Origin of the sequence: Mesorhizobium sp. 8, from assembly GCF_006351905.1 — a bacterium.
GTDB classification, from domain to species: Bacteria; Pseudomonadota; Alphaproteobacteria; order Rhizobiales; family Rhizobiaceae; genus Mesorhizobium; species Mesorhizobium composti.
The window spans coordinates 3459276-3682461 of sequence record NZ_CP040914.1; the positions used below are offsets into that span (position 1 = coordinate 3459276).

The 223186-nt window shown below is 66.7% G+C and carries 215 protein-coding genes and 1 tRNA gene (2 of these 216 only partly in view); 117 read left to right on the top strand and 99 right to left on the bottom strand.

Going from position 1 to position 223186, the window contains the following annotated elements; translation table 11 throughout:
• The 3 genes in view from FGU64_RS16790 to FGU64_RS16800 are tightly spaced (at most 11 nt apart) and all read left to right on the top strand, a layout consistent with a single transcriptional unit that may run on beyond the window.
• Positions 1-78 carry the end of a carbohydrate ABC transporter permease gene (locus tag FGU64_RS16790; protein ID WP_139954211.1) on the top strand. The gene continues 762 nt to the left of window position 1, outside the view, so only the last 78 of its 840 coding nucleotides appear in the window; its start codon lies beyond the left edge, outside the window; it ends in the stop codon at positions 76-78.
• Positions 78-1142 (top strand): Gfo/Idh/MocA family oxidoreductase, encoded by a 1065-nt coding sequence (locus FGU64_RS16795; RefSeq protein WP_139954212.1) that lies wholly within the window; start codon positions 78-80, stop codon positions 1140-1142. Before FGU64_RS16790 ends, FGU64_RS16795 begins: the two co-directional genes overlap by 1 nt.
• A gap of 11 nt (positions 1143-1153) precedes the next feature.
• Positions 1154-2152 carry an ABC transporter ATP-binding protein gene (locus FGU64_RS16800; RefSeq protein WP_139954213.1) on the top strand — a complete coding sequence of 333 codons (999 nt, stop codon included), beginning with the start codon at positions 1154-1156 and terminating at the stop codon, positions 2150-2152.
• Positions 2153-2168: 16 nt separating this feature from the next.
• On the opposite strand, the gene FGU64_RS16805 is transcribed toward FGU64_RS16800, so the two are convergent.
• The 3 genes from FGU64_RS16805 to FGU64_RS16815 form a co-directional block, all read right to left on the bottom strand.
• Complete coding sequence (locus FGU64_RS16805; protein ID WP_139954214.1) at positions 2169-2783, bottom strand: pseudaminic acid biosynthesis-associated methylase; 615 nt, start codon at positions 2781-2783, stop codon at positions 2169-2171.
• 28 nt (positions 2784-2811) lie between these two features.
• Positions 2812-3714 carry a class I SAM-dependent methyltransferase gene (locus FGU64_RS16810; RefSeq protein ID WP_180375557.1) on the bottom strand — a complete coding sequence of 301 codons (903 nt, stop codon included), beginning with the start codon at positions 3712-3714 and terminating at the stop codon, positions 2812-2814.
• A 139-nt stretch (positions 3715-3853) separates the two neighbouring features.
• Positions 3854-4144 (bottom strand): DUF1127 domain-containing protein, encoded by a 291-nt coding sequence (locus FGU64_RS16815; protein ID WP_139954216.1) that lies wholly within the window; start codon positions 4142-4144, stop codon positions 3854-3856.
• Between the two features lie 176 nt (positions 4145-4320).
• On the opposite strand from FGU64_RS16815, the gene FGU64_RS16820 reads away from it, so the two are divergent.
• Complete coding sequence (locus tag FGU64_RS16820) at positions 4321-5280, top strand: LysR substrate-binding domain-containing protein (RefSeq protein ID WP_139954217.1); 960 nt, start codon at positions 4321-4323, stop codon at positions 5278-5280.
• Positions 5281-5298: 18 nt separating this feature from the next.
• On the opposite strand, the gene FGU64_RS16825 is transcribed toward FGU64_RS16820, so the two are convergent.
• The gene (locus FGU64_RS16825; protein ID WP_139954218.1) at positions 5299-6246 is read right to left on the bottom strand and encodes a DMT family transporter; all 948 of its coding nucleotides are present in this window, start codon (positions 6244-6246) and stop codon (positions 5299-5301) included.
• 146 nt (positions 6247-6392) lie between these two features.
• Between FGU64_RS16825 and xseA the strand changes: the two genes are divergently transcribed.
• Positions 6393-8003, top strand: coding sequence for an exodeoxyribonuclease VII large subunit (gene xseA, locus FGU64_RS16830; RefSeq protein ID WP_139954219.1), 1611 nt, complete (start codon positions 6393-6395; stop codon positions 8001-8003).
• 24 nt (positions 8004-8027) lie between these two features.
• Positions 8028-9158 (top strand): P1 family peptidase, encoded by a 1131-nt coding sequence (locus tag FGU64_RS16835; protein ID WP_139955421.1) that lies wholly within the window; start codon positions 8028-8030, stop codon positions 9156-9158.
• 54 nt (positions 9159-9212) lie between these two features.
• Here the strand turns inward: FGU64_RS16835 and FGU64_RS16840 are convergent, their stop codons facing one another.
• The 3 genes from FGU64_RS16840 to FGU64_RS16850 form a co-directional block, all read right to left on the bottom strand.
• Positions 9213-9476 (bottom strand): DUF768 domain-containing protein, encoded by a 264-nt coding sequence (locus FGU64_RS16840; protein ID WP_139954220.1) that lies wholly within the window; start codon positions 9474-9476, stop codon positions 9213-9215.
• A 156-nt stretch (positions 9477-9632) separates the two neighbouring features.
• A tRNA-His gene (locus tag FGU64_RS16845) sits at positions 9633-9709 on the bottom strand.
• Between the two features lie 247 nt (positions 9710-9956).
• On the bottom strand, positions 9957-10415 hold the full coding sequence (locus tag FGU64_RS16850; RefSeq protein ID WP_136354521.1) for a phasin: 459 nt from the start codon (positions 10413-10415) through the stop codon (positions 9957-9959).
• A gap of 231 nt (positions 10416-10646) precedes the next feature.
• Here FGU64_RS16850 and FGU64_RS16855 point away from each other — a divergent pair, with 231 nt between their 5' ends.
• Positions 10647-14273, top strand: coding sequence for a histidine kinase dimerization/phospho-acceptor domain-containing protein (locus FGU64_RS16855; RefSeq protein WP_139954221.1), 3627 nt, complete (start codon positions 10647-10649; stop codon positions 14271-14273).
• A 259-nt stretch (positions 14274-14532) separates the two neighbouring features.
• On the opposite strand, the gene FGU64_RS16860 is transcribed toward FGU64_RS16855, so the two are convergent.
• Positions 14533-16491, bottom strand: a complete 1959-nt coding sequence (locus FGU64_RS16860) for an acetoacetate--CoA ligase (RefSeq protein ID WP_139954222.1) — start codon at positions 16489-16491, stop codon at positions 14533-14535.
• Between the two features lie 173 nt (positions 16492-16664).
• On the opposite strand from FGU64_RS16860, the gene FGU64_RS16865 reads away from it, so the two are divergent.
• Positions 16665-18614 (top strand): AsmA family protein, encoded by a 1950-nt coding sequence (locus FGU64_RS16865; RefSeq protein WP_139954223.1) that lies wholly within the window; start codon positions 16665-16667, stop codon positions 18612-18614.
• Positions 18615-18647: 33 nt separating this feature from the next.
• On the opposite strand, the gene FGU64_RS16870 is transcribed toward FGU64_RS16865, so the two are convergent.
• The 6 genes from FGU64_RS16870 to FGU64_RS16895 form a co-directional block, all read right to left on the bottom strand.
• Positions 18648-19466 carry an ABC transporter permease subunit gene (locus FGU64_RS16870; RefSeq protein WP_139954224.1) on the bottom strand — a complete coding sequence of 273 codons (819 nt, stop codon included), beginning with the start codon at positions 19464-19466 and terminating at the stop codon, positions 18648-18650.
• A 4-nt stretch (positions 19467-19470) separates the two neighbouring features.
• The gene (locus FGU64_RS16875; protein WP_136354531.1) at positions 19471-20439 is read right to left on the bottom strand and encodes an ABC transporter permease subunit; all 969 of its coding nucleotides are present in this window, start codon (positions 20437-20439) and stop codon (positions 19471-19473) included.
• A gap of 10 nt (positions 20440-20449) precedes the next feature.
• The gene (locus tag FGU64_RS16880) at positions 20450-21589 is read right to left on the bottom strand and encodes an ABC transporter ATP-binding protein (protein ID WP_139954225.1); all 1140 of its coding nucleotides are present in this window, start codon (positions 21587-21589) and stop codon (positions 20450-20452) included.
• Between the two features lie 129 nt (positions 21590-21718).
• Entirely contained in the window at positions 21719-22774 is a 1056-nt protein-coding gene (locus tag FGU64_RS16885; protein WP_246671364.1) for a polyamine ABC transporter substrate-binding protein, read from the bottom strand.
• Positions 22775-23125: 351 nt separating this feature from the next.
• Positions 23126-24076 carry a DMT family transporter gene (locus tag FGU64_RS16890; RefSeq protein ID WP_136354537.1) on the bottom strand — a complete coding sequence of 317 codons (951 nt, stop codon included), beginning with the start codon at positions 24074-24076 and terminating at the stop codon, positions 23126-23128.
• Positions 24077-24217: 141 nt separating this feature from the next.
• The gene (locus tag FGU64_RS16895; protein ID WP_139954227.1) at positions 24218-25669 is read right to left on the bottom strand and encodes an XRE family transcriptional regulator; all 1452 of its coding nucleotides are present in this window, start codon (positions 25667-25669) and stop codon (positions 24218-24220) included.
• A 249-nt stretch (positions 25670-25918) separates the two neighbouring features.
• On the opposite strand from FGU64_RS16895, the gene aceA reads away from it, so the two are divergent.
• From aceA to FGU64_RS16910, 3 genes are all read left to right on the top strand, one after another.
• Positions 25919-27208 carry an isocitrate lyase gene (gene aceA / locus FGU64_RS16900; RefSeq protein WP_139954228.1) on the top strand — a complete coding sequence of 430 codons (1290 nt, stop codon included), beginning with the start codon at positions 25919-25921 and terminating at the stop codon, positions 27206-27208.
• 118 nt (positions 27209-27326) lie between these two features.
• Positions 27327-27569 (top strand): hypothetical protein, encoded by a 243-nt coding sequence (locus FGU64_RS16905; protein ID WP_139954229.1) that lies wholly within the window; start codon positions 27327-27329, stop codon positions 27567-27569.
• A 246-nt stretch (positions 27570-27815) separates the two neighbouring features.
• Positions 27816-28253 carry a response regulator gene (locus FGU64_RS16910; RefSeq protein ID WP_139955422.1) on the top strand — a complete coding sequence of 146 codons (438 nt, stop codon included), beginning with the start codon at positions 27816-27818 and terminating at the stop codon, positions 28251-28253.
• Positions 28254-28298: 45 nt separating this feature from the next.
• Here FGU64_RS16910 and FGU64_RS16915 read toward each other — a convergent pair whose 3' ends face one another.
• Positions 28299-29000, bottom strand: coding sequence for an HAD family hydrolase (locus FGU64_RS16915; protein ID WP_139954230.1), 702 nt, complete (start codon positions 28998-29000; stop codon positions 28299-28301).
• Positions 29001-29096: 96 nt separating this feature from the next.
• Between FGU64_RS16915 and FGU64_RS16920 the strand changes: the two genes are divergently transcribed.
• The 4 genes from FGU64_RS16920 (at position 29097) to FGU64_RS16935 (ending at position 33332) form a co-directional block, all read left to right on the top strand.
• Positions 29097-30518, top strand: a complete 1422-nt coding sequence (locus FGU64_RS16920; protein ID WP_139954231.1) for a glutamine synthetase family protein — start codon at positions 29097-29099, stop codon at positions 30516-30518.
• A gap of 91 nt (positions 30519-30609) precedes the next feature.
• Positions 30610-30927 carry a four helix bundle protein gene (locus tag FGU64_RS16925; protein WP_246671365.1) on the top strand — a complete coding sequence of 106 codons (318 nt, stop codon included), beginning with the start codon at positions 30610-30612 and terminating at the stop codon, positions 30925-30927.
• Between the two features lie 69 nt (positions 30928-30996).
• On the top strand, positions 30997-32283 hold the full coding sequence (locus FGU64_RS16930) for an FAD-binding oxidoreductase (protein ID WP_139954232.1): 1287 nt from the start codon (positions 30997-30999) through the stop codon (positions 32281-32283).
• Positions 32284-32459: 176 nt separating this feature from the next.
• Positions 32460-33332 carry an SH3 domain-containing protein gene (locus FGU64_RS16935; protein ID WP_180375558.1) on the top strand — a complete coding sequence of 291 codons (873 nt, stop codon included), beginning with the start codon at positions 32460-32462 and terminating at the stop codon, positions 33330-33332.
• Positions 33333-33356: 24 nt separating this feature from the next.
• Here the strand turns inward: FGU64_RS16935 and FGU64_RS16940 are convergent, their stop codons facing one another.
• Positions 33357-34109, bottom strand: a complete 753-nt coding sequence (locus FGU64_RS16940) for an SDR family oxidoreductase (RefSeq protein ID WP_139954234.1) — start codon at positions 34107-34109, stop codon at positions 33357-33359.
• Entirely contained in the window at positions 34102-35577 is a 1476-nt protein-coding gene (locus tag FGU64_RS16945; protein ID WP_139954235.1) for an aldehyde dehydrogenase family protein, read from the bottom strand. Before FGU64_RS16945 ends, FGU64_RS16940 begins: the two co-directional genes overlap by 8 nt.
• A 194-nt stretch (positions 35578-35771) precedes the next feature.
• Between FGU64_RS16945 and zwf the strand changes: the two genes are divergently transcribed.
• The 3 genes from zwf to edd all read left to right on the top strand — a co-directional run bounded on the left by zwf (position 35772) and on the right by edd (position 40058).
• Positions 35772-37241: a glucose-6-phosphate dehydrogenase gene (gene zwf, locus FGU64_RS16950; RefSeq protein ID WP_139954236.1), complete on the top strand. Its 1470-nt coding sequence runs from the start codon at positions 35772-35774 to the stop codon at positions 37239-37241.
• Entirely contained in the window at positions 37223-37960 is a 738-nt protein-coding gene (pgl, locus tag FGU64_RS16955; RefSeq protein WP_139954237.1) for a 6-phosphogluconolactonase, read from the top strand. The genes zwf and pgl overlap by 19 nt, the downstream gene beginning before the upstream one ends.
• A gap of 277 nt (positions 37961-38237) precedes the next feature.
• On the top strand, positions 38238-40058 hold the full coding sequence (edd, locus tag FGU64_RS16960) for a phosphogluconate dehydratase (RefSeq protein WP_139954238.1): 1821 nt from the start codon (positions 38238-38240) through the stop codon (positions 40056-40058).
• A gap of 1 nt (position 40059) precedes the next feature.
• On the opposite strand, the gene FGU64_RS16965 is transcribed toward edd, so the two are convergent.
• The 5 genes from FGU64_RS16965 to FGU64_RS16985 all read right to left on the bottom strand — a co-directional run bounded on the left by FGU64_RS16965 (position 40060) and on the right by FGU64_RS16985 (position 46993).
• The gene (locus FGU64_RS16965; protein WP_139954239.1) at positions 40060-41709 is read right to left on the bottom strand and encodes a VWA domain-containing protein; all 1650 of its coding nucleotides are present in this window, start codon (positions 41707-41709) and stop codon (positions 40060-40062) included.
• A gap of 108 nt (positions 41710-41817) precedes the next feature.
• Positions 41818-42600: a hypothetical protein gene (locus FGU64_RS16970; RefSeq protein ID WP_139954240.1), complete on the bottom strand. Its 783-nt coding sequence runs from the start codon at positions 42598-42600 to the stop codon at positions 41818-41820.
• A gap of 115 nt (positions 42601-42715) precedes the next feature.
• A complete protein-coding gene (locus FGU64_RS16975) occupies positions 42716-43666 on the bottom strand; it encodes a GlxA family transcriptional regulator (protein ID WP_180375726.1) in 951 nt (316 codons plus the stop codon).
• A gap of 78 nt (positions 43667-43744) precedes the next feature.
• Entirely contained in the window at positions 43745-44644 is a 900-nt protein-coding gene (gene folD / locus FGU64_RS16980) for a bifunctional methylenetetrahydrofolate dehydrogenase/methenyltetrahydrofolate cyclohydrolase FolD (RefSeq protein WP_139954241.1), read from the bottom strand.
• Positions 44645-44839: 195 nt separating this feature from the next.
• On the bottom strand, positions 44840-46993 hold the full coding sequence (locus tag FGU64_RS16985) for a hypothetical protein (RefSeq protein ID WP_139954242.1): 2154 nt from the start codon (positions 46991-46993) through the stop codon (positions 44840-44842).
• A gap of 270 nt (positions 46994-47263) precedes the next feature.
• On the opposite strand from FGU64_RS16985, the gene proC reads away from it, so the two are divergent.
• The 4 genes from proC (at position 47264) to FGU64_RS17005 (ending at position 52032) form a co-directional block, all read left to right on the top strand.
• The gene (gene proC, locus FGU64_RS16990; RefSeq protein ID WP_139954243.1) at positions 47264-48079 is read left to right on the top strand and encodes a pyrroline-5-carboxylate reductase; all 816 of its coding nucleotides are present in this window, start codon (positions 47264-47266) and stop codon (positions 48077-48079) included.
• 424 nt (positions 48080-48503) lie between these two features.
• Positions 48504-49598: a branched-chain amino acid ABC transporter substrate-binding protein gene (locus tag FGU64_RS16995; RefSeq protein ID WP_139955424.1), complete on the top strand. Its 1095-nt coding sequence runs from the start codon at positions 48504-48506 to the stop codon at positions 49596-49598.
• 200 nt (positions 49599-49798) lie between these two features.
• Positions 49799-51121 carry an NAD(P)H-dependent oxidoreductase gene (locus FGU64_RS17000; RefSeq protein WP_139954244.1) on the top strand — a complete coding sequence of 441 codons (1323 nt, stop codon included), beginning with the start codon at positions 49799-49801 and terminating at the stop codon, positions 51119-51121.
• A 71-nt stretch (positions 51122-51192) separates the two neighbouring features.
• Positions 51193-52032, top strand: coding sequence for an amidohydrolase (locus FGU64_RS17005; protein ID WP_139954245.1), 840 nt, complete (start codon positions 51193-51195; stop codon positions 52030-52032).
• Positions 52033-52045: 13 nt separating this feature from the next.
• Here the strand turns inward: FGU64_RS17005 and FGU64_RS17010 are convergent, their stop codons facing one another.
• The gene (locus FGU64_RS17010; RefSeq protein ID WP_139954246.1) at positions 52046-53476 is read right to left on the bottom strand and encodes an aldehyde dehydrogenase family protein; all 1431 of its coding nucleotides are present in this window, start codon (positions 53474-53476) and stop codon (positions 52046-52048) included.
• Positions 53477-53652: 176 nt separating this feature from the next.
• On the opposite strand from FGU64_RS17010, the gene FGU64_RS17015 reads away from it, so the two are divergent.
• On the top strand, positions 53653-54000 hold the full coding sequence (locus FGU64_RS17015) for an ArsC family reductase (protein WP_139954247.1): 348 nt from the start codon (positions 53653-53655) through the stop codon (positions 53998-54000).
• Positions 54001-54146: 146 nt separating this feature from the next.
• Here FGU64_RS17015 and FGU64_RS17020 read toward each other — a convergent pair whose 3' ends face one another.
• Positions 54147-54503 carry a DUF488 domain-containing protein gene (locus FGU64_RS17020; RefSeq protein WP_139954248.1) on the bottom strand — a complete coding sequence of 119 codons (357 nt, stop codon included), beginning with the start codon at positions 54501-54503 and terminating at the stop codon, positions 54147-54149.
• Between the two features lie 28 nt (positions 54504-54531).
• A complete protein-coding gene (locus tag FGU64_RS17025) occupies positions 54532-55791 on the bottom strand; it encodes an aminopeptidase (protein WP_139954249.1) in 1260 nt (419 codons plus the stop codon).
• Positions 55792-55915: 124 nt separating this feature from the next.
• Here FGU64_RS17025 and FGU64_RS17030 point away from each other — a divergent pair, with 124 nt between their 5' ends.
• On the top strand, positions 55916-57073 hold the full coding sequence (locus FGU64_RS17030; protein ID WP_246671141.1) for a YbfB/YjiJ family MFS transporter: 1158 nt from the start codon (positions 55916-55918) through the stop codon (positions 57071-57073).
• Between the two features lie 140 nt (positions 57074-57213).
• Complete coding sequence (sbmA, locus tag FGU64_RS17035) at positions 57214-58491, top strand: peptide antibiotic transporter SbmA (RefSeq protein ID WP_139954250.1); 1278 nt, start codon at positions 57214-57216, stop codon at positions 58489-58491.
• A gap of 18 nt (positions 58492-58509) precedes the next feature.
• Here sbmA and FGU64_RS17040 read toward each other — a convergent pair whose 3' ends face one another.
• The gene (locus FGU64_RS17040) at positions 58510-59541 is read right to left on the bottom strand and encodes a polysaccharide deacetylase family protein (protein ID WP_139954251.1); all 1032 of its coding nucleotides are present in this window, start codon (positions 59539-59541) and stop codon (positions 58510-58512) included.
• Positions 59542-59745: 204 nt separating this feature from the next.
• On the opposite strand from FGU64_RS17040, the gene FGU64_RS17045 reads away from it, so the two are divergent.
• The 8 genes from FGU64_RS17045 (at position 59746) to FGU64_RS17080 (ending at position 66068) form a co-directional block, all read left to right on the top strand.
• On the top strand, positions 59746-60426 hold the full coding sequence (locus FGU64_RS17045; RefSeq protein WP_139954252.1) for a tetratricopeptide repeat protein: 681 nt from the start codon (positions 59746-59748) through the stop codon (positions 60424-60426).
• 11 nt (positions 60427-60437) lie between these two features.
• Positions 60438-61874, top strand: a complete 1437-nt coding sequence (gene der, locus FGU64_RS17050) for a ribosome biogenesis GTPase Der (protein ID WP_139954253.1) — start codon at positions 60438-60440, stop codon at positions 61872-61874.
• A 138-nt stretch (positions 61875-62012) separates the two neighbouring features.
• Positions 62013-63206 carry a cell wall hydrolase gene (locus FGU64_RS17055; RefSeq protein ID WP_139954254.1) on the top strand — a complete coding sequence of 398 codons (1194 nt, stop codon included), beginning with the start codon at positions 62013-62015 and terminating at the stop codon, positions 63204-63206.
• Positions 63207-63450: 244 nt separating this feature from the next.
• Entirely contained in the window at positions 63451-63849 is a 399-nt protein-coding gene (locus FGU64_RS17060) for an AtpZ/AtpI family protein (RefSeq protein WP_139954255.1), read from the top strand.
• A 35-nt stretch (positions 63850-63884) separates the two neighbouring features.
• Positions 63885-64646 (top strand): F0F1 ATP synthase subunit A, encoded by a 762-nt coding sequence (locus FGU64_RS17065; RefSeq protein WP_139954256.1) that lies wholly within the window; start codon positions 63885-63887, stop codon positions 64644-64646.
• A gap of 39 nt (positions 64647-64685) precedes the next feature.
• Positions 64686-64910, top strand: coding sequence for a F0F1 ATP synthase subunit C (locus tag FGU64_RS17070; protein ID WP_136354606.1), 225 nt, complete (start codon positions 64686-64688; stop codon positions 64908-64910).
• A gap of 71 nt (positions 64911-64981) precedes the next feature.
• The gene (locus FGU64_RS17075) at positions 64982-65566 is read left to right on the top strand and encodes a F0F1 ATP synthase subunit B (protein WP_139954257.1); all 585 of its coding nucleotides are present in this window, start codon (positions 64982-64984) and stop codon (positions 65564-65566) included.
• Between the two features lie 10 nt (positions 65567-65576).
• A complete protein-coding gene (locus FGU64_RS17080; protein ID WP_136354608.1) occupies positions 65577-66068 on the top strand; it encodes a F0F1 ATP synthase subunit B in 492 nt (163 codons plus the stop codon).
• A gap of 213 nt (positions 66069-66281) precedes the next feature.
• On the opposite strand, the gene FGU64_RS17085 is transcribed toward FGU64_RS17080, so the two are convergent.
• Positions 66282-66953, bottom strand: a complete 672-nt coding sequence (locus FGU64_RS17085) for a ribonuclease HII (RefSeq protein WP_139954258.1) — start codon at positions 66951-66953, stop codon at positions 66282-66284.
• A gap of 160 nt (positions 66954-67113) precedes the next feature.
• The gene (locus FGU64_RS17090) at positions 67114-68268 is read right to left on the bottom strand and encodes a PA0069 family radical SAM protein (RefSeq protein WP_139955426.1); all 1155 of its coding nucleotides are present in this window, start codon (positions 68266-68268) and stop codon (positions 67114-67116) included.
• Positions 68269-68419: 151 nt separating this feature from the next.
• Here FGU64_RS17090 and FGU64_RS17095 point away from each other — a divergent pair, with 151 nt between their 5' ends.
• On the top strand, positions 68420-68926 hold the full coding sequence (locus FGU64_RS17095) for a glycosyl transferase family 2 (protein WP_139954259.1): 507 nt from the start codon (positions 68420-68422) through the stop codon (positions 68924-68926).
• Positions 68927-68935: 9 nt separating this feature from the next.
• Here the strand turns inward: FGU64_RS17095 and FGU64_RS17100 are convergent, their stop codons facing one another.
• The gene (locus FGU64_RS17100; protein ID WP_139954260.1) at positions 68936-69958 is read right to left on the bottom strand and encodes a substrate-binding domain-containing protein; all 1023 of its coding nucleotides are present in this window, start codon (positions 69956-69958) and stop codon (positions 68936-68938) included.
• 355 nt (positions 69959-70313) lie between these two features.
• Here FGU64_RS17100 and FGU64_RS17105 point away from each other — a divergent pair, with 355 nt between their 5' ends.
• The 5 genes from FGU64_RS17105 to ugpC all read left to right on the top strand — a co-directional run bounded on the left by FGU64_RS17105 (position 70314) and on the right by ugpC (position 76927).
• On the top strand, positions 70314-71669 hold the full coding sequence (locus FGU64_RS17105; protein ID WP_139954261.1) for an ABC transporter substrate-binding protein: 1356 nt from the start codon (positions 70314-70316) through the stop codon (positions 71667-71669).
• Between the two features lie 272 nt (positions 71670-71941).
• Positions 71942-72955, top strand: a complete 1014-nt coding sequence (locus tag FGU64_RS17110; protein ID WP_139954262.1) for a sugar ABC transporter permease — start codon at positions 71942-71944, stop codon at positions 72953-72955.
• 1 nt (position 72956) lies between these two features.
• Positions 72957-74111 (top strand): carbohydrate ABC transporter permease, encoded by a 1155-nt coding sequence (locus tag FGU64_RS17115; protein ID WP_139954263.1) that lies wholly within the window; start codon positions 72957-72959, stop codon positions 74109-74111.
• A 2-nt stretch (positions 74112-74113) separates the two neighbouring features.
• Positions 74114-75781 carry an alpha-glucosidase family protein gene (locus tag FGU64_RS17120; RefSeq protein ID WP_139954264.1) on the top strand — a complete coding sequence of 556 codons (1668 nt, stop codon included), beginning with the start codon at positions 74114-74116 and terminating at the stop codon, positions 75779-75781.
• A 30-nt stretch (positions 75782-75811) separates the two neighbouring features.
• Positions 75812-76927, top strand: a complete 1116-nt coding sequence (ugpC, locus tag FGU64_RS17125; RefSeq protein ID WP_139954265.1) for a sn-glycerol-3-phosphate ABC transporter ATP-binding protein UgpC — start codon at positions 75812-75814, stop codon at positions 76925-76927.
• Positions 76928-77039: 112 nt separating this feature from the next.
• Here ugpC and FGU64_RS17130 read toward each other — a convergent pair whose 3' ends face one another.
• The 4 genes from FGU64_RS17130 to FGU64_RS17145 all read right to left on the bottom strand — a co-directional run bounded on the left by FGU64_RS17130 (position 77040) and on the right by FGU64_RS17145 (position 80483).
• Positions 77040-77285, bottom strand: coding sequence for a hypothetical protein (locus tag FGU64_RS17130; RefSeq protein ID WP_139954266.1), 246 nt, complete (start codon positions 77283-77285; stop codon positions 77040-77042).
• 388 nt (positions 77286-77673) lie between these two features.
• Positions 77674-78393: an MBL fold metallo-hydrolase gene (locus tag FGU64_RS17135; protein WP_139954267.1), complete on the bottom strand. Its 720-nt coding sequence runs from the start codon at positions 78391-78393 to the stop codon at positions 77674-77676.
• A 15-nt stretch (positions 78394-78408) separates the two neighbouring features.
• Positions 78409-79575 (bottom strand): diphosphate--fructose-6-phosphate 1-phosphotransferase, encoded by a 1167-nt coding sequence (locus tag FGU64_RS17140; protein WP_139954268.1) that lies wholly within the window; start codon positions 79573-79575, stop codon positions 78409-78411.
• 182 nt (positions 79576-79757) lie between these two features.
• Positions 79758-80483: a L,D-transpeptidase gene (locus FGU64_RS17145; protein ID WP_246671142.1), complete on the bottom strand. Its 726-nt coding sequence runs from the start codon at positions 80481-80483 to the stop codon at positions 79758-79760.
• Between the two features lie 278 nt (positions 80484-80761).
• Between FGU64_RS17145 and FGU64_RS17150 the strand changes: the two genes are divergently transcribed.
• Positions 80762-81385: a LysE family translocator gene (locus tag FGU64_RS17150; protein ID WP_139954270.1), complete on the top strand. Its 624-nt coding sequence runs from the start codon at positions 80762-80764 to the stop codon at positions 81383-81385.
• 115 nt (positions 81386-81500) lie between these two features.
• Positions 81501-82952, top strand: a complete 1452-nt coding sequence (xylB, locus tag FGU64_RS17155) for a xylulokinase (RefSeq protein WP_139954271.1) — start codon at positions 81501-81503, stop codon at positions 82950-82952.
• 29 nt (positions 82953-82981) lie between these two features.
• Here the strand turns inward: xylB and FGU64_RS17160 are convergent, their stop codons facing one another.
• On the bottom strand, positions 82982-83344 hold the full coding sequence (locus FGU64_RS17160; protein WP_139954272.1) for a nuclear transport factor 2 family protein: 363 nt from the start codon (positions 83342-83344) through the stop codon (positions 82982-82984).
• A gap of 118 nt (positions 83345-83462) precedes the next feature.
• Between FGU64_RS17160 and xylA the strand changes: the two genes are divergently transcribed.
• Together xylA and FGU64_RS17170 are read left to right on the top strand one after the other, a co-directional pair.
• Positions 83463-84788 carry a xylose isomerase gene (xylA, locus tag FGU64_RS17165; protein WP_139954273.1) on the top strand — a complete coding sequence of 442 codons (1326 nt, stop codon included), beginning with the start codon at positions 83463-83465 and terminating at the stop codon, positions 84786-84788.
• 123 nt (positions 84789-84911) lie between these two features.
• The gene (locus FGU64_RS17170; RefSeq protein WP_139954274.1) at positions 84912-86168 is read left to right on the top strand and encodes a hypothetical protein; all 1257 of its coding nucleotides are present in this window, start codon (positions 84912-84914) and stop codon (positions 86166-86168) included.
• Here FGU64_RS17170 and FGU64_RS17175 read toward each other — a convergent pair.
• From FGU64_RS17175 to FGU64_RS17185, 3 genes are read right to left on the bottom strand one after another with little or no spacing between them, the layout of a single operon-like run.
• Positions 86159-86719 carry a hypothetical protein gene (locus FGU64_RS17175; protein ID WP_139954275.1) on the bottom strand — a complete coding sequence of 187 codons (561 nt, stop codon included), beginning with the start codon at positions 86717-86719 and terminating at the stop codon, positions 86159-86161. The two genes, FGU64_RS17170 and FGU64_RS17175, sit on opposite strands and share 10 nt — an antisense overlap.
• Positions 86695-87288, bottom strand: coding sequence for a hypothetical protein (locus FGU64_RS17180; RefSeq protein WP_139954276.1), 594 nt, complete (start codon positions 87286-87288; stop codon positions 86695-86697). Before FGU64_RS17180 ends, FGU64_RS17175 begins: the two co-directional genes overlap by 25 nt.
• Positions 87285-87782 carry a hypothetical protein gene (locus tag FGU64_RS17185; RefSeq protein WP_139954277.1) on the bottom strand — a complete coding sequence of 166 codons (498 nt, stop codon included), beginning with the start codon at positions 87780-87782 and terminating at the stop codon, positions 87285-87287. The genes FGU64_RS17180 and FGU64_RS17185 overlap by 4 nt, the downstream gene beginning before the upstream one ends.
• Before the next feature lie 344 nt (positions 87783-88126).
• On the opposite strand from FGU64_RS17185, the gene FGU64_RS17190 reads away from it, so the two are divergent.
• Entirely contained in the window at positions 88127-88336 is a 210-nt protein-coding gene (locus FGU64_RS17190) for a hypothetical protein (protein WP_139954278.1), read from the top strand.
• 10 nt (positions 88337-88346) lie between these two features.
• On the opposite strand, the gene FGU64_RS17195 is transcribed toward FGU64_RS17190, so the two are convergent.
• The gene (locus FGU64_RS17195) at positions 88347-89327 is read right to left on the bottom strand and encodes a GlxA family transcriptional regulator (protein ID WP_139954279.1); all 981 of its coding nucleotides are present in this window, start codon (positions 89325-89327) and stop codon (positions 88347-88349) included.
• A gap of 81 nt (positions 89328-89408) precedes the next feature.
• Between FGU64_RS17195 and FGU64_RS17200 the strand changes: the two genes are divergently transcribed.
• The 6 genes from FGU64_RS17200 to FGU64_RS17225 all read left to right on the top strand — a co-directional run bounded on the left by FGU64_RS17200 (position 89409) and on the right by FGU64_RS17225 (position 96615).
• Positions 89409-90326 (top strand): 3-keto-5-aminohexanoate cleavage protein, encoded by a 918-nt coding sequence (locus tag FGU64_RS17200; protein WP_139954280.1) that lies wholly within the window; start codon positions 89409-89411, stop codon positions 90324-90326.
• Between the two features lie 8 nt (positions 90327-90334).
• A complete protein-coding gene (locus FGU64_RS17205) occupies positions 90335-91414 on the top strand; it encodes a 3-hydroxyacyl-CoA dehydrogenase NAD-binding domain-containing protein (RefSeq protein WP_139955427.1) in 1080 nt (359 codons plus the stop codon).
• A gap of 168 nt (positions 91415-91582) precedes the next feature.
• Positions 91583-92746, top strand: a complete 1164-nt coding sequence (locus FGU64_RS17210; RefSeq protein WP_139954281.1) for an acyl-CoA dehydrogenase family protein — start codon at positions 91583-91585, stop codon at positions 92744-92746.
• Positions 92747-92756: 10 nt separating this feature from the next.
• Positions 92757-93491, top strand: coding sequence for a DUF2161 family putative PD-(D/E)XK-type phosphodiesterase (locus FGU64_RS17215; protein ID WP_139954282.1), 735 nt, complete (start codon positions 92757-92759; stop codon positions 93489-93491).
• Complete coding sequence (locus tag FGU64_RS17220; RefSeq protein WP_139954283.1) at positions 93488-95836, top strand: acetate--CoA ligase family protein; 2349 nt, start codon at positions 93488-93490, stop codon at positions 95834-95836. Before FGU64_RS17215 ends, FGU64_RS17220 begins: the two co-directional genes overlap by 4 nt.
• Positions 95833-96615: a carnitinyl-CoA dehydratase gene (locus tag FGU64_RS17225; RefSeq protein ID WP_139954284.1), complete on the top strand. Its 783-nt coding sequence runs from the start codon at positions 95833-95835 to the stop codon at positions 96613-96615. Before FGU64_RS17220 ends, FGU64_RS17225 begins: the two co-directional genes overlap by 4 nt.
• Positions 96616-96624: 9 nt before the next feature.
• Here the strand turns inward: FGU64_RS17225 and FGU64_RS17230 are convergent, their stop codons facing one another.
• From FGU64_RS17230 to puuE, 8 genes are all read right to left on the bottom strand, one after another.
• Positions 96625-98289: an ABC transporter ATP-binding protein gene (locus FGU64_RS17230; RefSeq protein ID WP_139954285.1), complete on the bottom strand. Its 1665-nt coding sequence runs from the start codon at positions 98287-98289 to the stop codon at positions 96625-96627.
• Positions 98282-99112, bottom strand: a complete 831-nt coding sequence (locus FGU64_RS17235; protein ID WP_139954286.1) for an ABC transporter permease — start codon at positions 99110-99112, stop codon at positions 98282-98284. The genes FGU64_RS17230 and FGU64_RS17235 overlap by 8 nt, the downstream gene beginning before the upstream one ends.
• Before the next feature lie 9 nt (positions 99113-99121).
• Positions 99122-100081, bottom strand: coding sequence for an ABC transporter permease (locus tag FGU64_RS17240; RefSeq protein ID WP_139954287.1), 960 nt, complete (start codon positions 100079-100081; stop codon positions 99122-99124).
• A gap of 91 nt (positions 100082-100172) precedes the next feature.
• Positions 100173-101762 (bottom strand): ABC transporter substrate-binding protein, encoded by a 1590-nt coding sequence (locus FGU64_RS17245; protein WP_136354666.1) that lies wholly within the window; start codon positions 101760-101762, stop codon positions 100173-100175.
• Between the two features lie 209 nt (positions 101763-101971).
• Positions 101972-102565, bottom strand: a complete 594-nt coding sequence (locus FGU64_RS17250) for a nucleoside deaminase (protein ID WP_139954288.1) — start codon at positions 102563-102565, stop codon at positions 101972-101974.
• Positions 102562-103071, bottom strand: coding sequence for an ureidoglycolate lyase (locus FGU64_RS17255; protein ID WP_139954289.1), 510 nt, complete (start codon positions 103069-103071; stop codon positions 102562-102564). Before FGU64_RS17255 ends, FGU64_RS17250 begins: the two co-directional genes overlap by 4 nt.
• Positions 103072-103073: 2 nt before the next feature.
• On the bottom strand, positions 103074-103907 hold the full coding sequence (locus tag FGU64_RS17260) for a bifunctional allantoicase/(S)-ureidoglycine aminohydrolase (RefSeq protein WP_139955428.1): 834 nt from the start codon (positions 103905-103907) through the stop codon (positions 103074-103076).
• 28 nt (positions 103908-103935) lie between these two features.
• Complete coding sequence (gene puuE, locus FGU64_RS17265) at positions 103936-105366, bottom strand: allantoinase PuuE (RefSeq protein ID WP_139954290.1); 1431 nt, start codon at positions 105364-105366, stop codon at positions 103936-103938.
• A gap of 179 nt (positions 105367-105545) precedes the next feature.
• Between puuE and uraH the strand changes: the two genes are divergently transcribed.
• From uraH to xdhC, 4 genes are all read left to right on the top strand, one after another.
• On the top strand, positions 105546-105917 hold the full coding sequence (gene uraH, locus FGU64_RS17270; protein WP_139954291.1) for a hydroxyisourate hydrolase: 372 nt from the start codon (positions 105546-105548) through the stop codon (positions 105915-105917).
• A 2-nt stretch (positions 105918-105919) separates the two neighbouring features.
• Positions 105920-107401: a xanthine dehydrogenase small subunit gene (gene xdhA, locus FGU64_RS17275; protein ID WP_139954292.1), complete on the top strand. Its 1482-nt coding sequence runs from the start codon at positions 105920-105922 to the stop codon at positions 107399-107401.
• A gap of 3 nt (positions 107402-107404) precedes the next feature.
• Positions 107405-109759, top strand: coding sequence for a xanthine dehydrogenase molybdopterin binding subunit (gene xdhB, locus FGU64_RS17280; RefSeq protein ID WP_139954293.1), 2355 nt, complete (start codon positions 107405-107407; stop codon positions 109757-109759).
• A gap of 62 nt (positions 109760-109821) precedes the next feature.
• Positions 109822-110847: a xanthine dehydrogenase accessory protein XdhC gene (xdhC, locus tag FGU64_RS17285; protein ID WP_139954294.1), complete on the top strand. Its 1026-nt coding sequence runs from the start codon at positions 109822-109824 to the stop codon at positions 110845-110847.
• Positions 110848-111099: 252 nt separating this feature from the next.
• Here xdhC and dps read toward each other — a convergent pair whose 3' ends face one another.
• Entirely contained in the window at positions 111100-111588 is a 489-nt protein-coding gene (dps, locus tag FGU64_RS17290) for a DNA starvation/stationary phase protection protein Dps (RefSeq protein ID WP_139954295.1), read from the bottom strand.
• 119 nt (positions 111589-111707) lie between these two features.
• Complete coding sequence (locus FGU64_RS17295) at positions 111708-112628, bottom strand: LysR family transcriptional regulator (protein ID WP_136354686.1); 921 nt, start codon at positions 112626-112628, stop codon at positions 111708-111710.
• A 136-nt stretch (positions 112629-112764) separates the two neighbouring features.
• On the opposite strand from FGU64_RS17295, the gene FGU64_RS17300 reads away from it, so the two are divergent.
• The 4 genes from FGU64_RS17300 to FGU64_RS17315 all read left to right on the top strand — a co-directional run bounded on the left by FGU64_RS17300 (position 112765) and on the right by FGU64_RS17315 (position 117307).
• The gene (locus tag FGU64_RS17300; protein WP_139954296.1) at positions 112765-113997 is read left to right on the top strand and encodes a urate hydroxylase PuuD; all 1233 of its coding nucleotides are present in this window, start codon (positions 112765-112767) and stop codon (positions 113995-113997) included.
• A complete protein-coding gene (gene guaD, locus FGU64_RS17305) occupies positions 113994-115316 on the top strand; it encodes a guanine deaminase (RefSeq protein WP_139954297.1) in 1323 nt (440 codons plus the stop codon). The genes FGU64_RS17300 and guaD overlap by 4 nt, the downstream gene beginning before the upstream one ends.
• A 47-nt stretch (positions 115317-115363) precedes the next feature.
• The gene (locus FGU64_RS17310; RefSeq protein ID WP_139954298.1) at positions 115364-115867 is read left to right on the top strand and encodes a heme-degrading domain-containing protein; all 504 of its coding nucleotides are present in this window, start codon (positions 115364-115366) and stop codon (positions 115865-115867) included.
• A gap of 177 nt (positions 115868-116044) precedes the next feature.
• Positions 116045-117307, top strand: coding sequence for a glycerate kinase (locus FGU64_RS17315; RefSeq protein WP_139954299.1), 1263 nt, complete (start codon positions 116045-116047; stop codon positions 117305-117307).
• A 188-nt stretch (positions 117308-117495) separates the two neighbouring features.
• Here the strand turns inward: FGU64_RS17315 and FGU64_RS17320 are convergent, their stop codons facing one another.
• From FGU64_RS17320 to FGU64_RS17350, 7 genes are all read right to left on the bottom strand, one after another.
• A complete protein-coding gene (locus FGU64_RS17320) occupies positions 117496-118119 on the bottom strand; it encodes a UdgX family uracil-DNA binding protein (protein WP_139954300.1) in 624 nt (207 codons plus the stop codon).
• 54 nt (positions 118120-118173) lie between these two features.
• Positions 118174-119562: a glutamine synthetase family protein gene (locus FGU64_RS17325; RefSeq protein ID WP_139954301.1), complete on the bottom strand. Its 1389-nt coding sequence runs from the start codon at positions 119560-119562 to the stop codon at positions 118174-118176.
• Between the two features lie 31 nt (positions 119563-119593).
• Positions 119594-120973 carry an aspartate aminotransferase family protein gene (locus FGU64_RS17330; protein ID WP_139954302.1) on the bottom strand — a complete coding sequence of 460 codons (1380 nt, stop codon included), beginning with the start codon at positions 120971-120973 and terminating at the stop codon, positions 119594-119596.
• Between the two features lie 74 nt (positions 120974-121047).
• Positions 121048-121344 (bottom strand): type II toxin-antitoxin system RelE/ParE family toxin, encoded by a 297-nt coding sequence (locus FGU64_RS17335; RefSeq protein ID WP_139954303.1) that lies wholly within the window; start codon positions 121342-121344, stop codon positions 121048-121050.
• Complete coding sequence (locus FGU64_RS17340) at positions 121341-121616, bottom strand: type II toxin-antitoxin system ParD family antitoxin (RefSeq protein WP_139954304.1); 276 nt, start codon at positions 121614-121616, stop codon at positions 121341-121343. Before FGU64_RS17340 ends, FGU64_RS17335 begins: the two co-directional genes overlap by 4 nt.
• A gap of 57 nt (positions 121617-121673) precedes the next feature.
• Positions 121674-122648, bottom strand: a complete 975-nt coding sequence (locus FGU64_RS17345) for a WD40 repeat domain-containing protein (RefSeq protein ID WP_139954305.1) — start codon at positions 122646-122648, stop codon at positions 121674-121676.
• 160 nt (positions 122649-122808) lie between these two features.
• Entirely contained in the window at positions 122809-123849 is a 1041-nt protein-coding gene (locus FGU64_RS17350; RefSeq protein ID WP_139954306.1) for a GTP-binding protein, read from the bottom strand.
• Between the two features lie 272 nt (positions 123850-124121).
• On the opposite strand from FGU64_RS17350, the gene FGU64_RS17355 reads away from it, so the two are divergent.
• The 4 genes from FGU64_RS17355 to FGU64_RS17370 all read left to right on the top strand — a co-directional run bounded on the left by FGU64_RS17355 (position 124122) and on the right by FGU64_RS17370 (position 127276).
• The gene (locus FGU64_RS17355) at positions 124122-124616 is read left to right on the top strand and encodes a MarR family transcriptional regulator (protein WP_139954307.1); all 495 of its coding nucleotides are present in this window, start codon (positions 124122-124124) and stop codon (positions 124614-124616) included.
• A 122-nt stretch (positions 124617-124738) separates the two neighbouring features.
• Entirely contained in the window at positions 124739-125761 is a 1023-nt protein-coding gene (locus FGU64_RS17360; protein WP_139955429.1) for a LacI family DNA-binding transcriptional regulator, read from the top strand.
• 51 nt (positions 125762-125812) lie between these two features.
• Positions 125813-126805, top strand: coding sequence for a 2-hydroxyacid dehydrogenase (locus FGU64_RS17365; RefSeq protein WP_139954308.1), 993 nt, complete (start codon positions 125813-125815; stop codon positions 126803-126805).
• 81 nt (positions 126806-126886) lie between these two features.
• Complete coding sequence (locus FGU64_RS17370; protein WP_139954309.1) at positions 126887-127276, top strand: hypothetical protein; 390 nt, start codon at positions 126887-126889, stop codon at positions 127274-127276.
• Between the two features lie 16 nt (positions 127277-127292).
• Here the strand turns inward: FGU64_RS17370 and FGU64_RS17375 are convergent, their stop codons facing one another.
• The gene (locus tag FGU64_RS17375) at positions 127293-128066 is read right to left on the bottom strand and encodes a gamma-glutamyl-gamma-aminobutyrate hydrolase family protein (protein ID WP_139954310.1); all 774 of its coding nucleotides are present in this window, start codon (positions 128064-128066) and stop codon (positions 127293-127295) included.
• 239 nt (positions 128067-128305) lie between these two features.
• Between FGU64_RS17375 and FGU64_RS17380 the strand changes: the two genes are divergently transcribed.
• Positions 128306-129415: a TRAP transporter substrate-binding protein gene (locus FGU64_RS17380; protein ID WP_139954311.1), complete on the top strand. Its 1110-nt coding sequence runs from the start codon at positions 128306-128308 to the stop codon at positions 129413-129415.
• A 93-nt stretch (positions 129416-129508) separates the two neighbouring features.
• Here the strand turns inward: FGU64_RS17380 and FGU64_RS17385 are convergent, their stop codons facing one another.
• The 3 genes from FGU64_RS17385 to FGU64_RS17395 all read right to left on the bottom strand — a co-directional run bounded on the left by FGU64_RS17385 (position 129509) and on the right by FGU64_RS17395 (position 133134).
• The gene (locus tag FGU64_RS17385) at positions 129509-131347 is read right to left on the bottom strand and encodes a TRAP transporter large permease subunit (protein ID WP_139954312.1); all 1839 of its coding nucleotides are present in this window, start codon (positions 131345-131347) and stop codon (positions 129509-129511) included.
• On the bottom strand, positions 131344-131928 hold the full coding sequence (locus FGU64_RS17390; RefSeq protein ID WP_139955430.1) for a TRAP transporter small permease subunit: 585 nt from the start codon (positions 131926-131928) through the stop codon (positions 131344-131346). Before FGU64_RS17390 ends, FGU64_RS17385 begins: the two co-directional genes overlap by 4 nt.
• Before the next feature lie 300 nt (positions 131929-132228).
• Entirely contained in the window at positions 132229-133134 is a 906-nt protein-coding gene (locus FGU64_RS17395; protein ID WP_139954313.1) for a branched-chain amino acid ABC transporter permease, read from the bottom strand.
• Positions 133135-133227: 93 nt separating this feature from the next.
• On the opposite strand from FGU64_RS17395, the gene FGU64_RS17400 reads away from it, so the two are divergent.
• The 10 genes from FGU64_RS17400 (at position 133228) to FGU64_RS17445 (ending at position 145177) form a co-directional block, all read left to right on the top strand.
• Positions 133228-133839, top strand: coding sequence for a CGNR zinc finger domain-containing protein (locus FGU64_RS17400; protein WP_139954314.1), 612 nt, complete (start codon positions 133228-133230; stop codon positions 133837-133839).
• Between the two features lie 19 nt (positions 133840-133858).
• Entirely contained in the window at positions 133859-134362 is a 504-nt protein-coding gene (locus FGU64_RS17405; RefSeq protein WP_246671143.1) for a hypothetical protein, read from the top strand.
• Positions 134363-134523: 161 nt separating this feature from the next.
• Positions 134524-137997: an indolepyruvate ferredoxin oxidoreductase family protein gene (locus FGU64_RS17410; RefSeq protein ID WP_139954316.1), complete on the top strand. Its 3474-nt coding sequence runs from the start codon at positions 134524-134526 to the stop codon at positions 137995-137997.
• Between the two features lie 140 nt (positions 137998-138137).
• Entirely contained in the window at positions 138138-140456 is a 2319-nt protein-coding gene (locus tag FGU64_RS17415) for an EAL domain-containing protein (protein ID WP_139954317.1), read from the top strand.
• A 150-nt stretch (positions 140457-140606) separates the two neighbouring features.
• The gene (locus tag FGU64_RS17420) at positions 140607-141368 is read left to right on the top strand and encodes a hypothetical protein (protein WP_139954318.1); all 762 of its coding nucleotides are present in this window, start codon (positions 140607-140609) and stop codon (positions 141366-141368) included.
• A gap of 92 nt (positions 141369-141460) precedes the next feature.
• Positions 141461-141610: a DUF3096 domain-containing protein gene (locus tag FGU64_RS17425; RefSeq protein WP_139954319.1), complete on the top strand. Its 150-nt coding sequence runs from the start codon at positions 141461-141463 to the stop codon at positions 141608-141610.
• A gap of 156 nt (positions 141611-141766) precedes the next feature.
• Entirely contained in the window at positions 141767-141994 is a 228-nt protein-coding gene (locus FGU64_RS17430; protein ID WP_136354740.1) for an aa3-type cytochrome c oxidase subunit IV, read from the top strand.
• An 87-nt stretch (positions 141995-142081) separates the two neighbouring features.
• Positions 142082-143350 carry a Re/Si-specific NAD(P)(+) transhydrogenase subunit alpha gene (locus tag FGU64_RS17435; RefSeq protein ID WP_139954320.1) on the top strand — a complete coding sequence of 423 codons (1269 nt, stop codon included), beginning with the start codon at positions 142082-142084 and terminating at the stop codon, positions 143348-143350.
• Positions 143350-143775: an NAD(P) transhydrogenase subunit alpha gene (locus tag FGU64_RS17440; protein ID WP_139954321.1), complete on the top strand. Its 426-nt coding sequence runs from the start codon at positions 143350-143352 to the stop codon at positions 143773-143775. Before FGU64_RS17435 ends, FGU64_RS17440 begins: the two co-directional genes overlap by 1 nt.
• A 1-nt stretch (position 143776) precedes the next feature.
• Positions 143777-145177 (top strand): NAD(P)(+) transhydrogenase (Re/Si-specific) subunit beta, encoded by a 1401-nt coding sequence (locus FGU64_RS17445; protein WP_136354746.1) that lies wholly within the window; start codon positions 143777-143779, stop codon positions 145175-145177.
• 61 nt (positions 145178-145238) lie between these two features.
• Here the strand turns inward: FGU64_RS17445 and FGU64_RS17450 are convergent, their stop codons facing one another.
• The 3 genes from FGU64_RS17450 to FGU64_RS17460 form a co-directional block, all read right to left on the bottom strand.
• Positions 145239-145427 carry a hypothetical protein gene (locus FGU64_RS17450; protein WP_139954322.1) on the bottom strand — a complete coding sequence of 63 codons (189 nt, stop codon included), beginning with the start codon at positions 145425-145427 and terminating at the stop codon, positions 145239-145241.
• A 16-nt stretch (positions 145428-145443) separates the two neighbouring features.
• Positions 145444-147921: a DNA topoisomerase (ATP-hydrolyzing) subunit B gene (gene gyrB / locus FGU64_RS17455; RefSeq protein ID WP_139954323.1), complete on the bottom strand. Its 2478-nt coding sequence runs from the start codon at positions 147919-147921 to the stop codon at positions 145444-145446.
• Between the two features lie 197 nt (positions 147922-148118).
• Positions 148119-148691, bottom strand: a complete 573-nt coding sequence (locus FGU64_RS17460) for an NADPH-dependent FMN reductase (RefSeq protein WP_139954324.1) — start codon at positions 148689-148691, stop codon at positions 148119-148121.
• Between the two features lie 254 nt (positions 148692-148945).
• Between FGU64_RS17460 and FGU64_RS17465 the strand changes: the two genes are divergently transcribed.
• A complete protein-coding gene (locus tag FGU64_RS17465) occupies positions 148946-150337 on the top strand; it encodes a cytochrome P450 (RefSeq protein ID WP_139954325.1) in 1392 nt (463 codons plus the stop codon).
• A complete protein-coding gene (locus FGU64_RS17470; protein ID WP_139954326.1) occupies positions 150334-150615 on the top strand; it encodes an acylphosphatase in 282 nt (93 codons plus the stop codon). Before FGU64_RS17465 ends, FGU64_RS17470 begins: the two co-directional genes overlap by 4 nt.
• A 45-nt stretch (positions 150616-150660) precedes the next feature.
• Here FGU64_RS17470 and FGU64_RS17475 read toward each other — a convergent pair whose 3' ends face one another.
• From FGU64_RS17475 to FGU64_RS17495, 5 genes are all read right to left on the bottom strand, one after another.
• Positions 150661-151038, bottom strand: a complete 378-nt coding sequence (locus tag FGU64_RS17475) for a YraN family protein (RefSeq protein WP_139954327.1) — start codon at positions 151036-151038, stop codon at positions 150661-150663.
• Positions 151031-151930, bottom strand: coding sequence for a 16S rRNA (cytidine(1402)-2'-O)-methyltransferase (rsmI, locus tag FGU64_RS17480; protein ID WP_139954328.1), 900 nt, complete (start codon positions 151928-151930; stop codon positions 151031-151033). Before rsmI ends, FGU64_RS17475 begins: the two co-directional genes overlap by 8 nt.
• A 197-nt stretch (positions 151931-152127) precedes the next feature.
• A complete protein-coding gene (locus FGU64_RS17485; protein WP_139954329.1) occupies positions 152128-152559 on the bottom strand; it encodes an EamA family transporter in 432 nt (143 codons plus the stop codon).
• A 117-nt stretch (positions 152560-152676) separates the two neighbouring features.
• Complete coding sequence (locus FGU64_RS17490) at positions 152677-153858, bottom strand: ABC transporter substrate-binding protein (RefSeq protein WP_139954330.1); 1182 nt, start codon at positions 153856-153858, stop codon at positions 152677-152679.
• 171 nt (positions 153859-154029) lie between these two features.
• A complete protein-coding gene (locus FGU64_RS17495) occupies positions 154030-154968 on the bottom strand; it encodes a LysR substrate-binding domain-containing protein (RefSeq protein ID WP_139954331.1) in 939 nt (312 codons plus the stop codon).
• Between the two features lie 105 nt (positions 154969-155073).
• Here FGU64_RS17495 and FGU64_RS17500 point away from each other — a divergent pair, with 105 nt between their 5' ends.
• The 12 genes from FGU64_RS17500 (at position 155074) to FGU64_RS17555 (ending at position 166515) form a co-directional block, all read left to right on the top strand.
• Positions 155074-156231 (top strand): NAD(P)/FAD-dependent oxidoreductase, encoded by a 1158-nt coding sequence (locus FGU64_RS17500; protein ID WP_139954332.1) that lies wholly within the window; start codon positions 155074-155076, stop codon positions 156229-156231.
• Between the two features lie 2 nt (positions 156232-156233).
• Complete coding sequence (locus FGU64_RS17505; RefSeq protein ID WP_139955431.1) at positions 156234-157028, top strand: alpha/beta hydrolase; 795 nt, start codon at positions 156234-156236, stop codon at positions 157026-157028.
• A 2-nt stretch (positions 157029-157030) separates the two neighbouring features.
• Positions 157031-157912, top strand: a complete 882-nt coding sequence (locus FGU64_RS17510; RefSeq protein WP_139954333.1) for an alpha/beta hydrolase — start codon at positions 157031-157033, stop codon at positions 157910-157912.
• A gap of 43 nt (positions 157913-157955) precedes the next feature.
• Positions 157956-158912 (top strand): dihydrodipicolinate synthase family protein, encoded by a 957-nt coding sequence (locus FGU64_RS17515; protein WP_139954334.1) that lies wholly within the window; start codon positions 157956-157958, stop codon positions 158910-158912.
• Between the two features lie 46 nt (positions 158913-158958).
• Positions 158959-159513, top strand: a complete 555-nt coding sequence (locus FGU64_RS17520) for a 3-hydroxyanthranilate 3,4-dioxygenase (RefSeq protein WP_139954335.1) — start codon at positions 158959-158961, stop codon at positions 159511-159513.
• Positions 159514-159626: 113 nt separating this feature from the next.
• Complete coding sequence (locus FGU64_RS17525; RefSeq protein WP_139954336.1) at positions 159627-160793, top strand: ABC transporter substrate-binding protein; 1167 nt, start codon at positions 159627-159629, stop codon at positions 160791-160793.
• Between the two features lie 82 nt (positions 160794-160875).
• A complete protein-coding gene (locus FGU64_RS17530; protein ID WP_139954337.1) occupies positions 160876-161790 on the top strand; it encodes a branched-chain amino acid ABC transporter permease in 915 nt (304 codons plus the stop codon).
• Between the two features lie 13 nt (positions 161791-161803).
• Positions 161804-162787, top strand: coding sequence for a branched-chain amino acid ABC transporter permease (locus FGU64_RS17535; RefSeq protein ID WP_139954338.1), 984 nt, complete (start codon positions 161804-161806; stop codon positions 162785-162787).
• A complete protein-coding gene (locus tag FGU64_RS17540; protein WP_139954339.1) occupies positions 162784-163542 on the top strand; it encodes an ABC transporter ATP-binding protein in 759 nt (252 codons plus the stop codon). The genes FGU64_RS17535 and FGU64_RS17540 overlap by 4 nt, the downstream gene beginning before the upstream one ends.
• Positions 163536-164237 (top strand): ABC transporter ATP-binding protein, encoded by a 702-nt coding sequence (locus FGU64_RS17545; protein ID WP_139954340.1) that lies wholly within the window; start codon positions 163536-163538, stop codon positions 164235-164237. The genes FGU64_RS17540 and FGU64_RS17545 overlap by 7 nt, the downstream gene beginning before the upstream one ends.
• On the top strand, positions 164224-165051 hold the full coding sequence (locus FGU64_RS17550; protein WP_139954341.1) for an aspartate dehydrogenase: 828 nt from the start codon (positions 164224-164226) through the stop codon (positions 165049-165051). Before FGU64_RS17545 ends, FGU64_RS17550 begins: the two co-directional genes overlap by 14 nt.
• A gap of 24 nt (positions 165052-165075) precedes the next feature.
• Positions 165076-166515 (top strand): NAD-dependent succinate-semialdehyde dehydrogenase, encoded by a 1440-nt coding sequence (locus FGU64_RS17555; RefSeq protein WP_139954342.1) that lies wholly within the window; start codon positions 165076-165078, stop codon positions 166513-166515.
• 12 nt (positions 166516-166527) lie between these two features.
• Here FGU64_RS17555 and FGU64_RS17560 read toward each other — a convergent pair whose 3' ends face one another.
• Genes FGU64_RS17560 through FGU64_RS17580 form a run of 5 tightly spaced genes read right to left on the bottom strand, consistent with a single transcriptional unit; the run spans position 166528 to position 170987 of the window.
• Complete coding sequence (locus tag FGU64_RS17560) at positions 166528-167307, bottom strand: cyclase family protein (RefSeq protein ID WP_139954343.1); 780 nt, start codon at positions 167305-167307, stop codon at positions 166528-166530.
• Positions 167308-167330: 23 nt separating this feature from the next.
• Positions 167331-168560, bottom strand: coding sequence for an SDR family NAD(P)-dependent oxidoreductase (locus tag FGU64_RS17565; protein ID WP_139954344.1), 1230 nt, complete (start codon positions 168558-168560; stop codon positions 167331-167333).
• Positions 168560-169741, bottom strand: coding sequence for a thiolase family protein (locus FGU64_RS17570; RefSeq protein WP_139954345.1), 1182 nt, complete (start codon positions 169739-169741; stop codon positions 168560-168562). The genes FGU64_RS17565 and FGU64_RS17570 overlap by 1 nt, the downstream gene beginning before the upstream one ends.
• A 3-nt stretch (positions 169742-169744) precedes the next feature.
• Positions 169745-170176 carry an organic hydroperoxide resistance protein gene (locus FGU64_RS17575; protein ID WP_139954346.1) on the bottom strand — a complete coding sequence of 144 codons (432 nt, stop codon included), beginning with the start codon at positions 170174-170176 and terminating at the stop codon, positions 169745-169747.
• A gap of 19 nt (positions 170177-170195) precedes the next feature.
• Complete coding sequence (locus FGU64_RS17580; protein ID WP_139954347.1) at positions 170196-170987, bottom strand: aspartate/glutamate racemase family protein; 792 nt, start codon at positions 170985-170987, stop codon at positions 170196-170198.
• Positions 170988-171257: 270 nt separating this feature from the next.
• Between FGU64_RS17580 and FGU64_RS17585 the strand changes: the two genes are divergently transcribed.
• Complete coding sequence (locus FGU64_RS17585; RefSeq protein ID WP_139954348.1) at positions 171258-172871, top strand: AMP-binding protein; 1614 nt, start codon at positions 171258-171260, stop codon at positions 172869-172871.
• Between the two features lie 16 nt (positions 172872-172887).
• Here the strand turns inward: FGU64_RS17585 and FGU64_RS17590 are convergent, their stop codons facing one another.
• Positions 172888-173367 carry a thioesterase family protein gene (locus tag FGU64_RS17590; protein WP_139954349.1) on the bottom strand — a complete coding sequence of 160 codons (480 nt, stop codon included), beginning with the start codon at positions 173365-173367 and terminating at the stop codon, positions 172888-172890.
• Between the two features lie 154 nt (positions 173368-173521).
• The gene (locus tag FGU64_RS17595) at positions 173522-174208 is read right to left on the bottom strand and encodes an FCD domain-containing protein (protein ID WP_139954350.1); all 687 of its coding nucleotides are present in this window, start codon (positions 174206-174208) and stop codon (positions 173522-173524) included.
• Between the two features lie 136 nt (positions 174209-174344).
• On the opposite strand from FGU64_RS17595, the gene FGU64_RS17600 reads away from it, so the two are divergent.
• The 10 genes from FGU64_RS17600 to FGU64_RS17645 all read left to right on the top strand — a co-directional run bounded on the left by FGU64_RS17600 (position 174345) and on the right by FGU64_RS17645 (position 185668).
• The gene (locus FGU64_RS17600) at positions 174345-175472 is read left to right on the top strand and encodes a cupin domain-containing protein (protein ID WP_139954351.1); all 1128 of its coding nucleotides are present in this window, start codon (positions 174345-174347) and stop codon (positions 175470-175472) included.
• A gap of 28 nt (positions 175473-175500) precedes the next feature.
• Positions 175501-176421, top strand: coding sequence for a fumarylacetoacetate hydrolase family protein (locus tag FGU64_RS17605; RefSeq protein ID WP_139954352.1), 921 nt, complete (start codon positions 175501-175503; stop codon positions 176419-176421).
• A gap of 33 nt (positions 176422-176454) precedes the next feature.
• The gene (locus FGU64_RS17610) at positions 176455-177108 is read left to right on the top strand and encodes a flavin reductase family protein (protein ID WP_139954353.1); all 654 of its coding nucleotides are present in this window, start codon (positions 176455-176457) and stop codon (positions 177106-177108) included.
• 91 nt (positions 177109-177199) lie between these two features.
• Positions 177200-178252: a peptidase M29 gene (locus FGU64_RS17615; protein WP_139954354.1), complete on the top strand. Its 1053-nt coding sequence runs from the start codon at positions 177200-177202 to the stop codon at positions 178250-178252.
• 83 nt (positions 178253-178335) lie between these two features.
• Positions 178336-179646, top strand: a complete 1311-nt coding sequence (locus FGU64_RS17620; protein WP_139954355.1) for an acyl-CoA dehydrogenase family protein — start codon at positions 178336-178338, stop codon at positions 179644-179646.
• A 6-nt stretch (positions 179647-179652) separates the two neighbouring features.
• The gene (locus tag FGU64_RS17625; RefSeq protein ID WP_139954356.1) at positions 179653-180948 is read left to right on the top strand and encodes an alpha/beta fold hydrolase; all 1296 of its coding nucleotides are present in this window, start codon (positions 179653-179655) and stop codon (positions 180946-180948) included.
• Entirely contained in the window at positions 180945-181628 is a 684-nt protein-coding gene (locus FGU64_RS17630) for a TetR/AcrR family transcriptional regulator (RefSeq protein ID WP_139954357.1), read from the top strand. Before FGU64_RS17625 ends, FGU64_RS17630 begins: the two co-directional genes overlap by 4 nt.
• On the top strand, positions 181625-182965 hold the full coding sequence (locus tag FGU64_RS17635; RefSeq protein WP_139954358.1) for a glutamine synthetase family protein: 1341 nt from the start codon (positions 181625-181627) through the stop codon (positions 182963-182965). The genes FGU64_RS17630 and FGU64_RS17635 overlap by 4 nt, the downstream gene beginning before the upstream one ends.
• 5 nt (positions 182966-182970) lie before the next feature.
• Positions 182971-184170 carry a LysR substrate-binding domain-containing protein gene (locus tag FGU64_RS17640; RefSeq protein ID WP_139954359.1) on the top strand — a complete coding sequence of 400 codons (1200 nt, stop codon included), beginning with the start codon at positions 182971-182973 and terminating at the stop codon, positions 184168-184170.
• 40 nt (positions 184171-184210) lie between these two features.
• Positions 184211-185668, top strand: coding sequence for an APC family permease (locus tag FGU64_RS17645; RefSeq protein ID WP_139954360.1), 1458 nt, complete (start codon positions 184211-184213; stop codon positions 185666-185668).
• Positions 185669-185830: 162 nt separating this feature from the next.
• Here FGU64_RS17645 and hemW read toward each other — a convergent pair whose 3' ends face one another.
• The 4 genes from hemW to rph all read right to left on the bottom strand — a co-directional run bounded on the left by hemW (position 185831) and on the right by rph (position 188965).
• Entirely contained in the window at positions 185831-186988 is a 1158-nt protein-coding gene (gene hemW, locus FGU64_RS17650) for a radical SAM family heme chaperone HemW (protein ID WP_180375559.1), read from the bottom strand.
• A gap of 172 nt (positions 186989-187160) precedes the next feature.
• Positions 187161-187808, bottom strand: coding sequence for an RdgB/HAM1 family non-canonical purine NTP pyrophosphatase (gene rdgB, locus FGU64_RS17655; protein ID WP_139954361.1), 648 nt, complete (start codon positions 187806-187808; stop codon positions 187161-187163).
• Position 187809: 1 nt separating this feature from the next.
• Complete coding sequence (locus tag FGU64_RS17660; RefSeq protein ID WP_136354832.1) at positions 187810-188238, bottom strand: VOC family protein; 429 nt, start codon at positions 188236-188238, stop codon at positions 187810-187812.
• Between the two features lie 10 nt (positions 188239-188248).
• Positions 188249-188965, bottom strand: coding sequence for a ribonuclease PH (gene rph, locus FGU64_RS17665; protein WP_139954362.1), 717 nt, complete (start codon positions 188963-188965; stop codon positions 188249-188251).
• Between the two features lie 149 nt (positions 188966-189114).
• Here rph and hrcA point away from each other — a divergent pair, with 149 nt between their 5' ends.
• Positions 189115-190200, top strand: coding sequence for a heat-inducible transcriptional repressor HrcA (hrcA, locus tag FGU64_RS17670; protein WP_136354836.1), 1086 nt, complete (start codon positions 189115-189117; stop codon positions 190198-190200).
• A gap of 34 nt (positions 190201-190234) precedes the next feature.
• Positions 190235-190420, top strand: coding sequence for a hypothetical protein (locus FGU64_RS17675; RefSeq protein WP_136354838.1), 186 nt, complete (start codon positions 190235-190237; stop codon positions 190418-190420).
• A gap of 103 nt (positions 190421-190523) precedes the next feature.
• On the opposite strand, the gene FGU64_RS23350 is transcribed toward FGU64_RS17675, so the two are convergent.
• Entirely contained in the window at positions 190524-190694 is a 171-nt protein-coding gene (locus FGU64_RS23350; RefSeq protein WP_180375560.1) for a hypothetical protein, read from the bottom strand.
• 253 nt (positions 190695-190947) lie between these two features.
• On the opposite strand from FGU64_RS23350, the gene FGU64_RS17680 reads away from it, so the two are divergent.
• The 3 genes from FGU64_RS17680 to FGU64_RS17690 all read left to right on the top strand — a co-directional run bounded on the left by FGU64_RS17680 (position 190948) and on the right by FGU64_RS17690 (position 194433).
• Positions 190948-192276: a sorbosone dehydrogenase family protein gene (locus FGU64_RS17680; RefSeq protein ID WP_139954363.1), complete on the top strand. Its 1329-nt coding sequence runs from the start codon at positions 190948-190950 to the stop codon at positions 192274-192276.
• Between the two features lie 171 nt (positions 192277-192447).
• On the top strand, positions 192448-193428 hold the full coding sequence (gene cysK / locus FGU64_RS17685; RefSeq protein WP_139954364.1) for a cysteine synthase A: 981 nt from the start codon (positions 192448-192450) through the stop codon (positions 193426-193428).
• Positions 193429-193806: 378 nt separating this feature from the next.
• Positions 193807-194433, top strand: a complete 627-nt coding sequence (locus tag FGU64_RS17690; RefSeq protein ID WP_139954365.1) for a glutathione S-transferase family protein — start codon at positions 193807-193809, stop codon at positions 194431-194433.
• A gap of 213 nt (positions 194434-194646) precedes the next feature.
• Here the strand turns inward: FGU64_RS17690 and FGU64_RS17695 are convergent, their stop codons facing one another.
• A complete protein-coding gene (locus FGU64_RS17695) occupies positions 194647-195897 on the bottom strand; it encodes a DUF6596 domain-containing protein (RefSeq protein WP_139954366.1) in 1251 nt (416 codons plus the stop codon).
• 10 nt (positions 195898-195907) lie between these two features.
• The gene (locus tag FGU64_RS17700) at positions 195908-196270 is read right to left on the bottom strand and encodes a YciI family protein (RefSeq protein ID WP_139954367.1); all 363 of its coding nucleotides are present in this window, start codon (positions 196268-196270) and stop codon (positions 195908-195910) included.
• A gap of 254 nt (positions 196271-196524) precedes the next feature.
• Here FGU64_RS17700 and FGU64_RS17705 point away from each other — a divergent pair, with 254 nt between their 5' ends.
• From FGU64_RS17705 to FGU64_RS17715, 3 genes are all read left to right on the top strand, one after another.
• On the top strand, positions 196525-197481 hold the full coding sequence (locus FGU64_RS17705) for a TAXI family TRAP transporter solute-binding subunit (protein ID WP_136354850.1): 957 nt from the start codon (positions 196525-196527) through the stop codon (positions 197479-197481).
• Positions 197482-197754: 273 nt separating this feature from the next.
• Positions 197755-199857, top strand: a complete 2103-nt coding sequence (locus tag FGU64_RS17710) for a TRAP transporter permease (RefSeq protein ID WP_139954368.1) — start codon at positions 197755-197757, stop codon at positions 199855-199857.
• Positions 199854-200222: a DUF1850 domain-containing protein gene (locus FGU64_RS17715; RefSeq protein ID WP_139954369.1), complete on the top strand. Its 369-nt coding sequence runs from the start codon at positions 199854-199856 to the stop codon at positions 200220-200222. The genes FGU64_RS17710 and FGU64_RS17715 overlap by 4 nt, the downstream gene beginning before the upstream one ends.
• On the opposite strand, the gene FGU64_RS17720 is transcribed toward FGU64_RS17715, so the two are convergent.
• Together FGU64_RS17720 and FGU64_RS17725 are read right to left on the bottom strand one after the other, a co-directional pair.
• Positions 200219-200365 (bottom strand): hypothetical protein, encoded by a 147-nt coding sequence (locus FGU64_RS17720; protein ID WP_139954370.1) that lies wholly within the window; start codon positions 200363-200365, stop codon positions 200219-200221. The genes FGU64_RS17715 and FGU64_RS17720 overlap by 4 nt on opposite strands.
• 203 nt (positions 200366-200568) lie before the next feature.
• On the bottom strand, positions 200569-201249 hold the full coding sequence (locus FGU64_RS17725; RefSeq protein WP_139955433.1) for a winged helix-turn-helix domain-containing protein: 681 nt from the start codon (positions 201247-201249) through the stop codon (positions 200569-200571).
• Between the two features lie 80 nt (positions 201250-201329).
• On the opposite strand from FGU64_RS17725, the gene FGU64_RS17730 reads away from it, so the two are divergent.
• From FGU64_RS17730 to FGU64_RS17740, 3 genes are all read left to right on the top strand, one after another.
• Positions 201330-201536 carry a DUF1127 domain-containing protein gene (locus FGU64_RS17730; RefSeq protein WP_139954371.1) on the top strand — a complete coding sequence of 69 codons (207 nt, stop codon included), beginning with the start codon at positions 201330-201332 and terminating at the stop codon, positions 201534-201536.
• 70 nt (positions 201537-201606) lie between these two features.
• Positions 201607-201939: an NIPSNAP family protein gene (locus FGU64_RS17735; RefSeq protein WP_139954372.1), complete on the top strand. Its 333-nt coding sequence runs from the start codon at positions 201607-201609 to the stop codon at positions 201937-201939.
• The gene (locus tag FGU64_RS17740; protein WP_139954373.1) at positions 201936-202280 is read left to right on the top strand and encodes an antibiotic biosynthesis monooxygenase; all 345 of its coding nucleotides are present in this window, start codon (positions 201936-201938) and stop codon (positions 202278-202280) included. Before FGU64_RS17735 ends, FGU64_RS17740 begins: the two co-directional genes overlap by 4 nt.
• A 106-nt stretch (positions 202281-202386) precedes the next feature.
• On the opposite strand, the gene mbfA is transcribed toward FGU64_RS17740, so the two are convergent.
• The gene (mbfA, locus tag FGU64_RS17745; protein ID WP_139954374.1) at positions 202387-203370 is read right to left on the bottom strand and encodes an iron exporter MbfA; all 984 of its coding nucleotides are present in this window, start codon (positions 203368-203370) and stop codon (positions 202387-202389) included.
• A gap of 163 nt (positions 203371-203533) precedes the next feature.
• Between mbfA and FGU64_RS17750 the strand changes: the two genes are divergently transcribed.
• Positions 203534-203854 carry a hypothetical protein gene (locus FGU64_RS17750; protein WP_139954375.1) on the top strand — a complete coding sequence of 107 codons (321 nt, stop codon included), beginning with the start codon at positions 203534-203536 and terminating at the stop codon, positions 203852-203854.
• Positions 203855-204218: 364 nt separating this feature from the next.
• Here FGU64_RS17750 and FGU64_RS17755 read toward each other — a convergent pair whose 3' ends face one another.
• Entirely contained in the window at positions 204219-204611 is a 393-nt protein-coding gene (locus tag FGU64_RS17755; protein ID WP_136354868.1) for a hypothetical protein, read from the bottom strand.
• 241 nt (positions 204612-204852) lie between these two features.
• Between FGU64_RS17755 and FGU64_RS17760 the strand changes: the two genes are divergently transcribed.
• Positions 204853-205836: a threonine/serine dehydratase gene (locus FGU64_RS17760; RefSeq protein WP_139954376.1), complete on the top strand. Its 984-nt coding sequence runs from the start codon at positions 204853-204855 to the stop codon at positions 205834-205836.
• A 7-nt stretch (positions 205837-205843) separates the two neighbouring features.
• Here FGU64_RS17760 and FGU64_RS17765 read toward each other — a convergent pair whose 3' ends face one another.
• From FGU64_RS17765 to FGU64_RS17780, 4 genes are all read right to left on the bottom strand, one after another.
• The gene (locus tag FGU64_RS17765; protein ID WP_139954377.1) at positions 205844-206980 is read right to left on the bottom strand and encodes an ABC transporter permease; all 1137 of its coding nucleotides are present in this window, start codon (positions 206978-206980) and stop codon (positions 205844-205846) included.
• Positions 206981-207231: 251 nt separating this feature from the next.
• On the bottom strand, positions 207232-208149 hold the full coding sequence (locus FGU64_RS17770; protein ID WP_139954378.1) for an ABC transporter ATP-binding protein: 918 nt from the start codon (positions 208147-208149) through the stop codon (positions 207232-207234).
• A 66-nt stretch (positions 208150-208215) separates the two neighbouring features.
• Entirely contained in the window at positions 208216-209163 is a 948-nt protein-coding gene (locus FGU64_RS17775; RefSeq protein WP_139954379.1) for an HlyD family efflux transporter periplasmic adaptor subunit, read from the bottom strand.
• The gene (locus tag FGU64_RS17780; RefSeq protein ID WP_246671144.1) at positions 209160-209786 is read right to left on the bottom strand and encodes a CerR family C-terminal domain-containing protein; all 627 of its coding nucleotides are present in this window, start codon (positions 209784-209786) and stop codon (positions 209160-209162) included. Before FGU64_RS17780 ends, FGU64_RS17775 begins: the two co-directional genes overlap by 4 nt.
• Positions 209787-209962: 176 nt before the next feature.
• Here FGU64_RS17780 and FGU64_RS17785 point away from each other — a divergent pair, with 176 nt between their 5' ends.
• Together FGU64_RS17785 and FGU64_RS17790 are read left to right on the top strand one after the other, a co-directional pair.
• Entirely contained in the window at positions 209963-210436 is a 474-nt protein-coding gene (locus tag FGU64_RS17785; RefSeq protein WP_139954381.1) for a CYTH domain-containing protein, read from the top strand.
• 244 nt (positions 210437-210680) lie between these two features.
• On the top strand, positions 210681-211511 hold the full coding sequence (locus FGU64_RS17790; RefSeq protein WP_136354882.1) for a YiiX/YebB-like N1pC/P60 family cysteine hydrolase: 831 nt from the start codon (positions 210681-210683) through the stop codon (positions 211509-211511).
• Here FGU64_RS17790 and FGU64_RS17795 read toward each other — a convergent pair.
• The 5 genes from FGU64_RS17795 to FGU64_RS17815 all read right to left on the bottom strand — a co-directional run bounded on the left by FGU64_RS17795 (position 211508) and on the right by FGU64_RS17815 (position 215951).
• Positions 211508-213232, bottom strand: a complete 1725-nt coding sequence (locus FGU64_RS17795; protein WP_139954382.1) for a SulP family inorganic anion transporter — start codon at positions 213230-213232, stop codon at positions 211508-211510. The genes FGU64_RS17790 and FGU64_RS17795 overlap by 4 nt on opposite strands.
• Positions 213233-213396: 164 nt before the next feature.
• Positions 213397-213648 (bottom strand): helix-turn-helix transcriptional regulator, encoded by a 252-nt coding sequence (locus FGU64_RS17800; RefSeq protein WP_139954383.1) that lies wholly within the window; start codon positions 213646-213648, stop codon positions 213397-213399.
• Between the two features lie 90 nt (positions 213649-213738).
• On the bottom strand, positions 213739-214464 hold the full coding sequence (locus FGU64_RS17805; protein ID WP_139954384.1) for a phosphatase PAP2 family protein: 726 nt from the start codon (positions 214462-214464) through the stop codon (positions 213739-213741).
• Complete coding sequence (locus FGU64_RS17810) at positions 214461-214799, bottom strand: hypothetical protein (RefSeq protein ID WP_139954385.1); 339 nt, start codon at positions 214797-214799, stop codon at positions 214461-214463. Before FGU64_RS17810 ends, FGU64_RS17805 begins: the two co-directional genes overlap by 4 nt.
• Entirely contained in the window at positions 214800-215951 is a 1152-nt protein-coding gene (locus tag FGU64_RS17815) for an NAD(P)/FAD-dependent oxidoreductase (RefSeq protein ID WP_139954386.1), read from the bottom strand.
• 154 nt (positions 215952-216105) lie between these two features.
• Here FGU64_RS17815 and FGU64_RS17820 point away from each other — a divergent pair, with 154 nt between their 5' ends.
• Positions 216106-217146 (top strand): phosphatidylglycerol lysyltransferase domain-containing protein, encoded by a 1041-nt coding sequence (locus tag FGU64_RS17820; RefSeq protein WP_139955434.1) that lies wholly within the window; start codon positions 216106-216108, stop codon positions 217144-217146.
• Positions 217147-217216: 70 nt separating this feature from the next.
• Here the strand turns inward: FGU64_RS17820 and FGU64_RS17825 are convergent, their stop codons facing one another.
• The 3 genes from FGU64_RS17825 to FGU64_RS17835 all read right to left on the bottom strand — a co-directional run bounded on the left by FGU64_RS17825 (position 217217) and on the right by FGU64_RS17835 (position 219380).
• On the bottom strand, positions 217217-217978 hold the full coding sequence (locus FGU64_RS17825) for an ABC transporter permease (protein ID WP_139954387.1): 762 nt from the start codon (positions 217976-217978) through the stop codon (positions 217217-217219).
• Positions 217975-218901 (bottom strand): ABC transporter ATP-binding protein, encoded by a 927-nt coding sequence (locus FGU64_RS17830; RefSeq protein ID WP_136354895.1) that lies wholly within the window; start codon positions 218899-218901, stop codon positions 217975-217977. The genes FGU64_RS17825 and FGU64_RS17830 overlap by 4 nt, the downstream gene beginning before the upstream one ends.
• A gap of 149 nt (positions 218902-219050) precedes the next feature.
• On the bottom strand, positions 219051-219380 hold the full coding sequence (locus FGU64_RS17835; protein WP_139954388.1) for a hypothetical protein: 330 nt from the start codon (positions 219378-219380) through the stop codon (positions 219051-219053).
• Between the two features lie 131 nt (positions 219381-219511).
• On the opposite strand from FGU64_RS17835, the gene FGU64_RS17840 reads away from it, so the two are divergent.
• Genes FGU64_RS17840 through FGU64_RS17850 form a run of 3 tightly spaced genes read left to right on the top strand, consistent with a single transcriptional unit; the run spans position 219512 to position 221509 of the window.
• Positions 219512-219844, top strand: coding sequence for a hypothetical protein (locus tag FGU64_RS17840; RefSeq protein WP_246671145.1), 333 nt, complete (start codon positions 219512-219514; stop codon positions 219842-219844).
• 34 nt (positions 219845-219878) lie between these two features.
• Entirely contained in the window at positions 219879-220145 is a 267-nt protein-coding gene (locus FGU64_RS17845; RefSeq protein ID WP_136355028.1) for a PepSY domain-containing protein, read from the top strand.
• A 59-nt stretch (positions 220146-220204) separates the two neighbouring features.
• The gene (locus FGU64_RS17850; RefSeq protein ID WP_139954389.1) at positions 220205-221509 is read left to right on the top strand and encodes a glucoamylase family protein; all 1305 of its coding nucleotides are present in this window, start codon (positions 220205-220207) and stop codon (positions 221507-221509) included.
• 502 nt (positions 221510-222011) lie between these two features.
• Here FGU64_RS17850 and msrA read toward each other — a convergent pair.
• Positions 222012-222728, bottom strand: coding sequence for a peptide-methionine (S)-S-oxide reductase MsrA (gene msrA / locus FGU64_RS17855; RefSeq protein WP_139954390.1), 717 nt, complete (start codon positions 222726-222728; stop codon positions 222012-222014).
• Between the two features lie 143 nt (positions 222729-222871).
• Positions 222872-223186 carry the 3' portion of a hypothetical protein gene (locus FGU64_RS17860; RefSeq protein WP_139954391.1) on the bottom strand. It continues 24 nt past the right edge of the window, so the window shows 315 of its 339 coding nt (coding positions 25-339); its start codon lies beyond the right edge, outside the window; its stop codon occupies positions 222872-222874.

The following is a 223186-nucleotide window of genomic DNA, read 5'->3' on the forward strand; positions in this document are numbered from 1 at the left end:
ATCCTGCCGGTGCTGATCCTCTACATCGCCTTCTCGCGGCAGCTGATCCGCGGCATCACTTCCGGAGCAGTCAAGTAATGAGCCAACCGTTGAAACCGCTGCGCGTCGTCGTCGCCGGCCTCGGCAATATGGGCCGCAGCCATGCGCTGGCCTATTTCGAGAATCCCGGCTTCGAGATCGCCGCCCTCGTCAACCGCTCCGACGTGCCGCTGCCCGGCGGCCTGGCCGGCCACGAGATCCGCCGCTCCTTCGCCGACGCCCTGCGCGACGAGAAGCCGGACGTGGCGGCCATAGCCACCTATTCCGACAGCCACGCCGACTATGCGGTGGCGGCCCTCGAAGCCGGCTGCCACGTCTTCGTGGAAAAGCCGTTGGCGACGACCGTGGCCGATGCGCGCCGCGTCGTCGATGCGGCCAAGGCCAACGGCAGGAAGCTCGTCGTCGGCTACATATTGCGCCACCACCCGTCCTGGATGCGGCTGATCGCCGAAGCGCGCAAGCTGGGCGGCCCCTATGTCTTCCGCATGAACCTCAACCAGCAGTCTTCCGGCAAGACGTGGGAGACGCACAGGCAGTTGATGCAGACCACCTCGCCCATCGTCGACTGCGGCGTGCACTATCTCGACGTCATGCTGCAGATCACCGACGCGAAGCCGGTCGAGGTGCGCGGCATGGGCGTCAGGCTCTCCGACGAGATTGCGCCCGACATGTACAATTACGGCCATCTGCAGGTGCTGTTCGACGACGGCTCGGTCGGCTGGTACGAGGCCGGCTGGGGGCCGATGATCTCCGAGACGGCCTTCTTCGTGAAGGACGTCATGTCGCCGAAGGGCTGTGTCTCCATTGTCATGGCCGAGGGCGTCAAGTCCGACGACATCGACACCCACACGAAAACCTCGACCATCCGCCTGCATTCGGCCGCCACTGGGGCGGACGGGCGCTTCACGAAGCCGGACGAGCTTCTGTCGATGGCAGGCGAGCCCGGCCATCAGCAACTGTGCGACGCCGAGCAGGCCTTCCTGCTCAACGCGATCCGCGAGGATATCGACCTGACCCGCCACATGGACGATGCGGTGAAATCGCTCGCCGTCTGCCTCGCGGCGGACGAGAGCGTGCGCACCGGCAAGACCGTCAAACTCTAGGGGGAATAGCCGTGGGCTCTCTGAAAATCGAGCAGGTGAAAAAATCCTTCGGCAACGTCGACGTCCTGAAAGGCATCGACCTCGCGGTCGAGGACGGCGAGTTCGTCGTCTTCGTCGGTCCGTCCGGCTGCGGCAAGTCCACGCTGCTGCGCGTCATCGCCGGCCTCGAGGACGCGACGTCCGGCCGGGTGCTGATCGACGGCGACGACGTTTCGGCCACCCCGCCGGCCAAACGCGGCATCGCCATGGTGTTCCAGACCTATGCGCTCTATCCGCATCTCACCGTGCGCGACAACATGGCGCTCGGCCTGAAGCAGGCGGGCGAACAGGCGGCCGAGATCGACAAGCGCATCGCCGCCGCCTCGACCATGCTCGGGCTGGAGCCGTACCTCAAGCGCCGCCCGGCCGAGCTGTCCGGCGGCCAGCGCCAGCGCGTCGCCATCGGCCGCGCCGTGGTCCGCGAGCCGAAGCTTTTCCTGTTCGACGAGCCGCTGTCCAATCTCGATGCAGCCTTGCGCGTCAACACCCGCCTGGAGATCGCCCAGCTCCACCGCCGCCTCAAGGCGACGATGATCTACGTCACCCACGACCAGGTGGAAGCCATGACGCTAGCCGACAAGATCGTCGTGCTGAACGCCGGCCGCGTCGAGCAGGTCGGCGCGCCGATGGAGCTTTACAATGCGCCCGCCAACGAGTTCGTCGCCGGCTTCATCGGCTCGCCGAAGATGAACTTCATCGACGGCGGCCGGCTCGGCGAAAGCGTCAAGACGGTTGGTGTGCGGCCCGAGCACATCACCGTCGACCCGGCCAAGGGCGACTGGAAGGGCACGGTCGTCCATGCCGAGCATCTCGGCGCCGACACCAACCTGTTCCTCGATTGCGAGAAGACCGGGATGCTGACGGTCCGGCTGTTCGGCGAATACGCCGCGGAGCCCGGCATGACGCTCCACGCCACGCCGCAGCCGGGCCGCCTCTACCGCTTCGACGGCGACGGAAGGGCGGTGAAGTAGCGGCTATTGCCGGCGCTCATCCCTTTTCCATCAGGAACCAGGTCACGTCGTCCTGCGGGCACCAGCTGTCGCGCTTGTAGACGAAACCGTAGTCGAGCAGCTTCAGCCCGTACCCGTCGATCAGGTCGCCCGCGAAGTCCCGCTTGAACAGCCTGTCGGCATGGCCGCGATAGGGCACGGACGTCGGAACCGGGTTGTAGTATTCGGCCACCAGCACATAGCGCCTGCTGTTGCTGACGAGGTTGTCGTAGACGGCTTCGAGGAACTCGGGATTGATGTGGATGAGCACGCCCGAGGTGAAGGTGAGGTCGACCGGGCCGTCCGCGACCGGATCGAGGATCGTGCCGTTCCTGATCTCGGCGACGCCGAGCGCTGCCGCCTCGTCCGCCGCCGTCTTGTTGATCTCGATGCCGCTCAGGGCAAGGTCGGGCCGCAGCCGTTTCAGGGCGAGCAGGTTCAACCCGATGTTGCAGCCGAACTCCCGGATGGAGCCGACGCCATGCGCGCTGCGCAGCATGCGCGCCCATAGCGCGACTTTGGAGGACAGAAGCTGTTCGGAATTGTTGCGCTTGATGTAGTCCTTGCCGAAGGTGCCGGCCCAGAAGCTTTCCTGTTCGGTCTTGAAGTTCATCCTTTTGGCGCCTTCCGCGATTCCGGGTTCATGCGGGGATGGTCGTGTTCGCGTCGAGGACGGTTGCCAGGACGCCGGCGCTCTTGCGCAGGATCGGCACGCCTTTGAGGACGGGATAGGCCAGGCCGGATTCGTGCGAGTAGAGGAACCCGTCGATTTCGCCCAGGCGGTCGTTGGCGACGGGACAGGCCCATGCGGCCGTGTTCGCGCTGTCGCTTGCCGGCGGCCGGATCACATAGGCATGGGTGGGGTTCAACGGGTTCTGCGGTTCCCGGATGGGGATGCAGGCAAGCAGGTCGCCGCCGGCGGCGGCGATGGCGCCCGGAAGGTCCTTCACATAGCCCAGGCGGTCCATGCGGGCACGTCCGTCCGGCGAGTTCTTCTCATAGGACGGCTCGAACAGCACCGCGCAGGACCGGCAGACCCGCAGGATCTCCTCGATCGCCGCCAGTTCGTTGCCGCCGTTGGGTTCGAGCGCATGCGACGACCAGACGATGTCGACGCTCTTCGCCTGCAGCGGCAGGTGCAGGAGATCAGCGGCGAAAAGGTCGACCGGGCGACACCCGGCATGGTCGAGGAATGCCCGCCCGTAGCAGAGCCTCGACCAGCTGATGTCGCAGGCGAGCATGCGGCCGAGCGAGGAGGGAAGCCGCCGTTCGAGATGCGCCAGCGTCGTGCATTCGCCCGTCCCTATATCGAGAAAGACGTCGCCGTCGCGAAGGTAGGGCGAGAGGATCGCGGCGACCTGGCCGGCGTAGGATTGCAGGCGGTCGGCGTTCTTCAGCGCCGCGCTGGAATACGACCCGGCCTGCAGGTCGTAGGCGATCTCGATGATCTCGGCGTCGTTCCTGGATTGGCCGCGCGCCTGCCTGAGATAGTCGGTGACGTTGCCGCCGCTCTCGTAGACCTCTTTCGCGCGCCGGATGTCCATGCCAAACCTCCAGTCCGCAACGACCGCCAAGGGTCGTTGCGCCTTCGATTCGTCATGGATACCGGTCGAATCCTGCGCCAGCCTGACGCCGGCGCTGCGCTCATGGCCTGCTTGACGGCATGAGGTGCGGGCGTGCCCTTCAGGCGGCCCGGCGGGCGGCGTCCTCGATCGTCTCGACGCGCTCTTCGGCGAGCAGCCGCAGCCGTACCGTCGGGTCGGCGCCGAGCGGCGCATCGATGGCGACGGAGAGGTCGGCGCGGGTCAGGCCGATGTCGGCAAGCTCGGCGTCGGACATCTCGCCGAGCCGGTGGAAGGCGCGGCGGTTTTTCCAGATGCGGAACACGGTCGACAGCGTGCCGAGGACACCGGCCTGCGCGGCCGGGCGTCCAGCGACGCGGGAGGATTCGGCGGCAAGATGGGTGGCGGACATGACGGGCTCCTTGACCGTTCGTGCACGCGCGACCGCACGCGGCCGCCGGGAGGAGGCGGCCGCGGGTCGCGATTCACATGCCTTCATGTGGACAATGGCAAAATGCCATTGCATGATTGATAAATCCAACGAATGTTTTTAATCTTAAACATCAATCGTCATGATGGATAAGCCCGATGCAAGCGCCGCTCGATCTCGATCAGTTGCAGACCTTCATCGCCATCGCCGACACCGGCTCCTTCACCCGCGCGGCCGAGGAGGTGCATCGCACCCAGTCGGCCGTTTCCATGCAGATGCGCCGGCTGGAGGAACGCATAGGCAAGCCGCTGTTCGAGAAGGACGGCCGCATGAACAAGCTGACCGAGGAGGGCGACCGGCTGCTCTCCTATGCGCGCCGCATGATCCATCTCAATCGTGAAACGCTGGCCGCCTTCGACGACAAGCGGCTGGAGGGCACCATCCGCATCGGCACGCCGGACGACTATGCCGACCGCTTCCTGCCCGAGATCATGGCCCGCTTCGCCCGCTCCAACCCGCATGTCGAACTGACCGTGGTGTGCGAGCCGACGCCGGGCCTTGTCGAGCACATCAAGCGCGGCAATCTGGATCTCGCGCTGGTCACCCACAACGACGCGCGCGGCCAGTCGGAAGTGGTGCGGCGCGAGCCGCTTTTGTGGGTCACGTCGGCCAACCACGCCACGCATGAGCAGGAAATCCTGCCGATGGCCTTCGGCCGCCCGAACTGCATCTGGCGGCGCGCCGCCTGCGACGTGCTGGACGAGATGGGCCGCGACTACCGCGTCCTGTTCACGTCGTTTTCGGCCACCGTCATCGCCGCCGCCGTGCTGTCGGGGCTGGCGATTTCGGTGCTGCCGGAATGCGCGCTCAGGCCCGGCATGCGGGTGCTGGGCGAGGCCGACGGCTTCGGCGCGCTGCCCGATTGCCGCATCGGCATCATGCGCGGCCAGACCAGCCGGCCGGAGATCGTCGAGGCGCTCGCCCGCCACATTTCCGAAAGCCTCGACAACATTTCGGTGCCGCTGGTCGAGGAGGCGGCCGGCAGCTTCGATTTCGCGGCGCTCGCCTTTGCCCGGATGAAGCGCACCAAGCCGAACCCGATCGCGCCGGGCTGGTAAGACCTATGGTTTCTTGACCTACCGCTTGCCAGCGCGGATGACGAGCACGTTGCCGGCCGCCACGAAGACGAGCCCGGCGAAGGCATAGGCGGTCCACTGATAGCCTTCCATGACCGTCGAGACCAGTAGGGCGAAGATCGGGAACAGCACCGTCGCGTAGCCTGCGCGCGCCGGGCCGATGCGCGACAGCAGCGTCAGGTAGGCGGAAAAGGCGATCACCGTCGAGATAACCGCCAGGAACAGCAGCGAGCCGAGATAGGAAACCGTCGGCTCGACGATGAACGGCCTGCCGAGGAAAAGGGCAAGCAGCGCCGAGAACAGCGTGCCGTAGACCATGCCCCAGGCGGTCATCGGAATGAGCGGCACGCCCCGGCGCAGGCCGGCGGCGGAAATCTGGTTGCCGAGGCAGAAGCAGAGTGTTCCCGCCACGCACAGCGCCAGCCCGATCACGGTGGCGCCCGACAGGCCGTGCGCGGCGATCTCCGGCGAGAACATCAGCGCGATGCCGAAAAAGCCGATCAGCCCGCCGGCCAGCACGCGCGGCGACGGCGTCTCGTGCAGGACGACGGCGGCAAGCAGGATGTTGACGACGGAGGCGAGCGAGAACACCACCGACAAAAGGCCGCTGACCAGATAGCCGGCGGCATAGTAGAAAAGCAGGAAGTTGGTTGAGAACATCAGCACGCCGAGGCCCGCGAACCGCACATGCTCGCGCAGGGGAAAGCGGATGCGCCGTCCCGATGCGACCACCCACACGAACATCAGCGCGGTGGCGATGCCGAAGCGCCAGACCAGGTTGACCTCGTTCGGCACCGTGCCGACCTGCAGCCGGATGGCGAACCACGACAGGCTCCAGGCAATCACAGTCAGCGCGTAGAGCCCGTAGTCACGCGGCTCGAAAGCCCGGTCGCGCGCCGCCGGCTGCGATGCGGCGGCCTCGGGCAGTGTCTGCGATTGGACGGTCATGCGGTTCCTCCTGGCGCGAGACAGGTAGGGAGGCATTCGCTCGCCGTCCATTGCATTCTTTTCATCGAAAGATTGAACGAAGCGATGGGTGCGGCCGGTGGGAACCAGCCCTTGACCCGCGCGTCCGGCCGCGTCCCTATGGCGGCATGAGCGAAATCGACATCGAATCACGCACCAACGCCGCCGAATACACGGTAAGCGAGATTTCCGGCGCGCTGAAGCGCACGGTCGAGGACCAGTTCGGCCACGTCCGCGTGCGTGGCGAGATTTCCGGCTATCGCGGTCCGCATTCCTCCGGCCACGCCTATTTCGCGCTGAAGGACGACCGCGCCCGGCTCGATGCCGTGGTGTGGAAGGGCACCTTCTCGCGGCTGAAGTTCCGCCCCGAGGAAGGCATGGAGGTGATCGCCACCGGCAAGCTCACCACCTATCCCGGAAAATCCAACTACCAGATCGTCATCGACAACCTCGAGCCGGCCGGCGCGGGCGCGCTGATGGCGCTGCTGGAGGAACGCAAAAGGCGGCTCGCCGCCGAAGGCCTGTTCGACCCGGCGCGAAAACAGCTTCTGCCCTATATGCCGCGCGTCATCGCCGTCGTCACCTCGCCGACCGGCGCCGTCATCCGCGATATCCTGCACCGCATCCGCGACCGCTTCCCGCTGCATGTCATCGTCTGGCCGGTCAGGGTGCAGGGCGAGACGGCCGGCGCCGAGGTGGCGGCCGCCGTGCACGGCTTCAACGCGCTGCCGTGGGACGGCCCCATCCCGCGCCCCGACGTGCTGATCGTGGCGCGCGGCGGCGGCAGCCTGGAGGATCTGTGGGGATTCAACGACGAGGCGCTGGCGCGCGCCGTCGCCGCCTCCGATATCCCGGTGATCTCGGCGGTCGGCCACGAGACGGACTGGACGCTGATCGACCTCGCCGCCGACGTGCGCGCACCGACGCCGACGGGCGCGGCCGAGATCGCCGTGCCGGTGAAGGCCGATCTTGAGGCGACGCTGGGCAACCTGTCGGCGCGGCTGCGCGCCTGCGTGTCGCGCGCTATCGACCGCAAGCGGCAGGCGGCCCGGGCCGCCATGCGCGCGCTGCCGCAGCCGGACCAGCTGCTGGCCGTGCCCCGGCGGCGCTTCGACGAGGCGACGGGGCGGCTGGAGCGCGGCCTGTCCGTCGGCGTCGAGCGCAAGCGGGCGCGGTTTGCGGCGGCGCGGCTGTCGCCTGCCACGCTGTCGCGCCGCATCGGCGAATGGCGCAGGCTTGCCGACCGCGACCTGTCGCGGGCGCAGGCGGCGCTGCGCGCTTCGCTGGCGCTGAACCGCCGCCACCTTGACGGCGTCAAGGCCCGCCTCACCGTGCTGCCGTTGCAGCGGGCGACGCTGAAGGCGCGCGATCGACTGGCGACCGCCGGCCAGCGGCAGGAGAGAGCGATCACGGCCCGGCTGGAAAGACTGCGCGCGGCGCTCACCCAGGCCGACCGGCTGCTTTCGACGCTGAAACTTTCCGAACAGGCGATCCTCGAGCGCGGCTATGCGCTGGTGCTGGATGATTCGGGCGCGCTGGTCCGGCGCGCCGCGGATGTCCGGCACGGCATGGGGCTGGAACTGCGATTCGCCGACGGCAGCGCGCATGCCGTGGCCGGCGAGGGAGCACCGGCTCCATCCACTCCCCCCACACCGAAGCCGGCGCCCCCTGCACCTAAGCTGGCGCCAAGACAGCCGGCGAAGCCGAAGGACGGCGGCGGCCAGGGATCGCTGTTCTGAAATCCGGAAACGTGAGGGATGGCCGTGGCTGACGATTTCCATCGAATGACGCCGGGCGGAAAGCCGAGGGCGCGTGCCTTCGGCATCGCCTTCGACGGCGAGCCGGGGCATTTCAACGCCATCACCGACGTCCCCGGCGTCGCGGTGGGCTACGCCACGCTGATCTCGGGCGAAGGGGCGCTGGCGGTCGGCAAGGGGCCGGTGCGCACCGGCGTGACGGCCATCCTGCCGCGGCCGCGCGCCGATCTCGCCGTGCCCGTCTTCGCCGGCGTCTTCAGCCAGAACGGCAACGGCGAACTGACCGGGTCGCACATCATCGAGGAAACGGGCGCGTTCGATTTTCCGGTGACCATCACCAACACCCATTCCTGCGGCGTCACCCGCGACGCCACGCTTTCATGGATGCACCGGATTGCGCCCGCTGCGCTCGACGGCGCCTGGGGGCTGCCGGTCGCCGCCGAAACCTATGACGGCTTCCTCAACGACATCAACGGCCATCATGTGGGGGCAGGCGACGTCTTTGCCGCGCTCGACACGGCTGCCGGCAGGCCGGTGGAGGAGGGCAGCGTCGGCGGCGGCACCGGCATGATCGCCTTCGGCTTCAAGGCCGGTTCCGGTACCGCTTCCCGCGTCGTGGAATGGAGCGGCCGGCGCTATACGCTCGGCACGTTCGTGCAGGCCAATTTCGGCAAGCGGCACAATTTCGCCATCCGTGGCGAACGGGTGGGAGAGGACCTTGCCGAGCCGGCGATGCGGGAAGGCACGGCATTTGTCGAAAAAGGCTCGATCATCGGCATCGTCGCCACCGACGCGCCGTTCCTGCCGCATCAGCTGAAGCGGCTGGCAAGGCGCATGCCGCTCGGCGTCGCCGCAACGGGCGGCTTCGGCTATCACAGTTCGGGCGACATTTTCCTCGCCTTTTCGACCGCCAACGCCGAAGCCGCTCGCGGCGAGCGGGGGCGTCTGCTCGAGGCGGCCTTCATACCCGACGTCGACATCGATCCGTTCTTCGATGCGGTGGTGCGCACGACCGAGGAGGCGATCCTGAACGCCATGATCGCCAACGAGGATATGACCGGGCGTGACGGCAACTTCGTGCCGGCGCTGCCGAAAGCATGGCTGGAACAGAAATTCGGCAGGAGAAATGCGGGATAGGCTCTAGTCGCATTTGCGCGACGCCAGACGATTCCGTCCGGCTGCAAAAATGCTTCAGGCCGACCGCTTCGTACCGGGCGGGTCTTCGCGTTCGTCGTTGACCGCTTCCACAGCGTCTTCCAGGCGCGAGGCGATCAGGTCCTGGATGTCGCCGACCTCTTCCTGGATGTCTTCAAGCGCGATGCCGACCTCGGCCGCCTTGGCCGCGCATTCGCGCGCCAGCGTCTCGGCGTGTTCCTCGATGCGGACCGGCGTTGCCGGGCACTGGCATTTCTCGTCGATCCATTCCTGCAGGAATTCGATTGCATGTTCGCTCATCGTGAACACCCCATCGCTCTTTGCACTGAAATTCGTGGACATTAACGGCCGGCGCCGCGGAAGGATGCGGCCCCGGACAATCCGGGCCGACGGCGCGAATCGCGCGAATGGAGCTGCAAAGCCTCAGGTTTCAAAGGAATCCGCCTTCTGGAGGAATGGTACCGTTGGCTGGGGTCGAACCAGCGACCTCCGGATCCACAATCCGGCGCTCTAACCAGCTGAGCTACAACGGCACGTTTGAAAACCGAAGGAACAACCACCTGTCTGCCATGCTCCTTCGCTCAGCGATGCGCTCTTACGGGCAAACGGAACTTAATTCAAGCCTGTCGGCGACGCAAAGCCGTGACGACTTATCCAAAGAAAAAGGCCGGCGGGAGGAGGGCCGGCCTTTTCCGTCTGGGACCAGCGGGAGGAGGTGCTGGTCTTTCACCGGCAGGCGGAGGGAGGAGGGACCGCGCTGCCGGTTATTTCACAATCGATTCAGGCAACCTTGAGGTTGCTGACGGCCTTGTCGAAGGCGGTCTTGAACGGCTTGGCGACGTCCTCGGCGGCCTTGGTGGCGACAACCTGGAAGTCCTTGGCCTGCTCGACGGACATTTCGACGCGCTTGCGCAGGAAGGCGGTCTGCAGCTCGACGACTTCCGACAGCGACTTGGCGCCGACGAGGGCCTCGAGGTGCGAGAAGTTGGCTTCGGCGTTGGCGCGCAGCGTGGCGATCGCCTTCAGCGACAGGTCGCTGGAAACGGCCTTGGCGGTCTCGTAGCCGGCCTCGAAGGTCTTCTGCGTCTGCTCGGCGCTGGTCTTGAGCTTGGCATAGGCCTCCTTCGACTGCTCGACGCCCTTCTCGGCGAAGGTGCGGAACTGTTCGGTGGCCTTGGAAGCGTCGAAGCTCGGGAACTCGACGGTCTCGGCGAACTCAGCGGTCTTGGTCTTGGACATCTTCAATCCTCTCGGTGACGGTTCGCGGCCGAACCGTGCGTGTTCATTCATGCAGCCTATATAGCACCTGTTATTGTGCATTGCAATATCTTTGTTGCGGTGCAGCAAAATCCGGTTCCGCCGCGTTAACCACGCGGGTCGAATTGTGCCGGCTGCACGCTCTGGCTTGTGGACCTTGCCGCAGGCTGCTTTTATTAACAAAGCGTTAACCGCGAGAGACGCCGAAGCCGCATGCCCTCCGCCAGCTACTCGTTCCTCGACGTTGTCGTGCTCGATGCCGTGCGCGGCCGTTTTGCCGCGGGCGATGCGCTGGCGATCCTGTCGGCCGGCCTCGACGACGTGCTGTGGGCGAACGGGCCGGGCGCGGCCGTCCTCGGCTACGGAAACATCGAAGCCGCCGTCGGCGCGGCCACCGGCCTGCCGCCCGTGGCGCGCCGGCAGATCATGGCGACTGCCGCCTATCCCGACATCGGCGCCGACCGCGCCATTGCGCTCAGGCTGGCGAGCGGCATGACCAGCCGCGCCGTCAACTTCCTGGCCAGCGCCGTGACGATGCCGGACGGCGAAAAGGCGATCCTGCTGGCGGTTCCGGCCGCCCACGCCGCCTCGCGAGACACGGCCGAGATCGCCGCCCACGCGATCGGCGGTTTCACCGAAGACGGCCAGTTCCTCGCCTTCGTCGACGGCCAGGGCCGCATCGAGGCGGCCTCGGAGGGCTTCGCGGCACTCGGCATCACGGAGCAGACATTGGCCGGCCTCGTGACGGAAATTGCGGGGCAGGCCGACCGCCTGCTCAAGCGCCGCATCCCGGCGGCCGGCGGATCGTTTCCCGCCGGCTTTGCCCGTCTCTGCGACGATCCGGCGCGGCATCTGCTCGTCGTGGTCGAAGAGCCTGAGATGGCCGCTATGTCCGCGCCGCCGGCGGCCGAGTCGGAGGCGATCCCTGTCGACTCCGTGCCGACGGTCGAAGACGCGCCCGCACCGGTTGAGGAGGAACGCCAGAATCCCGAGCCGCAAGCCGCCGCAGCCGACGACGACGTGGGAGAGCCGCCTGCGGCAGAAGCGGCGGAAGCTCATCCGGAGGCGACGGACCGCAGCGCGGCACCCGTGCGCTTCGTCTGGCGGACCGACGCGGAAGGGCGCTTCAGCGCCGTTTCCCCGGAATTCACGGCTGCCGTCGGCGAGCCCGCCGCAGCCATCATCGGCAAGCGCTTCGGCGATGTCGCGACCGCCTTCGGGCTCGACCCGTCCGGCGAGATCGCCGGTCTGCTGGAGCGCCGCGACACATGGTCCGGCCGGACCGTCCTGTGGCCGGTGGCAGGCACCGACCGCGGCGTTCCCGTCGACCTCGCGGCGCTGCCGGTCTACGGCAAGGGCCGCGCCTTCGAGGGCTTTCGCGGCTTCGGCGTCGCCCGCGTCGCCGATGCAAGGCCCGACCCTGCGGGCAGGGGCCTTTCCCTGACCGAATCTGCCGCCGACGCGACCGATATCGGGCCGGCGCCGGAAGCCCGCAGCACGCCGGACATGCCGCCGCAGGCGGGCTCGCAGGACCCGTTTCAGGGCGAAGTGCCGGCGCTTGCCGTCGAGCCGAAGCCCGACCGGCGCTACTCCGACAAGGTGATCCGGCTGGCCGAGCACCGCCAGCCTGCCGCCAACGACAAGGGGTCTGCCGGCGAGAAGGGTTCCACTGGCGACAAGGGCGCTCAGGCTCCCGAGCGGAGCCTGTCGAGCGTCGAGCGCAACGCCTTCCGCGAGATCGGCGAGCGGCTGCGGCGCGAAGAACAGGCCGGCGCGGAAACGTCGGAGCCAGAGACCGTATCCGATGCAGCCAATCCAGCCGAAGCCCCGGCCGAGAACGAGGCACCTGCCGAACCGGCCGAGGCCGGCTCCGTGCCACACCACCGCGCCCTGACGCCGGCCAGCGAGCCGGGCAAGCTGGCAGACGGCCTGCCGCCCGCGACGGAAGAAGGGACGGCCGCCCTGTCGGACGAGCCGTTCGACGACGACGCGCAAGATGACGAAACGGACGTCGACGACCTTGCGCGCCTCGACGGCGTGACGCCTGCCGAAGCTGAGCAGGCCGTCGCCGGCCGTTCCGGCTCGCTGCTCGACTACGCCGAGGAAAAGGCACCGGCTGCCGGAAACGGCGCCGGCATGGATGACGAGACAGGCGACGACCGGTCGGACAGCATGGCGGCCGCCGATTTCGCCGACGCGCGCGACGACGAGAGCCTGCCGCTGCGGGCCGACGAGGCCGGTGCGCCGCCGCTGCCGCCACAGCCGCGCTTGCCGGCACCGGCCTTGCGCAAGGAAGGTTTCGTCCCGTCCGCCTTCTCGCTGGCCGCCGGCCCGGACACCTCGATCCTGGCCAAGTTGCCGGTGCCGCTCCTGATCCATTCGGGCGACGTCCTGCACTATGCCAACGACGAGTTCCTGCGCCTGTCCGGCTATCGCTCGCTCGCCGCGCTTGCAGATGCCGGCGGCCTCGACGGCCTGTTCGCCGCTCCTTACGCCGAGGACAGCGCCTCCGACGGGACGGAGCGGCAGTTGCGGCTGAGGACCAGCGAGGGGCAGGAGTTCCCCGTCGAGGCCAATCTGCGTTCGGTGCCGTGGCGCGATGGCAAGGCGCTCATGCTGGTGCTGCATCGCTCGCAGGGTGGCGAGAGCCGGCCTGCCGTGCCGCAGGCGGTCCAGCCGGCCGTCGTTGTCACGCAGCCGGTGCAGCCCGACATTGCCGAGTTGAAGGCGCGCATTTCCGAAATGCGCACCATCATCGACACCGCCACCGACGGCGTCGTGCTGATCGCGCCGGACGGCACGATCCGTTCGATCAGCCGCCCCGCCGAGGCGCTGTTTTCCTTCGACAGCGACGAGGTGGCGGGCAAGCCCTTCGCCTCGCTGTTCGCCATCGAGAGCCAGCGCGCCGCGCGCGACTATCTGGCCGGCCTTTCCGAGCCCGGCGTCGCCAGCGTGCTGAACGATGGCCGTGAAGTGATCGGCAGGGAAGCACAGGGGCGCTTCATTCCCTTGTTCATGACCATCGGCCGGCTGCCGGACGACAGCGGCTATTGCGCCGTCGTGCGCGACATCACCCAATGGAAGCGGGCCGAGGAGGACCTCACCCAGGCCCGCGCCGTCGCCGAGCGGGCGTCCTCGCAGAAGACCGATTTCCTCGCCCGCATCAGCCACGAGATCCGCACGCCGCTCAACGCCATCATCGGCTTTTCCGAACTGATGATGGACGAGAAGTTCGGCCCGGTCGCCAACGACCGCTACCGCGACTACCTGCGCGACATCAACCGCTCGGGCAACCATGTGCTCGACCTCGTCAACGACCTGCTCGACATCTCCAAGATCGAGGCCGGCCAGCAGGAAATGCAGTATGAGGCCGTGTCGCTCAACGACACGCTGGCCGAGACGGTGGCGCTGATGCAGCCGCAGGCCAACCGCGAGCGCGTCATCATCCGTTCCAGCTTCGCCTCGCGCCTGCCCGATATCGTCGCCGACCTGCGCTCGATCCGCCAGATCGCCCTCAACGTTTTGTCCAACGCCATCCGCTACACCCAGGCCGGCGGCCAGGTTATCGTCTCGACCGCTTATGAGACGTCCGGCGACGTCGTCATGCGCGTGCGCGATACCGGGGTCGGCATGACGCCGGCCGAGATCGAGCAGGCGTTGAAGCCATTCAAGCAGATCAATGCGCTGAAGCGCGGCCGCGGCGACGGCACCGGGCTCGGCCTGCCGCTGACCAAGGCTATGGTCGAGGCCAACCGCGCCCGCTTCGCCATCGCCTCTACGCCCGGCGAGGGCACGCTGGTAGAGGTCGTTTTCCCGTCGACCCGCGTTCTGGCCGACTGATCTGTCCGGCCGGGCGGTTTCGGACAAAAGAAAGGCGCCCGGAGGGACGCCTTTAAAGAAATGGGATTGTGTCACAACGGGCTTGAGAGAACGAGCCGACCGAACGACGGAAGGAACAGGTTTCCCTCTCAAGTTGCCGCCACTATCGCGGCGGGGAGCTTAACAAGTCCTTACCGCCGCGCCGGAAAATTTACCAAAGTGTACCACCCGTGAAATCTAGGTAAATTCTCCGGTCATCTTTCATTTACCATGTTGCCGATCAGTTCTGCAGCGCCGGAATGTCCCGGAACAGCTCCAGCGCCTCGGGATTGGCCAGCGCTTCCTTGTTCTTGACCGCCCTGCCGTGAACCACCTCGCGCACGGCCAGCTCTGTGATCTTGCCGGATTTGGTGCGCGGAATGTCGGCGACGGCGACGATGCGGGCCGGCACGTGGCGCGGGCTGGCGCCGGTGCGGATCTTGGTCCGGATGCGCTTTTCCAGCTCCTCGTCCAGCGCCACGCCGGGCGCCAGCCGCACGAACAGCACCACGCGCACGTCGTTGTCGAAGTCCTGGCCGATGGCCAGCGCCTCGGCGATCTCGGGCATCTGCTCGACCTGATTGTAGATCTCGGCGGTGCCGATGCGCACGCCGCCGGGGTTCAAGGTGGCGTCGGAGCGGCCATGGATGACGATGCCGCCATGGCCCGTCCACTCGGCGAAGTCGCCATGGCACCAGACATTGTCGAAGCGCTCGAAATAGGCGCCCCGGTACTTCCTGCTGTCCGGATCGTTCCAGAAGCCCACCGGCATGCAGGGGAAGGCCTTGGCGCAGACCAGTTCGCCCTTCTCGCCCCTGATCGGCTTGCCTTCGTCGTCCCACACGTCGACCGCCATGCCGAGGCCGGCGCCCTGGATCTCGCCTTCCCAGACCGGTTCGGTCGGCACACCGAGCACGAAGCAGGAAACGATGTCGGTGCCGCCGGAGATCGAGGCGAGATGCACGTCCTTCCTGATGCCGTCGTAGACGAAGCGGAAATCCTCCGGCGATAGCGGCGAGCCGGTCGAAGAGATGGTGCGCACCGAGGTGAGCGCATGCGTCTCGATCGGCTTCAAGCCTGCCTTGCGCACCGAATCGATGAATTTCGCCGAGGTGCCGAAATAGGTCATCCGTTCCGCGTCGGCATAGTCGAACAGCACGTTGCCGTCGGGATGGAAGGGCGAGCCGTCATAGAGCAGCAGCGTCGCCCCGGACGCCAGGCCGGAAATCAGCCAGTTCCACATCATCCAGCCGCAGGTGGTGAAATAGAAGAAGCGGTCGCCGTCCTTCACGTCGGCATGCAGGCGGTGCTCCTTCAGGTGCTGGAGCAGCGTACCGCCGGCCGAATGGACGATGCATTTCGGCACTCCCGTCGTGCCGGAGGAGAACAGGATGAAGGCCGGATGCGAGAATGGCAGGCGTTCATAGGCGAGCGGCACCGGCGCGAAAGGCGCCAGTGCGTCCGCAAGCGTTGCCGCCTTGCCGATGCCGGCAGCTGCCTCCGCAGCCGAGCCGAGATAATCGATGACGAGCACCCTGCGCACACTGGGCAGTTTTTCCGCCACTTCGGCCACCTTGGCGGCCACGTCGATGCGCTTGCCGGCGTACCAGTAGCCGTCGGGGACGATGAACAGCACCGGCTCGATCTGGCCGAAGCGGTCGAGCACGCCGCCGGCGCCGAAATCCGGCGAGCAGGACGACCACACCGCGCCGATCGACGTCGCCGCCAGCATCGCCGCCGCCGTCTCGGGCATGTTGGGCATCATCGCCGCCACGCGGTCGCCGGCCTTGACGCCGAGCGAGACGAAAAGCTGCTGCAGGCGTGAAACCAGCGCCGCGAGCTCGTCCCACGTCAGCCGCTTTTCGACTTTGTCCTCGCCGCGGAAGACGATGGCGTCGCCTGTACCCGTCTTCCTCAAAAGGTTTTCGGCGAAGTTGAGCCGGGCGTCGGGGAAGAAGGCGGCTCCCGGCATCTTCTCTCCATCGACCAGAATACGTTCGCCCTTCTCGCCGACGACGCCGCAGAAATCCCACACCAGGTCCCAGAACGCGGCGCGGTCGCCCACCGACCAGCGGTGCAGCGCATCGTAGGATGCCAGCGGCCGCCCCGCCCGTTCCGCGGCGGCTTTCGTGAAGGCCGTCAGCGTCGCCTTGCCGATCCGTTCGGACGACGGGGTCCAAAGGGGCATATCATGACTCATCTCGCAATTCCTCCGCGTTAACGGTCGATTAGCATATAGTCGGCGACGAACAAGACCGGGTTGCTTCTGCGGTACCCTGTACGGGAAATGCCATCGCCGGGCCACAATGACTTGAAATGCGTCGGGTACGAACTACACCTGACGCCACTGCGGCGGACATGAAACGGGGCACGATGCCTTCACCTTGGATATGGCGGGCGATTTGGGCGGTCGGCATTGCGCTGATCGTCGCCACCTTGGCTTTCGCCGCCTTACCCTATGTCGCCTCGACGCGCATCGTGCGCGACCGCATCGCCTGGGAAATGAGCGCCTGGAGCGGCTTCCGCGTCGCCATCGACGGGGCGCCCCAGATCGAGATCTGGCCGCAGTTCCGCGCCATCCTGACTGACGTCACGCTGTCGAAATGGACCGACACCACCAACGCGCCGGTCGTGCAGGCCGAGCGTGTCGAGGTCGGCCTGTCGGCGATGGCGGCGCTGCGCGGCGACGTGGTCTTCCAGTCGGCCGTGCTGATCAGGCCGACGATCCGGCTCGAACCGCTCGCCAACGGGCTTTTCATGCCACCGACCTCCTCCGGCGGCCGCATCGCCCGCTCCATCGACGCCGCCCGCAAGCTGGTCGCCGCCGATCCGGCCAAGCCGGATCAGGGCGCATTGCCTTCGGATGCCTTCGGCACCGTCGAACTGCGCGACGGGCGCATGATCTCCGCCGTCGGCGGCAAGGACCAGGAGGTTTTCACCAGCCTGAACGGCCAGCTCGACTGGCCGGCGCTGAATGACGGGGCGACGCTGTCGGCCACCGGCATCTGGCACGGCGAGACCGTCGCGCTCGACCTGTCTTCGGCCAAGCCGCTGCTCCTGTTCGCCGGCGGCACCGCACCCGTCACCGTGTCGGTCAAGGCGCCGCCGGCGACCTTTTCCTTCGACGGCACCGCCAACCTGTCGCAGAACGCCTATTTCGACGGCCAGGCGAAGTTCGCCGCGCCCTCGCTGCGGCGGCTGCTGGAATGGTCCGGCACCGGGCTGGCGTCCGGCAGCGCCATCGGCGCGGTCGCCCTGTCGAGCAAGATCAGCGGCGAGCCGAAGCGGCTGAAGCTGGCCAACACCGAGGTGACGCTCAACAACAATCCCGGCATGGGCGCTCTCGACCTGTCGCTGTCGGAGGCGGTGCCGGCGATCTCCGGCACGCTCGCTTTCGACACGCTCGACCTGCGCTCCTTCCTCGCCGCCTTCACGCCGCTGGCGTCGCCGACGGGCCGGCAGGACCAGGAGGTCGGCGCGGGCATCACCGACCGCCTCAACCTCGATCTCAGGCTGTCGGCCGCCCATGCCAGCGCCGGCCCCATCCAGCTTGCCAATGTGGCCGCCACCGCGCAGGTGAAGGACGGCCTCGCCGTCTTCGACATTTCCGATGCCGCCGCCTTCGGCGGCAACATCCAGTCCAGCCTGCGCTTCGACCGCAAGCCGGCCGGCACGCAGGTGGAGATGCGGCTGCTCGCTTCCGACGTCAACGGCGCCCAGTTCGGCGCCGCAGCCGGCATGACGCGGCTGATGCCGACCGGGACCGGCACGATCTCGATCATCCTCAAGGGGCCGGGCCGGGCCTGGGATTCGATCCTGGAGAGCGCCAACGGCTCGATTTCGGCGACATTCGGGCCGGGCAAGCTCACCGGCCTCAACCTGCCGGCCTTCCTCAAGCGCAACCAGCAGGGCGGCTTCTTCGCCCTCGACGAGGTCTCGGACGGCACCGTGCTGATCGACGGCGCCGAGCTCAAGGCAAGCATCTCCAACGGCGTCGCGCGCATCGACAAGGCCGAGGCCAAGTCGGCCAAGACGAAGATCTGGCTGTCCGGCATCGTTCCCTATGCCGGACATGGCCTGGCGCTGTCGGGCGGCATAACCTCGGCGGCCCAGCCGCCGCCTGCCCAGCCGGCACAGCCTGCCCAGCAACCCGCCCAGTCCGCCGACGCCGGAACCGGGGCGGATGCGGCGACGCCGCCGGCCCAACCGCCTGCGCAGCCTGCACAGCCGGCCCAGCCCGCGCAGCTGTCGTTCTTCGTCGGCGGGACATGGAACACGCCGTTCATCTCGCCGATCACGCGGGCCGTTCCCAGCGGCGGCTGAGGCTTTTCTTCCTTGATGGAAACCGGCGTCCGCTCAGCCGCGCTGGGCCGCCTGCTCGTCGCGCAGCCGCTGCACCTCGCGGCGTTTGTTGACGATCGAGGCGGCGATGACGCCGGCGGTGACGATGCCGATCAGGATGGTGCAGGCGGCGTTGATCTCCGGCGTTACGCCGAGACGGACCTGGCTGTAGATCTTCATCGGCAGCGTCGTGGCGCCCGGACCGGAGGTGAAGGAGGCGACGACGAGGTCGTCCAGCGACAGGGTGAAGGCTAGCATCCAGCCTGAAATGATGGCCGGCGCGATCACCGGCAGGGTGATCTGGAAGAAGGTCCTGACCGGCGGCGCGCCGAGATCCATGGCCGCCTCCTCCAGCGAGCGGTCGAAGGTGACGAGGCGCGACTGCACCACCACGGCGACGAAGCACATGGTGAAGGTGATGTGGGCGAGCGTGACCGTGTAAAAGCCGCGGTCGAGGCCGACGGCGACGAACAGAAGCAGCAGCGACAGGCCGGTGATGACGTCGGGCATGACCAGTGGCGCGAAGATCATGCCGGAAAACAGCATCCGCCCGCGGAAGCGCGTGTAGCGCGTCAGCGCCAGCGCCCCGAGCGTGCCGAGCACCGTGGCGACCGAGGCCGAGATCAGGCCGACGCGGATCGTCACCCAGGCCGCGTCCATCAGGCCCTGGTTGTGGAACAGCGACACGTACCATTTTGTCGAGAAGCCGCCCCATACGGTGACCAGTTTCGAGGCGTTGAAGGAGAAGATGACCAGAAGCACGATCGGCAGGTAGAGGAAGGCGAGGCCGAGCGTGACGGCGGTGATGTTGAAGCGGCTCCAGGTCGAGTTCATCGCCTTACCTCCCCGCTTCCTGGGCGCGCGCCTGGGCGTTCTGGAAGAAGACGATCGGCACGATCAGCACCAGAAGCAGGATGATCGCCACCGCCGACGAAACCGGCCAGTCGCGGTTGGTGAAGAACTCGGTCCACAGCGTCTTGCCGATCATCAGCGTGCGCGAGCTTCCGAGCAGGTCGGGGATGACGAACTCGCCGACGGCGGGAATGAAGACCAGCAGGCAGCCGGCGACGACGCCGGGGATCGACAGCGGGAAGGTGATCTTCCAGAAGGCCGCGATCGGCTGGCAGCCGAGGTCCTGCGCCGCCTCGATCAGCGAGTGGTCCATCTTCTCCAGCGACGAATAGAGCGGCAGCACCATGAACGGCAGGTAGGAATAGACGATGCCGATGAAGATCGCCGTGTAGGTGTTGGTGATGATGAGCGGTTCCTGGATGACGCCGATGCCGAGCAGAAGCTGGTTGAGCAGCCCTTCGGGCTTCAGGATGCCGATCCAGGCGTAGACGCGGATCAGGAACGAGGTCCAGAACGGCAGGATGACCATCATCAGCAGCGTCGGCCTGAGCGAGGCCGGCGCGCGCGCCATGCCGTAGGCGATCGGATAGCCAATCAGCAGGGTCAGGAAGGTCGAAATGCCGGCGACGATGACGCTGGTGATGTAGGCGTTGAAATAGAGCGCGTCCTGGGTCAGCCAGACATAATTGTCGAAGCTCAGTTGCTTCAGGCCGTCGATGAAGCCGGAGATGCCATCGCCGAAGCCGAGCACCGGCGCATAGGGCGGCATGGCGATCGCCGTCGTCGACAGCGAGATCTTGAAGACGATGAGGAAGGGGATGAGGAAGAAGAACAGCAGCCACACATAGGGCACGATGATGACGAGACGGCTGACGAAGGCGGCCGCCAGCCGCGCCGGCAGCGGCTTCTGCGCGGCGGTGGCCGTGTCTGCGGCCGGCAGGGCGACGTTCGTCATTGTCCGCCTCCTATTGCGTCAGCACGACGCCGGCGTCGGGCCGGAACGAGATCCAGGCCTTGTCGTCCCAGGTCAGCGGATCGTCGACGACGCGGGTGGCGTTCATCGTCGCGGCGCGCACCATCTGCCCGTCGTCGAGGCGCACGTGATAGACGGTCATGTCGCCGAGATAGGCGATGTCGTAGACCTCGCCTTCCAGCGCGTTGACGGCGTCGGCCGGCCGTTTCGAGGAGACGCGGATCTTCTCCGGCCGTATGGCGAAGGCGACGTCGGCGTCCTTTGCAGCTTCGCCGGCATTCTCCACCATGATCTGGGCGCCGGTTCCGCCGGTGATGCGCACGCTGCTGCCGCTGCGCTCGGCGACCTTGCCCTCGAACATATTGACGTTGCCGACGAAGTTGGCGACGAAGCGTGAGGCCGGCGCCTCGTAGACCTCTGCCGGCGTCGCCACCTGCATCACCTGGCCCTTGTCCATGATGGCGATGCGGTCGGCCATGGTCATCGCCTCCTCCTGGTCATGCGTGACGACGACGAAGGTGAGACCGAGTTCCTGCTGCAGGTCCATCAACTCGAACTGCGTTTCCTCGCGCAGCTTCTTGTCCAGCGCGCCGAGCGGCTCGTCGAGCAGCAGCACCTTGGGTCGCTTGGCGACGGAGCGGGCGAGCGCCACGCGCTGGCGCTGGCCGCCCGAAAGCTGGTGCGGCTTGCGCTTGGCGAACGGCTCGAGCTTGACCAGCTTGAGCATCTCGGCCACGCGCTTGTCTATCTCGGCCTTCGGCATGCCTTCCTGCTTCAGGCCGAAGGCGATGTTCTTTTCCACGCTCATATGCGGGAACAGCGCGTAGGACTGGAACATCATGTTGACCGGCCGCCGGTAGGGCGGGATGCCGGCGAGATCCTGCCCGTCGAGCATGATGCGGCCCGATGTCGGCTCCTCGAAGCCGGCCAGCATCCTCAGAAGCGTGGACTTGCCGCAGCCGGACGCCCCGAGCAGGGCGAAGAACTCGCGCTCGTAGATGGCCAGCGAGAGATCGTTGACGGCGGTGAAATCGCCGAACTTCTTGGTCACCCTGTCGAAATGGATATACGGCTTCGCCCCCGGATCGTTCCACGGCGCGAAGGCCCTGCGTATGCTGCCCAGTGACTTCATGCTCCACCCGTCCCTGCTGGCCTGCCCCTCTGGCCCATCCCTCTGGCCCGTCCCTTTGGCTTGTCGGCCCCTTGCGGCGTTAGCCGAAGGCCCCGGCAGGTCGCTGCCGGGGCCTGTCGTTAGCAGCGGCTACTGGCCGGTCACCACCTTCGTCCACGTGCGGGTGAACAGGCGCTGGGTCTTGGGGTCGAGCGCGGTGTTGACGAACAGCGTCGACATGGTCGCCTCGTCCGGATAGACGGCCGGGTCGTCCTTCACTTCGGGGTCGAGGAATTCCTGCGAGGCCTTGTTGCCGTTGGCGTAGAACACGTAGTTCGACGACTTGGCGATGACCTCGGGCTTCATCATGTAGTTGAGGAATTCCAGCGCCTCTTCCTTGTGCGGCGCGTCGGCGGGGATCGCCATCTGGTCGAACCACATTTGCGTGCCTTCCTTCGGAATGGCATAGGCGAGCTCGACGCCGTTCTTGGCCTCCTCGGCGCGGTCGCGGGCCTGGAAGACGTCGCCCGACCAGCCGACCGCCACGCAGATGTCGCCGTTGGCGAGACCGTTGATGAACTCGGAGGAATGGAACTTGCGCACGAACGGGCGGACCTTCATGAACGCTTCCTCGGCCTTGGCGATGTCGTCCGGCTCATGGCTGTCGGGGTTGAGGCCGAGATAGGCCAGCATGACCGGGATCATGTCCGTCGGCGAATCGAGGAAGTTGATGCCGCAATCCTTGAGCTTGGCGGCTTGCTCGGGATCGAACACCGCCTTCCAGCTGTCGATCGTGTCGGTGCCGAGCGCCGCCTTGATCTTCTCCTTGTTGTAGCCGATGCCGACCGTGCCCCACATGTAATTGATCGAATATTCGCTGCCGGGATCGAACAGGTCGGTGCGCTTGGTCACCTGGTCCCACATGTTCTTGATGTTGGGCAGCTTGGACTTGTCGAGCTTCTCGAAGACTCCGGCCTGGATCTGGCGCTGCAGGAAGGAACCCGTCGGCACCACGACGTCGTAGCCGCTGCCGCCGGCGAGCAGCTTCGTCTCGAGGATCTCGTTGGAATCGTAGACGTCGTAGACGACCTTGATGCCAGTCTCCTTGGTGAAGTCCTGCAGGATCGAGGAATCGATATAGTCCGACCAGTTGAAGACGTTGACGACGCGATCCTCGGCGTGGGCGCCAAGGACGGCGAGCGTCATGAATGCGGTTGTCGCCGAAAGCCGGAGCGCTGTTCTGGCCATGGTATTCTCCCTTGCTGAGTGTTCCCGCCCTGACGCTCGGCCGGGCCGGCGCGACAGGAGATGGTTTCGAAGACTATTGAGCTTGGTGCGGAGCGGCAAGCCGCAATCGGCTGGTCCGGCTCGATCAAGCGAGCCGCCGGTTCCGAAGGATAAGATATGCAGCAGTCTTGTTCGGGCCGGAAGGACTTCAGGCCGTCGCGAAAGCTTGGCAAAATACGCCTGTCTTGTTGTTGCCTTGGTGCCAGCCTGCCCGCCGCGCCACGCGCTTGTCAAGTCGATGGGGAGCCGGGCGGAAGCGGATGGGGCGCTTCAGTTGGGAGCCGGCAGGCCGGTGATGCCCGGCCGCACCGGCCGCGACTGGCGGCGGGCTTCCAGCGCGATATGGATGATGAGCGCGGTGAACACGACCGCGCCGCCGACCATGGTGCGGGCGGACGGCACCTCGCCATGCACCAGCCAGACCCAGATCGGGCCGAGCAGCGGCTCGAACGTGCCCAGAAGTGCCGCGACCGCCGCCGGCACCATGCGCGCGCCGGTGGCGAAGAAGGCGAGGCCGAGGCCGAGGTTGATGACGCCGAAGGCGAACAGGAAGCCCATGTCGTGGCCGCTGACGGCGAAGCCGGAGGTCTGCGAGGCCGCGAAGGCTGCGGCAAACAGCGTGCCGAGGCAGGTGGCCGGCGTCATGCGCACATGGGCGAAGCGGCGGGTCAGCACCGTGGCGACGGCGATAACGACGGTGATCAGCAGCGCCAGCCCGTTGCCGATGGGCGAAACGGTGCCGTCGAGCGATTCGGAAACCATGATGGCGACGCCGGCGATGACGGCGGCGATCGCTGCCCAGGTCGCGGCGCTGACCCGCTCGCGGAACACGAGCCAGGCCAGGAACGCCGCCAGCAGCGGCACGCCGGCCTGCATCAAAAGGATGTTGGCGACGGTGGTGTACGACAGCGCCACGACGAAGGTCGTCGAAGCGGTGCCGAAGCAGGCGGCGACGATCAGGCCCGGCAGGCCCATGCCGCGAAACAGCGCGACCGTGCCGCGCCAGCCGTCGCGCCAGAGCATGAAGCCGACCAGGAAGGCGGCGGCCCAGACCGAGCGCCAGAACACCACTGTCCAGCTGTCCGGCGTGTCGATGAAGCGGGCGATGGCGCCGCCGAAGCTCCACATCAGCGCCGACAGGAAGACCAGCAGCGAGCCCCAGCGCTCGTCGCGGCGCGATTGGACGGAAGCCGGTAAGGGGGACAGCGCGGTATCGTTCATGAGAGCCACTGTCTGCAAAACGCCGGCCGCGCGATGCGCGGAAGGCGACACATCTATCGCTCGATCGCGTAAAGCGAACGAGGCGTGCCGGCGAGAGCCAGCGCAAGCCAGTTCTGGCGCCAGCACAAGGCCGCTGAAGCGTTACTGAAAATCGAAAGCCGACAGGCCGGTCACCATCTCGTCCAGCCCGAGCGGGCGGGTGACGGGCGGCTCGGCGCGGGCGAGGCAGCCTGCCCGCTCGCACAGCCGGCAGGCGGGGCCGATCGGGGTCGCCGTCGCCCCCGCCGCCCCCTTGCCGGCGTTTCCGGGCGCTGCCGCCGGCAGCGCGGCGCCGTAGACGATCTCGTCCTTGAAGCCGATGTCGCAGCCGATCAAAAGTGCTGTGCGGCGCGGGCGCTCGCTGAAGCTGCCCTGCGGCCCCTCCAGCGTGCGCGCCACCGTCAGGAATTCCGCCGCGTCGGGCATTTCGACTGCCTCGACGAAGATCTGGCCGGGCTGGGCGAAGGCGGCATGCACGGCGAGCTTGGGGCAGCCGCCGCCGAAGCGGGCATGCGGAAAACCTTGCGCGCCGGCGCGGCGGAAGCGGTTGCCGGCATTGTCGACCTCCAACATGAAGAACGGCACGCCGCCAGCACCCGGTCGCTGCAGGGTGGTCAGCCGGTTGGCGGCCTGCTCGAACGAGACGCCGAAGCGCGAGCGCAGCACGTCGAGGTCGTAGCGGGCGCGCAAGGCGGCGGCGTGGAAGGCACCGTAAGGCATCATCAGCGCGTGCGCGGCATAGCGGCCGAGTTCGAAGCGCGCCAGACGCCGCGCCTCGTCCGACGACAGTTTCAGTCCCTGGATCTCGCCGGCAACGGCCACCGTCATGCGGATCAGGCAGGCTTCCATCGCCACCTCGCGCAACTGGTCGAAGGGCGACAGCCGCTCGGACAGGAACAGGCGCTGCGAATGGCGGTCGTAGCGGCGGCGCCAGTTCGGCATGGTGGCGACGGGCAGCACCTTGACGACGATGCCGTATTCGCGCTTCAGCCACGCCTTGAGCGCACCGTAGAGGTCGTCGCCGGGATCGAGCAGGGCGGTGAAGGCGTCGGCTTCCTCCTCGATGCCGGAAAAATGGTTGGGCCGCCGCTCGAACGTCTCGCGCACCTCGTCGATCGGCAGCCGCGCGCCCGAAAGGGCGGTGCCCTTGCCTTCGCGCGCCAGCACCTCGTTGAGGTCGGTGAGCCGCTCGGCCTGCTCGCGATAGGCGCGGAACAGCTTTATCACCGCCGCCGCCGCATTGGGCGCGGCTTCCGCCACCTCGATCAGCTCCTGGTCGCCGGGCAGTTCGCCGGCCAGCAGCGGATCGGCGAAGACCTCGCGCAAGGCGGCGATAGAGCCGCGCGCCTCGCCCTGCAGCTCCTCCGGATCGACATGGTAGACCGAGGCGAGCTTGAGGATGAGCTGCACCGTCAGCGGCCGCTGGTTGCGCTCGATGAGGTTCAGATAGGACGGCGAGATGCCGAGCCCTTCCGCCATCGCCGTCTGGGTCAGGCCCTTGCCGTTGCGGATGCGGCGGATGCGCGGCCCGGCGAAGATCTTCTGCTCAGCCATCGATGACCTTTGACATGATTTTTACAGCTCGGCCGCGCCAAGCCGTCTCCGAACAGGCTTTACAATTTTGACAAATTTACAGGCAGCGATTGTCAATCGCAAGACAGTTTTTCCTTTATTCCGAGCGCAGAAAGGAGGTTTTTCTGGTCTATTTTGCGGTGCAATGTAAATGAAGTCACATGTCGAGGCGGCAAGAAAACGGTTCTCGCCTCGCACCTGACGACGCAGCATCTTTTTCGGAGTGAGACGATGACCGATTTTTACAACCTTGTTCCCTCGGCGGCTGAAGACCGGTTCGACGGCATCGAACGGCCTTATACGCCCGACGACGTGAAGCGGTTGCGCGGCTCCGTGCAGATCAGGCACACGCTGGCCGAGAACGGCGCCAACCGGCTGTGGAAGCTCGTCCACGAGGAAAGCTTCGTCAACGCGCTCGGCGCCATGACCGGCAACCAGGCCATGCAGCAGGTGCGCGCCGGCCTCAAGGCCATCTATCTCTCCGGCTGGCAGGTCGCCGCCGACGCCAATACGGCGTCCGCCATGTATCCCGACCAGTCGCTCTATCCGGCCAACGCCGCGCCCGAACTGGTCAAGCGCATCAACCGCACCCTGCAGCGCGCCGACCAGATCGAGGTTTCGGAAGGCAAGGGCCTGTCGGTCGACACCTGGTTCGCGCCGATCGTCGCCGACGCCGAGGCCGGTTTCGGCGGCCCGCTCAACGCCTTCGAGATTATGAAGGCCTTCATCGAGGCTGGCGCGGCCGGCGTCCACTTCGAGGACCAACTCGCCTCGGAGAAGAAGTGCGGCCATCTCGGCGGTAAGGTGCTGATCCCGACCGCCGCCCATATCCGCAACCTTACTGCGGCGCGCCTCGCCGCCGACGTGATGGGCACGCCGACGCTGATCGTCGCCCGCACCGACGCCGAGGCCGCCAAGCTGCTCACCTCCGACATCGACGAGCGCGACCAGCCCTTCGTCGACTACGACGCTGGCCGCACGGTGGAAGGCTTCTACCAGGTGCGCAACGGCATCGAGGCCTGCATCGCCCGCGCCATCGCCTATGCGCCGTACTCCGACCTGATCTGGATGGAGACCTCCAAGCCGGATCTTGCGCAGGCGAAGAAGTTCGCCGACGGCGTGCACAAGCACCATCCGGGCAAGATGCTCGCCTACAACTGCTCGCCGTCCTTCAACTGGAAGAAGAACCTCGACGACGCCACCATCGCCAAGTTCCAGCGCGAACTGGGCGCCATGGGCTACAAGTTCCAGTTCATCACGCTGGCCGGCTTCCACCAGTTGAACCACGGCATGTTCGAACTGGCGCGCGACTACAAGGACCGGCAGATGGCCGCCTATTCGGTGCTGCAGGAAGCGGAGTTCGCCTCCGAGGCGAACGGCTACACCGCCACCAAGCACCAGCGCGAGGTCGGCACCGGCTACTTCGACGCCGTGTCGCTGGCCATCACCGGCGGGCGCTCGTCCACCACCGCCATGCACGGCTCGACCGAGCAGGCGCAATTCAAGCCGGCGGCGGAGTGAGGCGCGGCCTGTGAACCGGAGCGGGGAGCCCTTGGTCGGGCTTCCCGGACGACCAGCCCGGAAGGGCCATCGAGGGAACATCCGAGGCGTAAAGCCCGGCATTTGAAGGAGAAAGACCATGGCTTCCATCAGCCGCGTCAAGGAAAGAGCCGAGGAACAGTCGTCGGCCATGAGTTCCGATCAGCAGGCCGCCATCCGCATGCTGGCCAACGACCTGCACAGGTTGAACCAGTCCGTCATGAAGGCGGTCGACGCCGGCGTGTCGGTCGAACTGGTGCGTTCGGCCAGGCATCACGGCGGCGACGGCAACTGGGGCGACCTGCTGATCCCGGTGGTCGTCACCCAGCCGGGCCACAACTGAGTCAGAGGCACCAAAAGCCGTCGTCCGGCCTCTCCCATCGCAACCACCTGCGCGCCCGCCGCGCAGGTGGTTTTCGTTTTTGCGCGCATGTGGGCAGGCCGCGCCGTGCAAACGAACGATTGCGCGTTTCGTCGCTCACATTCATGTGCCGGCCGGTTTTGGCGCTTGACAGCGCACGCGATCTCGCCGCTATTTGCGCGCGGCTTTCAACTCTGCATTGAAACCGGGCGGGGCGGTTCGATGTCCATGTCTTCCTTCGACAACGATAACGCCTGGGCGACCGGGCACGAGACCTCGACACGGACCGACTTCTCGAAGGTGCTGGTCGTCGCCAGATCGCCCATCAACCGCATCGTCGTGGCCAAGATCGTCGAGCGCGCCGGCCTGAAGCCGATCGCCGAGCCGCCGGAAACCGCGGAGAAGGCCTTGCGCATGCAAGCGCCCGGCACCGTCGTGCTCGACGGCGGCCCGGACAACCGCGATTGCGACGCCCTGATGGCCGGCATCGCGGCGGCGCGCACGGCCGGCCGCCATGTCCCGGCGGTAATCCTTCTGTCGAACCGCGTTGGCACACCCGAGAGTCTCGATCTGCCGGGCGTGGTCGACGCGGTGGTGGCCAAGCCGATCACGCCGGAATGCCTCCAGCCGGTGATCGATCGCCTCGCCACCCTCGGTCGCGGCTGAAGCCGGCAGCGTCCACTCCCCAGCCAGCCTATTCCTCCGTCGACCCTATTCCAGAGACTCGATCAGCGCCGGCAGTTCGCCGAGATCGTCGATCTGGCGGAAACGGGGCGCTGCCAGCGGCGCCTCGACGTGTTCCAGCACCCAGGTCAGTTCGTGCGGCACATGGATGCCCCAACCGCCGGCCTCGATCGCCGGCACGACGTCCGACTTCAGCGAGTTGCCCACCATCATGGCGCGGGCAGGCCCGTCGCCGTGGCGGCTGAAGACGCGGCGGTAGGTATCCGCACTTTTGTCGCTGACGATCTCGACGGCCTCGAACAGGTCGCCCAGGCCGGACTGGTTGAGCTTGCGTTCCTGGTCGAACAGGTCGCCCTTGGTCACCAGCACCAGCCGGTAGTGGCCGGCCAGCCGCTCCAGCGTCTCGCGCGCATGCGGCAGGATCTCGATCGGATGTGCCAGCATCTCGCGCCCGGCCGCCATGATTTCGGCAATGACGGCGGCCGGCACGGCGCCGCCGCTGACCTCGATCGCCGTCTCGACCATCGACAGCGTGAATCCCTTGATGCCGAAGCCGTAGAGGCCAAGGTTGCGTCTCTCCGCCTCCAGCAGCCGCGCCGCGACATCGACGTCCGGCGCGTGGTCGGCCAGGAGCTCGGTGAGCCGCCGTTCGGTGGCGCGGAAGAACTGTTCGTTCTGCCACAGCGTGTCGTCGGCATCGAAGCCGATCGTCGTCAGGTCTCTTGCCATCTGCTTGCCTTTGCCGGCGCTTCCCGTTGCCGGGGCCTTCCCTTTACCGGGGCGGCATGGCTATAGTCACGGATTATTGCAGCCAATTGGTGATTGATGCCACCCGTAAAGAAGGACGCCCGCCCGAAACGCGCCCGCACCCCTGCCTTCGTCAAGAACCTGCGTGGGGTCAAGAATTGGAAGGAAGCCAGCGCCTGGCTCGAGTGGCGCGGCATCGAGGATATCGAGTGCATCACGCCCGATCAGGCGGGTGTGGCCCGCGGCAAGATGATGCCGTCGAAGAAGTTCACTTCCAACACATCTCTGGCACTGCCGTCCGCCGTCTTCATGGCGACCATCTCGGGCGATTATCCCGAGGACGGCAACGGCTTCGTCTATCCCGAAGACGACGGCGACCTGAAGCTCCTGCCGGATCTTTCCACGCTGACCGTGGTGCCGTGGGAGGAAGACCCGACCGCCGCCGTCATCTGCGACCTCGTCCATCAGGACGGCCGGCTGGTGGAGTTCACGCCCCGCAATGTGCTGAGGCGCGTGCTCGCCGCCTATGACAAGCGCGGCCTGAAGCCGGTCGTGGCGCCCGAGATCGAGTTCTATCTTGTGCGCAAGAACCCGGACCCGGATTATCCGCTGACGCCGCCTGTCGGCCGCTCCGGCCGCGCCATCGGCGGCGGCGCCGGCTATTCCATCGCCGGCGTCAACGAGTTCGACGAACTGATCGACGACATCTATCATTTCTCCGAGAGCCAGGGGCTTGAGATCGACACCCTGATCCACGAGGAGGGCGCCGGCCAGCTGGAGATCAACCTGCGCCACGGCGACCCTATCGAGCTTGCCGACCAGGTGTTCATGTTCAAGCGCACCATCCGCGAGGCGGCGCTGAAGCACGACACCTACGCCACCTTCATGGCCAAGCCCATTCAGGGCCAGCCGGGCTCGGCCATGCACATCCACCAGTCGATCATCGACAAGAAGACGGGGAAGAACATCTTCACCGCCGAGGACGGGTCGGAATCGGACGCCTTCTTCCATTTCATCGGCGGCATGCAGAAGCATGTGCCCAACGCGCTGGTGATGCTGGCGCCCTACGTCAATTCCTACCGGCGGCTGACGCAGGCGGCCTCCGCGCCGGTCAACAACAAGTGGGGCTACGACAACCGCACGACGGCTTTCCGCGTGCCGCGCTCGGACCCGGCGGCGCGGCGCGTGGAAAACCGCATCCCGTCCTCCGACGCCAATCCCTATCTGGCGCTCGCCGCTTCGCTCGCCTGCGGCCTGATCGGCATGACCAACAAGGCCAAGGCCGAACCTCCGGTGCTGACCACGGCCAACGAGGACGAGATCGACCTGCCGCGCGGGCTGCTCGAAGCCGTCGACCTGTTCGAGGCCGACGAGGAACTGGCGGCGGTGCTGGGAAAATCCTTCGCCACCACCTACGCCGCCATCAAGCGCGCCGAGTTCGAGACCTTCATGGAAGTGATCTCGCCGTGGGAGCGGGAGTATTTGTTGCTCAACGTCTAGGGGAATAAGGGAATAGGGCGATAGGGGAATAGGAGTGACAATAACTGCGAAGATCCAATCCCATAAGGACCTGCTGGTGTGGCAGCAGGCGATGGATCTGGCGGTTGGTGTCTACACCGAAACGCGTGCATGGCCTCGAGAAGAGTTATATGGGCTAACGAGCCAGGTCCGCCGTGCTGCCTCATCGGTTCCCGCCAATATCGCCGAAGGCTACGGTCGTGAAACGCGTGCTGCCTACGAGAATTTCCTCAGGATAGCTCAAGGCTCGCTCAAGGAAGTCGAGACGCACCTGCTGATCGCACAACGCACAGGCCTGGCAGAGGATGTGCAGATTATCCCGCTGTTGGAAGCGACCGACAGTGTAGGCAAACTGCTTCGGCTCCTTCTACGCAGGCTCTCGAAGGATTAGCGATCTTCTTTTCCAGGTCGAATTGGTCCTATTCCCCCATTCCCTTATTCCCCTACTCCCATCTTCATCATGCCTTACCAATCCCCCATCTCCCCCGGCCGTTCCTGGTACGAAGACACCGCAGGTGCGCGGCCGGACTACCCGGCGCTCGACGGCGACCGGGTTTGCGACGTCGTCATCGTCGGCGGCGGCTTCACCGGCCTGTCGGCGGCGACGCATCTGGCCAAGGCCGGCACCAATGTCGTGCTGGTCGAGTCGCACCGCTTCGGCGACGGCGCCTCCGGGCGCAACGGCGGCCAACTCGGCACTGGCCAGCGCGCCTGGGCCGAGGAACTGGAGGCCGAATACGGCTTTTCCCGCGCCAGGGCGCTGTTCGACCTGGCCGAGGAGGCCAAGGCGCACCTGCTGGAATTCGCGCAGGCCAATGCCATCGACATCGACTATCGGCCGGGCCAGATGTCGGTGGCGCACAAGCCGCGTTATGTCGATGCCTACCGTAAACATGCCGACCTGATGACGAGCCGCTTCGGCTATCCGCACATCGCCTTCATGGACCGACAGGAGACGGCCGAGCGGCTCGGCTCGCAGGCCTTCTTCGGCGGCGTGCGCGACACCGGCACCGGCCATATCCATCCCTTGAAGCTGGTCGTCGGCACGGCGCGGGTGGCCGCCGGCGCCGGCGCGCATCTGTTCGAGAACACGCCGGTCACCGGCATTTCTTCGTCGGGCGGCAAGGTGCGGGTGACGACGCCGCGCGGCACCGTAACGGCGGACAAGTGCCTGGTCGCCGTCAACGCCTATGGCGGCACGCTGGAGCCGGTGAGCGCCGCGCATGTCATGCCGATCGGCTCCTTCATCGGCGCCACCGTGCCGCTGGGCGCCGACAGCCCGGTGCTGCCGGGCTGGGAAGCGGTGGACGATTCCCGCTTCGTGGTACGCTATTTCCGCAAGGCGCCGGACGGGCGGCTCCTGTTCGGCGGCCGCGAAATCTACGCCGTCAACGATCCGAAGGACATCCACATCCACATCCGCCGCCAGATCGCCGAGATCTACCCGCAGCTGAAGGATGTCGAGATCACCCATGGCTGGGGCGGTTATGTCGGCATCACCCTGCCGCGTAAGCCCTTCGTGCGCGAGGTGATGCCGAACGTCATTTCCGCCGGCGGCTATTCCGGCCACGGCGTCATGCTGTCCAACTTCGTCGGCAAGCTCTATGCCGAGACCGTCTCGGGCAACCGCGACCGGCTGAAGCTGATCGAGGACCTGAAGATCCCGCCGTTCCCCGGCGGCCGGCGCCTGCGCGCGCCGCTGCTGTTTCTGGCGCTCAACTGGTATGCGCTGCGCGATCGCCTGTGAACAGGGCGCACCGCGAAGAACGCCGGCGTAGTAATGCCACAATTAATGCGTTAACTTATTCAACCGGCTAGACCTTCCGATAGAGGAGGTGCCGTCGCGAAACAGTCGGGACCGATGCGAGCCGCAGCGTTATTTGCTCCGGAAGAGAACGTCGGCCCTCCATGGAGGTTGCTGGAGTGAAGGGGCTTTTCGGTTTCGGCTCTCCGAAGCAGCGGCGCTTTGCCATGCAGTTCGGCTATGCCGCCCGGCCGTCCTTCTGGCAGGAACTCAAGGCCAATTCCCATCTCGTCATTGCCGCGGTCGGCACTATGGCTCTGCTCGGCGTCGCCGGCACAGCTCTGTGGCTTGCCATGCCCTCCGGCGACAGGCCGGCCTTCGCCGAACCCAAACCGCAGGCGGAGGCCGCCGCCGAAGCGCCGGCCGCCGAACAGGCTGAAACCGTCGCCGCAAATTCAAAAGCCGTGGTGACCGACGGCGCCTCGGTGGTGTCGAGCCAGGTGGCGCCGAAGGCCGATGCGGTGAGGCCTTCGGAGGCGGCCGAGGCCGATATCGCCGCTTTGCCGCGCAACGATCCGCGCTGGACGGGCGAGGGCAAGCCGCCTCCCGCCATCGACGCCAAGGCGGTCGCGGTGCAGACGAACGACGGCGCCAAGACGGCTTTCGCCGAGGAGGACGGCGCCGCGAAGGGCGCGGTTGCCGGTGACAAGACCGCGGCCGATGCCGCGAATGAGCAGGCTGCCGCCGCACCGTCGACCGACGATGACGAGACGGCGGCCGACTCTCATTCCGATCCCGATCCGAAGGCGGCGACGGCGGCGATCCCCGCCGCCCGGCCGGAGCCGCCGGCCGAGGAGGCGGGCGCGGCCGCGAACGGCCATATCCTGCGCGCCGTCACCATGCGCTCCGGCCCGAAGAAGGGGGCTGCGGCCATCGGCACGATCCCGGCGAAAACGGCGGTCCAGGTGATCTCGTGCAAGTCCTGGTGCGAGGTCGTCTACAAGGGCCGGCACGGCTTCATCTACAAGAGCTTCGTCCGCCGCGACGGCTGAGCGCCGCCCGCAAATCTCGGCTGCTCAGATGCAGCGGCCGCCATCCACCTCCAGCGCCACGCCGGTGATGAAGGCTGCCTCGTCGGAGGCCAGCCACAGGGCGGCGTTGGCGATGTCGAGTGGCGTCGAAAGCCGTCCGAGCGGGATCGAGGCGCGGAACTTGGCGCGCAGTTCGGGCGTGTCCTCGCCCATGAACTGCGTCAGCATGCCGGTGTCGCCGGCGACGGGACACAGGCAGTTGACGCGGATGTTCTTCGGCGCCAGTTCCACCGCCATCGATTTGGTGGCGGTGATCGCCCAGCCCTTGGAGGCGTTGTACCAGGTCAGCCCCGGCCGCGGCCTCAGGCCCGCCGTGGAAGCGGTGGTCAGGATGACGCCGCCGCCCTGGCTTTCCATGATCGGCACGACGGTCAGCGCGGCGTGGTAGATCGCCTTCATGTTGACGGCGGTGATCAGGTCGAAGGTCGCCTCGTCGACGCCCAGCATGTCGCCGTTGCGGTGGGTGAAGCCGGCATTGTTGACCATGACGTCGATGCGGCCGAAGGCATCCAGCGCCGCCTTCGCCATTTCCTCGAATTCCGAAGCCTGCGACACGTCGGTCTGCGTCCAGATGGCGGCTTTGCCGATGTCGCCGGCGACGCGCTCGGCGCCCTTGGCGTTGATGTCGGAGACGACCACACGGGCGCCCTCCTCGGCGAAGCGCCTCGCCATGCCCTCGCCGAAACCGGAAGCGGCACCAGTGATGACGGCGACCTTGCCCTTCAAACGCTCACCCATGGTTGAACACCACCGTCTTGGTTGCCGACATGTCGTAGAGGGCCTCGAAGCCTTTCTCGCGGCCATGGCCGGAGCGCTTGAAGCCGCCGAAGGGAAGCTCGATGCCGCCGCCGGCGCCGTAGCCGTTGACGAACACCTGGCCGGAACGCACGCGCTTGGCGAGCCGATGCTGGCGCGCGCCGTCCTTCGTCCAGATGCCTGCGACCAACCCGTATTCGGTGCCGTTGGCGAGCCGCACGGCTTCCTCCTCGCCGTCGAAGGAAAACAGGGTCAGCACCGGGCCGAACACTTCTTCCTGCGCGATGGTCGAGGAAGGCTCGACGGCGCCGAACAGGGCCGGCGCGAAGTAGTAGCCGCCCTCCGGCGCGCCCTTGGCGACCGAGCCGCGCGCCAGCACCTTGGTGCCGGCCTGTTCGGCATCGGCGACCATCGCCGACACGCGCTGCTGCTGGCGCCGGTTGATGAGCGCGCCGAGGTCGAGGTCGGCGTCGTGCGGGCCGGCGACCAGTTTGGAAAAGCGTTCGGCGAGGGCGGTCGCGACCTTCTCGTAGATCGGCTTTTCGATCAGCACCCGGCTGCCGGCCGAGCAGGTCTGGCCGCCGTTCTGGATGATGGCGTTGACCAGCACCGGCAGCGCCTTGTCGAGGTCGGCGTCGGCGAAGACGATCTGCGGCGACTTGCCGCCGAGTTCCATGGTGACGCCGCGGTTGTTGGCGGCGGCCGCCTGCTGGATCGCCGTGCCGGTGGCCGGCGAGCCGGTGAAGGTGACATAGTCGACCATCGGATGGGCGGAAAGGGCCGCACCCGCGTCGCGGCCGTAGCCGGTGACGACGTTGAAGACGCCCTCGGGAAAACCCGCTTCCAGCGCGAGTTCCGCGATGCGGATTGTGGTCAGCGAGGCGTCCTCGGCCGGCTTGACCACCAGCGTGTTGCCCATGGCGAGCGCCGCACCGGCGACGCGGGCGAGGATCTGCAGCGGATAGTTCCAGGGAATGATGCCGGCCACCACGCCATGCGGCTCGCGCAAGGTCAGCGCCGTGTAGCCGTCGAGGAAGGGAATGGTGTCGCCGTGGATCTTGTCGGCCGCGCCGCCGTAGAACTCGTAGTAGCGCATCGTCGCGGTGACGTCGGCCTTGCCCTGTCTGGCCGGCTTGCCGGTGTCGCGCGATTCCAGCGCCGCCAGTTCCTCGCCGTGCTTCTCGACCAGAAGGCCGAGGCGGGTAAGCAGCCGGCCGCGTTCCACCGCCGGCATCTTCGACCACGGCCCGTCGTCGAAAGCGGTGCGGGCGGCGCGCACGGCCAGATCGATATCCTCCTTGCCCGCCGCCGGGATCGAGGCGAAATTTTCGCCGTCGGACGGGCAGGCGACGTCGAGGCGCTCGCCCGACAGCGCGTCCGCCTGCCTGCCGCCGATGACCTGCCGCCAGGCGCGCCCTCCGCCGGCTCTGCTGGAAAGAGGCTTGTCCATGGCGTTCTCCTTTTCTGCCGTGGCCGCGCTATATCATAGTGCGGCGCCAAGCGGCATCGGGTTGTTGCCGGTCATGAGGTCGGCACATTGGGCCAGTAGAAAAGGCGCTGCTGTGACACCTTGCCACTGGTAAATTTAAATCGATTAGATTATATCGACCCCGTCGCATCGACCGGCCTTTGAGCGAACAGAGCATGACCAGCCAGATCATTCCCGTCGACCCCTTCGACTTCATCGTTTTCGGCGGCACCGGCGACCTCGCCGAACGCAAGCTCCTGCCGGCGCTCTACTATCGCCAGCGCGACCACCAGTTCAGCGAGCCGACGCGCATCATCGGCACCTCGCGCGCGAAATTGTCCGACGCCGACTTCCAGGCCTTCGCCCGCAAGGCGATCACCGATCACGTCAAGGCCGACGATATCGACGAGAAGGAACTGGAAAAGTTCCTCGCCCGCTTTTCCTACGTGCCGGCCGACGCCACCACCGGCGTCGGCTTTGACGAACTGAAAAAGGCGGTCGGCGACAGCGACCGCATCCGCGCCTTCTACATGGCGGTGTCGCCGTCGCTGTTCGGCGATATCTCGCACCAGTTGCGCGAGCACAGGCTGATCACGCCCAACTCGCGCATCGTGGTGGAAAAGCCGATCGGCCGCGACCTCGCCTCGGCCCGCGCGCTGAACGACCTCGTCGGCGACGATTTCGGTGAGCAGCAGATCTTCCGCATCGACCATTATCTCGGCAAGGAGACGGTGCAGAACCTGATGGCGCTGCGCTTCGCCAACATGCTCTACGAGCCGCTGTGGAACTCCGCCCATATCGACCATGTGCAGATCACGGTCGCCGAGACGGTCGGGCTGGAGGATCGCGTCACCTATTACGACAAGGCCGGCGCCCTGCGCGACATGGTGCAGAACCATATCCTGCAACTGCTCTGCCTCGTCGCCATGGAGGCGCCGTCCTCGATGGATGCGGACGCCGTGCGCGACGAGAAGCTGAAGGTGCTGCGCGCGCTGAAGCGCATCAACGGCAACGAGGCGCCGAAGCTGACGGTGCGCGGCCAGTACCGCGCCGGCGCATCGGCCGGCGGCCCGGTCGAGGGCTATGTCGAGGAACTGGGGCACGGTTCCGACACAGAGACCTTCGTCGCCATTAAGGCAGAGATCGCCAACTGGCGTTGGGCCGGCGTGCCGTTCTACCTGCGCACCGGCAAGCGGCTGGCGACGCGCGTCTCCGAGATCGTCATCGAGTTCAAGCAGATCCCGCATTCGATCTTCGGCGAGAGCGCTGGCAACATCAGCCCCAATCAGCTTGTCATCCGCCTGCAACCCAACGAAGGCGTCAAGCAGTACCTGATGGTCAAGGATCCCGGCCCCGGCGGCATGCGGCTGCGGCAGATTCCGCTCGACATGAGCTTCGCCCAGTCCTTCCACAGCCGCGCCCCGGATGCTTATGAGCGGCTGGTCATGGACGTGGTGCGCGGCAACCAGACCCTGTTCATGCGCCGCGACGAGGTCGAGGCGGCCTGGAGCTGGGTCGATCCGATCTTGAAAGCCTGGGAGCAGAACGGGCAGGACGCGCAGGGCTACACCGCCGGCACCTGGGGGCCGTCCTCCTCCATCGCGCTGATCGAGCGCGACGGCCGCACATGGCACGAGAGCAATTGAGCGCGATGACGGAAAGCTTCCACTGGAACGAGTTCGCAGATCGCGAGGCGCTGGCGGAGGCCTTGGCAGGCCGCATCGTCGGACTGCTTTCAGCTGCCGTCGAGCGCCGCGGCACGGCCCTGCTCGCCGTTTCCGGCGGCACCACGCCCGCGCGCCTGTTCGAGGTGCTTTCCAATCAGCCGATCGCCTGGGGCAGGGTCACCGTGACGCTGGTGGATGAGCGTTTCGTGCCGCCGTCCTCGCCACGCTCGAACGCAGCGCTTGTGACGGGCAAGCTGTTGCAGGGCAGGGCCGCCGCGGCGCGCTTCGTCCCGCTGTTCCGGCAGGGCGAGACCCTCGACGAGGCCGCGGCCGACGGCGACCGCGAGATCGCAACCCTGCCGCAGCCCTTCGACGTCGTCATCCTCGGCATGGGCGGCGACGGCCACACCGCCTCGTTCTTCCCCGATGCGCGCGAACTGCCGGCGCTGCTCGACCCGCAAAACAGCCTCGCGCTGATGCCGGTCCATGCCGACAGCGCCGGCGAGCCTCGCCTGACGCTGACCCTGCCGCGCATCGTCGCCGCCGGCTTCCTGGCGCTTCACATCGAGGGCGACGAAAAGCGCGCGACTTTCGACAAGGCGATGAGCAACGGGGCGGCGGGCAAAGGGCCGCAATTGCCGATCCGCGTCGTTCTCGACGCCTCGCCTCGGCCCGTCGAGGTGTTCTGGGCGCCGTGATATGGGGCGCGTGGGATACTCGCTTCAGCGCCGTCCCTTGGGGGCAGGATTGCCGCATAGGGCATATCGCCCCCTCTCCGTCGCGCTTCGCGCGCCACCTCTCCCCCGTTCCGGGTGGAGAGGATGGGAGCCAAGCTGGACGATTATCCTCTCCCTCACGAAGTGGGGGAGAGGTGGATCGGCGAAGCCGAGACGGAGAGGGGGAGTACGCCATACGCGATAGCCCTGTCCTAAAGGGACAGTCTTTTACAGAACTCTTATTCGTGACAGACGAACCATGACCGCCAGAGCCGACATTGAAGCCATCACGAACCGCATCCGCGAGCGCTCGCGCGAAAGCCGCGAGGCCTACCTAGGCCGCATCGCCGCAGCTGCCGGCAAGACCGCCAACCGCGCCGTGCTCTCCTGCGGCAACCTCGCCCACGGCTTCGCCGTATGCAGTCCGCCCGAAAAGGTCGCGCTCGGCGCCGACCGGGTGCCGAACCTCGGCATCGTCACTTCCTACAACGACATGCTGTCGGCGCATCAGCCGTTCGAGACCTTCCCGCAACTCATCAAGCAGGCGGCGAAAGAGGCCGGCGGCATCGCCCAGGTGGCGGGCGGCGTGCCGGCCATGTGCGATGGCGTCACGCAAGGCCAACCGGGCATGGAATTGTCGCTGTTCTCGCGCGACGTCATCGCCATGGCCGCCGCCATCGGCCTCTCCCACAACATGTTCGACGCCGCCGTCTATCTCGGCGTTTGCGACAAGATCGTGCCGGGCCTGCTGATCGCCGCGCTCACCTTCGGACATCTCCCGGCGGTCTTTATCCCGGCCGGGCCGATGCCGAGCGGCATCCCCAACGACGAGAAAGCGAAGATCCGCCAGCTCTACGCCGAGGGCAAGGTCGGCCGCGCCGAACTTCTGGAAGCGGAATCGAAATCCTATCACGGGCCGGGCACCTGCACCTTCTACGGCACGGCCAACTCCAACCAGATGCTGATGGAGATCATGGGCCTGCACACGCCCGGCGCCTCCTTCGTCAATCCGAACACGCCGCTGCGCGATGCACTGACGCGTGAGGCGGCGAAGCGCGCGCTGGAAATCACGGCGCTCGGCAACGCCTATACGCCGGTCGGTGCGATGATCGACGAGCGCTCCATCGTCAACGGCGTCGTCGGCCTGCACGCCACCGGCGGCTCGACCAACCACACCATCCACCTGATTGCCATGGCCGCCGCCGCCGGCATCAGGCTGACATGGCAGGATATCTCCGATCTGTCGGACGCCGTGCCGCTGCTCGCCCGCGTCTATCCGAACGGGCTGGCCGACGTGAACCATTTCCATGCAGCCGGCGGCATGGGTTTCCTGATCCGCGAACTGCTCGACGCCGGCCTGCTGCACGAGGACGTGCGCACGGTATGGGGCGAGGGGCTGCGGCCCTATGCGGTCGAGGCGAAGCTTGGCGCCGACGGGCAGGTCGTGCGCGAGGCGGCCCCGCGCGAAAGCGGTGACGCCAGGGTTTTGGCGCCGGCAGCCACGCCGTTCCAATCCACCGGCGGCTTGAAGGTGCTCAACGGCAATCTCGGCCACGCCGTCATCAAGACGTCCGCCGTGAAGCCGGAGCGGCGCATCGTCGAGGCGCCGGCAAAGGTGTTTGCCAGCCAGCAGGCGCTGAACGACGCTTTCAAGGCCGGCGAACTAACGGGCGATTTCGTCGCCGTGGTGCGCTTCCAGGGGCCGAAGGCCAACGGCATGCCGGAACTGCACAAGCTCACCACCGTGCTCGGCATCCTGCAGGATCGCGGCCAGCACGTCGCGTTGGTGACGGACGGGCGCATGTCCGGCGCGTCCGGCAAGGTGCCGGCGGCCATCCATGTCACGCCCGAGGCGCTGGAAGGCGGCGCCATCGGCCGCATCCATGAAGGCGACGTCATTCGCCTCGATGCCGAGGCGGGCAGCCTGGAAGTGCTTGTGACCGCCGACGAGTTGGCGCGGCGCACGCCTGCGCCTGCCGACCTTTCCGAGGGCGAGCACGGTTTTGGCCGCGAGCTGTTCGCCGGACTGCGGCACATGGCCGGCCGCGCCGACCACGGCGCCAGCGTCTTCGCCGGCTGACCTACTTTACCGTCAGTTCCGTCCGTTCGCCGGCCTTCACCGTGAACGGCGTCTCGCTGTCGGGCTTGTCGGTGGTGAAATTGGTGACGACGACATAGTCGCCGGCGGCGAGCGTCGTCTGGAATTTCTCGCCGTAGCCGTAAGTGACCTTCCTGCGCTCGCCCTGGATGTCCTTCTTCGCCTCGAAGACGTTGAAGGCGTCCGCGCCCGGTGCCTCGATGGCGACGACGCCGGCATTCAGCGCGACGTTGACCTCGTTCAATTCGCCGACCTTGACGCTGAACGGTTGTTCGGCGCTGACGGCCTGCATGTCGACGGCCATGACGTAGTCGCCCGCCGGCAGGTCGAACTTCGCATCGGCGCCGAACCCATAGGTCACCTGGTCGCGCGTGCCGTCGATCTTCTTCGTCGCCTTGAGGACCTTCCAGGAAAGGTCGCCGGAATCCACCTTCTCGCCGCCGGCAGTATAGGAGGCGTTCGCCTGCACCTTGCCGACGCCGACGATGATGTCCTTGTCGACGATCTGCCCTGCCGTGAGCTGCAGCGTCTCGCTGGCCTCGCCCGCCCCCAGCTGGACGGTGATTTTCGTCTCACCCGCCGGCACGACGAACTTCGTCTTGCCGAAATTGGCCGAGGAGGTGCCGCCCGGATAGTCGATGACGATCTGGGCGTTGCCGTCGGGCTCGGCATCCAGTGCCGGCCTGGGGCGCAGATAGAGCGCGGCGGCGTTGAGGTTGAGCACCGGCTCGGCCGTCTTGTCGGCGGTCAGCGTAATCTTCTGTTCGGCTCTCGCTCCGCCGCTGGTGGCACGCAGGATATAGGCGCCGGCGGCGGCGTGCATCCTGGCCGGATAGTAGCCGGAATCGACATATTTCCCGTCCGTGCCCTGGGCGTCGTCCTTGAACAGCTCGAAGAAGACGTCGATCCTGGCCGGTGGCTCGCCGCCGTCCTTCAGCACGGCCTTGGGAACGAGGTTGTATTCGACTTCCGCCGCCTTCGGCTCGGGTTCGGGGGCTGGCGCCGGCTCGGGAGCCGCGACCGTCTCGGCCAGCGCGTTCTTGAGCGCGGCCTCGTCGGAGGCCTGGATGTACTTGCCGCCGGTGTTGTCGGCGAGGCAGGCCACCTGCTTGCCTTCCTCCGCCGTCAAGCCGAAGCCGACGACGTCGGCAGTGAAGTCGACGCCGGCCGCTTCCAGCTCCTTGCCGAGCGCGCAGGGATCGCCCTGGCAGGTTTCCAGCCCGTCGGTTATGAGCACGACGGTCGCCTTGTCCTCGGTGTATTTCAGCGCTTCGGCGGCCTCCTTGACGGCCGCCGTCAGCGGCGTCTTGCCGAGGAACTTCAGGTTGTCGGCGGCCGTGGCGATGGCGTCGGCGGTGCCGGCGGCCGGCGGCACGATCAGTTCGATGTCGGAGCAGCTTCCCTTCTCGCGATGGCCATAGGCCATGAAGCCGATCTCCCGGTCGGTGGGGATCGACTGCAGCGCGGCGCGCAGCGATTCGCGGGCGATTTCCAGCTTCGGCTTGCCGTCGATCTGCGCCCACATGGAACCCGAGGCATCCAGCACGACGATGACGCGGTCGGCGGCGAAGCCGAGCGCCGTCGTCGAGAGAAGCAGGATGGTCGCAGCAATGCACCGCGCGAAAACCGTCATGAAAATCTCCCGGAAGCCCCTCGGTCGCGGGAAGCTACGTGAGGCACTGGAAACTGGCAAGCGCGAGGCGCGGCTGCCTCGCGCGGATCCGTTTCGTCGCCGGCGGGGTTACAGGCCGCGGGCGCTGCGCACCCACTGCTCGATCTCCGTCAGGTTTGCCGGCACGGGCAGGCCGCACTGGTTCAATTCGCTGGCGAGCTCGAGCGTGATGCCTTCCTTGCCCTTGGCGAAGGCGTCGGCGATGGGGCCGCTGGAGATCTGCGTCTTGGCGTTCTTGAGATCGGAGACGCCTTCGCACAGATGCACGACCTTGCCGCCGTCGCTCCACCATACGAGGTCCTGCCCGACCAGGTGCGTCACGACCTGGGATTCCACAGCCGCCTGTTCCTGCGACAGCGGCTTGAAGTCGACGCCGAGTATCGTCGCCGCCAGCGCGACGATGATGCCGGCGGCCCCGGCAATGTTCTTCTGCTTGGCGTCCATGTCCTTGTTCATGAAGATCAGGACGATCAGCGGCAGGAACGCCAGCAGCGAGATGAAGGCGCCGAGCTGGTTCTGGATGAAGAACTTCACCGGCTGCGAGCGCGTCGCCGGATCGAGGTGATTGGCCTTCTTCCAGAGCATCGAGCCGATGATGGCGAGCACGCCGATGACGGCGATGAAGCCGAGCAGCGTATACCAGCGCCACTGCGGGAAGCCGTGAGCGGCGGCCAGCTCGTCGAACGATGGCCTGAGCAGCCAGAAGATCGCCACCAGTTCGAGGATGATCGCCGCCGCCCAGAGGACGAGCGCGATGATGCGCGACCGCGTCGCCTGGGCCTTCGCCTCGGGCGCCGGCGTGAACATGCGGCCCCCGTCGCGGGTGGCGGTTTGCTTCGAAGCTTCCGTCATGAGCCTGAATTCCCCTGTGCAATGCATCCTGGCGGTGAAAAGCCCGCCTTCAACCGCCTTATCCAACGAATCGGCGGGAATGGCAAAGGTCGGAACGCCTCTGGTCGTCCGGCGCTCAATACGTCGTGCGGCGTTCCTCGCTCGGCGGCCGGCCGAATTGCAGCCGGTAGCTCTGGGCAAAGTAGGAATGCGAGGTGAAGCCGGTGGCGATCGCCACGTCGAGGATCGGCATGTTGGTCTGGCGCAGGAGCTCGCGTGCCCGCTCCAGCCTGAGCCGCATGTAGTAGCGGCCGGGCGTGACGCCGAGGTGACGCAGGAACAGCCGCTCGACCTGCCGGACCGACAGGCCGGCGGCTTTGGCCAGCTGCACGGCAGAGCGCGGTTCGTCGAGATGGTCCGCCATCAGTTCGACGATCCGGCGCAGCTTCTCCGACTTGCCGGTCAGGTCCCGCTCCGGCCCGACGCGCTGGCGGTCGCCGGCGGAGCGGATGCGCTCGTGCTGGAACTGGTTGGCGACGCCGTTGGCGAGATTGGTGCCGAAGTCGGAGCGCACGATCTCCAGCATCAGGTCGATCGAGGTGGTGCCGCCGGCGCAGGTGTAGCGCTTGCGGTCGATCTCGAAGACGTTGCCGGTGCAGTCGATCTCGGGAAATCGCTCCATGAAGCCGGCTCGGTTTTCCCAGTGGATGGTGCAGCGGTAGCCGTCGAGCTGTCCCGCTTCGGCCAGAAGGTGCGAGCCGACCGAGAGCGCGCCGAGCGCGCCGCCGCGCCGGCCCCAGGCGCGCAGCGCCGCCAGCACCTTGGACTTGCCGGGAAAGTCGAGGTTGAGCGCCACGCAGGCGAACAGGATATCGGCCGGCGGCAGGTCGGCTATCGCATAGTCGACCTTCAGCGGCAGGCCGTTGGAAGCCGCCACCGCCTCGCCGTCCGGCGACACCGTCGTCCAGCTGTAGAAGTCCTGGCCGAGCAGGCGGTTTGCCGAGCGGCACACGTCGATCGCCGCCGTCAGCGAGAACATCGGGAACTTGTCCACCAGAAGGAAGGCGAAGCGCTTTCCCCCCTGCATCGGATCGGCCACGAGGGGCCTTTCTACGGGAAGGGGTGGCGTCGGCACGGCATCGCTTTCTTGCAGGCGGATGAAGAATCAGAACGAGGGGCGATCCAATCCGGCGGCAAGATAGGCGGAAACGACGGTGTTGGCCATCAGCATGGCGATGGTCATCGGGCCGACGCCGCCGGGCACCGGCGTGATGGCGCCGGCGACCTTCTCGGCCTCGGCATAGGCGACGTCGCCGACCAGCCGCGTCTTGCCTTCGCCCTTCTCTGGCGCGGGGATGCGGTTGATGCCGACGTCGATGACCGTGGCGCCGGGCTTGACCCAGTCGCCGCGCACCATTTCCGGCCTGCCGACGGCAGCCACCAGGATATCGGCCGTGCGGGCCAGCGCCGGCAGGTCCCTGGTGCGGCTGTGGGCGATGGTCACCGTGCAGTTGGCGGCGAGCAAAAGGTTCGCCATCGGCTTGCCGACGATGTTGGAGCGGCCGACCACCACGGCGCTGAGGCCCGACAGGTCCTTGCCGCGCACCCGCTCGATGAGCAGCATCGAGCCGGCCGGCGTGCAGGGCACGAAGGCGGTGTCGAGCTCGCCGGTGCCGAGCTTGCCGACATTGACGAAGTGGAAGCCGTCGACGTCCTTCTCCGGCGCGATGGCCTGGATGACGGTGCCCGCATCGATCTGCGCTGGCAGCGGAAGCTGGACGAGGATGCCGTGGATCGCTGGGTCGGCGTTGAGCGTGCCGATCAGCTTGAGCAGGTCGGCCTGCGTGGTCTGGGCGGGAAGCGTGTGCTGGACCGAATGGAAGCCGCACTCCTTGGCGGTGCGCGACTTGGAGGCGACATAGACCTGGCTGGCGGGGTCCTCGCCGACGATGACGACGGCCAGTCCCGGCTGGCCCTTGCCCTTTGCCGCGAGGTCCGCCGTCAGGGCCTTGACCTTCGCCACCACATCCGCCGCGACGTTCTTGCCGTCGATCACCTCAGCCATGACCTCTCCTCGCTGCCGAATCCTGTCGGGTGCCGGGGCGCCCAATCTGTGCGGCCCAATCTCGGGGCGCCCAATCTGTGCGGCATTGTCACGAAAATTCGGCCGCGCAATCCCGCCAATGCGCCGTCCGATGCCGTAAACCCGAAATCGGACGGCCGATCGGCCCGTCGAGGCCGGGAGTTTGCGCGCGGGTTGTCAGAAGTAGCGGCGGCGGGTGCGGCTCTCGGTGAGTTCCCGCACCGCCTCGCGGAATTCGCGCAGGCTGGCGCGGATTTCCTCCAGCGAGGCTTGGTCCGCGGCGGTGGTTGTCTCCGGTCGCGCCGGCTGCGGGTAGCCGCTCATCGGCTGGGCGGGCTGGGGATAGGGATAGAAGCCCGCCTGTATCGGCATCGGCGGCTGCGGTTGCCACAGATAGGCCGGCGCGTAGGGCGTGTAGACATAGGGCTGGACCATCGGCTGCGGCATCGCCGGCTGCGTCCCGTAAGGATGGGGCGCGGCGTAGACGGGGGGCTGGAACGGCTGCTGCGGAGCGTCGCCGGGCTGCCGGGGCGCAAAGGCGTGCATCTGATCCGCATAGACGGGATACATGGTGTCCTCCAGGGGATATGGGGTTTCGGCGGTCTCGGTTGGCACGGGCTCGGCGCCGCCGGCGTCGATGGGTTCCTGCGCGGGTGGCGCCCGGCGCACGGCTGAAATCAGGCTTTCGATAGCCAGTGCGGGCGGGGCGGGGTTCTCGCCGGAGCCGGATGAAGCTTGTGCCGCCAGGCCGGTGTTTTCGTCGACATCGCCTGCGCGCGTCCCGCGCCGGCCGCGGACAGCGCCGATGCCTGCGCCGGCGGCGAGGCCGGCAAGCAGACCGGCCAACGTGACCGGCAGCCGCGACGGCCCGCTCGGCTCCAACGAGGCATAGGCTTTGGTGACGACGCTGGCGCCGCTTATCGCGTCGCGAAGGTCGTCGCTGTGGCCGGGCCTGGCTTCGGCGGCCGCCTGCCGGGCGGCGTCGCGCAGTGTCCGCAACGTCGCGATGCCGCTGGTGTCGAGTCCGCTCTGGGCGCGGCGCGCGGCGAGTCCCTGTTCGGCCTGCACGGCCTCCTTCAGCGTTGCCTGCAAGGAAGCCGTGATGCGGCGCAGCTCCGCCGCGATGCGGTCGCGCGCGCCGGCAAGCTGGGTGTCGAGCGCGATGCGTTCTGGATTGCGCGGGCCGAGTTGCGCCCCGGCGCGGTCGCTTTCGCGCTTGATGGCCAGGTACTGCGTGCGCAAGGCCGCCATCGCGCTGGACTCGAACTCCTGCGGCAGGCCGCCGCCCACGGCGGCATCGACGCCGACCGCCTTCATGGCGGCGATCTTGCCGTTCAACTCCGTGGTGCGGGCGCGCGCCGCCGAAAGCTGGTCGTCGAGCTTCAGCAGCGCATCGGCGGCGGCGTTCGCATCGCCGCTGCCAAGACCGTGCTGGGCAAGGAAGACCTCCAGCTTCTTCGCCGCCTCGTCGGCCTTGCCAACCGTACCGCTGGCCTGCGGGGCATTGTGCATGGTCGCCGCCGTGGCAAGGAACGCTTCCGCCACGGTGTTGGCGATCAGGGCCGAAGTTTCGCCGTTGCCGGTCGTGGCGGTGACGGCGATCGTCGACACCCCGCGGCCCTGGCTGACGGAAAGGCTCTCGGCGAGGCGGCTGGCCGCCATGGCATGGCGATGGCCGGCGTCGGAAGCCGCCGCGCCGTCGCTACGTGAAAGCAGCGAGCGCAGCAGCGAGACGAAGCCGCTGTCCGTCTCGGTGCCGTTGAAGGCCGGATCGTCGGCAAGACCGAGCTTGTCGACGACCTTGTTGAGGACGATGCCGGACGTGACGACACGGCGCTGGTCTTGCAGGCCGGCAAATGTCGAGACGTCGGCGCCGGCGGCAAGGTGCAACTCGGCGGTGGCCTCGTAGCGCGCCGGCAGCGACAGTGCGGTAAGCCCGCCGGCCATCGCGCCCAGAAGGCCGCAGGCGGCGATCAGCCGCTTGGAACGGGCCATGCCGCTCGCGGCAGGCATTACCCTGCTTTCCGTACCTGCCGGCGGATCGTCGTTGGTGGGAAGGAACTCGTTCTGAAAGTCCTCCGCCCAAGCCTCATCGTCCGGATGCTGGTCTTCGGCGGCGCCGGACAGGAAAGCCTCGTTCGCTTCCCGCGTCTCGCGCGCAAGGCGAGCCAGCCGGTGGCGGATGGCCGCATCGTCGAAGCGGGGCGGCAATGCGCTGCCGGCGACGCCCAGCAGCGATCCGGGCGCATCGTCGTTGGCGTGCGGCGCGGCGCCGAATGCCGGCAGGGAGGGCTCGTGCCTCCAGTCGTGACGGTTTTGGCTGTTGCGCATGCTTTGGAACTTGCCTTCGACGGCTCGCCGCAGGGGCGATTGGTTACGGCACGCTAAACAGACATGGAAAACAAAAGGTTAATTTTGGCAGTGACACAATTAAAAATTGCACCATGAAAATATGCAACCAAAGAGGGATTCGCATGCGAGTCCGACCGGCGAGCTTCTCACCGGCACGGTTTGCTGTAGCTTGTTTTCGCGCCGCTTTTGCCGAAAACCGGTATCCACTTTTCGGCGCGATGCTTTAAGGAACCGGCAGGAGGATTTTCCATGGCCATCAGACTCGTTCTCGCCGGTTGCGGCAATATGGGCTACGCCATGCTTTCGGGCTGGATCGGCTCCGGCAAGCTGGCGGCGGCGGACGTTTTCGTCGTCGAGCCGAACGAGGACCTGCGTGCCCGTGCCGCAGCACTTGGCTGTTACGCCGGCGCCGGTGCCGCCGACATCGCCGCCGGCGCGGCGCCGGAACTGGTGGTCGTCGCCGTCAAGCCGCAGGTCATCCGCGACGCCGTTTCCGCCTATACGCGCTTCGCTGACGGCCGCACGACCTTCCTCAGCATCGCCGCCGGCACGCCGGTCGCCACTTTCAGGGAAATCCTCGGCGAGCGCGCGCCGGTCGCGCGCTGCATGCCCAACACGCCGGCCGCCATCGGCAAGGGCATGATGGTGGTGTTTTCGACGCCGCTGGTGCCCGCTGCCACGCAAAGCTTCATCGCCGACCTTCTGTCCGCCAGCGGCGAGGTCGCCACCATCGACGACGAGGGCCTGATGGATGCGGTGACGGCGGTTTCGGGTTCCGGTCCCGCCTATGTCTTCCATTTCATCGAATGCCTGACGGCGGCGGCCGAGAAGGCCGGCCTGCCGGCCGGGACGGCGAAGCTGCTCGCCATGCAGACCGTCTTCGGCGCCGCCTCGCTGGCGGCCGAGAGCCGCGAGGAGCCGGCGGTGCTGCGCCGCCAGGTAACCAGCCCGAACGGCACGACGGCGGCGGCACTGGAGGTACTGATGGGCGGCGACCGGCTGAAAACGCTGTTGACGGAAGCGGTCGAGGCGGCCCGGCTGCGCTCGATCGAGCTGGGGCGATAGATCGTTCCGTATTCGGGTGGAAACGCCACACTAACCCCTCCTCGCAAGGGGGAGGGGAATTTTGCAGCGCCGCCACAGCCCGCCAACCCTGCCGAATTTGGACGAAACAGGGGTGTCGGCGTCTCCCTCCCCCTTGCGGGGAGGGGACAGGGGTGGGAGTGGTCCAGCCGTACTTTTGCACCATTTTGGCCGCCGCCATTGCGGCTGTCTGTCGCGCCGCTTGTCCTCGTTTGGTCCTATAGGCGGCCCCACCGCCCTGCTAGCATGCGGGCTCGCATCCGGACGGTGGTGAACGACCCCGTCCGGATTTGAAGAAATCTCTTTTGCTTCGCCGCAGAGGCGCCGGCCATCGTTTCGGTCTGCGCCTCGCGGCGGCGCGAACGGGTGTCAAACGACAGGGGTATCGAACATGACGAACATCAAGATGCTGTTGGCCGCGGCCATGGGCGTTTCGTTCGCCGCGATAACGGCGGCGCAGGCAGACATCACCATCGGCGTCGTGGCGCCGCTGACCGGTCCGGTCGCCGCTTATGGTGACCAGGTCAAGAACGGCGCCGAGGCGGCCGCCGAAGCCATCAACAAGGCCGGTGGCATCGCCGGCGAGAAGGTGGTGCTGAAGCTGGTCGACGATGCCGGCGATCCCAAGCAGGGCGTCTCCGCCGCCAACAACCTGGTCGGCGAAGGCGTCCATTTCGTCGTCGGCCCGGTCACCTCGGGCGTCGCCATGGCGGCCTCCGACGTGTTCGCCGAGAACGGCGTCCTGATGGTAACGCCGACGGCGACGGCGCCGGACCTGACCAACCGCGGGCTGGAGAATGTTCTGCGCACCTGCGGCCGCGACGACCAGCAGGCCGAGGTCGCCGCCAAATACGTGCTGGATCACTTCAAGGACAAGCGCGTGGCTGTCGTCCACGACAACGGCACCTACGGCAAGGGCCTCGCCGATTCCTTCAAGAAGGTCATCAACGAGGGCGGCATCACCGAGGTCGCCTATACCGCGCTGACCCCCGGCGAGAAGGATTTCTCCGCGCTGGTCACCAAGCTCAAGGCCGACAATGCCGAGGTGATCTATTTCGGCGGCTATCACCCCGAGGGCGGCCTGCTCGCCCGCCAGCTCCGTGACGTGCAGGTCAACGCCCAGATCATCGGCGGCGAGGGCCTGTCGAACACCGAATACTGGGCGATCGGCAACGATGCCTCGCAGGGCACGATGTTCACCAACGCCACCGATGCGCTGAAGAACCCGGACTCGGCCGAGGCCGTCGCCGTGCTGAAGGACAAGGGCGTGCCGCCGGAAGCCTTCACGCTCAACGCCTATGCCGCCATGCAGGTGTTGAAGTTCGGCATCGAGAAGGCCGGCAAGACCGACGATTCGGCCGCCGTTGCCGCCGCGATCAAGTCGGGCGACGCCATCCCGACGGCAATCGGCAAGCTGACCTATGGCGCGACCGGCGACCTGAGCTCGCCGAGCTTCAGCCTGTTCAAGTGGGACAACGGCAAGATCGTCGCTGCCGAGTAAGGGCAAGCCTCGATGAAATGGAAAAGGCCGGCGCGATGCCGGCCTTTTTGCGTTTGGCCTGCCGGCGCGCGCCGTCCGCGACACCAGGCTCGAACGGGCCGGCGACGGGCACAATCGGTGAGCTGATCGAACATCGTCCTTGATAGGACGGCATGGCCTCAATACTGATGGCTGTAAAAGCCTATGGTGAGAGAGCGGTCATGAGCATAAACGTTGCCCCGATAGGGCTTGCCCGCGATTTGCAGGAGCGGCAGGCATCCGGCAAGCCGATCCGCATCGGCCTGATCGGCTGCGGCGAGATGGGCACCGACATCGTCACCCGTGTCGCCCACATGCAGGGCATCGTCGTCGGCGCCGTGGCCGAGCGCAAGGTCCCGGCAGCGCTGAAGGCGGCCGAGATCGCCTACGGCGAGGGCAGCCACGCGCGAGAGGTCTCGACCGCATCGGCGATGACCGAGGCCATGGAGGCCGGCAGGATCGCCGTCACCGGCGACGCCGACCTCGTCATCGGCAACGACCTCATCGACGTCGTCATCGACGCCACCGGCGTGCCTGCGGTCGGCGCCGAGATCGGCCTGCACGCGATGGAGCACGGCAAGCATCTCGTCATGATGAACGTCGAGGCCGACGTCACCATCGGCGCATACCTGAAGAGCGAGGCCGAGCGCCTCGGCGTCACCTATTCGCTCGGCGCCGGCGACGAGCCGTCGTCCTGCATGGAACTGATCGAGTTCGTCTCGGCCATGGGCCACACCATCGTCGCCGCCGGCAAGGGCAAGAACAATCCGCTCAACGTCGATGCCACGCCGCCCGCCTACGAAGAGGAGGCGGCGCGCCGCAACATGAACGTGCGCATGCTGGTCGAGTTCGTCGACGGCTCCAAGACCATGGTGGAGATGGCGGCCATCGCCAACGCAACCGGCCTGGTGCCGGACAAGCCCGGCATGCACGGCCCTTCCGCCACGCTCGGCGAGCTTGCGACCACGCTGGTGCCTCAGAAGGACGGCGGCGTGCTGTCGAAGGTCGGCGTCGTCGATTACTCCATTGGCAAGGGCGTTGCGCCCGGCGTCTTCGTCATTGCTGACATGGGCCATCCGCGCATTTCGGAGCGCATGGAGGACCTCAAGCTCGGCCATGGCCCCTACTTTACTTTCCACCGACCCTATCACCTGACCTCGCTGGAAGTGCCGCTGACCTGCGCCCGCGTCGTCCTCTACGGCAAGGCCGACATGGTGCCGCTGTCGAAGCCGGTGGCCGAGGTCTGCGCCGTCGCCAAGAAGGATCTGAAGCCCGGCGACCGCCTCGATGCCATCGGCGAATACTGCTACCGCGCCTGGATCATGACCGCGCCGGAAGCGCGTGCGGCGAAGGCTGTTCCCTGCGGCCTGCTGCAGGGCGGTTCGGTGACGGCGCCGATCAGGAAAGGCGAGCTCATCACCTATGCCAATGCCGTTCCGCCGAGCTCGAAGCTGACCGAACTGCGCGCCAGACAGGACAGGCTGGTCTATGGCGAGGCAGGCTGATCGGGCGGCCGCGGCCGGCCGCCGATCGAGGTTGACGCGGGAAGGCCGTTGATTCGGGAAGGACAAGGGCGATGATCGTCGATACCCATCTGCACCTGATCGACCGCAAGGCGTTGCGCTACCCGTGGCTCAAGGGCGTGCCGGCGCTCGACCGCGATTTCTCGCATGACGAATACGCCACCGAGGCGCGGCGCGCCGGCATCGAGGCTGCCCTGCACATGGAGGTCGATGTCGACCCGGCCGACATCGCCACCGAGACCGCCCATGTCGAGGCGCTGTCGAAGCGTCCCGGCAGCCTGATCGCCGGCGCCATCGTCTCATGCCGCCCGGAAGAGCCCGGCTTTCCGGCATGGCTGGACGCGGGGAAGGCAAATCCCTTCGTCAAGGGCTTCCGCCGCGTCCTGCATGTGGTGCCGGACGACCTCTCCGAAGATGTGCTGTTCCGCGAGAATGTGAAGCGCATCGCCGGCAGCGGCCTGACCTTCGACCTGTGCGTCTTGCCGCACCAGATGAAGCAGGCCATGGCGCTGGTCGACCTGGCGCCCGACGTGCAGTTCGTGCTCGACCATTGCGGCGTGCCCGACATCAAGGCCGGCGCCGAGCATACCTGGCGCGAGCAGATCGCCGAGATGGCGCGCCGGCCCAATGTGGTGGGCAAGATTTCCGGCGTCGTCGCCTATGCCGACGCCGGAACGTGGACGGCCGAGACGCTGCGCCCTTACGTCGAGCACACGATCCGGGCTTTCGGCTGGGATCGCGTCGTGTGGGGCGGCGACTGGCCGGTCTGCACGCTGGGCGGCGGCCTGCTCGCCTGGGTCGCGGCCACCCATGCGCTGCTGTCCGGCGCGAGCGAGGAGGAGCGCCGCAAGCTGCTGTCCGCCAACGCCCGCAGGCTGTGGCGCCTCGGCTGAAGCGGCGTCGCTCCTACTCGCCGTAGCCGACTATGCCCTTGATCTCGAGGAAGTCGTGGATGGCCCAGTCGGCGTATTCTCGGCCGTTGCCGGACTGCTTGTAGCCGCCGAACGGCGCGAAGGTGTCCCACTCCGGATAGTTGATCGACACCTGGCCGGCGCGCATGCGGGCCGCGACCTTGCGGGCATGCGCGATGTCCTTTGATTGCACGTAGGCGGCCAGTCCATAGACCGTGTCGTTGGCGATCTCGACCGCCTCGTCCTCGTCCTCATAGGAAATGATCGACAGCACCGGCCCGAAGATTTCTTCCTTCTCGATGGTCATGCCGGGCTTGACGTGGCCGAACACGGTCGGCCGCACGTAATAGCCGCGGTTGAGGTGCTCCGGTCGGCCGGGACCGCCGGTCACAAGCGTCGCGCCCTCCTTGATGCCGGCCTCGATCAGCCGCTGGATCTTGTCGAACTGCAACTGGCTGACCACCGGGCCGAGCTTCGTGTCCTCGTTGCGCGGATCGCCGACCTTGTGGGCGTCCGCCGCCTTCTTCGCCACCGCCAGCGCCTCGTCGTGGCGGGCGGCCGGCACCAGCATGCGCGTCGGCGCGTCGCAGGACTGGCCGGAATTGCCGAAGCAGGCGTTGACGCCCTTCCTCACCGCCCGCTCGAAGTCGGCGTCGGGCAGGATGATGTTGGCCGACTTGCCGCCGAGTTCCTGCGCCACGCGCTTGACGGTTTTCGCCGCCGTCTCGGCGACGATGATGCCTGCCCGCGTCGAGCCGGTGAAGGACACCATGTCGACGTCCGGATGCCCGGCCATGACCTGGCCGACGTCCGGCCCGGTGCCGTTGACCATGTTGTAGACGCCCTTCGGCGTGCCGGCCGCCTCCATCACCTCGGAAAAGACGATGCCGCTGATCGGCGCGATCTCGGAGGGCTTCAGCACTACCGTGCAGCCGGCCGCGATGGCCGGCGCCACCTTGCAGACGATCTGGTTGAGCGGCCAGTTCCACGGCGTGATCAGCGCGCACACGCCGATCGGCTCCTTGACCACCATCGTCGTGCCGCGCTTCTCGGAGAACTGGTAATCCTCCAGCGCCTTGATAGCTGCTTCCAGATGCGCCCGGCCGGCTGCAGCCTGCGCCTCGCGCGCCCAGGTGATGGGCGAGCCGTTCTCCTGGCTGACCGCCTGGGCGATGTCCTCGTAGCGCTCGTTGTAGACGTCCAGGATGCGGCGCAGCAGTTTCAGCCGCTCCTCCTTCGTCGTCTGCGAGAAAGCGGGAAAGGCCGCCTTGGCCGCCGCCACGGCGCGGTCGACGTCGGCCTTCGAGCCGACCGCGATTTTCGTGTAGGCTTCCTCCGTCGACGGATCGATGACGTCCAGCGTGGCCGGCACGGCGGGAGCGATCCATTTGCCGTCGATGAAGAAATCCAGGTGATGGTTGCTCATTTAACGTATCCGCTTCGGCTGGAGATCGGTATCGGCTCGACCATAGTGCATTCGGCGAGACGGCGCCAAGCAAGGCCGACATCGAAGATCGCTGGAACGCCATGTCGCGTGACGGATTGGGGCGGCCTTGGCGGCGCGAATCGGATACTCGCATGGAAGACCACGGAGAGCTTGCCATGTCTGCCACCATCTACGGCATCCCCAACTGCGACACCATGAAGAAGGCCCGCACCTGGCTGGACAGCCGCGACGTCGGCTATGCCTTCCATGATTACCGGGCTTCGGGCCTGGAACCGGAGCGGCTGGACGCCTGGGTGGACAAGCTCGGCTGGGAAGTGCTGCTGAACAAGGCCAGCACCAGCTTTCGCGCCCTGCCGGACGCCGACAGGCAGGGTCTCGACGCCAGGAAAGCCAAGGCCCTGATGCTGGCCAATCCGACCATGATCAAGCGCCCGGTGCTCGACCTCGGCGACCGTCTGCTGGTCGGCTTCAAGCCGGATATCTACGAGCGGGAAATGGGTTGAATCCTGATAGTGCGTCCTTCGAGGCTCGCTCCGCTCGCACCTCAGGATGAGGGAGGTCGTGCACCGGCTCGCTTGTTGAGGTTTGCTCCAAACGGTCCTCATCCTGAGGTGCGAGCGGAGCGAGCCTCGAAGGACGCACGAAAAGCCTATTCCTTCTCCGTCAGATAGGCGGCCAGCGCCACGGCGTTGTTGTAGCGTTCCTCCTGCGTACTGTAGAGCAGCGTCACGCGGCCGTGCTCCAACAGCGCGCCGAGTTCCCTGAGCGGCTCGGGATTGCCGTCCAGTTCCTTTGCATAGCGCCTGCGGAACTCTTCCCAGCGCTCGGGATCATGATTGTACCAGTGTCGCAATTCGTTGCTCGGAGCGATGGCCTTCAGCCATAGCGTGAGTTCCGCCTTCTCCTTCGACACGCCGCGTGGCCACAGCCGGTCGACCAGCACGCGCTGGCCGTCGGAAGCTTCCGCCGGCTCGTAGACGCGCTTTACCGCGATGTCGAAAGCCATGGCTGCCTTCCTGCGCCGAAGCGCTGCCTCAAGCCGCCCATTCGCCCTTGCGCATCACCGGTACGGCCTTGCCGTCCTTGTCGAGGCCGTCGATGTCGACATCGCCTGAGCCGATCATCCAGTCGATGTGGATGAAGCTCTTGTTGCCGCCGCGCGCCGCGACCTCTTCCGGCGTCAGCTTGGCGCCGTCGACGAAGCATTTCGAATAGCACTGGCCGAGCGCGATGTGGCACGACGCGTTCTCGTCGAACAGCGTGTTGTAGAACAGGATGCCGCTGGCCGAGATCGGCGAGGAGTGCGGCACCAGCGCCACTTCGCCGAGCCGCCGCGAGCCCTCGTCGGTATCGAGCACCTTCTTCAGCACGTCCTCGCCCTTCGACGCCCTGGCCTCGACGATGCGGCCTTCCTCGAAGCGCACCTGGATATTGTCGATCAGCGTGCCCTGGTAGGACAGCGGCTTGGTGCTCGACACATGGCCCGAGACGCGCCGCGCATGCGGCGTGGTGAACACCTCCTCGGTCGGGATGTTGGGATTGCAGGTGATGCCGTTCTTGGCCGTCGAGGCGCCGCCCATCCACTCATGGCCGTCCGCCAGCCCAATGGTCACGTCCGTGCCCGGCCCGGTGAAACGGAGCGCGTGGAAATTATGGCCGTTCAGCCATGTGCTGCGCTTCTTGAGCTCCGCGTTGTGCTCTTTCCAGGCGCCGACCGGATCATCGCCGTTGACGCGGCTGGCTGAAAAGATGGCGCTGGCGAGCTTGGCCACCGCCACGTCGTCGGTGTCGTCGGGGAACACCTGCTTGGCCCAGGCGAGTTCTGGATAGGCCAGGATGGTCCAGTTGGTGTCGAAATTGGTGATCTTCTCCATCGCCGGCTTGGAGGCGATGGAGGCCGCCTTGTTGGCGCGAGACACCTTTTCCGGGTCCTGCCCCGACAGCAGAGACGGATCGTCGCCGCGCACGGCAAGCCGCGCCGCGCCCGCGCCATAGGCCTTGGCCATGCCTTCGTAGAGCCAGCCGGCGGCGCGGTCGAAGCCGCCGTCCTTGCCGTAGCGGAAGCGCGCCAGCGTGATCTCGTCGTCGGAGAAGATCGGCGTCACCAGCCCGGCGCCGGCCTTGTAGGCCTGTTCGATGATGCGCCGCGTCAGCGGCAGCGCCGCGATCGACGAGGTCAGCACAAGGTCCTGCCCTTCCTTGAGTTGCAGGCCGACCTTGATGGCCACTTCGGCCATCCGGTCCAGCTTCACCGGGTCGATCGAGGCGGAAAAGTCGCGCGCATGGGTGGTCATCTATGCCTGTCCGTAATCAAGGGAACGATAAAGCCAACATAGTCCGGTGCCTCGGCGGTTTCCATCCTTTGGCCCAATGGTATGCCGCTTGTCTGGGGCGGTCGGGCGATTATTGTGCACTGCAATGAAGATCGCAGCCACCAACCCCTTGCGCTTCGCTCTCGCCGGCATGGTCGGCATGGCGGCCGCCATGGGCATAGGCCGCTTCGTCTACACGCCGATCCTGCCCGGCATGATGGAGGGGCTGCACCTTTCGGCGGCCGACGCCGGGCTGATCGCGTCGGCCAATTTCCTCGGCTACCTCGTCGGCGCATACGCCGCCGCCGGCGGCTGGGCGCATGGGCGCGAGCGGGCGACCATGCTGGCCGGGCTGGCGGCAAGCACCTTGCTGGCGGCGGCCATGGGCCTGACCGATAACCTCGTTGCCTTCCTTCTCATCCGCTTCCTGGCCGGTGTCGCCAGCGCCTTCGTGATGGTGTTTTTGACGGCCATCGTTTCCAGCCACCTCGATTCGACCGGACGCGGCGGCATGCAGGCGTTGCATTTCGGCGGCGTCGGCCTCGGCATCGCTCTCTCGTCGCTGCTGATGGTGATCCTGGTGGACTACCATGCCGACTGGCAGGCCGGATGGTTCTGGTCGGCCGGGCTTTCGGCCGTCGCCTTCGTGGTCGTCGCGCTGACGGTCGATAGCGGTCCGCTGGGCAACGGCACGACGGGCCGGGAACCGCGCCTGCCGAAAAGCCCGGCGCTGGCGCGGATGATCCTGTCCTACGGCCTGTTCGGCTTCGGCTATGTGGTGACCGCCACGTTCCTCGTCGCCATCGTGCGCGCGGGCGGCGCCGGCCGCGTGTTCGAGGCGGTGGTGTGGATGGTCGCCGGTCTCGTCGCCTTCCCGTCGATCTGGCTGTGGCAGGTGGTTGCGGCGCGCGCCGGGATTTACGCCGCCTATGCCGGCGCCTGCCTTGTCGAGGTCGTCGGCGTCGTCGCCAGCGTAACGCTCGGCGGCTATGCCGGCCCGCTGCTGGCCAGCGTCCTGCTCGGCGCCACCTTCATGGCCGTCAGTGCGCTGGGGCTTCAGGCGGGCCGCCTGCTGGCGCCGCAGGCGCCGCGCCGCGTCCTGGCGCTGATGACGACGGCCTTCGGCATCGGCCAGATCGTCGGGCCTGTCGTCGCGGGCGTGCTGGCCGAACGTTCGGGAAGCTTCGTGCTGCCTTCCCTGCTGGCGGCGGTGGTGCTCGTCGCGTCCGGTCTTTGCGCCTGGGATGCCCGCCGCCACGCCTGAGCAAGGCCACGTGGCCACCCACATGATGATCCGGATGACGACAATGTAATGCGCGCCCGGCCGCGCGCACCATTTCTTTGCCGCAAAATCTGTGACTTTATGCGCGCCAGCCGAAGCACCCGCCGAAAGGAACTTCCTGAGTGTTCGTATCCTTCTTTCCCCGGCCGAAGCTGTTCTTCCTCAGCGCCGCCGGCTGGAGCCTCGCCCTTATCCTTTTCTGGTTCTTCGGTGGCGCCGAGCTCGGCGCGCTGGTCGGCCTGCCTCCGGATGCGCCGGGCACACCGCCGATCATCGGCATCGCCGTGCTGTGGTCGAAGCCGTTCCTGTGGTTCTACATCTATTATGCGCTCGGCGTGGCGCTGTTCTTCGGTTTCTGGCGCTGGTTCTCGCCGCATCCGTGGCAGGAATGGTCGATCGTCGTCTCCTCGATCATTTTCTTCCTGATCTATTTCAACGTCCAGATCAGCGTTGCGGTCAACAACTGGTACGGGCCTTTCATGGATTACGTGCAGGGCCTGATGGGCGGCACCACCAATTCGACGCCGGGCGAATTCTACCGCGGCTCGGCCAGCTTCGCCTGGCTGGCGCTGGTCGGCATGAACGTTTCGGTCATCAACGCCTTCATCGTCAGCCACTGGATCTTCCGCTGGCGTACGGCGATGAACGACTATTTCATGAATTACTGGGGTCGGCTTCGCCACATCGAGGGTGCCTCGCAGCGTATCCAGGAAGACACGATGCGCTTCTCCCAGATCATGGAGGATCTCGGCACCTCCTTCGTCCAGTCGATCATGACGCTGATCGCCTTCCTGCCGGTCCTGATCGGCCTGCAGAAGCACATCACCGAATTGCCGATCATCGGCGCGGAGCCGCAACCGCTCGTCATCGCGGCGCTGGGTTGGTGTCTGTTCGGCACGTTGGCGATCATGATCGCCGGCGTGAAGCTGCCCGGCCTGCAATTCCGCAACCAGCGCGTCGAGGCAGCCTACCGCAAGGAGCTTGTCTATGGCGAGGATCACGACGACCGTGCGCAGCCGGTAACCACGACCCAACTGTTCGAGAACGTGCGGCGCAATTACTTCCGGCTTTACGGCCACTACGTCTATTTCAACATCGTCCGTTACACCTACCTGCAGGCCGACAACATCTTCTCCTTCATCATTCTCGGCCCGTCGCTGGTCGCCCACAAGATCACCTACGGCGCGCTCAGCCAGATCTCCAACGCCTTTGGCCGGGTGACCAACTCGCTGCAGTTCCTGCTCAATTCGTGGTCGACGATCGTCGAGCTGCAATCCGTCCACAAGCGCCTGCGCGCCTTCGAGGCGACGCTGGAGGGCGCGCCGCTGCCGGATGTCGACCGGCATTATCTGGATCGGAAGGCGGCCGGCGTGGCCGAGAAGGACCAGCCGGCGATCTGATCGCCGGCCGGCTCCGCGTCAGGAATTCTTGCCCTCCGGCTGGGCATGAGCCGGCGTGGCCGCGGGCGGATGCCGCTCGGTCCAGTCGCGGAAGGAGATGCATTCGACGTCGGCCTTGACGCAGACCTCGTCGGCGAAGCGCTCCAGCGCGTCCCAGTAGGCGCCGCCGTTCATCAGCGTGAAATGGAAGCCGAGTTGCAGCGGCACGCGCTCGCCCGCGTACTGCCGTTCGAAGGCGGCATGGAGTGCCTGGTAGGCGCGCTCCTCGAACGCTCGCTTCTCTTCCGGCTTTTCGACGGCGCCTGAATGGCGGGCGTAGAGGTTATAGTCCATGGCGATGACCGGCCTCGCCTTCGGGCCTTCCGGGATCAGCGGCAGCGAGAAGTGCAGAATGCCGCCGGAAGCTTGCGGCTCGACCGGCCCGTTGGAGACGCCGCTGGCGTCGTAGCGGAAACCAGCCTCGGCCAGCGCCGCATACATCGCCTTGCCGGTCGAAAGATAAGGCGCGCGGAAACCGGTCACCGCATGGTCGGCGAAGGTACGCCAGTCCGGCGGCTCGGGCGCGATGCCGTTCAGCGAATAGGCGTTTTCCAGCACGTGGCGGAAGGCGGAAAATTCCGTCCGCCAGTCCGCCTTCGTCCACGCCTTGCCGTCGAAATGGCCGCATCCGTGGCTGCCGATGTCGTGCCCTTCCGTCGCCGCCAGCCTTATCTGTTCCAGCCGCGCCGCCACCTCGTCCTTCGAGGCGGCGAAGCCGATGTTGGATTTTCCGGCGCCCTTGTGCGGCCCGGCATAGGCCTTGCGCGTCTCCGGCGTCAAAAGGAACACGCAGGAGAGGAAATAGGTGAAATGCGCCCCGGTGCGCTTCGCCAGCGCGCGGCTGCGCTGCCATTGCGAAATGTCGCGGGCGCTGTCGAAGGAGATGATGACGGCCTGCTTCGGCCTGGCCGGCTTCCACGCCGACGGCGGGTCGGCGAATGCCGCGCTGGCGGCAAGGCAGGCGGAGAACGTGGCGGCAACGCGGAACGCAACGGACTTGGCGGGGAACATGGCAGGCACTTCGACGCACGGCAAGGAGAGGGCGGAGCGCTCCGGTTAGCCGCCGAATGTGGCGCCGATGCGATGCGCCCGGCACAGCCGCTCGCCTGCCGCAAAGCCGATTTTGCCGCCGCCCCCTTCCATGCCGCCGAAATTCCGCTAAAACGCGGGCTCATTCAAACACCCGGCAGGGCTCCGGGCGGGACGGATTCATCGATGTCGGACGACAGCTTCATCCGCGAAGTCAACGAGGAATTCCGCAGCGACCAGATGAAGGCGCTGTGGCATCGCTATGGCGTGGCCGTGGTGGCCGTGGCGCTGCTGGTCGTGCTCGGCACGGCCGGCTATGTCGGCTACCGCTACTGGGACGAAGGTCGCGCCAACGTCTCCGGCGACGCCTTCTCCTCGGCGCTCAAGCTTGCCCAGGAGGGCAAGAGCGACGAGGCGCTCGCCGCGCTCGACCAGCTGGAGAAGGACGGCTACGGCGCCTATCCCGTGCTGGCGCGCATGCGCGCGGCCACCGTCAAGGCCGACAAGGGCGATGTCGACGCCGCCGTCAAGGATTTCGACGGCGTCGCCGCCGACGGTTCCGTCCCCGGCAGCCTGCGCGACATGGCGCGCCTGCGCGCCGCCCTGCTGCTCGTCGATCATGGCAGCTTCGCCGACGTTTCCAGCCGCGTCGAGGCGCTGACGGCCGACACCAATCCGCTGCGCCACACCGCGCGCGAGGCGCTCGGGCTCGCCGCCTGGAAGGAAGGCAAGGCTCAGGACGCGCTGAAGCTGTTCGACCAGATCGCCGCCGACGACGGCGCCCCGCGCAACACCCGCCAGCGGGCGACGCTGATGGCCGAGCTGATCCGCGGCTCGGGCACCGCGCCGGCCGGCGGCGCCTCCTGAAGCGATGGCCGATGAGCTTCAAAGTCGCCATCATCGGCCGGCCTAACGTCGGCAAGTCGACGCTGTTCAACCGCCTTGCCGGCCGCAGGCTGGCGCTGGTCGACGACACGCCGGGCGTCACCCGCGACCGCCGCGTCCATCCCGCGAAACTCTACGACCTCGCCTTCGACGTCATCGACACCGCCGGCTTCGAGGATGCGCCGGCGGCGTCTCTGCCCGGCCGCATGCGCGCGCAGACCGAGATCGCCATCGACGAAGCCGACCTGATCTTCTTCCTGGTCGACGCCAAGGCCGGCCTGATGCCGGACGACCGCACGTTCGCCGAAGTGGTGCGCCGCTCCGGCAAGCCGGTGGTGCTGGTCGCCAACAAGGCCGAGGCGCGCGGTTCGCAGGGCGGCTTCCTCGAAGCCTGGGAACTGGGCCTGGGCGAGCCGGTGCCGATCTCGGCCGAGCACGGCCAGGGCCTGCCGGATCTGCGCGACGCAGTGATCGAGGCACTCGGCGAGGCGCGCGCGCTGGGCGAGGACGAGGAAGCCGAGGGCGAGGACGGCTCGGCCGGCTCCGAAGTGCTGATCGGCGAGGACATCGCCGATCCCGATGCCGAACCGGCCTATGACGAGACCAAGCCGCTGCGCATCGCCATGGTCGGCCGGCCGAATGCCGGCAAGTCGACGCTCATCAACGCGCTGATCGGCGAGGAGCGATTGCTCACCGGCCCGGAGGCCGGCATCACCCGCGATTCCATTTCGGTCGACTGGGACTGGAAGGGGCGCAGGATAAAGCTGTTCGACACCGCCGGCATGCGCCGCAAGGCCAAGGTGCAGGAGAAGCTGGAAAAGCTGTCGGTGGCCGACGGCCTGCGCGCCATCCGTTTCGCCGAGATCGTCGTCATCGTGCTCGACGCCACCATTCCCTTCGAGAAGCAGGACCTGCAGATCGCCGATCTCATCGTGCGCGAGGGCAGGGCGCCGGTCATCGCCTTTAACAAGTGGGACATGATCGACGAACCGCAGCGCGTGCTGGCGGAACTGCGCGAGAAGACCGAGCGGCTTCTGCCGCAGGTGCGCGGCATCCAGGCCGTGCCGGTGTCGGCGGAAACCGGTCGCGGGCTGGACCGGCTGATGGATGCGGTGGTGCGCACCCACCGGATCTGGAACAGCCGCGTCTCGACCGGCAAGCTCAACCGCTGGCTGGAAGGCATTCTCGCGCATCATCCGCCGCCCGCCGTCGCCGGCCGCCGGCTGAAGATCAAATACGTCACCCAGGCCAAGACCCGGCCGCCGGGCTTCGTCGTCTCCTGCTCGCGCCCCGACGCCGTGCCGCAATCCTATGTGCGCTATCTGACCAACAGCCTGCGCGAAGCCTTCGACATGCCCGGCGTGCCGATCCGCATTGCGCTGCGCACGTCCGACAACCCGTTCGCGGGGCGGGCGAAGAAGCGGAACTGACCATCGGCTCGGGCCTTTTCAGCCTTAAGAAACAGTTACCGAAAAACGTCGACCGATTTGCCGACCATTAACCGACCATCAAGGTTAACGCGGCATTGTGCTTCTCCAGTGGGGTCAGTTCGCGTCCTGGAGAGTTCCGTGCATCGAGGTCTGGTGAAGCGGCTTGCCGAAGCCGCCGGTGAGAAGAAGCGTTTTCTTTCGCCTCTCGTCGTCGGGCTCGGCATCTGGATCGGCTTTCCCACCGTCGCCGCCTATCAGGACATGACCAGCCTCATCAGCGGGCTGGAAACGCCGAAGGACCGCTGGAACGCCGTCATCGAGAAGGCGGTTGCCGGTTCGGTCCAGAGCGCGGAGATGCCGTTCATCGACAAGGGCACCGTCACCGGCTCGGTGGCACGGCAGATTTCGGGCTCCGGCGTTGAACTGCCGGGCATCGGCACCGTCGCCTTCACCAACAAGAGCGGCATCGCCGGCGAGACGCCAGACGAGGACCGCGTCGTGCGCTCGGGCAAGCAGGGCCGCATCCTGCAGATGGCCCCGGTGGCGCCGCCGAAGAATTTCTCCGCCGGCTCGATCTTCGAGCGCACCTCGTCGCTGCTCAGGCCCTCGATGGACAGCGGCCTGAAGCTCGCTTTCGCCAAGCCCGACATCAAGGGCAAGGAGGTCCAGATCGCCTCGGCCTTCCATGCCAGGGAGGAGAAGGCCGAACCCGGCGTGCCGGCGATGCTGGCGGCCCTCGTCACCAACGACAAGGCAGATGTGCTGGCCACCGCCTACGCGCCGGCCGCGCCCGACTACGCCTCCGTCTCGCCCTTCGAGGCGCTGCTGAAGGATGAGGAGCCCGACAACGGCCGCTTCATCCCGCCGGTCGGCAAGGGCGATCACGCATGGATGCAGACCGCGCTGCCGGCTTCGGTCTTCTCCAAGCCGGAGCAGATTTGCCTCGCCAACGCCATCTATTTCGAGGCGCGCTCGGAATCACTGCGCGGCCAGGCGGCGGTCGCCCAGGTGGTGCTCAACCGCGTGCGCAATCCCGCATATCCGGCCTCGATCTGCGGCGTCGTCTACCAGAACGAGCACTGGCGCAACGCCTGCCAGTTCTCCTTCGCCTGCGACGGCAGGAAGGACGTCGTCACAGAGCCGTCGCGCTACAAGACCGCCAAGGAGATCGCCATGGCCGTCACCGCCGGCAAGATATTCCTGCCCGAGGTCGGCTCCTCGACTCACTATTACGCCAGCTACGTCAATCCCGGCTGGGCGCGCTCCATGCACAAGATGGTCAAGATCGGCCTGCATATCTTCTACCGCACCTATGGCGGCGGCTGGAGCTGAGCGGCGGCGGCCCGCGTGCCGCACCGCCGCAAAAACCTTCCCATCCGGGGCAGATTTCCGGGACTGGCGGGGAAAAGATCGGGCGGGCAGGATGTCGCACCCGTCTAATAGGCTGATTTCTATAGGGAAAATACTTTAGACCTAGACCATGCCTGCGGCTTGACGGGGGCAGGGCCTGAAACTATGTTGCCCGCGAATTTGAAGCGGGCAGACGACCGTCGTCTGACCGGGCGCGGAGGTTGCGATGGCCGATGAAAAAGGGCCAGGCGGAACCGGAAAGACCGGGCCTGGAAACGAGGACGTGGCCAACCTGCGCGACGACGATCTTGAGCGCCGCCGGCGCGAGCTTGGAGCAAAGCTTGCGACAAGACGCCCGGACCGGCTCGAGGGGGAAGACACGGGCCAGACGCGGAGTGTCTCGGGCTATGCCCAGGCATTCAAGCTGTCCAGCGAGTTCATTGCCGCGATCGCGGTCGGCATCGGCATCGGCTGGGTGCTCGACCGCTGGGCGGGGACCTCGCCCTGGGGGCTGATCGTCTTCCTGCTGCTGGGCTTTTGCGCGGGCATCCTCAATGTCCTGCGCGCGGCCGGGCTGGTTGCCGACTTCGGCCGGGGCGGCAAGCGCTCTGGCGGACAGGATTGAAGAGGGCGTCCGAGCGGCGCGACGGGGTAAAGCAAGTGGCTGCAGCCGACAAGGTCGATCCGATCCACCAGTTCCATATCAACCCGATCTTCCCGATTCACGTCGGCGGGTATGATGTGTCCTTCACCAATTCGTCGCTGTTCATGGTCGTCGTCGTCGTCCTGACAGGGGCCTTCCTGTATTTTTCGACCGCCGGCCGCGCGCTGGTGCCGTCGCGTCTCCAGTCGATCTCGGAGATGTCCTACGAGTTCGTCGCCTCGATGCTGCGCGACGCCGCCGGCACGCACGGCATGAAGTTCTTCCCCTTCGTCTTCTCGCTGTTCATGTTCGTGATGGTCGCGAACCTGCTCGGCCTGTTCCCCTATTTCTTCACCGTCACCAGCCACATCATCGTCACCTTCGCGCTGGCGATGCTGGTGATCGGCACCGTCGTCGTCTACGGTTTCGCCAAGCACGGCTTCGGCTTCCTCAAGCTGTTCGTGCCGAGCGGCGTGCCGGTGGCGCTGATGCCGCTGGTGGTGCTGATCGAGGTCGTCTCCTTCCTGTCGCGCCCGGTCAGCCTCTCCATTCGTCTTTTCGCCAACATGCTGGCCGGCCACATCACGCTGAAGGTGTTCGCCGGCTTCGTCGTCTCGCTCGGCGCCATGGGCGCCGTCGGCATGGCGGGCGCGGTGCTGCCGTTGGCCATGGTGGTGATGCTGACGGCCCTGGAAGTCCTGGTGGCGGCGCTACAGGCTTATGTCTTCGCGGTGCTCACCTGCATGTATCTGGCGGACGCCCTGCATCCGTCGCACTAGTAAGAAAATTGCAGCCTTTCCAATTCAAGGAGTGATCAAATGGAAGCTGAAGCAGCAAAGTACATCGGCGCCGGCATTGCCTGCCTCGGCATGGGTGGCGCGGGCATCGGCCTGGGCCACATCTTCGGCAACTACCTGGCGGGCGCGCTGCGCAACCCGTCTGCCGCCGACGGCCAGTTCGGCCGCCTGATTTTCGGCTTCGCCGTGACCGAGGCCATGGGCATCTTCTCGCTGCTGATCGCGCTCCTGGCGCTGTTCGGCTGATCGGGATCAACAAGGCTTGAAGCCCGGCCGCCGCGCCACGGCGCGGCCGGCCGGAACATGGGAACACCGTCATGTTCGTGACACCTGCCTACGGGCAAGAGGCGGCGCCGGCCGATGCCGGAGCCGACACGCATGCCGGCACGGAAGTGCCCGGCAATGCCGCTCACGAAGGTGGCGGCTTCCCGCCGTTCGATTCCGCGACCTTCGCTTCCCAGCTCGTCTGGCTGGCCATCACCTTCGGCCTGTTCTACGTCTTCCTGAAGCGGGTCATCGTGCCGCGTCTGGGCACCATCCTCGACACGCGCGCCGGCCGTATCCAGCAGGATCTCGACCAGGCCGCCAAGCTGAAGGGCGAGGCGGACGCCGCCGTTGCCGCCTATGAGCAGGAACTGGCCGAGGCCAAGGCGAGAGCCAACGCCATCGGCCAGCAGTCGCGCGACGAAGCCAAGGCCGAGGCCGAAACCGCCCGCAAGGCGGTCGAGGCCGAGCTGGACAAGAAGCTGGCGGCGGCCGAGGGCCGCATCGCCGGCATCAAGGCCGGCGCCATGAAGGACGTCGGCGCCATTGCCGAGAGCACCGCTTCGGCCATCGTCGAGCAGCTCGTCGGCAAGGCCGACAAGGCGGCTGTCGCCGCCGCCGTGAAATCGGCCGGCTGAGGAGGACGAGATGGACGCAACAGCTTGGGCATCTGTATGGGTGCTGGTGGGCCTGGCGATCTTCGTCGCCATCTGCCTCTACATCAAGGTTCCGGCGATGGTGAACAAGGCGCTCGACACGCGCGCCGACCGCATCCGCGGCGAACTCGACGAGGCGCGCCGCCTGCGTGAGGAAGCGCAGGCGTTGCTCGCCGACTACCAGAAGAAGCGCAAGGATGCCGAGCAGGAGGCCGCCGCGATCGTCGAGGCCGCCAAGCATGAGGCGTCGGTTCTGGCCGAGGAGGCGCACAAGCGCACCGAGGACTACGTGGCGCGCCGCACCGCATTGGCCGAGCAGAAGATCGGCCAGGCCGAGCGGGAGGCCATTGCAGAGGTGCGTTCGAGCGCCGTCGACCTCGCCGTCGAAGCCGCCCGCAAGGTGCTGGGCGACAAGGTCGACGCCAAGGTCGGCGCCGACCTGTTCAAGGCGTCGCTCGCCGAGGTGAAGGCCAAGCTGAACTGAGTTCGGCGACACCGAAGGAATCGAAAAAGCCGCCGTTTCGGCGGCTTTTTTGTTTGTGCGTCCTTCGAGGCTCGCTTCGCTCGCACCTCAGGATGAGGACGGTCGTAAGCCGATCATGCGCTGGATAGTGGGGAAAAGATCCACCCCATTACAACGGTCCTCATCCTGAGGTGCGAGCGGAGCGAGCCTCGAAGGACGCACGAACAGGCAGGCCTATTCTTCCACTTCGACCGCCCCCAGCCGGAACGGCGCGAAGGACGTGCGGTGCAGACGCGCGACGGGTCCGTGGATATCGATGGCGCTGCGGTGCCGCACCGTCGCATAGCCCATATGGACCTCGAAGCCGTAGTGGATGTGGACGCTGCCGCAGCCGGCCATCATGCGGTCGCGCATCACCTTGGCGACGATGGAGGCGGCGGCGATCGACTGCGAGCGCTGGTCGCCCTTGATCAGCGCGCGGCCCTCGCAGGGCAGGTCGGGTGGCACGTCGCGTCCGTCGGCCAGCGCCAGCTTCGGCCGCACCGGTAGGCCGCAGACCGCCCGGCGCATGGCTTCCAGGCTGGCGCGCAGGATGTTGATGCGGTCGATGCCCTCGGCCGAGACGGAGGCCATCGCCACGCCCTGCGCGCTGGCCAGGATGGCCTCGAACAGCGCCTCGCGCTGCGCCAGCGTCAGCCGCTTCGAATCGTCCAGCCCTTCCGGGATACGGTTCGGATCGAGCACAACGGCGGCGGCCACCACCGGGCCGGCCAGCGGGCCGCGACCCGCCTCGTCCATGCCGGCGACCGGCCACAGGCCATTGGCCGCCGCCTTCGCCTCGATGGCGAAGTCCGGCTTTTCGACCATCTCGAAGAGAAGCGGAGAATCGGAACGCGCGCGAGCCATGTTGCGGCGAGGCTCGCATCGGTTCCGATTCTCCGCAAGGCCTCCCGGCCCGCTGGGGCGGCGGGGCGGGAGGCACCGTCAAGGCCGGGGGACAGGGCCGGACGGGATTTCCATGCCCGCGCCGCCGGGTGGAAGCGCGGGCAAACCGTTGAAAAAGCGGTCACAACAGCATGAGCTGCTCATTCTGCTTCGGTGCCGGCACGAACAGGTCGGTGCGCAGCACGCGTCGTTGCAGGTTCAGGCCGAGGCGTTTTGCCGCGATCTCGAAGCGGCGGCCGATCTGCCAGGCATAGGGCCCGCCGCCCTTCATGCGCTTGCCCCACTCCGAATCGTAATCCTTGCCGCCGCGCATGGAGCGCACCAGCGACATGACGTGCCGGTAGCGGTCGGGATAATGCCTGAGCAGCCAGTCCTTGAAGATCGGCGCCACCTCCAGCGGCAGCCTGAGCATCACGTAGCCGGCCTCCAGCGCACCCGCCGCGCGGGCCGAATCGAGGATGCGTTCGATCTCCGGATCGGTCAGGCCCGGCACGATCGGCGCCACCATGACGGAAGCCGGGATGCCGGCGTCGGCAAGCTGGCGAATCGCTTCCAGCCGCTTGGTCGGCGTCGAGGCGCGCGGCTCCATCGTCCGCGCCAGCGCGCGGTCGAGCGTCGTCACCGACAGCGCCACCTTGGCCAGCCCCCGCTCGGCCATGCGCGACAGGATGTCGATGTCGCGCACCACCAGCGCCGACTTTGTGACGATGCCGACCGGATGGCCGCGCGCTTCCAGCACTTCGAGGATCTCGCGCATGATGCGCCATTGCCGCTCCACCGGCTGGTAGGGGTCGGTGTTGGTGCCGATGGCGATGGTGCGCGGCTGGTAGCCCTCCTTCGACAATTCGCGGTCGAGCAGTTTCGCGGCATCCGGCTTGGCGAACAGTTTGGCTTCGAAATCCAGCCCCGGCGACAGCCCCATGAAGGAATGCGTCGGCCGCGCGAAGCAGTAGACGCAGCCGTGCTCGCAGCCGCGATAGGGGTTGATCGAGCGGTCGAAGGAGATGTCGGGCGACGTGTTGCGGGTGATGATGGTGCGCGGTTTCTCCACCTGCACCTCGGTCTTGAACGGCGGCAGCTCCTCGATGGAGTTCCAGCCGTCGTCGAAGACATGCCGCGTCACCGGCTCGAAGCGGCCGGACGGATTGATGCCGGCCGACCGTCCGCGATTGCGGTCGGGCCGGATGCGGATGCCGCTTTCCTCGATCATCGCATTGGCCATGTCGGTGCGTCCTGCTCCGAAGGCTGCAATGTCGGCGCGCACGATCTGTTCCATTTTCGCCCGCTCCCAGGCCTTGTCCGCTGGCTGTTGAATCGCCTGTCTCATGAAATTATTCCTATTTCGATCATGAGAACAAAGCAAGAACTTTTTGAGAAGCGGGCGCACGGCTGGCTCTGCGGCACGCTTTGCGCTATCGGGCTTGCCGATGCTCTCGGTACTGATCGATACCCTGGATGACGAGGAGGGCCTTGCCCGCACGCTCGCCTGCCTCGTCGGCGGCGCGGTGGAAGGCGTCGTGCGCGAAGTCATCGTTCGCGACAACGGGTCGGGCGACGGCACGCTCGCGGTCGCCGAACATGCCGGCTGCCATGTCGTGACCGGAGGGCTCGCCGCCGCCGTCGGCGCGGCCAGATCGGACTGGCTGCTTGTGCTCGAACCCGGCGCCCGCCTCGAAAGCGGCTGGACGGACGAAGTCGCCGCCTATATCGCCCGCTCCACTATGCCGGCGCGGTTTTCGCGTGCATCCGGCTCGCGCGCGCCGTTCCTGTCGCGGCTCATGGCCCGCCCGACGGCGCTGGCGCAGGGGTTGCTGATCCCGAAACGCCGGGCCATGGCTTCAAAGGCTGCCGATGCGGAAGCGCTGGCGCGCGGGCTGGCGATGAAGACGCTGCGTGCCGGCATATGGCCGGCACCTGTCCGCCGAGGGCGCTGAATATTGATTTTACACCGGCGCGCCGGCAATCGAGCCGCGCACGACCAGGTCCACCGGCCAGACTTCGCCGCGCGCACCGTCCTCCAGGCCGGAGATGCGCGCCGCCAGCCGCTCGGCGACGCGCGCGCCGGCGGCGCGGATGGAGGAGCGCGTCGTCGACAGCGGCACGGAAAAATTCTCCGGCTGCAGCCAGGTGAACACGTCGTCATGCGCCACCAGCGACAGGTCGCCGGGCACCGAAAGGCCGAGGTCGCTGACCGCCCGCTGCACGCCGAGCGCCATGATGAGGCTCGAGCACAGGATCGCGGTGGGCCGTCCGTTGCTCTCCAGCAGCCGCCGGGCGGCGCGGTAACCGTTCTCCTCCGTCATTGCCGACGAGACGACGGCCTGGTCTTCGAGCGCGAGCCCGCTGCCCGCCAGCGCCCGGCGCACGCCACGCTCGCGATGGATGGCGAAGGTTTCGCGTATGTCGCCGTTGATAAGGCCGATGCGCCGATGGCCGAGCTGCACCAGAAGCCGCGTCGCCTCGTGGAAGGCGCCCTCGTTGTCGATGTCGATGAAAGGATAGTCGGCGTCCAGCCCCTCGCTGCGCCCGTGCACGATGAAGGGCAGGGCCAGCGTGGCGAGCAGCGCCACCCGCCGGTCCTTCGGTCGCGGCGAGGAGACGTAGACGGCGTCGACCTGCCGGTTGGCGGCGATGCGCCGGTAGGTCGTTTCCTCGTCGTCGGCGTCGGCCGGCGAAAGCACAAGGTCGAGGTCGTGGCCGCGGGCGTAGTCGCCGAGCCCGGACAGGAACTCGACGAAATGCGGATCGATGCTGACGGCCGCGCCCGTCGGCAGCACGTAGCCGATCATGCCGGATTTGCCGGTCGCCAGCCGCCGCGCGCTCGGGTTGGGACGGTAGCCGTGCCGCTTGGCGGCGTCCATGACGCGCCGCCGCGTTTCCTCGTTGACCTCCGGATAGCCGTTCAGCGCCCGGCTTACCGTCGTCTGCGAAAGCTCCAGCATATGGGAGAGCTGTTTGAGGTTCATAGCTGCCTTCCGGACCTCAAAGCGCTTTAAAACCATCGTCGCGACCTTGTCGGAATCGCGGCGCACGTTTGTCGGACAATAGAAGCTGGGAGAAATGGTTTAAAGCCGTAATGCCTGCTGCATTGCCAAAAATCGGTGTTGCATCGCACATTTGAAATTTCAGGATCAAATTAAATCGATTTATATTGCGACCTCTTGACTAGCCGGACTTTCGGTGGCGAGATGTGAATAAGCCAAAGCGCTTTGAATGACCGATCGAAAGGTTGCGGTTCCTTGACGTCGGGCGCGCAGTCGAAGCGCCGTCGGCGGCGGAATGGAGGTTCCGTCGGCAATTCTTTTCAAGGGAGGACTGCGAATGAGAAAGATGCTTTTGGCAGGCGTGGCCTTTGCCGCCCTCGCTCTCAGCGCACCCGCGCAGGCAGACCTGAAATTCAAGCCGGGCGAGGATGCCCGCTTCCACTGGGACAATTACGAAGCGCTGAAGAAGGTCGATCTCAAGGGCGAGACGCTGACCATCTTCGGGCCGTGGCGCGGCGAGGACGAGGCGCTGGTGCGCTCCGTTCTGGACTATTTCACAGAAGCCACCGGCGTGACGCTCAAATACTCGTCCTCCGAGAATTACGAGCAGCAGATCGTCATCGACACCCAGGCCGGCAGCCCGCCGAACGTCGCCATCCTGCCGCAGCCCGGCCTGATCCAGGATCTCGCTTCCAAGGGCCTGCTCACCCCGCTTGGCGACGACGTCGCCGCCTTCGTCAAGGACAATTACGGCGCCGGCCAGTCCTGGGTCGATCTCGGCACCTATGCCGGCAAGGATGGCGCCAAGGCTTTCTATGCCTTCCCCTACAAGGCGGACCTGAAATCGCTTGTCTGGTACTCGCCCGACAATTTCGACGAGGCCGGCTACGAGGTTCCCAAGACCTGGGAAGACATGATGAAGCTGTCGGACAAGATCGTCGCCGACGGCGGAACGCCCTGGTGCATCGGGCTGGGGTCCGGCGGCGCCACCGGATGGCCGGGCACCGACTGGGTCGAGGACATCATGCTGCGTACCCAGGCGCCGGACGTCTACGACAAGTGGACGAAGAACGAGATTCCGTTCAACGACCCGGCTGTCGTCAACGCCTTGCAGATCTTCGCCGACATCGCCACCAACGACAAATATGTCGACGGCGGCCATGCGGCGGTCGCTGCGACCGACTTCCGCGACAGCCCCAAGGGCCTCTTCACCGTGCCGCCGAAGTGCTACATGCACCGCCAGGCGTCCTTCATCTCTTCCTTCTTCCCGGAGGGCACCAAGCTCGGCACCGATGCCGACTTCTTCTACCTGCCGCCGATGGCCTCCAAGCCCGATCTCGGCAAGCCGGTGCTGGGTGCCGGCACCTTCGCCATGATCACCAAGGACTCCAAGGCGGCGCGCGAGTTCATCAAGTTCCTCGAAATGCCGCTCGCGCATGAGATCTGGATGGCGCAGTCGGGCCTTTTGACCCCGCTTAAGACGGTCAATCAGGACGCCTACGCCAACGAGCAACTGAAGAAGCAGGGCGAGATCCTCACCAGCGCCACCACCTTCCGTTTCGACGGCTCGGACCTGATGCCGGGCAAGATCGGCGCCGGCGCCTTCTGGACCGGCATGGTCGATCTCGTCGGCGGCAAGCCGGCCAAGGATGTCGCCACCGATATCCAGAAGAGCTGGGACGCCATCAAGTAGGCGGCGCAAAGGCGCATCCTCCCAAGCCGGCGCTGCCCCTCACCTGCCTGCCGGCATCCTCTCCCCGTGAACGGGGAGAGGGGCGCTGTCATCGCAGCTTTCGCCAAGCCTCAACGGCGGAATTTGGGCGGCAAGGTTGCGGCAATCCTTCCTCTCCCCGTTCACGGGGAGAGGATGCCGGCAGGCAGGTGAGGGGCGGCGCCGGCATTTGCAGGCAAGCAGAAGCAGACTGCAGCCTCCGTATAGATTGGTCCGCATGAGAGGAGGGAATTATGGCATCGCAGATTTTCTCTGCCGTTCTCGTCATCGTCATCGGGGTGGGCGGTTGCGTCGCCTATTTCTGGGGCGCCAACAAGCTGCTCGACCTGGTCTTTCCGGCGCACGGCGTCAGCGGCGCCGCGGCGGTCGACAATATGCGCCGGCAGGGGCTGATCCGGCCGTGGCTGTTCATCGGCCCGGCCATGCTGATCCTCATCGTCTACCTGATCTATCCGGTGATCGACACGCTGTGGCTGTCCTTCCATGACCGCGGCGGCCAGAACTTCATCGGCCTCGCCAATTACGAATGGGCCTTTGGCGACCGCGAGTTCCGCAATTCCATCCTCAACAACGTGTTGTGGCTGGCCGTCGTGCCGGCCGCCTGCACCTTCCTCGGCCTGATCATCGCCGTGCTCACCGACCGCATCTGGTGGGGCACCATCGCCAAGAGCCTGATCTTCCTGCCGCTCGCCATCTCCTTCGTCGGCGCCTCGGTGATCTGGAAGTTCATCTACGAGTACAAGGGCGAGGGCCAGACGCAGATCGGCATCCTCAACGCCATCGTCACCGGCCTCGGCGGCGATCCGCATGTGTGGATATCGATCCCCTTCTGGAACAACTTCTTCCTGATGGTCATCCTGATCTGGATCCAGACCGGCTTCGCCATGGTCATCCTGTCCTCGGCGCTGCGCGGCATTCCCGAGGAGACGATCGAGGCGGCGGTGATCGACGGCGCCAATCCTTTCCAGATCTTCTGGAAGATCATGGTGCCGCAGATCTGGGGCACCATCGCCGTGGTGTGGACCACCATCACCATCCTGGTGCTGAAGGTCTTCGACATCGTGCTCACCATGACCAACGGCCAGTGGAACAGCCAGGTTCTCGCCAACCTGATGTTCGACTGGATGTTCCGCGGCGGCGGCGACTTCGGCCGCGGCGCCACCATCGCCATCATCATCATGATCGCCGTCATTCCCATCATGGTCTGGAACATCCGCCAGGCCAACAGGGAAACGGGAGGGCACTGAGATGGCGGGTTCAAGCGGAAAGTCCGTGGTCGGCCGCTTCGGCGTCCACCTCGCCGTGCTGTTCTTCGTCGCCCTGTGGACGGTGCCGACGCTCGGTATCCTGATTTCCTCTCTGCGCGACAAGGACCAGATCGTCGCCTCCGGTTGGTGGACGGCGCTCACCTCCTCCACCCGCACCGAGGCCGGGCGCCTCGGCACCGCCGCCGACCAGGTCGAGAAGGACGGCAGGTTCCAGATCGCCGGCAACCTGTTCGAGGAGGGTGAATCCCGCAAGATCACCGCCTTCGGCACGCGCTCGCAGGAGCCGACCAGGTACAAGGCCGGCGAGGTCGCCGACCTCGGCGACGGCGAGACCTTGCAGGTCAACGAGGACGGCTCATACGTCTATGCCTCACCCAAGGCGTTCGAGGGCGAGCGCGGCCGGCGCGTCTACTATTCCGCCTCCTCGCCGCCGAAATTCACCACGCAGAACTATCGCACGGTGCTGTTTTCCGAAGGCATCGGCCGCTCCTTCCTGAACTCGCTGACGGTGACGATCCCGGCGACCGTCATCCCCATCCTGATCGCCGCTTTCGCCGCCTACGCGCTGGCCTGGATGCGGTTTCCGGGCAGGGCGCTGCTGATCGCCGTCGTCATCGGTCTGCTCGTCGTGCCCTTGCAGATGTCGCTGATCCCGCTGTTGAAACTCTACAACGGCGTCGGCACCTTCTTCGGCGTGCCGTCGAAGACCTATCTCGGCATCTGGCTGGCGCATACCGGTTTCGGCCTGCCTTTCGCCATCTACCTGCTGCGCTCCTACATCGCCGGCCTGCCGCGCGAGATCATGGAATCGGCGCGCATCGACGGCGCCAGCGACTTCGAGATCTTCGTCAAGATCGTGCTGCCGCTGTCCTTCCCGGTGCTCGCCTCCTTCGCCATCTTCCAGTTCCTGTGGGTATGGAACGATCTGCTGGTGGCGATGGTTTTCCTCGGAACCGAAGCGGACCAGATCGTGCTCACCGCCAAGCTCAACGCGTTGCTGGGCTCGCGCGGCGGCGACTGGGAGATCCTGACGACCTCGGCCTTCGTCACCATCATCGTGCCGTTGATCGTCTTCTTCTCGCTGCAACGCTACTTCGTGCGCGGCCTGCTGGCCGGCTCGGTCAAAGGAGGCTGATCATGCAAACCGCCCTGCGCAAGGCCGAGAACCCGATGCCGGCCGTCGATCGCGACTGGTGGCGCGGCTGCGTCATCTACCAGATCTATCCGCGCAGCTTCCAGGACACGGACGGCGACGGCATCGGCGACCTGAAAGGCATCACGCAAAGGCTCGGCTACATTGCCGCCCTCGGCGCCGACGCCATCTGGATCTCGCCTTTTTTCAAGTCGCCGATGAAGGACTTCGGCTACGACGTCAGCGACTATTGCGACGTCGATCCGATGTTCGGTATGCTTGCTGACTTCGACGCGCTGGTCGCCGAGGCGCATCGGCTGGGCTTGAAGGTGATGATCGACGAGGTGCTGTCGCACACCGCCGACAACCATCCCTGGTTCGTTGAAAGCCGGACAAGCCGCAACAATCCCAAATCGGACTGGTACGTCTGGGCCGACGCGAAACCCGACGGCACGCCGCCCAACAACTGGCTGTCGATCTTCGGCGGCTCGGCCTGGCAGTGGGACACGCGGCGCCAGCAATATTACCTGCACAATTTCCTGTCCGAGCAGCCGGACCTGAATTTCCACAACGGCGAAGTGCAGGACGCGCTGCTCGATATCACCCGCTTCTGGCTGGAGCGCGGCGTCGACGGCTTCCGCCTCGACACCATCAATTTCTATTTCCACTCCGAGGGGCTGGAAGACAATCCGGCGCTGCCGCCGGAAGAGCGCAACGACCAGACCGCGCCGGCCGTGAATCCCTACAACTATCAGGACCATCTCTACGACAAGAGCCGGCCGGAAAACCTCGGCTTTCTCGAACGCTTCCGCGCGCTGCTCGACGAGTACCCGGCTGCCGCCGCCGTCGGCGAGGTCGGCGATTCGCAACGCGGACTTGAAGTGGTCGCCGCCTACACCGAAGGCGGCAGGCGCGTGCAGATGTGCTATGCCTTCGATTTCCTCGCGCCGGAGAAGATCAGCGCGCCGAAGGTGCGTCAGGTCTTGCAGGAGTTCGGTCGCGTGGCGGCGGACGGCTGGTCGTGCTGGGCCTTCTCCAATCATGACGTCAAGCGCCATGCCTCGCGCTGGGCGACCAGTGAGCCCGACCCGGCCGCCTATCTCAAGGTCGTGTCGGCGCTGCTGATGTCGCTGCGCGGGTCGGTCTGCCTCTATCAGGGCGAGGAACTGGGCCTCACCGAAGCTGACCTCGCCTTCGAGGACCTGCAGGACCCGTACGGCATCCGCTTCTGGCCGGAATTCAAGGGCCGCGACGGCTGCCGCACGCCAATGGTGTGGCAAAGCCGAGCGAAGAACGGCGGTTTTTCGAGTGCGAAACCGTGGCTGCCGGTGCCGGCCGAGCATCTGGCCAAGGCCGTCGATAAGCAGGAAGGCAAAGAGGCCTCCTTGTTGGAGCACTATCGTCGCTTCCTCGCTTTCCGCCGTTTCCATCCGGCGCTGGTGAAGGGCGACATCGATTTCCTGCCGAGCGACGGCGATACCGTCGCCTTTACGCGCGGCGAGGGCAACGAACGGCTGGTCTGCGTCTTCAACCTCGGCGGCAAGGCGGCCGAGGTCGATCTCGGCGCCAGCCTGACGGCGCAGCCGGTCTCGGGCCATGGCTTTGCCGGCGAGGCCGCCTCGGGGCGCGTGAAGCTCGGCGGCTACGGCGCGTGGTTCGGGCGTCTCGCCTGACCGGACAAGAGATCAAGAGGGAGGGAAATCATGGCCGATCTGACGCTCAGGCAGGTGAAGAAATCCTACGGCAACGTGCATGTCCTTCACGGCATTGACCTCGATATCCAGTCGGGCGAGTTCATCGTCTTCGTCGGCCCGTCCGGCTGCGGCAAGTCGACCTTGCTTCGCACCATCGCCGGGCTGGAAGAGATCACGTCGGGCGAGTTGAAGATCGACGGTCAGGTGGTCAACGACGTGCCGCCGTCGAAGCGCGGCATCGCCATGGTGTTCCAGTCCTACGCGCTCTATCCGCACATGACCGTCTACGACAACATGGCCTTCGGCATGAAGATCGCCCGCGAGGACAAGGCCGAGATCGACCGCCGCGTGAAGCAGGCGGCCGAAATCCTGCAACTGACCAAATATCTCGACCGCCTGCCGCGCGCCATGTCCGGCGGCCAGCGCCAGCGCGTCGCCATCGGCCGCGCCATCGTGCGCAATCCAAAGGTCTTCCTGTTCGACGAGCCGCTGTCGAATCTCGATGCCGCACTTCGTGTGGCAACCCGCATCGAGATCGCCAAGCTGAAGGAATCCATGCCAGAGACGACGATGATCTACGTCACCCACGACCAGGTCGAGGCGATGACGCTGGCGGACCGCATCGTCGTCCTGAAGGACGGGCATGTCGAGCAGGTCGGCACGCCGATGGATCTCTACAAGAAGCCCGGTAACTTGTTCGTGGCGCAGTTCATCGGCTCGCCGGCCATGAACGTGCTGCTGGCCACCATCGAGCGGCCGGGCTCGCCGACGGCGGTGCGGCTGGCGGCGGAGACGGTGGCTCATGTGCCGATCGCCACGCCGGCCTCGGCCAAGGGTGAGACGGTGAGTTTCGGCGTGCGACCGGAGGACCTGTTCGTCACCGAGGACCCCGACGACACGCTGTTCAGCGGACAGGTCGACTACATCGAGCAACTCGGCGAAGTGCAGCTCGTCTATATCGATATCGGCCGTGGCGACCAGCCGCTGACTGCCAAGCTGCCCGGCAGCGCCGAGGTCAAGCGCGGCCAGACGATTCGGCTCGCCGCCAATCCGGCCGATCTGCACATCTTCGACAAGGATGGCCGCTCATTCCTGCACAAGGAGCCGGCGGCCGAAGCGGCCTGAGCGGTGGTTCCGAACTGTGCTTCGTTGGGAAGCTGGCGTCCTGACGGGACGAGCTGAAAAATAAAGAGCGGCGGGCATGCCCGCCGCTCTTGGTGTCATGCAGGGCCGAACCTTAGCGGTTGCCGAAGTCCCGATGGCCCGTCCTGACGTCATAGATGTTCTGCTCGGCGATCGTGTTGGCGGGGGCCAACACCTTGACGGCCGGCGCCTCATTCCCGATGGAGGAGGTACGGACGTTGTCCAGCTTCTGCTGCTGGGCGATGACATTGATGTCCGCGCCGCTGTCGGTCGGGCTTTCGGCGAAAGCCGCACCGGTCAGGGTCAAAACGGCAGCGGTAGCAAGAGCGATCTTCTTCATTTTAAGGTACTCCAAATTTGAATTTTCCGTCCGTCTGCGGCGTGTCCTGGGAGGAATTTGCGTCGTTCGGACAGCACCGATCTGGGGGCTCGAAACGGCGGTTTCCAATCACGAAAATGTTCCGGCTGGACCATGAATCCCGGCCTTGAAATCAGGTTGCAGCTGCCGGCGCCACAATTTTCCGGTGTGATATCAATCGATTGAAAAGGAATGCGCTGGCCGATACGCGAAAGCATACCTTGCCCGCCGTTCATACCGTGTTGGACACAGCGTCAACCGAAACGGAACCGTTCGGGAGGGTTAGGCGGCCCAACAGGCAAGCCAGCTGACCAATCGTTAACCATGGCGGCGGCACCGGAAGCGATTTCAGATGACGGATGCCGTGCCGTCAGCGCGTTTCGGAGCGATCGAGATAGCCACGCGTGATGGCGCGCATGCGTGCCTCGTCGAAGCTCGGTCCGTGGCCGCCATGGCCGATGCGGATCGGCAGGTCGGTGAGCCGCGCCATGGTGCGCCGATAGGCTTCGCGGTCGGAATCCGGCAGATCGTCGAGCAGCGTGTCGTCGTAGATCGCGTCGCCGCTGAAGAACAGGCCGTCCTTCTCGTCGAGTAGGCCGATGGAGTCGGGCGAATGGCCGGGCAGGCAAAGCACCGTGAACAGCCGGTCGCCGAGATCGATCGTGTCGCCTTCGTCGAGCGTGCGCGTCAGCGGCGCCGGCGTGATGCGGTAGTCGGCCGCGCTCCAGCCGGCATGCGGAGGTCGGGAAACCGGCGCCTCCATGGTGCGGAACTCGTCGGCATAGGTCGCCGCGTCCGGCATGGTTGCGAAGGCGGCGGCGCTCCGTGCCGGCCCGGCGGGGTCGGCGAATTCGTGCAGCGAGCCGACATGGTCGAGATGGATATGGGTGGCGACGACGATCAGCGGCTTTCCCGGCGGCGTATCGATTTCGGGCGCCAGCGGACAGATGCCCATGCCGGTATCGACCAGGAGGTCGGCGTCGCGCCCCCTGAGGTGCCAGATGTTGGCGCGCATATAGTCATTGACGAAGGGCTCGGTCAGCATCGTCGTCGCCGCGTCGACGACGGCCCGGTAGAACCAGCCTTCCATCAGATTCCCGCCGCCTTACACAAAGGGCTTGCCGATCTTGTATTTTTCCGGAACCAGCCGCTTGAAATAGGCCATGCCCGTCTCGGAGAGCGCATTGGCGTCCGGCTGCAGGAAATCGTCCGGCATGTGGCGGGTCTTGCCGGCGACGTTCACCAGCGGCACTTTCTTCAGCACCGTGCGCGTGCCGTCGTATTGCAGGGCGACGGAGCCACCGCCTTCCGCCGCGACCTGGACGGCGAAGGCACCCGCCTCGAAGGCTTCCTGCGCATCCACGGCATTGATGGCCGAGATGGCGCCGCGCGGCATGTAGCCCAGCGCATCCACCCGTGCCCGCTTGCCCGGCAGGCCCGTTGCCAGCGCCCGTTCCAGCGCCGCCGTCAGGTCGCTGCCGGAGAGCTTGACGTTGCCGTGCTGGTCGCGCTCCAGCCGGTCCGCCGGCACCAGGCTTTCGACCAGCGCCTTGCCGTCGGCGGTCGACACACCTTCGGAGACGGCGACGACGCAACGGCCGTGGCGGGCGAGCGAGGCTTTCACGTCGTCGATGAAGCGTTCCGTCGAAAAAGCGCGCTCCGGCACGTAGATCAGGTGCGGCCCGCTCTCCGCGTCCAGCCGCCACGCGGCGGACGCGGCGGTGAGGAAGCCGGCATGCCGGCCCATGACGATGCCGACATAGATGCCCGGCAGGGCGCGGAAATCGAGGTCGACCGACAGGAAGGCGCCGGCGACGAACTCGGCCGCCGACATGAAGCCCGGCACATGGTCGTTTTCCTCGAGGTCGTTGTCGATGGTCTTCGGCGCATGCACGAAGGCGATCCTGCCGCCGGCCGCGTCGGTAAGGATCTGCTGCGTGCCGGATGTGTCGTTGCCGCCGATATAGATGAACGCGTCGGCGCCGGCCTTGTGCAGGCCTTTCAGGATGACGTCGCAATAGGCCGCGTCCGGCTTGTCGCGGGTCGAGCCGAGCGCGGCGCCCGGCGTATTGCCGATCAGCCGCAACTGCTCTTCGGGGATGGCGGCGAGATCGACATAGTCGCCGTCGCGGATGCCGCGCACGCCATGGCGCGCGCCGAGCACCCGGGCGCCCGGATGCCGTTTGCGGACCTCCAGCGCGGCACCCGCCACGGTCTGGTTGATGACGGCGGTCGGGCCGCCGCCCTGCGCGATGACGAAGGTTTCGGGCATTGCGCCGCTCCTGTTGTGGGACACGACACATTCGCCTGTCTTGGCGGGCGGTGCAATGGAGAAGGTGGAGCAGTAGGGCAGCAGGCCAGTAGGGCAGTAGGGCAGTAGGGCAGTAGGGCAGTAGGGCAGTAGGGCAGTAGGTGCCCTTTCCTATTGCCTTAATGCCCTACTGTCTTACTGCCTTAAACAACCACGACGGGGTTGCGTTTCGAGACGCGGCTGTAGAGGTCGATGATGTCCTGGTTGATGAGCCGCACGCAGCCCGACGACATCGCCTTGCCGATCGACCACCATTCGGGCGAGCCGTGGATGCGGTAGCCGGTGTCGCGGCCGTCCTGGAAGATGTAGAGGGCACGCGCGCCGAGCGGGTTCGTCAGGCCGCCGGGCTGACCGTTCTGCCATTTCACCAGTTCGGGCTTGCGTTGGATCATCTCGGGCGGCGGCGTCCAGGTCGGCCATTCGCGGCCGTACTGGATGTTGGCGCGGCCGGACCAGCGGAAGCCGTCCTTGCCGACGCCGACGCCGTAGCGGATGGCGTCGCCGCCGGGCTGCACCAGATAGAGCAGGCGTTCCTGCGTATGCACCACGATGGTGCCGGGCGCCTCGCCGGTGGGGTCGACGACGATCTGCCGGCGGAATTCGGCCTTGACCTTCTGGTAGGGCACGGCCGGCACGGCGAAGCCGCCGTCGGTCAGCGCGGCGTACATGACGTCGGGGCTGGTCACATGGCTGTCGACGCTGATGCGCGGCACCGGCCGGTTCGGCTTGATCGAGCCGGTGGTTATGGTGTCGAGGCCGAGCGCCGGCATGTCCACCGAGCGCGAGCAGCCGGCGATGCCGAGAAGGGCCGCCGCACCCAGGCCGCCGAGCGCGGCGCGCCGGGAAAGGTTGGTTCCCGTCTCGTCCATGCCGTCTTGTCGCGATGGCGCCGGATCATGCAGGTCTCTACGCATGCACGCTCTACCCCAAACCCAAATCCCAACTGAGCCGCCAGAACGCTGCGGCCGAATGACACGCATTTTCACCAGTCATGGTTGAAAAAGGGTGAATCGCACAGCCTGGTGGGTAACGAGTGTGGCGGCGTCAGCGCGGCGAGGCCGCCCGACTGGCGTACGGGCCTGCCGTTTTCCCTTTACTTCCCGGCGGGCGTCGGGATTTATCCTTTTCTTTGCGTGAGGAGAAAGTCATGCCGCTCGAAACCTGGGCCGCCTTCGTTGCCGCTTCCGCCATCCTGCTGATCATTCCCGGTCCGACGATCCTGCTGGTCGTCTCCTATGCGCTGGGCCAGGGATGGCGCACCGCTCTGCCCATGGCTTTCGGTGTCGCTCTCGGCGATTTCACCGCCATGACGCTGTCGATGCTCGGCATCGGCGCGCTGCTTGCCGCTTCCGCCACCGTTTTCACCATCCTCAAGATCGTCGGTGCCGGCTACCTGATCTATCTGGGCATAAAGCTGTTCCGAGCTGGCGGTACGCTGCGCGCCCAGCCGCGCACCGATGCCGTTTCGGCTTCCAGGATGGCGGCGCATGCCTGGCTGGTGACGGCACTCAACCCCAAGAGCATCACCTTCTTCGTCGCCTTCCTGCCGCAGTTCCTCGACCGGCACGCGGATTTCTTCACCCAGATGCTTATCTTCGAGGCGACGTTCCTGCTGCTCGCTTTCGCCAATGCCTTCGGCTACGCGCTGGTGGCGGCCCGCGCCCGTGCGGTCGTGCGCAACGAACGGGCGATCCGCGTGCTCAACCGCACCGGCGGCACGCTGCTGGTCGGCGCCGGCATCGCCACGGTGGCGATGCGTTCGGGCTCGTGAGGACAATGGCCAGCGGCTCGATTGACCGTCGGCTTTCGTTACCCTAGAATCTGGTCCGACCAGATTATTTCGAACCCTGAAAGCCCTGCGGCGAGGCGCGCGGACGGAGGAACTCATGTATCTCGGCCTCGATCTGGGCACATCCGGCGTCAAGGCGCTGCTGATCGACGGCGACCAGAAGGTCGTCGGCTCCGGCCATGCCTCGCTGGAAGTATCGCGGCCGCATCCGGGCTGGTCTGAGCAAGACCCGGCCGACTGGATCGCCGCCTGCGAGGAGGCGATTGCCGAGCTCAAGGCGGCGCACGGCGAGGAACTGGCTGCGGTCAAGGGCATCGGCCTGTCCGGCCAGATGCACGGCGCCACCCTCCTCGACAAGGCAGACAAGGTGTTGCGGCCCTGTATCTTGTGGAACGACACCCGCAGCCACGCCGAGGCGGCCTCGCTCGATGCCGATCCGCGGTTCAGGAAAATCACCGGCAACATCGTCTTTCCCGGCTTCACCGCGCCCAAGCTGGCATGGGTGAAGAACAACGAGCCGGCCGTCTTCGCCAGGGTGGCCAAGGTGCTTCTGCCGAAGGATTATCTCAGGCTCTGGCTGACCGGCGAGCACATTTCCGAAATGTCGGACGCTTCAGGCACCGCCTGGCTCGACGTCGGCAAGCGCCGCTGGGCGCCGGACCTGCTCGCCGCCACCGACCTCGACGAGAACCACATGCCGGCGCTGGTCGAGGGTACCGACAAGGCCGGCGCCCTGCGCGCCGAACTGGCGTCGCGCTGGGGCATGGCTGCCGGCGTTCCGGTGGCCGGCGGCGCTGGCGACAACGCGGCATCCGCCTGCGGCATGGGCACGGTGGGCGAGGGGCATGCCTTCGTGTCGCTCGGCACGTCGGGCGTTCTGTTCGCCGCCAACCGCGCCTACCTGCCCAATCCGGCAAGCGCGGTGCACACCTTCTGCCATGCGCTGCCGCATACATGGCATCAAATGGGCGTCATCCTCTCGGCGACGGATTCGCTGAACTGGCTGTGCGAGATCACCGGCAAGGATGCGGCAGCACTCACCGATGAACTCGGCGGGAAGCTGAAGGCGCCGGGCGGCGTCACCTTCCTGCCTTATCTTTCGGGCGAGCGCACGCCGCACAACGATTCCGCCATTCGCGGCGCCTTCATCGGCCTGGCGCACGAATCGCATCGCGCCATGCTGACGCAGGCGGTGCTTGAGGGCGTTGCCTTCGCCTTCCGCGACAGTCTCGAAGCCTTGCGGACGGCCGGCACGATGCTGACCCGCGTGACCGCCATCGGCGGCGGCTCACGTTCGCGCTATTGGCTGGGCGCCATCGCCACCGCCCTCGGCATTCCGGTCGACATTCCCGCCGACGGCGATTTCGGCGCCGCCTTCGGGGCCGCCCGGCTCGGCCTCATCGCCGCCACCGTTGCGGACCCGCTGTCCATATGCACGGCTCCGCTTACACAAGAGACGATCACGCCGGATGCCGAACTGGCCGGCGCCTATGAGGACGCCTACCGGCGCTATCGCGCGCTGTATCCTGCGATCAGGGACGTGATGTGAAGACGTCCCTGTCGCCTGTCGAACAGCCTTTATTGCGCCGGCACCTTGTCGAGGAAGCCGGTGACGGTTTTCAGCCGCCCGTCCTCGATGACGCCGACGTCGGTGCCCTCAATGACGGACTCGCTTCCCGCCGGTCCGAGGTTCCACGAAAAGCGGATGGCGTCGCCGAACCCGTCCGGCTCGCCCTTCAGCGAAAAGCGGAAGCCGGGAAACTGCGTCTTCACGCCGTCGATCAGCGCAGCGATGCCGGCATGGCCATCGCCCTGCATGATCGGGTCGCGATAACTGATGTCCGCGGTGAAGGCCGCGGCAAGCAGCGCTTCGCGCGTGGCCGGGTCGGCCTCGTTCCAGGCGGCGATGTAGTTTTCGGCGATCGTCTGAAGGTCGGTCATCGTCTTTCTCCGTGTTCGTGTTTTGACGTGACCCTTTTCCTTCGCCCTCGTCGGCGAACCAATTACGTCCGGGGTAATCGCGGCGAGGCCGCAGCCAGAAATTTCAGGAGGACATGACGTGAGCACCGGCTTCTTCGGCGACATCAGGAAAATCCGGTACGAGGGCCCGGATTCAACCAATCCGCTCGCCTACCGCTTCTACAATCCAGACGAGATGGTCGCCGGCAAGCGCATGGAGGACCATCTGCGCTTTTCCGTCGCCTACTGGCATTCCTTCGCCTGGCCGGGTGGCGACCCGTTCGGCGGCCAGACTTTTGACCGGCCGTGGTTTCCCGATGGGGGTTCGGCCGACTCGATGGACAAGGCGAAGCTGAAGGCCGACGTCGCCTTCGAAATGTTTTCGCTGCTTGGCGTGCCCTTCTACTGCTTCCACGACGCCGACGTGCGGCCGGAAGGCAAAAACTTCGCCGAGAGCGCGGCACGCCTCGACGAGATCGCCGACATCTTCGCCGCCAAGCAGAAGGAGACTGGCGTCAAGCTCTTGTGGGGCACGGCGAACCTCTTCTCGCACCGGCGCTTCATGGCGGGTGCCGCCACCAATCCCGACCCGGACGTGTTCGCCTATGCCGCCGCCACGGTGAAGAAATGCATCGACGTGACCAAGAAACTGGGCGGCCAGAACTACGTGCTGTGGGGCGGACGCGAGGGCTACGAGACGCTGCTCAACACCGACCTGCGCCAGGAGCAGGAGCAGGCCGGTCGCTTCCTGTCGATGGTTGTCGATTACAAAAAGAAGATCGGCTTCAAGGGCACGATCCTGATCGAGCCGAAGCCGCAGGAACCGACCAAGCACCAGTACGACTACGACGTCGCAACGGTGTACGGCTTCCTGAAGAAGTTCGGGCTGGAGGGCGAGGTCAAGGTCAACATCGAGCAGGGCCACGCGATCCTCGCCGGCCACTCCTTCGAGCACGAACTGGCGCTCGCCAACGCGCTCGGCATCTTCGGCTCCATCGACATGAACCGCAACGACTACCAGTCCGGCTGGGACACGGACCAGTTTCCCAACAACGTGCCGGAAATGGCACTCGCCTATTATCAGGTGCTGCAGGCCGGCGGCTTCACCACAGGCGGCACCAACTTCGATGCCAAGCTGCGGCGCCAGTCGCTCGACCCGCAGGATCTTCTGATCGCCCATATCGGCGGTATGGATTGCTGCGCGCGCGGCCTGAAGGCGGCAGCCCGGATGGTCGAGGACAAGGCGCTGTCCGGCCCGCTGGCCGAACGCTATGCCGGCTGGAAAAGCGTGGAGGCGCAGGCGATGCTGTCGGGCAAGCGCACGCTGGAAGACGTCGCCCAGCGCGTGGTGAAGGATGGCATCGAGCCCGAGCCGCGTTCGGGACGCCAGGAATTCCTGGAGAACGTCGTCAACCGCTACGTGTGAGAGAGCGTGCGGCGTCCGGGCGCGGTAAACTTGCGTTACCGGCGATCAAATCAACCGCGGACGGTTTGAACCCGCCCCCGTCCATGGGAATGATGCCGCGACCCTACGGAGCCGCGGGACGCCATGACGCAGACGCTTGACGACATTGTCCGGCCATTGGCCCTGACGGGCCGGCTGCTCGTCGCCTGCTGGCCGCAATTGCTGCTGATCGGCTGTCTCGGCATGATCGCCCGCGATCTCCTGTTGCAGGGCGCGGTGAAGGTCGGCCTCGGCTTCCCGCTCGGCGGCATGGTCGTCCTCTCTTTCGTCGTGCTCGCAAAGCTCACCCTGCTGGTCATGATGTTCGTGGTGCTGCGTCCGTTCCTGCCGGCGCTCATGGCCCTGCGCCGCAGCGCCGCCGGCAAGGCCACCGACGAAAACCAGCGCGAGCCGATCCTCGCCATCACCGCCGCCGCCGTCCTTCCCTTCTTCGCCTATTATGCCGCCTGGGGCTTTCTCGGCGACACCGTGCGCGAATATTCGCGCATGGCGCTGGCGCAGGTCGCGTTCGGCGAGAGGCTCGACATCTTCTCCATCCTGCAATCCGGTGGCGTGGTCCTGTCCATCGTGGCCTGCTGGCTGGTGCGGTTCGTGGCCAAGCGGCTCAACAGCCGCGCATCCCATCCCTACTGGCGTCTGGTGGTGGTGGCGGCCGACGCGACATGGATATTCATCGGTCTCTACGCGCTCAGCGTGTGGAAGGATCAGTTCATCCGCTGGCTCGGCGCTGCCTCCATCCTGCAGCAGAGCGCGTTCGATCTTCTTTCCCCGGTAACGGCGGCCTGGGCGGCCGGCGACTTCGTTCCGGTCGAGTTCCGGCCGGTTCCGCTTGGCGATCAGTTGCAGGCTCTCTTTTTCTATGCGCTGCTGCCGATGGTCTGGCTGGTGATGGCCGCCGTCATCAACGGCTACGAGCTTTCGGCGCCGCCCGCCGCTTCGCCCGCGCCGTCGCGCTCCAGCACCTGGCGCAGGTGGCTGCAGGATTTCACCCGGCATTTTCTAGGCGGCTATCGCAGCCGCTATGCGCCGGTGTGGACATGCCTGAAGCTGACCCTCGGCGCCGGCCTTGCCACGCTGATCACCTTCGTCATCGCCTATCAGGCGATTTCGTGGACGGGCATGTGGCTATGGTATGGCCTGACAAGACTGATCGGCGCGCATGACCTGGCGACCTGGCAGGTTTTCGCCGATATCATCAGCGTGTTCATCGGCAGTCCGAGCGATATGAACGGCGGCATAGTGCTGGATGCGGTTCGCATCGCCCTGCTGGCGGCCGTGCTGGAAACGGCGGTCGCGCAGGGAAGCGCACGGGAACGCAATGCCGCTGCAATTCAGGGCTGAGGCTCGCTGACGCTCAGATAGGCAGGCAGCGCGGAGAGCAGGGCGACCGACAGTTTGAGGTCGCTCGCCGAAGCCGGGATGGCGAAGCTTGCCGCCATCTTGACGGGCTCGCCGCCCCGAGCCTCGGCAAAACTCGGCCCGCCGCACAAGGCTCTTTGCATCGCTTCCGGATACATTGCCCTGACGACCGGGTCGCCCAAAAACACCGGTTGCCAGGTACGGCCTTCGCCGTCGGAAAGGCCGATCTGACAGGGAACGTTGGCGAGCGCCTCGGGATCGGGGATCACCGCCTCGAATTCGGCGAGCACCACCGCGCGGCCTTCTCCACCGGCCAGCCGTGTCAGGCGCGTCACTGTCCATTGCGCGCCGGCATAGTCCACTTTCTGCCCCACCTGCGCGGTCGTGGGCTCGCGAACGTTCACTGCGCGCCAGTTCACGAATGCGCCCCAGCCGCTTACGGCCAGCGTCGCCGGCAGGATGACGGCCAATGCCGCCATGCTCAGCCAGTAGCCGCGCCGGGCCGGTGTCATCGCTGCGGCAGGATGGTCCAAGGAAAACCCTCGTTGTTGCGGCGGAGCGTGATCTTCGGCTCCGTCCGGTCGGTGTCGGCATCCACGGCGATCTGCACCTCGTCGTCCAGCGGCGACAGCTTGCTGCGCGTCACCGCGACGGCGCCGCCGGCGACCGCCTCCTGCGGCATCTCGAAGACGAGCAGCGCGCGGCGCGGCAGGCCTGGCTGGTTCACGTCTCCCGGCAGCATCTCGATCGTGGCCGGTATGCGGTCGGTCAGGGTATAGCGGACGCCCGCCTTGCTGATCCAGTCGGCCGAGGTGAGGGAAAGCGTCTCGTAGCGCGCTTCGGCCGTACCCTCGACAACGACCCACACGCCCGGCGTCGTATAGGCTTTCGTCTTGCCAAAGGTTTCGACGTCGAGTGCGCGGGCCACCCGCACGCTGTCCAGCGATAGCGCGAAATTGCCGGTCTGGACCCGTTCGTTCATGCCTCCCGTCGTGACGATCGGCGAGGTGATCTGGCTGTAGCGCGGCCGCGTGTGCTGCAGGCCGTAGAGCACGGCGGCCGCGAACAGAAGGGCGAGCGCCGTGCGCAGCGTGCCGATCACGGAACCCGCTCCACCGGCAGTTCGACGGTCGCCACCGGATCGCCGTCATACCAGCCGGTTGCGCCGTAAAGATTGTCGCGCAGCTTGTAGATCTCGCCCTTGACGGTGACGGTCAGCGTCTCAGGCACCGGCATGCCCTGCGGCCAGGTCCAGGCCATCGTCACCCGTTCGGGCATGTTCGGGTTGAAGTAGTTGGCAAAATACTTGTCCCGATCGAGGTAAGTCGTCGGGATTTCCGGCACTGTGCCCGCCGGGGCTGCCAGCGGGGCGGGGACGACGACTTTGCCGAGGAGATTGTTCGGCATGGCCGAGCGGTTCACCACGTCGAGATCCACCATGATGAGTTGCTTTGGGTTCGAAGGCGGCACGCCGGTCGGCGAAATGGTGCCGATGCGCGCCGAGCGCAAGGTCACGAACCAGCGGCCGGTGTCGATCTGCTGGCCGGCGGCCGCCACCGGCGTCTCGGGTGGATGGGCGGCCTCGTAGACGGCCATTGAAAACGAAACGGCCGATGCGGCCAACCCGCCCAGGCCCGCGATCAGGAATGCGTACAGCCTTTGCCTTACCGTCGCTCGTGTCGGTTCCGTCATCCGCGGCGGGTCCGTATGCGATGCGCCCCGCCGCCCTTTTACAATTTTCGCGAGCACTCCCGGCACAACAATTGTTACAGCGGTTAACCGTCGGCTGCGCCGGGGAGACGATTTCGCAAAGCCGTGATTTCGGGACAAAACTTTGCTCCGGCCGGCCCCTCAATCGCCTTTGTCTTGCCTTCAAACAGCCGTCACGTAACCCGTATAGTCTGGGCATATCGCGACGAACTGGAAAGGAGGCGAACGTCATGCATACAGACTACCAGATCGACGCCCTTCTCGCGCGCGGCGGCGAGGCCGGCTCCATCTTCGACCGGTTGATGGCGATGCCGCGCCCGGCCGCCGATGCCGCCAACGAATGGGACCGCGCCGTCATCAACCGGCTGGAAACGCATCTCGCCCGGCGCATGCGCGACATGCTCGACGGCGCTGGCGACGGCCGCAAGGACGCCGCCTGACAACTATCCCTCAGCTCTGCCGCAATCGGACGGGCGCCTGCCCGAACGCCCTCGAAAACGCCCTTGAAAACGCCGAGGCGGACGAAAACCCCGTCCGCCCGGCGATCTCGGCGAGTGGCAGGCGTGTGTCGGTGACCAGCTTGCGCGCCGCCGTCAGCCTGAGCCGCAGGTAGTAGGCGCCCGGCGTCTCGCCGATCGACCGGGAGAAGATCGTCTCCAGCGTGCGCGGCGTCACGCCAGCCCGCCGCGCGATGGCTTCCACCGTCACCGGCGCCTCGACATGCGCCTCCATCAGCCGGATCGCCTGCGCCAGCCTCGGGTCGTAGCCGTCGAGCCGGCCGAGCGACACCAGCGGCTGCGCGTCGGTCGCCGCCCGCGCCTGGTCGTAGATGAAGACGCTGGCGACATCGAGCGCCACCGCCATGCCGAGCCGCGAGCGAATCAGGTGCAGCATCAGGTCGAAGGTCGGCGCGGCACCCCCGGTGGTGAAGGCGGGACCGTCGATGACGTAGCGGTCGGGCCTGACGTCGGCATCGGGAAAGGCGGCGGCGAAATCCTCCATATCCTCCCAGTGCGTCGTCGCGGCGCGGCCGTCCAGCAGGCCGGCGCGGCCGACCAGCCATGTGCCGGCCTCGATGCCGCCATAGGCGCGGGCCGAGCGCGCCGCCCGCCTGAGCCCCGACAGCAGCGCCGCTGTGGCGTAGTTCTGCGTGCCGAAGCCGGCCACCACCGCCAGCATGTCGGTCTTCTCGGTTGGATCGAAGCGGCCGGAAACGGCGACCGGCAGGCCGCAGGTGGTCACCGGCGCCTCGCCAGTGACCGACACCAGCCGGAAATCGAACAGCCTCTCGCCGGCGATGCGGTTGGCGGCGCGCAGCGGATCGACGGCCGACGCCACGCACATGATGGATGCGCCGGAGAACACCAGGAACGTCACCCTCAGCGGCGCATGTTCGGTGCGGAAGACCGTCGCTCTTGCGGTTTGTGGCATGTTGCCTTCGTAAAACGCAAAGCATGGCCGCGCAAGCGGGGCGATGATCGATACCTGGATGCAGCAGCCGGGAGGATGACGATGCCGCTTGCCATGAACCGGGAGGTTTTCATCACCTGTGCCGTGACCGGATCGGGCGGCACGCAGGACCGCAGCCCGCATGTGCCGCGTTCGCCCAAGCAGATCGCTGATTCGGCGATCGAGGCGGCCAAGGCGGGTGCTGCCATCGTCCACTGCCATGTGCGCGATCCCGAGACCGGCAAGCCGCGCCGCGACGTTGCGCTCTACCGCGAGGTGACCGAGCGCATCCGCGCGGCGAACGTCGACGTGGTGCTGAACCTCACCGCCGGTATGGGCGGCGACATGGTGTTCGGCGACGTCGAGAACCCGCTGCCGCTGAAAGAGCAGGGCACCGACATGGGCGGCGCCTCCGACCGCGTCGAGCATGTGCGCCAGTGCCTGCCGGAAATCTGTACGCTCGATTGCGGCACGATGAACTTCAACGAAGCCGACTACGTCATGACCAACACGCCCGGCATGCTGCGCGCCATGGGGGGCATGATGACGGCGATGGGCGTCAAGCCGGAGATCGAGGCCTTCGACACCGGGCACCTGTGGTTCGCCAAGCAGTTGGTCGAGGAAAAGGTGCTGAAGGCGGATGCACTGGTGCAGCTTTGCATGGGCGTGCCGTGGGGCGCGCCGGACGACCTCAACACCTTCATGGCGATGGTCAACAACGTGCCGTCGGACTGGACCTGGTCTGCCTTCTCGCTCGGCCGCAACCAGATGGCCTATGCGGCGGCGGCGGTGCTCGCCGGTGGCAATGTCCGCGTCGGGCTGGAAGACAATCTGTGGCTCGACAAGGGCGTGCTCGCCACCAACGCGCAACTGGTGGACCGCGCCGTCGGCATCGTCGAGCGCATGGGCGCGCGCGTGCTGGGACCGGAAGAGGTGCGCAAGAAGCTCGGCCTCACCAAGCGCGCGCCGCTGGCGGCATAGGGGGAAAGATCATGACCATCACCAAGGCAGCCGCGGTTGGCGGCGGGGTTATCGGCGCCGGCTGGGTCGCGCGCCTCTTGCTCAACGGCATCGACGTTTCGATCTTCGATCCCGATCCGGAGGCCTCGCGCAAGGTCTCTGAAGTGATGAAGGGCGCGCGCCGCGCCTACAAGCAGATGCTTCCTGACGGCCTGCCCAAGGAGGGCAAGCTGACCTTCGCCAAAACCATCGCCGAAGCCGTGGCCGACGCCGACCTGATCCAGGAAAGCGTGCCGGAACGGCTAGACCTCAAGCACAAGGTGCTGGCCGAGATCGACCTGCACGCCCCAGCCAACGCCATCGTCGGCTCCTCCACCTCGGGGATAAAACCGTCCGACATGCAGGTGGCGATGAAGAAACACCCCGAGCGGCTGGTCGTCGCCCACCCGTTCAACCCGGTCTATCTCCTGCCGATCGTCGAGATCGTCGGCGGTGCCCAGACCTTCCCGGAGGCGATCGAGGTCGCCAAGGAGATCTATGCCTCGATCGGCATGAAGCCCGTCGTCATCCGCAAGGAGATCGAGGCCTTCGTCGGTGACCGCCTGCTGGAAGCGGCATGGCGCGAGGCGCTGTGGCTCATCAAGGACGGCATCTGCTCGGTCGAGGAACTGGACGACATCATGCGCTATGGCTTCGGCCTGCGCTGGGCGCAGATGGGCATGTTCCAGGTCTACCGCGTCGCCGGCGGCGAGGCCGGCATGCGCCACTTCATGGCGCAGTTCGGGCCTTGCCTGAAATGGCCGTGGACCAAGCTGATGGACGTGCCGGAGTTCAACGACGAGCTGGTCGACCTGATCGCCTCCCAGTCCGACGACCAGTCCGCGCAATGGTCGATCCGGGAACTGGAAAAAATCCGCGACGAGAACCTCGTCGGCATCATGGACGTGCTGTCGAAGACCAACAAGGGCAAGGGCTGGGGCGCCGGCGCGCTGCACAAGGATTATGTGAAGCGCCTCGGCAAGCTGGCTGCGGCGAAGAAGCCTGTCTCCAAGGCGGCCGCCAAGGCGAAGGCCGCCAAGCCGGTGAAGAAGAAGGCAAAGAAAGCCTGACGTCATGAAATCCGTCGTGCGTCCTTCGAGGCTCGCTTCGCTCGCACCTCAGGATGAGGACCGCAGGGCGCCAAACCCGGCACAAAGCGTTTGCGCTGACCTCCCTCATCCTGAGGTGCGAGCGAAGCGAGCCTCGAAGGACGCACGACCAATGTTACAGGTGAAGCCATGAACTTCGGCCTTTCGGAAGAACAGCGCGCCATCGTCGACACCACCCGCGCCTTCGTCGAGAACGAGCTTTACCCGCACGAGCGGGAGGTGGAGCGCACCGGCAAGCTCGAGATGGACCTGATCAAGGAGCTCCAGCAGAAAGCGATGGCCGCCGGGCTCTATGCCGCCAACATGCCGGCCGAAGTCGGCGGCGCGGGCTTGGATACGCTGTCCTGGCTGCTCTACGAGAAGGAACTGGGCAAGGCCAACTACGCGCTGCACTGGACCTGCGTGGCGCGGCCCTCCAACATCCTGCTCGCCGGCACCGAGGAACAGAAGGAAAAGTACCTTTATCCCTGCATTCGCGGCGAGACCTGGGATTGTCTCGCCATGACCGAGCCCGGCGCCGGCTCGGACCTGCGCGGCATGAAGGCGACCGCCGTGCAGGACGGCGACGATTTTGTCCTGAACGGCACCAAGCATTTTATCAGCCATGCCGATATCGCCGGTTTCGCTATCGTCTTCATGGCGTCGGGCGAGGAGGATTCCCCACGCGGCAAGCGTAAGAAGATCACCGCTTTCTTCGTCGACAAGGGCACCAAGGGCTTTGCCGTGCGCGAGGGCTACCGCAACGTCTCGCATCGCGGCTACACCAACGCCGTGCTGGAGTTCGACGATTGCCGGCTGCCGAAGGAACAGGTGCTGGGCGAAGTCCACAAGGGCTTCGAGGTCGCCAATAGCTGGCTCGGCGCTACCCGGCTCCAGGTGGCGTCCACCTGCCTCGGCCGTGCCGAACGGGCGCTGGCGCACTCGATCGAATATGCCGCGCAGCGCCAGCAGTTCGGCCAGCAGATCGGCAAGTTCCAGGGCGTGTCCTTCAAGCTGGCCGACATGGCGACGGAACTGAAGGCGGCCGAACTGCTGACCCGCGAGGCCGGCTGGAAATACGACCAGGGCGCCGTCACCGACGAGGACATGGCGATGGCCAAGCTGAAGGCGACGGAGGTTCTGGCCTTCATCGCCGACGAGGCGATCCAGATTCACGGCGGCATGGGCCTGATGGACGACCTGCCCTTGGAGCGCATCTGGCGCGACGCCCGCGTCGAGCGCATCTGGGAAGGGACGAGCGAAATCCAGCGGCACATCATCAGCCGCGCGCTGCTCAGGGCTGTCGGAGGTTAGTCCGGCGAAAATGGCGAAGACCGGCATCAAGGAAACCGACCTTTACCTGCCCGTGAAGCGTCTGCTCGAAACGCAGGGCTATACGGTCAAGGGCGAGGTTGGCGCCGCCGACGTCGTCGCCATGCGCGAAGGCGACGAACCCGTAATCGTCGAACTGAAGGCCGGTTTCTCGCTGTCGCTGTTCCATCAGGCGATCCAGCGCCAGGCGATCAGCGATGCGGTCTATGTCGCCGTGCCGCGCGGAACGGGGCGTGCCTCGCTGAAGGCGCTGGTCGAGAACAGGAAGCTGTGCCGGCGGCTCGGTCTTGGCCTCATCACGGTTCGTCTCGCCGATGGCTACACCGAAATCCATTGCGACCCCGCGCCCTACAAGCCACGGCAGTCCAGGCCGCGAAAGACGCGGCTTCTGCGGGAATTCGAACGGCTGGTCGGCGACCCGAACCTTGGCGGCGCGACGCGGCGCAATCTGGTGACCGGCTATCGCCAGGAAGCGTTGCGCTGCCTCAACCTGCTCGACGAACGCGGCCCGACGAAAGCCGCCGAGGTCGCCCGCCAGACCAGCATCGGCCACGCGCGTCGCCTGATGGCCGACAATCACTATGGCTGGTTCGAGAGGATCGGCGTCGGCATTTACGCCTTGAGCCCGCAAGGCGTGGAGGCGACCGCTCAATATCTGCCGGAACTCGAAAAACTCCGCGCGTCGACGGCCGACGCGAGCAACCCTTCCGTGATCGCCAAACCATGACGCCTGTCCGCGACCTTTCCCGTCTCCTGCGCCCCAAGTCCGTTGCCATCATTGGCGGCGGCGCCTTCGGCACCAACGTCGTCGAGCAGTGCCTGAAGATGAATTATGCCGGCGCGATCTGGCCGGTGCATCCCAGCCGCGCCGAGGTGCACGGCGTGCCGGCCTTCAAGTCGGTCGCCGATCTGCCGGGCGCGCCCGACGCCGCCTTCGTCGCCGTCAACCGCAATCTCACCATCGACATCATCCGCCAGCTTTCCGCCATGGGGGCGGGCGGAGCCATCTGCTTTGCCGCGGGTTTTCGCGAGACGGGCAGCTACGATGCCGACGGCGAGCGCCTGCAGGCGGACCTGATCGATGCTGCCGGTTCCATGCCGATCATCGGCCCGAACTGCTACGGCCTGATCAACTACGCCGACGGCGCGCTTCTGTGGCCCGACCAGCATGGCGGCCGCCGGCTCGGCGCGGGCGAGCGCGGCGTCGGCATCATCACCCAGTCCTCCAACATCGCCTGCAACCTCACCATGCAGACGCGCGGCCTGCCCGTCGCCTTCCTGATGACGGCAGGCAACCAGGCGCAGACGGGCCTGTCGGAAATGGCGCTGGGGCTCATCGAGGACGACCGCGTCACCGCGCTCGGCCTGCACATCGAGGGGTTCGATTCAGTCGCCGGCTTCGAACGGCTGGCGGCGCGGGCGCGCGAATTGAACAAGCCCATCGTCGCCATGAAGGTCGGCCGCTCCGAGCAGGCGCGTGCCGCCACCATCTCGCACACCGCCTCGCTGGCCGGCTCCGATGCCGCCTCCGACGCCTTCCTGCGCCGGCTCGGCATTCCGCGTCTGGATACCATCCCGTCCTTTCTCGAGGCCCTGAAGCTGCTGCATGCGGTCGGGTCGCTGGAATCGCGCACACTGTCTTCCATGAGTTGTTCCGGCGGCGAGGCCTCAGTAATGGCCGATACGGCCGTCGGGCGCAGCGTGCATTTCCCGTCGCTGGAGGCGGCGCACAAGGCGCGCGTGCAGGAAACGCTCGGGCCGCTGGTGGCCGTCGCCAATCCGCTCGACTACAACACCTATATCTGGGCCAAGGAAGAGGCGCTGGCGGCGACCTTCGGCGCCATGGCCTCGGGCGGCTTCGGCCTGAATTTGCTGGTGCTGGATTTCCCGCGTACCGACCGCTGCTCCGACGCCGACTGGTGGATTACGGTCAATGCGTTCGAGACGGCGCTGACTGAAAACAACGCCAAGGGCGCCATCGTCGCCTCGATGGGCGAGAACTTGCCGGAAGGCCATTCGGCCGAGCTGCTGCGGCGTGGCATCGTGCCCCTGCACGGCATTGCCGAGGCTTTCGACGCGGCCGAGGCGGCGGCGTTCGTAGGCGAGGCGTGGAAAAGTTCGGTGGTGTCACCCCCTCCCCTCAAGGGGGAGGGGAAGCTGCCGCTCCCTGAGTCCCCCTTCCCCTTGAGGGGTGGGGGTATGCTGTCCACGACGCTTCCTGATACGGACTCCACCGCGCCCTGCTATCCCGACGAAGCAGCCGCCAAATCTATGCTCGCGGCCGCCGGCCTGCCGATTCCGCCGGGCCTGCGCGCCGGAAGCGTGGCGGAAGCGGTTTCGGCCGCCGAGAAGCTCGGCTTTCCCGTCGCGCTGAAGGCGTTGGGCGTCGCCCACAAGTCGGAGGCCGGCGCGGTGCGGCTCGATCTCAAATCCGCTGACGATGTGCGCGCGGCCGCCGAGGCGCTTCTGCCGCTCGGCGCTGGCCTCTATGTCGAGCGCATGGTGCAGGGCGGCGTTGCCGAACTCATCGTGGGCTTCACCCGCGACGCCGTGTTCGGCCCGGTGATGACGCTGGGCTCGGGCGGCGTGCTGGTGGAACTGCTGAAGGACGGCGCCACGCTGCTGTTGCCGGCTTCGCGCACGGAGATCGAGACGGCGCTGCGCGGCCTGAAACTGTTCCCGCTGCTCGACGGTTATCGCGGCCGCGCCAAGGCCGATCTTGCGGCGGCTACCGACGCGATCGCCGGCATCGCGGATTTCGTGGTCGCCCATGGCGATGCCGTCGAGGAACTGGACGTCAACCCGCTGATCGTCTGCAAGCAGGGCGAGGGCGCCTGGATCGCCGATGCGCTGCTCGTTCTTTCCTCCCCCCTTGAGGGGGAGGTGGCCGCCTCCGGGTCTGGCCTTTGGCCACGAGGACAGGCTGCACGGCCGGAGGGGGTCGGCGGCGACAGTACGCCGACTTCCGAAAATGGATCGGCCCCTCATTTGGCCGCGACGACCCCACCCGACCGGACTTCGTCCGGCCACCCTCCCCTCGAGGGGGAGGGGAACGCAGGAGCTTTGCCATGACCGACGTCATCACCACGCGCCGCGAGGGCGCGATCCTCGAAGTCACGCTCGACCGGCCGAAGGCCAACGCCATCAACATGGAGACGTCGCGGCTGATGGGCCAGACGTTCAAGGCGTTCCGCGACGATCCGGAACTCCGCGTCGCCATCGTCAGGACGGCCGGCGACAAGTTCTTCTGCGCCGGATGGGACCTCAAGGGCGCCGCCAGCGGCGACGCGGTGGACGGCGACTACGGCGTCGGCGGCTTCGCCGGCCTGCAGGAACTGCGCGACTTGAACAAGCCGGTCATCGCCTGCGTCAACGGCATGGCGGTCGGCGGCGGCTTCGAGCTGGCGCTGTCCTGCGACCTGATCTACGCCTCCGACCACTCCTCCTTCGCGCTGCCCGAGATCAAGGCCGGCACGCTGGCCGATGCCGCGACGATCAAGCTGCCGAAGCGCATCCCCTACCACGTCGCCATGGACCTGCTCTTGACCGGCCGCTGGATGGATGCCGCCGAGGCGCATCGCTGGGGCCTCGTCAACGAGGTGCTGCCGAAGGAAAAGCTGGAGGACCGGGTGTGGGAGATCGCCCGCCTGCTCGCAGGCGGCCCGCCGCTGGTCTTCGCCGCCATCAAGGAGACCGCGCGCGAGGCCGAGGGGCAAAAGTTCCAGGACATCATGAACCGCGTCACCCGCAGGCAACTCGCCACCGTCGATGTGCTCTACGGCTCGGAAGACAATCTCGAAGGCTTCAAGGCCTTCGCCGAGAAGCGCGACCCGGTGTGGAAGGGGCGGTAAGCGTCGCCTTCAGTTCCCCGCGCTCTCCATGCGGCGGCCGGCGATCGCCTTTTCCAGCCAGCCGATCTCCATTTCCGGCACCGAAGAAAGCAGAAGGTCGGTATAGGCGTCGAAAGGCGGCGTCAGCACCTTGCTCTTGGAGCCGTAGCGCACCACCTCGCCGCGATACATCACCGCGATGGAATCGGCGATCGACTTCACCGTGGCGAGATCGTGGGTGATGAAGAGATAGGCGACATTCTCCTGTTGCTGCAGGTTGAGCAGCAGCTTCAGGATGCCGTTGGCGACCAGCGGGTCGAGCGCCGAGGTCACCTCGTCGCAGATGATGAGCTTGGGCTTGGCTGCCAGCGCGCGCGCGATGCAGACGCGCTGCTTCTGCCCGCCGGACAGTTCCGCCGGATAGCGGTCGGCGAAGCCCTTGCCCATCTCGATCTCGTCGAGCAGCTGGGTGACGCGGCGGTCGCGTTCGGCGCCCTTGATGCCGAAATAGAATTCCAGCGGCCGGCCGATGATGGTGCCGACCGTCTGGCGCGGATTCATCGCCACGTCGGCCATCTGGTAGATCATCTGCAACTGCCGCAGGTCCTCCTTCGGCCGGTTGGCCAGTCGGTTGGCGAGCGGCCGACCGTCGAAGGTGATCGAGCCCTGTTCGGGCGGCAGAAGCCCGGTGATGGCGCGCGCCAGCGTCGACTTGCCGGAGCCGGATTCGCCCACCACGGCGAGCGTCTGGCCGGGAAGGATGTCGACCGAGACGTTCTTGAGCACCTTTACGGCGCCGCCGCCATAGGCGGCCGTGACGTTCTTCACCGACAGGAAGGGCGCGCCTTCGGCCTTCTGCTCGTGGTGCTCGATCTCATGCACCGAAACGAGCGCGTTGGTGTATTCCTGCCGTGGCTCCTTGATGATCTGGCGCGTGCCGCCCCATTCCACCAGCCGTCCGTGGCGCAGCACCATGATCTCGTCGGAGACCTGCGCCACCACGGCGAGGTCGTGGGTGATGTAGAGGGCGGCCACATGGGTGTCGCGGATGGCGTCCTTGATCGCCGCCAGCACATCGATCTGGGTGGTGACGTCGAGCGCCGTCGTCGGCTCGTCGAAGACGATCAGGTCCGGTTCGGAGCACAGCGCCATCGCCGTCATGACGCGCTGCAGCTGGCCGCCCGAGACCTGGTGCGGGTAGCGCTCGCCGATCGTGTCGGGATTGGGCAGCGAAAGCTTCTTGAACAGCGCCTTGGCCCGCTTCTCGGCCTCGGCGCGGGTCGCCACGCCGTGCAGCAGCGAGGCTTCCACCACCTGATCCATCAGCTTGTGCGCGGGGTTGAAGGCCGCCGCCGCCGACTGCGCCACGTAGCATACCTCGCGGCCGCGCAGCTTGCGGATGCCGCCGGCGCCGGCCTTGAGGATGTCGCGGCCGTTCAGCACGATCTCGCCGCCGGTGATGCGCACGCCGCCGCGGCCATAGGCCATGGAGGACAGGCCGATGGTCGACTTGCCGGCGCCGGACTCGCCGATCAGGCCGAGCACCTTGCCGCGCTTCAGGGTCAGCGACACGTCATGGACGAGCGTGACGGACTTCGGCGCCTCGCCGGGTGGATAGACGGTTGCCTCGATCCTCAGGTTGCGGATGTCGAGCAGCGTTTCCGGCTTGGCCGTCTGGGTCGTGGTCTTAGCCATTGCCGCGTCCTCCCTTGAGGTCGGTCGTGCGGTTCAGCACCCAGTCGGCGACGAGGTTGACGGAGATGGCGAGCACGGCGATCGCCGCCGCCGGGATCAGCGCCGCCGGAATGCCGAAGACGATGCCGTCCTTGTTTTCCTTGACCATGCCGCCCCAGTCGGAGTCCGGCGGCTGCACGCCGAGGCCGAGGAAGGACAGCGCCGAAAGGAACAGCACCGCGAAGATGAAGCGCACGCCGAGTTCGGCAACCAGCGGCGACAGCGCGTTGGGCAGAATCTCGCGGAAGATGATCCAGCGCATGCCTTCGCCGCGCAGCTTCGCCGCCTCGACGAAATCCATGACGTTGATGTCGACAGCCACCGCGCGCGACAGACGATAGACGCGGGTGGAATCGAGAATGCCCATGACGAGGATCAGGGTGAGCGTGTTGGTCGGCAGGACCGACAGCACGACGAGGCCGAAGATCAGCGTCGGGATCGACATCAGGAGGTCGACGAAGCGCGACACCAGCGTGTCGAACCAGCCGCCGACGGCGGCTGCGGTGAAGCCGAGGATGGCGCCGAGCGAGAAGGACAGCGCGGTGGCCAGAACCGCGATCAGGATGGTGATGCGGGCGCCGTAGATCATGCGCGAAAGCAGGTCGCGGCCGAGATTGTCGGTGCCCAGGAGATGCGCCGCCGACATCGGTTCCCACACGTCGCCGACGATCTCGCCGTTGCCGTGCGGCGCGATCCACGGCGCGAAGATGGCGCAGATGAGGAACAGGCCGGTAAGGACGAGGCCGAGCCAGGCGCCGACGGGGATGCGTTTCAGGTCAAGCATCGGCGCCCCCTACTTCGGATGCCTGAGCCGCGGATTGGCGAGAATCGCGGCGATGTCGGCGATGATGTTCAAGACGATGTAGACGGCGGCGAAGATCAGGCCGACCGCCTGCACCACCGGTACGTCGCGCTTGGCGACGTGGTCGACGAGATATTGCCCCATGCCGGGATAGACGAAGATGACCTCGATCACGACCACGCCGACCACCAGATAGGCGAGGTTGAGCATGACGACGTTGACCACCGGCGCGACCGCGTTGGGGAAGGCGTGCTTGCGAATGATGTCGAAGGGCCTGAGGCCTTTCAGTTCCGCCGTCTCGATATAGGCCGACTGCATGACGTTGAGGATCGCCGCGCGCGTCATGCGCATCATGTGGGCGAGCACCACCAGGGTCAGCGCCGTCGCCGGCAGCACCACCGCCTGCAGCCTTTGCAGGAACGGCATGCCGTCGAACACGGTCGAGATGGCCGGGAAGACCTGCCACTTCACGGCGAAGAAATAGACCAGCAGGTAGCCGATGAAGAATTCCGGAAACGAGGTGGAGGCAAGCGCGAAGGCCGAGATGACCTTGTCGATGGGGCCATTGCGATAGCGCACGGCGAGCAGGCCGAGGATGATGGCGAGCGGCACCGCGACGACGGCCGCGCAGCCGGCCAGGAACAGCGTGTTTTCCAGCCGGGGCCAGATGGAGGAGGCGATGTCCTGGCCGCTGGTCAGCGCCGTGCCAAGGTCGCCGGTGAGCACGCCGCCCAGCCAGCGGAAATAACGGATATAGGCGGGATCGTTGAGGCCGAGCTGCTCGCGCAGATTGGCCAGCGCCTGCGGCGTCGCCGCCTGGCCGAGGATCGACTGCGCCACGTCGCCGGGCAGGATCTGCGTGCCGACGAAGATCAGGATCGAAACGGCGAACAGGAGAACGATGCCCAGCGCGATGCGCTGCGCGATCAGCTTCAGGATCGGAAAGGACATGGAAAGCCTGCCACGGGGCCTCGGATTGGAGCGGATGCGTGCGTGGAGGAGGAAAGGGGCCGGCGCGCGGCGCCGGCCCCGCAATCGCCGGTCAGGCTTCGAGCCAGCACATCGCCAGCGCGTAGCCGCCGCACATTTCCTGCGCGGGGTTGTTCACCCAGCCCTGCACGCCCTTGCCGGAGGCGTCGATGTACTGGTTGAAGAAGGGCACCAGCAGGCCGCCCTCGTCGCGCATCATCAGGCCCATGTCGCGATACATCTTCTTGCGCTTGGCCTCGTCCAGTTCGCCGCGCGCGGCGATGACCATCTTGTCGAATTCCGGCCGCTTCCAGCGCGTGTCGTTCCAGTCGGCGCTGGAAATGTAGGCGGTGGAATACATCTGGTCCTGCGTCGCCCGGCCGCCCCAGTAGGACAGCGAGAAGGGCTGCTTGTTCCACACTTCCGACCAGTAGCCGTCGCCCGGCTCGCGCTTGATCTCGATCTTGATGCCGGCCTTGGCGCAGCTCTGCTGGTAGAGCTGGGCGGCGTCCACCGCGCCGGGGAAGGCGACGTCCGAGGTTCTGAGAAGGATCGAGCCGGAGTGGCCGGACTTCTTGTAGAATTCGGCCGCCTTCTCGGGGTCGAACTTGCGCTGCTCGATGTCGTCGGAGAACAGCGGATAGGCCTTGTTGACCGGCATGTCGTTGCCGACCTCGCCGTAGCCGCGCAGGATCTTGTCGAGCATCTCGTCGCGGTCCATGGCGAGCTTCAGCGCCATCCTGAGGTCGTTGTTGTCGAAGGGCGCGGTGTCGCAGAACATGTTGAAGGGATAGAAGCCGCGGCCCGACACTGTCTGAATGGTGACGCCCGGGACGCGCTTGATCAGGTCGACGATCTTCGGCTCGACGCGGTTGATCATGTTGACCTGGCCGCCCTGCAGCGCCGCGGTGCGTGCCGTCGGGTCGTTGATGACGACGATCTCCACCTGGTCGGCGTGGCCGAGCTTGTCGCCCTGCCAGTAGTTGGCGAACTTCTCGCCGCCGTAGCGCACGCCCGGCTCGTTGACGGTGACCTTGTAGGGACCGGCCGAGATGCCGGCGTTCGGGTTGTCCTTGCCGCCGTTCGGCTGGATGACGAGGTGATAGTCCGCCATCAGGTACGGGAAGTCGGCGTTGGCGTCCTTCAACGTGACGACGACGGCATCGCCGTCCACCTTCATCGTGTCGATGCCCTGCAGGATGCCAAGCGCGGCCGATTTCGACTTCTCGTCGGCGTGGCGCTCGAGCGTCGCCATCACGTCGGCCGGCGCCACTTCCTTGCCGTCGTGGAACTGGATGCCCTTGCGGATCTTCATGGTCCAGGTCTTGGCGTCGGGGCTGGAGCCGATCTCCTCGGCGATGCGGTTTTCCAGGCCGCCGTCGGGCTTCAGCTCGACCAGCAGTTCGCCCCAGCATTTGCCGAAGCTGAAGTTCACCTGGGAAAGGTTCAGCGCCGGGTCGAGCACGTTGGAGGACTCGCCGCCTTGCAGGCCGGCCTTGAGCATGCCGCCCTTCACCGGCCCTTCGGCGCGGGCCGCGTCGGAAAGCAGCGTGTTGGCGAAGGCGGCGCTGACGCCAAGCGCTGCGGCGCGGCCAAGAAAGTCGCGACGGCTGAGTTTTCCTCTGGCCACGCTGTGGCTCAGGAATTCGAGTTCTTTAGACATGGGTTCTCCTCACTGGACGGTTCGGCCGTAGCCATTCTTGTTTTTGTCAGGAGGATAATGGCCGTAAGGGAAACGCCAGCGCAAGGCCGAATGCGACATAGCGTGGCGTAAATGGTGTGTCGTGTTTGGACCAATGCGCCGATAGCGACATTGTCGCGGCAGGCCTTGCCGGCTCTGGAACGATCCGCCGCCTCTGCCCTGGCTGGGAATCAGTTCAGGGGAATGTCGTTGTCCGCCTTGCTGGCCTGGTAAGTGCCGGAAAGTGCGTCGTAACGGTCTGAAATCGCCGCGATGCGCGCCTCCAGCCGCTCGCGCTCCGCCTCGGGCAGCGCCCGCACCAGCCGGCGGATGGAGAAGCTTTTCCAGTAGGCGTTCTCGGCATTGTAGCCGCCGGGATCGAGCGTGAAGACCTCCTTCAGGATCTTCAGGTCGTGCGGGATGGCGAAGCTGTCGCGCGAATCCTCGTGGGAAAACAGGTAGTAGAAATTGTCGAAACCGGTCCAGGTGATGGCCGACAGGCAGAGCGAACAGGGCTCGTGCGTGGCGAGGAAGATGGCGTCGCCGGTGTCGACGCGCTCGGCCTTCGGCATCTCGTAGAAGCGCTTCAGGCAATGTACCTCGCCGTGCCACAGCGGGTTCTCGGTCTCGTTGTTGGTCTCCGCGATGACCAGCGAGCGGTCGTCCTTCCTCAGAATGGCGGCGCCGAACAGCTTGTTGCCGTGCGCCACGCCCTCGGCCGTTTTCGGCACGATGTCGTCCTCGATGACGTCGAGCAGGCGGTCGATCAGCGAGACGTCGGTCACGGCGCGAAGCCCTCCGGCAGGCGCACCTCGTAGGGATGGGAGAAGTAGAACTCCTCGACGTTCGAGCCGTCGCCGCCGCGGTCGACGACGACGAAATCCTGGGGCGCACCCACTGGCGTCAGCACGCCGTGCCACAGGCCGCGCGGATAGTTCACGCCCTGTCCGGGTGCGGTCAGGAAGGCGGCCGGCTCGCCCGGACCGTCCGGCCCGTTGGGACACACCACCACGACGAAGGGGCGCGGCGACAGCGGAATGAAGGCCTGGCTGCCGAACGGATGGCGCTCGACCATGGTGAGCGCCAGCGGAAAATCATAGGGCGTGCCGCGGAACAGGTTGACCAGCACATGGCCGTTCGGCCCGGCCGCTTCCGGCTTCACCAGCGCGTGGTAGCGCTCGCAGCGGCCGTTGTTGATTGGATAGTGGCTGTCGGTGTCGAAGTCGATCACCTCGCCGAACGGCGCGAAGCTCGCGCGGGTAAGGGGCTGGGCGGTGATGACCTTGCTCATCGTCAGCGCCCGAAGCCGCCCAGCCGGGCGTGGCGGTTCACGTCCTTGTAGAGAAGGTAGCGGAAGTTGCCCGGCCCGCCGGCATAGCAGGCCTGCGGGCAGAAGGCGCGCAGCCACATGAAGTCGCCGGCTTCCACCTCCACCCAGTCCTGGTTGAGCCGGTAGACGGCCTTTCCTTCCAGCACGTAGAGGCCGTGCTCCATGACATGCGTCTCGGGGAAGGGAATGACCGAGCCGGGCGTCAGCGTCACGATGGTGACGTGCATGTCGTGGCGCAGGTCCGCCGGATCGACGAAGCGCGTTGTCGCCCAGCCGCCGCCCGTATCCGGCATGGTCAGCGGCGCGATATCGTTCTCGTTGAGGAACAGCGGGTCGGGCGCATCCAGCCCGTCGACGGGCTCGTACGCCTTGCGCACCCAGTGGAAGCGCGCCGTCTCGCCGCCCTCGTTGCGCAGGCTCCAGCCGCTTTTCGGCGGCAGGTAGGCGTAGCCGCCCGGCGTCAGCCGGTGGCTCTTGCCGGCCACCGTCACCGTCACCTCGCCCTCGACGACGAACAGCACGCCCTCGGCGCCGGTGTCCGGCTCCGGCCGGTCGCTGCCGCCGCCCGCCTGAACTTCCATGATATATTGCGAGAAGGTCTCGGCGAAGCCCGAGAGCGGCCGTGCGATCACCCACAGCCGCGTCTTGTCCCAGAACGGCAGGAAGCTGGCGACGATATCGGAGAATTCGCGCTTCGGGATCACCGCATAGGCTTGCGTGAACACGGCTCGGTCGCTGATGAGGTCGCTCTGCGGCGGCAGGCCGCCCTTCGGTGCGTAATAGCTGCGCTTGGCCATATTGGTCATGTCCATGGGTGAAGACCTGTTAGGGAAGAATGTCCTTGAGCCTGAGCAGGGCGATGCGCTCGACCTGGGCGCAGGCGGTGGCGAATTCCTGCGGCCGGCTGTTGCCGATGCGCTTCTCGAATTCGTGCAGGATGTCGTCCTTGCCGCGGCCCTTCACCGAGATGATGAAGGGGAAGCCGAAGGTGGTGACGTAGGCTGCGTTGAGTTTGGTGAACAATTCGCGCTCGGCGTCGGTCAGCGCGTCGAGCCCGGCGGAAGCCTGCTCCTTGGCCGATTCCGGCGTCAGTCGCTTGGCCGCCGCCAGCCGGCCGGCGAGGTCCGGATGCGCCTTCAGCACGCTAAGCTTCTCGGCCTCGCTCGCCGAGCGGAAGATGCGGCAGAGCGCGTTGTGCAGGCCGGTCGCGGTGTCGTGGGAACGTCCGAGCTCCAGTTCGTAGGCACGTTCGGCAATCCACGGCGAGTGCTCGAAGACGCCACCGAAGCGATGCACGAAATCCTCGAACTCCATCGTCGACGGGCGCAGCGCCGGCGCCTTGTAGGGGTGGGTGGCGCGCCAGTGGTCGGCGATGTCGATGCGCCGCGGCAGCCACACCTTGTCGTGGCTCTTGACGTATTCGATGAAGCGCTTCAGAGCGCCGAAACGGCCGGGACGGCCGATCAGGCGGCAATGCAGGCCGACCGTCATCATGCGCGGCCGCCCATCCTTGCCCTCTTCGTAGAGCGTGTCGAACGTGTCCTTCATGTAGGTGAAGAACTGCTCGCCGTTGGAGAAGCCCGCCTGGATGCCGAAGCGCATGTCGTTGACGTCCAGCGTGTAGGGGATGATCAGCAGCGGCTCCATGGCATGGCCGTGGCCGTCATGGTCGAGCCAGTAGGGCAATTCGTCGTCATAGGTGTCGGAGCAGTAGGCGAAGCCGCCCGCCTCGGCCACGAGAGGGACCGTGTTTTCGGAGGATCGGCCGGTGTACCAGCCGGTCGGGCGCTGCCCGGTCACTTCCGTGTGCAGCCGGATCGCTTCCTCGATGTCGCGCCGCTCGTCTTCGGGCGAATGATCGCGGTAGTCGATCCACTTCAACCCGTGCGAGGCGATTTCCCAGCCGGCCGCCTGCATGGCCGCCACCTGGTCGGGCGAGCGGGCCAGCGCCGCCGCGACGCCATAGACCGTGACCGGCACGTTCTGGCCGGTGAACAGCCGGTGCAGCCGCCAGAAGCCGACGCGCGAGCCGTATTCGTAGATGGATTCCATGTTCCAGTGGCGCAGGCCCGGCCATGGCTGGGCGCCGGTGATCTCCGACAGGAAGGCTTCGGACGCCTTGTCGCCGTGCAGGATACAGTTCTCGCCGCCTTCCTCGTAGTTGACGACGAACTGGACCGCGACATTGGCGCCGCCCGGCCATTTCGGGTCCGGCGGATTGGCTCCGTAGCCGCGCATGTCCCTGACGTACCGCATGATCCCTCCTCTGGCCTTGCCAGACTGGCTCGAAGGATAGCCGAAAGCCACAATCACTATCCCATCGAAATTTTTGAAAGTGTTTTTGTCGGTCTCCGCTCGACCGGGCCTCGTCCTTGGCATTTAATGCCGGCACATTACATTACCGTGTTCGATTGTACCGTGAAGGGAGGCGGCAGTTGACGGGAGATCATACAGCAGGTGGGCGGCTTACTACCCACGTGCTGGATACGGCCACGGGCAAGCCGGCGGCCGGCCTGTCCATAGAGCTGTACCGCATTTCCGGCAACGACCGCACCCACCTCAAAAGCGTCGTCACCAATGACGACGGCCGTTGCGACGCGCCGCTTCTGGCCGGCGCCGAATTCCGCAAGGGCGAATACGAGCTGGTCTTTTCCGCCGGCGCCTATCTGCGCGCACAAGGAACCACGCTGCCCGAACCGGCCTTTCTCGATATCGTGCCGATCCGCTTCGGCATGGCGGAGGAAAAGCACTATCATGTGCCGCTGCTGATCTCGCCCTACAGCTACTCCACCTACAGGGGGAGCTGACCATGGCGAAGACGAAGATCCGCTCGCAACTGCGTTTCATCCTCAACGGTCAGGACGTGGCGCTGAACACCGTGGCGCCGGATGAGACGCTGCTCGATTTCCTGCGCTTGTCGCGCTCCTTGAAAGGCACCAAGGAAGGCTGCGCGGAAGGCGACTGTGGCGCCTGCACGGTGCTGGTCGGCCGGCTTTCCGCCGGCCGGCTCGTCTACGAAAGCGTCAATGCCTGCATCCGCTTCCTCGGTTCGCTCGACGGCACCCATGTGGTGACGGTCGAGCATCTGGCCGGCGAGGGTGGCCACCTGCATCCGGTGCAGCAGGCGATGGTCGATTTCCACGGCTCGCAATGCGGCTTCTGCACGCCGGGCTTCGTCATGTCGCTCTACGGCCTGTGGATGAAGTCGCCCGATCCGTCGAACGCCGAGATCGAGAAGGCGTTGCAGGGCAACCTGTGCCGCTGCACCGGCTACGAGGCGATCATGCGGGCCGCGCACGCCATCTCCACCTACGGTAAGGCATCGAAGGACCCGCTGCTGGCCGAGCGTAAGGCGATCATGCAGCGGCTCACCGCCCTGCGTGACGGCGCGCGCGTCGAGATCGGCGATGGAAAACACCGGCTGATCGTGCCGGCCGACGTCGACGATTTCGCCCGGCTGCGCGACGCGCTGCCCGAGGCCACCGTCGTCGCCGGCTCGACCGACGTCGGCCTGTGGGTGACCAAGCATATGCGCGACATCACGCCGGTCATCTTCATCGGCGGGCTGGAAGGCCTGCAGTCCATCACCGAGGACAAGGGCGTCGTCACCATCGGCGCCGGCGTCACCTACACCGACGCGCTCGGGCTTCTGGCGAAGCGTATTCCGGCGCTCGGGCCGCTGATCGAGCGCATCGGCGGCCAGCAGGTGCGCAATATGGGCACCATCGGCGGCAACATCGCCAACGGCTCGCCCATCGGCGACACGCCGCCGCCGCTGATCGCGCTGGGTGCGACGCTGACGTTGCGCAAGGGCGGCCGCCGCCGCACGATTCCCTTGGAAAAATTCTTCATCGCCTACGGCAAGCAGGACCGCAAGCCGGGCGAGTTCGTCGAGAGCGTCCAGGTTCCGGTGCCGGTCAAGGGCGAGAAATTCGCCGTCTACAAGATCACCAAGCGCCGCGACGAGGACATCACGGCAGCGCTTGGGGCATTTCGCCTGACCTTGGCTAAGGACGGCACGGTAAAGGCCATCTGCATTGCCTATGGCGGCATGGCGGCGACGCCGAAGCGGGCCTCCGCGGTCGAGAAGGCGTTGATCGGCAAGGCGTGGACGGAAGAAACCGTGCTGGCGGCGATGGAAAAATACGCCGAGGATTTTGCGCCGCTCACAGACATGCGCGCCACCGCCGACTATCGCACGCTGGCGGCCCGCAACCTGCTCCTGCGGTTCTATGTCGAGACCACCGGCACGAAGGCGCCGGTGCAGGTTTCGCGCTACGAGGCGGCATAGATCATGACCAAGCACACGCCCAACCTCCAGGCAGCCAGGATCGTCGGCGGCGTCCATGCCTCCAACACCCATGATTCCGCCCACAAGCACGTCTCCGGCACGGCCGTCTACATCGACGACATCACCGAGCCCGCCGGCACGCTGCATGCCGGCCTCGGCCTCGCCACCGTCGCGCACGGCAAGATCAAGTCGATCGACCTTTCTGCGGTGAAGGCAGCCCCCGGCGTCGTCGCCGTGCTGACGGCGAAGGACGTGCCGGGCGACAACGACATCTCGCCGTCCGGTATGCACGACGACCCGATCCTCGCCGACGGCGAGGTGCTGTTCCACGGCCAGCCTGTGTTCTGCGTCGTCGCCGAGACACGCGACCAGGCGCGCCGCGCCGCACGGCTGGCGAAGATCGAATACCGGGAACTCGACGCCGTCATCGACATCTGGAATCTCGACGCCGAAACGCACAAACAGGTGACGACCCCGCTGATCCTCGACCGCGGCGACGCCAAGGCCAACCTCGAAAAAGCGCCGCGCCGCATCAAGGGCCGCATGCGGCTCGGCGGGCAGGACCATTTCTATCTCGAAGGCCAGGTCTCGCTGGCCGTGCCCGGCGAGGACGACGACGTCACCGTCCATTGCTCGACGCAGGGGCCGAGCGAGACGCAGCACATGATCGCCCATGCGCTCGGCGTGCCGAGCCATGCGGTGACGGTGGAGGTGCGCCGCATGGGCGGCGGCTTCGGTGGCAAGGAAACGCAGGCCAACCAGTGCGCCGTGCTGGCGGCAATCGCCGCCAAAAAGCTGAAGCGCGCCGTCAAGCTGAGGCTCGACCGCGACGAGGACATGACCGCCACCGGCAAGCGGCACGACTTCGCCATCGACTACGACGTCGGCTTCGACGACGAGGGCCGCATCCTCGCCATCGACTACACCTTCGCGCTTCGAGCCGGCTTCTCGGCCGACCTTTCCGGCCCGGTCGGCGACCGCGCGCTGTTTCACTGCGACAACGCCTATTTCTTCCCGCACGTCCATGCGAAGTCGGCGCCGCTGTTCACCAACACCGTCTCCAACACCGCTTTCCGCGGCTTCGGCGGCCCGCAGGGCATGGTTGGCGCCGAGCGCGTCATCGACGAGATCGCCTTTGCGGTCGGCAAGGATCCGCTGGAAATCCGCAAGCTCAATTTCTACGACGAGATGGGGGCGAAGGGCAGCCGTAACGTCACGCCCTACCACCAGAAGGTCGAGGACTGCATCATCCAGCGCATCGTCGCCGAGCTGGAGGAAAGTTCGGACTACGCCCGCCGCCGCCGCGAGATCGCCGCCTTCAACGCCAACAGCCGCTTCGTCAAGCGCGGCCTGGCGCTGACGCCGGTGAAGTTCGGCATCTCCTTCACCAAGACGGAATCCAACCAGGCCGGCGCGCTGGTGCATGTCTACACCGATGGTTCGGTGCACATGAACCACGGCGGCACCGAGATGGGCCAGGGCCTGCACATGAAGGTGGCGCAGGTGGTGGCCGAGGAATTCCAGATCGATATCGATCGGGTGAAGATCACCGCCACGACCACCGGCAAGGTGCCGAACACCTCGCCGACCGCCGCCTCCTCCGGCGCCGACCTGAACGGCATGGCGGCGCAGGATGCCGCCCGCCAGATCAAGGACCGGCTGATCGACTTCGCCGCCGAGACGCACCAGATCCCGCGCGACCAGGTGGTGTTCCTGCCCAACCGCGTGCGCATCGGCAACCAGGAGATTTCCTTCAACGAACTGGTGCGGCAGGCCTATCTGGCCCGCGTCCAGCTTTCGGCCGCCGGTTTCTACAAGACGCCGAAGATCCACTGGGACCGTGCCAAGGGCAAGGGCCACGCCTTCTATTACTTCGCCTATGGTGCGGCCTGCTCGGAAGTCTCGGTGGATACGCTGACCGGCGAATACGTCGTGGAACGCACGGATATCCTGCATGACACCGGCCGCTCGCTGAACAAGGCCATCGACATCGGCCAGGTCGAGGGCGGCTTCATCCAGGGCATGGGCTGGCTGACCACCGAGGAACTGTGGTGGGACGGCAAGGGCCGGCTGCGTACCCATGCACCTTCCACCTACAAGATCCCGCTGGCCTCCGACCGGCCGAAGGTCTTCAACGTGGCGCTGACCGACTGGAGCCAGGCCTACGAGCCGACTGTCCACCGCTCCAAGGCGGTGGGCGAACCGCCGCTACCGCTTGGGCTTTCCGTGCTGCATGCGCTGTCGGATGCCGTCGCCAGCGTCGCCGACCACAGGATCTGTCCACGCCTCGACGCCCCGGCGACGCCCGAGCGCGTGCTGATGGCGGTCGAGCGGCTGAAGGCGGAAGCGGCGAAATAGCGCCGCCGGCGATCAGGGCCTATATTGATGGAACGTGCAGTCCTGGTCCGTGGAGGCCGGAGATGACGACGAATGTGCAGGATCTGAAGGATTTTCTTCGGGACACCGGGCCGGTGGCGCTTGTCGAGGTCGCCGCCACCAAGGGTTCGACGCCGCGCGAGACGGGCGCCTTCATGCTGGTGTCGGCCGCCGCCATCCATGGCACCATCGGCGGCGGCCAGCTCGAATACATGGCCATCGACAAGGCGCGGCAGGTGCTGCGCAACCTTCCCGCTTCACCTCCACCCCTAACCCCTCCCTGCAAGGGGGAGGGGAAGCTGCCGCATGCCAAGTCCCCCTCCCCCTTGCGGGGAGGGGTTAGGGGTGGGGGTAATGACGCCGGCCTTGTCGGCGGCATGCGCTTCGACATCCACGAGGTCTGCGCCACCCTAGACATTCCCCTCGGTCCCGAGATCGGCCAGTGCTGCGGCGGTCGCGTAGAGGTGGCGATCCGCCCGGTCGACGCCGCTGTTGCCGCCGGCCTGATCGCGGCGGCCGAGAGGCAGGAGCAACGCCTGCCGCATCTCTACATCTTCGGCGGCGGCCATGTCGGCAAGGCGCTGGCGGCTGCGGTCGCCCTGCTGCCGGTGCACGCCGTCGTTGTCGAGACCCGCGCCGAGGAGCTGGAAGGGATGCCTGAAGGCGTCGAGACGCTGCTGACGCCGATGCCGGAAGCAGCGGTGCGTGAGGCGCCGGCCGGCTCGGCCTTCGCCGTGCTCACCCACGACCATGCGCTGGATTTCCTCATCGTCGCCGAGGCGCTGAAGCGGGCCGACGCCGCCTATGTCGGCATGATCGGCTCGAAGACGAAGAAAGCCACGTTCAAAAGCTGGTTCCTGAAGACCGCCTGCGGCTCGGAGAAAGAGTTTGCGCGCCTCGTCTCGCCCATCGGCGGTGAGGCGGTGAAGGACAAGCGCCCACCCGTCATCGCGGCGCTCGCCGCCGCCGAGATGATGACGGCGCTGGCGCTGCACGGACTTGGCGCGGCTGCCGAGGACACGAAGTCGGGTGCGTCCTTCGAGGCTCGCTCCGCTCGCACCTCAGGATGAGGGAAGTTGGTGCCTGCGTCACTGAGCAGGAAGGTTGAACGCCAACGCCACGGAAAGGGAGGGGCAGGCCGCTGACGCCATTCTGTTGAGGTTCTCGTCAAACGGTCCTCATCCTGAGGTGCGAGCGGAGCGAGCCTCGAAGGACGCACCGACAGGTGAAGCCTCGCCAGCCCTCGGCTACGGCCTCGGGCGTTCGGCTCCTTCAAAAGGTCCGCCGGACCTCTTGATCCGCCCTGCGGACGGACCGGACCCTCACTCCTTCTCCTGCGTGTGCGCCTCCAGGAACCACAGCGACTTGTCGAGCGCGCGCGAATAGGCGGTGAAGATGTCGGCGGTGTCGGCGTCGCCCGCCTCGTCGGCTTCCTCGATCGCGGTACGCGCCCCCTTGGCCACCGCCGCATAATGGTCGATCAGCGCGGCCAGGTGGTCCTTGGTCTTGTGGATGTCGGTCGGATAGGGCTTCAGCGTGGTCTTTTCGGCCACCACTTGCGAGGTGCCGAAAGCCGTACCGCCAAGCTGCACCGCGCGTTCGGCGATGGTGTCGACATGGACGTCCAGCTCCGTGCGGAACGTGTCCAGCATCTCATGGATGGCGATGAACTGCGGACCCTTGATGTTCCAGTGTGCCTGCTTGGTGATCAGCGCCAGGTCGATGGCGTCGGCCAGCCGCGCGTTGAGCAGTTCGATCGACACCTTCTTGGCGTTGGACTTCAGGTCGTTCCGGGTCGTGATGGTGTCCATGGGATATCCTCGTCGGTAAGGCATGTGGCGGCGATCGCCGCATCAGGAAGGCAACGGCATGGAGAGGGGCATGGCGCCCCCGCGCAAGCGATAACGCCGCTGCCCGGCGCCGGGTTCCGTCAGCGCCCGGCCAGCAGGTCGCGGATCAGCCGCTGGCAGCGCTCGGCCATGAAGTCGAGCAGCAGCCGCACCTTCGGGTCCTGCAGTTTCTTGTGTGGGTAGACGGCGGCGAACTGCACCGGCGTCGGCGGCGTCCCGGTCAGGATGACCTTCAGCCGGCCGTCGCGCAGATAGGGCTCGACCTCGAAGCGCGGTTTGTTGATGATGCCGCGCCCGGCCAGCGCCCAGCCGGTCAGCACATCGCCGTCGTCGCTGTCGAAGGGGCCGTGCACCTCCAGTTTATGCGGGCCTTGCGGCGTCTGCAGCATCCAGAAGAATTCCTTGCTGCCGGGATAGCGCAGCATCAGGCAATCGTGCTTCTTCGAGATCAGTTCGCCCAGATCGGTCGGCTCGCCGCGCGCCTCCAAGTATTTCGGCGCCGCCACCAGCACCCGCTCGCACTCCATGATGCCGCGCATCCTGAGCGAGGAATCCTCGATGACGCCGAGCCTGAAGGCGACGTCGATGCCCTCTTTCAGGATATCGACATTGTGATCGGAGAGCCTCAGCCTGACCTCGATGTCGGGGTACTTGTCGTGGAAGTCCGGAATGCCGGAAGCGATCAGCCGGCGCCCCAGCCCGAGCGGCGCCGTGACCCTGATGGTGCCGCGCGGCTGGCCGGAAAGGGCCGCCACCGCCGCTTCCGCCTCGGTGATGGAATCCAGCACCTGCTTGGCGCCGGTGTAGAAGACGGTGCCGTGCTCGGTCGGCATCAGCTGCCGCGTCGTGCGGTTGAACAGCCGCACCCCCAGATGCTTTTCCAGTTCCTTGATTCGGTTGGAGGCCACCGCCGGCGAAATGCGCATGTCGCGCCCGGCGGCCGACAGGTTGCCGAGTTCGACGACGCGGACGAAGACGGCGATGTTGTCGAGATAGGCCATGCGAAGCGGCTCCCTCCGCGCCGATTTGGAGTGAGCCTAGTATTTTCTATCTTTTTTTGAAAGTCATCGTGTGGCTTGCATCTTTCCGTTTGCGCGGCAGGCCGTAAAGTCGGCCTCTCGTTGAGGAGGACGGGGCATGCTCGATTTCGCCATCTTCTGGGACTGGCTGGCTTTCGCCGTACGCTGGCTGCATGTCATCACCGGCATCGCCTGGATCGGCTCGTCCTTCTATTTCGTTGCGCTCGACCTCGGTCTGCGCCAGCGTCCCGGCCTGCCCGCCGGCGCCTTCGGCGAGGAATGGCAGGTGCATGGCGGCGGCTTCTACCACATCCAGAAATACCTGGTGGCGCCGGCCGAGATGCCGGAGCACCTGACCTGGTTCAAGTGGGAAAGCTACATGACCTGGCTTTCCGGCTTCGCCATGCTGGCGATCGTCTACTATGCCGGCGCCGACCTCTTCCTCATCGACCCGAACGTGCTCGACGTCTCGGTGCCGGTCGGCATCCTCATCTCGCTCTGCTGCCTCGCCGGCGGCTGGATCGTCTACGACCTGCTGTGCCGCTGGCTGATCGGCAAGGCCGACACAGGCCTGATGATCCTGCTCTACGTCATCCTCGTCTTCATGGCCTGGGGGATGACGCACCTGTTCACCGGCCGCGCCGCCTTCCTGCATCTGGGCGCCATCACCGCCACCATCATGTCGGCCAACGTCTTCATGGTCATCATCCCGAACCAGAAGATCGTCGTCGCCGACCTGATCGCCGGCCGCAAGCCGGACCCGAAATACGGCAAGATCGCCAAGCAGCGCTCGCTGCACAACAACTACCTGACCCTGCCGGTGCTGTTTCTTATGCTGTCGAACCACTACCCGCTGGCGTTCGGCACCGAGTTCAACTGGATCATCGCCTCGCTGGTGTTCATGATGGGCGTGCTGATCCGCCATTATTTCAACTCGATGCATGCCCGGAAGGGCAACCCGACCTGGACCTGGCTCGCCACCGCCATCCTGTTCGTCATCATCATCTGGCTGTCGACCGCGCCGAAGGTGCTGACCGGTGAGCCGAAGGTGACCGCGAGTGCTGCGCCGCTGATCGCCTCGGCCGAGTTTTCCAAGGTGCGCGACACGGTGATGGGCCGCTGCGCCATGTGCCATGCCGCCGAGCCTTCCTGGGAAGGCATCTACCATGCGCCGAAGGGCGTGATGCTCGACACCGACGCCGGCATCGCCAACAACGCCCGCGAAATCTACCTCCAGGCCGGCCGCAGCCACGCCATGCCGCCGGCCAACGTCACGCAGATCTCCGACCAGGAGCGCGCCCTGCTGGTGACGTGGTTCGAAGGGGCTGGAAAAGAGACGACAGCGAAATGACCGAACTTCTCCTGCGTGGCCGCACGCTCTCCTTCAACCGCTGGCCCGAAACCATCGACGACCATGCCGCCTACGCCTATGAGGAAGACGGCGCGCTCTTGATCCGCGACGGCAGGATCGTCGCCGCCGGCACCTACACCGAGGTTGCGAAGAAGGTCGGCGAAGGTGTGAAAACGGTCGACCATCGCCCGCATCTCATCCTGCCGGGTTTCATCGACACGCATGTGCACTTCCCACAGATGCAGGTCATCGCCAGCTACGGCGCCGAACTGCTCGACTGGCTGAACACCTACACCTTCCCGGAAGAGACGAAGTTCCGCGACGCCCAGCACGGCCGCCGCATCGCCCGCCTGTTCCTGGATGAGATGGTGCGCCATGGCACGACCTCCACCGTCGCCTACTGCTCGGTGCACAAGGCCTCCGCCGAAGCCTTCTTCGAGGAGAGCCACGCCCGCGATATGCTCAACATCGCCGGCAAGGTGATGATGGACCGCAATGCGCCGGACGGCGTGCTCGACACGCCGCAATCCGGCTATGACGACACCAGGACGGTGATTTCGGAGTGGCACGGCAAGGGCCGCCAGCATGTGGCGATCACGCCGCGCTTCGCCATCACCTCCTCGCCCGAGCAGATGGAAATGGCCGGCGCGCTGGTGAAGGAATTCCCCAACCTGCATATGCAGACGCACCTGTCGGAAAACCATGCCGAGATCGCCTATACCTGCGAACTCTACCCCGAGGCCAAGGACTACACCGACGTCTACGCGCGCTACGGCCTGCTTGGGAAAAGAAGCCTGTTCGGCCACTCGATCCACCTGTCGGAGCGCGAGGCCGACGCGCTGTCCGACAGCGGCTCGGTCGCCGTCTTCTGCCCGACCTCGAACCTGTTCCTCGGTTCGGGCCTGTTCGACTACCAGCGCTATCGCAGCCGCGAAAAGCCGCTGCGCATCGCCGCCGCCACCGATGTCGGCGGCGGCACCAACTATTCCATGCTGCGCACCATGGACGAGGCCTACAAGGTGATCGCCCTGCAGGGCGAGAAGCTCAACCCGTTCCAGTCCTTCTGGCAGATCACACGCGGCAACGCCGAGGCGCTGTCGCTGGTAGACCGCATCGGCACGCTGGAGGAGGGCACCGAGGCCGACATCGTCGTGCTGGACGCCGGCGCCATTCCGGCGATGCGGCTCAGGATGGAGACGGTGGCAACGCTGGCCGAGGAGCTTTTTCTTCTCCAGACGCTGGGTGACGACCGCACGGTGCGCGAGGTCTACGTTTCGGGCCGGCCGGCGAAGAGCGATATGGTGACCGCCGCGGCTTGACCGCGGCTGGGTTGTCGGTCAAAGCGGAGGCCGATCGGGGAAAGACCATGGCCGTGAGCGACGACATCCAGACCATCAAGCGGCAGGAAGCCGAACTTGTCTTCGACCGCTTCGACGAGGCCGTCGCCTTCTCGCTCGGCACGGCGATCCGCGAGCGGGCGCTCAGGGAAAAGCTGCCGATCATCGTCGATATCCGCACCTTCGACCGGCCGCTGTTCTACGCCGCCATGCCGGGCTCGAATGCCTCCAATCCGGACTGGGCGCGCCGCAAGATCAACGTGGTGAAGCGCTTCCTGAAAAGCACCTACCGCATGGTGCTCGAGCAGCAGCGGCCAGACCGCACCTTCAAGCCGGGCGAGGGGCTGGATAGCGCCGACTACGTTCTGGCCGGCGGCGGTTTTCCGGCAACGGTGAGGAATGCCGGCGTCGTCGGCGTTATCGCCGTCTCCGGCCTGCCGGAGCGTGACGATCACGGCTTGGTGGTGGAGGCGCTGTGCGCGCATCTCGGCAAGGACGCCGGGGCGCTGGCATTGCCGGCAAATGATGCCTGAAATGCCGCGCCGCCCCTCATCCGCCTGCCGGCACCTTCTCCCCGTGAACGGGGAGAAGGGGACTGGCCGCGCCGTCGCAGCCTCCTTCCTCGCCCCGTTTACGGGGAGAGGATGCCGGCAGGCAGGTGAGGGGCGGCTCCGGCCGGCGGCCGGTTTGCGAAGCGAGGATTTTTCGGCGTGACCTTCAATCCAAAATCCTTCCTGACGTCCGTCTTCGAGGCCGCTGTCGCCGCCGCCGATCCGGAAAAGACCATCCGCGCCCATCTGCCGGCGAAGCCGAAAGGCAAGACCGTCGTCGTCGGCGCCGGCAAGGGCGCGGCGCAGATGGCCGCCGCTTTCGAGAAGGCGTGGGACGGCCCGCTGCAAGGCGTCGTCGTCACTCGCTACGGCTATGGTGCTGCGACCAGCCGCATCGAGGTGATCGAGGCCGCGCATCCGGTGCCGGACGAGAACGGCCTGAAGGCTTCGCGCCGGCTGCTGGAAACCGTTTCCGGCCTGAGCGAGGACGATCTGGTCGTGGCGCTGGTCTGCGGCGGCGGCTCGGCGCTGCTGCCGGCGCCGGCGCCCGGCCTGACGCTGGCCGACGAGATCGCCGTCAACGAGGCGTTGCTGGCCTCCGGCGCTCCGATCTCGGCCATGAACGCCATCCGCAAGCACGTCTCGACCATCAAGGGCGGGCGGCTGGCCGCCGCCGCATGGCCGGCCAGGGTGGTGTCGCTGATCGTCTCCGATATTCCCGGCGATATTCCCGCGCTCGTCGCTTCCGGTCCGACCGTGCCGGACGAAGCAGGCCGTGCCGAGGCGCTGGCCGCGATCGCCGCCTACGGCATGAAGCTCCCCGATGCCGTCATGGCGCATATCGAAACGCCCGCTTCCGAAGCACCGAAGCCGGCCGACGAAAAGTTTGCCCGCAACGAGGTGCATCTGATCGCCTCCGCCGCCGTATCGCTGGAGGCGGCCGCCGCAGAGGCGAAGCGGCAGGGCATCGAGGCGGTCATCCTGTCCGACGCCATCGAGGGCGAGGCGCGCGAGGTCGGTTCCGTCCACGCGGCCATCGCCCGCGAGGTCGCGGCGCGCAATCGGCCGTTCCGCAAGCCGGTGCTGATCCTCTCCGGCGGCGAGACGACGGTGACGCTCAGGGCCAAGGGCAAGGGCGGCCGCAATTCGGAATTCCTGCTCGCCTTCGCCGTCGGCATCGACGGGGTGGAAGGCATCCACGCGCTCGCCGCCGATACCGACGGCATCGACGGCTCCGAGGACAATGCCGGCGCCTTCTGCGACGGCACGACGGTCGCCCGCATGCGCGCCGCCGGCGTCGACGCCAAGGCCATGCTCAGCAACAACAACGCCTGGACGGCGTTCAACGCAGTCGGCGGCCTTTTCGTGCCCGGCCCAACCGGAACGAACGTCAACGATCTCAGGGCGATCCTGGTGCGGTAGACTTATCGTACGTCCTTCGAGGCTCGCTCCGCTCGCATCTCAGGATGAGGGAGGTCGTGCACCAGTTACAAGATGAGGAAAATTGTGCCTTGAGATGAGGGAGTTGTGCCGCCGCCATGAGCGGAAAGGCCGACAACCAACGGTCCTCATCCTGAGGTGCGAGCGGAGCGAGCCTCGAAGGACGCACATCATTCCATCAGAGCCTTCACCGCCTTCATATCCTTTAAAAATCTAGCCCGCTCGGCCCGCTTGCTGGCCTCGTCGCGGATGCGCAGGAGGAAGGAGGGGTGGACGGTGACGAACACCGCCAATCCGTCCGCGCGCTCGATCGTCTCGCCGCGCGTCTTCTTCACCGGCAGGGCCTTGCCGAGCAGCGACTGCACCGCCGTCGCGCCTAGCGCCACGGCGAGCTTCGGCCGGATGAGGTCGAGTTCCTTGTCCAGCCACCAGCGGCAGGCCTGAATCTCGCCGGCATTCGGCTTGGAATGGATGCGTCGCTTGCCGCGTGGCTCGAACTTGAAGTGCTTCACCGCATTGGTGACGTAGGTCTTCTGCCGCGCGATGCCGGCTTCTTCGAGGATGGCGTCGAACACCCTGCCGGCCGGCCCGACGAACGGTTTGCCGGCAATGTCCTCCTGGTCGCCCGGCTGTTCGCCGACGAAGACGACCTCGGCGCTGTCCGGCCCCTCGCCGAACACGGTCTGCGTGGCATTGCGCCACAGCGGGCAGCGGCGGCAGTCCTCGGCCGCCTCGCGGACCTCGGCCAATGTCGCGCTGTCGTCTGCCACGGTGAGTTCTGCACGGCTTGCCATCTTCGACCTCCACCTGTGCAATGGCGGGAGGCGAGCTTGGTTCCCACGATGCTCTCAGACCTCGTGCAGGTAGAGGTGATAGTCCAGCTCGCTCACCGTGCGCGCCACGCGCAGATATTCCGCGTGCTTGATCTCGGTGAACGTCCGGTGCAGGTCCGGCCCGAGCGCACTTTTCAGGAATTCCGACGCCTTGGCCGCCTCGATCGCAGCGCGCCAGTCCACCGGCATCGCCCTCCCGGCTTCGCTCGTCGCCTCGTAGCCGTTGCCGGTGGTTTCGGGGCCGGGGTCTAGCTTCTCGTCCAGCCCCTTGGCGATACCGGCCAGCACGGTGGCGGCGACCAGATAGGGGTTGGCGTCGACGCCGGACGGCCGGTGCTCGATGCGCCGCGCCTTGACCTCGCCGGCCGGCACGCGCAGCGCCACCGAGCGGTTGTTGACGCCCCAGGTCGGCGCCACCGGCGCGTAGGACTGCGAAACGAAGCGCCGCCAGGAGTTGGCGTGCGGGGCGAACACCAGCATGGATTCGGCCATCGTATCGGCCAATCCGCCGAGCGCGTGCAGCAGTTCCGGCTTCCAGCCTTCGCCGTCCTTTTCTGCAAAGATGTTGCGGCCGGCGCCGTCTACCAGCGAGACGTGGAAATGCATGCCGGAGCCGGCGTATTTCTCGATCGGCTTGGCCATGAAACAGGCGGCGACGCCGTGCCGGCGCGCCTGCGCCCGCACGATCCTTTTCAGCATGACGAGGTCGTCGGCGGCACGCAGAACGTCGGTGCGGTAATTCAGCGTCAGCTCGTACTGGCCAGGCGCATATTCCGAAATCACGGTCTCGGCTGGGATTCCTTGCGCCTTCGCCGCCGCGTAGATGTCGGAGAACAGCGGTTCCATGCCGTGCAGGTGATCGACCGAATAGACTTCCGTTTTGCCGCTCGCCCTGCCGTCGAGCACGGCGCGCGCCGGCTGTACCTTGCCGTCGGCGTCGCGCTCGTTGGCGAGCAGAAAGAATTCTAGTTCGAAAGCGCCGGCCGGGTGCAGGCCCTTCGCCGCCAACCGCTCGACCTGCCGAGCGAGCGCGTGGCGCGGATCGGAGGTCATGGCCTGGCCGTCGAGATGGTGCATGGCCATCAGCACCTGGCCACGCGCCGGACTGGTTCCGGTGAGCGGCACCAGCGTGCCGGGGATCGGCCAGGCGCGCAGGTCGCCGTCGCCGGTCGCCCAGATCAGCCCGGTCTCGTGCACGTCCTCGCCGGTGATGTCGAGGCCGAGGATGGAGATCGGCATGTGCCGGCCGTTTTTGTAGATGGCTTCCAGTTCGTGCCGGCGCACGATCTTGCCGCGGCCGACGCCGTTGGCGTCGGTCAGCACGATGTCGATGGCTTCGATCTCGGGATGGGCTTCGAGGAAGGCTTGCGCCTCGGCGGGCGTCGAGCCGGAAGGGGAAGTCATGATCGCTCTCGGTTGGTCTCGCCCGCTTGTCTCACACCGAAATCTTCGCTGCAACGTCGGCGAAGGCTGAGATCAGCCGGTCCACCTGCCGCGCCTTCGTGGCCGGCGAAACCAGCATCATGTTGTGGAAGGGCGCGATCAGCGCGCCGCGGTTGACCAGCGCGACATGGATGGCGGCTTCCAGTTCCGGCGCGTGCGCGCTTTCCGCCTCGTCGCCGTTCTTCAACGGACCGGGGGCGCAAATGAACTCCACCCGTGCGCCGACGCGGGCGACGTGCCAGGGCAGGCCAAAACGGTCGATGACGGCGGTCAGTCCGGCGTCCAGCCGCATCGCCAGCCGCGTCATATGGGCGTAGTTTTCCTCCGTCATCACCTCCTCCAGCGTCGCTTTCATGGTGGCGAACTGCAGCGGATTGGCCGACAGCGTCGTGCCCATGCCGGAATAGCCGGGTTCCTTCGTGCGGTTGTAGGCGGCGTAGCGGTCGGCCACCGCGCCGCTCATGCCCCAGACGCTCGCCGGCACGCCGCCAGCCACCGGCTTGCCCAGCACGAACAGGTCCGGCTCCAGCCCGAAGGCTTTGGTGTAGCCGCCGGGACCGGAGGAAATGGTGTGCGTCTCGTCGATCAACAGCAGCGTGCCGGCCTTGCGCGTCAGGTCGCGCAGCGTTGCATGGAACCCCTGTTCGGGCAGCACCATGCAACTGTTGGTCAGCACCGGCTCGGTGATGACGCAGGCGACGTCCTTGTCGGCAAGCGCCGCCTCCAGCGCCGGAATGTCGTTGAACTCGACGATCTTCGTGCGCACCGTGAGGTCGCGGAATTCACCGGCAAGGCCGGGCCGGTTGATCGGTTTGCCGTCCCGCAGTCGCACCATCGTCTCGTCGGCCGCGCCATGGTAGCAGCCGTTGAAGACGAGGATTGTGTCGCGGCCGGTGACGGCGCGCGCCACCCGCAGCGCGAAGCGGTTGGCGTCGGTGGCGGTGGTGGCGATCTGCCAGAACGGCAGGCCGAAATGTGCCTCCAGAAGCCGCCCGAGCCCCAGCGCGTCTTCTGATGGCAGCATGTAGGTCAAGCCGCGCGCGGCCTGCCGGCGGATGGCGCGGGCCACAGGCGGCGGCGAATGGCCGAACATCGAGCCGGTGTCGCCGAGGCAGAAATCGTCCAGCGCATTGCCGTCGATATCGGTGATGCGAGCGCTCTTCGCGCTCTCGACCAGGATGGGAAAAGGCGTCGGCCAGTCGTTCATCCAGTGCATCGGCACGCCGCCGAAAAAGCCCTCGATGCCATTGCCGATGCGCGCCTCGCTTTTCGGCCGCGCCTTGCGGAAGACAGCCGCCTCGGCCTCGCGAAGCTCTGCGATACGCGCGGCGTCTATGCCGCTCCTTGTCGCGATCGGTCGGTCAGCAGGCATTCAGGATCGGCCCCCACACCGCACTTTAGACAATGGCCAAGGCAAACCGCAATCAAGTGAAAGGGTAATTTGGATTACGACCTAAACCTCGCCGCAAAATCCTGGCCGCCGTAGAAAATGCCTTCGATCAACACGGTATCTGGTGAAACCAGAAAGGCGATAGTGACGCGCCGTTCGAAGCCTACGGTCCGTAAACCGGACAGGATGTCGTCATGCCTGGTTCCGCGATTGGGAAATTCGGCGAGCTTCTCGCAGGAAATCACGATACGAGTGATGTATCTTTCCGCGATCTGCTCGCTCGAGTGGTCTGCAATGTAATTATAGAGATTTTCCAGTTGCCGTTCCGCAAGCAGCGTGAATTCAACTTTCATCTCGTCGCGCGTGCCTGCCGCCGTGCTTTGATACGGCCGAGAACGCCTTCGGACGGGATCGACGAGGATGGGTCGGACAGATATTCCGCGTGTCCGGCCACCACTTCTTCACGCAGCCAGCGGTCGATGTCGGCATCGCGCTGCAGAAGCGCGCGGGCGCCTTCTATCAGGGCATCCTGCACGGAGTCGTATTCACCCGATTGTACTTTTTGCTCAAGTTCCTCCGCCATTTCGGCGGGAAGCCGGACGTCGAATCTTTGCACGCTGTTCATGGCTCGTCTCCGTGCCGAACATAGCATCGGCAGGCGTGACTTTCAAAGCCGCCGCCGTCAGCCCGCTATGTCGATCACGCCGCAGTCGCCGGTGGCGGTGCCGAAGACGATGCGGCGGCCTTCGCCGTCCCACATCAGCGCGGTGACGGCGCCCTTGCCCGGCCGGCGCAGCAGCACCTCTTTCTGGTCGGCGAAGCGCGAGGCCAGCACCATGCCGTCGTCGTAGCCGATCGCCACCACCTCCTCGGAGGGATGGCAGGCAACGCAGGTCACCATGGCGTCGCCGCGCGTGCCGAGTTCCAGCGGCGCCTTGCCCATCGGCCCGTCCTTGCCCTGGAAGGGCCAGACGATCGCCGCCGGCGCGCCGGAACTCGCCAGCCACTTGCCCTTGGTCGACCACGACAGGCTTTTCACCTTGGCCGGATAGCCCAACATGCGCATGTGCTTGCCGTCGGCGAGTTTCCAGCCGTGCAGGGCGTTCTCCTGCATGGTGGTGACGAGGAAGGCGCTGTCAGGCGAGAAGGTGGCGCCGGTGTGCGCGCCGGCCCATTCCAGCTCGGTCGGCTTGCCGTCGGTGGCCGGAAAATGCAGCGTCGCGCCGTTGTAGCGGGCGACCGCGATTCGCATGCCCTTCGGCGCGAAGGCGATGCCTTCCACCGAGCGGGGATGGGCAAACTCCTTCACCTTGCCGTCGGCGAAGCGCACGAAGGCATTGCGCCCCGCGCCATAGCCGACCGCGCCCTGCGGGCCGGCGGCAACGCTGGTGATCCACTTTCGGCCGGCGCTCGCCAGTTCCTCGACGGTACCGTCGGCCTTGACGGAAAAGACCTTGCCGTCCTCGCCGGCGGTGATGAGCCGGTTTGCCGCCGCGTCGAGCGCGGTGCACAGCAGGCCGTCATTGGCCCGCACGGTCTTGTGGCCATGGTCGAGCCGATGCACTGCGCCGTCGGCGAAGGCGAAGAAGGGGATGTCGTTGAGGAAGACGGCGGCGAGGCAATGGCCATCGATGTCAAGCGGGGCGACTGTGGGCACGAAAGATATTCCATCCGATGTTGGCGCTGCCCTCACCCTTACCCTCTCCCCGTAAGGACGGGGAGAGGGGAATCACCGATGGCGCAACTGCTCTCCTCTCCCTGTTCTCACGGGGAGAGGATGCCGGCAGGCAGGTGAGGGGCGGCGCTGATGGTGAAAATTAAGCCGCCTGGCACGCCTCGAAGCTTTTGCGCAGCCGCTCGGCGTCGAGGTCGCGGCCGATGAAGACCAGCCGGCTCTCGTGCTTCTCGCCATCCTTCCAGGCGCGCTGGTGGTCGCCCTCGATGATCATGTGGACGCCCTGCAGCACGTAGCGGTCGGGGTCGTCCTTGAAGGCGATGATGCCCTTGAGCCTGAGGATGTTCGGGCCTTCCAGCTGTGTCACCTTCTCGATCCAGGGGAAGAATTTCTTCGAATCCATCTCGCCGGCGCGCAGCGACACCGACTGCACCGTCACGTCGTGGATGGCGGACGGGTGCGCGTGATCGTGCCCGTGGTGGTCATGATCGTGGTGGTCATGATCGTGATCATGGTGGTCATGCTCCTCGGCGTCGAGGAAATGCGGATCGTTCTCCAGTGCCCGCTTCAGGTCGAAGGCGCCGCGGTCGAGAACATTGGCGAGATCGACGCCGGAGCGCTCGGTGCGGTGGATCTTCGCCGTCGGGTTGATGGCGCGCACGGTGGCCTCGACGGCGGCGAGTTCCTCCGGCGTCACGAGGTCGGTCTTGTTCAGCACGACGACATCGGCGAAGGCGATCTGGTCTTCCGCTTCCTTCGAATCCTTCAGGCGCAGCGGCAGGTGCTTGGCGTCGACCAGCGCCACAACGGCGTCGAGCCTGGTCTTGGAGCGGACGTCGTCGTCCATGAAGAAGGTCTGGGCGACGGGAACGGGATCGGCCAGCCCCGTGGTTTCCACCACGATGGCGTCGAAGCGGCCGGGCCGCCGCGTCAGACCCTCCACCACGCGGATCAGGTCGCCGCGCACCGTGCAGCACACGCAGCCATTGTTCATCTCGTAGATTTCCTCGTCGGATTCCACGATCAGGTCGTTGTCGATACCGATCTCGCCGAACTCGTTGACGATGACGGCGTAGCGCCGGCCGTGATTCTCCGACAGGATACGGTTGAGCAGCGTCGTCTTGCCGGAACCGAGATAGCCGGTGAGCACGGTGACGGGGATTTGCGTCTGGGCTTCGCTCATGATGGGCCTCGAAAAATTGGAAGGTTGGGCTCCATATAGGACGCCGTCGGCGCTTTTGCACGGTCGAAGCGATGATCCAGCGGGCGATGATCGGCGTCGTCGGGGCCTGCGGAATTCCTTTGTCATCTAACTGAAATAATCATCTGTCATGAGCGCAGCAGACGGTACGCTGCAGGCGCCGGCAAACTATCCGCCGGCGCCGGGCGCGCATCGCCGATTGCCAATGCGCCCGTCGCGGCTATCGTGGCCGGACGGCCCTCAGGAGAAAGACCATGGCCAAGGCAGACAGGGCAGCGACGATGAGCCGGCTGCATTCGGCCGCCAGGCTGGCGCGCACCGCGCTCGCCGCGCGGCTTCTGGCGCACGGCTTCTATGCCGGACAGGACCAGATCATGCTGGCGCTCGACCGCGAGGACGGCCAGACGCCGGGCACGCTGGCGGAGCGGCTGGGCGTGCGCCCGCCCACCATCACCAAGACGATCAACCGCCTGCAGGCGCAGGGTTTCCTCGACAAGAGAGCCTCCAATTCGGATGCGCGCCAGGCGCACATCTTTTTGACCGACCTCGGCCGCGAGGCCATCCACGCCATCGAGAAATCGGTGAAGAAGACCGAGAAGCAGGCATTGAAGGGCCTCGACAAGAAGGAGCAGAAGACCCTGTTCAAGCTGCTCGCCCGCATCGAGGCCAACCTGTCGGACGGCGAGACGGAACTGGCCGAAGACGAGGCCGAGGACGTTGCGGAGCCGGTCGTCGAGACGGCGGCGTAGGCTGTCCCGCGCCGCGCCCCGCCGCCGAAATCCACAGGCCGGCGAAAAAGCTTTGATTTGCCCCGGATAGATGGCATAAGCCGCATTTAAACAGTTTAAATGCGGTGCGGGGAGAGTGCGCGCTGGCACAGAAGATCAAGCTTTCGACCATTGCCGACGCGCTCGGCGTCTCGACCGCGACGGTTTCACTGGCGCTGCGCGACAGCCCGCTGGTGGCGAGCGCCACGCGTGACAAGATCAAGGAACACGCGCGCGAGATCGGCTACATCTACAACCGCCGCGCCGCCTCGCTGCGCACCTCGCGCTCCGGCATCGTCGGCGTCGTCGTGCACGACATCATGAACCCGTTCTATGCCGAGATCCTGCGCTCCATCGAGCATGAGCTGGACCGCAGCCGGCAAACCTTCCTGCTTTCCAACCACTACGACCAGGTGGAGAAGCAGCGCACCTTCATCGACACGCTGCTGCAGCTCGGCGCCGACGGCGTCATCATGTCGCCGGCCATCGACACGCCGGCCGCCGATATCCTCATGGCCGAGGAGAACGGCCTGCCGGCCGTGCTGATCGCCCGCGACGTCGAGGGCGCGCATGTGCCGGTGTTCCGCGGCGACGACGCCTACGGCACGGCGCTCGCCACCAATCACCTGATCTCGCTCGGCCATACCCGCATCGCCATGGTCGGCGGCACCGACCAGACCTCGACCGGCCGCGACCGCTATCAGGGCTACGTCAACGCCATGCAGGCGGCCGGGCTGGAGATCAAGCCGGCCTGGCGCATTCCCGGCCCGCGCACCAAGCAGGGCGGCTTCGAAGCCGCCGGCCAGTTCCTGGCGCTGAAGGACAAGCCGACCGCCGCCTGCTGCTGGAACGACCTCGTCGCCATCGGCCTGATGAACGGCATCGCCCGCGCCGGGCTGGTGCCGGGCATCGACATTTCCGTCACCGGCTACGACGATCTCGAGGAGGCGGCGATCGCCACGCCGGCGCTGACCACCGTCTGGAACGGCCAGCGTGAGGTCGGTCGCCGTGCCGCCAGCGCCCTGCTCGACAAGCTGAACGGCGAGCCGGTGCACATTTCGCAGGACCTCATCAAACCGGAGCTGCATGTGCGCCAGTCCACCGGCCGCCCGGTCGAGCGGCGCTGAGGGCCACATCGTCCCGCCTCGCATTCCATTCCATATCGCAGGAGAACCGGCATGGCCGCCGACCTTCGTTCCGTCACCGTCCTCATCCCCGGCAAGCTGCATGAGCAGTCCGTCAGGCGCATCGGCGAGACGTTCCGGCTGGTGGCCATCGACACCATCGATGCGGCGCTCCTGACCGACGAGATGAAGGCGACGGTGCGCGGCATCGCCGCCTCGCCGGCCATCGCCGGCGGCCTGGTGGGGCCGGATTTCATGAGGGCGCTGCCGAAGCTGGAGATCGTCGCCAATTTCGGCGTCGGCTACGATGGCGTCGACGCCCGCCATGCGGGCGCCAACGGCATCATGGTCACCAACACGCCGGACGTGCTGACCGAGGAGGTGGCCGACACGGCACTCGGCCTGCTGATCGCGACCGTGCGCGAACTGCCGAAGGCGGAAGCCTGGCTGCGCGCCGGCAACTGGGTGGCGAAGGGCAACTATCGCCTCAGCCCGCTGTCGCTGCGCGGTCGCAAGGTCGGCATTTTCGGCATGGGCCGCATCGGCATGGCGGTCGCGCGCCGGCTGGAGGCGTTCGGCCTTTCGGTCGCCTACCACAACCGCCGGCCGGTCGAGGGTGTCTCCTATCCCTATCACGCCACGCTGAAGGGGCTGGCCGAGGCGGTCGACACGCTGATTTCGGTGGTGCCCGGCACGCCGCAGACGGCGAAGGCCGTCAATGCCGACATTCTCAAGGCGCTCGGTTCCGACGGGGTCTTCGTCAACATCGGCCGCGGCTCGACGGTGGACGAGGCCGCCTTGGCCGCCGCACTCGCCGATGGCACCATCGCCGCCGCCGGACTCGACGTCTTCGCCGACGAACCGAACGTTCCGCCGGCGCTGCTGGATGCGCCCAACACCGTGCTGTTGCCGCATATCGGCTCGGCTTCGGTCCATACCCGCCGCGCCATGGCCGACCTCGTGGTCGACAACCTGATCGCCTGGTTCTCCGACGGCAAGGCGATCACCCCGGTGCCGGAAACGGCAGGCATAGGCCACAATCGTTAACCGGCGCGTTTATGCGTTAACGGCACGGTAACCCTATGGAAACATTCTTCTCTTTGCCGAAGACGGCATTGGGGAGATTCGATGAAAGCACTCGCTGCCGCGATCGGCGCCGTTGCGCTTCTGGGCGGCTTCCATTCCTTCCACGATGAGGGCGATGGAGCCGCTGTCGCCGCCGACCAAGGGCATGCGCCGGGGACCTACAGGCTGATCGCCAACGGCGGCGATGCGGCCTGCACGGTGACGCGCGGGGCGGACCTGGCCGGTGGGTTGTCGGAACTGATCGTCGGCGCGGGATGCCCGGCCGTGCTGCCCGGCATCGAGCGCGCGCGGTTCTGGCGCGACCGCAAGGACGGCACCGTCGGTTTCAGCGAGAACGGCGCCGACCCGCTGGTCAGCTTCGAGGCCGGCGACGGCGTCGATTACGAATCCTACGCCCCGGCCCTGCCGCTGCTGACCTTGGTGGCCGAATAATCAAGCTGCCGGCTGGCTACTCCGCCGCCGTCCGCGTCGCGGTCCGCGCGGCAGCGTGCGCGCGCACCGCGTCGCCGAAGGCCTTGAAGATACGCTGCGACACGCTGTCCGATTTCACCCAGTATTCGGGGTGCCACTGCACGCCGACGGCGAAGGCCCGCGCGTCGCGCACCGACACGGCTTCCACCGTGCCGTCCTCGGCGACGGCCTCGACCTGCAGCTTCGGCCCGAGACGGTCCACCGCCTGCCGGTGTACCGAATTGACCTTGATGTCGCCGGCGCCGAACACGCCCGCCAGACAACTCCCCGGCTTGATCGAAACGGTCTGGTGGATGGCGAAGCGTTCGTCCTGGTTCTCGCTCACCGGCGCGCGGTGGTCGAGGGAACCCGGCCGTTCCTGGATCTCGCTGGCGAGCGAGCCGCCCAGCGCGACGTTCATCTCCTGGATGCCGCGACAGATGGCGAGCAGCGGCACGCCGCGCTCCACCGCCTTGCGGATCAGCGGCAGCGTCGTGGCGTCGCGCGCCTCGTCGTAAGGCCCGTCACGCTCGGTCGCTTCCTTACCGTAGAGCGAGGGATGGACGTTGGACTTGGAGCCCGTCAGCATCACGCCGTCCACCGCCGAAAGCAGTTCGTCGAGGTCGAGCCGGTCGCCGAAGGAGGGCACCAGGACGGGCAGCACGCCGGCGCCGGAAAGGGCGGCCTCCACATACTGCTGCGGTGCGGCATGCCAGGTGTAGTTCTCGAACTGTTTGACATCTGTGGAGACGGCGACGAGCGGCTGGAGCATCTGGGTTCCCGAGAAGCGAAACGACGCGATTGCACTTACAAAATAGGCGATTGCAAGGCGATTTGCCACGGCCATGTGCGGCTTGCGCCAGCCCGCCGCCGGCGGCGGGTCATGGACCCGGCCGAATGCCCGTGCTGGACACGTCGCCTTCGGTGTGTATTGTCCGCTAACCGGCTCCCGGACCTGATGTTTTCCCGGCGGGCCAGTTCATATTTCGATCAGGCAAGGGAGGAGTTTTCATGGATCGTCGTTCATTCATCCGCAAGGCCGGCGCCACCGGCGCCGGCGCGGCCGCATCCACCGCCGCTTTGGCCGCACCGGCCATCGCCCAGTCCAACCCGAAGATCACCTGGCGGATGACCTCCTCCTTCCCGAAATCGCTCGACACCATCTACGGCGGCGCCGAGGTGTTGTCGAAGATGCTGTCGGAAGCCACCGACGGCAATTTCCAGATCCAGGTCTTCGCCGCCGGCGAACTGGTTCCCGGCCTGCAGGCGGCGGACGCCGTCACCGCCGGCACGGTCGAGGCCGCCCACACCGTCTGCTACTATTTCTGGGGCAAGGACCCGACCTGGGCGCTGGGCTCCGACGTGCCCTTCGCGCTCAACGCGCGCGGCCGCAATGCCTGGCAGTATCACGGCGGCGGCATCGACCTGTTCAACACCTTCCTTGCCAAGCAGGGCCTGTTCGGCCTGCCGGGCGGCAACACCGGCACGCAGATGGGCGGCTGGTTCCGCAAGGAGATCAACACCGTCGAGGACCTCAAGGGCCTGAAGATGCGCATCGGCGGTTTCGCCGGCAAGGTCATGGAAAAGCTCGGTCTGGTGCCGCAGCAGCTCGCCGGCGGCGATGTCTATCCGGCGCTTGAGAAGGGCACCATCGACGCCGCCGAATGGGTCGGCCCCTATGACGACGAGAAGCTCGGCTTCTACAAGGTCGCGCCCTACTACTACTATCCGGGTTTCTGGGAAGGCGGCCCGACCGTGCATTTCCTGTTCTCGAAGGAGAGGTACGAAGCGCTGCCGGCCGCCTACAAGTCGCTCCTGCACACCGCCTGCCAGGCGGAGGACGCCGACATGCTGCAGAAGTACGACTACCTGAACACCAAGGCGATCAAGTCGCTCGTCGCCAACGGTGCCAAGCTCAAGCCGTTCAGCCAGGAGATCCTGTCGGCCTGCTTCGACGCCGCCAACAAGACCTACGACGAGATGATGGCGTCGAACGCGGACTTCAAGACGATCTGGGAATCGATCGTCGCCTTCCGCAAGGAGGCCTATCTGTGGGATCAGGTGGCCGAGTACAACTTCGACACCTTCATGATGATCCAGCAGCGCGCCGGCAAGCTGTAGGCCGCGCCGCGTCGTCGGAACACGAAAAACCCCGGAGCGCCGCTCCGGGGTTTTTCTTTGCGTGTCGCGTTTCCTGTCGCGAATGAAACTTGCTCAGTTGAAGCTGGGCGGCTTCGACAGGTCCGGCGCGGCAGGCGCAGCCGGCTGCGCCGGGGCGTTGCCGAAGTTCGGCGGCTGCGAAAGATCGGGTGTCGCAGGTGCGGCCGGTTGCGGCGCCGGCGTCCCGCCGAAGCTTGGCGGCTGGGAGAGGTCCGGCGCCGCCGGTGCGGTGCCGCCCTGCGGGGCGGTGGGCGCGCCGAGCGGCGGCAGCGACAGGCCCGGCAGTTCCGGCATCTTGATCTCGATCGAGCCGGGATCGACCACCTTGCCCTTGTAGTGCATGACCATCTGCGGGAACAGGATGGTCAGCGCGATCATCAGGACCTGGATCAGCACGAACGGCACAGCGCCCCAATAGATCTGCCCGGTCGTCACCGGCGCGATCTGTTTGCCGGTGATGCGGTCGAGATAGGGCACGCGCGCCGCCACAGAGCGCAGGTAGAACAGCGCGAAGCCGAAGGGCGGATGCATGAAGGACGTCTGCATGTTGACGCCGAGCAGCACGCCGAACCAGATCAGGTCGATGCCGAGCTTTTCCGCTGCTGGCGCCAGCAGCGGCACGATGATGAAGGCCAGCTCGAAGAAATCGAGGAAGAAGGCGAGGAAGAACACCAGCAGGTTGACGACGATGAGGAAGCCGAGTTCGCCGCCCGGCAGCGAGACCAGCAGGTGCTCCACCCACAGGTGCCCGTTGACGCCGTAGAAGGTCAGCGAAAAGACGCGCGAGCCGATCAGGATGAACAGCACGAAGGACGACAGCCTTGTCGTCGAGGCGAGCGCCTGCTTGACGACGTCGAGCGAAAGCCGCCGCTTGGCGGCCGCCATAACGAGCGCGCCGACGGCACCCATGGCGCCGCCTTCGGTCGGCGTGGCGATGCCGAGGAAGATGGTGCCCAGCACCAGGAAGACCAGCGCCAGCGGCGGGATCAGCACGATGACGACCTGCTGCGCCAGCCGCGACATCAGGTTGAGGTTGAGCGCCTTGTCGAGGATGGCGACGATGTAGATGGCGATGATGCCCACCGTGGCGGCGAGAATGTCGGCGTTCTCGCCCTGCGTCGGCTCGAGATAACGGTAGGCGCCGTAGGCGATGGCCACCGCGGCGAGCAGGGCAAAGATCAGCGAGGTGATGCCGTGGCCGAGCGTGCGCGCTTCCGCCGGCAGGGCGGGTGCCCAGTCCGGCTTGACGATCGAGGTGATCAGCACGTAGCTCATGTAGAGGCCGGTCAGCACCAGGCCGGGGATCAGCGCGCCGGCATACATGTCGCCGACCGAGCGGCCGAGCTGGTCGGCCAGCACGATCAGCACCAGAGACGGCGGGATGATCTGCGCCAGCGTGCCGGAGGCGGCGATGACGCCGGAGGCGAGGCGCCGGTCGTAGCCATAGCGCAGCATGATCGGCAGCGAGATCAGCCCCATGGCGATGACCGAGGCGGCGACGACGCCGGTGGTGGCGGCGAGCAGCGCGCCGACCAGGATGACGGCATAGGCGAGCCCGCCGCGCACCGGCCCGAACAGCTGGCCGATCGTGTCGAGCAGGTCCTCGGCCATGCCGGAGCGTTCCAGCACGATGCCCATGAAGGTGAAGAAGGGGATGGCGAGCAGCGTGTCGTTGGCCATCACGCCGCCGTAGAAGCGGTCGGGGAGTGCATAGAGCAGCGGCCACGACAGGTTGATGGAGCCGGCCGAAAGGGGCGCCAGCTCGACACCGATGACGAAGAACAACAGGCCGTTGGCGGCAAGCGAGAAGGCGACGGGGTAGCCGATCAACAGGAAGATGATCAGCGAGGCGAACATGATCGGCGCCATGTTCTGCGCGATGAACTCGATCACGGCTTGAGCTCCTCGACCAGCGCTTCGCCTTCGAGCTGGGCCTGCTCATGCTGTGTGACGTACGGGTTCGGATCGTCCATGTTGCCGTTCATGATGGCGATCTTCTTGATGATCTCCGACACGCCCTGCCAGGCCAGCAGGAAGAAGCCGGTGAGAAGCATCGCCTTGGCCGGCCAGATGATGAGGCCGCCGGCGTTGGTCGACATTTCGCCGCTGCGATAGGAAACCGACACATAGGGGACGAGATAGAACACCATCAAAAGCGCGAACGGCATCAGGAACAGGATGTGGCCGACGAGGTCGATCCAGTGCTGGATGCGTCGCGAGAACAGGCCGTAGACGATGTCGATGCGGATGTGCTCGTTCTGCTTGAGCGTATAGGCGGACGCAGCCAGGAAAGCGGCGCCGAACAGGTACCATTGCAGCTCCAGCCAGGCGTTGGAGGAGGTGTCGAAGATCTTGCGGATGGTGGCGTTGCCGGCGCTGACCAGGATCGAGGCCAGGATCAGCCAGGAAATCCATTTGCCGATGAACTCGTTGACCGCGTCGATGACCGACGAGATGCCGATCAGCACGCGCATGCGGCGGTCGAACAGGAGCGTCAGCACGATGGCCGCGAGCACGATCGCGAAGATGGCAAGCAGCGCGCGTCCGCCCGGCGTCTCGATCATGACGCGGGCTGCGGCATAAAGCAGGTCCATAGATGTTCCTCCCTGGCGGGCGCTGTCGCTTTCTGCGCGCGATGCGCCTTCGTGGCCCAAGCCTATGCCGCGTGTGGCTGCATCGGTCAACACGGGCGGGAGCGGTAGGCGTCATCCTGTGGGCAAGCCAGGGGGAGGTATAGGCGGCTGCCGCCGCGCGATGCGCTGGAAACGGACGATTCAGGCGGCCTGGCGGCTGTCGCGGCCGGCGCCGATCAGCACCAGCATGGCGACGAGGAACAGGTACATCCAGGCGTCGCGCCACTCGATCGGGAAATAGCCGGCCCACAGTGATTCGGCCATGCCGAAGGCGACGCCGCCCAGCGCCGCGCGCGACGGCGACAGGTAGCCGCCGACGGCGGTGACGAACAGCACCTTGAGGCCGTAGACGAGGCCGGTGCCGAAGGAGATGTTGCCGTAGTAGAAGGCGGCCAGCATGCCGGCGAGCGCCGCCGCCAGACCGCCGCCCAGCACCGCGCTGCGGAAGACGGCGCGCTGGTCGACGCCGCACAGCGCGGCAGCCAGCGGATCGTCGGAGACGGCCCGCCAGCGGCGCCCGAAGCGGGAGCGCGCCAGCATCCACCCGCCGGAGGCGATCGCGGCCGCGATCAGCGCGATGTCGATGAGCTGGACCACCGTCAGCGTCGCCCGGAAGCCGGGTCCTTCGGCAAAGGTGACGGGCCAGGCAAGCATCGGCGGCAACCAGAAATCCTTGGTGTCGGCGGCGATGCGGGAAAGCTCGCTCAGCACCAGAAGAACGCCCAGCGTCGCGGCCGCTATCGTGTTGGGCGAGCGGTCGGCCAGCGGCTCGAACACACCGCGCGACAGCACATGGCCAAGCAGCACGGCATAGGCGAAGGCCATGGCGACGCCGAAGGCGACGGTCGCCGGCAGCGTCAGCCACAGCACCTGCCAGCCGTAGACGGCGGCCAGGATCATCGTCTGCCCGCAGAAGGCGAAGACCTCGCCATAGGCGAGGTTGGTGCGGTGCAGGATGCCGTTGGTCAGCGCGTAGCCGAAGGCGAGCAGCGCGTAGAGCGCGCCCGAATGCAGCCCGTTCAGCACCTGCTGGATGAAATAGAGCATGACCCGTCCGGTCCTCCCGATCATCCGGACGGCAACAGGGTGCCCCTTGTGATATAACTTGTCAAATGACGTTTGATGGTTAGAATTAGCGACATGACGGTATCCTGGACCCCGCATCGCTTCCAAGGCGGCGTACTGGCGCTCGACGCGGCCAACACGGTCGTGCTGCGCGGCGATCCGGAGCGCAGCTTCGACCGCTTCGCCGATCCCGCCGAGATCGCCCGCTTCGCCGAGGCGGCCGGCACCTTCCGCGTCGACGAGCTCGGCGGCCGGCGGCTTGCCGTGGCCGACCCGCATCGGATCGCGCCCGTGGTGCTGGCGATCCGCGAGGCGACCGACCGGCTCTATCGCAATGCCGTCAAGGCCGGTGGGGCGGTGGCGGCGGCCGACATGGAGCCGTTCCTGCGCGCCTGCGCCGACGGGCTGGCTGGCGCCGACACGGCGTTCGGAGCGCCGGGCAGGCCGTTCGGCGACGCCGATACGCCCATCGCGCTGGAAGCGGCGCTGGCGGTGTCGGCGCTGTCGCTGCTTTCCGGTGGATCGCTGGCGCGGCTCAAGCTCTGCCGCACCTGCAACTGGCTGTTCCTCGACCGCAGCCGCAACGCCAGCCGCCTGTGGTGCGACATGGCCGTCTGCGGCAACCGGCAGAAGGCCAGCCGCCATTATCGCCGCCGCAAGGCGGCACTGGAGGATGAGGATGCCTAGTTTTCTCCCCCGAAGCCTGATGGCGGCCGCTGCCCTGGCGGCGGCGCTGGCGCTGGGCGCCTGCCGCGAATCCGGCGCCGACAAGCCGTTCGAGATTTCCGGCCGCCTGTTCGAGTTCAACTATCGGCTCGGCATCGCCACCTATGTCGTCACCCTCAATCCGCTGAGGCCGATGGGTGAGGGGCAGGTGGCCGAGGTCGATTTCGAGAATCCGGCCGGCGGCCCGCCGCTTCTCGTCACCCAGAAGATCTGGCCGAAGATGCGCCACATCACGCTGACCAGCCCGCCGCTGAGCTGCGTGGTCAAGGACAAGCCCTATGCCGTCGCGATCCGCATCAAGGACAAGGACGGCACGGTGCTGCAGAAGCTCGACACGACGCTGGTCTCCTCTCAGGACCAGAGCGACCTGCCGGATGCGCCGCTGGTCACCGGCTCGCGCTACGAACTCAATCCCGCGCTCGCCGGCCATCCCGACGGCAGGCTGCCGAACGCCCGCAAGCCGGCCTGTCCCAAGGCCGGCTGAAAATCGTGCCGTTCCTGGCTGGGGCGGGCGGAGGAAACCGGGTGTGGATTGATCCCGGCGCGGCCGATTTCATTTGACCTCTCTGCCAAGGGAAGAAAGACTGCCCGTCGATCTCGACGCAGGCGGCTGCTTCGGACGCCGCTTCCGCAGAGGACCAGTTGATGACGCTGCACGACGTCGCGCTCGACGACAAGTTCGATCTTGCCAAGGAGCGCGTCTTTCTCACCGGTGCGCAGGCCGTGGTTCGCATGCTTCTGATGCAGCGCGGGCGCGACCGGCGTGCGGGCCTGAACACGGCGGGCTTCGTCTCCGGATATCGCGGCTCGCCGCTCGGCGGGCTGGACCAGCAGCTCTGGCACGCGCGCCAGCAGCTCGTCGGCGCCGACATCGTCTTCCAGCCCGGCCTCAACGAGGAACTCGCCGCCACCGCCTGCTGGGGCTCGCAGCAGGCCGAACTGCTGGGCGAGGGCAAATACGACGGCGTCTTCTCCGTCTGGTACGGCAAGGGTCCGGGCGTCGACCGCTCCGGCGACGTCTTCCGTCATGCCAATCTTGCCGGCTCGTCGAGAAATGGCGGCGTGCTCGCCCTGATGGGCGACGACCATATGGCCGAATCCTCGACCAACGCGCACGCCACCGAATTCGCTTTCGTCGATGCGATGATCCCGATCCTCAATCCGGCCGGGGTGCAGGAGCTCATCGACTACGGCCTTTACGGCTTCGCCTTGTCGCGTTTCGCCGGCACCTGGGCCGCCATCAAATGCGTCAAGGACAACATCGAATCCACGGCCAGCGTCGACGCCCCGCTGGAGCGACTTTCCATCGTCCGGCCTGAGTTCGACATGCCGCCGGGCGGACTCAACATCCGCAACGAGCTCGACATGCTCGGCCAGGAGGCTCGCCTGCATGAGGCCAAGCGCTCCGCCGCCAGCGCCTTCATCCATGCCAATGGGCTGAACCGCATCGTCTATTCCGGCGGGCAGGGCGCGAAGCTCGGCATCGTCACCATCGGCAAGAGCTATCTCGACGTGCGTCAGGCGCTCGACGACATCGGCATCGACGAGGCGGCCGCCAACCGCATCGGCGTGCGCCTGTTCAAGGTCGGCTGTCCCTGGCCGTTGGATTTCCGGCACATCGCCGATTTCGCCCGCGGTCTCGACGCCATCGTCGTCGTCGAGGAGAAGCGCTCGCTGATCGAGGTGCAGTTGCGCGAGCACCTCTACGGCAGCGCCATGCAGCCGCTGATCGTCGGCAAGACGGACGAGCGCGGCGACCGGCTGTTTTCGGCGACCGGGGCGCTCGATCCCAACGACATTGCCATCGCGCTCGGCGAGCGCATCCTGCGCACCATCGGGCCTTCCGAGGAGGTCGCAGGGCGCGTGGCGAGGCTGAAGCAGTTCCAGGCGATGCTCGCCGACACGAAAGACGTCGGTTCCCGCACGCCCTATTTCTGCTCGGGCTGCCCGCACAACACCTCCACCAACGTGCCGGAAGGCTCGATCGCCGCCGCCGGCATCGGCTGCCATTTCATGGCCTTGTGGATGGATCGCTCCACCGTCGGCTTCACCGCCATGGGCGGCGAGGGCGCGCAGTGGGTCGGCCAGGCGCCGTTCTCCAAACGCGATCACATCTTCCAGAATCTCGGCGACGGCACCTACAACCACTCCGGCTCGCTGGCGATCCGCTTCGCCTTGGCCAGCGGCACCAACATCACCTACAAGATCCTCTACAACGACGCGGTGGCCATGACCGGCGGCCAGCCGCACGAGGGCGGCCTGACGGTGGACATGATCGCCCGCCAGATTCGGGCCGAGGGCGTCGAGCGCATCGCCGTCGTTACCGACGAGCCCGGCAAATATGCCGGCCGGCTCACCTTTCCGGCGGGCGTCAGCATCGACCATCGCGAGGACCTCGACCGCATCCAGCGCGAATTGCGCGAGGTTCCGGGCGTCTCCGTGCTGCTCTACGACCAGACCTGCGCGGCCGAGAAGCGGCGGCGGCGCAAGCGCGGCACCTTCCCCGATCCGGATCGCCGCGTTCTCATCAACGAACTGGTGTGCGAAGGCTGCGGCGACTGCGGCGTGAAGTCGAACTGCGTGTCGATCCAGCCGGTGGAAACCGAGTTCGGCCGCAAGCGGCGCATCGACCAGTCGTCCTGCAACAAGGATTTCTCCTGCCAGGACGGCTTCTGCCCCTCCTTCGTCACCGTGCATGGCGCCAGGATCAGGAAGGCGGAAGGCGTCGCCGGCAGCGCCGATCCGCTCGACGGCGTGCCCGAACCGGTTCCCTTCGCGCTCGGCCGCGACGGCTGGGCGGGCGTCATCGACGGCGTCGGCGGCACCGGTGTCGTCACCATCGGCGCCATTCTCGGCATGGCCGCGCACCTGGAGGGCAAGGGCTGCGGCATGATCGACATGGCCGGTCTCGCCCAGAAGGGCGGCTCGGTCTTCAGCCATGTCCGTATCGCCGAGACGCCGGCCGACATCCACGCCATCCGCGTCTCGGCCGGCAAGGCGGACCTCGTGCTCGGCTGCGACCTCGTCGTCTCCGGCGCCCGCAAGGTGCTGGCGGCGGTGCGCGAGAACCACACGCTGTTCCTCGTCAACACCGCCGAGGTGATGCCGGGTGAATTCGCCCGCTCGGCCGATTTCTCGCTGCCGACGGAACGGCTGAAGCGAGCGATCCGCGCGGCCGCCGGCGACAGCCGCGCGCATTTCTTCGATGCCACGCGCGCCGCCACGGCGCTCTTCGGCAATTCGCTGGGCGCCAATATGTTCCTGCTCGGCTTCGCCTTCCAGCACGGCGGCCTGCCGCTGTCGGCCGGGGCGGTGGAGAAGGCGATCGATCTGAACGGCCAGGCTGTGGCCATGAACGTCGCCGCCTTCCGCTGGGGCCGGCGCGCAGCGCACCAGCCGGACTATGTGCGCGCCATGGTCGAGCGCGCGAGCGCGGCACCCGTGACGTTCGCCAAAACGCTGGACGAGGTGATCGCCCGCCGCGTCGAATTCCTGACCGGTTACCAGGACGCCGCCTACGCCCGTCGCTACGCCGACCGCATCGCCGCCCTTCGCGCCGCCGAGGCGAAGGCGGTGCCCGGTTCGACGGCGGTGACCGAAGCGGCCGCGAAAAGTCTGTTCAGGCTGATGGCGGTCAAGGACGAGTACGAGGTCGCCCGCCTCTATACGGACGGCAGCTTCAAGCGCCAGCTGGCCAGCCAGTTCCAGAGCTACGACAGGCTGGAATTCCATCTCGCCCCGCCGATCCTCGGCCGCCGCGACGCCGAAGGCCGGCCGCGCAAATCGGCGTTCGGACCGTGGATGATGAAGGGGTTCCGGCTGCTGGCGACGCTGAAGGGCCTGCGCGGCACGGCCTTCGATCTCTTCGGCTACAGCGCCGAACGCCGCGCCGAACGGGCGCTGCTGGCTGAATACGAACAGGACCTCGACCTGATCGGGCGTTCGCTGGAGCCGGGCCGTGTCGAGGCCGCAGCGGCGCTGGCCGCGGTGCCGGCGCTGGTGCGCGGCTATGGCCATGTGCGGCGGGCGTCAGCCGAAAAGGCAGCCGGCGAGCGCGCGCGGCTGCTGGCCCGCCTCGACCGCGCGGTCGCCGAACCGGCGCTCAAGGCGGCCGAATAGCGATACCAACTGTTTACCGAAGTTCGGCTTTACGCCGTTTTTGCTGGTTCCGTGGCCGCTCACGGAAGGCAAATCCTCTATATCTAAGCCTTTCTTAAGGCCGATATGGGATGACGGGCTCTACCATTGGGCCGCCATGAATGGGCAAAACGAAGACCGAGAACATCCCGGCGGATGTCTATATCCAGTTTGTGAGGTCGTTGTTCGACAACGCCCACATGATTCTCATCGGCGCTGTGTGCTACTGGATCCTCGGATTCATGATGTACATGCGCACGGACAATCCGGTGTTCATCGCCTTTTCGTTCCTGCTGCTGTTCGTCAATATTTTCCGGTACTTGGGCATTCGCAGCTTTCACAAGGCGGGGGGAACCATCGCCGATGTGGAAGAGGCGCGGCGGTGGGAGCGCCACTATATCTTCAGGGGCAGCCTGCAAGGCCTGGGCCTGGGCGCGCTATGCTTCGTTTCGATCTACATCTATCCCGACCCTTACGCCGAACTGGCGGCGATGTCGCTGACGCTCGGGAGCCTGGTCACGGTCGTCGGCCGCAACTATGGCTCCACGCGCATGGTCGTTTTTCTTTCCATGGCGGTCATCGGTCCCGCGTCCCTTGCATTGCTGCTGCGCCTGGACCTGCCGTCGGTCGCGCTGGGCCTGATGATCTTCCCGATGACGTTCATCATCATCGGCAGCGCCGATCACGTCCGCGACGTGCTGTTCTCGGCCGTCATTGGCCACAAGGAGGCGAGGAAGCTGGCGCTGCGGTTCGACCGGGCGCTCAACACCATGTCGCATGGCCTCATCATGCTGGGACCGGAAGGCAAGGTCGTGGTGGCCAATGCGGAGGCCGCGCATCTGGTGTCGCTGGAATCGCCCGACGCCCTGCTCGGCCGCTCCATCCATTCGCTGCTGCTGCGCGGCGTCGCCGGCGGCATGCTGGCGCCGAAGGATTGCCGCTACATCGAGGCGCAGCTTACCCGCGCCTTGCGCGAGGGGCGTGACCGCAAGGTGCTGGTGCCCTTCTCCAACGGCCAGCACTACGAGTTCTCCGCCCGCGAAGGCGATCAGGAACTCGGCGTCATCACCTTCGAGGACGTCACGGCGCGCGTCGAGGCGGAGGAGAAGATCCGCACCATGGCGCGCTACGACAGTCTGACCGGGCTCGCCAACCGCGCCTATTTCCACGAGTTGGTGGGCGAGGCGATGGCGGCCGGCGACCGCGAGCGGCTGTGCGGCGTCGCCATCATCGATCTCGACGATTTCAAGAGCGTCAACGACACGCTCGGCCATCCGGTGGGCGACGGACTGATCTATGCGGTGGCCGAACGCCTCGCCGCCTTCGCGGCCGAAGGCATCCGCATAAGCCGTTTCGGCGGCGACGAGTTCATCCTGTTCTTCGACCGCGTCGAGGACGAAAGCCATCTGGCCGCGCTGCTCGACCGGGTCTTCGCCGGCCTGCAGGGCGAGGTTGACGTCGCCGGCCATGCGCTGCGCATCCAGGCCAGCGGCGGCGCCGTCATTTCGCGTGTCGCCGGCACCGACGTGGACGAGATGATCGTCAAGGCTGACCTCGCCCTCTACAAGGCCAAGGAACTGGGCAAGAACGGCTGGCGGCTGTTCGAGGCCGCCATGGACGCCGCCTTCCGCAACAAGCAGCTGATGAAGGCCGACCTGCGCGCCGCCGTCGACGCCAAGGCGCTGCGTGTCGTCTACCAGCCGATCGTGGCGCTCGACACCATGCGCATCGCCAGCTGCGAGGCGCTCTGCCGCTGGGATCATCCCGATCTCGGCCCGGTCTCGCCGGCCGTCTTCATCCCGCTGGCCGAGGAGATGGGCATCATCGCCGACATCAGCACCTTCGTGCTGGAAGCGGCCTGCACCGAATGCGCGAAATGGCCGAGCCATACCAGCGTTTCGGTCAACCTGTCGGCCAACGATTTCCGCAGCCGTTCCGTCGTGCAGAAGGTGCGCGACGTCCTGGCCGCGTCCGGCCTGGAGCCGCGCCGCCTGGAGATCGAAGTGACCGAGACGGCGCTGCTCGACGACAAGTCGGCGACGCGCGAACTGCTCGAGGAAATCCGCGCGCTCGGCGTGCGCATCGCCCTCGACGATTTCGGCACCGGCTATTCGAGCCTCAGCTACCTGCACAAGCTGCCGCTCGACAAGATCAAGATCGACCGTTCCTTCCTCATCGACGTGACCAGGAACGCCCGCTCGCTGGAACTGTTGAAGGGCATCGTCAACCTGTCGCGCCCGCTCGGCCTGTCGGTCACGGTCGAGGGCGTCGAGACGTTCGAGCAGCTCAAGATCCTTGCCCGCCAGGTCGAGCCGGACCTCGTCCAGGGCTTCCTGTTCGGCGCAGCGCTCAGCGCTTCCGGCATCGAGACGATGTCGAGCATGACGTGGCCGTTCCAGAGCCAGATCAAGGCGCTCGGCGCCGCCACCGCCCGATCCTGAAACCGTTTCCCGCAGCCTCGCGCGCCGCCGCCCGCATGCGGCTCCGCCATTAAGGTTAATAAGCGGTAAATGAACTCCATCGCAGTTTCAGCTTGTGTCGCGTTGCAACTCGGGTAGCCTCATTTGCGGGCGGACTACGAGGGCAAGTAAATGGACGGTATCGGTAAAGGCGTTGCGCCGGAGGCCGGCGCGCATGCGGGTTCGGCATTGAACCGCTCGATCATGCAGCTTCTGGAGCATGTCGAATACAGGCTCGTTACCGGCGGCGAAGATCTGGAGGAAATCTATCGTCTTCGCTACCAGTCCTATCTGCGGGCCGGGATAGCCACTCCCAACGACAGCGGCTTGTTTGAGGACCGCTGGGACAATCTTCCCAATTCTTACCGTTTCGGCGTCTATTGTTACGAGCGGCTGGTCAGCACGCTGCGCCTTCACTACATCTCCCGCGAACATCCCTATTCGCCGTCCATGGACGGCTATTCGGAAATCTTGAAGCACAGGGTCGAGCGCGGCGAGACCTTCATCGAGGGGACCCGCTTCGCCACCGATCCCGACAGTGCGCCGGCACCCGGCATGTTGCCGTTCCTGACGCTCAGGCTGGGCATGGTCGCGTCCTGCTACTTCGGCCAGACGTCGGTGCTGATACCGGTCAAGATCGAGCACGCGGCTTATTACGCGCGCATCTTCAACGCCAGGCAGATCGCCGAAGGCAAGGCGTTCCCCGGCGTGCTCGTCCAGGGCGCCCTGTTCGAGATTCCGTGCGGCGAGAACCTGCGGCTGACGCTGGAAAGGTTCCCCTTCTTCAAGTCGACGCCGACGGAACAGCGGCTGATGTTCTCCAACCCGGCGATCAATCCGCTGACGCCTCAGACGATCGTGCCGACAGCCAAATATCTGCGCGAAGCGGCCTGACCGCATCGTTGCGCATGGAGCTTTTCGCCCGCCGCGCCGTTTAGGGTGCGGCGGGCGCATCGCCGTGCCCGCGGCACTGGAAGGATTCTGCCATGACCGTATCGACGATTGCCCTGACGCCGCTGATCTCGCTGGTGGCGGGCGTGCTCATTCTCGTCATGCCGCGTCTGTTGAACTACATCGTGGCCATCTACCTCATCGTCGCAGGCCTGCTCGGCCTGTTCCCGCATCTGGCCGGATAGCGATCGGCCGCCACGGCGCGGGCGCTTGCGATCTTCCTCGCCCGCGCTTTCAAGTTTTCCTTGATTGACTTGCACGGCACTGCGTCAACAGTACCATTGCTCTCGGCTTGGCTTTTCGCTATCAGCGCAGAAAGCTGTTTTAGGAGGGGTATTTCCATGGCAGATCATACGCCGGCCGGCCCGGTCGAACTTGGCGCCGATATGGACTATGCCGAGCACGACCGCACCTATCATGGTTTCCTGGCGCTGGCCAAATACGGCGCGCTCTCCTGCGCGGCCATTTTGATCGCCATGGCGTTCGGCTTCTTCACCGCCGCCGGCTTCTTCTCGTCGTTGATCCTGTTCGTCATCATCTGCGCGGTCGGCGGCTACCTCCTGCGCTAGGCCTTCGCCGGTCCTGTCTTCCGGATGCCGTCGCCTTGGCGGGCGGCACCGTGCCGAAATTGAAGTTCCAGCCGAAAGGATTGCGCGGTGGGACAGACGGTTTTCATTCCTCGTGAGGTTGACCCAACGGAAGGCCGCGTCGCGGCTTCGCCGGATACGGTGAAACGACTGGCCGCCCTCGGCTTCGACGTGATCGTCGAGGCCGGCGCCGGCACTGCTTCGCGCATTCCCGACGAGGAGTTCGCCAAGGCGGGCGCTTCGATCGGCAAGGCGGCCGACGCCGGCAAGGCCGACGTGGTGCTGAAGGTGCGCCGCCCGACCGACGCCGAACTGAAAGGGTATAAGAAGGGTGCCGCGGTGCTCGCCACCATGGACCCCTACGGCAACGACGCCGCTGTCGTTGCCATGGCTAAGGCCGGCATCACGGCGTTTGCCATGGAGTTCATGCCGCGCATCACCCGCGCGCAAGTGATGGACGTTCTGTCCTCGCAGGCCAACCTCGCCGGCTACCAGGCGGTCATCGACGCCGCCGCCGAATACGACCGCGCGCTGCCGATGATGATGACGGCGGCCGGCACGGTTCCGGCGGCGAAAACCTTCATCATGGGCGTTGGCGTTGCCGGGCTTCAGGCGATTGCAACGGCGCGCCGCCTCGGCGCCGTCGTCACGGCAACCGACGTGCGACCGGCGGTGAAGGAGCAGGTGCAGTCTCTCGGCGCCAAGTTCCTTGCCGTCGAGGACGAGGAGTTCAAGGCGGCCGAGACGGCGGGCGGCTACGCCAAGGAAATGTCCAAGGAATACCAGGCCAAGCAGGCTGCGCTGACGGCCGACCACATCGCCAAGCAGGATATCGTCATCACCACGGCGCTAATCCCCGGCCGTCCGGCACCGAAGCTGGTGTCGGCCGCCATGGTCGCCTCGATGAAGCCGGGCTCGGTGATCGTCGACCTCGCCGTCGAGCGCGGCGGCAACGTCGAAGGCGCGGTCGCCGGCAAGGTCGTCACCACCGCCAACGGCGTCAAGATCGTCGGCCATCTGAACGTTCCGGGCCGCATCGCGGCGTCCGCATCGTTGCTCTACGCCAAGAACCTGTTCGCCTTCCTGGAGACGATGATCGACAAGGCCTCGAAAAGCCTCGCCATCAACCGCGACGACGAACTGGTCAAGGCGACCATGCTGACCGACGCTGGCCGGGTCGTGCATCCGAACTTCGCCAAGGCGGCCGAATCCTATCAGGAGCCGGCGGCCGTTCCGGCCAGGACCATGGTGGCCGACGCTTCCGCCAAGCCGAAAAAAGCCGCGGCCAAGAAGCCGGCGGCGGCGAAAAAGTCTTCAACCGGTAAGGGGACCGCGTGATGGACGAACTGCAGAAAGCCCTTGACCAGCTCGACCAGGCGGGCGCCGCGGTGCGGCTCGCCGTGCAGGACCTCGCCAATGCGCCGGGAGGTGCTGCGGACGCAGCCGGTGCCGCCGCGCACACGCTGTCGGGCGGCGCCATCGATCCCTTCGTCTTCCGCTTCGCCATCTTCGTGCTGGCGATCTTCGTCGGCTACTACGTGGTGTGGTCGGTGACGCCGGCCCTGCACACGCCGCTGATGGCCGTCACCAACGCCATCTCCTCGGTCATCGTGGTCGGCGCGCTTCTCGCCGTCGGCGCCTCGGCGGCGGGGGCTGCGATCGGCTTCGGCTTCGTCGCGCTGTGCCTTGTCTCGGTCAACATCTTCGGCGGCTTCCTGGTCACCCAGCGCATGCTCGCAATGTACAAGAAGAAGGAAAAGTGACGTGAACGTCAATCTCGCTTCCTTCCTCTATCTCGTTTCCGGCATCCTGTTCATCCTGGCGCTGCGCGGCCTGTCGCATCCGACGACCAGCCGTCAGGGCAACCTGTACGGCATGATCGGCATGGCGATCGCCATCCTCACCACGCTGGCCTTGGCGCTGCCTTCGGCCGGCGGTTTCGGCCTGATCGTGCTGGGGCTCGCCATCGGCGGCGGCGTCGGCGCCTTCATCGCCCGCCGCATCGCCATGACGGCCATGCCGCAGCTGATCGCCGCCTTCCACAGCCTCGTCGGCCTCGCCGCCGTCATGGTGGCGGCCGGCGCCATCTATGCGCCGGAAAGCTTCGGCATCGGCGAGGCGGGCGCCATCCACGCGCAGGCGCTGGTGGAAATGTCGCTCGGTGTCGCCATCGGCGCCATCACCTTCACCGGCTCGGTCATCGCCTTCCTGAAGCTGGACGGGCGCATGTCGGGCAAGCCGATCATGCTGCCGGCGCGCCACCTCATCAACCTCGCGCTGGGTGCCGCACTCGTCGTGCTCATCGTGCTTCTGGTCGGCACCGAATCGAAGTTCATCTTCTGGCTGATCGTCGCCGCCTCGCTGGTGCTCGGCGTGCTGCTCATCGTGCCGATCGGCGGCGCCGACATGCCCGTCGTCATCTCGATGCTGAACTCCTATTCCGGCTGGGCGGCGGCAGCACTCGGCTTCACGCTGGGCAACCTCGCCCTCATCATCACCGGTGCGCTGGTCGGCTCTAGCGGAGCGATCCTGTCCTACATCATGTGCAAGGGCATGAACCGCTCGTTCATCTCCGTCATCCTCGGCGGCTTCGGCGGCGAGACGGCGAGTGCCGGCGCCGACGACGGCATCGAGCGCACCGTCAAGCAGGGCTCGGCCGACGACGCCGCCTACCTGATGATGAACGCGCAGAAGGTCATCATCGTGCCCGGCTACGGCATGGCCGTCGCCCAGGCGCAGCACGCCCTTCGCGAGATGGCCGACAAGCTGAAGGCCAACGGCGTCGAGGTGAAATACGCCATCCATCCGGTCGCCGGCCGCATGCCCGGCCACATGAACGTGCTCCTGGCCGAAGCCAACGTGCCCTACGACGAGGTGTTCGAGCTGGAGGACATCAACTCCGAATTCGCGCAGGCCGATGTCGCCTATGTCATCGGCGCCAACGACGTCACCAACCCCTCGGCGCGCGACGACAAGTCCTCGCCCATCTACGGCATGCCGATCCTCGAGGTCGACAAGGCGCGCACCTGCCTGTTCGTCAAGCGTTCGCTCGGCTCGGGCTACGCCGGCATCGACAACACGCTGTTCTACAAGGACGGCACCATGATGCTGCTCGGCGACGCCAAGAAGATGACCGAGGAGATCGTCAAGGCGATGGACCACTGAGCGGTCCCTCTCGCCATTCGGAATGGAAAAGCCCGGCTCTGCCGGGCTTTTTGCTGTCCGGTCAGCGCCAGAACAGCAGGATCAGGATGATGATCGGAATGGGAATGCCGAGCAGCCACAGAAGGATACCACGACCCATAAAAGCCTCCGTTTGAGCATTGTTCCTGTTGGACAATGCCCGCGCGAGGCTTCGGTTCCACCCGATCCCGCCCGCCGGCAGGCGTAAACCGGCGGTCTGGCCGGACGGCACGCGGAAAAATATCCCCTCAGATATCCAGGTTGGCGACCGACAGCGCGTTTTCCTGGATGAACTCGCGGCGCGGTTCCACTTCGTCGCCCATCAGCCGGGTGAACAGCGAATCGGCGTCGGTGGCGTCGGAAACCTTGACCTGTAAGAGCGAGCGCACGTTCGGGTCGAGCGTGGTTTCCCAGAGCTGCTCGGCGTTCATTTCGCCCAGCCCCTTGTAGCGCTGCATGGTCAGCCCCTTCTTGCCGGTGGAGAAGACGGCGGAAAGCAGCGCCAGCGGACCGACGATGACCTCCGAATTCTCCTTGCGCCTGAGCACCGGCGGCGTGCCGTAGACTTCGCCGAGGCGGGTCGCGTAGCGGTCCAGCGCGCGTGCGTCGGCGGAGTTGATCAGCCCCATGTCGAGCGCCACGAACTCGCGCACGCCGCGCACCGTACGCTCGAAGACGTAGCCGCCCGTTCCCTCGTTGGAGGTGGAGGTCGCGCCTGTCCAGCCGCGCTCGGTGTCCTCGGCGATCAGGTCGAGGCGCTCGGCGATCTTCTCAGCCATCGCGTTGGCGCGGCCGAGATCGCTGAACACGTCCGGGTTCAGGCCGCCGGCGATGGCCGCCTGTTCCACCACGGCGCGGGAATAGCGCGTGTGCAGCCCGTTGATGAGCTGGCGCACGGCCAGCGCATCCTCGACCGCCGCGCGCAGGTCGTTGCCGACGCGCACCTCGCCCGAGCCCAGCGTCAGCGACGCCTCGTCGAGGCCGGAATCGATCAGGTATTCCTCGAAGGCACTCTCGTCCTTCAGGTATTGCGAGCTCTTGCCGCGGCTGACTTTGTAGAGCGGCGGCTGGGCGATGTAGAGATAGCCGCCCTCGATCACCTCCGGCATCTGCCGGAAGAAGAAGGTGAGCAGCAGCGTGCGGATGTGCGCGCCGTCCACGTCGGCGTCCGTCATGATGATGATCTTGTGGTAGCGCAGCTTCTCGATGTTGAACTCGTCCTTGCCGATCGAGGTGCCGAGCGCGGTGATCAGCGTGCCGATCATGTCCGACGACAGCATGCGGTCGAAGCGGGCACGCTCGACATTGAGGATCTTGCCGCGCAGCGGCAGGATCGCCTGGTTCTGGCGCGAGCGCCCGCCCTTGGCCGAGCCGCCGGCGGAATCGCCCTCGACGATGAAGATCTCGGATTTCGCCGGGTCGCGCTCCTGGCAGTCGGCCAGCTTGCCGGGCAGCGAGGTGATGTCGAGCACGCCCTTGCGCCGCGTCAGTTCGCGCGCCTTGCGCGCCGCCTCGCGCGCGGCGGCGGCTTCCACCACCTTGCCGACCAGCGTCTTGGCCTCGGCCGGATGTTCCTCCAGCCAGGTGCCGAGCGCTTCGTTGACGAGGCTCTCCACCACCGGCCGCACTTCCGACGACACCAGCTTGTCCTTGGTCTGCGAGGAGAATTTGGGGTCCGGCACCTTGACCGAAAGCACGGCCGTCAGGCCCTCGCGGCAGTCGTCGCCGGTCAGCTGTACCTTCTCCTTCTTGGAGATGCCGGCGGAATCGGCATAGCCGGTCACCTGCCTGGTCAGGGCGCCGCGGAAACCGGCCAGATGCGTGCCGCCGTCGCGCTGCGGGATGTTGTTGGTGAAGGCGAGCACGTTCTCGTGGTAGCTGTCGTTCCACCACATGGCGACCTCGACGGCGATGCCGTCGCGCTCGTTCCTGATGGCGATCGGCTTTTCGATCAGCGGCTTCTTCGCGCGGTCCAGGAACTTGACGAACTCCTCCAGACCGCCTTCGTAGTGCAGTTCCTGCGTCTTGATGTCGGCGCGGCGCTTGTCGGTCAGAAGGATCCGCACGCCGGAATTCAGGAAGGCGAGTTCGCGCAGCCGGTGCTCCAGCGTCGCGTAGTCGAATTCGGTGACGCCCTTGAAGGTGTCGGGCGAGGGCAGGAAGGTCACTTCCGTGCCGCTGCGGCCTTCGTTGGTGCCGGGCTGGTGATTGGGTTGGTAGCTGCCGGTCACGGCCAGCGGCGCATCGGCGTCGCCGTGGGAAAAGCGTATTTCGTGGACCTTGCCGTCGCGGCGGATCGTCAGCTTCAGCCACACCGACAGCGCGTTGACCACCGAGACGCCGACGCCGTGCAGGCCGCCGGACACCTTGTAGGAGTTCTGGTCGAACTTTCCGCCGGCATGGAGCTGCGTCATGATGACTTCCGCCGCCGACACGCCCTCGGAAGGATGCATGCCGACCGGGATGCCGCGCCCGTTGTCGATCACCGTGCAGGAACCGTCCGGATTGAGCGTCACCGTCACCAGGTCGGCATGGCCGGCCAGCGCCTCGTCGATGGCGTTATCCACCACCTCGTAGACCATATGGTGCAGGCCCGAGCCGTCGTCGGTGTCGCCGATATACATGCCCGGCCGCTTGCGCACCGCATCCAGGCCCTTGAGAACCTTGATGGAATCGGCGCCGTACCCGGCCGCCTCGCCGTTGCTATTTTCCAGCTCGTCGCTCATCGTCCGCTTTCGTAAAGATGATGCAGAAGGCGTCCGGGGAATATCACCGAATCGGACGCCATAGGACAAACCAGATATAGGCTTTTATGGCCTGTTTTTAAAGGTTTAACGGCTGTTTCCCGGCTTTTCCAAAGCCTGTTGGTCAGGCTTCGGCGGAGCGCCTCGTCGAGCGGGCGAAATCGACGGCGAAAGGCCGGCTAAGCGGCCTGCCGCATCGGCTTCAGCGCAACGCTCCAGCGGTAAAGCTCGTCCAGCATCGTCGTCGCGCTGGCGGCGACCTGCTCGCTCGGGGCGAAATTGCCCTGCTTGTCGAGATGCGCGGCATAGGTCGGCAACGCCACCGCCTCGGGGATCGGCATGACCTTGACCGTGGTGAGCAGCGGCTTCAGCGCCTGCACGGCGCGCATGCCGCCAGAAACCCCGCCATAGCTCAGGAAACCGGCCGGCTTGTAGTTCCATTCGCGCGCAAGGTAATCCACCGCGTTCACGATCGCCGGCGGGGCGAAGTAGTTGTATTCGGGCGTGACGAAGACGAAGGCGTCGGCGCCCTCCACCATCCTCGCCCACGACTTGGTGTGCGTCTTCTCGTATTTGCCGAGGCGCGGGTGGTGCGGCTCGTCCAGCAGCGGCAGGTCGAAGGCGGCGAGATCGGCCATCACCGGCTCGAACTTCCCGTGCTCGCGCGCGAAGGCTTCCAGCCATTCGGCGAAGACCGGTCCGACGCGGCCCGGGCGGGTGGAGCCGACGACGACGGCGAGACGATGCTTCAAGATGGTTCTCCTGATGGTTTCCATGAGAGCATTTTGCAGCCAGACGGGATCGTCCGGCGTCGCATAAATGCGGTTAAACAAAGAGGCGACTGTCAGCTATGACAGGCGGCCGCGCCGGGCAAGGCGATTTGTCGGATTAAATGCCTGCGGGCGATGAACAGTCCGTTCTGCGCCGGACGACGGTCGCCCGCAGGCCACCTCGTCACATGGACGCCCGCTTCCGGCGCCATTACAGTGGGCAAACGGAGCATGCCATGGACACCAAGCCGGCCCCTTTCGTTCCGCCCGCGCCGCGGCCGCGCGCCTCGCCGCCCTCGACGCTGGAGATGATCCGCATCGTCTACCGCAACCCGCTCGAACTGTGGGGCGAGCCTTCCTACAACGAGCCATGGATTTCGGTGACCGGCGTCGGCGGTCCGCTGGTCATCGCCAACGACCCGGAACTGATCCGCCACGTGCTGGTCGACAATGCGAAGAACTACAGGATGGCGACGGTGCGCCAGAAGATCCTGCGCCCCATCCTGCGCGACGGCCTGCTGACGGCGGAAGGCGAGGTGTGGAAGCGCTCGCGCAAGGCGATGGCGCCGGTCTTCACGCCGCGCAATATCTTCGGCTTCGCGCCGGCCATGCTGGAACGCACGCTTGCTTTCGTCGAGCGCTACGAGGCGGGCGGCGTCTCCGACATCGCCCACGACATGACGATGCTGACCTACGAGATTCTCGCCGAGACGCTGTTCTCGGGCGAGATCGCCGGCAGCAAGGACACGTTCGCGCAGGATATTGACCGGCTTCTGGAAACCATGGGCCGCGTCGATCCGCTCGACCTTCTGCGCGCGCCCGACTGGCTGCCGCGTCTCACCCGCATCCGCGGCCGCAAGGTCATGGCCTATTTCCGCGGCATCGTCAGCGACACCATGGCCCTGCGCGAGGAGAAGCTGAAGCGCGATCCCGCCGGCGCGCCGCAGGATTTCCTCACCCTGCTGCTGAAGGCCGAAGGCCCCGGCGGGCTGACGCGCGACGAGATCGAGGACAACATCATCACCTTCATCGGCGCCGGCCACGAGACGACGGCGCGCGCGCTCGGCTGGACGCTTTATTGCCTTGCCGAGGCGCCGTGGGAGCGAGAGCCGATCGAGCGCGAGATCGACGCGGTGCTGGCCGCCGAGCCCGACCCGACGAAATGGCTCGACCTGATGCCGCTCACCCGCGCCGCCTTTGACGAGGCGCTGCGCCTCTATCCGCCGGCGCCGTCCATCAACCGCGAGCCGATCGAGCCGGAAACCTTTCGGTCGAAATCGGGACAGGAACTTTATATCCCGCCGAAGGCGGCGGTGCTGGTGATGCCATGGGTGGTCCATCGCCACCGCAAGCTCTGGGCGGACCCCGAGGCCTTCATTCCCGCGCGCTTCCATCCGGGCAACCGGGAAAAGATCGACCGCTTCCAGTACCTGCCCTTCGGCGCCGGGCCGCGCGTGTGCATCGGCGCCTCCTTCGCCATGCAGGAGGCGATCATCGCGCTTGCGGTGCTGTTGTCGCGCTTCTGTTTCGAGACGGTGGCCGGGACGAAGCCCTGGCCGGTGCAGAAGCTGACCACCCAGCCGCAAGGCGGCCTGCCGATGCGGATCACAAGGAGGACCGGGCGATGACCACCGACAGGCGTTGCGTGATGGTGCGCGTGACGGGCCACGTCCAGGGCGTCGGCTTTCGCGACTGGACGGTCCGGCAGGCGCGCGGGCTCGATCTCGACGGATGGGTGAGCAACGAGGCCGACGGTTCGGTCAAGGCGCTGGTCTGCGGCAGCGACCGGGCCGTGTCGGCCATGCTGGAGGCCTTCATGCAGGGACCGGAGCCGGCGCGCGTCACCGACGTGTTGTGGACGCATGCCGGCGACGACGGCCAGTCGGGGTTCCGCATCGCGCCGTAGGGCCGTTCTTGCCTCGGCGAAGTGGAGCGACGGAGAGGGGAGTTCCTACCTCCGTCCCTGGAAAATATTCTCCACATGCACCGGCCAGCGCCACGGCAGCACGGCCACCATGTCGAAGCGGATGGAAAGCCGGCCGAAGTCGCGCTGCCGTGACAGCCACAGGTCGGCCGCGCCCTCGATGCGACGCTCGGACTCGCGCGCGATCGCCTCCATCGCTTCGACCAGCGTCGGCCGCGCCTTCACCTCGACGATGAGCACGAGATCGCCGCGCCGGGCGATCAGGTCGATCTCACCGAGTTTCGTCCGGTAGCGGCGGGCGAGGATGCGATACCCTTTCGCCATCAGCGCCATCGCCGCCAGCCATTCGCCGCGATGGCCGCGGCGATAGGATTTGCGTCGCTTGGCGGTGGCGGCGTCAGCCACCGGCGCCGTCCTTCAGCTCCAGCAGCCGGCGATAAAGCGCCTGCTTGGGCTGCCCGGTCATTTTCGCCGCCTCCGCCGCCGCCTTCGAGGCCGGCATGTCGCGGGCGAGCGAGACAAGCAGCGCGTCGACGTCACCGGCGCTCTGCTCGACGGGCAGGGGAGGGCCGACGCACACGACGACCTCGCCCTTCGGCGTGTCGGCCGCCGCATAGTGGGTCGCGAGCGCCGCCAGCGTGCCGGTGCGCATCTCCTCGAACGCCTTGGTGAGTTCCCGCCCGACCGCCGCGGCGCGCCCGTCGCCCAGCGCGTCCGCCATGGCATCGAGCGCCTCGGAAAGCCGGCGTGGCGATTCATAGAAGATCAGCGTCGCCGGCACGGCGCGCAGTTCCTCCAGCCGCGCCTTGCGCTGCCCTGTCTTGACCGGCAAAAAACCGGCGAACAGGAAGGTGTCGGACGGCAGGCCGGACGCCGTCAGCGCCGCCAGCGCCGCCGACGCGCCGGGCACCGGCACGACGCGGATGCCTTTTTCCAGCGCCTCGCCGACCAGCCGGTAGCCGGGGTCCGAGACCAGCGGCGTGCCGGCGTCGGAGATCAGCGCCACGCTTTTTCCCGCTTCCAGCGCCGCGATCAGCTTCGGCCCGGCTTCAGTCGCATTGTGCTCGTGATAGGCGGTGGTCCGCCGTCGGATGCCGTAGCGCTCCAAAAGCACGCGGCTTACCCGCGTGTCCTCGCAGGCGAGGACGTCGGCGGCGGCCAGCGTCTCCAGCGCCCGGAACGTGATGTCCGCGAGGTTGCCGATCGGCGTCGCGACCAGATAGAGCGCTGTCTCCAGCGGCCGCGCCGTGACCTCCGTCCGGCCGATCAGGTAGCTGTGTTTCCCGCCGCTCTCCATGGCCCTGTCTCGCACGGATCGGCGGCGCTTGCAAAAGCGTGATCGGCGCTGCCTTCGCTTTGCCACAGTGGGGAACAAAGCATGGTCGGGCGAATTGAGGGAGCCGAATCAGTCAATCGCAGGGAGCACCCGGCCGCATGGCAAACCGCTTCGACATTCTCATCAGCCGCATCGAATCGGAAGCGCGCGGTATGCCGCTATCCTCGGTAGGCGACGAGCACGGCACCGGCCGCGATCAGGCCGACGCCAAGCCAGTTCACCGCACCAAGCCGCTCGCCGAGAAACAGCGCGCCGAACACCGCCACCAGCACGACGCTTAGCTTCTCGATGGGCGCGACGCGCGCCGCGTCGCCGAGCTTGAGCGCGCGGAAGTAGCACAGCCACGACGCCCCGGTGGCGAGGCCCGACAGGATCAGAAACAGCCAGGTCCGGCCGGGTATGGCGCCGGGCGCCTGCAGCTTGCCCATCCCCGCCAGGATCGCCGCCAGCACGGCCACGATGACGAGCGTGCGGATGAAGGTCGCGAGATCGGAATCGACCGCTTCGACGCCGACCTTGGCGAAGATCGCCGTCAATGCGGCGAACACGGCCGACAGCACGGCCCAGAATTGCCAGGACGAGAGGGTCACGGGTCCGGTTCCCGAAATCGTTGCGCGGCCCACAATGCAGCAGGCCGCGTTTCCGGAAAAGAGGGCGGCGGACGCTGTTCAGGACGCGCCGCCGTTTCCGCTTTCAGGCGGGCCTGTCTATTGCGCCGGCTCCATCTTGCAGTCCGCGGCATAGACGTCGCTGTGGTCGGTCAGCACCTTCTTTTCGGTCTTGAGCACCATCTTGCCGTCGGCGCCCTTCTCGGCCGTCAGCGCATACCAGTCCTGGATCGGGTGCTGGTTCGGGCCGAACTTGAACTTGCCGCGCACGGTCGGGATATCGGAGGTCAAAAGCGCCTTGCGGAAACCGACTAGATCGTCGGCGCCGGCGCTCTTCTCCAGTCCGACGCCGAACAGAAGGGCGGCGTCATAGCCCTGCGCGGCGTAGTAGGTGATCGGCCGGTCGCCGTATTTGGCCTTCCAGGCGGCGACGAAGGCCTTGTTGACGGGATTGTCGAAATCCTCATTCCAGTGGCTGGTGACCTGCACGCCGGTGGCTGCGTCGCCGACCGCCTGCACGATCGCCTGGTCGAGCGAGGCCGGATGCACCACCATGGGGATTTCCTTGAGCAGGCCGGCCTGCTCGTACTGGCGCATGAAGGCGATGCCGAGGCCGCCCGGCTCGAATTCGTAGACGACATCGGGCTTGGCGGCGCGGATCTGCGCCATTTCCGCGGCGAAGTCGGTCTGGTCGAGGCCGGTATAGGTCTCGCCCACCACCTCGCCCTTGTAGAAGCGCTTGAAAGCGACCATCGTCTCCTTGCCGGCCTGGTAGTTCGGCGCGATCAGGAACGCCTTCTTGTAGTCCAGCGACTGTGCCAGCGCGCCGGCGCTCTCGCCCTGGCTGTCGTCCTGCCAGGAACTGACGAAGTAGTTGGGATTGCACTCCTTGCCGGCAAAGGTGGAGGAGGCGGTGTTGGCGCTGATGTAGACGGCGTCGCTGTCGAGGATTTCCGGCACGGCGGCGAAGGCGACGTTGGCGAAGACCATGCCGGTGAACAGTTTTATCCCCTGTTCGTTCAGCATCTTGTCGGCGATCTGCCGGGCATTGCCGGGCTTCAGGCTGTCGTCCTCGACCACCAGCGCGACCGGCTTGCCGCCGAGCTCGCCCTTGTTCTGGTCGATGGCGAGCTGGAAGCCGTCGCGGATGTCCTGGCCGAGATAACCGGCCGGACCGGACAGCGTGGTGATCATGCCGATCTTCAGGGGGTCGTCCGCTTGTGCGGTCGTGCTGACGGCAAAGGCCAGTGCCGCCGCTGCCATGAGACGTTTGGTGCGCATTGTCGGGGTTCCCCTCCGTTGTCGTTCTTTCCAGCCCATTGCAGACCGGCTCCCGAGCGAAAGCTTCCTTCGATCGGCAGGCGCGTAAATGGAAAACTGCTCATTCGGCTATGATGGGCGGGAATAGCAGGGGCGCCGCGACTGAGGCGGCGTCATGTCACGCCCGGTATGTCAGGCAAGTTCGGCGGCGACGGTGCGCAGTGTCTGGAGGAACACTTCGGCCGCCGGCGACAGGCGCATGTCGGCGCGCGTGGTGATGCCGATCAGCCCGGCCGTCGCCCTGAGCGCCACCGGCAGGATGACGATGCCGCCGAGCGCGGCCTCCTGCCTTGCCACCTGCGCGGGGAAGACGCCGAGATAGTCGGCGCTGAGCAGCAATTGCCGGTTGGTCAGCAGCGAGACGGAATCCACCGCATGCACAGGCGGATCGAGGCCTTCTTCCATGAAGGTGATATCGATCTGCCGGCGCATGTTGGTTTCGGGTGGCGGCAGGATCCATTCCCACTTCGTCAGTTCGGCCAGCGAGACGTTCTTGCGCCGGGTCAGCGGATGGCCACGGCGCGCGACCACGCTGGCGAAATCCGCCGTCAGCACCTCCTGGCTGAGGCTCATGGTCTCGCGCCGCTCCGACAGCCGGCCGATGACGAGGTCGAGGTCGCCGGCCTTGAGCGCCGGGATCAGCACGTCGTCCATGCCTTCCACCACCTTGACGACCAGCTTCGGCCGCTCGCGGCGCAGCTGCGCGATCGCCTTGGGCAGGAGTTCGGCTGAGGCCGCCAGCAGCGTGCCGATCGCCACCCTGCCGCCCTTGCCGTCGCGCAGGTCCGCCAGATGCTCCTCGGCGTGCGCGAGCTGCGCCAGCACCAGCCGCGCGTGGTCGGCCAGCGTGGTGCCGAAAAGGGTCGGCACGACGCCGCGGTTGGTGCGGTCGAACAGGTGGGCGCGCGTCAGCGCCTCGATCTCCTGCAAGGCCTTCGTCACCGCCGATTGCGTCATGTTGAGGCGCTTGGCGGCGCGCACCAGGTTGCCTTCCTCCACGATCGCCACCACCATGCGCAGGTGGCGAAGGGTCAGGTGTGTCGTCAGCGGCTTGGCGCGCGTGTCGTTCATGGCATCCTGATATTCCATGCCCTCATAGAAAATTCCAGATAATTCACTTGCATGAATTTCCGTTGGCCGGGAAACTCTCAGGCAGTGGAGGACAGGGACGGAACGATGCGCGAAAGCGGAGGCAAGCGCCATGCGGAGATCGCCGGGGCCGGCATCGGCGGCCTGACGACGGCGGCCGCGCTGGCGCAGCGCGGCTGGTCGGTGACCGTGCATGAGCGCGCGTCGACGCTGCGCACCTTCGGCGCCGGCATCTATATCTGGAGCAACGGCCTGCGCGTGCTCAAGGCCATCGGCGCCTATGACAGGGCGACCGTCGGCGCCCATATCGGCCCTGAGTTCCACACCCGCGACCACGACGACATCACGATGGAGGAAATCCCCATCAACGGTCCGGGCGACGCGCGTCTGGTCACCATCCTGCGCGAGACGCTCATCAACACGCTTGTCGATGTCTGCCGCGAAGCCGGCGTCGACATCCGCACCGGCTCGGAAGCCGTCGGCGCGACGCCCGAGGGCGAATTGCTGCTGGCCGACGGGACGCGCTGCGAGGCCGATCTGGTGGTCGGCGCCGATGGCATCAATTCGCGCGTGCGCGATTCCCTCGATCTCCTGCTTTACCGCCGCGACCTCGGCTATGGCGCAATCCGCATGCTCATCCCGCGCGCCAGGGGCGACGTGCCGCACGAGGACGAGAACCGCTACATCGAATATTTCTCCGGCTCGCGCCGCATTCTCTACACCCCGGCCAGCGCCGACGATCTCTATGTCGCGCTGTGCTGCGGCGCCGACGATGCCGAGGCGCTGAAGGTGCCGGCCAACCGGGCGCTGTGGACGCAGTCCTTCCCGCACCTCGCCAACCTGATCGTGCGCTTCGGCGATGCCGGCCGCTGGGATGTCTTCGAGGTCGCCAAGCTGAAGCGCTGGAGCAAGGGCCGCGTGGCCATCGTCGGCGACGCCGCGCATGCCATGCCGCCCTATCTCGGGCAGGGTGGCGGCTGCGCGCTGATGAACGGGTTGGCGCTGGCCGTCAGCGTCGCCGACGCCGCCGACATCGGCACCGCGCTGGGCGAATGGGAAGCGCGCGAGCGGCCGCTGACCGAGCACACGCAGGACACCGCCGAAAATCTCGGTAGCATGAACACCTGGCCCGACGACGTGCGCTCGGCTGTGCTCAAGATCGTCGGCAAATCGCGCGAACTGGGCGAACAGCGCATGAAGACGGCCAGGCATGTGCCGACCGGAACGGAGGCATTCCCGCTTTGACCATGAAATCCATCCAGATCGGCGCCAACGCCTTTTCCTGGGACGAGGCCGGGCAGGGCGACGTGCTGCTGCTGCTGTCGGGCTGGTGCCAGGACCATCGCCTGTTCAAGACGCTGGCGCCGGAACTGGCGAAAACCCATCGCGTCATCCGCCTCGACTGGCGCGGCCATGGCGAGCACCGCGAGCACGACGGCGATTTCGTCACCGCCGACCAGGCGTCTGACGTCATCGCCTTCCTCGACCGGCTGGAGATCGGCAGGGTCGTGCCCGTCTCGACCTCGCATGGCGGCTGGGCCAACATCGAGACGACCGACCGGCTGGGGCCTTCGCGCATCCCGCGCTCGGTGGTCATCGACTGGATCCAGACGACGCCGAACGAGGATTTCTTCCGCGCCATCGAGGAGTTGCAGGAGCGTTCGGCCTGGGAGAAGGGCCGCGACGACCTGTTCGCCTACTGGATCGGCGACACCGAAAACCGCGACATCGTCGATCACGTCAGCAAGGAGATGGCCGGCTACAGCTTCGAGATGTGGGCGCGTTCGGGCCGCGAGATCGCAAAAGCTTACCGCAAGTGGGGCAACCCCATGCAGCGCATGGCGGCGATGAAGGAGTACAGGCCGATCACTCACATCTATTCGCAGCCCTTCGAGCCGGAATACACGCAGGCGCAGCTCGATTTTGCCGCGCAGAACGCCTGGTACAGGCCGAACAAGCTGCCGGGCCGCACACATTTCCCGACGCTGGAACAGCCGAAGGCGGTGGCCGACGCCATCCGCGCCTTCCTGAAGGACGCTTGAAGATGGCGAGCCGCATCGCCGAGGAAGCCGGCTGGCCGCGCGAACGGCTCGACCGCGATTACAATGCGCGGGCGACGATCCCCGTCGCGGCCTACGAGGCGGAGATGCTGCGCTATCGCGCCATGTCGGATGCGGCGCGCGAGTCTCACGCGACGCATCTCGACGTGGTCTATGACGAAGAAAGCGGTCAGGCGCTGGACATCTTCGGCACGGCGGCCGGCGAGCTCCGCCCCGTATTCGTGTTCATCCACGGCGGCTACTGGCGCGCGCTCTCCAAGCGCGATTCCGCTTTCATGGCCGGCATGCTGGCGAAGCACGGCATCGCTTCCGTCGCCGTCGATTACCGGCTGGCGCCGGAAACCTCGCTGACCGAGATCGTGCGCGAGATGCGCGCGGCGATCGCCTTCCTGTCGAAGAACGGCCGCGCCTACGGCATCGATCCGGACAGGATTTTCGTCGGCGGCAGCTCGGCCGGCGGGCACCTGACGGGCACGGTCATCGCCGGCGGCTGGCAGAAGGACTTCGGCGTGTCTGAAGACGTGGTCAAGGGCGCGCTGCCGGTCAGCGGCCTGTTCCATCTGGGGCCGATCGCGAAGTCCTACGTGCAGGACTGGATGAAGCTGGACGACGCTGCGGTCGGCGCGCTGAGCCCGGCGGAAAACCTGCCCGGTCGCGGCTGCCCCATCGTGGTCGCCTACGCCGCCGGCGAGGCCGACGGCTTCAAGCGGCAGTCGGTGGACTACGACCGGCAATGGCGCGAAGCCGGCTTTTCCTCCGAGCTGATCGAGGTGCCGTGGCGCAACCATTTCGACGTCATCCTCGATCTGGCCGACGAGGATACGGAACTGTCGCGGGCCTTGCTGCGCCTGATCGGCAAGGCTTGAAATCAAGACCGGCCGTGGCCGGATGCGGAAAGACGGACGAGCGATGAACTATTCGAAGAAAGACGCCAAGGCCCATTCGCGGGCGACGATGAAAGGCATCTGGGCGGCGGCCCTGATGCCGTTCACCGATTCGCTCGCCGTCGACGAGGACGGCTTCCGCCGCAACGTCGACCACTGGATCGGGGACCTCGGCATCGACGGCTTCTTCATCGCCGGCAAGCAGGGCGAGTTCTTCTCCATGTCGCTGGAGGAGCGCAAGCGCAATTTCGAACTGGCTGTGGAAGCCTGCGCCGGCCGGGCCCAGACCATCATGTCCTGCTCGGACCAGAACATGGACGTGGTGATCGACCTCGCCAAACATGCCCAGAAGGTCGGCGCCGACTACATCGTCGTGCATGCGCCCATCCTGCATTTCTTCAAGGAACAGGACGAGACGCTGCTCAACTACTACCGCACCATCGCAAGCAAGGTGGATATCGGCATCGCGCTGTGGAGCCATCCCGACAGCGGCTACCTGATGAGCCCCGAGCTTTGCAACCGGCTGGCCGACATCGAGAACGTCGTCGCCATCAAGTACAGCGTGCCGCGGCCCATGTATGCCGAACTCACCCGACTGGCCGGCGACCGCATCCTGGTCAGCACCGCCTCCGAGGAGGAGTGGCTGGACAACATCCTGGAGCTCGGCTGGCAGCTCTATCTCTGCTCCTCGCCGCCTTATCTGATCCAGACAAAGGCCGACCGGCGCATGCGCGCCTACACCGACCTCGCCTTCGCCGGTAAGGCCCAGGAGGCGCGCAGGTTGCGCGACAGCCTCGACCCGGTGCGCGCCGCGCTCAAGGGCACGCGCCCGGCCGAGAAGCCGCACGCGCACCAGAAATACTGGCAGGACCTGCTGGGGCAGACGGGCGGTCGCGTTCGCCCGCCGTTGCTGGAACTGACGGAAGCGGAGAAGAAGGCCACCCGCGAAGCCTTCGAGACGTGCGGCCTGAAGACCGCGTGAGACTGGAACCGGCGGCGCCCGCGCCGCGCAACGCAAGGAGGAAGCCATGAGTGGAACACGTCTTTCGGCATTCAATTTCTCGAAGTGGATCGATGAGCACGCACATCTCTTGAAGCCGCCGGTGGGCAACCAGCTGGTGTTCAAGGACGCTGACCTGATGGTCACCGTGGTCGGCGGCCCGAACGGCCGCACCGACTATCATGACGATCCGGTCGAGGAGTTCTTCTATCAGTTGAAGGGCGATATGCTCCTGAAGGTGCACGACACCTCCACCGGTGACTTCTACGACGTGCCGATCCGCGAGGGCGAGATATTCCTTCTTCCCGCGCATATGCGCCACTCGCCGCAGCGCCCGCAGGAAGGCTCGGTCGGCCTCGTCATCGAGCCGGCCCGTCCCGAAGGCGCCCTCGACGCGATCGAATGGTACTGCTTCGAATGCAAGGCCCTGGTGCACCGCGCCGAGGTCGACCTGGTCTCCATCGTCGACGACCTGCCGCCGATCTACCAGGCCTTCTACGCCGACGAGAAGGCGCGCACCTGCCCGAAATGCGGCACCCTCCACCCCGGCAAGAAAGCGCCGGAAGGCTGGGTGGTCATTTAATTTCAAGCATGTAATTTTGTCTGCCGGGTCGTCCGACCCGGCGGGCCGGAAACGACGGTGCAACGAGAAGCGACCGAAGGCCGCCGAAGCGAAACAGAGGAGAACGAAAAGACATGCTGAGGAGAACTTTTTTGGCGCTTGCCGCGTCCGCCATGGCCGCCTTCCCGGCCCTGGCGCAGGACCCGGTCAAGATCGGCCTGATCACCACGCTGTCGGGGCCGGGCGGCTATATTGGCCAGGATATCCGTGACGCCTTCCAGCTCGCCATCGACATGGAAGGTGGCAAGCTCGGCGGCGTGCCGGTGGACGTCAAGGTCGAGGACGATGCCCTGAAGCCGGGGCAGGGCAAGCAGATCGCCGAGAAGATGCTCAGCAACGACGGCGTCAAGCTGTTCACCGGCATCGTCTTCTCCAACGTCGCGGGTGCGACGGTGCCCGACATCGTCGATGCCGGCGCCTTCTACATCAGCCCCAACGCCGCGCCCTCGAACATGGCGGGCAAGGAGTGCAACGAGAACTACTTCGTCGTCTCCTGGCAGAACGACAGCCTGCACGAGAGCGCCGGCCAACTGGCGCAGAACCTCGGCTACAAGACCGCCTTCGTGCTGGCGCCGAACTACCAGGCCGGCAAGGACGCCATCACCGGCTTCAAGCGCTACTTCAAGGGCGAGATCGTCGGCGAGACCTACACCAGCCTCGACCAGACCGACTTCGCCGCCGAGATGGCTCAGATCCGCGCCGCCAAGCCGGAAGTCGTGTTCCAGTTCCATCCCGGCGGCCTCGGCATCGCCTTCCTGCGCCAGTATGAGCAGGCGGGGCTGCTGAGCACCGTGCCGATGGTGCTGGCCGAGCCTTCCATGGATGCGGTGACGCTGAAGGCCATCGGCGACGCGGCGGTGGGGCTCAACATCTCCTCGCACTGGAACGCGGATTTCGACAACCCGGCCAACAAGAAGTTCATGGAAGCGTGGATGAAGGCGTACAACCGCATGCCGACCTACTACGCCAGCCAGAGCTACGATACGGCTTTGGCGATCGCAGCCGCGCTCAAGGCCACCGGCGGTAACATGGACGACGCCGACGCCTTCCGCGACGCCATGCGCAAGGCGGATTTCGAATCCGTGCGCGGCAAGTTCAAGTTCGGCGTCAACCAGCATCCGATCCAGGACTGGTACCACCTCAAGGTGGAAAAGGGCGAGGACGGCAAGCCGGTCATCAAGACCGTCGGCGACGTCTTCAAGGACCACGGCGACGCCTACGCCGACCAGTGCAAGATGTAGCAGACGACCTCTCCACGGCCGCGGCGGCCAGGTCCGCCGCGGCCGCTCCATTCTCTTTCCGGAACGACCAGGGCGCTCCTCGATGACGCTTTTCCTCGAGCAATTGCTGAACGGATTGCAGTTCGGCGTCATGCTCTTTTTGCTGGCGGCGGGCCTGACGCTGATCTTCGGCATCATGGGCGTCATCAACCTCGCGCACGGCTCGATCTACATGGTCGGCGCCTATGCCGGGACCTGGGTGGCGATGCAGACCGGTTCCTTCTTCCTCGGCATCCCGGCGGCACTTGCCGCCGCCGCGCTGGTCGGCGCGGCCATCGAATTCCTCATCGTGCGCCGCCTCTACAAGCGCGACCATCTCGACCAGGTGCTGGCAACCTTCGCGCTGATCCTCATCTTCAACCAGGTCGTCACCTTGCTGTTCGGCCGCCAGCCGCTGTTCGTTTCGATCCCGCCGCTGCTCGACGGCTCCGTCCAGTTGCTGCCGGGTCTGCCCTATCCGGTCTATCGCCTCACCATCATCGTCGTCGGCCTGCTGATCGCCGTCGGCCTCTACCTGCTCATCAACAAGACCCGCATCGGCATGCTGGTGCGCGCCGGCTCCACCAACCGCGAGATGGTGCGCGCGCTCGGCGTCGACGTGCGCGTCCTCTACACCATCGTCTTCGGCCTCGGTGCGTTGCTGGCGGGTCTCGCCGGTATGATGGCGGGGCCGATCCTGGCGGTGCAGGTCGGCATGGGCGAACAGATCCTCATCACCACCTTCGTCGTCGTCGTCATCGGCGGCGTCGGCTCCATCCGCGGCGCCTTCGTCGCCTCCCTGCTGCTCGGCGTCGTCGACACCATGCTGCGCGCCTACCTGCCGTCGATGCTGCGCCACGTCATGGTCGGCCCGGAGGCGGACGCGCTCGGCGCCGGCATCGCCTCCATGGGCATCTACCTGTTGATGGCCCTGGTGCTTCTCATCCGCCCCAAGGGGCTGTTCGCCTCCAATTTCTGATCCGGCCCGCTTCATGGACAACTCGATCAAGAAACAGATCCTGCTGGCGGTAGTCGCGGTGCTCCTGCTCGCCCTGCCGTTCATCGCCAGCGCAACGGGCTACCCGGCGATGACCTCGCTGGCGACACGCGCGCTGATCTACGGCATCGCCGCCGCCAGCCTCAACCTCGTGCTCGGCTATGGCGGCATGGTCAGCTTCGGCCACGCCGCCTTCTTCGGCCTCGGCGGCTACGTCGTCGGCATCCTCTACCAGCACTACACCCAGGACGACCTGTTCCTCGGCCTTGTCCCCGGCACCAACCAGTTGCTCGTCACGCTGCCGGTGACGCTGATCGTCTGCGGCGCGGCCGCAGCCCTGATCGGCGCGCTGTCGCTGCGCACCGGCGGCGTGCAGTTCATCATGATCACGCTCGCCTTCGCCCAGATGCTGTTCTTCCTGTTCGTCTCGCTCAAGACCTATGGCGGTGACGACGGGCTGATCATCCGCCGCACCAACGAACTGTTCGGGCTGAAGATGCGCGACAAGCAGACCTACTATTATGTCTGTCTGGCCATCACGGTGGTGTTCTTCTTCCTGCTCTGGCGGCTGGTCAATTCGCGCTTCGGCAACGTGCTCACCGGGCTGCGCCAGAACGAGCGGCGAATGGCGGCCCTCGGCCTGCCGGCCTATCGCTACAAGCTGGTCGCCTTCGTCATCTCCGGCATGGGCGCCGGGCTGGCCGGCTGCCTGATGGCCAATTTCCTGCGCTTCGCCAGCCCCGACATGGTGCACTGGACGAAGTCGGGCGAACTGATGGTCATGGTGGTGCTGGGCGGCGTCGGCACGCTGTTCGGGCCGCTGATCGGCGCGGGCGCCTATATCGTGCTGGAATCGGTGCTGGCCTCGTGGACCGAATACTGGCAGCTCGGCCTCGGCTTCATCCTCCTGTTCGTCGTGCTCTACACCAACGGCGGCATCGAGGCGCTGTTCGGCCGTCTTCTCGGGAGGCGTGCATGAGCGGGCCGATCCTGTCCGTAAGGGGACTGGTCAAGCGCTTCGGCGGGCTGGTGGCCACCGACGGCGTGACCATCGACGTACACCCCGGCGAAATCCACGCCCTGATCGGCCCCAACGGCGCCGGCAAGACGACGCTGATTTCCCAGCTCGTCGGCGAGTTGAGACACGACGCCGGCACGATCGAGCTGGAGGGCAGGGATATCGGCGCTCTGCCTACCGCCCGCCGCATCGGCCTCGGCCTCGGGCGGACCTTCCAGATCACCTGCCTCCTGCCGGAATATACCGTGCTCGACAACGTCGCGACCGCCGTGCAGGTCCGGCAGGGCCATTCCTTCCGCTTCTGGGGCAATGTGCGGGGCGAGGCTTCGCTGCGCGAAACGGCGCTCGGCTTCCTCGACACCATCGGCCTTGCGGGACGTGCCGATGAGCAGGTCGCCAACCTGTCGCATGGCGAGCAGAAGCAGCTCGAGCTTGCGGTGGCGCTCGCCACCGAGCCGCGCCTGCTTTTGCTCGACGAGCCGATGGCAGGGCTCGGCCACTCCGAAAGCCGGCAGATGGTGGCGCTTTTGATGGCGCTGAAGACCAAGGTCAGCATGCTCCTGGTCGAGCATGACATGGACGCCGTCTTCGCGCTCGCCGATCGCATCTCCGTGCTGGTCTACGGCCGCGTCATCGCCACCGGCACGGCCGACGAGATTCGCGACAACGCGGAGGTGCGCGCCGCCTATCTCGGCGAGGGAGACGAGCTATGCTGAGCGTCAGCGGGCTGCAATCGGCCTACGGGCCGAGCCAGGTGCTGTTCGACGTGGAACTCGGCGTCGGCGAGGGCGAGGTGGTGACGCTGCTCGGCCGCAACGGCATGGGCAAGACGACGACGGTGCGCTCCATCATGGGGCTGTTGAAGCCCAGCGCCGGCACGGTGCGGTTCACCGGTCGCGAGGTGTCGGGCGCGACGCCGGAAACGGTCGCGCGCCTCGGCGTCGGCCTCGTGCCCGAGGGCCGCCAGACCTTCCCGACGCTGACGGTACGCGAAAACCTCGTCGCCACCGCCTCGAACCGGCTGAAGCGGCAAAACCCGTGGACGCTGGAGCGCGTCTATGCGCTGTTTCCCCGGCTCGGCGAACGCGCCGGCCAGGCCGCCGGCACGCTGTCGGGCGGCGAGCAGCAGATGCTGGCGGTCGGCCGCGCGCTGATGACCAACCCGAAGCTGCTCATCCTCGACGAGGCGACGGAAGGGCTGGCGCCCGTCATCCGTGCCGAGATCTGGCGCTGCATCGAGGCGCTAAAGGCCGAGGGCCAGTCGATCCTGCTGATCGACAAGAACATCCATGTGCTGAAGCGGTTGGCCGATCGCCACTACATCCTCGAAAAGGGTCGCACGGTCTGGTCCGGCTCCAGCGCCGACCTGACCGCCAACGCCGATCTGGTGCATCGCTATGTCGGCATCTGACAGGCAAGGCGGGCGCCGGCTGCGGCTCGGCTTCGTCGGCTGGGGGGCGATTGCCACACGCGTCGCCCAATTGCTGGCCGAGCGGGAAGCACCTGTCGACATCATCGCCGTCGCGGTGCGCGATGCCGACAGGGCACGGCCGGATTTGCCGACCGGCGCGCGCCTGATTTCGGAACCTGGCGAACTGGCCGGCCTCGGCCTCGACATGGTGATCGAGGCGGCCGGGCGCCCCTCCGTACCGGTCTGGGGCGAGGCGGCGCTGCGGCATGCCAGGCGCTTCGCGGTGTCCTCCACCAGCGCCTTCTGCGACGAGGCGCTGCTCGCCCGGCTTGTTGATGTGGCGCGCCAGAACGGCAGCCAGATCGTCATTCCGCCCGGCGCGCTCGGCGGCATGGATGCGCTGACGGCGGCCTCCGCCGTCCGCATCGACGAAGTGGTGCATTTTATCGTCAAGCCGCCGCGCGCCTGGAAGGGCACCTCCGCCGAAACGCTGCTCGACCTGGACGCTCTGGCTGAGCCGAAAACCTTCTTTGCCGGCACGGCGCGCGAGGCGGCGGACGCCTTTCCGCAGAACGCCAATGTCGCCGTCATCTCGGCGCTTGCCGGCATCGGCCTCGACCGCACCCGCGTCGAACTGGTGGCCGATCCGGCCGCGTCCCGCAATTCCCATCGGCTCAGCGCCTCCGGCGCTTTCGGCCGCATGGAGATGCTGTTCGAGAACGAACCGCTGAAAACCAATCCCAAGTCATCGGAACTGACGGCGCTCAACCTCGTGCGGCTGGTCGAGAACCAGGTCGCGCCGCTTGCGCATTAGCCGTCGCGCATCATGGAGACTAGAATGGCGACCTCTTATCCCGACCTCATGCTCTATATCGACGGCGCCTGGCGCAAGAGCGCCGAGACGCTGCCGGTGCTGAACCCGGCCGACGAAACCGTCGTCGGCGCCGTGCCGGTCGCCTCCCGCGCCGATCTCGACGATGCGCTCGCCGCCGCCGACAAGGGGTTCCGCATCTGGAGCCGGACGGCGCCGGCCAAGCGCGCCGCCATCATCCTGAAGGCGGCCGCGCTGATGCGCGAGCGCATCGACGAGATCGCCCGCTCGATCACGCTGGAGCACGGCAAGCCGTTTCCGCAGGCGCGCCTGGAGGTCATCCGCGGTTGCGAGTTCTTCGAATGGGACGCAGCCGAAGGCCAGCGCACCTACGGCCGCGTCGTCCCCAGCGAGCCCGGCATCCGCTACATCGTCCACCACCAGCCGATCGGCACGGTTGCCGCCTTCTCGCCGTGGAACTTCCCGATGAGCCAGCCGGCACGCAAGATCGCCGGCGCGCTGGCCTCCGGCTGCTCCATCATCATCAAGGCTGCGGAAGAGACGCCGGCCGGCGCCTATCACATCGCCCGCGCCTTCCACGATGCCGGCCTGCCGGCGGGCGTCTTCAACCTCGTCTTCGGCGTTCCGGCCGACATTTCCTCCTATCTCATCCCGCAGCCGCAGGTACGGCTGGTCGCCTTCACCGGCTCGACGGCAGTCGGCAAGCACCTGTCGGAACTGGCGGCCCGCCACATGACGCCGGTGCTGATGGAACTCGGCGGCCATGCGCCGGTGATCGTCTGCGACGATGTCGATCCGGTCGAAGCCGCCGTCACCTCGGCCGTGCGCAAGGCGCGCAACGCAGGCCAGGTCTGCACCTCGCCGACGCGCTTCTTCGTGCAGGAGCGGATCTACAGGGCTTTTGCCGACACCTTCGCCGAGAAGGCGCGGACCGTCTCCATCGGCAACGGCTTCGACGCCGGCGTCGAGATGGGACCGCTGGCCAACCATCGCCGCATCGAGGCGATGGAGGCGCTCGTCGCCGACGCCAGGGCCAAGGGCGCGCGCGTGCTGGCGGGCGGTGAGCGGCTGGGCAACCGCGGCTACTTCTTCCCCGTCACGGTGCTCGCCGACCTGCCGGACGACGCGCGCGTCATGCGCGAGGAGCCGTTCGGACCGCTGGCCGTCATCAATCCGGTCTCCTCGCTCGACGAGGCGATCGAGAAGGCCAATGCGCTGCCCTTCGGCCTTGCCGCCTACGCCTTCACCCATTCGGCCAGCAACGCCGACCGGCTGGCGGACGGCATCGAGGCGGGCAACGTCTCGATCAACACGCTGGAGGCTTCGGTGGCCGAGGTGCCGTTCGGCGGCGTCAAGGACAGCGGCTACGGCCGCGAAGGCGGCATAGAGGGCCTGCTGCCCTATACGGTGGTCAAGAACGTGTCGCACCGCATGGCGATCGCCTGAGGCGAGGCGGCTTCAGGCGCGGGTCACCGCCAGCACGCGCAGCGGGCTTCCCGAGCCGTTGAGGATTTTCAGCGGCGCCGTGATCAGGATGGCGCCGGTGGGCGGCAGCCGGTCGAGGTTGCACAGGCATTGCAGCCCGTAGCGGCCGGCGCCGTGCAGGAAATGGTGCGCCGGGTGCGGCGGTTCGAAATGGCTCGCCTGCCCGGCATCCGTACCGATCGTTTCGGTACCGAAACCGAGGATTCCGCGCTCCTCGACCAGCCATTTCATCACGTCCGCGTCCGGGCCGGGCGTATGCGCGCCGTCCTCCCTCAGGTTGGCGTAATCGCGCGGCGAGCGCTTCGACCAGTCGGTGCGCAGCAGCACCCAGTGGCCTCGGGGAATGCGGCCGTGCTCTTCTTCCCATGCCTCGACACGGGCGCGTGTCAGCAGGAAATCGTCATCGGCGGCCGCCTCGCCGGAACAGTCGATCACTGAGGCCGGCGCGATCATGTGCTCGGCCGGCAGCGTGTCCACCGCGTTGTTGGGCAGGTCCTTGCCGGTGTACCAGTGGATCGGCGCGTCGAAATGCGTGCCGGTGTGCTCGCCCAGCGTGATGTTGTTCCAGTACCAGCCGGGACCCCTGCCGTCGTAGCGCGAGACCTCGCGGATGCGCACGGGCGCCGCCTGGCCGAATTCCGGCGGCAGCACGATGACGGGAAAGTCGGGCGTCAGCGTCGCCGTCAGGTCGACGACGCGCAGCGCGCCCGTCGCGATGGCGGCGGCGAAATCCAGCGGGTCGGGTGCGGCCATGCCTTCTCGTCCTCGTTTCGTTTTCAGGCGCCGAGATCGCGTTCCAGCGCTTTCGGGTTGGCTTCCAGCCGTTGGCGGACATCCTCGGCGACGTCGCCGACGAAAACCTCCTCGACGCCGCTTTCCAGCGCCGACACGATGGCCTTGGCCACCGCCTTCGGCGCCACCTTGGGCGGCGGCACGGTCTGGAACCATTCGGTGTCGAGCGGGCCGGTGAACAGGTTGACGACGCGCACGCCGCCGGCCCTCAATTCGCCGCGCAGGCAGTGCGACAGCGACACGCAGGCTGCCTCCGCCGCGCTGGTCGTGCCGTAGGCGGCCCAGTTCGCCAGCGCGTAGACGGAAAAGACGTTGACCCAGGCGGCCGCGCTGTCGACGCCGTCGCCGCCCCTTGCGCGCATCGCCGGCCCGAACGCCTGCGCCAGGTGCACGAAGCCGAGATAGGTCTGCGAAATCTCGTCCATGATGGTAGCGGTGCCCTGCCGCCCGATCAGGCCACCGGGACGGGTATGCTCGCCGGTATTGATGAGGATATCCACCTTGCCGCCGATGTCGGACGCGAGGTCGCGAACGGAGCGCTCATCGGTCACGTCGAGCGGCACCACCGTGCAGCCTTCCAGCGCCTTGCCCGCCTCGAAGGGTTTCCAAGGTTCGGCGATGCCGACATGGACCTTGGCGCCGGCCGCGACGAGTGCCGCCGCCGTCGCCTGGCCGACGGCGGAGCGGCCGTTCGTCACCAGCACGCGGCGGAATTTCGGCGACGCCGTCATCTCGCGCCATTGCCGGTCGTCGGCGGCGTTCGCCGCGTCGCGGGCGGGCCGGGCGAAAGCGGCGGCCTGCCCGGCCTTGTCGAGCTGGAGGGAGAGCCGCACAGGCTCCGCCTCGCGGCAGTCGGCATGAAGATGCGCGATCACGGTCGGGCCGCAGTCGAGCTTGACCATGCCGATGCGCCACGGCGCTCGCTCGCGGAAATAGACGTCGGCGGGCACGCGCACCATGGTTTCGGAAACGAGCGTGCCGCCGTTCGGCGCGTCGGTCAGCTTCAGATCGGTGGACAGGCAGCCGGGGCAGACGTCGTGCGCGGGATAGCAGAACGCGCCGCATTCGCCGCAGCGTTGCAGCGCGAACCGCCCCTCGGCGGCGGCGCGCGTCAACAGCATGCCGGCGCGGCTGCGCCCCATGGGCGGCAGCGACGGCTGGCGGGTGCGCTTGAGCGGGTTCCTGCGCTCCGGTTGCTGCAGCGGCTCGACCATCATCCGTCTCCCGAGACGATCACGGCGCCGGACGACAGGCCGCGGTCGTAGTTGATCATGCCGAAGCCGGAGGCGAGCCCCGTGCGCGCGCCGGCGACCTGCGTCGGCCCGGCGCTGCCCAGCACCTGCCGGATCGCCTCGGTGACGCCGAGATAGGCACCGGCGGCACCGGCCTGGCCGACGGAAAGCTGGCCGCCGGAGGTGTTGTGGGGGAAGTCGCCGCCGATAGTCAGGTCGTGCGCGCGCACGAACGCGGCCCCTTCTCCCTTGGCGCAGAAACCCAAATCCTCCAGCTGCATCATCACGATCACCGGATAGTCGTCGTAGGTCTGCACGAAGTCGAGGGCGTCCGGCCGCACACCGGCCATGGCGTAGAGGTCGCCGATGTCGGCCACCCAGCCGCCGTGGTTCTGCACCACGTCGTCGAGCCGGGCGTTGTGACGCTCGATGGAGGCGAGGATTTTCGCGCCCTTCAGCCCGGAGGCAGCCGCCATCTCCTCTCGCATGACGAGGAAGGCCTCGGCCCCGGCGCAGGGCATCACGCAGTCGTAGAGGTGGATCGGATCGGCGATCGGCCGCGCCGCCATGTACTGCTCCAGCGTCAGCGGCGTCTTCATCAGCGCGTGCGGGTTGTTGAGCGCGTTGGCGCGCTGGGCGACGGCGATGCGGCCAAGGTCCTCGCGAGCGACGCCGAAGCGTTTCATGTAGTGGCGCGCGATCATCGCGAAGCTGGCATTGGCGCCGCCCGCGCCGTAAGGGTAGACCGCGTCCTGCGCGAAGCGGGAAAAGTTCTCCAGCGTGCGGCGGAAGGAATCGACATGGTTGGTGTCGCCGGCCACGCAGGCGACGACGTCGCAGTCGCCCGCCTGCACCGCCCGCGCCGCCCGCCTGAGCGCGGCGATGGCGCTGGCGCCGCCGAGCGGGATGGTGTCCAGCCAGCGCACGCTGAGGCCGAAATGCTGCGTCAGGCCGATCGCCGTGTCGGGGCCGACGGTGAAGGAGGACAGGCAGAAGCCGTCGAAATCGCGCGCCGCGATGCCGGAGGCGTCGGCGAGAGCCCGCAGCGCCCGGCCGATCCACCACTGCGCGCTCTCGATCGAATAGCGCTGATAGGGGATGGTGACCGGCGTGGTGATGACCACGCCGTCATAGGGTGTCCTGCGGGAGGCCGGTTTCGCCATCGATCACGCTTCGGCAACGGTCAGCACGACATCGATATTGCCTTGCGTCGCCCTTGAGAAGGGGCAGCGCTCATGCGCGCCGGCCACGAGCTTTTCGGCGGTGGCGCGGTCGATGCCCGGCAGCGCCACCACCAGTTCGGCGGCGAACATGTAGCCGACGCCGACCGGGCCGACGCCGATCTTCGCGGTCACCGTGGCGTCGTCGGGCACGGCGACCTTGTTCAGCCGCCCGGCCAGCTTGACGGCGCTGAGGAAGCAGGCCGACCAGCCGGCGGCGAAAAGCTGCTCGGGGTTGGTGCCCTCGCCGCCGGGGCCGCCGAACTCCTTCGGTATCGAGAGCGACACGGCGAGACGCCCGTCCTTCGTGGCGGCGCGTCCGTCGCGTCCGCCCGTCGCCGTGGCCTCGGTCCGGTAGACGATCTTTTCCGGTTTCATCGCGTGGCTCCTTGTTCGGTCATCGAGAGGAAGACGTGCCGTTGCGGGCGAGTTGCAGGAAGTCTTCTTTCGCCTGCTCGCCGGCCAGCGCGAAAGAAGGTCCGCGGCTCGGCTCGATGCCGCTCAAGGCCCGCAACTGCACCCACATCTCCGCCGACTTCAGTGCGACCGCCGCGCAGTCGACGACCGGCGCGTGCTTGACGGTGAAGCCGCGCTCGCCGCCGATCAGCAGGCCGGGCAGCACGCCGGCGGGAACGATCACGTCGGCGCCCTTCTCCACCATCGGCAGCGCGCAGGCGGTGAAATCGCTGAGCAGCCGCGCCTTCGCCGTATCGTCGCCGGAAAAGCAGCGGTCGAAATCCTCTGGCCGGCAGCCCATGCCGGTGACGTGGCAGACACGGCTTGCCAACCCGTAGCGCTCGGCCTGCTCCAGGTGCCAGACCTCGAACACCGGGTCCAGCGTGACAAGGCCGATGCGGCGCCCGAGCTGCGAGGCGGCGAGCAGCGTCGCCTCGCCGGCGCCGACGACGGGAATGCGCAGCGCCGAGCGCAACTCATAGAGGCCGGGGTCCTGGAAATGGCCCATCACATAGGCGTCGAACCCCGCTTCCTCCGCGCCGATGCCGGCCTCGACGGCCTGGATGGCGCAGCGGAACTCGGCCAGCCGGCCGAAGCTGCGGTCGGGCGGCGACATGCCGTGGACCGTCACCTCGGTTCCGGGTGCGGCGATGGCGTTGAGGCGGGCTTCGAGCCGCTCCAGATAGGAGGCGCCGATCCTGGCGTCGACGAAGCTTTGCCAGAAGATTCGCATTTCCTCCCCCCGATCCTGTTGTGACACAAGGTGCTGGCAGGCCGCGGATTCGGCCATGCCGGTCAGGCGCATGAGACCATGCCGGCATATCCTCTTACTTATTCCTAGATGCTTCAAGCATAAAGCACTATGGTGGCCGCAGGATCGGTAGCGCGACCGGCGCGCTGGCCAGAAGAGGGACGCGATGCGGGCAGCGATATTTCCCGGAAGCAGGCAGGCCGCTTCCCCGGCTCGGGAGGGCTCCGATCGCCCGCAAGGGAGCCGGGCCTAATGTCTGCCGAAACGGTCTATTCCCGTTTTCGCGCCACGGCGCAGGCGCACGGCGAGGCGCCGTTCCTTGAAGTGCTGGAGGAAACGGCCCGCATCTACGGTATCGCCGCCGAGACGGTGAGCTATGCGCAGATGCTTGGACGTATCGAGGGCTGGCGCGAAAAATTCCGCGCCGCCGGCTACGGCCAAGGCCATCGGGTCGGCCTCCTGTTGCAGAACCGGCCTTCCTTCCTCGAAATCTGGTTCGCGCTGAACGGGCTCGGCGTTTCCGTCGTGCCGATCAACCCGGACCTGCGCGCCAGCGAACTCACCTACATCATCGCCCATTCCGAGATGACCGCCGCCGTAGCACTTGCCGCGCGGATGGATGAACTCGAAAGCGCGGCGCGGGAGGCCGGGCGCGCCATTCCCGTGTTCGCGCCGGACGGGCCGGTCCCCGCGCCCTTCGATGGGCCGCGCCAGGCGATCGCCGGCGATACGGCGACGGAATGCGCGCTGCTCTACACGTCGGGCACCACCGGCCGCCCCAAGGGCTGCGTGCTGACCAACGAATACTTTCTCCATTCCGGCGACTGGTATCGCGACGCCGGCGGGTTGATTTCGCTGCGCCAGGGCTGCGAGCGCATGCTCACCCCGCTGCCGGTCTTCCACATGAACGCCATGGCCGTTTCGGTCATGGCGATGGTGACGGTCGGCGGCTGCCTCATCATGCTCGACCGCTTCCACCCGGCAAGCTGGTGGGAGCAGGTGCGGACAAGCCGCGCCACCTGCTTCCATTATCTCGGCGTCATGCCCTCGATGCTGATGGGCGCGCCGGAGAGTGGACGCGACCGCGAGCACGGCGCCCGCTTCGGTTTCGGCGCCGGCGTCGACAAGGCGCTGCATGCGCCGTTCGAAGAGCGCTTCGGCGTGCCGCTGCTGGAGGCCTGGGCGATGACCGAGACCGGCAGCGGCGGCGTCATCTGCGCCGGCAGCGAGCCGCGCAAGACCGGCACCAGCTGCTTCGGCAGGCCCGGTCCCGAGGTCGAGATTCGCGTGGTCGATGCCGAGGGGCAGGACGCCGCCGCCGACATGCCCGGCGAACTGCTGGTGCGCCATGCCGGCGCCCGGCCGCGCTTCGGCTTCTTCCGCGAGTACCTCAAGGACCCGGAGGCGACCGCCGAGGCCTGGGCAGATGGCTGGTTCCACACCGGCGACATCGTCGCGCGCGACGCCGACGGCGACCTCCACTTCGTCGACCGCAAGAAGAACGTCATCCGCCGCTCCGGCGAGAACATCGCCGCCGTCGAGGTCGAAACGGTGCTCAACCGGCACCCGCTGGTGCGGCAGGCCGGCGTCGCCGCCACGCCCGATGCCGTCCGGGGCGACGAGGTCGCCGCCCTGATCGTGCCGCGCGAGGCGGGGTCGGGAGCCGATGCGGCCGAGGAGATCGTCCGCTGGGCGCTGGAGCGCATGGCCTACTACAAGGTGCCGGGCTGGGTAGCTTTTGTCGAGGCGTTGCCGCTGACGGCGACCGAAAAGATCCAGCGCGCCGCGCTGAAGACGCTGGTCGCCGACACGATGGAAGCGGGCGCTTTCCATGACCTCAGGCACCTGAAGAAGCGTCAGGTCTGACGACGGCAGGCTGTCTTTACGCCTTCGCGTAGCCGGCCAGGGCGGCGCGCAGGTCCGGCGGCACCGGCATGGACTTGTGGATGGTCAGGTCGGTGGTGACCACGGTGAAATAGCCGCGCAGCGCCTCCGTGCCGTCGCGGAAGGCATGCAGCCTGAGGGCGAAGGAGGAATTGCCGATCCGCTCGACAGCGACCGCGACGTCGAGCGTGTCGCCCATCGTGCAGGGCGAGAAGAAATCCGCATGGGCGTTCACATAGCCGAGGCCGATGCGCCGCTTGCCGATGAATTCGTAATAGTCGAGGCCGAGCGCGCCCTCGTACCATTTCTCGATGACGACGTTGAAGATGTCGAAAAATTTCGGCGTGTAGACGATGCCAGCCGGATCGCAATGGCCGAAGCGGATGTGCATCTCGGTCGACCACAGGCCGGCCGGCAGGTCGGCGCGGCGGAGCGGCGTGGGCCTGCCGTCGACGACGCCCGGCACGGGCCTGTTCATGGCAGCGGTTCCGCCCTCTCGAGCGCGCGCGTCATCGTCCATCATTCTGGAATGTCTCTTAAAAAAACATGATTTTGCATAGTTTTGGCGATCAGGCCTGTCAATCTTCCAGGGCTGGTGCTGCTGGTGCTCGGCGCGCCTGGCGCGGCCGCCGTCAGACAGCGGCCTTGGCCGGCAGGGCGTCGCCGTCCTGTGTCGGGATCGCCCTTTCGATGTCCTCCGCCGTCCGCAGGTAATGTTCGCGCAGCACCGCGACCGCCTTGTCGGCGTCGCGGTCCAGCGTCGCCTCCGCCAGCGCCTTGTGCTCGGCCTGCACGTCGCGGCCGGCTGGGCGCGTCGCGGCCAGGAGGACCGGGATGCGGTAGCGCTCGGTGGCGGCGTAGAGCCGCTCGAAGAATTCCAGCGTCCAGGGCGAATTGCAGGCGACCAGCAGGGCGCGGTGGAAGGCGTGGTGGCGCGCTTCCAGCGCCCAGATGTCGGCTTGCGCGCCGGTGCGGCCGGCCTGCAGGGTGAGCGCGTAGAGGGCCGAGACGATGCCGGCCGCCCAGGCGTCGTCACCGAGCCGGATGGCGCTGCGCAGCGCCTCCGATTCGATCTGGATGCGCAGCGCGATCGCGTCGTGCAACTCGTCGAGCGACAGCGGCGCGACGCGGAAGCCGCGCAGCGATTCGGCGGTGACCAGCCGTTCGGCCTGCAACCGGTTCAGCGCCTCGCGCAGCGGCGAAAAGCCCATGCCGTAGCGCTCGCTGAGGTCGGCGAGGCGCAACGGGCTCTCGGGCGCGAAGGCGCCGCGAATGATGTCGTGGCGGAGCGCGTCGTAGGCTTTTTCGGCGAGGGTCATGCTGGTGCTCCCGGATCAGGAGGATTATCGCATGGAAAACCGCTTCGGCAATTCCAAAAACTTTCGAAAATCCTTCTTGCTTTCGAAAGACCTATGACCCATTCTCTGTGAAGCTCAAAAGCGGAAGGAAAGCGAGATGGCCGATAAGCAGCGGGAAAACCATCGCGAGGACGTCGCCGGACGCGCCAATGTCGAGGATACGCCGGAACTCCTGGCCTATTACGAGGATCTCGAACGCTACAAGGCCGGCGCGTTGTGGACGGTTGCCAACAAGATCGAGCCGTGGGAGCCGAAGTCGCAGTCGGAGCCGGTGGTGTGGCGCTACAAGGATTTGCGCCAGCACGTCCTGCGTTCGGTCGAGCTGGTGACGCCTGAAAAGGCCGGCCGCCGGGTGATCTATCTCAACAATCCGGGCCGCACGGACGTCGCGGCCGCCGTCGGCTGGATCTATGGCGGCCTCCAGGTCATGAATCCGGGCGAGGTGGCGAGCGCGCACAGGCATTCGGCGTCCGCCATCCGCTTCATCATGGAGGGTGCGGGCGCCTATACGGTGGTCGACGGCCACAAGATGACGCTCGGCGCCAACGACTTCGTGCTGACGCCGAACGGCACCTGGCACGAGCACGGCGTCGAGGCGAGCGGTTCGCCCTGCATCTGGCAGGACGGGCTCGACATTCCCTTCGTCAACGCCATGGAGGCGAATTTCTACGAGGTGCATCCGGACCTCAGCCAGGCCGTCGGCTACGAGGTCGACGACATGACCAGGACCTGGGGTAACCCCGGCCTGAAGCCGATGGTCGGTGACGGCTGGAACAAGGGCTACAGCCCGATGTTCAAATACGAATGGGTGCCGACCTACGAGTCGCTGCAGAAATACGCCGGCTGCACCGACGGCTCGCCCTTCGACGGCGTCTTGATGGAATACGTCAACCCGGCCACCAACGGGCCGGTGATGCAGACGCTCGGCGCCTCCATGCAGATGCTGCGCCCCGGCGAGGCCACCAAGGCGCACCGCCATACCGGCAGCGGCCTCTACCACGTCGCCAAGGGCAGCGGCCATTCCATCATCAACGGCAAGCGCTACGACTGGGCCGAGCACGACATCTTCTGTGTGCCGTCCTGGGCCTGGCACGAGCACGTCAACGGCTCGGACCGCGACGACGCCTGCCTGTTCTGCCTGTCCGACCTGCCGGTGATGCGCGCGCTCGGCCTCTATCGCGAGCAGGCGTTCGGCGACAACGGCGGCAACCAGCCGCTTCTTTAAAGCCCGCCTTTTCTCAAAGGAAGACATCATGAAGCTTGTAACCTATCGCGCCTCGGTCGAGGCGGCGGCCCGGCTGGGCGTCGTCGTCGACGATCTGGTGGTCGACGTCGAGGCGCTGGGAGAGACGTTCGGCGAGGACCTGCCCGATACCATGCTCGGCCTCATCGATGCCGGACGGCCGGGGCTGGAAGCCTTGCAGGCCTGCCTGGACGGCGCCGAGGGGCGCTTCGCGCCCGGCACGGCGACGGCGCTGAGCAATGTCCGGCTGATGGCGCCGATCCCGCGCCCGCGCAAGAACATCTATGGCATTGGCCTCAACTTCGTCGAGCACGTCGCCGAAAGTGCCCGCACGCTCGACACCGCCAGGGACCTGCCGAAGCAGCCGATCGTCTTCACCAAGCCGCCGACGGCGGTGATCGGCCCCGGCGAGGGCATCGAGCATAACAGGAAGATGACCCGGCAGCTCGACTGGGAGGTGGAACTCGCCGTCGTCATCGGTTCTGCCGCCAGACACGTTTCCAAGGCGGACGCCCTGAAGCATGTGTTCGGCTATTCGGTGATGATCGACGTCTCCGCTCGCGACAATCGCCGGGCAGGGCAGTGGATCTTCTCCAAGGGGCAGGACACCTACGCGCCCTTCGGCCCCTGCATCGTCACCGCCGACGAGATTCCCGACCCGCAGGTGCTCGACCTGTGGTTGACGGTGAACGGCGTCGAGAAGCAGCGCTCCAACACGCGCCACATGCTGTTCAAGGTCGATGACCTGATCGCCGACATCTCCACCGGCATGACGCTGGAGCCGGGCGACGTCATCGCCTCCGGCACGCCGGAAGGCGTCGGCGCGGGCCGTTCGCCGCAGGAATGGCTCTGGCCGGGCGACGTGGTGGTGGCCTGCGTGGAAGGCATCGGCACGCTGCGCCATCCGGTCGTCGACGCGACCCCGGCATAAGCCGTATTCACGACAGGCGATCCGCGAGGGCCGATGCGCTTCGATCCAGACGAAATAGGCACCCAGAACACCTACAAGCTGCTGGTGGCGACGGTCATGCCGCGCCCCATCGCCTGGGTGGTGACCAAGGACGCCGAAGGCCGCGTCAACACCGCGCCCTACAGCTTCTTCAACGTCATGGGGCCGTCGCCGCCGACGGTCGCCATCGGCGTCATGGCCGACCCCGAAAAGGGTTTCAAGGACACGTCCCGCAACATCCTCGACACCGGCGAATTCGTCGTGAACCTCGTGCCCGAGCGGCTGGTGAAGGCGATGAACGTCACCTCCATCGACGCGCCGCGCGGCATCGACGAGCTGGAGCTGGCGGGCCTCTTCACCGTCGCCTCGGATCGCGTGCGGCCGCCGCGCATCGCTGAAAGCCCGGTCTCCTTCGAATGCGTGTCGCTGTCGTCGGTCGTCACTGGTCCCTCGCAGGTGGTGGTGATCGGCCGGGTGCTGGCCATCCATGTCGCCGACGACTGCGTGCTCGACGCCGAACGCGCCCATGTCGACACGCCCCGCCTCGATCTCGTCGCCCGTTCCTACGGCAGCGACTACGTGCGCAGCCGCGACACGTTCAGCCTCGTGCGCCCGAAATGGAGCGAGTGGGACGGGCGCGACTCGGACGAGATATCGAAAGGCTCCTGATTTTCGAAAATCCTGTTGACAGGCTTCGCAAAAAACTTAACTTGCCAGTTAAGCAATTTGCGGAAGCGCAAACTGTCACGGGAGGACGGCAATGCTGCAGGAGCGCGTCGAAGGACGCTGGCTGGATTCGTTCCGCCGCGTCTTCAGGCTGAACGGTATCGGCAGGGGCACGAAGGTCGCCATCCTGTCGGAGACCCAGTCGCGCCCGGTGCTGGTGCACCTCTCAGACCTCGCCTTGCACGACCTCGGCGCCGAATACTGCATGATCCAGATGCCGACGCCGCGCCAGACCGCGCCGGTGCCGGTCAAGTCCACCGGCACCTCCTGGGCGATCCAGCAGAACCGCGCCGTCATCGAGGCGCTGAAGCTGGTCGAGATCATCGTCGACTGCACCGTCGAAGGGCTGATCCACGCGCCGGAATGGCCTCAGATCGAGGAGGCCGGCAACACCCGCCTGCTGGTCGTCTGCAACGAGCATCCCGAGATTCTCGAGCGCACCGAGCCGTTCGCCGAACTCGGCCCGAAAGTGGCGCGCGGCGTCGAGATGCTGCGCGCGGCCAGCGAGATGCGCGTCACCTCCGCAGCCGGCACCAACCTCGTCATCGACCTGCGCAATGCACCCTGCGGCGGCACGCCCGGCTTCGGCACGGCGCCCGGTGCGGTGGCGCACTGGCCGGGCGGCCTGTGCCTGGCCTTTCCTGGCAACAACTCAGTCAACGGCCGCATCGTCATGGATGTCGGCGACATGAACCTGACCTTCAAGACGACGCTGACCAGCCGCATCGACTTCACGGTCGAGAACGATTTCGTCACCGCCATCAAGGGCGATGGCGTCGATGCCATCCATTTCCGCGAATACATGGAGGCCTGGGACGACCGCAACGCCTACGGCATGAGCCATGTCGGCTGGGGCATGCATCCGCGCGCCCGCTGGGTGTCGGCGGCCATGTACGACAAGCGCGACATGCAGGCGGTCGAGTTCCGCGCGCTGGCGGGTTCCTTCCTGTGGTCGACCGGCGCCAACCAGTATGCCGGGCGCTACACGCTCGGCCATTTCGACCTGCCGATGCGCAACTGCACCATCGCGCTGGACGGGACGGTGGTCGTCAAGGACGGCGTCCTGCAAGGGGAGCTGGCGGTTTAACCGGGTACTTTTTCGCATTTTCGGACGGAAAGCCGGTGTCCGCTTTTCCCGGAAATGCTTCTGACGGCTTCGGAGACAAAAGCATGAGCGATATTGCCGACTACTACGATCTCGACCGCATCCGCCCAGAGGTGCAGGCCAAGCTTCGGCTGGTCAATGAGATGGGCCGCGACAAGTTCGCTGCCCGCGCCAGGGCGGTGGACGACGAGGCGTCGTTCCCGGTCGAGAACTACAGGGACCTCGCCGCTGAAGGCTTCCTCGGCCTGTGCATTCCCGAGGAATTCGGCGGCTGGGGCTTCTCGATGTTCGAATACGCCATGGTCGGCGCCGAGATCGGCAAATATTGCGGCGCCACGGCGCTCACCTTCAACATGCACAATTCCTCCATGGCATGGTCGCGCTTCATGTTCGACATGCCGAACCTGACGCCTCAGGAGAAGGCGACCTTCGCGCCGTTGCGCGAGCGCCAGTTCCGCCGCGCCATCGCCGAGAAGGCGATCTTCTCTCAGCCGATCTCCGAGGGCGGCCAGAACTGGACGTCGAAGCCGAACCAGACCCAGTGCCGCAAGGTCGACGGCGGCTGGAAGATCAACGGCTTCAAGAAGTTCGCCTCGCTGGCCGGCTATTGCGACTACTACACCATCGTCTGCACCGAGGTGTTCGAGGGCCAGGAGCCGCGCCACGAGGACACGATGCTGTTCGTCGTCCACAAGGACACGCCCGGCCTCACCGTCAAGGGCGACTGGGACCCGCTCGGCATGCGCGGCACCAATAGCCGCGACCTGATCCTGAAGGACGTCTTCGTCACCGCCGACGACCTCCTGATGCCGCGCGGCATCTTCAACAAGACGCTGCCCAACTGGCCGCACATGATGATCACGCTGTCGCCGACCTACATGGGTGTGGCGCAGGGCGCCTACGACTTCATGGTCGACTACCTGAAGGGCAGGATCCCCGGCCAGCCGCCGGTCGACCGGCGCATGTACGCCACCAAGCGCATCGCCGTGGGCAAGATGTATGCCCGCCTCGCCAACATCCGCGCGCTCTGGTGGCAGGCTTTCGGCGAATCCAAGGGATTCCCGAGCAAGGCCGAGGTGCTGCGCATGTATGCCGCGCAGTACAACGTCATGGAGGGCGCCGCCGAGATGACCTCGATGGCGATCCGCACCTGCGGCGGGCAGTCCATGCTGAAGTCGCTGCCCCTGGAGCGCATGTACCGCGACAGCCGCTGCGGCGCGCTGATGCTGCCCTTCACCTCCGAGATCATGGAGGACTATCTCGGCGTGCTCGCCCTCTACGAGATGGACGAACTGGACCACGCGCCCGGCGACGAGGGCGGCGCCCGCATGTCGCTGTGGCGGGGCGACGCCGCCACGGTCGGCGGAGCCCGGTAGGCACCCATGCCGCGCGATCAGGTCCAGGTCATCGGGCAGTCCCCGGCCTCTCCCGAGGCGGCCTGGGCCGTTGCCGGCGATTTCTGCGGGCGCTGGCATCCCGCCATCGCCACCATGCGCGAGGAGCGCGACGACCGGGGTTCCCTGATCCGCGCCTTCACCGTGCAGGGCGAGGACACGCTCTACCGCGAGCAACTGACGTGGCGAAGCGACAGCGACCGCACGCTCGGCTACACCCATCTGCAAGGCATAGCCGGCGTGGACCGCTACGATGCGCGCATCAGCATCGCCGCGTCCGAGGCGGGCGGCAGCACCATCGAATGGAGCGCGACCGTGGAAGCGCCGGACCCGGCGCGGCTGGCCGCGATCTGCGAAGGCACGAAGGCCATTTTCGAGGCCGGCATCGCCGCCCTGTCGGCGGCGGCGCAGCGCGCCGGCAAGCCGGGCGCGGCAAGGGCGATGCCCGCGCCGGTTTCGCTGGAAAACATCACCGTCGATACGGCCCCCCGGCTGGCGCTCACCGTCACGCCGCCGAAGGACGGGCCGCTCTGCCTGTTCCTGCACGGCATCGGCGGCGCGCGCGGCAACTGGGACGCCCAGCTCGGCGCGGCCGGCAACGTCATGCGCGCGGCGGCGCTCGACCTGCGCGGCTATGGCGGCAGCGCGCTCGATCCCGAACAATCCACGGTGGATGATTATTGCGCCGACATTCTGCGCGTGCGCGAAACCCTCGGCGGTGGAAAGCTGGTGCTGGTCGGCCTGTCCTACGGCTCGTGGATCGCCACCTCCTTCGCCATGCGCCATCCCGACATGCTCGCAGGCCTCGTCCTGTCGGGCGGCTGCACCGGCATGTCGGAAGCGGGCCGGGCGGAACGCGAGGCCTTCCGCACCAGCCGGCAGGTACCGCTCGACGCCGGGCAGACGCCGGCCGACTTCGCCCCCGCCGTGGTCGAGGTGCTGGCCGGGCCGCACGCTTCGGCACAGGTGAGGGCGCAGCTTCTGGCGTCGATGAAGGCGATCCCGTCCGCCACCTATCGCGATGCGCTTTCCTGCTTTACCAATCCACCGGAGCGGTTCGATTTTGCGCGGCTTTCCATGCCGGTCCTGATGATGACGGGCGAATACGACCGGCTGGCTTCGCCGGCCGAGATCCGCGGCGTCGCCGGCCGCATCCTAGCCGAGTCGCCCCGGCCCGACGTGCGCTACGAGACGATTTACGACTCGGGCCACGTCTGCAACGTCGAGCAGCCCGAAGCCTACAACCGCGTCCTGCTCGACTTCCTCGAAAGGCTACCGCGATGAGCGCCCTGCCGCGCCGCCAGCAGAACCGCATCGAGCGCGAGCGGCGCATTCTCGACGCCGCGCTGAAAGTGTTTTCCGAGACGGGCTATTCGGGCGCGACGATGGACGGCGTCGCCATCGAGGCCGGCTTGTCGAAGCCGACGCTCTATCAGTATTTCTCTTCCAAGGAAGCGCTGTTCTCGGCCATGCTGTTCGGCGAGCGCGACCAGATGCTGGAGTTCTTCCTGCATCCGTCCGGCAAGGGCATGGTCGCCGACCTGCTGGGCTTCGCCTGGGATTATGCCGCCACGGTGCTGCGCCCCGACATGCTGTCGCTCGCCCGCCTCATCATCGGCGAGGTGCAGCGTTTTCCCGAGATCGGCCAGGCCTATCAGGAGAGTGGCCCCGACCGGCTGCTTGCCGGCATTATGGAGTATCTGGAGGGCCGCCGCGCCGCCGGCCAGCTTGCCTTCGACGATGCCGAACTGGCAGCCGAGGACCTGTGGGGCCTGATCCTGTCGGCGCCGCGCAACCATGCGCTCTACAGGCCCGACCGCATGCCCGGCCGGCCCGAGCTGGCACGCTACATCAACAACGGTTTGCGGGTCTTCCTGAAGGCCTATTCGATCCGGCCGGACGAAGACCTTCACGCTTTGCAGGCGCTCGTCGGCGCCCAATCCTTTCCAGCAGGTGACCCATGACGATCGAGGACTACCTGGCCGATCCGGCCAGCCGCTTTGCGACTGTGGCGATGACCGACACCAACGGCCTGCTGCGCGGGCAGATGGTTTCGGCCGGCAGCCTGAAGGGCATTGCCAAGAACGGCATGGGCATGTCGCCGGTGACGCTGGCGCTCGACCCGACTGACGTGGTGCTGCCCATTCCCGGCGTCTCGGACGGAACCTCGGATTTCCACGACGATCCGCTGGTCCTCGACCCGGTGACGGTACGCCGCCTGCCGTGGTCGAAGCCCGGCCACGACATGCTGGTGCTGGCCAACTATTCGGGCGGCACCGCCGAATTCTGCCCGCGCTCGCTACTCAGCCGCGTGCTCTCCCGCATCACTGAGGCCGGCTACCGGCCGCGCTACGGCATGGAGCTGGAATACACGCTGTTCGACGAGACGCCCGAAAGCGCCCGCGCCAAGGGCTACCGCAACCTGAAGACCGCCACCCAGCACAACAGCCACGACCTCGTCCTCTACCAGGTTCAGCAGACGGAATGGTACGAGGCGGTGGCCGAGATGTGCGTGCCGCTGCGCATTGACCTCGCCAAGATGCACGAGGAGATCGGCGGCGGCTTCCTCGAAGCCTGTATCGCCGCCGGCGAGGGGCTGGAGCCGGCCGACCAGCTGGTGCTCTTGAAGAACTTCATCCGTGCGCTGGCCCAGCGCCAGGGCCGCTGCGTCACCTTCATGCCGCGCTGGACGGAAGCCGCCGACAGCCAGTCCATCCACGTCCACGTCTCGCTGAAGGACAAGGACGGCAAATCGGTCTTCCACGACCCGTCGCAGAAGAACGGCGTGTCGCAGACCTTCCGCCACTTCATCGGCGGCATGCAGACCTATCTCGGCGACCTCACGCTGCTGTTCCAGCCGACGGTCAATTCCTACCGGCGCTTCGCGCCCGGCACCTTCGCGCCGCCGGGCCTCAGCTGGGGCTACGAGAACCGCACCACCTGCTTCCGCATCGTCGGCCACGACGCCGGCTCGCTGCGCGTGGAAAACCGCCTGCCGGGCGCCGACACCAACCCCTACCTGACGGTCGCCGCCACGGTGGCGGCCGGCGTCGCCGGCATCCTGGAAAAGATCGAGCCGGAAGCCGAGACCGTCGGCAACGGCTACGCGCAGGAGACGCCGCGCGACTTCGCCCGCTCCATGCCCGAGGCGATCGAGCGGCTGCGCGGCTCCGCCTTCGCCAAGGACTGGCTCGGGCCGCGCTTCGTCGAGGCGTTCTCCTCGACGCGCCAGAGCCAGTACGACGAGTTCCGCCGCAAGGTGCCCGACGTTGAACTGGAACGTTTCTTCGACCTGGGGTGAAAGCCATGGATGCCGAACTTCGCGCCCGTTTCGTGGAAAGCATGAGCCGCGTCGCCTCCGCCGTCACCGTCGTGACCACGGATGGCGAAGCGGGCCGGTTCGGCGTCACCGTCTCCTCCATGACCTCGGTCTCGGCCGACACCAGCCGGCCGTCGCTTCTCGTCAGCATCCACCATCTCAGCCCCGCCGGCGAGGCGATCAGGAAGAACCGGCGCTTCTGCGCCAATGTGCTGAGCGGCAACCAGACCTTCGTGTCCGACCTGTTTTCCGGCCGCCTCAAGCATCTCAACGAGGACAGGTTCGGTGAGATTCCCTGGCATCCCGGCGCCACCGGCGCGCCGATCATCGAGGGCGCCATCGCCTCGCTGGATTGCGAGCTGAAGACCGCCCTTTTGTGGGGCACGCATTTCATCCTCATCGGCGAGGTCGAGCAGATCGAGCTGTCGCGTCAGCGCTCGCCGCTCGTCTACGCCAACCGCGGCTATCGCCGCGCCATCCCGATCGCGCCGGAAGACCGGCAGCCGCACGATCCGCACAACCAGCTGCGCGTCGGCTTCTTCATCACGCTGGGGCCGGAATTCGTGCCGTCCCTCGTCGCCGATTTCGCCAGCCGGACGCCCGCCGTCGATATCCGCCTGCTGGAGGCCGACCACGACGATCTCGTCGAGCAGATGCGCGCCGGCAAGATCGACGCCGCCGTCACCTTCGGCGCAGTCGACGAGCCGGAACTCGAGGCCGAGGTCATCTGCCCCGCCGATCCCCATGTTCTCCTGAGCGCCGATCATCCGCTCGCCGCCAAGCCGAGCCTGCGGCTTGGCGATGTGGCCGAGCTGCCGATGATCCTGCTCGACTATCCTTCGGTGCGCGGCGCCGTCGCTGCCTTGTTCGAGCGTAACGGCCTGAAGCCGAACGTGCGCCTGCAGTCGCCGTCCTTCGCCATGGTGCGCGGGCTAGTCGCACAGGGGCTCGGCTACACGTTGGTGCCGCAGGCCCCGCGCAACCGGGACCGGCGCGGCGGTGAGACAAGGGCCGTGCCGCTGAAGGTGGATTTTCCGGAGGGTGCGCTGGTCGCGCTGGCGCGGCGGCCGGATCGGCAAAGCGAATTGGCCAGGGACTTTCTTGCCCGCTGCAAGAGGTCCTTTCAAACTCAGCCCGATCAAGAACGGGCAGGTGGCCGGCCGGCGGCAGGCACGAAGGTGCGATAGGGCGCCGGCGGTGATGTGAAGGACACAACAGGAGGGGACTATGGCTCAGGAAAACGTTTTGGATGTAAGTAGCGGAGGTGCGAACCGGCTCCGCAAGAATTCGCTGGGGTTGATCGCCGTCACCTTCATGGTGATCTCGGCGGCCGCGCCGCTGACGGGCGTGGCGGGCGCCATGCCGCTGGCCTTCATGCTCGGCAACGGCGCCGGCGTGCCGGCCATCTTCATCTTCGTGACGGCGGTGATGCTGGCCTTCGCCGCCGGCTATGTGGCGATGTCGCGCCACGTCACCAATGCCGGCGCCTTCTACGCCTATGCCGCGCGCGGCCTCGGCGGGCGCACGGCAGGTGCTGTGGCGATCACCGCGCTCGTCGCCTACAACGCCATGCAGTTCGGCCTCATCGGCCTGTTCGGCGGTATCGCCGCCGGCATCTTCGGCGAACTCGGCCTCGTGCTGCCCTGGTGGCTGTGGAGCCTGGCGGCCATCGTGCTTGTCGGCGCCCTCGGTTACCGACAGGTCGACCTGTCGGCCAAGGTGCTGGTCGCGGCGGTGCTGCTCGAATACATCATCGTGCTGATCGTCGACTTCGCCATCCTCGGCAAGGGCGGCGCCGGCGGCCTGTCGATGAACTTCTTCGACGCAAACGCCTTCTTCTCCGGCTCGATGACGGCGGCGATCCTGTTCTGCATGGGCTGCTTCATCGGCTTCGAGGCGACGACGATCTACGCCGAGGAAACGCGCGATCCGGAAAAGACCATCCCGCGTGCCACCTACCTGTCGGTGCTGATGATCGGCCTGTTCTTCATCTTCACCACCTGGCTGATGATCGTCGGCGTCGGCGCCGACAAGCTGGTCCCGACCATCCAGGGCCTGCCCGATCCGTCGCTGTTCTTCTTCAATCTGGCGGCCGACTATGTCGGCGGGCCGATCCCGACCATCGCCGGCATCCTTCTGGTGTCGAGCCTGTTCGCGGCGCTCTCGGCCTTCCACAACTACATCGCCCGCTACAGCTACGTCGCCGGTCGCGAGGGCCTGCTGCCGGACGTGTTCGGCCGCACCCACGGCACCCACCAGAGCCCGCATATCGGCTCCGTGGTGCAGACCGTCGGCGCGCTGATCGTGCTCGCCCTGTTCGCCGGGCTGGGGCTCGACCCGGTGCTCAACATGTTCACCTGGATCAGCCAGATCGGCACGCTCGGCGTGCTCGCCATGATGACCGTCACCTCGCTTGCGGTGATCGTCTTCTTCCGCCGCGAGGGCCATGCCGGCTCGCCGCTGGTGACATTGGTCCTGCCGATCCTGTCGGGCCTGGTGATGGCGGCGCTGTTCGTCTACATCTTCCTGCATTTCGGCGACCTGACCGGCACCACCGGCGGCGCGCTGGGCGTCATCCTGCCCTCGCTGATCCCGCTGGCCGCGATCGTCGGCTACCTTCTGGCGGCCCGGCTGGAAAAGACCGATCCGGCCCGCTTCGCCCGCATGGGCAACAACGGCAACTGATCGCTCCGGCGATCGGCGACGGCCTGCCCGGACAGGGCAGGTCGTTTTCGTTTCGATAGGCTAGAGCGAAATGCCGTTTCCCTGAATCGGTATTTCGCTCTAACCATTTGTTTTTGAAGCATGATGTTTTCCGAAAAGTCTGCAACTTTTCGGCATCATGCTTTATCGCGCCAGATCGGCGACCACGGCGTCCAGCACGATCATGCCGGCGGGCGTCGCGCGCAGGCGCGAATTGCCGAGCGGCGCCACAAGGCCTTCCTCCTGCAGGATGGAAAGCCGCGCCGGCGGCAGGCCGCGCCCGGCATAGTCCTCGTAGCGCGCGAGGTCGATGCCTTCGGCCAGCCTGAGCCCCATCAGCAGGAACTCGTCCGCTTCCTCGGCGCGCGTCAGCACCTCGCCGCCGACGACGCCGTCGCCCTTGGCCTCGACCAGCGAAAGCCATGTCTCCGGCATCTTCTCGGTGAACGTCACCACCCGCCGCCCGTCCTCGACGAAGCGGCCATGCGCGCCGGGGCCGGCGCCGACATATTCGCCGTAGCGCCAGTAGGTCAGATTGTGCCGGCTCTCCGCGCCCGGCCGGGCGTGGTTGGAGATCTCGTAGGCCGGCAGGCCTTTTGCTGCCGTCACCTCCTGCGTGAGCTGGTAGAGGTCGGCCGCCAGATCGGGATCGGGAATGGCGAACTTCCTCGCCTTGTGCAGGGCGTGGAAGGGCGTGCCTTCCTCGATGGTGAGCTGGTAGAGCGACAGATGGTCAGCGGCGTGGCCGATCGCTTCCTCCAGTTCCGCCTGCCAGGCGTCCAGCGTCTGGCCGGGGCGGGCGTAGATCAGGTCGAAGGACAGGCGCGGAAACGTCTCGCGCGCCAGCCGGATCGCCTTCAGCGCCTCTTCCACATTGTGCAGCCGGCCGAGGAACCTCAGGTCGCGGTCGTTCAGCGCCTGCACGCCGAGCGACACCCGGTTGACGCCGGCCGCCCGGTAGCCTCGAAACCGCTCCGCTTCCACCGAGGAAGGATTGGCTTCCAACGTCACCTCGATGCCGGCCGGCACCGTCCAGTTCGCCGCCACGGCGTCGAGCACGGCGCCCACCGTTTCCGGCTTCATCAGCGACGGTGTGCCGCCGCCGAGGAAGATGGAGGTGACGTCGCGTGGCCCGGTGCGGGCGCGCATCGTCTTCAGTTCGGCGGCGAAAGCGCGTGCAAAGCGCTCCTGGTCGACCGGCTGATGGCGCACATGGCTGTTGAAGTCGCAATAGGGGCACTTGGCCGCGCAGAATGGCCAGTGGATGTAGACCCCGAAACCGGGTGTGCGGTCGAGCATCATGGGTGCATTCCGACGCCATGCCGGCGCTGCCCCTCACCTGCCTGCCGGCAGCCTCTCCCCGTAAACGGGGAGAGGCGAGCTGCTGCGACGTGGGCGCTCCCCTCTCCCCGTTTACGGGGAGAGGGTAAGGGTGAGGGGCGGCGCTGATGATGGCCGTTTATGCCGGGGAGCATCAAATCTGTCCCAGCCGTGCCTCGGCGAATTTCTTGAAGGCCCGCGCCCGGTGCGACAGCGCTTCCGCGTCGCCCGGCTTCCAGCCATGCTTCTCCTCGGCCGTCATCTCGCCGAAGGTCTTGTCATAGCCGTGGGGCAGGAACACTGGGTCGTAGCCGAAGCCGAGGTCGCCGCGCGGCGGCCAGACAAGTGTGCCCTCGACCTCGCCGCGATAATATTCCGCCTCTCCGTCGGGGAAGGCCAGGCAGATGACGGCGACGAAGCGGCCGGTGCGCTGCGCCGGCTCGGTCGCGCCGACCTCCTGCAGGGCGACCTCGGTGCGCTGCATGGCCATGCCGAAATCACGCCCGCCCTCGGGCTTTTCCGCCCAGTTGGCGGTGTAGACGCCGGGCGCGCCGTCGAGCGCGTCCACGCACAGGCCCGAATCGTCGGACATGGCGGGCAGGCCCGTCGCCACGGCGGCCGCGTGAGCCTTGATGTAGGCGTTCTCCTCGAAGGTCGTGCCGGTCTCGTCCGGTTCCGGCAGGCCGTACTCCTTGGCCGACTTCGCCTCCAGCCCGAAGGGGCCGAGCAGGTCTGCGAACTCGCGCAGCTTGCCGGCATTGTGGCTGGCGACGACGATCTTCTTGTCCGTCAGGGCGTGCATTCTAGAGGTTCCAGATTTTCGGTTCGGCGAATTCCAGCGAATTGCCGGACGGGTCGCGGAAATAGATCGAGCGGCCGCCCCGTTCCTGCCCCGGTTTGGGCGGCCAGATGAAATCGGCCTCGATGGCGACGCCCTTGCCCGTCAGATGGGCCTTCCAGCGCTCGATGTCATCGCCTGAAGCGGCAAAGCACAGGTGCCCTTGCCCATTGGCGCCGTGCGGCGGTACCGGCAGCTTGGCGCCGGGCGGGGGCGGCTCCCGCGTCGCCTCGGCGACGAACAGCAGAAGCACGCCTTGGCCGCAGCGGAAGAACGCATGCCGGCCTTCCACTTTCGCAATCCGCTCAAGGCCGAGGACTTCGGCATAGAAGTTCTCGGCCGCGTCGAGGTCGGTGACGTAGAGCGCCGATTCGAGGATGGCGGAAGGTTGCATCTGCGCCCCGTCAGTCCACCGCCATCTTCTGCAAATCCACCAGCCGCGAAATACCGCGCTTGGCCAATCCCATCAGGGCGGAAAACTGATCCTCCGAGAACGGCTCGCCCTCGGCCGTGCCCTGGATCTCGACGATGCCGCCCTTGCCGGTCATGACGAAGTTGGCGTCGGTGCCGGCCGACGAATCCTCCAGGTAGTCGAGGTCGATCACCGGCTGGCCGTCGTGGATGCCGCAGGAGATCGCCGCGACATGGTCCTTCAGCACCTTGTCGACCTTCACCATCTGGCGCGCCTCCATCCAGCGCAGGCAGTCGTAGAGCGCAACCCAGCCGCCGGTGATGGAGGCGGTGCGGGTGCCGCCGTCGGCCTGTAGGACGTCGCAGTCCACCGTGACCTGCACCTCGCCCAGCGCCTGCATGTCGACCACGGCGCGCAAGGAGCGGCCGATCAGGCGCTGGATCTCCAGCGTGCGGCCGCCCTGCTTGCCGGCGGAGGCCTCGCGGCGCATGCGGTCGCCGGTCGAGCGCGGCAGCATGCCGTATTCGGCCGTCACCCAGCCCTTGCCGGAATTGCGCATCCAGCCCGGCACCCGCTCCTCCAGGCTCGCCGTGCAAAGCACATGCGTGTCGCCGAACTTCACCAGGCACGAGCCCTCCGCATGCTTGGAGACGCCGCGCTCGAAGGAGATGGCGCGCATTTCGTCGTTCTGGCGCTTGGAGGGACGCATTCGGGCTCGCTTTCATGGATTTTGAATCGTGCCGGGCTTTTAGCCCCGGCAGGCGTGGCGTGCAAAGGAAAACGCCCTGTCCCGGACGGGACACGTCCTTGCGTCGGCGCCGTTCCCGTCTATATCCTTGAACCGGAGGTTTTGTCCGCATGACCCGGCCGATCACCGACGCGACCGTGCAGTCGCCCACTTTGCAGACGCTCGACATGCGCTCGCGCGACATCTTCCGCCGCATCGTCGATTCCTACCTGCGCGACGGCGAGCCCGTCGGTTCGCGCTCGCTCTCGCGCATCCTGCCGTCGTCGCTGTCGCCGGCGACGGTGCGCAACGTCATGAGCGACCTCGAGCATCTCGGCCTCATCTACGCGCCGCACGTCTCGGCCGGCCGCCTGCCGACGCAGGCGGGCCTGCGCTTCTTCGTCGATGCCTTCATGGAACTGGGCGACCTTGCGGAAGAGGAGCGCCGCGCCATCGAGGCGCAGATGAAGGCGTCGGGCGAGGGGACGAGCCTGGAACACATGCTGACCGAGGCCAGCCAGTTGCTGTCGGGCATGTCGCGCGGCGCGGGGCTGGTGCTCACCGCCAAGAGCGAGGCCGCGCTCAAGCACATCGAGTTCATCCAGCTGGAGCCGACCAAGGCGCTGGCGGTGCTGGTGTCGCAGAACGGCGACGTCGAGAACCGCATCATCGAGCTGCCGGCCGGCATCACCGTCTCGCAGCTGCACGAAGCCTCCAACTTCCTCAACGCCCACATCCGCGGTCGCACGCTGGCCGAGGCGCGCGCTGAGATCGAGCGGCGCAAGCAGGAAACCCGCGCCGCCCTCGACACGCTGTCGCAGGACCTCGTTGAAAAGGGCCTGGCGATGTGGGCGGGCGCCGAAAGCGGCCTGCCGTCGCGCCTCATCGTGCGCGGCCGCGCCAACCTTTTGGAAAACGTCTCGGCGCAGGCCGACATGGAACTCTTGAAACACCTGTTCGAGGACCTGGAGACGCAGGACGGCCTCGTCCAGCTTCTCGACCTCGCCGAGCAGGGCTCGGGCGTGCGCATCTTCATCGGCTCGGAGAACAAGCTGTTTTCGCTGTCGGGCTCCTCGCTGGTGGTGGCGCCCTACCGCGACAAAGATGCGCGCGTCATCGGCGCGCTCGGCGTCATCGGTCCGACCCGGCTGAACTACGCCCGCATCGTGCCGATGGTGGACTATACCGCGCAGCTCATATCGCGCATGCTGCGCTGAGCGGACGGGCGGCGACGACCGACAGGAGGGAACCATGGCGTTCGAATCGATCAAGGCCGAAATCGACCTTCTTCTCGCCAGCATGGTGAACCAGCCCGAGGACGCCCGCGAGATCCGCGAGCAGGTGCGCGAGAAGCTGAACGAGCTGCGCGCGCTCGGCCTGCCGCTGCCGGCCGACCTGGTGAGGCTGGAGAGCCAGCTCGACGCCGAACTCGGCTGAGGACCTGTCCGGGAATTCTGCTTTGGCGGCCACCCGACGGCGTCGTCGGCGCTTCCATTGCCTGCAGGCCGGATCGGGGCCTGACTGGCCGCGACGCGGCTTCCTACTGCTGGCCGGGGTTGGAAGGCTGAATCGGCTTGTCTTCCGGTATCGGCACGTTGTCCTCGGGGATGGGCTGGCAATCCCGTCCGTCGCAGTCGTTCGCCTCGCCGGGCGTCGGCGGATCGCAGTCGCGGCCCTGGCAGGTCTCGGCCGGCTGGGTGTTGTCCCGCATGCAGTCCTGCCCCGTGCAGCTTTGCGCGGGCACGTTTCCGGCCAAGGCCCCGGCCGCCGTGAAGAGCAACGCCGAGGCGACCGCGATGACTGGAAAGGCGGTGCTTGGTCGCATGGCTCAAGCAGACGCCGCACTTGTTGCCGATGCAAGGCGAACCATATGGCAAGGTAAAGGCGGCGTTGCCGGCGGCTGTGCGTCGTCGGCTCGAGGTTGCGTGGAGGACACGGCATTGGCGGAACAGGCAAGAACCGGAATGCGCGGCTTTTTCCTGGGCGGAGCGGTCTTGCTGGCCTGTGCCGGCACGGTCGCCGCCCAGGACCCGTCCGCTCCCCTTGAGGGAGCAAAGGCTTTCGGTGGCTGGCACGACGACCGGCCCGGCCTGTGGCGCCTCATCGCTCCCGGCGATCTGCCCAGGCCCTACGCCACCGATTCGGCCTCCAACGGCGCCGACCGCGCGCGGGAACCGAAGGGCGAAGGCCCGCAGGTGCCGCCAGGCTTTTCGGCCGAGCGCATCGCGTCGGGCATCCGCAATCCGCGCGCCGTCCGCGTCGCCCCGAACGGCGACCTGTTCGTCGCCGACAGCCGCGCCGGTCAGGTACGCGTGTACCGGCTGGGCAAGGACGGCAAGGTGGCGGAGGAAGGCATCTTCGCCAAGGGACTCGCCCGGCCCTACGGCATCGCCTTCCATCCGGCTGACAACCCGCAATGGGTCTATGTCGCCGAGACCGGCGGCGTCGTGCGTTTCCCCTATCGTAGCGGCGAGCTGAAGGCGTCCGGCAAGGCCGGGATGGTCGTCGACGACCTGCCGACCGGTGGCCATTGGACCCGCGACATCGCCTTTTCGCCCGATGGCGCCACCCTCTACGTCTCCGTCGGCTCGGACTCGAACGCCGCCGAGGGCATGGGCAAGGCGCCGGCCGGCTGGATCGACGGGCAGGCTCCGGGCGCGGCATGGGGCTCGGAGGAGGGCCGCGCCGAAGTCCGCGCCTACGATCCCGACGGCAAGAACGGCCGTGTCGTCGCGACCGGCCTGCGCAACTGTTCGGGCATGACGGTGCAGCCGGCTACCGGCGCGCTATGGTGCGTCGTCAACGAGCGCGACGGGCTGGGCGACAACGTGCCCTTCGAATATGCCACGACGGTGCAGGACGGCGCCTTCTACGGCTGGCCCTGGTATTACATCGGCGATCATCAGGACCCGCGCCATGCCGGCGCGCGGCCGGACCTCGCCGGCAAGGCGACGGTACCGGACGTGCTCATCCAGGCGCATTCGGCGCCGCTCGGCATCGCCTTCTACGAGGGCGACCGGTTCCCGGCCGAATACAGGGGCGACGCCTTCGTCGCGCTGCACGGCTCGTGGAACCGCGGCACGCGCACCGGATACAAGGTCGTGCGGTTGAAATTCGAGAACGGCAAGCCGACCGGCGCCTATCAGGATTTCATGACGGGCTTCGTCCTGTCGGATGCCGAGGTGTGGGGCCGCCCGGTCGGCGTGGCGGTGGCCAAGGACGGCGCGCTGATCGTCACCGAGGACGGGTCCGGCACCATCTGGCGCGTCGCCTATGACGGCGCGAAGCCATGACGGAAACCGCGAAGCGCAATTACAGTCCTGTTTTTCGCCGCCTGGGAGAATTTTATTCCAGCCGTACACGGCCTTTGCAACGCCGCCCACTCGGCTATTCTGGCGTGCCGGCCTATCTTCCACGATGAAAAATCCTATCTTGCATTTCACGAATCTCAGGGAGCCAGACGCATGACCAAGCCCGACCCGTCCGCGCGCGTGCCCGGCCGCGGCCGCATCTTCGCCTCGATCACCGAAACGATCGGCGACACGCCGCTGGTCAGGCTGGAGAAGTTCGCGAAGGAAAAGGGCATCGTCGCCGACCTGCTCGCCAAGCTGGAGTTCTTCAACCCCATCGCCTCGGTCAAGGACCGCATCGGCGTGGCGATGATCGAGGCGCTGGAGGCGGAAGGCCGCATCGTGCCCGGCCGCACCACGCTGGTCGAGCCGACGTCCGGAAACACCGGCATCGCGCTCGCCTTCGCCGCCGCCGCCAAGGGCTACAAGCTGATCCTGACCATGCCCGAGACAATGTCGTCGGAGCGGCGCAAGATGCTTCTGCTGCTCGGCGCCGAACTGGTGCTGACCGACGGGCCGAAGGGCATGAAGGGCGCCATCGCCAAGGCCGAGGAACTGGTCGCCAAGTTGCCGGACGCCGTTATTCCGCAGCAGTTCGAGAACCCCGCCAATCCCGAAATCCACCGCCGCACCACGGCGGAGGAAATCTGGAACGATACGGGCGGCGCGGTCGACATCCTCGTCGCCGGCATCGGCACCGGCGGCACCATCACCGGCGTCGGCCAGGTGCTCAAAAAGCGCAAGCCCTCGGTGCAGGTCGTGGCGGTGGAGCCGGAAGCGTCCGCCATCCTGTCGGGCGGCCAGCCCGGCCCGCACAAGATCCAGGGCCTTGGCGCCGGCTTCGCGCCGAAGGTGCTCGACACTTCCGTCTACGACGAGATCGTCACCGTCACGAACGAAGATGCCGTCGCCGACGCCCGCCTGGTCGCGCGGCTGGAAGGCGTGCCGGTCGGCATTTCCTCGGGCGCCGCCCTGCAGGCGGCAGCGGTGGTCGGCGCGCGGCCGGAAAACAAGGGCAAGACGATGGTCGTCGTCATCCCCTCCTTCGCCGAGCGCTACCTGTCGACCGTCCTGTTCGACGGGTTGGGGAACTGACGCGGGCGTTGGGATGGCTCCTCACCTTTGAGGCGGAGCTATTGCAAATAAGGCTCCCCCTCTCCGTCTTGCTTCGCAAGCCACCTCTCCCCCCGTTCCGGGTGGAGAGGATAGGATGACTGCAAGGCTTGGCGCCCATCCTCTCCCCTCACGAAGTGGGGGAGAGGTGGCTCGGCGAAGCCGAGACGGAGAGGGGGGCACGTCGTAGCCGATAGATCTCCTACGGGGGAGGGGCCAGACTCCAGATTAGCAAAAACCCATCGCCCTTGTCCGGCTCGTGCTGCTGGCCCTCACGAAAAACCGTCTGGCGCGGCTTGAGCGCGGCGGCGCTCGAGGGCACATCCTCCTGTCTCGCGATACGGCGAGGGGAGGATTCGCATGTACAAGCTCTATACGCGGCCCGGCTCCGGCGGTTTCGTCGTCGAGGCCTCGCTGAAGATCGCCGGCGCGCCGTTCGACCTGATCGACGTGAAGAAGACGCCGGACCCGGTGCCGGACTTCCTCGCCATCAGCCCGATGAACCAGGTGCCGGTTCTGGTCCTGCCCGACGGCCATGCCGTGACCGAGACGGCGGCGATGTGCATCCTTCTGGCCGAGCGGCATCCCGGCGCCGGCCTCGGCCCCGTCGCCGGCGAGGCGGGCCGCGCCGATTTCCTGCGCTGGATGGCGTTCATGGCCGCTGCGCTCTATCCGGCCGACCTGCGCTATTTCTATGCCCATCGCTACACCACCGATGCCGGCGGCATCGAAGCAGTCAAGCAGGCCGCGCTGGCCGAGATGGACCGCGAGATCGGCATCCTCGACCGCGCGCTGGAAGGCCGCGACTGGCTCGCCGCCGGCCGGCGCACGCTGGCCGATCTCTACATGCTCATGCTGGTGTGCTGGCACCCGGAGGCCGCCAAAGCGCCGGCCGCCTGGCCCAATGTCGAGCGCGTCTCAGCGGCCCTGCGCGCCGATCCGCTGCTGGCCGAACTCAACGTCCGCCACGAGATGTGGGTTGACTGAGAGGAACTGCCGCTCGTCGGTGCTGACCCCCACCCCTAACCCCTCCCCGCAAGGGGGAGGGGACTTGGGGCGCGGCAGCTTCCCCTCCCCCTTGCGGGGAGGGGTTAGGGGTGGGGGTTAGGGGTGGGGGTATGCGACGGGGGAAATGCGGGGCAATTCCATGCCCCCCGTTCACAGGCGGACGAGCACCGATAGCCGGCACGACCACCGGCACTACACGCTCCCTCGGCCCAGTGCGTCGCGCTCGGCCAGCAGGAAGCGGCGCACGGCCTCGTCGCGCTCCAGCCCGATGGCGCGGTCGTAGGCGGCTGTCGCCTGCTCGCGGTCGCCGAGCTGCGCCGCGAGATCGGCGCGCGCCGCCCAGAACGGCTGGTAGTCGGCCAGCCGCGGATCGCCTATCGCCTCCAGCGCGTCGAGGCCGGCGCGTGGGCCGTCGAGCCGGGCGATCGCGACCGCGCGGTTGATCGCCGCCACCGGCGAGCCGGTCAGCTTGAGCAGCGCCTCGTAGAGCGTGGCGAGCGCCGGCCAGTCCGTCCCGCCCGTCGTGCGGCGCGCTGAATGCACGGCCTGTATGGCGGCCTCCAGCCTGTAGCGGCCGAGCCCTTCCATCGCCGAGGCGACGACCAGCAGCCGCTCGGCCTCGTCGATCATCGCGTGGTCCCACAGGCCCGTGTCCTGTGCGGCCAGCGGCATGTAGGCGCCGTCGGGGCCGCGCCGCGCCGCCCGCCGCGCTTCGGCGAACAGCATCAGCGAAAGCAGGCCGAGCGCTTCCGGTTCGTTGGGCAGCAGCGACGCCGTCAGGCGGCCGAGCCAAAGGCCTTCCGAGGCAAGGTTGCGCCGCCGCGTTTCGGTGCCGGCGGCGTCCAGCCAGCCTTCGGCGAAGGCGGCGTAGATCGCCTCCAGCACGGCGTCCAGCCGCCCGGCCAGTTCCTGCCGCTCCGGGATGCGGAACGGAATGCCCGCCTGCCTGATGCGCGCCTTGGCGCGCACCAGCCGCTGCGCCATCGTGGCGGGCGCGACGAGGAAGGCCGAGGCGATCGCGGCCGCGTCGAAGCCGAGGATGGTCTGCAGCATCAGCGGCGCGCGCATCGCCGGGTCGATCGCCGGGTGGGCGCAGGCGAACAGCAGCCTCAGCCGCTCGTCGGGGATCTCCTGTTCGGCCATGCCGGCCTCCAATTCCTCGGCGATCAGCGCCAGGTGGTCCTGGCCGGCTTCGCGGGTCAGGCGGCGGCGCGCGGCGTCGATGCCGCGCCGCCGCGCCACGGCGAGCAGCCAGGCTTCCGGCTTGTCCGGTACGCCGTCGCGCGGCCAGCGCTCGAGTGCGGCGGCAAAGGCATCCGCCAGCGCGTCCTCGGCGCCGGCGACATCGCGCGTGCGGGCCGCCAGGAAGGCGACCAGCTTGCCGTAGCTTTGCCGGGCGGCGGCCTCGGCGGCCGCCCGCGCGCTGGCGGCTTCGGCGGCCACCGGGATGCGCCTACTGCGCCTTCCAGATCGGCCGCACCTCGACCGCCTTGTTCTGCGCGGCGGGGCAGCGGGCGGCCCACTGGATGGCGGCGTCGAGGTCTTGCGCCTCGATGATGTAATAGCCGCCGAGCTGTTCCTTGGTGTCGGCGAACGGCCCGTCGAGCACTTCGGTCCTGTCGCCCAGCATGCGCACCCGCGTGGTCGAGGACGACGGCGCCAGCCGGTCGCCGGCCACCCAGGCGCCCGCCTTCTTCAGCGCTTCGTTGTAGGCCATGAAGGGCTGGCCCATCTCGTAGGCCTTGTCGGGCGAGGCGGTCGGCGCGGCGGCAGCCATGGCGGCTTCGTCGACATGGATGAGAAGCATGTATTGCATCGTCGTGTTCCTTCCCTTTCGCGACCGCATCGGTGCGGACACAAGGATGTCGCGCGGCAGGCGGCGATTTCGACAGCCGCGGCAAAAATTTCCACGGATTCTTTGCGCCCGGCCGCCGCGGCGCGCAAGCGCTGCCGGTCGTCCGTTCCGCCTGCCGCCGATTGCGGGTTGGCAATTTCGCTCCGCTGCTTAAAGTGTCGCCTCCGGGTTGAGGGAGGGTGACCCGGCAAGGCAACCCAGGGAGGAATGAACTGATGCTCCATGTCCGCAAGATCGTCGCCGTCGGCACGATGGCGCTTTCGCTCGGTCTCGGCTCGCTGTCGGCGAAGGCCGACGAATTCATCAACGTGCTGACCGGCGGCACGTCCGGCGTGTACTATCCGCTCGGCGTCGCGCTGTCGGAGATCTACGGCAAGAACATCCCCGGCGCCCATGCGCAGGTGCAGGCCACCAAGGCTTCGGTGGAGAACCTGAACCTCTTGCAGCAGGGCAAGGGCGAGATCGCCTTCGCGCTCGGCGATTCGGTCAAGCTGGCCGCCGAGGGCAACGAGGAGGCCGGCTTCCCCGGCAAGCTGGACAAGCTGCGCGGCATCGCCGCCATCTATCCCAACTACATCCAGATCGTCGCCTCCAAGGAGTCCGGCATCAAGACGCTGGCCGACCTGAAGGGCAAGAGCCTGTCGGTCGGCGCGCCGGCTTCCGGTACGGAACTCAACGCGCGCGCCATCTTCGCCGCCGCCGGTCTGAAGTACGAGGATCTCGGCAAGGTCGAATACCTGCCGTTCGGCGATTCGGTCGAGCTGATGAAGAACCGCCAGCTCGACGCCACGCTGCAATCGTCCGGCCTCGGCGTCGCCTCGATCCGCGACCTCGCCACCTCGGTGCCGATCAACATCGTCGCCGTGCCCGCCGAGGATGTCGCCAAGATCGGCGCGCCCTATATCGCCGCGGTCATTCCGAAGGGGACCTACGAGGGGCAGGACGAGGACGTGCAGACCGCCGCCGTCGGCAATTTCCTGGTCAGCCATTCCGGCGTTTCCGACGAGACGGCCTACCAGATGACGAAGCTTTTGTTCGAGCACCTCGACCAGCTCGTCGCCGCCCACGCCGCCGCCAAGGGCATCGATCCGGCCAAGGCCATCGAAGGCATGCCGATCCCGCTGCATCCCGGCGCCGAGCGCTATTACAAGGAAAAAGGCCTGATCAAGTAGGCGCTTTGGTTTGGGGCAAGGTCGTCGCCTATGGCGTTCCCCCTCTCCGTCTTGCTTCGCAAGCCACCTCTCCCCCACTTCGTGAGGGGAGAGGATGGGCGCCAAGCTTTGCGGCAGGCGTATCCTCTCCATCCGGAACGGGGGGAGAGGTGGCTCGGCGAAGCCGAGACGGAGAGGGGGCGCTCTTGATGTGATCCATCCGGCCCCGCTCCGCTCGGCACCCTCCCTTCAAGGGGCAGGGGCGATGTTCCCGATTTCCATGAGAGACAGCCCATGACCGACGCCGCCTCCCAGCCCGAAACCATCCACATCCCCGTCGTCGAGGAGCAGGTGGAAGGCCTGCCGCCCGGTTTCGGCGACGGCCTCGCCGGCAAGGTCGCCTTCCTCATCGCCGTGGCCTTCTCGCTGTTCCAGCTTTATGTGGCGGCCTACGGCGCGATCCCCAGCCCGATCGTGCGGGCCATGCACGTCGGCTTCCTCTTGCTGCTCGGCTTCGCGCTGGTCGCCAACCTCACCATCCGCAGCATGGCCGGCAAGGCGTTCTACTGGCTGTGCGGCATCGCCGGTTTCGCCACCGGCCTCTATCACTGGATCTTCTATGTCGACCTGATCCGCCGCTCCGGCTTTCTGACGACGCAGGACCTCGTCGTCGGCGTGCTTTTGATCGTGCTGGTGTTCGAGGCGACGCGCCGCCTGATGGGCCTTCCGCTCGCCATCGTCGCCTTCCTGTTCCTGCTCTACTGCTTCGTCGGCAACCACCTGCCGGCGCCGTTCATCCATCGCGGCTACGACTTCGCCCAGATCGTCGACACCTTCGCCTTCGGCGTGGAAGGCATCTACGGCACGCCGGTCTATGTCTCGGCCGCCTATATCTTCATCTTCGTCGTCTTCGCCGCCTTCCTCGAACGCGCCGGCATGATCGCCCTGTTCAACGATTTCGCGCTCGGGCTGGTCGGCTCCTGGCGCGGCGGGCCGGCGCAGGTCTGCGTGCTCTCCTCGGCGCTGATGGGCACCATCTCCGGCTCCGGCGTCGCCAACGTGGTGGCGTCGGGCCAGTTCACCATTCCGCTGATGAAGCGCTTCGGCTTCCGCTCCGCCTTCGCCGGCGCCGTCGAGGCGACCTCTTCGATGGGCGGGCAGATCATGCCGCCGGTGATGGGCGCCGTCGCCTTCATCATGGCCGAGACGCTCAACATCTCCTATGCCGAGGTGGTCAAGGCCGCCATCATCCCGGCCGCCCTCTATTTCGGCGCCTGCTTCTGGCAGGTGCATCTGGAGGCCGGCAAGGCGGGGCTGGCCGGCATGGACAAGGCCTCGCTGCCCAACCCGTGGGCGGCGGTGCGCCAGCACTGGCCGCTGGTGCTGCCGCTGTGCGCGCTGATCTACCTGCTGTTCGCCGGCTATACGCCGATCTTCGCCGGCACCATGGGCCTGGCGCTGACCATCGTGCTCATCCTCGGCACGCCGCTGGCGGCCCTCATCGGCCCGCTCGCCTTCCGCATCGTCTTCTGGATCGCGCTGGGGCTCGCCGCCGCCTCCTTCATGAAATACGGCGTCAACCTGCTGGTCTTCGTCATCGCCGCCCTGCTGGTCGCCTGCCTCTTGTTCAAGGGCGGCCGCGAGACGGTGCAGATCTGCATCGACTCGCTGGCCGAAGGCGCCAAGAACGCGCTGCCGGTCGGCATCGCCTGCGCCATCGTCGGCGTCGTCATCGGCACGCTGACGCTCACCGGCATCGCCTCCACCTTCGTCGGCTGGATCATCTCCATCGGCGAGAACAACCTGTTCCTGTCGCTGGTGCTGACCATGCTGACCTGCCTGGTGCTGGGCATGGGCATCCCCACCATCCCCAACTACATCATCACCTCCTCGCTCGCCGGCCCGGCGCTGCTGGCGCTCGGCGTGCCGCTGCTCGTCAGCCACATGTTCGTCTTCTATTTCGGCATCATGGCGGACCTGACCCCGCCGGTGGCGCTGGCCGCATTCGCCGCCGCCCCGATGGCCAAAGAATCGGCCATGAAGATCGGCGTCCAGGCGACCAAGCTCGCCATCGCCGGCTACGTCGTGCCGTTCATGGCCGTCTACACGCCGGCCTTGATGCTGCAGGACCCCGGCCCCATCGCCGCCGCCTACGGCTATCCGGTCGAGGTGACCTACATCGTCGCCAAGGCCTGCATGGGCATCCTTCTGTGGGGCGCGGCCGCCGTCGGCTTCCTGTTCGCCCGCATCGCCTGGTGGGAGCGGCTGCTCGCCTTTGCCGCCGGCATCCTGCTGGTCGCCGCCGTCCCGCTCACCGACGAGATCGGCTGGGCGCTGGCGATCCTGTGGATCGGCTGGCATTGGTGGCGCACGCGCCAGACGGCTGCGGTGGCGTGAGCATCTGCGTCCTCGCCGCCGGCAAGGTGACGGTGCTGGCGGGCGCCGCCTTCACGCTCGCCTGGACGCATTCTGTGGAAAAGACCCGCTGGGAGGAGCACTGGCAGGTGACGCCGGCCGGCCTCCAGGTGGTGGAGGCGCGCATCCAGGGCTCCGGCGCCGGGATGGACCCGCCGGAGGGTTCGGTATTCAGGGATGGCTGGTGGGTCTACGCGCCGAAGGTCGGGCCGCAGCGGCGGCTCCTGCTCGCCGCCTCAGGAGCGACTGGCGGTGGCTGGACGCTGTGTGCGGAAGGTCGTTGCGCGGTGATCGGCGCCCGGCCGGCAGATCCGGCTGTCGTGACGGCTTGCGAGGGTCACGATTAACGGGTGCCGAAGCCCAGCGTGTGCGAGCGGCGCGCGCAGGCCGGACCGGGACCGCGCATATAATAGCGCTCCGGCCGGTAGGTCGGCGCGACGAATTCGCGGATGGCGGCAACATAGAAGGCAATGTGCTTCAGGATACGCATTTTTTACACCAGTCCCTGTCCCGGTTTTCGGAGTCCCTTCCGAATGGGAAACATCGTAGCTCGAAGTGGTGAATCCCTCGTGAATACGACGTTAATTTTCGCCCGGAAATCAGGCACTTCGTGGCGGGATTGCGGCTAACTGGCGGTCTTTCCGTGGGTGTGGCGACAAGCGTTTCCGTTGTGGTTTTTGCGCCACAGGGACGTCATGCCAAAAACGTCCGCTCGAACGCCGTCCTGCCCTTCGGCGAAAAGGCGACGACGCGGCTGTCCTTCTCGCGCCGCGCCCATTTCTCGGCGAGGATCCTGTCGAGGATCGCGGCTCCCAGCGCGCCGGCCAGATGCGAGCGGCGCACGCTCCAGTCGAGGCAGTCGCGGCAGACCGGCCGGCGTGACGTGCCGAGGTTTGCCGTGTCGATGCCGCGCGCGGCGAAATAGGACGCTCCCAGCGGCCCCAGCGTCACCGTCTGCCCGTCGCGCACGATGACGCCGCGCTCGACGAAACCGTCCATCATCTTCACCGCATGCTCGCCGGCCAGATGGTCGTAGCAGACGCGCGCCTCGCGCATCGTCGCCTCGCGCGGACCGGGCCGCACCCGCTTCGGCCCGACGCTGGCAGCCACGCCCATGATCGCCTCCAGCATCGCCGCGACATGCGGCCCCGACAGCGCGTAGTAGCGGTGGCGGCCCTCGCTCGCCACGGAAAGCAGTCCGCCGTCCATCAGCTTGGCCAGATGCGAGCTGGCCGTCGGCAGCGTCACGCCGGCCTCCAGCGCCAGTTCGCTCGCCGTCAGCGCCGCGCCGGCCATCAGCGCCGTCAGCATGTTGGCGCGCGCCGGGTCGCCGACAAGACTGGCGATGAGAGCGATGTTCGGTCCGTCCTGCAATCTTTCAGGCATAGTTTGATCCCCATCGAAGCATGATTGAAACAGAACCACTATTCTGTTCGCAGATCAAGGAGACAACGATGCCCGTCAGTTCCACTTTCGCCTTCCCCGGTGCCACCGCCCGTCGCAACTCCGCCATCCATCGTCTGTTTTCCGAACTGGCATCGTGGCATCGCCGCCATCGACAGCGGCTCGACTTTGCCGGACTGGACGACTGGCTGCTCGCCGACATCGGCGTGACGCCGCACGAAGCCAGGCATGAAAGCGCCAAACCCTTCTGGCGCTGAGCGCCATCCTGGCAGCTTGCTGCGACGAACGCTTCGATCGCGGTCGAACTATCAATCGAGGAGAAAGAGAATGACCGTCACCTGCTTCATCCGCTACGAGATCGACCCCTTCGGCAGGCAAGCCTTCGAGGAATATGCCCGCAACTGGGGGCAGGCGATCCCGCGCTGCGGAGCCGATCTGATCGGCTATTTCGCGCCGCACGAGGGCTCGGCCACCACCGCCTACGGCGTCTACAACATCGAGAGCCTCGCCGCCTACGAGGCCTATCGGGCGCGGCTGGCGGCCGATCCGGCCGGCAAGGCGAACTACGAATTCGCGCGCCGCGAGAAATTCATCCTCAAGGAGGACCGCATTTTCCTGAAACTCGCCTCGGCGCCGCACGGCAAGGTGATCCAGCCATGATCGCGGTCATCTTCGAGGTCGAACCCGCCGATGGCGAGCGTGATACCTATCTCGGCATTGCCGCCGGGTTGAAACCGCTGCTCGAAACGATGGACGGCTTCATCTCGGTCGAGCGCTTCCAGAGCCTTGCCGACCCGGCGCGCGTGCTCTCACTGTCGTTCTGGCGCGACGAGGAGGCGGTCAAGGGCTGGCGCAACACCGGGGAGCACCGGCATGCGCAACAGGCAGGGCGCGGCGGTGTCTTCGCCGGCTACCGGCTGCGCATCGCCCATGTCGTGCGCGACTACGGCATGACGGAACGCGCCGAGGCGCCCGCCGACAGCCGCGCCCTGCATGGATAAAGCATGTCTCCCGAAAGTGGGCCCCGATTTCGGGACAAAGACATGCGTAAAATCAAGACTCTAAAGCGTGCGGAGCGGGTCTGAAAGACCGCGACGCGCTTTAGCCTCACGCATTGCCGATCAGGATGCCTGCCGCGAACACCAGCGCGCCGCCCAGCACCACCTGGAAGGCGGCGCGCCAGAACGGCGTTTCCATGTAGCGGTTCTGCACGAAGGCGATGGCCCACAGTTCGAAGAACACCACGACCGCCGCCACGCCCGTCGCCGTCCAGAAGTGCGGGATGAGATAGGGCAGGGCGTGGCCGAGGCCGCCCAGCGCCGTCATGACGCCGGTGGTCAGGCCGCGCTTGACCGGCGAGCCGCGTCCCGACAATTTGCCGTCGTCCGAGGCCACTTCGGTGAAGCCCATGGAAATGCCGGCGCCGATCGAGGCGGCGAGCCCGACGAGGAAGGTCTGCCAGGTGTCGTGCGTGGCGAAGGCGGCGGCGAAGATCGGCGCCAGCGTCGAGACAGAGCCGTCCATCAGCCCGGCCAGGCCCGGTTGCACATAGGTGAGGATGAACCGGCGGCGCTCGATGTCGCGCTCTTCCTCGCGCACGGCGTCCGGCGTGTGCTGGCGCTCCAGCTGCATGGCGCGCGTTTCGTGGCCCTGCTCGGCGGCGGCGAGGTTTCCGAGAAGCTTGCGGGTGGAGGCGTCCTCGCTGCGCTTGGCGGCCTCGACGTAGAACAGCCGCGCCTGCCGCTCCATCTCCTCGGCCTGGCCGCGCACCGCGTCGATGCCCAGCGGCCGGACAAGCCAGTCGGGCTTGCGCTGGTAGTAGCCGCGTACATGCTCGCGCCGGATCAGCGGGATGCGCTCGCCGAAGCGGGCGCGATGCAGCTCGATCAGCGCCTCGCGGTGGCCGTCTTCTTCCTTGGCCATCGCCTCGAAGATATCGGCCGAATGCGGGAAGTCGTCGCGCAGCCCGTCCGCATAGGCGCGGTAGATGCGGGCATCGTCTTCTTCCGACGAGATCGCCAGCGCCAGGATTTCCTGCTCGGAAAGGGTGGAGAACGAACGGCGGCCGAAGCCGAAGACGCGGGAAAGCATTCTCGATCACTCTAGTTTAGAATGATTCTAAATTAGAGTTTCAGTTGCCCTGCGTCAACGGTGCAGGCCGGAAAACTGGGTCGGCGCAGAAATGCCGCGGTGCCTCTTCCTATCGGCGAACGTTCGCCTATATATGAGAACCCGCAGAAACCGGATGTCCACGATGTCGAAAAAGCCAGAAGCCGCCTTCGATCCCAAGCCCGTGCTCGATCTCATCGCCTCGATCGAGGCCGATCTGCAGCGCCTCAAGGGCCTTGTCGCTGCCAAGGCCGAGAAATTCGATCCCGCCAACCCGCACAATAAGACCTCGGACGGCAAGCTGACGAACGAAGGGGTGGAATGCTGCTATCGCATGTTCGACGAGGGCAAGTCGCGCTACACCGTGGCGCAGCAGATGAAGATTTCCTTCGCCGCCGCCACGCACCGCTTCAACGCCTGGCGCAAGGCCGGCGGCAGCAAGCGCGAACGCACTTTGCTGGGATAGATCGAGCCTAGCAACTTGCCCCCATAGAGGGCAGGCCGGTCACATATGGAGTTTTCCTCGACCTCGACCGTCGCAGTACCCCCACCCCTAACCCCTCCCCGCAAGGGGGAGGGGGACTTGGCGGCACCGTTATAGCGCGCCAATCTCGCCGATTTCGGCTGAAATGGCGGCGTCGGCGTCTCCCTCCCCCTTGCGGGGAGGGGTTAGGGGTGGGGGTATCCCGCCGGCCAGAATAGAGAAAATTCCGTATGCGATAGCCCTGCCATGGAGGAGACGCAGCAATCGGACTGGCCAACAACAAAACCGGCGGAAGCGCCGCGAAGAGCTCCCGCCGGTCGGTTTCCGCGACGCCTTCTAGCGGCGGTCAATCCCTGGCCAGCACCGGGCAGCGGCCGTCCCGGCGATCGAAGGTCACCACGATGCGGTCGCCGAACCGGTCGCGGCCGCGCACCGAGATGGTGCGCCGGCCGACGTCGTCGATGCGGGCGCGCCGCACACCCATGCGGTCGGCCTTGTCGAGCGCGCGGTCGGGCGTGCATTCGCGGCGCCGGGACCAGCGTTCATCGCCACGGTCCCGGCGGTAGTCGCCGCGGTCCCGGCAGTCTTCCCGGTCCGGATCGCAGTCGCGGCGCAGCCGGAGCTGCGGGCCGTCGTTGCCGAGATGAAGTTCGAGGTCCTGCGCCGAGGCCGCGCCGATCGGAATGCTCGTCAGCGCCATAGCCAGAGCGAGTACGGATGACTTGAGAAGTGCGTGCATGGTCGTGGCCTCCATTTGCCCCGTTCGACCCATAAACGCCGGCCGGCCTGTCCGGTCACATCAGATTTGGTTGCCGGGTCGATATAATCAGTGAAGGCTGAAATACCGGGCATTTTCGTGGCGGAGCGCCGCCCGAGAATTTGTCGCGGTGTCAATTTTCCGGTGGCATGGCGCCCGGTTTTGCTGACACATGGGCGGCATGGCCTTCCATCCCGGCCGAACCGCCCAGGACCCGTCCTCCATGACCGCCATTTCCGCACCGCCTCGCATCGACGATATCCGTGCCGCCGCCGGCCGACTTTCAGGTCTCAGCGTGCGGACGCCGCTGCTTGAATCGCCGGTGCTCAACGAGCGCCTCGGCGGCCGCGTCCTGTTCAAGCCCGAGGTGCTCCAGCGCACCGGCTCCTTCAAGTTCCGCGGCGCCTACAACAAGATCGCCAGCCTTTCCGGCGACGAGCGCGGCCGTGGCGTCGTCGCCTTCTCCTCCGGCAACCATGCGCAGGGCGTCGCCGCCGCAGCCGCGATGTTCGGTGCCCGCGCCGTCATCGCCATGCCGGCGGACGCGCCGCGTACCAAGACCGACAACGTGCGCCGCATGGGCGCCGAGATCGTCCCCTTCGACCGCTTCAGCCAGGACCGCGCGGCGGTGGTGCGGCCGTGGCTGGACGAGGGCATGGCGCTGGTGCCGCCCTTCGACGATCCCTTCGTCATCGCCGGGCAGGGCACCATCGGCCTGGAACTGGTCGAGCAGGCAAGCGCGCTCGATGCGGCGCTGGACGCGGTCGTCATTCCGTGCGGCGGCGGCGGGCTGACCGGCGGCATCTCCGTCGCCGTCAAGGACGCCTCGCCGAGGACCGAAATCTGGGCCGTCGAGCCCGAGCATTTCGACGATACCCGCCGCTCGCTCGAACAGGGGAAGCTGGTGGCCAACCGTCCCGGCCACACCTCCATCTGCGATTCTCTGCTGACCGCCGAGCCTGGCGCCCTCACCTTCGCCATCAACAAGACGACGCTCGCCGGCGCCGTTGCCGTTTCCGAGGACGCGGTGCGCCACGCCATGCGCGAGGCGATGGCGCTTCTGAAGCTGGTGGTCGAGCCGGGCGGCGCGGTGGCGCTGGCCGCAATCCTCTCCGGCGCCGTCGACGTGCGCGGACGCACCGTCGCCGTGGTTCTTTCCGGCGGCAACGTCGATCCCGACGCCTACGCCGCCGTCCTGGCGGGCTGATCCGCGCTCAATCCAGCGTGCGCCTGAACCGCACCAGCGCGAAGCAGGCGAACAGCACCACGAACCCCAGCAGCCAGCCAATCTCGCCGGCCACCGCCGGCAGTTCGGCGCCCTTCAGCATGACGGCACGGACGATGCGCAGGAAGTGCGTCAACGGCAGGATCTCGCCCAGCGTCTGCGCCCAGCCCGGCATGCCGCGATAGGGAAACATGAAGCCGGACAAGAGGATCGACGGCAGGAAGAAGAACACGGTGAGCTGCATGGCCTGCATCTGCGTGCGCGACACGGTGGAAATCGTGTAGCCGAGCAGCACCAGCCCGAGCACGAAGATCAGGATGGCGGACAGAAGCAGCGGCAGGCCGCCGACGAACGGCACGAAGAACAGCAGCTTGGCCGCGATCAGGATCACCACCACCTGCACGGCGCCGACGCCGGCATAGGGCAGCACCTTGCCCAGCATGATCTCGGCGGGGCTGGCCGGCATGGCGAGCAGGTTCTCCATCGTGCCGCGCTCGGTCTCGCGCGTCAGCGCCATCGCCGTCATCATTACCATGGTCATCTGCAATATGACGCCGAGCAGGCCGGGCACGATGTTGTATTGCGAGACGCCTTCGGGGTTGTAGAGCCGGTGCACCACCACGTCGAGCTGGCCGGCGGCGTTCCCGGCCGCCGTCTCGCTCATCCCCCTGGCCCTGAGCAGCGCTTGGCCGGCGATGGTGCCGAGCGTCGAGATGGCGCCGCTGGCGACCGACGGGTCGGTGGCGTCCGCCTCGATGAGGATTTGCGGATGGTCGTCGCGTTCCACCCGGCGGCCGAAATCGGCCGGGATCGTCACCACGAAGGAGACGTCGCCGCGCGCCAAAAGGAGGTCCGCCTCGGCTTCCGTGCGCGCGATGTGGTCGAAGCGGTAGTAGCCGGTGTTCTCCAGCGCCGACACCATGGCGCGGCTGTACACGTCGTTGCTCATGGAAAGAAGTGCCGCCGGCAGGCGCTTCGGGTCGTTGTTGATGGCGAAGCCGAACAGGATCAAGAGCATCAGCGGCACGCCCAGCATCATCGCGAAAGTGACTCGGTCGCGCCGCATCTGGATGAATTCCTTGACGAGCAGCGCACCGAGCCGGGCAGGGGAGAAGACGGTGTTCATGAGCCCTTCACCGCTGAGTCCTGAACACGAATGTGCTGGGCGAGACCGCCCGAAAGACTGTTCCCTTGATCGCTGGAAACGCCCCCTCACCGTCTCGGCTTCGCCGATCCACCTCTCCCCCTTTCAGGGGGCGAGGAACCCAAGCTGGAGAAGCGCCGGCGCAGAAGCCGCGTCTCCTCTCCCCCGGGCAGGGGGAGAGGTGGATCGGCGAAGCCGAGACGGTGAGGGGGTGCTTTATCCGTTTCACGTCGCTACGCCATATTGTCCTTCGAGCCGGCCATGAACTGGATGAACACGTCCTCCAGGCTGGTTTCTCCCGGCGCCACCTTGACGTCGTAGGCCTTGCCCACCGCGTCCAGCGCCGCCTTCAGCGCCTTGGCGTCCGAGCCGACGACATGCAGCGTCGCGCCGAACGGCGCCACCTGCTCGACGCCGGGCTTGCCCTTCAGCGCCTCGGCGGCCTGGTCGAGCGCCGGTCCGCTGACGACGAAGGTGGTGAGCCCGGCGTTCTTGACCACCTCGTCCACCGTGCCTGTGGCCAGCAGTTTGCCGTAGGAGATGTAGGAGATGCGGTGGCAGCGTTCCGCCTCGTCCATGTAGTGGGTGGAGACCAGCACGGTCAGCCCGCCATGCGCGAGGCGATGGATCTCGTCCCAGAATTCGCGCCGCGCCTTGGGGTCGACGCCGGCGGTCGGCTCGTCGAGCAAAAGCAGCTTCGGCTTGTGCATGATGCAGGCGGCCAGCGCCAGCCGCTGCTTCCAGCCGCCCGACAGCGTGCCGGCGAGCTGGTCGCGGCGCGAGGTGAGCCCGAGATCCTCCAGCGTGTCGGCCACATGCTTTTCCGCCGGCTTCAACTGGTAGAGCCGGGCGACGAAGGCGAGGTTCTCGGCGATCGTCAGGTCCTCGTAGAAGGAGAAGCGCTGCGTCATGTAGCCGACCTCGCGCTTGATCGACAGGCCTTCCCTGCGGATGTCGAAGCCCAGCACCGTGCCTTCGCCCTCGTCGGGTGTGAGCAGCCCGCACATCATGCGGATCGTCGTCGTCTTGCCCGAGCCGTTCGGCCCGAGGAAACCGACGATCTCGCCTTCTTCCACCGTCATCGACACGTGGTCGACGACGGTGCGGTCGCCGAAGCGTTTTGTCAGGTTGGTGACGGCGATGGCGGTCATGGTTGCTGTGAGGGGAGTAGGGGAATGCGGGAATATGTTTCCCTATTCCCCTACTGCCTTACTCCCCTATTCCCTTGCGATATCCACATCCACGATCTGCCCCGGCTGCAACGGCCCGGCGCCCCCTTCGGGCCGCGCCTCGACGAGGTAGACCAGCTTCTGGCGGTTCTCGAGCGAGTAGATGACCGGCGGGGTGAATTCGGGGTCCGGCGAGACATAGCTGACGCGCGCCTTGAGCCCCGAGCCGCAGCCGTCGCAGCGCACGGCAAGCTCGGAGCCGACCTTGATCGAGGAAAAGGCGGCTTCCGGCACGTAGACGGTGAGCTTGACCGCGCCGTCGGGCAGCATGGAAACGACCGGCGCGGTCGGCCCCGCCGTGTCGCCGGGGTCGCGGATGACGTCGTTGATGCGGCCCGCCGCCGGCGCCGTGAGCGTCCGCTTCGATAGCCGCCATTCGGCCTGATCGAGCGCCGCCTTCGCCTGCTTCACCGCATTGTCGGCGGCCTTGATCGCCTCCGGCCGCGCCGGCAGTTTCGCCACCGCGAGATTGGCTTCGCTCTGGCCGATCGCCGCCTGCGCGACTTCCACGGCCGTCGTCGCCTCGTCGAGCTGCGCCTGCGTGGCGATGCCGCGCTTGGCGAGGTCGCGGGTGCGGTCGAGCACGCGCCCGGCCTCGTCGGCCTGTGCCTTGGCCGAACGCACCGCCGCCTCCAGCACGGCGATCTCTTCCGGCCGCTTGCCGACCTTGAGGTCGGCGAGCTGCGCCTCGGCGGCGCCCAGCGCGGCTTGCGCCTGCGCGACCGCTATGCCGGCGTCGGCATCCTCCAAAGTCGCCAGTGCGGCACCCGCCGCGACCCGGTCGCCGCGCCTGACCGAGACCGACTGCACCTGCGCCACCTCGATGGGGGCGAGAAGCACGTAGTCGCCCTCGACATAGCCGACGGCCAGGGGGGCGGCCGGCGCGCAGGCGCTGAAAAGTTGCGCGGCCAGCGGCAGCGAGCACAGGAAACTCATGGCTTTTCGCTCCGTGCCGCCAGTATGGCGGAAAGATTGGCGACGGCGACCTCCGCCACCTTGGCGGCTTCCGCCTCGCCGATGCCATCCCAGCCCATGCGCCGCATCACCGGCTCGCGGCCGATGCGGAAATAGAGCACCTGGCCGATCATGGTGAAGACGGAAAGCCGCGTGCGCTCGCTCTCGGCCAGCTCGCCGGTCGCCTGCTCCCACAGCGCGCACAGCCGGCGGTGGGTGGGCGCGAACACGCCGTCATAGATGCGGTCCAGCGTTGGCGTTGGCTGCGACAGCTCGCGCAGGATGAACTGCACGATCTCGCCGGCTTCCGGCCGCGCCACCATGAAGGCCACCATCTGCCGCGTCGCCTCGATCAGCCGGGCGCGCGCTTCCTGTGGCTCCAGCCGCTCGGGCGGGGCGTCCGTGCCGCCTGTCGCCTGCCGGGCGATTGTCTGGATCATGCCGACGATATGGTCGGCGACGGCGGCGCGCAGCCCTTCCTTGCCGCCGAAATGATAGGCGATGGAACCGATATTGGCCTTCGCCGCCGCCGCGATCTCGCGCGTCGAGGTGCCGTCGTAACCTTGCTGCCCGAACAGTTTCAGCGCCGCGCGGATCAGCGCCATGCGCGTCATCTCCGACGGGGAGGCGGGCGCGGGCGGGTGATCGCCGGGGGTGGAGGTCGATATCATTGGTGTAATTTAATCAATCGAATGATTAATGTAAAGGGGTGACCATGTCGCCCCGGAATGCATAGCCGCCACCGGTTGATTTGCCGCCTCCGGCGCGCTTAAGTCGGGCCATGGCCAAGGAGATCGAACGCAAATTCCTGGTGGAAAGCAGCGACTGGCGCCCGGCGGTGGAGGCCAGCGTCTCGATCGTGCAGTTCTATCTGGCGATCTCGTCCGAACGCTCCATCCGCCTGCGCATCAGCGACGGCCGCAAGGCCAAGCTCACCCTGAAGTTCGGCTCCGACCTCGCCGCGCGCGATGAATACGAATATCCGGTGCCGCTCGCCGAAGCGCGCGACATGATGCAGTTCGCCATCGGCACGGTCATCCGCAAGGTCCGCCACCACGTCCGCCATCGCGGCTATCTCTACGAGGTCGACGTCTTCAACGACACGCTGGACGGACTGGTGGTTACCGAACTGGAAACGCCCGACCGCGTGGCGTCCGACATGCTGCCGGCCTGGCTCGGCCGCGAGGTCACCGGCGAGGTGCGCTATTCCAACGCCTCGCTGGCCCTGAACGGCTATCCGGAACGCCCGTCGTGATGCGGCGTCCAAGCAATGCCGTATCGTTCGTGATGGAAGAGGGCGAGGTGATCGTTCGCCAGGGTCGACCCCCACTCCGGTTTGCTTCGCAAACCACCTCTCCCCCGTTCGACGGGGGAGAGGAAACGCCTTTTGCAATCCTGGTGCCCTTCCTCTCCCCCTCGGAGGGGGAGAGGTGGTCGGCGAAGCCGATCGGAGTGGGGGAATGCGTCATATCCACTCATTCCACGGCCGGAGCCGATCCATGACCGCGCCGGCCGAAACCGTCCTCGACCGCATCGGCCGCTGGCTCGCCGGCCGCCTGCAGGAGGAATCCTCCGGCTACGAGCCCTACACGCCCTCCGACCCCGAGACCCTGCGCCGTGTCTTGCAGCCGGGCGACATCCTGCTGGTCGAGGGCAACCAGAAAATCTCGGCGGCGATCAAGTACCTCACCCAGTCGACATGGTCGCACGCCGCCCTCTATGTCGGCGACGCCATGCCCGAGCCCGAGGACGGCTCGGAGCGGCCGCGTCTTATCGAGGTGACTATGGGCGAGGGGTGCGTGGCCGTTCCCCTGTCGCGCTACCAGACCTACAACACCCGCATCTGCCGGGCGAGCGGGCTGTCGCCGGAGGATCGGGCAGAAGTGGTCTCCTTCATGGTCGGCAAGCTCGGCCTGCGCTACGACCTGAAGAACATCTTCGACATGCTGCGCTATTTCATGCCGACGCCGCCGGTGCCGGTGCGCTGGCGCCGCCGCATGCTCGCCTTCGGCTCCGGCGATCCGACCCGCGCCATCTGCTCGACGCTGATCGCCGAAGCCTATGGCCGCATCCGCTATCCCATCCTGCCGGAGATCACGCTGGCGCCGGGGCGCGCCTCGGCGCAGTCGCGCTATTCCAGGCAGGAGATCCTGCACATTCGCCACTATTCGCTCTACACGCCGCGCGACTTCGACCTGTCGCCCTATTTCCGCATCGTCAAGCCGACGCTGGAATACGGCTTCGACTACCGCGCCGTGCGCTGGAGCGACGATGCGGCACGCAATGCGGTCGAGCCGGCGCAGGCCGAACCGCAACCGCCAGCGCCTTAGGAAACAGTCTGCGCGGCTGGCTCGGCCAGTTGCGCGCGGGCTTCGGTGACCGAGGCGGCAAAACTCGCCAGCGGCCGCCTGACGCCGTGGGTGATCAGCATGCGCCGGGTCTGCGGCGACGCCCCGGCGATGATGAAGCGCACGCCGGCGCGCTTCGCCTTCTTCGCCGCGCCCTCGATGACGTTGGCGGCGGTCGAATCGAGGAACGGCACGGCCGAGCAGTCGAGGATAAAATTCTTGCGCTGGTCGGCGATGCGGTCGAGCACGACGGCCACCGTCGCCGCGGCGCCGAAGAAGAAGGCGCCCGAAATGCGGTAGACGACCGTGTCGGGATCGGCGCCGGTCGCCGGGTCGTAGGCGGTGCGGGCGCCGTTGGCGTCGTCGGCGCGGTCGTCCACCAGTTGCGGCGCGTGCGCCTCCACCGCGACCGAGCGCGCCATGCGGCCGATGAACAAGAGCGCGCCGAGCGCGAAGCCGAAGACGATGCCGGTGGTGAGGTCGCGGAAGATGACCAGCGCGAAGGTGACGGCAAGCACCAGCGCATCGCCCCGCGACGAGCGTACGAGGGCGGCGACGGCGGGCTTTTCCACCATGTTCCAGGCAACCGTCGCCAGCACGCCGGCAAGTGCGGCGAGCGGGATGTAGCTGGCCAGCGGCGCGGCCACCAGCATGAACAGGAGGATGAACAGCGAGTGGAAGATGCCGGACGCCGGCCCGTGCGCGCCGGCGCGGATGTTGGTGGCCGTGCGCGCGATCAGGCCGGTCACGCAGATGCCACCGAACAGGGCCGAGCCGATGTTGGCGACGCCCTGCGCCACCAGTTCGCAGTTCGAGCGGTGCCTCCGCCCGGTCATGCCGTCCGCCACCACCGCCGACAGCAGCGATTCGATCGCCGCCAGAAGCGCGAAGGAGAAGGCGTCCGGCAGCACCGCCAGCATCTTGTCGAGGCTCAGCATCGGCAGCGCCGGCTCAGGCAGCGTGCGCGGGATGCCGCCGAACTGGCTGCCGATGGTGGCGACCGGAAGCTGGAACAGGACAGCCGCCACCGAAGCGGCGGCGACGGCGATCAGCAGCCCCGGCCAGTGCGGGCGCCAGCGCTTCAGCCCGACGATGACGGCGATCGTCAGCACGGACAGGGCAACGGCCGCCGGATTGACGGTGCCGGCCGCCCGGCCGAGCGCGATCAGCCGTGGCACGAGGTCGCCCGGCTCCTTGCCGGCCAGCGTCAGCCCGAACAGGTCGTGCAGCTGGCTGGACAGGATGATGACGGCGATGCCGGCGGTGAAGCCGACCGTGACGGGATAGGGGATGAACTTCACATAGGCGCCGAGCCGCAGGTAGCCGGCGGCGATGAGGAAGCAGCCCGCCATCAGCGTCGCCAGGATCAGCCCGTCGACGCCGTGCCGGTCCACCGTCGAGGCGACCAGCACGATGAAGGCGCCGGCCGGACCGCCGATCTGGAAGCGGCTGCCGCCGAGCGCGCCGACGAGGAAGCCGCCGACGACGGCGGTGAACAGGCCCCGCGACGGCTCGACATGCGAGGCGATGGCGATCGCCATCGACAGCGGCAGCGCCACGATCGCCACCGTCAGCCCGGCGATCACGTCGGCCTGCAACTGCTTCAGGCCGTAGCCTTCGCGCAGCACCGTCACCAGCTTGGGCGTGAAAAGCTCCGCGAAGCTGGGACCCTTCGGCTTGTGCGCTGTGTCGATCCGGTTCATGCCCGCCATCCGCTCCAAAGCGGCGGGATCGTCGGCTGGCCATGGAGGCTGAAGGTCGGCGGTCGCCGTCGCGACTTAATCTGGTTGCCGCAATTCCGGACGGAAAACCGGGGCCGCTTTTCCGGGAATCGCTGCTTCTGCCGACTTGCGAACGGGAATCCTGCCTAGGTGCCGGCCTTGAGGCGTACGCCCCGTCCGCCGCGATCGCTGGCCTGGTTCTCGCCGATCAGCTCCACCCCGGCCTCGTCGAGCGCCTGGATGACCTTCATCAGCGTGTCGACCACGCCACGCACGACGCCGTCGCTCGCCTCCATGCGCTGGATGGTCGGCAAGGAGACGCCGGCGCGCTCGGCGAGCGTCTTCTGGTCGATGCCGGCCAGCGCCCTGGCGGCGCGCATCTGCGCTGCCGTGATCACCGGTCAGAACTCCCGTCTGAGTCTGCGAGATGCATGTATAATACTATCATAATGATGTGTCAAACATGAATATAGATAAACGATACCGGATCATTCGCCCTCGTCCACCGTCCTGCGCCGCTGCAGCAGCCGCGCCGCCAACCAGCACAGCATGGCCCATGCGAAGCCGGCGCACCAGCCCGCCAGCACGTCGGAAGGCCAGTGCACGCCGAGGTAGACACGGCTGATGCCGACCATCAGCGTCACCAGCACCGCCAGCGACAGGAGGTAGATTTTGGTCGCCCGGCCGCGCACGAAACGCGCCGCCAGCGTTCCCAGGGTGAGATAGGTGACGGCCGACAGCATGGCGTGGCCGCTGGGGAAGGACAGCGAGGTCTCGGTGACGAGATGCGATACCAGTTCCGGCCGCGGCCGGTCGACCTCGAGCTTGGCGAGGCTGGCCAGCACCTGGCCGCCGGCCACCGCCGCGAAAACGAACAGCGCCGTGGCGCGCCGGCCGGCCAGGAGCAGGTAGACTACCGCCGCAGCCGTGACCAGAACCAGCACGCTGGTGCTGCCGAGCGCAGTGATGTCGCGCACGGCCCCCTCCAGCCGCGCCGACCCGATGGGATTGTCGGGATGCCCGGCTTCGCGGAAGGCGAGCAGGATCTGCGTGTCGAAGGCGTGCGGAGCGGTATCGCGCGCCACTTCCACCAGTTCGACGAAGCCCCATAGCGCCAGCGCGATCGTCAGCCCGGCGAGCAGGATGTCGAATTCGATCCAGCGGCCCGAGGCGCTGGCCTTCTCAGCTTCCGTCTCGTGCGTGCCCTGCGTCATCGGCCTTGCAGATAGGGCCCGAGCGTGATCAGCGCCACCGAGACGACGGCCAGCGCGACGCCCGCTCCCTGCAATGTGTTGAGCTTCTCACTGTAGAAGGCGAGCGCGATGACGTTGACGGCGACGAGCTGGATCACCGCCGAAAGGCTGAGCGAGATCGACATGCCGAACTCGCGGATCAGCCTGAGCATCACCAGGTTGCCGAGCGTATAGAGCGCCAGCGTCCAGATGAGCTTGCCGAGGCTCGGCGCCAGCCCCCATTGCTTGGCCGCCGTCGCCGCGAGCAGGAAGATCGCGGTCGAGACGCCGATTTGCACCAACCCCCAGAAGCTCATTCAGGTTCCCCCAACCCCTTTGTTTTCCGCCGCGATCGCAGCCGCGAGCGCCCGGCCCTCGACCGTCGCGCTGTGGAAATGGCCCATGATGGTCGGCTTCATGCCGGTGAACCAGAGCCCTTTCTGACCCGTCGGCTGACCGCCGCTCGCCAGCGGTCGGCCGGTCGCCTCGTCGAGCACGCCAAGCCCGCCGAGCAGCGTTTCCAGCCCGGTGCGGTAGCCGGTGGCGGCGATCACCACGTCGGCGTCGAGCGCGCCGCCGTCGGCCAGTATCGCCCGGTCGCCGTCGAAGCGGGCCAGCGGCGCCACGATGCCGATCTTGCCGGCCCGCATGGCGGCGACGGCGCCGTCGTCGACGGGAATGGCGATCTGTTCGTCGCGCAGCCGCGTCGCGCCGCCGTGCGGCGCCTTCGGCACGCCGAAGCGGCGAAGGTCACCCAGCACCGCGCGCTGCGTGGCGGCGATGGCCAGGTCGGTGACCGCGGTCGGCAGGATATCCATGAAACCGGCGAAGCGATGCACGGCGACGTGACCGATGCGCTTGGGCAGGAGCGACGGTCCCTGCCGCACCGACAACCATATCTTCTCAGCCGTACCGTCGCTGAGGTGATTGAGCACGTCGAAGCCGGAATTGCCGGCGCCGACGACCAGCACGCGCCTGCCGGCATAGTCCTCGCGGCGGCCGAAATCGGCGGCGTGAACGATGCGGCCGGGAAAGCCGGCCGCGCCCGGCCAGTCGGGCGTCCACGGCACCTTGTCGTGGCCGGTGGCGAAGACGACATGCCCGGCATGGCGCTGCCTGCGGTCGGTCGAACGAAGGGTCCAGCCCGTGCCGTCGCGCTCGATCCCGGCGACCTCGAAGCCGAATTCGACCGTCAGCCCGCGTTCGCCCACATAGCGCTCCAGATAGGCGATCACCTGCTCGCGCGACGGGAAGGCCGGGGTTCCCGGTGGATAGGGAAGGCCCGGCAGGCTGGAAAAGGCGCGATGGGTGTTGAGGGACAGCCGCTGGTGGCGATGCCGCCACGGGCCGGCCACATGCGCTTCCTTTTCGAGGACGACGACCGGCAGGCCGCGCCGCGACAGCGCATCGGCCGCCGCCAGCCCCGATGCGCCGGCGCCGATCACGATCACCGGTTCGGCTGCTGTCATCGGCGCGAAATCTCCTGCGTCTCGTTTGCCGGTTTATCTTGGCTCTTCATCAGGGCGAGCGAATATGCCAAGACTTGCCGCAGAGCAATGTGCATGGCGCTGATTCCGGTATCTTGAGACTTTCTGCCGCTTGCATGCAGTCGAAGAGTGGATGATGGCTTCGCTTCGCACACGCGTGGACGATTGGCTGGACAGCCGCGCCCCGCCGGTGCCGACGATCGGGTTGAGCGAGCGCCGGCGGCTGGACCTTCTGGCCCGGCATGGCGATTTCTCGCTCGCCTATTCGACCGCCACGCAGGCCGGCCTGTCCTATTTCGGCGACGAGGACGGCTACATCGCCTTCCAGACGAAGATGGGCCGGCATTTCGTCCTTGCCGATCCCGTTGCCGATCCGACCCAGCGCGCCGGCCTGCTCGCCCGCTTCGTCGAGGCCGCCGGCACCCCGTGGTTCGTGCAGGTCGGCGCGCGCACGGCCGAGACGTTGGCCGGCCTCGGCTATCTCGTGAACCGCATGGGCTTCGACACGGCGCTGCCGCTGCCGGCGTCCGATTTTTCCGGCAAGCGCAACGAGACCGTGCGCTATTCCGAGCGCTGGCTGGGCAAGAAGGGTTTTACACTGGCCGAGGACGACGGAACGCTGGTTTCGCCCGCCGACGTCGAGGCGCTGTCGGCCGAATGGCGCTCGGGCCGCATCGTCAGCCGCCGCGAGATGGCCTTCCTCAACCGGCCGTTCCTCGTCACGCCGGGGCCGCTGATGCGCCGCTTCGTGCTGCTCGACGGCGACCGCAGGCTGGTGGCGCTGCTCGACTACGACCCGATGTTCCGCGACGGCGAGGTCGTCGGCTACACCACCGCCTTCAAGCGCAAGGTCGCCGATGCCACGCCGCATGCCGAGGTCGGCCTGACCAAGTTTTCCGTCGACCGTTTTCGCGCCGAGGGTGTGCCGGCCGTCACGCTCGGCCTGTCGCCTCTGGCAGACATCGGCCCCAGCGGCTTTGCCGAAAGCGCGTTGTGGCGTTCCGCCTTCGAGCGCGCCTTCCGCTCCGGCTTCGTCAACCGCACCCGCTTCAACCTGCAGGGGCAGGCGGCCTTCAAGCGCCGCTTCCATGGTGAGGAAGAGCCCGTCTACATCGCCTTCCCGAAGGGCAGCGCCTTCGGCATGCTGGCGTTGCTCAGGCTGGTCAAGGCGATCTGAACTTCAGTTGAAATCCCGTCAGGTCGGAGCGCAGCCGAACGCCGTTTGCAGCCCGACCTCACGGGATTTGTCAGGTCCTGAGCCGGTATCCCGTGCGGAATATCCAGGCGATGACGCCGATGCAGGCGGCCAGGAACACCAGCGTCATGGCAAGGCTGATCGTCACCGACACGTCGCCATGGCCGAAGAAGGCCCAGCGGAAGCCGCTCACCAGGTAGACCACCGGGTTGAACAACGTGATCGTGCGCCAGGCGCCCGGCAGCATGTCGATGGAATAGAACGAGCCGCCGAGGAAGGTCAGCGGCGTGACGATCAAGAGCGGCACCAGTTGCAGCTGTTCGAAATTCGCCGCCCAGATGCCGATGATGAAGCCGAACAGCGAGAACGTCACCGCCGTCAGGATGAGGAAGGCGACCATCCAGAACGGGTGCTCGATGTGGAGGTCGACGAACAGGGCGGCGGTGGCCAGGATGATGAGCCCGATCGCTACGGATTTCGTCGTCGCCGCGCCGACATAGGCCAGCACCACCTCCAGATAGGAGACGGGCGCCGACAGGATTTCGAAGATGGTGCCGATGAACTTCGGGAAATAGATCCCGAAGGAGGCGTTGGAGATCGACTGGGTGAGCAGCGAGAGCATGATCAGCCCCGGCACGATGAAGGCGCCGTAGCTGATGCCGTTGATCTCCGAGATGCGCGAGCCGATGGCCGCGCCGAAGACGACGAAGTAGAGCGAGGTCGAGATGACCGGCGAGATCACGCTTTGCAGGAGCGTGCGCAGCGTGCGCGCCATCTCCACCCTGTAGATCGCCCATACGGCGCGAAAATTCATGGCGTCTTCCTCACCAGGTTGACGAAGATCTCTTCCAGCGAGCTCGCCTCGGTGTCGATGTCCCGGAAGGCGACGCCGGCGCTTTCCAGGTCGCGCAGCAGCGAGGCGACGCCCGGCCGCTCGGCCTGGTTGTCGTAGGTGTAGGTGAGCGCATTGCCGTCGCCCGAAAGCTCCAGCCGGTAGGCGCCCAGCGCCTCCGGCACAGCCTTGAGCGGCTCGCGCAGCTGCACGATGAGCTGCTTGCGGCCGAGCTTGCGCATCAGCTCGGTCTTTTCCTCCACCAGCACGATCTCACCCTTGTTGATGACGCCGACGCGGTCGGCCATCTCCTCGGCTTCCTCGATGTAGTGCGTGGTCAGGATGATGGTAACGCCGGCATCGCGAAGGCCGCGCACCAGCGCCCACATGTCCTTGCGCAACTCGACGTCGACGCCTGCCGTCGGCTCGTCGAGGAACAGGATCTGCGGCTCGTGGGCGAGCGCCTTGCCGATCATGACGCGCCGCTTCATGCCGCCCGACAGCGTGATGATCTTGGAGTCGCGCTTGTCCCACAGCGACAGGTCCTTCAGCACCTTCTCGACCAGCGCCGGGTCGGATTTCTTGCCGAACAGGCCGCGGCTGAAGGCGAGCACGTTTTTCACCGTCTCGAAGGTCTCCACCGTCAGCTCCTGCGGCACCAGCCCGATCAGGCTGCGCGCGGCGCGGTAGTCGCTGCCGATGTCGTGGCCGTCCACCGTCACCGTGCCGGACGAGCGGTTGACGATGCCGCAGACGATGGAGATCAGCGTCGTCTTGCCGGCGCCGTTGGGGCCGAGCAGGGCGAAGATCTCGCCGCGCCTGATCTCCAGGTTGATGTCCTTCAGCGCGGTGAAACCGGTGGCATAGGTTTTCGACACGCCGGCAATGGAGATGATGGGCTGCATGGCTAAAAGGACTTCGTGAAAAATGGATTCGCGCTTGTGGCCCCGAATGTCGGATCGCGCAACCGGATTTCAAGGCGCCTGCTGACATCTCCCGCCGCCGGCGAGGGGCCGGCGTGCGCCTGCCATGGCCGGCAATCGGTGCCGGCGGCCTATTGCTGCTTCGGCGGCTGCGGCGGCACTTCGCCCGGCCTGATGACCGGCGTGTTGCCTTCGTCCGGCGCCGGCTTGGTCGCTTCGCTGTCGCCGGTTGGCGGCGGCTGGAGCACGCCGCCGCAGGGCGCGAGCTTCCCGGTCAGGCTGTCCTTGCCGGCGCTTTGCTGCTCCTCGCCATTCGTCTTCTGCTGCTGGTCCTGTTTCTGCTCGGGCTCGGCCTGGCAGGGCTGCTGCGTGTCGGGCTGTGGGGTGCCGGTCTGCGCGGCGGCGGGCAGCGCCAGCGCCAGCAGGGCCGCGCCCGTCCAGGCGATGAGGAGCGGTTTCATGATCCGCCTCCGTTTTGTTTGCACCTCGACCAAAGCTCCGTCGGCGTGAATGGTTCCCCCTATGGCGGACGAGCGAGGGAACGAACAGGCCGGCGCGCGAGTTGAGCCTGTCGATGCCACAGGAGCGTGAGATGAGACCCGACGAAGAAGGACCGCGCAGGGCGCCGGTCGACCGAAGCCGGTTCGACAGGCCTTCCCGCCCCGATATCCCGGCCGGCGTCGACGCCGAGGCGCCCGAACCGGCCGAGCAGGATTGGGACGCGCTGGAAGGGGCGCCGATAGCGGCCGACGGCGTGCCGGAAGACGCGGAGGGCCGCCCCGATACCGCGCAGGACGAGGAATTGCCCGAGGAGGACGACGACAATCCCGATCAGGAAAGCGACGAGGCGTTGCCCGACGACGAGGAGGAGCGCGCCATACGCCGCGACATGGGTGGGCTGGGCACGCGCTACGAGCCCGAGTAGACTGCAAGGCACCGCCAAACCGACGAGGGAAAACATGCTGAAGCCGATGATCGCCGCCGCCGCCCTGTCCCTGACGCTGGCCGGCACCGCCGCAGCCCAGCAGGCCATGCGCGAACCGCCGCAGAACAGCAAGAAGCTTTCCGAGATCATCGCCAAGGTCGAGCAGCGGCCGGACTTCCGCTACATCGGCGAGGTCGACTGGGACGACGGCGGCTATGAGGTGACCTACTACACCACCGACAACGCCAAGGTGGAGATCAAGTTCGACCCGGTCTCCGGTGAGACGAAAAGCCTCCAGTAGCGGTGGAATTCACCGACGTTTGACTGTGCCGGCGCGGCGAAGCGGCTATACCGGCAGGCATGGATGCCTTCGCCCATACTTCGGCCGATGACGCGCTGCTGGATGATATCCTGCGGCTCGCCTTCGACTATTTCCTGAAGGAGGCCAATCCGGCAAACGGCCTCGTCGCCGACCGCACGCGGCCTGGCGCGCCGGCCAGCATCGCCGCGACGGGGCTGGCGCTGTCGGCCTATCCGCTCGGCGTCGAGCGCGGCCTGATGAGCCGGCAGGCGGCCGTGCAGCGCACGCTTGCCACCCTGCGCTTTTTCCTGAACGCGCCGCATGGTCCCGAACGGCACGCCACCGGCCATCGCGGCTTCTACTATCATTTCCTCGACATGGAGCACGGCCGGCGGGTGTGGAAATGCGAACTTTCCACCATCGACACCGCCCTGCTGATCGCCGGCGTTCTGGTGGCGGGGGAATATTTCCGCGCCGACGATGGGGCCGAGGCCGAGATCCGCGCCCTGTCGGACGCGCTCTATCGCCGCGTCGATTGGCAATGGGCGCAGAACGGCGGCACCACCGTCACCCACGGCTGGCGGCCGGAGCGCGGCTTCCTGCGCTACCGCTGGGAGGGCTACGACGAGGCGCTGATCCTCTATGTCCTCGGCCTCGGCTCGCCGACCTTCCCGCTGCCGCCGCAAAGCTACGAAGGCTGGCTCGCCGGCTATCGCTGGATGAATGTCTACGGGCACGGCATGGCCTATGCCGGGCCGCTGTTCATCCACCAGATGTCGCATGTGTGGATCGATTTCCGCGGCATCCGCGACGCCTTCATGCGCGAGCACGGCAGCGACTATTTCGAGAACAGCCGCCGCGCCACTTATGTCCACCGCGAATACGCCATCCGCAACCCGCGCCGCCTGCGCGGCTATCATGAGAATGCCTGGGGCGTCACCGCAAGCGACGGCCCAGGCCCGGCGCGCCGGATGGTCGACGGCGTCGAGCGGCGGTTCTTCAGCTACGGCTCGCGCGGCGCGCCGCACGGCCCCGACGACGGCACGCTGTCGCCATGGGCGGCGGCGGCCTCGCTGCCGTTTGCGCCGGAAATCGTCATGCCGGCGCTGCGCCACTTCCATGCCATCGGCCTGAAGAACGGCAATCCCTACGGCTTCACCGCCAGCTACAATCCCACCTTCGCCGCCGATGGCGAGCCGGGCTGGGTGGCGCCCGACCATGTCGGCATCAACCAGGGGCCGATCCCGCTGATGATCGAGAACCACCGTTCGGATTTCCTGTGGCGGCTCATGCGCTCCTGCCGTCCGATCGTCACCGGCCTGAAACGCGCCGGCTTCACCGGCGGCTGGCTGGACAAGGCCTGAGGTTTCGCCTTCGACAAGGCCCGCTTCCTCAACGGCGGCCATGTCCGTTTCCAGCGTGTGGAGCGGGCGGCGGCTTGATGCGAATCGTCCACTAGTGGGCGGTCGCACTGCGCGCGCCAACCTTTTCCCATAAGGAGCAAGGCTATCGCCTGCGGCGCTCCCCCCTCTTCGTCGCGCTTCGCGCGCCACCTCTCCCCATTTCATGGGGCGAGGATCGGAGCCAAGCTGGACGCCTATCCTCGCCCTCACGAAGTGGGGGAGAGGTGGCTCGGCGAAGCCGAGACGGAGAGGGGGATGTTGCGGCTCTACAGCACGTCAGCCTTGGCGATGTTCAACGGGATCATGAAGTCTTCCTCTCCCTCCCGCTTGTAGGGTCCGAAGGACGGGCGCGGCCCGCCGCTCGACCCGGCAAGGCCGGGCCGGAGGCGGCCGAGACTGAACGGCCCGGCCGCCTCCGGCCCTTCGCTTTCGCTCTGGGCGTTCCGTTCGCTTCACGAACCGCTCACCCCTTGGCGTCGGCCATCACCAGCACCGGCTTGTCGCTGTAGAGCGTCGGGAACAGCGCCTTCAGGTTCTCGATCTTCGGCAGGTCGTTGTAGACGATGTAGGGATAGGTCGGGTTCCGCGTCAGGAAGTCCTGATGGTAGTCCTCGGCCGGATAGAACGTCTTGCCGGTCTCGATCGTCGTCACGATCGGGCCGGAAAACAGCCTGGCCTTGCCGAGCTGGGCGATGTAGCTCTCGGCGATGGCCTTCTGCTCGGCGTTCGCCGCGAAGATGGTCGAGCGGTATTGCGGGCCGTGGTCCGGCCCCTGGAAGTTGAGCTCGGTCGGGTTGTGCGCCACCGAGAAATAGACCTGCAGCAACTGGCCGTAGGTCACTTCAGCCGGATCGTAGGTGATCTCGACCGATTCGGCATGCCCGGTGGCGCCGGTGCCGACCGTCTCGTACTCGGCGTCCTTCTTCGCGCCGCCGGCATAGCCGGAGACGGCGTCCTTGACGCCCTTGACGTGCTGGAACACGCCCTGCACGCCCCAGAAGCAGCCGCCGGCGAAAACGGCCTTTTCGGTGCCGGCGGCGGCCTTCTCGTCCTGCGCCGGCGGCGGGATCCTCACCGCTTCCTCGCTGGAAAGGGCAGGTGCCTGCCACACCGCGAAGGCGGCGACGACGGCGGCCGCGGCAAGGATGCAGCGGGACGGGGAAATTCCGGATATCGACATGGCTGGCTCCGCTCTCTTTGCGGCTGATCTCGAAGGATTATACGACGCATCGGCGCTGACGGACGCGTCACGATTTCGTGCGTTGCGGCGGCCCACCAACCGGAGGCGGGATCGGCCCGCGACCGGCCCCGGACCGCTCCGGCTCAGTTCGAGGACGCCGGCTTCATCGCTCCGTCCGCCGGTTTCATCGTATCGGTTTTCATCGAGCCGCTCTTCATCGAGTCGGTGTCGGACTTCATGGCGCCATCCTTCATCGCCCCGTCTTTCATAGCCATGTCGTCGCAGGCTTTCATCGCCTCGTCCTTCTTCATGCTATCGCTCTCCATGCCGGCCTTCGCCTTGCAGTCGGCCGTCATCTCGTCGGAACTCATCGCGGTGGGCTTCATCGCGTCATCGGCAAAGGCGTTGCTCGCAAGTCCCAGCGCCGACGAGGCGAGGGCGAGGGCGAAGGCGGCGGA

Excerpts from the sequence above, each read along its gene's own strand:
- FGU64_RS17560 (WP_139954343.1), bottom strand. The coding sequence starts at position 167,307 with ATGGCCGCACCCGACCCGCTGGATTTCGCCGCCGCCATCGCGACGGGC.
- FGU64_RS17300 (WP_139954296.1), top strand. The coding sequence starts at position 112,765 with ATGCTCGATTTCGCCATCTTCTGGGACTGGCTGGCTTTCGCCGTACGC.
- FGU64_RS17375 (WP_139954310.1), bottom strand. The coding sequence starts at position 128,066 with ATGCTCCAGCCGCTCGTCGCCGTCTCCACAGATGTCAAACAGTTCGAG.
- FGU64_RS17020 (WP_139954248.1), bottom strand. The coding sequence starts at position 54,503 with ATGGCTTTCGACATCGCGGTAAAGCGCGTCTACGAGCCGGCGGAAGCT.
- FGU64_RS17030 (WP_246671141.1), top strand. The coding sequence starts at position 55,916 with ATGAAGATCGCAGCCACCAACCCCTTGCGCTTCGCTCTCGCCGGCATG.
- FGU64_RS16885 (WP_246671364.1), bottom strand. The coding sequence starts at position 22,774 with ATGACGCTCGCCGTCCTTGGCGCCCACGCCGAGGATCGCGTCGTCAAC.
- FGU64_RS17410 (WP_139954316.1), top strand. The coding sequence starts at position 134,524 with ATGACGCTGCACGACGTCGCGCTCGACGACAAGTTCGATCTTGCCAAG.
- FGU64_RS17540 (WP_139954339.1), top strand. The coding sequence starts at position 162,784 with ATGAGCGGGCCGATCCTGTCCGTAAGGGGACTGGTCAAGCGCTTCGGC.
- FGU64_RS16890 (WP_136354537.1), bottom strand. The coding sequence starts at position 24,076 with ATGAACGATACCGCGCTGTCCCCCTTACCGGCTTCCGTCCAATCGCGC.
- FGU64_RS16860 (WP_139954222.1), bottom strand. The coding sequence starts at position 16,491 with ATGAGTCATGATATGCCCCTTTGGACCCCGTCGTCCGAACGGATCGGC.
- FGU64_RS17530 (WP_139954337.1), top strand. The coding sequence starts at position 160,876 with ATGACGCTTTTCCTCGAGCAATTGCTGAACGGATTGCAGTTCGGCGTC.
- FGU64_RS17625 (WP_139954356.1), top strand. The coding sequence starts at position 179,653 with ATGCCGCGCGATCAGGTCCAGGTCATCGGGCAGTCCCCGGCCTCTCCC.
- FGU64_RS16820 (WP_139954217.1), top strand. The coding sequence starts at position 4,321 with ATGCAAGCGCCGCTCGATCTCGATCAGTTGCAGACCTTCATCGCCATC.
- FGU64_RS17605 (WP_139954352.1), top strand. The coding sequence starts at position 175,501 with ATGAAGCTTGTAACCTATCGCGCCTCGGTCGAGGCGGCGGCCCGGCTG.
- FGU64_RS17620 (WP_139954355.1), top strand. The coding sequence starts at position 178,336 with ATGAGCGATATTGCCGACTACTACGATCTCGACCGCATCCGCCCAGAG.
- FGU64_RS16880 (WP_139954225.1), bottom strand. The coding sequence starts at position 21,589 with ATGAAGTCACTGGGCAGCATACGCAGGGCCTTCGCGCCGTGGAACGAT.
- FGU64_RS16915 (WP_139954230.1), bottom strand. The coding sequence starts at position 29,000 with ATGGCAAGAGACCTGACGACGATCGGCTTCGATGCCGACGACACGCTG.
- FGU64_RS17500 (WP_139954332.1), top strand. The coding sequence starts at position 155,074 with ATGCGCGAAAGCGGAGGCAAGCGCCATGCGGAGATCGCCGGGGCCGGC.
- FGU64_RS17675 (WP_136354838.1), top strand. The coding sequence starts at position 190,235 with ATGGCGTTCGAATCGATCAAGGCCGAAATCGACCTTCTTCTCGCCAGC.
- FGU64_RS17105 (WP_139954261.1), top strand. The coding sequence starts at position 70,314 with ATGAGAAAGATGCTTTTGGCAGGCGTGGCCTTTGCCGCCCTCGCTCTC.
- FGU64_RS17260 (WP_139955428.1), bottom strand. The coding sequence starts at position 103,907 with ATGGCCAAGCGCAGCTATTACGCACCGAAGGGCGGCCTGCCGCCGCAG.
- FGU64_RS17465 (WP_139954325.1), top strand. The coding sequence starts at position 148,946 with ATGGACACCAAGCCGGCCCCTTTCGTTCCGCCCGCGCCGCGGCCGCGC.
- FGU64_RS16825 (WP_139954218.1), bottom strand. The coding sequence starts at position 6,246 with ATGACCGTCCAATCGCAGACACTGCCCGAGGCCGCCGCATCGCAGCCG.
- FGU64_RS17430 (WP_136354740.1), top strand. The coding sequence starts at position 141,767 with ATGGCAGATCATACGCCGGCCGGCCCGGTCGAACTTGGCGCCGATATG.
- FGU64_RS17790 (WP_136354882.1), top strand. The coding sequence starts at position 210,681 with ATGACCGCGCCGGCCGAAACCGTCCTCGACCGCATCGGCCGCTGGCTC.
- FGU64_RS17100 (WP_139954260.1), bottom strand. The coding sequence starts at position 69,958 with ATGAACCTCAAACAGCTCTCCCATATGCTGGAGCTTTCGCAGACGACG.
- FGU64_RS16910 (WP_139955422.1), top strand. The coding sequence starts at position 27,816 with ATGTCTTCCTTCGACAACGATAACGCCTGGGCGACCGGGCACGAGACC.
- FGU64_RS17140 (WP_139954268.1), bottom strand. The coding sequence starts at position 79,575 with ATGCCCGAAACCTTCGTCATCGCGCAGGGCGGCGGCCCGACCGCCGTC.
- xseA (WP_139954219.1), top strand. The coding sequence starts at position 6,393 with ATGAGCGAAATCGACATCGAATCACGCACCAACGCCGCCGAATACACG.
- cysK (WP_139954364.1), top strand. The coding sequence starts at position 192,448 with ATGACCAAGCCCGACCCGTCCGCGCGCGTGCCCGGCCGCGGCCGCATC.
- FGU64_RS17780 (WP_246671144.1), bottom strand. The coding sequence starts at position 209,786 with ATGGCGCTGATCCGCGCGGCGCTGAAACTGTTCGGGCAGCAAGGTTAC.
- FGU64_RS17230 (WP_139954285.1), bottom strand. The coding sequence starts at position 98,289 with ATGGCTAAGACCACGACCCAGACGGCCAAGCCGGAAACGCTGCTCGAC.
- FGU64_RS17215 (WP_139954282.1), top strand. The coding sequence starts at position 92,757 with ATGGCGAAGACCGGCATCAAGGAAACCGACCTTTACCTGCCCGTGAAG.
- hrcA (WP_136354836.1), top strand. The coding sequence starts at position 189,115 with ATGACCCGGCCGATCACCGACGCGACCGTGCAGTCGCCCACTTTGCAG.
- zwf (WP_139954236.1), top strand. The coding sequence starts at position 35,772 with ATGACCAGCCAGATCATTCCCGTCGACCCCTTCGACTTCATCGTTTTC.
- hemW (WP_180375559.1), bottom strand. The coding sequence starts at position 186,988 with ATGATGCTCGACCGCACACCCGGTTTCGGGGTCTACATCCACTGGCCA.
- FGU64_RS17145 (WP_246671142.1), bottom strand. The coding sequence starts at position 80,483 with ATGGACGAGACGGGAACCAACCTTTCCCGGCGCGCCGCGCTCGGCGGC.
- FGU64_RS17325 (WP_139954301.1), bottom strand. The coding sequence starts at position 119,562 with ATGACTTCCCCTTCCGGCTCGACGCCCGCCGAGGCGCAAGCCTTCCTC.
- FGU64_RS16945 (WP_139954235.1), bottom strand. The coding sequence starts at position 35,577 with ATGGACAAGCCTCTTTCCAGCAGAGCCGGCGGAGGGCGCGCCTGGCGG.
- FGU64_RS17765 (WP_139954377.1), bottom strand. The coding sequence starts at position 206,980 with ATGAACACCGTCTTCTCCCCTGCCCGGCTCGGTGCGCTGCTCGTCAAG.
- FGU64_RS17770 (WP_139954378.1), bottom strand. The coding sequence starts at position 208,149 with ATGACCGCCATCGCCGTCACCAACCTGACAAAACGCTTCGGCGACCGC.
- FGU64_RS17245 (WP_136354666.1), bottom strand. The coding sequence starts at position 101,762 with ATGTCTAAAGAACTCGAATTCCTGAGCCACAGCGTGGCCAGAGGAAAA.
- FGU64_RS17120 (WP_139954264.1), top strand. The coding sequence starts at position 74,114 with ATGCAAACCGCCCTGCGCAAGGCCGAGAACCCGATGCCGGCCGTCGAT.
- FGU64_RS17235 (WP_139954286.1), bottom strand. The coding sequence starts at position 99,112 with ATGCTTGACCTGAAACGCATCCCCGTCGGCGCCTGGCTCGGCCTCGTC.
- FGU64_RS17045 (WP_139954252.1), top strand. The coding sequence starts at position 59,746 with ATGTCGGACGACAGCTTCATCCGCGAAGTCAACGAGGAATTCCGCAGC.
- rph (WP_139954362.1), bottom strand. The coding sequence starts at position 188,965 with ATGCGTCCCTCCAAGCGCCAGAACGACGAAATGCGCGCCATCTCCTTC.
- FGU64_RS17195 (WP_139954279.1), bottom strand. The coding sequence starts at position 89,327 with ATGCCACAAACCGCAAGAGCGACGGTCTTCCGCACCGAACATGCGCCG.
- FGU64_RS17710 (WP_139954368.1), top strand. The coding sequence starts at position 197,755 with ATGACCGACGCCGCCTCCCAGCCCGAAACCATCCACATCCCCGTCGTC.
- FGU64_RS17005 (WP_139954245.1), top strand. The coding sequence starts at position 51,193 with ATGATCGTCGATACCCATCTGCACCTGATCGACCGCAAGGCGTTGCGC.
- FGU64_RS17595 (WP_139954350.1), bottom strand. The coding sequence starts at position 174,208 with ATGACCCTCGCCGAAAAAGCCTACGACGCGCTCCGCCACGACATCATT.
- ugpC (WP_139954265.1), top strand. The coding sequence starts at position 75,812 with ATGGCCGATCTGACGCTCAGGCAGGTGAAGAAATCCTACGGCAACGTG.
- FGU64_RS17495 (WP_139954331.1), bottom strand. The coding sequence starts at position 154,968 with ATGAACGACACGCGCGCCAAGCCGCTGACGACACACCTGACCCTTCGC.
- FGU64_RS17365 (WP_139954308.1), top strand. The coding sequence starts at position 125,813 with ATGGCCGCCGACCTTCGTTCCGTCACCGTCCTCATCCCCGGCAAGCTG.
- FGU64_RS17835 (WP_139954388.1), bottom strand. The coding sequence starts at position 219,380 with ATGAAACCGCTCCTCATCGCCTGGACGGGCGCGGCCCTGCTGGCGCTG.
- FGU64_RS17575 (WP_139954346.1), bottom strand. The coding sequence starts at position 170,176 with ATGAAACCGGAAAAGATCGTCTACCGGACCGAGGCCACGGCGACGGGC.
- FGU64_RS17370 (WP_139954309.1), top strand. The coding sequence starts at position 126,887 with ATGAAAGCACTCGCTGCCGCGATCGGCGCCGTTGCGCTTCTGGGCGGC.
- edd (WP_139954238.1), top strand. The coding sequence starts at position 38,238 with ATGACCGCCAGAGCCGACATTGAAGCCATCACGAACCGCATCCGCGAG.
- FGU64_RS17545 (WP_139954340.1), top strand. The coding sequence starts at position 163,536 with ATGCTGAGCGTCAGCGGGCTGCAATCGGCCTACGGGCCGAGCCAGGTG.
- FGU64_RS17845 (WP_136355028.1), top strand. The coding sequence starts at position 219,879 with ATGCTGAAGCCGATGATCGCCGCCGCCGCCCTGTCCCTGACGCTGGCC.
- FGU64_RS17190 (WP_139954278.1), top strand. The coding sequence starts at position 88,127 with ATGCATACAGACTACCAGATCGACGCCCTTCTCGCGCGCGGCGGCGAG.
- FGU64_RS16840 (WP_139954220.1), bottom strand. The coding sequence starts at position 9,476 with ATGAGCGAACATGCAATCGAATTCCTGCAGGAATGGATCGACGAGAAA.
- FGU64_RS17470 (WP_139954326.1), top strand. The coding sequence starts at position 150,334 with ATGACCACCGACAGGCGTTGCGTGATGGTGCGCGTGACGGGCCACGTC.
- FGU64_RS17490 (WP_139954330.1), bottom strand. The coding sequence starts at position 153,858 with ATGCGCACCAAACGTCTCATGGCAGCGGCGGCACTGGCCTTTGCCGTC.
- FGU64_RS16895 (WP_139954227.1), bottom strand. The coding sequence starts at position 25,669 with ATGGCTGAGCAGAAGATCTTCGCCGGGCCGCGCATCCGCCGCATCCGC.
- FGU64_RS17520 (WP_139954335.1), top strand. The coding sequence starts at position 158,959 with ATGAGTGGAACACGTCTTTCGGCATTCAATTTCTCGAAGTGGATCGAT.
- FGU64_RS17640 (WP_139954359.1), top strand. The coding sequence starts at position 182,971 with ATGGATGCCGAACTTCGCGCCCGTTTCGTGGAAAGCATGAGCCGCGTC.
- der (WP_139954253.1), top strand. The coding sequence starts at position 60,438 with ATGAGCTTCAAAGTCGCCATCATCGGCCGGCCTAACGTCGGCAAGTCG.
- FGU64_RS17565 (WP_139954344.1), bottom strand. The coding sequence starts at position 168,560 with ATGGTCGAGCCGCTGCAGCAACCGGAGCGCAGGAACCCGCTCAAGCGC.
- FGU64_RS17580 (WP_139954347.1), bottom strand. The coding sequence starts at position 170,987 with ATGCGAATCTTCTGGCAAAGCTTCGTCGACGCCAGGATCGGCGCCTCC.
- FGU64_RS17680 (WP_139954363.1), top strand. The coding sequence starts at position 190,948 with ATGCGCGGCTTTTTCCTGGGCGGAGCGGTCTTGCTGGCCTGTGCCGGC.
- FGU64_RS17390 (WP_139955430.1), bottom strand. The coding sequence starts at position 131,928 with ATGCGCGTGCTGATCGGCATCTCGTCGGTCATCGACGCGGTCAACGAG.
- FGU64_RS16865 (WP_139954223.1), top strand. The coding sequence starts at position 16,665 with ATGCCTTCACCTTGGATATGGCGGGCGATTTGGGCGGTCGGCATTGCG.
- FGU64_RS17405 (WP_246671143.1), top strand. The coding sequence starts at position 133,859 with ATGGCGGCCGCTGCCCTGGCGGCGGCGCTGGCGCTGGGCGCCTGCCGC.
- pgl (WP_139954237.1), top strand. The coding sequence starts at position 37,223 with ATGGCACGAGAGCAATTGAGCGCGATGACGGAAAGCTTCCACTGGAAC.
- FGU64_RS17600 (WP_139954351.1), top strand. The coding sequence starts at position 174,345 with ATGGCCGATAAGCAGCGGGAAAACCATCGCGAGGACGTCGCCGGACGC.
- FGU64_RS17550 (WP_139954341.1), top strand. The coding sequence starts at position 164,224 with ATGTCGGCATCTGACAGGCAAGGCGGGCGCCGGCTGCGGCTCGGCTTC.
- FGU64_RS17440 (WP_139954321.1), top strand. The coding sequence starts at position 143,350 with ATGGACGAACTGCAGAAAGCCCTTGACCAGCTCGACCAGGCGGGCGCC.
- puuE (WP_139954290.1), bottom strand. The coding sequence starts at position 105,366 with ATGCGGTACGTCAGGGACATGCGCGGCTACGGAGCCAATCCGCCGGAC.
- FGU64_RS16805 (WP_139954214.1), bottom strand. The coding sequence starts at position 2,783 with ATGAACTTCAAGACCGAACAGGAAAGCTTCTGGGCCGGCACCTTCGGC.
- FGU64_RS17135 (WP_139954267.1), bottom strand. The coding sequence starts at position 78,393 with ATGGAAGGCTGGTTCTACCGGGCCGTCGTCGACGCGGCGACGACGATG.
- FGU64_RS17820 (WP_139955434.1), top strand. The coding sequence starts at position 216,106 with ATGGCTTCGCTTCGCACACGCGTGGACGATTGGCTGGACAGCCGCGCC.
- FGU64_RS17340 (WP_139954304.1), bottom strand. The coding sequence starts at position 121,616 with ATGAACAGCGTGCAAAGATTCGACGTCCGGCTTCCCGCCGAAATGGCG.
- FGU64_RS17515 (WP_139954334.1), top strand. The coding sequence starts at position 157,956 with ATGAACTATTCGAAGAAAGACGCCAAGGCCCATTCGCGGGCGACGATG.
- FGU64_RS17255 (WP_139954289.1), bottom strand. The coding sequence starts at position 103,071 with ATGAGCAAGGTCATCACCGCCCAGCCCCTTACCCGCGCGAGCTTCGCG.
- mbfA (WP_139954374.1), bottom strand. The coding sequence starts at position 203,370 with ATGCTTTCCCGCGTCTTCGGCTTCGGCCGCCGTTCGTTCTCCACCCTT.
- FGU64_RS17535 (WP_139954338.1), top strand. The coding sequence starts at position 161,804 with ATGGACAACTCGATCAAGAAACAGATCCTGCTGGCGGTAGTCGCGGTG.
- FGU64_RS17060 (WP_139954255.1), top strand. The coding sequence starts at position 63,451 with ATGGCCGATGAAAAAGGGCCAGGCGGAACCGGAAAGACCGGGCCTGGA.
- FGU64_RS17785 (WP_139954381.1), top strand. The coding sequence starts at position 209,963 with ATGGCCAAGGAGATCGAACGCAAATTCCTGGTGGAAAGCAGCGACTGG.
- FGU64_RS16970 (WP_139954240.1), bottom strand. The coding sequence starts at position 42,600 with ATGACGGAAGCTTCGAAGCAAACCGCCACCCGCGACGGGGGCCGCATG.
- FGU64_RS16985 (WP_139954242.1), bottom strand. The coding sequence starts at position 46,993 with ATGCGCAACAGCCAAAACCGTCACGACTGGAGGCACGAGCCCTCCCTG.
- FGU64_RS17225 (WP_139954284.1), top strand. The coding sequence starts at position 95,833 with ATGACCGACGTCATCACCACGCGCCGCGAGGGCGCGATCCTCGAAGTC.
- FGU64_RS16815 (WP_139954216.1), bottom strand. The coding sequence starts at position 4,144 with ATGTCCGCCACCCATCTTGCCGCCGAATCCTCCCGCGTCGCTGGACGC.
- FGU64_RS17330 (WP_139954302.1), bottom strand. The coding sequence starts at position 120,973 with ATGCCTGCTGACCGACCGATCGCGACAAGGAGCGGCATAGACGCCGCG.
- FGU64_RS17170 (WP_139954274.1), top strand. The coding sequence starts at position 84,912 with ATGACGCAGACGCTTGACGACATTGTCCGGCCATTGGCCCTGACGGGC.
- xdhA (WP_139954292.1), top strand. The coding sequence starts at position 105,920 with ATGGCGAAGACGAAGATCCGCTCGCAACTGCGTTTCATCCTCAACGGT.
- FGU64_RS17615 (WP_139954354.1), top strand. The coding sequence starts at position 177,200 with ATGCTGCAGGAGCGCGTCGAAGGACGCTGGCTGGATTCGTTCCGCCGC.
- FGU64_RS16995 (WP_139955424.1), top strand. The coding sequence starts at position 48,504 with ATGCTGTTGGCCGCGGCCATGGGCGTTTCGTTCGCCGCGATAACGGCG.
- FGU64_RS17080 (WP_136354608.1), top strand. The coding sequence starts at position 65,577 with ATGGACGCAACAGCTTGGGCATCTGTATGGGTGCTGGTGGGCCTGGCG.
- FGU64_RS17395 (WP_139954313.1), bottom strand. The coding sequence starts at position 133,134 with ATGCTCTATTTCATCCAGCAGGTGCTGAACGGGCTGCATTCGGGCGCG.
- FGU64_RS17645 (WP_139954360.1), top strand. The coding sequence starts at position 184,211 with ATGGCTCAGGAAAACGTTTTGGATGTAAGTAGCGGAGGTGCGAACCGG.
- FGU64_RS17850 (WP_139954389.1), top strand. The coding sequence starts at position 220,205 with ATGGATGCCTTCGCCCATACTTCGGCCGATGACGCGCTGCTGGATGAT.
- FGU64_RS16965 (WP_139954239.1), bottom strand. The coding sequence starts at position 41,709 with ATGACGGTTTTCGCGCGGTGCATTGCTGCGACCATCCTGCTTCTCTCG.
- FGU64_RS17755 (WP_136354868.1), bottom strand. The coding sequence starts at position 204,611 with ATGCACGCACTTCTCAAGTCATCCGTACTCGCTCTGGCTATGGCGCTG.
- FGU64_RS17090 (WP_139955426.1), bottom strand. The coding sequence starts at position 68,268 with ATGGAACAGATCGTGCGCGCCGACATTGCAGCCTTCGGAGCAGGACGC.
- FGU64_RS17415 (WP_139954317.1), top strand. The coding sequence starts at position 138,138 with ATGGGCAAAACGAAGACCGAGAACATCCCGGCGGATGTCTATATCCAG.
- FGU64_RS16795 (WP_139954212.1), top strand. The coding sequence starts at position 78 with ATGAGCCAACCGTTGAAACCGCTGCGCGTCGTCGTCGCCGGCCTCGGC.
- FGU64_RS17740 (WP_139954373.1), top strand. The coding sequence starts at position 201,936 with ATGATCGCGGTCATCTTCGAGGTCGAACCCGCCGATGGCGAGCGTGAT.
- FGU64_RS17075 (WP_139954257.1), top strand. The coding sequence starts at position 64,982 with ATGTTCGTGACACCTGCCTACGGGCAAGAGGCGGCGCCGGCCGATGCC.
- FGU64_RS17160 (WP_139954272.1), bottom strand. The coding sequence starts at position 83,344 with ATGACCGACCTTCAGACGATCGCCGAAAACTACATCGCCGCCTGGAAC.
- FGU64_RS16905 (WP_139954229.1), top strand. The coding sequence starts at position 27,327 with ATGGCTTCCATCAGCCGCGTCAAGGAAAGAGCCGAGGAACAGTCGTCG.
- FGU64_RS16975 (WP_180375726.1), bottom strand. The coding sequence starts at position 43,666 with ATGCAGGGGGGAAAGCGCTTCGCCTTCCTTCTGGTGGACAAGTTCCCG.
- FGU64_RS16940 (WP_139954234.1), bottom strand. The coding sequence starts at position 34,109 with ATGGGTGAGCGTTTGAAGGGCAAGGTCGCCGTCATCACTGGTGCCGCT.
- FGU64_RS16855 (WP_139954221.1), top strand. The coding sequence starts at position 10,647 with ATGCCCTCCGCCAGCTACTCGTTCCTCGACGTTGTCGTGCTCGATGCC.
- FGU64_RS16810 (WP_180375557.1), bottom strand. The coding sequence starts at position 3,714 with ATGGACATCCGGCGCGCGAAAGAGGTCTACGAGAGCGGCGGCAACGTC.
- FGU64_RS17635 (WP_139954358.1), top strand. The coding sequence starts at position 181,625 with ATGACGATCGAGGACTACCTGGCCGATCCGGCCAGCCGCTTTGCGACT.
- FGU64_RS16925 (WP_246671365.1), top strand. The coding sequence starts at position 30,610 with ATGGATCTGGCGGTTGGTGTCTACACCGAAACGCGTGCATGGCCTCGA.
- FGU64_RS17350 (WP_139954306.1), bottom strand. The coding sequence starts at position 123,849 with ATGAGCGAAGCCCAGACGCAAATCCCCGTCACCGTGCTCACCGGCTAT.
- FGU64_RS17040 (WP_139954251.1), bottom strand. The coding sequence starts at position 59,541 with ATGTTCCCCGCCAAGTCCGTTGCGTTCCGCGTTGCCGCCACGTTCTCC.
- FGU64_RS17805 (WP_139954384.1), bottom strand. The coding sequence starts at position 214,464 with ATGACGCAGGGCACGCACGAGACGGAAGCTGAGAAGGCCAGCGCCTCG.
- FGU64_RS17840 (WP_246671145.1), top strand. The coding sequence starts at position 219,512 with ATGAGACCCGACGAAGAAGGACCGCGCAGGGCGCCGGTCGACCGAAGC.
- FGU64_RS17630 (WP_139954357.1), top strand. The coding sequence starts at position 180,945 with ATGAGCGCCCTGCCGCGCCGCCAGCAGAACCGCATCGAGCGCGAGCGG.
- FGU64_RS17185 (WP_139954277.1), bottom strand. The coding sequence starts at position 87,782 with ATGGCCGTCTACGAGGCCGCCCATCCACCCGAGACGCCGGTGGCGGCC.
- FGU64_RS17570 (WP_139954345.1), bottom strand. The coding sequence starts at position 169,741 with ATGGCGAAACCGGCCTCCCGCAGGACACCCTATGACGGCGTGGTCATC.
- FGU64_RS17420 (WP_139954318.1), top strand. The coding sequence starts at position 140,607 with ATGGACGGTATCGGTAAAGGCGTTGCGCCGGAGGCCGGCGCGCATGCG.
- FGU64_RS17730 (WP_139954371.1), top strand. The coding sequence starts at position 201,330 with ATGCCCGTCAGTTCCACTTTCGCCTTCCCCGGTGCCACCGCCCGTCGC.
- FGU64_RS17825 (WP_139954387.1), bottom strand. The coding sequence starts at position 217,978 with ATGAATTTTCGCGCCGTATGGGCGATCTACAGGGTGGAGATGGCGCGC.
- xdhC (WP_139954294.1), top strand. The coding sequence starts at position 109,822 with ATGACGACGAATGTGCAGGATCTGAAGGATTTTCTTCGGGACACCGGG.
- FGU64_RS16875 (WP_136354531.1), bottom strand. The coding sequence starts at position 20,439 with ATGACGAACGTCGCCCTGCCGGCCGCAGACACGGCCACCGCCGCGCAG.
- FGU64_RS17705 (WP_136354850.1), top strand. The coding sequence starts at position 196,525 with ATGCTCCATGTCCGCAAGATCGTCGCCGTCGGCACGATGGCGCTTTCG.
- gyrB (WP_139954323.1), bottom strand. The coding sequence starts at position 147,921 with ATGAGCGACGAGCTGGAAAATAGCAACGGCGAGGCGGCCGGGTACGGC.
- xylB (WP_139954271.1), top strand. The coding sequence starts at position 81,501 with ATGTATCTCGGCCTCGATCTGGGCACATCCGGCGTCAAGGCGCTGCTG.
- FGU64_RS17525 (WP_139954336.1), top strand. The coding sequence starts at position 159,627 with ATGCTGAGGAGAACTTTTTTGGCGCTTGCCGCGTCCGCCATGGCCGCC.
- FGU64_RS17505 (WP_139955431.1), top strand. The coding sequence starts at position 156,234 with ATGAAATCCATCCAGATCGGCGCCAACGCCTTTTCCTGGGACGAGGCC.
- FGU64_RS17660 (WP_136354832.1), bottom strand. The coding sequence starts at position 188,238 with ATGCAACCTTCCGCCATCCTCGAATCGGCGCTCTACGTCACCGACCTC.
- FGU64_RS16870 (WP_139954224.1), bottom strand. The coding sequence starts at position 19,466 with ATGAACTCGACCTGGAGCCGCTTCAACATCACCGCCGTCACGCTCGGC.
- guaD (WP_139954297.1), top strand. The coding sequence starts at position 113,994 with ATGACCGAACTTCTCCTGCGTGGCCGCACGCTCTCCTTCAACCGCTGG.
- aceA (WP_139954228.1), top strand. The coding sequence starts at position 25,919 with ATGACCGATTTTTACAACCTTGTTCCCTCGGCGGCTGAAGACCGGTTC.
- FGU64_RS17720 (WP_139954370.1), bottom strand. The coding sequence starts at position 200,365 with ATGCGTATCCTGAAGCACATTGCCTTCTATGTTGCCGCCATCCGCGAA.
- FGU64_RS17335 (WP_139954303.1), bottom strand. The coding sequence starts at position 121,344 with ATGAAAGTTGAATTCACGCTGCTTGCGGAACGGCAACTGGAAAATCTC.
- FGU64_RS17240 (WP_139954287.1), bottom strand. The coding sequence starts at position 100,081 with ATGTCCTTTCCGATCCTGAAGCTGATCGCGCAGCGCATCGCGCTGGGC.
- FGU64_RS17830 (WP_136354895.1), bottom strand. The coding sequence starts at position 218,901 with ATGCAGCCCATCATCTCCATTGCCGGCGTGTCGAAAACCTATGCCACC.
- dps (WP_139954295.1), bottom strand. The coding sequence starts at position 111,588 with ATGGACACCATCACGACCCGGAACGACCTGAAGTCCAACGCCAAGAAG.
- FGU64_RS17735 (WP_139954372.1), top strand. The coding sequence starts at position 201,607 with ATGACCGTCACCTGCTTCATCCGCTACGAGATCGACCCCTTCGGCAGG.
- FGU64_RS17810 (WP_139954385.1), bottom strand. The coding sequence starts at position 214,799 with ATGAGCTTCTGGGGGTTGGTGCAAATCGGCGTCTCGACCGCGATCTTC.
- FGU64_RS17815 (WP_139954386.1), bottom strand. The coding sequence starts at position 215,951 with ATGACAGCAGCCGAACCGGTGATCGTGATCGGCGCCGGCGCATCGGGG.
- msrA (WP_139954390.1), bottom strand. The coding sequence starts at position 222,728 with ATGTCGATATCCGGAATTTCCCCGTCCCGCTGCATCCTTGCCGCGGCC.
- FGU64_RS17085 (WP_139954258.1), bottom strand. The coding sequence starts at position 66,953 with ATGGCTCGCGCGCGTTCCGATTCTCCGCTTCTCTTCGAGATGGTCGAA.
- FGU64_RS17010 (WP_139954246.1), bottom strand. The coding sequence starts at position 53,476 with ATGAGCAACCATCACCTGGATTTCTTCATCGACGGCAAATGGATCGCT.
- FGU64_RS17760 (WP_139954376.1), top strand. The coding sequence starts at position 204,853 with ATGACCGCCATTTCCGCACCGCCTCGCATCGACGATATCCGTGCCGCC.
- FGU64_RS17425 (WP_139954319.1), top strand. The coding sequence starts at position 141,461 with ATGACCGTATCGACGATTGCCCTGACGCCGCTGATCTCGCTGGTGGCG.
- FGU64_RS17690 (WP_139954365.1), top strand. The coding sequence starts at position 193,807 with ATGTACAAGCTCTATACGCGGCCCGGCTCCGGCGGTTTCGTCGTCGAG.
- FGU64_RS16930 (WP_139954232.1), top strand. The coding sequence starts at position 30,997 with ATGCCTTACCAATCCCCCATCTCCCCCGGCCGTTCCTGGTACGAAGAC.
- FGU64_RS16920 (WP_139954231.1), top strand. The coding sequence starts at position 29,097 with ATGCCACCCGTAAAGAAGGACGCCCGCCCGAAACGCGCCCGCACCCCT.
- FGU64_RS17070 (WP_136354606.1), top strand. The coding sequence starts at position 64,686 with ATGGAAGCTGAAGCAGCAAAGTACATCGGCGCCGGCATTGCCTGCCTC.
- FGU64_RS17320 (WP_139954300.1), bottom strand. The coding sequence starts at position 118,119 with ATGGCAAGCCGTGCAGAACTCACCGTGGCAGACGACAGCGCGACATTG.
- FGU64_RS17115 (WP_139954263.1), top strand. The coding sequence starts at position 72,957 with ATGGCGGGTTCAAGCGGAAAGTCCGTGGTCGGCCGCTTCGGCGTCCAC.
- FGU64_RS17110 (WP_139954262.1), top strand. The coding sequence starts at position 71,942 with ATGGCATCGCAGATTTTCTCTGCCGTTCTCGTCATCGTCATCGGGGTG.
- FGU64_RS17200 (WP_139954280.1), top strand. The coding sequence starts at position 89,409 with ATGCCGCTTGCCATGAACCGGGAGGTTTTCATCACCTGTGCCGTGACC.
- FGU64_RS17590 (WP_139954349.1), bottom strand. The coding sequence starts at position 173,367 with ATGAACAGGCCCGTGCCGGGCGTCGTCGACGGCAGGCCCACGCCGCTC.
- FGU64_RS17775 (WP_139954379.1), bottom strand. The coding sequence starts at position 209,163 with ATGAGTTTCCTGTGCTCGCTGCCGCTGGCCGCGCAACTTTTCAGCGCC.
- FGU64_RS17795 (WP_139954382.1), bottom strand. The coding sequence starts at position 213,232 with ATGAACCGGATCGACACAGCGCACAAGCCGAAGGGTCCCAGCTTCGCG.
- FGU64_RS17015 (WP_139954247.1), top strand. The coding sequence starts at position 53,653 with ATGTCTGCCACCATCTACGGCATCCCCAACTGCGACACCATGAAGAAG.
- FGU64_RS17700 (WP_139954367.1), bottom strand. The coding sequence starts at position 196,270 with ATGCAATACATGCTTCTCATCCATGTCGACGAAGCCGCCATGGCTGCC.
- proC (WP_139954243.1), top strand. The coding sequence starts at position 47,264 with ATGGCCATCAGACTCGTTCTCGCCGGTTGCGGCAATATGGGCTACGCC.
- folD (WP_139954241.1), bottom strand. The coding sequence starts at position 44,644 with ATGGCTGAGGTGATCGACGGCAAGAACGTCGCGGCGGATGTGGTGGCG.
- xdhB (WP_139954293.1), top strand. The coding sequence starts at position 107,405 with ATGACCAAGCACACGCCCAACCTCCAGGCAGCCAGGATCGTCGGCGGC.
- FGU64_RS17150 (WP_139954270.1), top strand. The coding sequence starts at position 80,762 with ATGCCGCTCGAAACCTGGGCCGCCTTCGTTGCCGCTTCCGCCATCCTG.
- FGU64_RS17610 (WP_139954353.1), top strand. The coding sequence starts at position 176,455 with ATGCGCTTCGATCCAGACGAAATAGGCACCCAGAACACCTACAAGCTG.
- FGU64_RS17025 (WP_139954249.1), bottom strand. The coding sequence starts at position 55,791 with ATGACCACCCATGCGCGCGACTTTTCCGCCTCGATCGACCCGGTGAAG.
- FGU64_RS17400 (WP_139954314.1), top strand. The coding sequence starts at position 133,228 with ATGACGGTATCCTGGACCCCGCATCGCTTCCAAGGCGGCGTACTGGCG.
- FGU64_RS17510 (WP_139954333.1), top strand. The coding sequence starts at position 157,031 with ATGGCGAGCCGCATCGCCGAGGAAGCCGGCTGGCCGCGCGAACGGCTC.
- FGU64_RS17355 (WP_139954307.1), top strand. The coding sequence starts at position 124,122 with ATGGCCAAGGCAGACAGGGCAGCGACGATGAGCCGGCTGCATTCGGCC.
- FGU64_RS17295 (WP_136354686.1), bottom strand. The coding sequence starts at position 112,628 with ATGGCCTATCTCGACAACATCGCCGTCTTCGTCCGCGTCGTCGAACTC.
- FGU64_RS17220 (WP_139954283.1), top strand. The coding sequence starts at position 93,488 with ATGACGCCTGTCCGCGACCTTTCCCGTCTCCTGCGCCCCAAGTCCGTT.
- FGU64_RS17750 (WP_139954375.1), top strand. The coding sequence starts at position 203,534 with ATGTCGAAAAAGCCAGAAGCCGCCTTCGATCCCAAGCCCGTGCTCGAT.
- rdgB (WP_139954361.1), bottom strand. The coding sequence starts at position 187,808 with ATGCACGCCCTGACGGACAAGAAGATCGTCGTCGCCAGCCACAATGCC.
- FGU64_RS16850 (WP_136354521.1), bottom strand. The coding sequence starts at position 10,415 with ATGTCCAAGACCAAGACCGCTGAGTTCGCCGAGACCGTCGAGTTCCCG.
- FGU64_RS17380 (WP_139954311.1), top strand. The coding sequence starts at position 128,306 with ATGGATCGTCGTTCATTCATCCGCAAGGCCGGCGCCACCGGCGCCGGC.
- FGU64_RS17210 (WP_139954281.1), top strand. The coding sequence starts at position 91,583 with ATGAACTTCGGCCTTTCGGAAGAACAGCGCGCCATCGTCGACACCACC.
- FGU64_RS17310 (WP_139954298.1), top strand. The coding sequence starts at position 115,364 with ATGGCCGTGAGCGACGACATCCAGACCATCAAGCGGCAGGAAGCCGAA.
- FGU64_RS17095 (WP_139954259.1), top strand. The coding sequence starts at position 68,420 with ATGCTCTCGGTACTGATCGATACCCTGGATGACGAGGAGGGCCTTGCC.
- FGU64_RS17000 (WP_139954244.1), top strand. The coding sequence starts at position 49,799 with ATGAGCATAAACGTTGCCCCGATAGGGCTTGCCCGCGATTTGCAGGAG.
- FGU64_RS17585 (WP_139954348.1), top strand. The coding sequence starts at position 171,258 with ATGTCTGCCGAAACGGTCTATTCCCGTTTTCGCGCCACGGCGCAGGCG.
- FGU64_RS17555 (WP_139954342.1), top strand. The coding sequence starts at position 165,076 with ATGGCGACCTCTTATCCCGACCTCATGCTCTATATCGACGGCGCCTGG.
- FGU64_RS17130 (WP_139954266.1), bottom strand. The coding sequence starts at position 77,285 with ATGAAGAAGATCGCTCTTGCTACCGCTGCCGTTTTGACCCTGACCGGT.
- rsmI (WP_139954328.1), bottom strand. The coding sequence starts at position 151,930 with ATGGAGAGCGGCGGGAAACACAGCTACCTGATCGGCCGGACGGAGGTC.
- FGU64_RS23350 (WP_180375560.1), bottom strand. The coding sequence starts at position 190,694 with ATGCGGGACAACACCCAGCCGGCCGAGACCTGCCAGGGCCGCGACTGC.